This window comes from Streptomyces sp. NPDC002926 (assembly GCF_053591755.1).
The window spans coordinates 112,422-336,428 of record NZ_JBSFUK010000004.1; the positions used below are offsets into that span (position 1 = coordinate 112,422).

The 224,007-nt window shown below is 70.2% G+C and carries 203 protein-coding genes, 2 tRNA genes, 1 pseudogene and 1 riboswitch (2 of these 207 running past the window's edge); of the genes and pseudogenes, 91 read left to right on the forward strand and 115 right to left on the reverse strand.

Translation table 11 applies throughout. From position 1 onward, the window contains the following. The 4 genes from ACWDZ6_RS09620 to ACWDZ6_RS09635 form a co-directional block, all read left to right on the forward strand. Positions 1 to 680, forward strand: partial view of a penicillin-binding transpeptidase domain-containing protein gene (locus ACWDZ6_RS09620; RefSeq protein WP_451502423.1) — the 3' end only. The gene continues 778 nt to the left of window position 1, outside the view; 680 of the gene's 1,458 nt are visible here — the last part of the coding sequence; its start codon lies off the left edge, out of view; its stop codon occupies positions 678 to 680. A gap of 4 nt (positions 681 to 684) precedes the next feature. After that, the gene (locus ACWDZ6_RS09625; protein ID WP_451502424.1) at positions 685 to 1,755 is read left to right on the forward strand and encodes an amidase family protein; all 1,071 of its coding nucleotides are present in this window, start codon (positions 685 to 687) and stop codon (positions 1,753 to 1,755) included. Further along, on the forward strand, positions 1,731 to 2,180 hold the full coding sequence (locus ACWDZ6_RS09630) for a DUF3291 domain-containing protein (protein WP_451502425.1): 450 nt from the start codon (positions 1,731 to 1,733) through the stop codon (positions 2,178 to 2,180). The genes ACWDZ6_RS09625 and ACWDZ6_RS09630 overlap by 25 nt, the downstream gene beginning before the upstream one ends. 140 nt (positions 2,181 to 2,320) lie before the next feature. Then, positions 2,321 to 2,503 carry a hypothetical protein gene (locus ACWDZ6_RS09635; RefSeq protein ID WP_451502426.1) on the forward strand — a complete coding sequence of 61 codons (183 nt, stop codon included), beginning with the start codon at positions 2,321 to 2,323 and terminating at the stop codon, positions 2,501 to 2,503. Here ACWDZ6_RS09635 and ACWDZ6_RS09640 read toward each other — a convergent pair. Continuing rightward, a complete protein-coding gene (locus tag ACWDZ6_RS09640; RefSeq protein WP_451502427.1) occupies positions 2,500 to 3,609 on the reverse strand; it encodes a ferritin-like domain-containing protein in 1,110 nt (369 codons plus the stop codon). The genes ACWDZ6_RS09635 and ACWDZ6_RS09640 overlap by 4 nt on opposite strands. Positions 3,610 to 3,807: 198 nt before the next feature. On the opposite strand from ACWDZ6_RS09640, the gene ACWDZ6_RS09645 reads away from it, so the two are divergent. Continuing rightward, positions 3,808 to 4,743 (forward strand): AurF N-oxygenase family protein, encoded by a 936-nt coding sequence (locus tag ACWDZ6_RS09645; protein ID WP_366733527.1) that lies wholly within the window; start codon positions 3,808 to 3,810, stop codon positions 4,741 to 4,743. A 51-nt stretch (positions 4,744 to 4,794) separates the two neighbouring features. Beyond that, positions 4,795 to 5,523, forward strand: a complete 729-nt coding sequence (locus ACWDZ6_RS09650; protein WP_366733526.1) for a TetR/AcrR family transcriptional regulator — start codon at positions 4,795 to 4,797, stop codon at positions 5,521 to 5,523. A gap of 89 nt (positions 5,524 to 5,612) precedes the next feature. Here the strand turns inward: ACWDZ6_RS09650 and ACWDZ6_RS09655 are convergent, their stop codons facing one another. Together ACWDZ6_RS09655 and ACWDZ6_RS09660 are read right to left on the reverse strand one after the other, a co-directional pair. Then, a complete protein-coding gene (locus ACWDZ6_RS09655) occupies positions 5,613 to 6,689 on the reverse strand; it encodes a mandelate racemase/muconate lactonizing enzyme family protein (RefSeq protein ID WP_451502428.1) in 1,077 nt (358 codons plus the stop codon). Positions 6,690 to 6,731: 42 nt separating this feature from the next. Then, complete coding sequence (locus tag ACWDZ6_RS09660) at positions 6,732 to 7,970, reverse strand: hypothetical protein (RefSeq protein ID WP_451502429.1); 1,239 nt, start codon at positions 7,968 to 7,970, stop codon at positions 6,732 to 6,734. Between the two features lie 117 nt (positions 7,971 to 8,087). On the opposite strand from ACWDZ6_RS09660, the gene ACWDZ6_RS09665 reads away from it, so the two are divergent. From ACWDZ6_RS09665 to ACWDZ6_RS09675, 3 genes are read left to right on the forward strand one after another with little or no spacing between them, the layout of a single operon-like run. Continuing rightward, positions 8,088 to 9,212 carry a DegT/DnrJ/EryC1/StrS family aminotransferase gene (locus ACWDZ6_RS09665; protein ID WP_451502430.1) on the forward strand — a complete coding sequence of 375 codons (1,125 nt, stop codon included), beginning with the start codon at positions 8,088 to 8,090 and terminating at the stop codon, positions 9,210 to 9,212. Beyond that, the gene (locus tag ACWDZ6_RS09670; RefSeq protein WP_366733522.1) at positions 9,209 to 9,970 is read left to right on the forward strand and encodes a hypothetical protein; all 762 of its coding nucleotides are present in this window, start codon (positions 9,209 to 9,211) and stop codon (positions 9,968 to 9,970) included. The genes ACWDZ6_RS09665 and ACWDZ6_RS09670 overlap by 4 nt, the downstream gene beginning before the upstream one ends. Further along, entirely contained in the window at positions 9,970 to 10,731 is a 762-nt protein-coding gene (locus tag ACWDZ6_RS09675) for an amidohydrolase family protein (RefSeq protein WP_366733521.1), read from the forward strand. The genes ACWDZ6_RS09670 and ACWDZ6_RS09675 overlap by 1 nt, the downstream gene beginning before the upstream one ends. Before the next feature lie 45 nt (positions 10,732 to 10,776). On the opposite strand, the gene ACWDZ6_RS09680 is transcribed toward ACWDZ6_RS09675, so the two are convergent. Beyond that, positions 10,777 to 11,760 (reverse strand): dihydrodipicolinate synthase family protein, encoded by a 984-nt coding sequence (locus ACWDZ6_RS09680; protein WP_451502431.1) that lies wholly within the window; start codon positions 11,758 to 11,760, stop codon positions 10,777 to 10,779. An 81-nt stretch (positions 11,761 to 11,841) separates the two neighbouring features. Here ACWDZ6_RS09680 and ACWDZ6_RS09685 point away from each other — a divergent pair, with 81 nt between their 5' ends. Further along, positions 11,842 to 12,840, forward strand: coding sequence for an LLM class flavin-dependent oxidoreductase (locus ACWDZ6_RS09685; protein ID WP_451502432.1), 999 nt, complete (start codon positions 11,842 to 11,844; stop codon positions 12,838 to 12,840). A gap of 140 nt (positions 12,841 to 12,980) precedes the next feature. On the opposite strand, the gene ACWDZ6_RS09690 is transcribed toward ACWDZ6_RS09685, so the two are convergent. Genes ACWDZ6_RS09690 through ACWDZ6_RS09700 form a run of 3 tightly spaced genes read right to left on the reverse strand, consistent with a single transcriptional unit; the run spans position 12,981 to position 16,068 of the window. Next, positions 12,981 to 13,784 carry a carbohydrate ABC transporter permease gene (locus ACWDZ6_RS09690; RefSeq protein WP_451502433.1) on the reverse strand — a complete coding sequence of 268 codons (804 nt, stop codon included), beginning with the start codon at positions 13,782 to 13,784 and terminating at the stop codon, positions 12,981 to 12,983. Beyond that, on the reverse strand, positions 13,784 to 14,812 hold the full coding sequence (locus ACWDZ6_RS09695; RefSeq protein ID WP_451502434.1) for a carbohydrate ABC transporter permease: 1,029 nt from the start codon (positions 14,810 to 14,812) through the stop codon (positions 13,784 to 13,786). Before ACWDZ6_RS09695 ends, ACWDZ6_RS09690 begins: the two co-directional genes overlap by 1 nt. Then, entirely contained in the window at positions 14,809 to 16,068 is a 1,260-nt protein-coding gene (locus tag ACWDZ6_RS09700; RefSeq protein WP_451502435.1) for an ABC transporter substrate-binding protein, read from the reverse strand. The genes ACWDZ6_RS09695 and ACWDZ6_RS09700 overlap by 4 nt, the downstream gene beginning before the upstream one ends. 231 nt (positions 16,069 to 16,299) lie before the next feature. Here ACWDZ6_RS09700 and ACWDZ6_RS09705 point away from each other — a divergent pair, with 231 nt between their 5' ends. The 3 genes from ACWDZ6_RS09705 to ACWDZ6_RS09715 all read left to right on the forward strand — a co-directional run bounded on the left by ACWDZ6_RS09705 (position 16,300) and on the right by ACWDZ6_RS09715 (position 20,614). Then, positions 16,300 to 16,575, forward strand: coding sequence for a hypothetical protein (locus tag ACWDZ6_RS09705; RefSeq protein WP_451502436.1), 276 nt, complete (start codon positions 16,300 to 16,302; stop codon positions 16,573 to 16,575). Between the two features lie 37 nt (positions 16,576 to 16,612). Next, the gene (locus ACWDZ6_RS09710; protein WP_451502437.1) at positions 16,613 to 19,276 is read left to right on the forward strand and encodes an outer membrane protein assembly factor BamB family protein; all 2,664 of its coding nucleotides are present in this window, start codon (positions 16,613 to 16,615) and stop codon (positions 19,274 to 19,276) included. A 138-nt stretch (positions 19,277 to 19,414) separates the two neighbouring features. After that, positions 19,415 to 20,614: an NlpC/P60 family protein gene (locus ACWDZ6_RS09715; RefSeq protein WP_451502438.1), complete on the forward strand. Its 1,200-nt coding sequence runs from the start codon at positions 19,415 to 19,417 to the stop codon at positions 20,612 to 20,614. Here ACWDZ6_RS09715 and ACWDZ6_RS09720 read toward each other — a convergent pair. From ACWDZ6_RS09720 to ACWDZ6_RS09740, 5 genes are read right to left on the reverse strand one after another with little or no spacing between them, the layout of a single operon-like run. Next, a complete protein-coding gene (locus tag ACWDZ6_RS09720; protein ID WP_451502439.1) occupies positions 20,581 to 21,822 on the reverse strand; it encodes a styrene monooxygenase/indole monooxygenase family protein in 1,242 nt (413 codons plus the stop codon). The genes ACWDZ6_RS09715 and ACWDZ6_RS09720 overlap by 34 nt on opposite strands. A gap of 28 nt (positions 21,823 to 21,850) precedes the next feature. Then, positions 21,851 to 22,486, reverse strand: a complete 636-nt coding sequence (locus tag ACWDZ6_RS09725; RefSeq protein WP_451502440.1) for a GTP-binding protein — start codon at positions 22,484 to 22,486, stop codon at positions 21,851 to 21,853. Beyond that, positions 22,467 to 22,865: a DUF742 domain-containing protein gene (locus ACWDZ6_RS09730; protein WP_326652543.1), complete on the reverse strand. Its 399-nt coding sequence runs from the start codon at positions 22,863 to 22,865 to the stop codon at positions 22,467 to 22,469. Before ACWDZ6_RS09730 ends, ACWDZ6_RS09725 begins: the two co-directional genes overlap by 20 nt. Next, the gene (locus ACWDZ6_RS09735) at positions 22,862 to 23,344 is read right to left on the reverse strand and encodes a roadblock/LC7 domain-containing protein (RefSeq protein WP_451502441.1); all 483 of its coding nucleotides are present in this window, start codon (positions 23,342 to 23,344) and stop codon (positions 22,862 to 22,864) included. Before ACWDZ6_RS09735 ends, ACWDZ6_RS09730 begins: the two co-directional genes overlap by 4 nt. Further along, complete coding sequence (locus ACWDZ6_RS09740; RefSeq protein WP_451502442.1) at positions 23,341 to 26,262, reverse strand: nitrate- and nitrite sensing domain-containing protein; 2,922 nt, start codon at positions 26,260 to 26,262, stop codon at positions 23,341 to 23,343. The genes ACWDZ6_RS09735 and ACWDZ6_RS09740 overlap by 4 nt, the downstream gene beginning before the upstream one ends. 365 nt (positions 26,263 to 26,627) lie before the next feature. Here ACWDZ6_RS09740 and ACWDZ6_RS09745 point away from each other — a divergent pair, with 365 nt between their 5' ends. After that, a complete protein-coding gene (locus tag ACWDZ6_RS09745; RefSeq protein WP_451502443.1) occupies positions 26,628 to 27,416 on the forward strand; it encodes a hypothetical protein in 789 nt (262 codons plus the stop codon). Between the two features lie 17 nt (positions 27,417 to 27,433). Here the strand turns inward: ACWDZ6_RS09745 and ACWDZ6_RS09750 are convergent, their stop codons facing one another. Beyond that, positions 27,434 to 27,970 (reverse strand): MarR family winged helix-turn-helix transcriptional regulator, encoded by a 537-nt coding sequence (locus tag ACWDZ6_RS09750; protein WP_451502444.1) that lies wholly within the window; start codon positions 27,968 to 27,970, stop codon positions 27,434 to 27,436. A gap of 171 nt (positions 27,971 to 28,141) precedes the next feature. Between ACWDZ6_RS09750 and ACWDZ6_RS09755 the strand changes: the two genes are divergently transcribed. Next, positions 28,142 to 28,969: a lysozyme gene (locus tag ACWDZ6_RS09755; RefSeq protein ID WP_366733505.1), complete on the forward strand. Its 828-nt coding sequence runs from the start codon at positions 28,142 to 28,144 to the stop codon at positions 28,967 to 28,969. A gap of 59 nt (positions 28,970 to 29,028) precedes the next feature. Here the strand turns inward: ACWDZ6_RS09755 and ACWDZ6_RS09760 are convergent, their stop codons facing one another. Together ACWDZ6_RS09760 and ACWDZ6_RS09765 are read right to left on the reverse strand one after the other, a co-directional pair. Further along, a complete protein-coding gene (locus ACWDZ6_RS09760; RefSeq protein ID WP_451502445.1) occupies positions 29,029 to 29,862 on the reverse strand; it encodes a pentapeptide repeat-containing protein in 834 nt (277 codons plus the stop codon). 72 nt (positions 29,863 to 29,934) lie between these two features. Next, on the reverse strand, positions 29,935 to 32,817 hold the full coding sequence (locus ACWDZ6_RS09765) for a M4 family metallopeptidase (protein ID WP_451502446.1): 2,883 nt from the start codon (positions 32,815 to 32,817) through the stop codon (positions 29,935 to 29,937). A 104-nt stretch (positions 32,818 to 32,921) separates the two neighbouring features. On the opposite strand from ACWDZ6_RS09765, the gene ACWDZ6_RS09770 reads away from it, so the two are divergent. Both ACWDZ6_RS09770 and ACWDZ6_RS09775 read left to right on the forward strand, forming a co-directional pair. After that, complete coding sequence (locus ACWDZ6_RS09770) at positions 32,922 to 33,941, forward strand: helix-turn-helix domain-containing protein (protein WP_451502447.1); 1,020 nt, start codon at positions 32,922 to 32,924, stop codon at positions 33,939 to 33,941. A 26-nt stretch (positions 33,942 to 33,967) separates the two neighbouring features. After that, the gene (locus ACWDZ6_RS09775) at positions 33,968 to 34,783 is read left to right on the forward strand and encodes a trypsin-like serine peptidase (protein WP_451502448.1); all 816 of its coding nucleotides are present in this window, start codon (positions 33,968 to 33,970) and stop codon (positions 34,781 to 34,783) included. 106 nt (positions 34,784 to 34,889) lie between these two features. Here the strand turns inward: ACWDZ6_RS09775 and lon are convergent, their stop codons facing one another. After that, positions 34,890 to 37,304 carry an endopeptidase La gene (lon, locus tag ACWDZ6_RS09780; protein WP_451502449.1) on the reverse strand — a complete coding sequence of 805 codons (2,415 nt, stop codon included), beginning with the start codon at positions 37,302 to 37,304 and terminating at the stop codon, positions 34,890 to 34,892. A 180-nt stretch (positions 37,305 to 37,484) separates the two neighbouring features. On the opposite strand from lon, the gene ACWDZ6_RS09785 reads away from it, so the two are divergent. Together ACWDZ6_RS09785 and ACWDZ6_RS09790 are read left to right on the forward strand one after the other, a co-directional pair. Beyond that, complete coding sequence (locus ACWDZ6_RS09785) at positions 37,485 to 38,129, forward strand: GNAT family N-acetyltransferase (protein WP_451502450.1); 645 nt, start codon at positions 37,485 to 37,487, stop codon at positions 38,127 to 38,129. Between the two features lie 100 nt (positions 38,130 to 38,229). Then, positions 38,230 to 38,766, forward strand: a complete 537-nt coding sequence (locus ACWDZ6_RS09790; RefSeq protein ID WP_451502451.1) for a protealysin inhibitor emfourin — start codon at positions 38,230 to 38,232, stop codon at positions 38,764 to 38,766. Between the two features lie 118 nt (positions 38,767 to 38,884). On the opposite strand, the gene ACWDZ6_RS09795 is transcribed toward ACWDZ6_RS09790, so the two are convergent. Then, the gene (locus ACWDZ6_RS09795; RefSeq protein WP_451502452.1) at positions 38,885 to 39,667 is read right to left on the reverse strand and encodes a rhomboid-like protein; all 783 of its coding nucleotides are present in this window, start codon (positions 39,665 to 39,667) and stop codon (positions 38,885 to 38,887) included. 520 nt (positions 39,668 to 40,187) lie between these two features. Here ACWDZ6_RS09795 and ACWDZ6_RS09800 point away from each other — a divergent pair. From ACWDZ6_RS09800 to ACWDZ6_RS09815, 4 genes are all read left to right on the forward strand, one after another. Next, positions 40,188 to 40,877, forward strand: coding sequence for a spermidine synthase (locus tag ACWDZ6_RS09800; protein ID WP_451502453.1), 690 nt, complete (start codon positions 40,188 to 40,190; stop codon positions 40,875 to 40,877). A 103-nt stretch (positions 40,878 to 40,980) separates the two neighbouring features. Next, positions 40,981 to 41,718, forward strand: a complete 738-nt coding sequence (locus tag ACWDZ6_RS09805) for a response regulator transcription factor (RefSeq protein ID WP_366733496.1) — start codon at positions 40,981 to 40,983, stop codon at positions 41,716 to 41,718. A gap of 10 nt (positions 41,719 to 41,728) precedes the next feature. Continuing rightward, on the forward strand, positions 41,729 to 42,844 hold the full coding sequence (locus tag ACWDZ6_RS09810; protein ID WP_451502454.1) for an ATP-binding protein: 1,116 nt from the start codon (positions 41,729 to 41,731) through the stop codon (positions 42,842 to 42,844). 290 nt (positions 42,845 to 43,134) lie between these two features. After that, positions 43,135 to 46,941, forward strand: coding sequence for a multifunctional oxoglutarate decarboxylase/oxoglutarate dehydrogenase thiamine pyrophosphate-binding subunit/dihydrolipoyllysine-residue succinyltransferase subunit (locus ACWDZ6_RS09815; protein WP_451502455.1), 3,807 nt, complete (start codon positions 43,135 to 43,137; stop codon positions 46,939 to 46,941). 155 nt (positions 46,942 to 47,096) lie between these two features. On the opposite strand, the gene ACWDZ6_RS09820 is transcribed toward ACWDZ6_RS09815, so the two are convergent. The 4 genes from ACWDZ6_RS09820 to ACWDZ6_RS09835 all read right to left on the reverse strand — a co-directional run bounded on the left by ACWDZ6_RS09820 (position 47,097) and on the right by ACWDZ6_RS09835 (position 53,874). Then, positions 47,097 to 50,360 (reverse strand): SAV_2336 N-terminal domain-related protein, encoded by a 3,264-nt coding sequence (locus ACWDZ6_RS09820; protein WP_451502456.1) that lies wholly within the window; start codon positions 50,358 to 50,360, stop codon positions 47,097 to 47,099. A 4-nt stretch (positions 50,361 to 50,364) separates the two neighbouring features. Then, positions 50,365 to 51,366, reverse strand: coding sequence for an AAA family ATPase (locus tag ACWDZ6_RS09825; RefSeq protein ID WP_451502457.1), 1,002 nt, complete (start codon positions 51,364 to 51,366; stop codon positions 50,365 to 50,367). A 94-nt stretch (positions 51,367 to 51,460) separates the two neighbouring features. Next, entirely contained in the window at positions 51,461 to 53,464 is a 2,004-nt protein-coding gene (locus tag ACWDZ6_RS09830; protein WP_451502458.1) for a VMAP-C domain-containing protein, read from the reverse strand. Next, on the reverse strand, positions 53,461 to 53,874 hold the full coding sequence (locus tag ACWDZ6_RS09835) for a CU044_2847 family protein (protein WP_451502459.1): 414 nt from the start codon (positions 53,872 to 53,874) through the stop codon (positions 53,461 to 53,463). The genes ACWDZ6_RS09830 and ACWDZ6_RS09835 overlap by 4 nt, the downstream gene beginning before the upstream one ends. A gap of 152 nt (positions 53,875 to 54,026) precedes the next feature. On the opposite strand from ACWDZ6_RS09835, the gene ACWDZ6_RS09840 reads away from it, so the two are divergent. Beyond that, positions 54,027 to 54,209 (forward strand): DUF6104 family protein, encoded by a 183-nt coding sequence (locus tag ACWDZ6_RS09840; protein WP_003961784.1) that lies wholly within the window; start codon positions 54,027 to 54,029, stop codon positions 54,207 to 54,209. Positions 54,210 to 54,361: 152 nt separating this feature from the next. Here the strand turns inward: ACWDZ6_RS09840 and ACWDZ6_RS09845 are convergent, their stop codons facing one another. Then, positions 54,362 to 55,168, reverse strand: a complete 807-nt coding sequence (locus ACWDZ6_RS09845) for a hypothetical protein (protein ID WP_451502460.1) — start codon at positions 55,166 to 55,168, stop codon at positions 54,362 to 54,364. A gap of 182 nt (positions 55,169 to 55,350) precedes the next feature. Between ACWDZ6_RS09845 and ACWDZ6_RS09850 the strand changes: the two genes are divergently transcribed. The 3 genes from ACWDZ6_RS09850 to ACWDZ6_RS09860 all read left to right on the forward strand — a co-directional run bounded on the left by ACWDZ6_RS09850 (position 55,351) and on the right by ACWDZ6_RS09860 (position 58,805). After that, positions 55,351 to 56,202 carry a DUF4097 family beta strand repeat-containing protein gene (locus ACWDZ6_RS09850; protein WP_451502461.1) on the forward strand — a complete coding sequence of 284 codons (852 nt, stop codon included), beginning with the start codon at positions 55,351 to 55,353 and terminating at the stop codon, positions 56,200 to 56,202. Between the two features lies 1 nt (position 56,203). Beyond that, positions 56,204 to 57,217 carry a helix-turn-helix transcriptional regulator gene (locus tag ACWDZ6_RS09855; RefSeq protein ID WP_451502462.1) on the forward strand — a complete coding sequence of 338 codons (1,014 nt, stop codon included), beginning with the start codon at positions 56,204 to 56,206 and terminating at the stop codon, positions 57,215 to 57,217. A 742-nt stretch (positions 57,218 to 57,959) separates the two neighbouring features. Then, positions 57,960 to 58,805 carry an MBL fold metallo-hydrolase gene (locus ACWDZ6_RS09860; protein WP_351456707.1) on the forward strand — a complete coding sequence of 282 codons (846 nt, stop codon included), beginning with the start codon at positions 57,960 to 57,962 and terminating at the stop codon, positions 58,803 to 58,805. Here the strand turns inward: ACWDZ6_RS09860 and ACWDZ6_RS09865 are convergent. From ACWDZ6_RS09865 to ACWDZ6_RS09875, 3 genes are all read right to left on the reverse strand, one after another. Next, positions 58,783 to 60,192: a glycoside hydrolase family 5 protein gene (locus tag ACWDZ6_RS09865; protein WP_451502463.1), complete on the reverse strand. Its 1,410-nt coding sequence runs from the start codon at positions 60,190 to 60,192 to the stop codon at positions 58,783 to 58,785. The genes ACWDZ6_RS09860 and ACWDZ6_RS09865 overlap by 23 nt on opposite strands. A 33-nt stretch (positions 60,193 to 60,225) precedes the next feature. Next, positions 60,226 to 61,191, reverse strand: a complete 966-nt coding sequence (locus tag ACWDZ6_RS09870) for a zinc-binding dehydrogenase (RefSeq protein ID WP_451502464.1) — start codon at positions 61,189 to 61,191, stop codon at positions 60,226 to 60,228. A 207-nt stretch (positions 61,192 to 61,398) separates the two neighbouring features. Then, positions 61,399 to 62,610 (reverse strand): NAD(P)-dependent malic enzyme, encoded by a 1,212-nt coding sequence (locus ACWDZ6_RS09875; protein ID WP_351456701.1) that lies wholly within the window; start codon positions 62,608 to 62,610, stop codon positions 61,399 to 61,401. A gap of 529 nt (positions 62,611 to 63,139) precedes the next feature. Between ACWDZ6_RS09875 and ACWDZ6_RS09880 the strand changes: the two genes are divergently transcribed. The 3 genes from ACWDZ6_RS09880 to ACWDZ6_RS09890 are packed head-to-tail and all read left to right on the forward strand — an operon-like array spanning position 63,140 to position 65,856. Continuing rightward, positions 63,140 to 64,099, forward strand: a complete 960-nt coding sequence (locus ACWDZ6_RS09880) for an ABC transporter substrate-binding protein (protein ID WP_389177713.1) — start codon at positions 63,140 to 63,142, stop codon at positions 64,097 to 64,099. 42 nt (positions 64,100 to 64,141) lie between these two features. Next, entirely contained in the window at positions 64,142 to 65,098 is a 957-nt protein-coding gene (locus ACWDZ6_RS09885) for an amino acid ABC transporter permease (protein WP_451502465.1), read from the forward strand. After that, a complete protein-coding gene (locus tag ACWDZ6_RS09890; RefSeq protein ID WP_451502466.1) occupies positions 65,095 to 65,856 on the forward strand; it encodes an amino acid ABC transporter ATP-binding protein in 762 nt (253 codons plus the stop codon). The genes ACWDZ6_RS09885 and ACWDZ6_RS09890 overlap by 4 nt, the downstream gene beginning before the upstream one ends. A gap of 78 nt (positions 65,857 to 65,934) precedes the next feature. Here ACWDZ6_RS09890 and ACWDZ6_RS09895 read toward each other — a convergent pair whose 3' ends face one another. Then, positions 65,935 to 66,624 (reverse strand): class I SAM-dependent methyltransferase, encoded by a 690-nt coding sequence (locus ACWDZ6_RS09895; protein ID WP_451502682.1) that lies wholly within the window; start codon positions 66,622 to 66,624, stop codon positions 65,935 to 65,937. Between the two features lie 164 nt (positions 66,625 to 66,788). Here ACWDZ6_RS09895 and ACWDZ6_RS09900 point away from each other — a divergent pair, with 164 nt between their 5' ends. Beyond that, positions 66,789 to 67,418, forward strand: a complete 630-nt coding sequence (locus ACWDZ6_RS09900; RefSeq protein WP_351457780.1) for a CGNR zinc finger domain-containing protein — start codon at positions 66,789 to 66,791, stop codon at positions 67,416 to 67,418. Here the strand turns inward: ACWDZ6_RS09900 and sodX are convergent. Next, complete coding sequence (gene sodX, locus ACWDZ6_RS09905; RefSeq protein WP_389175176.1) at positions 67,322 to 67,741, reverse strand: nickel-type superoxide dismutase maturation protease; 420 nt, start codon at positions 67,739 to 67,741, stop codon at positions 67,322 to 67,324. The two genes, ACWDZ6_RS09900 and sodX, sit on opposite strands and share 97 nt — an antisense overlap. Positions 67,742 to 67,891: 150 nt before the next feature. Between sodX and sodN the strand changes: the two genes are divergently transcribed. Then, on the forward strand, positions 67,892 to 68,287 hold the full coding sequence (gene sodN, locus ACWDZ6_RS09910; RefSeq protein ID WP_366733130.1) for a superoxide dismutase, Ni: 396 nt from the start codon (positions 67,892 to 67,894) through the stop codon (positions 68,285 to 68,287). A 141-nt stretch (positions 68,288 to 68,428) separates the two neighbouring features. Here sodN and ACWDZ6_RS09915 read toward each other — a convergent pair whose 3' ends face one another. From ACWDZ6_RS09915 to ACWDZ6_RS09925, 3 genes are all read right to left on the reverse strand, one after another. After that, a complete protein-coding gene (locus tag ACWDZ6_RS09915; protein ID WP_451502467.1) occupies positions 68,429 to 69,604 on the reverse strand; it encodes a low temperature requirement protein A in 1,176 nt (391 codons plus the stop codon). Positions 69,605 to 69,839: 235 nt separating this feature from the next. After that, complete coding sequence (locus tag ACWDZ6_RS09920) at positions 69,840 to 70,433, reverse strand: hypothetical protein (RefSeq protein ID WP_451502468.1); 594 nt, start codon at positions 70,431 to 70,433, stop codon at positions 69,840 to 69,842. A 164-nt stretch (positions 70,434 to 70,597) separates the two neighbouring features. After that, positions 70,598 to 71,560 carry a LysR family transcriptional regulator gene (locus ACWDZ6_RS09925; protein WP_451502469.1) on the reverse strand — a complete coding sequence of 321 codons (963 nt, stop codon included), beginning with the start codon at positions 71,558 to 71,560 and terminating at the stop codon, positions 70,598 to 70,600. Positions 71,561 to 71,738: 178 nt separating this feature from the next. Between ACWDZ6_RS09925 and snpA the strand changes: the two genes are divergently transcribed. Both snpA and ACWDZ6_RS09935 read left to right on the forward strand, forming a co-directional pair. Next, the gene (gene snpA / locus ACWDZ6_RS09930) at positions 71,739 to 72,401 is read left to right on the forward strand and encodes a snapalysin (protein WP_451502470.1); all 663 of its coding nucleotides are present in this window, start codon (positions 71,739 to 71,741) and stop codon (positions 72,399 to 72,401) included. A gap of 140 nt (positions 72,402 to 72,541) precedes the next feature. Continuing rightward, on the forward strand, positions 72,542 to 73,018 hold the full coding sequence (locus ACWDZ6_RS09935) for a group II truncated hemoglobin (RefSeq protein WP_451502471.1): 477 nt from the start codon (positions 72,542 to 72,544) through the stop codon (positions 73,016 to 73,018). Between the two features lie 9 nt (positions 73,019 to 73,027). Here ACWDZ6_RS09935 and ACWDZ6_RS09940 read toward each other — a convergent pair whose 3' ends face one another. The 3 genes from ACWDZ6_RS09940 to ACWDZ6_RS09950 all read right to left on the reverse strand — a co-directional run bounded on the left by ACWDZ6_RS09940 (position 73,028) and on the right by ACWDZ6_RS09950 (position 76,476). After that, the gene (locus tag ACWDZ6_RS09940; RefSeq protein WP_366733136.1) at positions 73,028 to 73,468 is read right to left on the reverse strand and encodes a DUF6304 family protein; all 441 of its coding nucleotides are present in this window, start codon (positions 73,466 to 73,468) and stop codon (positions 73,028 to 73,030) included. Between the two features lie 468 nt (positions 73,469 to 73,936). Then, the gene (locus ACWDZ6_RS09945; RefSeq protein WP_451502683.1) at positions 73,937 to 74,968 is read right to left on the reverse strand and encodes a family 2 encapsulin nanocompartment cargo protein polyprenyl transferase; all 1,032 of its coding nucleotides are present in this window, start codon (positions 74,966 to 74,968) and stop codon (positions 73,937 to 73,939) included. Positions 74,969 to 75,054: 86 nt separating this feature from the next. Beyond that, positions 75,055 to 76,476 (reverse strand): family 2B encapsulin nanocompartment shell protein, encoded by a 1,422-nt coding sequence (locus ACWDZ6_RS09950; protein ID WP_451502472.1) that lies wholly within the window; start codon positions 76,474 to 76,476, stop codon positions 75,055 to 75,057. A 240-nt stretch (positions 76,477 to 76,716) separates the two neighbouring features. On the opposite strand from ACWDZ6_RS09950, the gene ACWDZ6_RS09955 reads away from it, so the two are divergent. Together ACWDZ6_RS09955 and ACWDZ6_RS09960 are read left to right on the forward strand one after the other, a co-directional pair. Next, a complete protein-coding gene (locus ACWDZ6_RS09955; RefSeq protein WP_326652500.1) occupies positions 76,717 to 77,307 on the forward strand; it encodes an N-acetylmuramoyl-L-alanine amidase in 591 nt (196 codons plus the stop codon). Positions 77,308 to 77,356: 49 nt separating this feature from the next. Continuing rightward, positions 77,357 to 78,460 (forward strand): 1-aminocyclopropane-1-carboxylate deaminase/D-cysteine desulfhydrase, encoded by a 1,104-nt coding sequence (locus tag ACWDZ6_RS09960; RefSeq protein WP_451502473.1) that lies wholly within the window; start codon positions 77,357 to 77,359, stop codon positions 78,458 to 78,460. Here the strand turns inward: ACWDZ6_RS09960 and ACWDZ6_RS09965 are convergent. Beyond that, complete coding sequence (locus ACWDZ6_RS09965) at positions 78,439 to 80,037, reverse strand: Na+/H+ antiporter (protein ID WP_451502474.1); 1,599 nt, start codon at positions 80,035 to 80,037, stop codon at positions 78,439 to 78,441. The genes ACWDZ6_RS09960 and ACWDZ6_RS09965 overlap by 22 nt on opposite strands. A gap of 56 nt (positions 80,038 to 80,093) precedes the next feature. Here ACWDZ6_RS09965 and ACWDZ6_RS09970 point away from each other — a divergent pair, with 56 nt between their 5' ends. From ACWDZ6_RS09970 to ACWDZ6_RS09980, 3 genes are all read left to right on the forward strand, one after another. Further along, complete coding sequence (locus ACWDZ6_RS09970) at positions 80,094 to 80,354, forward strand: UBP-type zinc finger domain-containing protein (protein WP_451502475.1); 261 nt, start codon at positions 80,094 to 80,096, stop codon at positions 80,352 to 80,354. A 242-nt stretch (positions 80,355 to 80,596) separates the two neighbouring features. Then, on the forward strand, positions 80,597 to 81,010 hold the full coding sequence (locus ACWDZ6_RS09975) for an ATP-binding protein (RefSeq protein WP_250918386.1): 414 nt from the start codon (positions 80,597 to 80,599) through the stop codon (positions 81,008 to 81,010). Between the two features lie 23 nt (positions 81,011 to 81,033). Further along, entirely contained in the window at positions 81,034 to 81,963 is a 930-nt protein-coding gene (locus ACWDZ6_RS09980) for an RNA polymerase sigma factor SigF (protein ID WP_389175254.1), read from the forward strand. Positions 81,964 to 82,095: 132 nt separating this feature from the next. Here the strand turns inward: ACWDZ6_RS09980 and ACWDZ6_RS09985 are convergent, their stop codons facing one another. After that, on the reverse strand, positions 82,096 to 82,512 hold the full coding sequence (locus ACWDZ6_RS09985) for a hypothetical protein (RefSeq protein ID WP_451502476.1): 417 nt from the start codon (positions 82,510 to 82,512) through the stop codon (positions 82,096 to 82,098). 70 nt (positions 82,513 to 82,582) lie between these two features. Here ACWDZ6_RS09985 and ACWDZ6_RS09990 point away from each other — a divergent pair, with 70 nt between their 5' ends. After that, positions 82,583 to 83,551: a diacylglycerol/lipid kinase family protein gene (locus ACWDZ6_RS09990; RefSeq protein WP_351457727.1), complete on the forward strand. Its 969-nt coding sequence runs from the start codon at positions 82,583 to 82,585 to the stop codon at positions 83,549 to 83,551. A gap of 318 nt (positions 83,552 to 83,869) precedes the next feature. Further along, positions 83,870 to 84,127: a WhiB family transcriptional regulator gene (locus ACWDZ6_RS09995; RefSeq protein WP_003953983.1), complete on the forward strand. Its 258-nt coding sequence runs from the start codon at positions 83,870 to 83,872 to the stop codon at positions 84,125 to 84,127. Positions 84,128 to 84,298: 171 nt separating this feature from the next. On the opposite strand, the gene ACWDZ6_RS10000 is transcribed toward ACWDZ6_RS09995, so the two are convergent. The 6 genes from ACWDZ6_RS10000 to ACWDZ6_RS10025 all read right to left on the reverse strand — a co-directional run bounded on the left by ACWDZ6_RS10000 (position 84,299) and on the right by ACWDZ6_RS10025 (position 92,113). Then, positions 84,299 to 85,774, reverse strand: coding sequence for a sensor histidine kinase (locus ACWDZ6_RS10000; protein WP_451502684.1), 1,476 nt, complete (start codon positions 85,772 to 85,774; stop codon positions 84,299 to 84,301). Positions 85,775 to 86,199: 425 nt separating this feature from the next. Continuing rightward, a complete protein-coding gene (locus ACWDZ6_RS10005) occupies positions 86,200 to 87,270 on the reverse strand; it encodes an SIS domain-containing protein (RefSeq protein WP_451502477.1) in 1,071 nt (356 codons plus the stop codon). Between the two features lie 72 nt (positions 87,271 to 87,342). After that, complete coding sequence (locus ACWDZ6_RS10010) at positions 87,343 to 88,893, reverse strand: glycoside hydrolase family 3 protein (protein ID WP_451502478.1); 1,551 nt, start codon at positions 88,891 to 88,893, stop codon at positions 87,343 to 87,345. A 10-nt stretch (positions 88,894 to 88,903) separates the two neighbouring features. Then, on the reverse strand, positions 88,904 to 89,761 hold the full coding sequence (locus ACWDZ6_RS10015) for a carbohydrate ABC transporter permease (RefSeq protein ID WP_326652490.1): 858 nt from the start codon (positions 89,759 to 89,761) through the stop codon (positions 88,904 to 88,906). Next, positions 89,758 to 90,753: a carbohydrate ABC transporter permease gene (locus ACWDZ6_RS10020; protein WP_351457717.1), complete on the reverse strand. Its 996-nt coding sequence runs from the start codon at positions 90,751 to 90,753 to the stop codon at positions 89,758 to 89,760. Before ACWDZ6_RS10020 ends, ACWDZ6_RS10015 begins: the two co-directional genes overlap by 4 nt. Before the next feature lie 76 nt (positions 90,754 to 90,829). Continuing rightward, positions 90,830 to 92,113, reverse strand: coding sequence for an extracellular solute-binding protein (locus ACWDZ6_RS10025; RefSeq protein WP_451502479.1), 1,284 nt, complete (start codon positions 92,111 to 92,113; stop codon positions 90,830 to 90,832). A 285-nt stretch (positions 92,114 to 92,398) separates the two neighbouring features. Between ACWDZ6_RS10025 and ACWDZ6_RS10030 the strand changes: the two genes are divergently transcribed. The 6 genes from ACWDZ6_RS10030 (at position 92,399) to ACWDZ6_RS10055 (ending at position 99,706) form a co-directional block, all read left to right on the forward strand. Further along, a complete protein-coding gene (locus tag ACWDZ6_RS10030; protein WP_366733147.1) occupies positions 92,399 to 93,163 on the forward strand; it encodes a GntR family transcriptional regulator in 765 nt (254 codons plus the stop codon). Positions 93,164 to 93,534: 371 nt separating this feature from the next. After that, the gene (locus ACWDZ6_RS10035) at positions 93,535 to 93,738 is read left to right on the forward strand and encodes a YbdD/YjiX family protein (RefSeq protein WP_451502480.1); all 204 of its coding nucleotides are present in this window, start codon (positions 93,535 to 93,537) and stop codon (positions 93,736 to 93,738) included. A gap of 134 nt (positions 93,739 to 93,872) precedes the next feature. After that, positions 93,873 to 94,172 (forward strand): DUF3311 domain-containing protein, encoded by a 300-nt coding sequence (locus ACWDZ6_RS10040; protein ID WP_451502481.1) that lies wholly within the window; start codon positions 93,873 to 93,875, stop codon positions 94,170 to 94,172. After that, a complete protein-coding gene (gene mctP / locus ACWDZ6_RS10045; protein ID WP_451502482.1) occupies positions 94,169 to 95,794 on the forward strand; it encodes a monocarboxylate uptake permease MctP in 1,626 nt (541 codons plus the stop codon). The genes ACWDZ6_RS10040 and mctP overlap by 4 nt, the downstream gene beginning before the upstream one ends. Positions 95,795 to 96,041: 247 nt before the next feature. After that, positions 96,042 to 96,167, forward strand: a riboswitch (cobalamin riboswitch). A gap of 138 nt (positions 96,168 to 96,305) precedes the next feature. Beyond that, complete coding sequence (locus tag ACWDZ6_RS10050) at positions 96,306 to 98,687, forward strand: ribonucleoside-diphosphate reductase subunit alpha (protein WP_451502483.1); 2,382 nt, start codon at positions 96,306 to 96,308, stop codon at positions 98,685 to 98,687. Then, positions 98,687 to 99,706, forward strand: coding sequence for a ribonucleotide-diphosphate reductase subunit beta (locus ACWDZ6_RS10055; protein WP_451502484.1), 1,020 nt, complete (start codon positions 98,687 to 98,689; stop codon positions 99,704 to 99,706). The genes ACWDZ6_RS10050 and ACWDZ6_RS10055 overlap by 1 nt, the downstream gene beginning before the upstream one ends. A gap of 165 nt (positions 99,707 to 99,871) precedes the next feature. Here ACWDZ6_RS10055 and ACWDZ6_RS10060 read toward each other — a convergent pair whose 3' ends face one another. Then, positions 99,872 to 100,183: a hypothetical protein gene (locus ACWDZ6_RS10060; protein WP_451502485.1), complete on the reverse strand. Its 312-nt coding sequence runs from the start codon at positions 100,181 to 100,183 to the stop codon at positions 99,872 to 99,874. A gap of 82 nt (positions 100,184 to 100,265) precedes the next feature. Here ACWDZ6_RS10060 and ACWDZ6_RS10065 point away from each other — a divergent pair, with 82 nt between their 5' ends. Further along, the gene (locus tag ACWDZ6_RS10065) at positions 100,266 to 101,234 is read left to right on the forward strand and encodes a helix-turn-helix domain-containing protein (protein WP_351457693.1); all 969 of its coding nucleotides are present in this window, start codon (positions 100,266 to 100,268) and stop codon (positions 101,232 to 101,234) included. A 53-nt stretch (positions 101,235 to 101,287) separates the two neighbouring features. Here the strand turns inward: ACWDZ6_RS10065 and def are convergent, their stop codons facing one another. The 8 genes from def to ACWDZ6_RS10105 all read right to left on the reverse strand — a co-directional run bounded on the left by def (position 101,288) and on the right by ACWDZ6_RS10105 (position 109,178). Then, on the reverse strand, positions 101,288 to 101,920 hold the full coding sequence (def, locus tag ACWDZ6_RS10070; RefSeq protein ID WP_451502486.1) for a peptide deformylase: 633 nt from the start codon (positions 101,918 to 101,920) through the stop codon (positions 101,288 to 101,290). Between the two features lie 94 nt (positions 101,921 to 102,014). Further along, on the reverse strand, positions 102,015 to 102,995 hold the full coding sequence (locus tag ACWDZ6_RS10075) for a tetratricopeptide repeat protein (RefSeq protein ID WP_351457687.1): 981 nt from the start codon (positions 102,993 to 102,995) through the stop codon (positions 102,015 to 102,017). A gap of 96 nt (positions 102,996 to 103,091) precedes the next feature. Then, positions 103,092 to 104,411, reverse strand: coding sequence for an HD-GYP domain-containing protein (locus ACWDZ6_RS10080; RefSeq protein ID WP_451502487.1), 1,320 nt, complete (start codon positions 104,409 to 104,411; stop codon positions 103,092 to 103,094). After that, positions 104,398 to 105,810: an HD-GYP domain-containing protein gene (locus tag ACWDZ6_RS10085; protein WP_451502488.1), complete on the reverse strand. Its 1,413-nt coding sequence runs from the start codon at positions 105,808 to 105,810 to the stop codon at positions 104,398 to 104,400. Before ACWDZ6_RS10085 ends, ACWDZ6_RS10080 begins: the two co-directional genes overlap by 14 nt. Before the next feature lie 151 nt (positions 105,811 to 105,961). Next, positions 105,962 to 106,282 (reverse strand): mycothiol system anti-sigma-R factor, encoded by a 321-nt coding sequence (gene rsrA / locus ACWDZ6_RS10090; RefSeq protein ID WP_326652476.1) that lies wholly within the window; start codon positions 106,280 to 106,282, stop codon positions 105,962 to 105,964. Beyond that, positions 106,279 to 106,944, reverse strand: a complete 666-nt coding sequence (locus ACWDZ6_RS10095) for a sigma-70 family RNA polymerase sigma factor (RefSeq protein ID WP_351457682.1) — start codon at positions 106,942 to 106,944, stop codon at positions 106,279 to 106,281. The genes rsrA and ACWDZ6_RS10095 overlap by 4 nt, the downstream gene beginning before the upstream one ends. A gap of 233 nt (positions 106,945 to 107,177) precedes the next feature. Further along, a complete protein-coding gene (locus tag ACWDZ6_RS10100) occupies positions 107,178 to 107,816 on the reverse strand; it encodes an alpha/beta hydrolase family protein (RefSeq protein WP_451502489.1) in 639 nt (212 codons plus the stop codon). Positions 107,817 to 108,362: 546 nt separating this feature from the next. After that, a complete protein-coding gene (locus ACWDZ6_RS10105) occupies positions 108,363 to 109,178 on the reverse strand; it encodes an SOS response-associated peptidase (RefSeq protein ID WP_451502490.1) in 816 nt (271 codons plus the stop codon). A 49-nt stretch (positions 109,179 to 109,227) separates the two neighbouring features. Here ACWDZ6_RS10105 and ACWDZ6_RS10110 point away from each other — a divergent pair, with 49 nt between their 5' ends. From ACWDZ6_RS10110 to ACWDZ6_RS10125, 4 genes are all read left to right on the forward strand, one after another. After that, positions 109,228 to 109,965 (forward strand): M50 family metallopeptidase, encoded by a 738-nt coding sequence (locus tag ACWDZ6_RS10110; protein WP_366733156.1) that lies wholly within the window; start codon positions 109,228 to 109,230, stop codon positions 109,963 to 109,965. Between the two features lie 107 nt (positions 109,966 to 110,072). Next, a complete protein-coding gene (gene aroA, locus ACWDZ6_RS10115; protein ID WP_451502491.1) occupies positions 110,073 to 111,389 on the forward strand; it encodes a 3-phosphoshikimate 1-carboxyvinyltransferase in 1,317 nt (438 codons plus the stop codon). Positions 111,390 to 111,393: 4 nt separating this feature from the next. Continuing rightward, positions 111,394 to 112,407, forward strand: coding sequence for a ribosome small subunit-dependent GTPase A (gene rsgA / locus ACWDZ6_RS10120; protein WP_451502492.1), 1,014 nt, complete (start codon positions 111,394 to 111,396; stop codon positions 112,405 to 112,407). Between the two features lie 92 nt (positions 112,408 to 112,499). Beyond that, on the forward strand, positions 112,500 to 112,823 hold the full coding sequence (locus ACWDZ6_RS10125) for a DMT family transporter (RefSeq protein WP_326652469.1): 324 nt from the start codon (positions 112,500 to 112,502) through the stop codon (positions 112,821 to 112,823). Here the strand turns inward: ACWDZ6_RS10125 and ACWDZ6_RS10130 are convergent. Continuing rightward, positions 112,789 to 113,430: a TetR/AcrR family transcriptional regulator gene (locus ACWDZ6_RS10130; RefSeq protein WP_451502493.1), complete on the reverse strand. Its 642-nt coding sequence runs from the start codon at positions 113,428 to 113,430 to the stop codon at positions 112,789 to 112,791. The genes ACWDZ6_RS10125 and ACWDZ6_RS10130 overlap by 35 nt on opposite strands. A gap of 119 nt (positions 113,431 to 113,549) precedes the next feature. Here ACWDZ6_RS10130 and hisN point away from each other — a divergent pair, with 119 nt between their 5' ends. Then, positions 113,550 to 114,350 (forward strand): histidinol-phosphatase, encoded by an 801-nt coding sequence (hisN, locus tag ACWDZ6_RS10135; RefSeq protein ID WP_451502494.1) that lies wholly within the window; start codon positions 113,550 to 113,552, stop codon positions 114,348 to 114,350. A 182-nt stretch (positions 114,351 to 114,532) separates the two neighbouring features. Next, complete coding sequence (locus ACWDZ6_RS10140; RefSeq protein ID WP_389175101.1) at positions 114,533 to 114,934, forward strand: CBS domain-containing protein; 402 nt, start codon at positions 114,533 to 114,535, stop codon at positions 114,932 to 114,934. A gap of 64 nt (positions 114,935 to 114,998) precedes the next feature. Here the strand turns inward: ACWDZ6_RS10140 and ACWDZ6_RS10145 are convergent, their stop codons facing one another. Further along, positions 114,999 to 116,471 (reverse strand): catalase, encoded by a 1,473-nt coding sequence (locus ACWDZ6_RS10145; RefSeq protein ID WP_451502495.1) that lies wholly within the window; start codon positions 116,469 to 116,471, stop codon positions 114,999 to 115,001. A gap of 126 nt (positions 116,472 to 116,597) precedes the next feature. Between ACWDZ6_RS10145 and ACWDZ6_RS10150 the strand changes: the two genes are divergently transcribed. Beyond that, positions 116,598 to 117,014 (forward strand): Fur family transcriptional regulator, encoded by a 417-nt coding sequence (locus tag ACWDZ6_RS10150; RefSeq protein WP_326652464.1) that lies wholly within the window; start codon positions 116,598 to 116,600, stop codon positions 117,012 to 117,014. 193 nt (positions 117,015 to 117,207) lie between these two features. Here ACWDZ6_RS10150 and ACWDZ6_RS10155 read toward each other — a convergent pair. The 4 genes from ACWDZ6_RS10155 to ACWDZ6_RS10170 form a co-directional block, all read right to left on the reverse strand. Then, positions 117,208 to 117,281 (reverse strand) — tRNA-Met (locus ACWDZ6_RS10155). 79 nt (positions 117,282 to 117,360) lie between these two features. Next, positions 117,361 to 119,445, reverse strand: coding sequence for a sel1 repeat family protein (locus ACWDZ6_RS10160; RefSeq protein ID WP_451502496.1), 2,085 nt, complete (start codon positions 119,443 to 119,445; stop codon positions 117,361 to 117,363). 202 nt (positions 119,446 to 119,647) lie between these two features. Continuing rightward, positions 119,648 to 119,721: transfer RNA gene (locus ACWDZ6_RS10165), tRNA-Met, on the reverse strand. Positions 119,722 to 119,763: 42 nt separating this feature from the next. Next, positions 119,764 to 122,670: a UPF0182 family membrane protein gene (locus ACWDZ6_RS10170; RefSeq protein WP_451502685.1), complete on the reverse strand. Its 2,907-nt coding sequence runs from the start codon at positions 122,668 to 122,670 to the stop codon at positions 119,764 to 119,766. Between the two features lie 137 nt (positions 122,671 to 122,807). Between ACWDZ6_RS10170 and ACWDZ6_RS10175 the strand changes: the two genes are divergently transcribed. Next, positions 122,808 to 123,365 carry a PPA1309 family protein gene (locus ACWDZ6_RS10175; RefSeq protein ID WP_451502497.1) on the forward strand — a complete coding sequence of 186 codons (558 nt, stop codon included), beginning with the start codon at positions 122,808 to 122,810 and terminating at the stop codon, positions 123,363 to 123,365. Between the two features lie 193 nt (positions 123,366 to 123,558). Here ACWDZ6_RS10175 and ACWDZ6_RS10180 read toward each other — a convergent pair whose 3' ends face one another. From ACWDZ6_RS10180 to ACWDZ6_RS10195, 4 genes are all read right to left on the reverse strand, one after another. After that, the gene (locus ACWDZ6_RS10180; protein WP_451502498.1) at positions 123,559 to 124,647 is read right to left on the reverse strand and encodes a YlbL family protein; all 1,089 of its coding nucleotides are present in this window, start codon (positions 124,645 to 124,647) and stop codon (positions 123,559 to 123,561) included. 101 nt (positions 124,648 to 124,748) lie between these two features. Next, positions 124,749 to 124,919, reverse strand: coding sequence for a hypothetical protein (locus tag ACWDZ6_RS10185; protein WP_351457651.1), 171 nt, complete (start codon positions 124,917 to 124,919; stop codon positions 124,749 to 124,751). A 123-nt stretch (positions 124,920 to 125,042) separates the two neighbouring features. Further along, positions 125,043 to 125,504, reverse strand: a complete 462-nt coding sequence (locus ACWDZ6_RS10190; RefSeq protein WP_326652460.1) for a molybdenum cofactor biosynthesis protein MoaE — start codon at positions 125,502 to 125,504, stop codon at positions 125,043 to 125,045. A 110-nt stretch (positions 125,505 to 125,614) separates the two neighbouring features. Continuing rightward, a complete protein-coding gene (locus tag ACWDZ6_RS10195) occupies positions 125,615 to 126,742 on the reverse strand; it encodes an SDR family oxidoreductase (RefSeq protein ID WP_451502499.1) in 1,128 nt (375 codons plus the stop codon). Between the two features lie 191 nt (positions 126,743 to 126,933). On the opposite strand from ACWDZ6_RS10195, the gene ACWDZ6_RS10200 reads away from it, so the two are divergent. Further along, positions 126,934 to 128,394: a zinc-dependent metalloprotease gene (locus tag ACWDZ6_RS10200; RefSeq protein ID WP_451502500.1), complete on the forward strand. Its 1,461-nt coding sequence runs from the start codon at positions 126,934 to 126,936 to the stop codon at positions 128,392 to 128,394. Continuing rightward, a complete protein-coding gene (locus ACWDZ6_RS10205; protein ID WP_451502501.1) occupies positions 128,391 to 128,912 on the forward strand; it encodes an NUDIX hydrolase in 522 nt (173 codons plus the stop codon). The genes ACWDZ6_RS10200 and ACWDZ6_RS10205 overlap by 4 nt, the downstream gene beginning before the upstream one ends. A 100-nt stretch (positions 128,913 to 129,012) precedes the next feature. Here the strand turns inward: ACWDZ6_RS10205 and ACWDZ6_RS10210 are convergent, their stop codons facing one another. From ACWDZ6_RS10210 to ACWDZ6_RS10225, 4 genes are all read right to left on the reverse strand, one after another. Further along, positions 129,013 to 129,768 (reverse strand): AIM24 family protein, encoded by a 756-nt coding sequence (locus ACWDZ6_RS10210; RefSeq protein ID WP_451502502.1) that lies wholly within the window; start codon positions 129,766 to 129,768, stop codon positions 129,013 to 129,015. A gap of 18 nt (positions 129,769 to 129,786) precedes the next feature. Beyond that, entirely contained in the window at positions 129,787 to 130,467 is a 681-nt protein-coding gene (locus ACWDZ6_RS10215; RefSeq protein ID WP_366733171.1) for an AIM24 family protein, read from the reverse strand. 13 nt (positions 130,468 to 130,480) lie between these two features. Further along, positions 130,481 to 132,127 carry a TerD family protein gene (locus ACWDZ6_RS10220; RefSeq protein WP_451502503.1) on the reverse strand — a complete coding sequence of 549 codons (1,647 nt, stop codon included), beginning with the start codon at positions 132,125 to 132,127 and terminating at the stop codon, positions 130,481 to 130,483. A gap of 120 nt (positions 132,128 to 132,247) precedes the next feature. Continuing rightward, complete coding sequence (locus tag ACWDZ6_RS10225; protein WP_451502504.1) at positions 132,248 to 132,871, reverse strand: M48 metallopeptidase family protein; 624 nt, start codon at positions 132,869 to 132,871, stop codon at positions 132,248 to 132,250. A gap of 198 nt (positions 132,872 to 133,069) precedes the next feature. On the opposite strand from ACWDZ6_RS10225, the gene ACWDZ6_RS10230 reads away from it, so the two are divergent. Together ACWDZ6_RS10230 and ACWDZ6_RS10235 are read left to right on the forward strand one after the other, a co-directional pair. Further along, complete coding sequence (locus tag ACWDZ6_RS10230; RefSeq protein ID WP_451502505.1) at positions 133,070 to 134,215, forward strand: ThiF family adenylyltransferase; 1,146 nt, start codon at positions 133,070 to 133,072, stop codon at positions 134,213 to 134,215. Positions 134,216 to 134,280: 65 nt separating this feature from the next. Then, positions 134,281 to 135,645: an ABC1 kinase family protein gene (locus tag ACWDZ6_RS10235; RefSeq protein ID WP_451502506.1), complete on the forward strand. Its 1,365-nt coding sequence runs from the start codon at positions 134,281 to 134,283 to the stop codon at positions 135,643 to 135,645. A 36-nt stretch (positions 135,646 to 135,681) separates the two neighbouring features. Here ACWDZ6_RS10235 and ACWDZ6_RS10240 read toward each other — a convergent pair whose 3' ends face one another. The 5 genes from ACWDZ6_RS10240 to ACWDZ6_RS10260 form a co-directional block, all read right to left on the reverse strand. Beyond that, entirely contained in the window at positions 135,682 to 135,882 is a 201-nt protein-coding gene (locus ACWDZ6_RS10240; protein WP_326652449.1) for a hypothetical protein, read from the reverse strand. Between the two features lie 112 nt (positions 135,883 to 135,994). Further along, positions 135,995 to 136,318 (reverse strand): hypothetical protein, encoded by a 324-nt coding sequence (locus tag ACWDZ6_RS10245; protein WP_451502507.1) that lies wholly within the window; start codon positions 136,316 to 136,318, stop codon positions 135,995 to 135,997. Then, positions 136,315 to 136,692 (reverse strand): WhiB family transcriptional regulator, encoded by a 378-nt coding sequence (locus ACWDZ6_RS10250; RefSeq protein ID WP_326652447.1) that lies wholly within the window; start codon positions 136,690 to 136,692, stop codon positions 136,315 to 136,317. Before ACWDZ6_RS10250 ends, ACWDZ6_RS10245 begins: the two co-directional genes overlap by 4 nt. Before the next feature lie 173 nt (positions 136,693 to 136,865). Continuing rightward, a complete protein-coding gene (locus tag ACWDZ6_RS10255; protein WP_451502508.1) occupies positions 136,866 to 137,207 on the reverse strand; it encodes a hypothetical protein in 342 nt (113 codons plus the stop codon). Between the two features lie 165 nt (positions 137,208 to 137,372). Next, complete coding sequence (locus ACWDZ6_RS10260) at positions 137,373 to 139,547, reverse strand: ATP-dependent DNA helicase UvrD2 (protein WP_451502509.1); 2,175 nt, start codon at positions 139,545 to 139,547, stop codon at positions 137,373 to 137,375. A 177-nt stretch (positions 139,548 to 139,724) separates the two neighbouring features. Here ACWDZ6_RS10260 and ACWDZ6_RS10265 point away from each other — a divergent pair, with 177 nt between their 5' ends. Beyond that, on the forward strand, positions 139,725 to 139,967 hold the full coding sequence (locus ACWDZ6_RS10265; RefSeq protein WP_326652443.1) for a mycoredoxin: 243 nt from the start codon (positions 139,725 to 139,727) through the stop codon (positions 139,965 to 139,967). 29 nt (positions 139,968 to 139,996) lie between these two features. Here the strand turns inward: ACWDZ6_RS10265 and nudC are convergent, their stop codons facing one another. The 6 genes from nudC to ACWDZ6_RS10295 all read right to left on the reverse strand — a co-directional run bounded on the left by nudC (position 139,997) and on the right by ACWDZ6_RS10295 (position 151,302). Next, on the reverse strand, positions 139,997 to 140,944 hold the full coding sequence (nudC, locus tag ACWDZ6_RS10270; RefSeq protein WP_451502510.1) for an NAD(+) diphosphatase: 948 nt from the start codon (positions 140,942 to 140,944) through the stop codon (positions 139,997 to 139,999). A gap of 37 nt (positions 140,945 to 140,981) precedes the next feature. Beyond that, complete coding sequence (locus ACWDZ6_RS10275) at positions 140,982 to 142,379, reverse strand: dipeptidase (RefSeq protein ID WP_451502511.1); 1,398 nt, start codon at positions 142,377 to 142,379, stop codon at positions 140,982 to 140,984. Positions 142,380 to 142,389: 10 nt separating this feature from the next. Further along, positions 142,390 to 146,271, reverse strand: coding sequence for a UvrD-helicase domain-containing protein (locus ACWDZ6_RS10280; RefSeq protein ID WP_451502512.1), 3,882 nt, complete (start codon positions 146,269 to 146,271; stop codon positions 142,390 to 142,392). Positions 146,272 to 146,328: 57 nt separating this feature from the next. After that, positions 146,329 to 147,150 carry a hypothetical protein gene (locus ACWDZ6_RS10285; RefSeq protein WP_451502513.1) on the reverse strand — a complete coding sequence of 274 codons (822 nt, stop codon included), beginning with the start codon at positions 147,148 to 147,150 and terminating at the stop codon, positions 146,329 to 146,331. A 112-nt stretch (positions 147,151 to 147,262) separates the two neighbouring features. Next, entirely contained in the window at positions 147,263 to 150,778 is a 3,516-nt protein-coding gene (locus ACWDZ6_RS10290; RefSeq protein ID WP_451502514.1) for an ATP-dependent helicase, read from the reverse strand. Positions 150,779 to 150,951: 173 nt separating this feature from the next. Next, complete coding sequence (locus ACWDZ6_RS10295; protein WP_451502515.1) at positions 150,952 to 151,302, reverse strand: MGMT family protein; 351 nt, start codon at positions 151,300 to 151,302, stop codon at positions 150,952 to 150,954. A 215-nt stretch (positions 151,303 to 151,517) separates the two neighbouring features. Here ACWDZ6_RS10295 and ACWDZ6_RS10300 point away from each other — a divergent pair, with 215 nt between their 5' ends. The 3 genes from ACWDZ6_RS10300 to ACWDZ6_RS10310 all read left to right on the forward strand — a co-directional run bounded on the left by ACWDZ6_RS10300 (position 151,518) and on the right by ACWDZ6_RS10310 (position 157,535). Next, complete coding sequence (locus ACWDZ6_RS10300) at positions 151,518 to 154,223, forward strand: lysylphosphatidylglycerol synthase domain-containing protein (protein ID WP_366733184.1); 2,706 nt, start codon at positions 151,518 to 151,520, stop codon at positions 154,221 to 154,223. Between the two features lie 110 nt (positions 154,224 to 154,333). Beyond that, the gene (locus ACWDZ6_RS10305) at positions 154,334 to 155,896 is read left to right on the forward strand and encodes an alpha/beta hydrolase (RefSeq protein WP_451502516.1); all 1,563 of its coding nucleotides are present in this window, start codon (positions 154,334 to 154,336) and stop codon (positions 155,894 to 155,896) included. Between the two features lie 43 nt (positions 155,897 to 155,939). Then, the gene (locus tag ACWDZ6_RS10310) at positions 155,940 to 157,535 is read left to right on the forward strand and encodes an alpha/beta hydrolase (RefSeq protein ID WP_451502517.1); all 1,596 of its coding nucleotides are present in this window, start codon (positions 155,940 to 155,942) and stop codon (positions 157,533 to 157,535) included. 88 nt (positions 157,536 to 157,623) lie between these two features. Here ACWDZ6_RS10310 and ACWDZ6_RS10315 read toward each other — a convergent pair. The 10 genes and pseudogenes from ACWDZ6_RS10315 to ACWDZ6_RS10360 form a co-directional block, all read right to left on the reverse strand. Then, a pseudogene (locus ACWDZ6_RS10315) lies at positions 157,624 to 157,926 on the reverse strand (site-specific integrase); the annotation flags it as partial. A gap of 31 nt (positions 157,927 to 157,957) precedes the next feature. Beyond that, positions 157,958 to 158,167, reverse strand: coding sequence for a hypothetical protein (locus tag ACWDZ6_RS10320; RefSeq protein ID WP_451502518.1), 210 nt, complete (start codon positions 158,165 to 158,167; stop codon positions 157,958 to 157,960). Positions 158,168 to 158,333: 166 nt separating this feature from the next. Then, positions 158,334 to 158,762, reverse strand: a complete 429-nt coding sequence (locus ACWDZ6_RS10325) for a DUF7144 family membrane protein (protein WP_451502519.1) — start codon at positions 158,760 to 158,762, stop codon at positions 158,334 to 158,336. Between the two features lie 924 nt (positions 158,763 to 159,686). Beyond that, positions 159,687 to 160,865 (reverse strand): adenylyltransferase/sulfurtransferase MoeZ, encoded by a 1,179-nt coding sequence (moeZ, locus tag ACWDZ6_RS10330; RefSeq protein ID WP_451502520.1) that lies wholly within the window; start codon positions 160,863 to 160,865, stop codon positions 159,687 to 159,689. Positions 160,866 to 160,928: 63 nt separating this feature from the next. Beyond that, positions 160,929 to 161,717, reverse strand: a complete 789-nt coding sequence (locus tag ACWDZ6_RS10335; RefSeq protein WP_451502521.1) for a spherulation-specific family 4 protein — start codon at positions 161,715 to 161,717, stop codon at positions 160,929 to 160,931. Next, positions 161,705 to 162,664 (reverse strand): NAD-dependent epimerase/dehydratase family protein, encoded by a 960-nt coding sequence (locus ACWDZ6_RS10340; RefSeq protein WP_389175026.1) that lies wholly within the window; start codon positions 162,662 to 162,664, stop codon positions 161,705 to 161,707. Before ACWDZ6_RS10340 ends, ACWDZ6_RS10335 begins: the two co-directional genes overlap by 13 nt. A gap of 171 nt (positions 162,665 to 162,835) precedes the next feature. Next, entirely contained in the window at positions 162,836 to 164,098 is a 1,263-nt protein-coding gene (locus ACWDZ6_RS10345) for a hypothetical protein (protein ID WP_451502522.1), read from the reverse strand. After that, the gene (locus ACWDZ6_RS10350) at positions 164,095 to 165,786 is read right to left on the reverse strand and encodes a DUF3492 domain-containing protein (RefSeq protein ID WP_451502523.1); all 1,692 of its coding nucleotides are present in this window, start codon (positions 165,784 to 165,786) and stop codon (positions 164,095 to 164,097) included. Before ACWDZ6_RS10350 ends, ACWDZ6_RS10345 begins: the two co-directional genes overlap by 4 nt. Positions 165,787 to 166,122: 336 nt before the next feature. Then, positions 166,123 to 167,424 carry a DUF3152 domain-containing protein gene (locus ACWDZ6_RS10355; RefSeq protein ID WP_451502524.1) on the reverse strand — a complete coding sequence of 434 codons (1,302 nt, stop codon included), beginning with the start codon at positions 167,422 to 167,424 and terminating at the stop codon, positions 166,123 to 166,125. Positions 167,425 to 167,431: 7 nt separating this feature from the next. Then, positions 167,432 to 168,397 (reverse strand): alpha/beta fold hydrolase, encoded by a 966-nt coding sequence (locus tag ACWDZ6_RS10360; protein ID WP_451502525.1) that lies wholly within the window; start codon positions 168,395 to 168,397, stop codon positions 167,432 to 167,434. A gap of 124 nt (positions 168,398 to 168,521) precedes the next feature. On the opposite strand from ACWDZ6_RS10360, the gene ACWDZ6_RS10365 reads away from it, so the two are divergent. The 4 genes from ACWDZ6_RS10365 to ACWDZ6_RS10380 all read left to right on the forward strand — a co-directional run bounded on the left by ACWDZ6_RS10365 (position 168,522) and on the right by ACWDZ6_RS10380 (position 170,314). Next, positions 168,522 to 168,740, forward strand: a complete 219-nt coding sequence (locus ACWDZ6_RS10365; RefSeq protein ID WP_366732804.1) for a hypothetical protein — start codon at positions 168,522 to 168,524, stop codon at positions 168,738 to 168,740. A gap of 147 nt (positions 168,741 to 168,887) precedes the next feature. Continuing rightward, complete coding sequence (locus tag ACWDZ6_RS10370; protein ID WP_326652409.1) at positions 168,888 to 169,529, forward strand: TetR/AcrR family transcriptional regulator; 642 nt, start codon at positions 168,888 to 168,890, stop codon at positions 169,527 to 169,529. 130 nt (positions 169,530 to 169,659) lie between these two features. Continuing rightward, positions 169,660 to 169,887 (forward strand): DUF3107 domain-containing protein, encoded by a 228-nt coding sequence (locus ACWDZ6_RS10375; protein WP_215095436.1) that lies wholly within the window; start codon positions 169,660 to 169,662, stop codon positions 169,885 to 169,887. 157 nt (positions 169,888 to 170,044) lie between these two features. Then, a complete protein-coding gene (locus tag ACWDZ6_RS10380; RefSeq protein WP_366732806.1) occupies positions 170,045 to 170,314 on the forward strand; it encodes a hypothetical protein in 270 nt (89 codons plus the stop codon). A 49-nt stretch (positions 170,315 to 170,363) separates the two neighbouring features. On the opposite strand, the gene ACWDZ6_RS10385 is transcribed toward ACWDZ6_RS10380, so the two are convergent. Further along, positions 170,364 to 171,089 carry a ferritin-like fold-containing protein gene (locus ACWDZ6_RS10385; protein WP_326652407.1) on the reverse strand — a complete coding sequence of 242 codons (726 nt, stop codon included), beginning with the start codon at positions 171,087 to 171,089 and terminating at the stop codon, positions 170,364 to 170,366. Positions 171,090 to 171,612: 523 nt separating this feature from the next. Between ACWDZ6_RS10385 and ACWDZ6_RS10390 the strand changes: the two genes are divergently transcribed. Together ACWDZ6_RS10390 and ACWDZ6_RS10395 are read left to right on the forward strand one after the other, a co-directional pair. After that, on the forward strand, positions 171,613 to 173,574 hold the full coding sequence (locus ACWDZ6_RS10390; RefSeq protein WP_451502526.1) for a DEAD/DEAH box helicase: 1,962 nt from the start codon (positions 171,613 to 171,615) through the stop codon (positions 173,572 to 173,574). A gap of 219 nt (positions 173,575 to 173,793) precedes the next feature. Then, on the forward strand, positions 173,794 to 174,630 hold the full coding sequence (locus ACWDZ6_RS10395; protein ID WP_451502527.1) for an alpha/beta fold hydrolase: 837 nt from the start codon (positions 173,794 to 173,796) through the stop codon (positions 174,628 to 174,630). Here ACWDZ6_RS10395 and ACWDZ6_RS10400 read toward each other — a convergent pair. Continuing rightward, the gene (locus ACWDZ6_RS10400; RefSeq protein ID WP_351452000.1) at positions 174,621 to 175,520 is read right to left on the reverse strand and encodes an NYN domain-containing protein; all 900 of its coding nucleotides are present in this window, start codon (positions 175,518 to 175,520) and stop codon (positions 174,621 to 174,623) included. The two genes, ACWDZ6_RS10395 and ACWDZ6_RS10400, sit on opposite strands and share 10 nt — an antisense overlap. Before the next feature lie 188 nt (positions 175,521 to 175,708). On the opposite strand from ACWDZ6_RS10400, the gene ACWDZ6_RS10405 reads away from it, so the two are divergent. After that, positions 175,709 to 175,861, forward strand: a complete 153-nt coding sequence (locus tag ACWDZ6_RS10405) for a hypothetical protein (RefSeq protein WP_326652403.1) — start codon at positions 175,709 to 175,711, stop codon at positions 175,859 to 175,861. Between the two features lie 84 nt (positions 175,862 to 175,945). On the opposite strand, the gene ACWDZ6_RS10410 is transcribed toward ACWDZ6_RS10405, so the two are convergent. The 3 genes from ACWDZ6_RS10410 to ACWDZ6_RS10420 form a co-directional block, all read right to left on the reverse strand. After that, positions 175,946 to 176,551 (reverse strand): MarC family protein, encoded by a 606-nt coding sequence (locus ACWDZ6_RS10410; protein ID WP_451502528.1) that lies wholly within the window; start codon positions 176,549 to 176,551, stop codon positions 175,946 to 175,948. Positions 176,552 to 176,606: 55 nt separating this feature from the next. Further along, positions 176,607 to 177,470: a PHP domain-containing protein gene (locus tag ACWDZ6_RS10415; RefSeq protein WP_451502529.1), complete on the reverse strand. Its 864-nt coding sequence runs from the start codon at positions 177,468 to 177,470 to the stop codon at positions 176,607 to 176,609. Between the two features lie 108 nt (positions 177,471 to 177,578). Beyond that, positions 177,579 to 178,217 (reverse strand): DUF6758 family protein, encoded by a 639-nt coding sequence (locus ACWDZ6_RS10420; RefSeq protein ID WP_389174997.1) that lies wholly within the window; start codon positions 178,215 to 178,217, stop codon positions 177,579 to 177,581. A gap of 169 nt (positions 178,218 to 178,386) precedes the next feature. Here ACWDZ6_RS10420 and ACWDZ6_RS10425 point away from each other — a divergent pair, with 169 nt between their 5' ends. After that, positions 178,387 to 179,619 (forward strand): MFS transporter, encoded by a 1,233-nt coding sequence (locus ACWDZ6_RS10425; RefSeq protein WP_451502530.1) that lies wholly within the window; start codon positions 178,387 to 178,389, stop codon positions 179,617 to 179,619. A gap of 5 nt (positions 179,620 to 179,624) precedes the next feature. On the opposite strand, the gene ACWDZ6_RS10430 is transcribed toward ACWDZ6_RS10425, so the two are convergent. Further along, the gene (locus ACWDZ6_RS10430) at positions 179,625 to 180,218 is read right to left on the reverse strand and encodes a suppressor of fused domain protein (protein WP_366732813.1); all 594 of its coding nucleotides are present in this window, start codon (positions 180,216 to 180,218) and stop codon (positions 179,625 to 179,627) included. 413 nt (positions 180,219 to 180,631) lie between these two features. On the opposite strand from ACWDZ6_RS10430, the gene ACWDZ6_RS10435 reads away from it, so the two are divergent. Together ACWDZ6_RS10435 and ACWDZ6_RS10440 are read left to right on the forward strand one after the other, a co-directional pair. Beyond that, positions 180,632 to 181,747: a magnesium and cobalt transport protein CorA gene (locus ACWDZ6_RS10435; RefSeq protein ID WP_326652395.1), complete on the forward strand. Its 1,116-nt coding sequence runs from the start codon at positions 180,632 to 180,634 to the stop codon at positions 181,745 to 181,747. 13 nt (positions 181,748 to 181,760) lie between these two features. Beyond that, the gene (locus tag ACWDZ6_RS10440; RefSeq protein ID WP_451502531.1) at positions 181,761 to 182,324 is read left to right on the forward strand and encodes a hypothetical protein; all 564 of its coding nucleotides are present in this window, start codon (positions 181,761 to 181,763) and stop codon (positions 182,322 to 182,324) included. A 133-nt stretch (positions 182,325 to 182,457) separates the two neighbouring features. Here ACWDZ6_RS10440 and ACWDZ6_RS10445 read toward each other — a convergent pair whose 3' ends face one another. Next, positions 182,458 to 183,225: a hypothetical protein gene (locus ACWDZ6_RS10445; RefSeq protein WP_451502532.1), complete on the reverse strand. Its 768-nt coding sequence runs from the start codon at positions 183,223 to 183,225 to the stop codon at positions 182,458 to 182,460. Positions 183,226 to 183,405: 180 nt separating this feature from the next. Between ACWDZ6_RS10445 and ACWDZ6_RS10450 the strand changes: the two genes are divergently transcribed. The 3 genes from ACWDZ6_RS10450 to ACWDZ6_RS10460 are packed head-to-tail and all read left to right on the forward strand — an operon-like array spanning position 183,406 to position 186,491. Continuing rightward, positions 183,406 to 184,728, forward strand: coding sequence for a magnesium transporter MgtE N-terminal domain-containing protein (locus ACWDZ6_RS10450; protein ID WP_451502533.1), 1,323 nt, complete (start codon positions 183,406 to 183,408; stop codon positions 184,726 to 184,728). Further along, complete coding sequence (locus tag ACWDZ6_RS10455) at positions 184,721 to 185,314, forward strand: DUF1003 domain-containing protein (RefSeq protein WP_389174982.1); 594 nt, start codon at positions 184,721 to 184,723, stop codon at positions 185,312 to 185,314. Before ACWDZ6_RS10450 ends, ACWDZ6_RS10455 begins: the two co-directional genes overlap by 8 nt. Positions 185,315 to 185,357: 43 nt before the next feature. Continuing rightward, a complete protein-coding gene (locus ACWDZ6_RS10460) occupies positions 185,358 to 186,491 on the forward strand; it encodes an Mrp/NBP35 family ATP-binding protein (RefSeq protein ID WP_451502534.1) in 1,134 nt (377 codons plus the stop codon). 126 nt (positions 186,492 to 186,617) lie between these two features. Here ACWDZ6_RS10460 and ACWDZ6_RS10465 read toward each other — a convergent pair whose 3' ends face one another. The 5 genes from ACWDZ6_RS10465 to sigE all read right to left on the reverse strand — a co-directional run bounded on the left by ACWDZ6_RS10465 (position 186,618) and on the right by sigE (position 191,523). Further along, entirely contained in the window at positions 186,618 to 187,307 is a 690-nt protein-coding gene (locus tag ACWDZ6_RS10465; RefSeq protein ID WP_389174976.1) for a hypothetical protein, read from the reverse strand. 119 nt (positions 187,308 to 187,426) lie between these two features. Further along, entirely contained in the window at positions 187,427 to 187,873 is a 447-nt protein-coding gene (locus tag ACWDZ6_RS10470; RefSeq protein WP_366732819.1) for a sec-independent translocase, read from the reverse strand. Positions 187,874 to 188,011: 138 nt separating this feature from the next. After that, positions 188,012 to 189,712, reverse strand: coding sequence for a S1C family serine protease (locus ACWDZ6_RS10475; RefSeq protein WP_451502535.1), 1,701 nt, complete (start codon positions 189,710 to 189,712; stop codon positions 188,012 to 188,014). A gap of 93 nt (positions 189,713 to 189,805) precedes the next feature. Then, positions 189,806 to 190,759, reverse strand: a complete 954-nt coding sequence (locus tag ACWDZ6_RS10480) for an anti-sigma factor family protein (protein ID WP_366732821.1) — start codon at positions 190,757 to 190,759, stop codon at positions 189,806 to 189,808. After that, positions 190,756 to 191,523 carry an RNA polymerase sigma factor SigE gene (sigE, locus tag ACWDZ6_RS10485; protein ID WP_326655383.1) on the reverse strand — a complete coding sequence of 256 codons (768 nt, stop codon included), beginning with the start codon at positions 191,521 to 191,523 and terminating at the stop codon, positions 190,756 to 190,758. The genes ACWDZ6_RS10480 and sigE overlap by 4 nt, the downstream gene beginning before the upstream one ends. 70 nt (positions 191,524 to 191,593) lie before the next feature. On the opposite strand from sigE, the gene ACWDZ6_RS10490 reads away from it, so the two are divergent. After that, positions 191,594 to 192,331 carry an O-methyltransferase gene (locus ACWDZ6_RS10490; protein WP_451502536.1) on the forward strand — a complete coding sequence of 246 codons (738 nt, stop codon included), beginning with the start codon at positions 191,594 to 191,596 and terminating at the stop codon, positions 192,329 to 192,331. 70 nt (positions 192,332 to 192,401) lie between these two features. Here the strand turns inward: ACWDZ6_RS10490 and ACWDZ6_RS10495 are convergent, their stop codons facing one another. Then, the gene (locus tag ACWDZ6_RS10495) at positions 192,402 to 192,569 is read right to left on the reverse strand and encodes a DUF3117 domain-containing protein (protein WP_003966491.1); all 168 of its coding nucleotides are present in this window, start codon (positions 192,567 to 192,569) and stop codon (positions 192,402 to 192,404) included. A gap of 301 nt (positions 192,570 to 192,870) precedes the next feature. Between ACWDZ6_RS10495 and chcB the strand changes: the two genes are divergently transcribed. Beyond that, on the forward strand, positions 192,871 to 193,671 hold the full coding sequence (chcB, locus tag ACWDZ6_RS10500; RefSeq protein ID WP_451502537.1) for a 2-cyclohexenylcarbonyl CoA isomerase: 801 nt from the start codon (positions 192,871 to 192,873) through the stop codon (positions 193,669 to 193,671). On the opposite strand, the gene ACWDZ6_RS10505 is transcribed toward chcB, so the two are convergent. Then, positions 193,668 to 194,261, reverse strand: coding sequence for a DNA-3-methyladenine glycosylase I (locus ACWDZ6_RS10505; RefSeq protein WP_451502538.1), 594 nt, complete (start codon positions 194,259 to 194,261; stop codon positions 193,668 to 193,670). The two genes, chcB and ACWDZ6_RS10505, sit on opposite strands and share 4 nt — an antisense overlap. Beyond that, the gene (locus tag ACWDZ6_RS10510; protein ID WP_451502539.1) at positions 194,258 to 194,611 is read right to left on the reverse strand and encodes a DivIVA domain-containing protein; all 354 of its coding nucleotides are present in this window, start codon (positions 194,609 to 194,611) and stop codon (positions 194,258 to 194,260) included. The genes ACWDZ6_RS10505 and ACWDZ6_RS10510 overlap by 4 nt, the downstream gene beginning before the upstream one ends. Before the next feature lie 101 nt (positions 194,612 to 194,712). Here ACWDZ6_RS10510 and folP point away from each other — a divergent pair, with 101 nt between their 5' ends. Continuing rightward, a complete protein-coding gene (gene folP, locus ACWDZ6_RS10515) occupies positions 194,713 to 195,573 on the forward strand; it encodes a dihydropteroate synthase (RefSeq protein WP_451502540.1) in 861 nt (286 codons plus the stop codon). 117 nt (positions 195,574 to 195,690) lie between these two features. On the opposite strand, the gene ACWDZ6_RS10520 is transcribed toward folP, so the two are convergent. Together ACWDZ6_RS10520 and dapE are read right to left on the reverse strand one after the other, a co-directional pair. After that, positions 195,691 to 196,449 (reverse strand): LOG family protein, encoded by a 759-nt coding sequence (locus tag ACWDZ6_RS10520; protein ID WP_451502541.1) that lies wholly within the window; start codon positions 196,447 to 196,449, stop codon positions 195,691 to 195,693. Positions 196,450 to 196,528: 79 nt separating this feature from the next. Continuing rightward, on the reverse strand, positions 196,529 to 197,608 hold the full coding sequence (gene dapE, locus ACWDZ6_RS10525) for a succinyl-diaminopimelate desuccinylase (protein ID WP_451502542.1): 1,080 nt from the start codon (positions 197,606 to 197,608) through the stop codon (positions 196,529 to 196,531). 39 nt (positions 197,609 to 197,647) lie between these two features. Between dapE and ACWDZ6_RS10530 the strand changes: the two genes are divergently transcribed. Together ACWDZ6_RS10530 and ACWDZ6_RS10535 are read left to right on the forward strand one after the other, a co-directional pair. Next, a complete protein-coding gene (locus tag ACWDZ6_RS10530) occupies positions 197,648 to 198,634 on the forward strand; it encodes a hypothetical protein (protein WP_451502543.1) in 987 nt (328 codons plus the stop codon). A 326-nt stretch (positions 198,635 to 198,960) separates the two neighbouring features. Then, positions 198,961 to 199,413 carry an ATP-binding protein gene (locus ACWDZ6_RS10535; RefSeq protein WP_451502544.1) on the forward strand — a complete coding sequence of 151 codons (453 nt, stop codon included), beginning with the start codon at positions 198,961 to 198,963 and terminating at the stop codon, positions 199,411 to 199,413. Between the two features lie 115 nt (positions 199,414 to 199,528). Here the strand turns inward: ACWDZ6_RS10535 and ACWDZ6_RS10540 are convergent, their stop codons facing one another. Continuing rightward, positions 199,529 to 200,650, reverse strand: a complete 1,122-nt coding sequence (locus ACWDZ6_RS10540; protein WP_451502545.1) for a bifunctional succinyldiaminopimelate transaminase/glutamate-prephenate aminotransferase — start codon at positions 200,648 to 200,650, stop codon at positions 199,529 to 199,531. A 114-nt stretch (positions 200,651 to 200,764) separates the two neighbouring features. Further along, positions 200,765 to 201,085, reverse strand: coding sequence for a ferredoxin (fdxA, locus tag ACWDZ6_RS10545; RefSeq protein WP_168101584.1), 321 nt, complete (start codon positions 201,083 to 201,085; stop codon positions 200,765 to 200,767). Positions 201,086 to 201,199: 114 nt separating this feature from the next. On the opposite strand from fdxA, the gene ACWDZ6_RS10550 reads away from it, so the two are divergent. The 3 genes from ACWDZ6_RS10550 to ACWDZ6_RS10560 are packed head-to-tail and all read left to right on the forward strand — an operon-like array spanning position 201,200 to position 203,531. After that, the gene (locus tag ACWDZ6_RS10550; protein WP_451502546.1) at positions 201,200 to 202,195 is read left to right on the forward strand and encodes a GNAT family N-acetyltransferase; all 996 of its coding nucleotides are present in this window, start codon (positions 201,200 to 201,202) and stop codon (positions 202,193 to 202,195) included. A 17-nt stretch (positions 202,196 to 202,212) separates the two neighbouring features. After that, complete coding sequence (locus tag ACWDZ6_RS10555) at positions 202,213 to 203,064, forward strand: transglutaminase family protein (RefSeq protein WP_451502547.1); 852 nt, start codon at positions 202,213 to 202,215, stop codon at positions 203,062 to 203,064. Then, on the forward strand, positions 203,061 to 203,531 hold the full coding sequence (locus ACWDZ6_RS10560) for a DoxX family protein (protein WP_451502686.1): 471 nt from the start codon (positions 203,061 to 203,063) through the stop codon (positions 203,529 to 203,531). Before ACWDZ6_RS10555 ends, ACWDZ6_RS10560 begins: the two co-directional genes overlap by 4 nt. Positions 203,532 to 203,768: 237 nt before the next feature. Here ACWDZ6_RS10560 and ACWDZ6_RS10565 read toward each other — a convergent pair whose 3' ends face one another. The 4 genes from ACWDZ6_RS10565 to ACWDZ6_RS10580 form a co-directional block, all read right to left on the reverse strand. Continuing rightward, a complete protein-coding gene (locus ACWDZ6_RS10565) occupies positions 203,769 to 206,033 on the reverse strand; it encodes a hypothetical protein (RefSeq protein ID WP_451502548.1) in 2,265 nt (754 codons plus the stop codon). Between the two features lie 313 nt (positions 206,034 to 206,346). After that, a complete protein-coding gene (locus tag ACWDZ6_RS10570; RefSeq protein WP_451502549.1) occupies positions 206,347 to 206,769 on the reverse strand; it encodes a DUF6113 family protein in 423 nt (140 codons plus the stop codon). Continuing rightward, positions 206,766 to 207,653 (reverse strand): N-acetyl-1-D-myo-inositol-2-amino-2-deoxy-alpha-D-glucopyranoside deacetylase, encoded by an 888-nt coding sequence (gene mshB, locus ACWDZ6_RS10575; protein WP_451502550.1) that lies wholly within the window; start codon positions 207,651 to 207,653, stop codon positions 206,766 to 206,768. The genes ACWDZ6_RS10570 and mshB overlap by 4 nt, the downstream gene beginning before the upstream one ends. A 29-nt stretch (positions 207,654 to 207,682) precedes the next feature. After that, positions 207,683 to 207,877 carry a hypothetical protein gene (locus tag ACWDZ6_RS10580; protein ID WP_142213873.1) on the reverse strand — a complete coding sequence of 65 codons (195 nt, stop codon included), beginning with the start codon at positions 207,875 to 207,877 and terminating at the stop codon, positions 207,683 to 207,685. A 156-nt stretch (positions 207,878 to 208,033) separates the two neighbouring features. On the opposite strand from ACWDZ6_RS10580, the gene ACWDZ6_RS10585 reads away from it, so the two are divergent. Next, complete coding sequence (locus tag ACWDZ6_RS10585; RefSeq protein WP_451502551.1) at positions 208,034 to 210,187, forward strand: alpha/beta fold hydrolase; 2,154 nt, start codon at positions 208,034 to 208,036, stop codon at positions 210,185 to 210,187. 25 nt (positions 210,188 to 210,212) lie between these two features. Here ACWDZ6_RS10585 and ACWDZ6_RS10590 read toward each other — a convergent pair whose 3' ends face one another. Beyond that, positions 210,213 to 211,283, reverse strand: a complete 1,071-nt coding sequence (locus ACWDZ6_RS10590) for a hypothetical protein (protein WP_451502552.1) — start codon at positions 211,281 to 211,283, stop codon at positions 210,213 to 210,215. A 419-nt stretch (positions 211,284 to 211,702) separates the two neighbouring features. Between ACWDZ6_RS10590 and ACWDZ6_RS10595 the strand changes: the two genes are divergently transcribed. The 5 genes from ACWDZ6_RS10595 to ACWDZ6_RS10615 all read left to right on the forward strand — a co-directional run bounded on the left by ACWDZ6_RS10595 (position 211,703) and on the right by ACWDZ6_RS10615 (position 217,841). Continuing rightward, positions 211,703 to 212,731 carry an ABC transporter permease gene (locus tag ACWDZ6_RS10595; protein ID WP_451502553.1) on the forward strand — a complete coding sequence of 343 codons (1,029 nt, stop codon included), beginning with the start codon at positions 211,703 to 211,705 and terminating at the stop codon, positions 212,729 to 212,731. Positions 212,732 to 212,785: 54 nt separating this feature from the next. Next, positions 212,786 to 214,576, forward strand: coding sequence for an ABC transporter substrate-binding protein (locus ACWDZ6_RS10600; protein WP_451502554.1), 1,791 nt, complete (start codon positions 212,786 to 212,788; stop codon positions 214,574 to 214,576). Between the two features lie 82 nt (positions 214,577 to 214,658). Next, positions 214,659 to 215,636 carry an ABC transporter permease gene (locus ACWDZ6_RS10605; protein WP_366732840.1) on the forward strand — a complete coding sequence of 326 codons (978 nt, stop codon included), beginning with the start codon at positions 214,659 to 214,661 and terminating at the stop codon, positions 215,634 to 215,636. Between the two features lie 14 nt (positions 215,637 to 215,650). Then, the gene (locus ACWDZ6_RS10610; protein WP_451502555.1) at positions 215,651 to 216,712 is read left to right on the forward strand and encodes an ABC transporter ATP-binding protein; all 1,062 of its coding nucleotides are present in this window, start codon (positions 215,651 to 215,653) and stop codon (positions 216,710 to 216,712) included. 13 nt (positions 216,713 to 216,725) lie between these two features. Further along, on the forward strand, positions 216,726 to 217,841 hold the full coding sequence (locus ACWDZ6_RS10615; protein ID WP_451502556.1) for an ABC transporter ATP-binding protein: 1,116 nt from the start codon (positions 216,726 to 216,728) through the stop codon (positions 217,839 to 217,841). 59 nt (positions 217,842 to 217,900) lie between these two features. Here ACWDZ6_RS10615 and ACWDZ6_RS10620 read toward each other — a convergent pair whose 3' ends face one another. From ACWDZ6_RS10620 to ACWDZ6_RS10645, 6 genes are all read right to left on the reverse strand, one after another. Beyond that, positions 217,901 to 218,947: an ABC transporter ATP-binding protein gene (locus ACWDZ6_RS10620; protein WP_451502557.1), complete on the reverse strand. Its 1,047-nt coding sequence runs from the start codon at positions 218,945 to 218,947 to the stop codon at positions 217,901 to 217,903. Further along, positions 218,940 to 219,914, reverse strand: a complete 975-nt coding sequence (locus ACWDZ6_RS10625; protein ID WP_451502558.1) for an ABC transporter ATP-binding protein — start codon at positions 219,912 to 219,914, stop codon at positions 218,940 to 218,942. Before ACWDZ6_RS10625 ends, ACWDZ6_RS10620 begins: the two co-directional genes overlap by 8 nt. 10 nt (positions 219,915 to 219,924) lie before the next feature. Next, positions 219,925 to 220,905, reverse strand: coding sequence for an ABC transporter permease (locus ACWDZ6_RS10630; protein WP_451502559.1), 981 nt, complete (start codon positions 220,903 to 220,905; stop codon positions 219,925 to 219,927). Then, on the reverse strand, positions 220,898 to 221,821 hold the full coding sequence (locus tag ACWDZ6_RS10635) for an ABC transporter permease (RefSeq protein ID WP_366732846.1): 924 nt from the start codon (positions 221,819 to 221,821) through the stop codon (positions 220,898 to 220,900). Before ACWDZ6_RS10635 ends, ACWDZ6_RS10630 begins: the two co-directional genes overlap by 8 nt. Positions 221,822 to 221,920: 99 nt before the next feature. Next, the gene (locus tag ACWDZ6_RS10640) at positions 221,921 to 223,546 is read right to left on the reverse strand and encodes a peptide ABC transporter substrate-binding protein (RefSeq protein ID WP_451502560.1); all 1,626 of its coding nucleotides are present in this window, start codon (positions 223,544 to 223,546) and stop codon (positions 221,921 to 221,923) included. A 169-nt stretch (positions 223,547 to 223,715) separates the two neighbouring features. Further along, positions 223,716 to 224,007 carry the 3' portion of a VOC family protein gene (locus tag ACWDZ6_RS10645; protein WP_451502561.1) on the reverse strand. The gene runs 131 nt beyond the window's last position, so only the last 292 of its 423 coding nucleotides appear in the window; its start codon lies beyond the right edge, outside the window — the gene reads right to left on this strand; the stop codon is at positions 223,716 to 223,718.

Genomic DNA, 224,007 nt, shown 5'->3' on the forward strand with positions numbered 1-224,007 from the left:
GCTGCGGCAACGCCTCTCTCGCGTACGCCATCCAGTGGTCGTGCAACACCGTGATGGCGCATCTCGGGGTGCGGATCGGGATGCAGGGGATGCTGGACACGGTGGAGAGGTTCGGCTTCAACGACCCCGGGCTGAGGATTCCTTCGGGCGTGGTCCCGTCCAACTTCGACACCCGGATGACCGTCGACCAGCTGGCGCTCTCCTCGATCGGGCAGTTCGACACCTCGGCAACGCCGCTTCAGATGGCGATGGTCTCGGCCGCGGTCGCCAATGGCGGCGACATCAGACACCCCTATCTGGTGGACCGGGTGACCACATCGGGCGGCGACACCGTCTCCCGGCACAGCCGGAAGTCGTACCACCGGGCGATGACCCCCTCGACTGCCCAGCAGCTCAAGCAGCTGATGACCGATGTCGTCGAGAAGGGCACCGGCGCGAAGGCCGCGATCGACGGGGCGCAGGTCGGCGGCAAGACCGGTACGGCACAGCACGGCATGGGCAACGCCGGTACCCCGTACGCCTGGTTCATCTCCTGGGCGCAGGCGGACCACGCGGCCCGGCCGGCGGTCGCGGTCGCGGTGGTCGTCGAGGAGGCGTCCGCGGAGCGCGGCGAGATCAGCGGCGGTGGCAGCGCGGCGCCGATCGCGCGGGCGGTGATGGAGGCGGCGCTGCGACACTGATCGCATGACGGTGGTGGAAGCCCTGGAGCGGATCGGGCGTCTCGACCCTGAACTGTGCGCCTTCATCGAGGTGTGGCCCGAGCAGGCGCTCGCCCGCGAGCCGGACCCCGGACTACCGCTGACCGGACGGCCGTTCGCCGTCAAGGGACGGTCCGGCATCCATTCGTACGCGGCCCGGCGGCTGATCGCGGCGGGCGCCGTGGCGGTCGGTTCGACGGCGGTGCCGGGCCCCGGCACGCAGTGGCAGACCTGGGGTCTGGGTGCCCACGGCCGTACGGTCAACCCGTGGCGTGCGGACCGTACACCGGGCGGTTCCTCGGCCGGCTCGGCGGTGGCGGTCGCGGCGGGGATGGTGGGGCTCGCCACCGGCAGCGACGGGGCCGGGTCGGTGCGGGTCCCGGCGGCGTGGTGCGGAGTCTTCGGGCTGAAGACCACGAACGCACTGCTGCCGTCCCCGGACCGGACGGGTCTGGCATCGGCGGGGGTGCTGACCCGCTCGGCGGCGGACGCGCGGGCCTTTCTGCGCTGTGTGCTGGACGGGTACGAGGATGTACGGGTGGGGTTGCCGGTACGGGCGCGCTGGTCCGCGGACCTGGGCTTCGCGCGAACGGACCCGGAGGTGGAGTCGGTGGCGCGGGCGGCGGCGGAACGACTGGCGGCGGCCGGAACCGTACGCCTGGACGAGCGGCCGTTCGCTCTCCTCGACCCGCGGCAGGCCTGGGAGGCGGTGCGCCGCGGGGAGCCTTCGGCGGGGGCGGCGGTGCGCGGCGAGAACGACCGCCGGCTCGATGCGCTCTTCTCGGACACGGAGCTGCTGCTCACTCCGGCGACCCCGAACCGCCCGCATGGCCACGACGGCCCAGGTGAGCTCTACTCCACCGCACTGACCTGGGCATTCAATCTCAGTGGCCATCCGGCGGCCAGCATCCCGGCCGGCTTCACAAGCGACGGCTGCCCGGTCGGCCTGCAACTGGTGACGGCGCGCGGCACGGACATCTCACTCCTCGAAATGGCGGTGGCGGCGGAGCGGGGCGCGCATATCGTGCGGCCATGCCCTTCGAACTCGCCCAGGTGAACATAGCCCGACTGAAATTCCCGCTGGATTCGGCGGAGTTGAAGGATTTCACCGACGGCCTCGACCCGGTGAACGCGGTCGCCGACGCGGCGGACGGCTTTATCTGGCGGTTGAAGAGCGACAGCGGCAATGCCACGGATGTGCCGGTGTTCGGGGACGACTGGCTGATCGTGAACATGTCGGTGTGGCGGGACACCGACGCGCTGACCGCGTTCATGTACCAGGGACAGCACCGGCAGCTGCTGAGCCGCCGCTACGAGTGGTTCGAGCGGGTCCAGGAAGCGATGACGACACTGTGGTGGGTGGAGCCGGGCCACCGCCCGACAGTGCAGGAGGCGGAGAAGCGCCTGGTCCACCTCCGCGAACAGGGGCCGACGCCGCACGCGTTCACGCTGCGGACGTCGTTCCCGCCGGGAGCGGAGTGATCAGCCGGCCTCGGGCCCCGCGCCCCCGGGAGTGGTGCCCCCGAGTCGCCGGCGGTTGACGGCGGTGAGGTCGATGTCGCCGGGGAACGGGAGGTCCAGCTTCAGCTGCTTGTGGTGGACGCCGGCGGCCGCAGCCGCCGATGCCCGGCAGGGAATGGTCCGGCGAGCTGCTGGAGGCGTACTCGAAGGGCCTCGACCAAGAGCTGACGCGGCCCGCGGACGAGCACCTCACAGCGACGGTGAAGGACACCGACGCCACGCACGACGTGCTGCCCGAGGAGCCGGCGGCGGTGGCCGTGCCGGTTCCTGGGCCGGTGGTCTAGGAGCCCTGCGCGCCGTCCGCGATCGCCTCCTCGACCTCCGACACCCGTGCCTGCTCCTCCGCCGCGAAACGCTCGCGGTCGAGCTCTTCGGCGATCTCCTCGTCCTGGGACATCAGGAGGTCGAGGTTGGCGTCGCCCATCTCGAAGACGCCCATGTCCAGATAGGCCTTCTGCAAGCGCTCGCCCCACAGCCCGATGTCCTTGACGCACGGCACGATCCGGCTGAACAGCAGTTTCCTGAACAGCTGCAGGTATTCGGACTGCTCGGACAGCTCGGCCGCCTCCTGCTTGGGGATACCGAAGTTCTCCAGGACCTCCACTCCGCTCAGCCGGTCGCGCATCAGATAGCAGCCCTCGATGACGAACTCCTCGCGCTCGCGCAGTTCCGCGTCGCTGAGCTGTTTGTAGTAGTCGCGCAGCGCCATCCGCCCGAAGGCCACATGACGGGCCTCGTCCTGCATGACGTACGCGAGGATCTGCTTGGGCAGCGGCTTGTCCGTGGTGTCGCGCAGCAGGCCGAACGCCGCGAGCGCGAGGCCCTCGATGAGGACCTGCATGCCCAGGTACGGCATGTCCCAGCGGGAGTCGCGCAGGGTGTCGCCGAGCAGGCCCTGGAGGTTGTCGTTGATCGGGTAGAGCATCCCGATCTTCTCGTGCAGGAAACGGCTGTAGATCTCCGCGTGCCGTGCCTCGTCCATGGTCTGGGTGGCGGAGTAGAACTTCGCGTCCAGATCCGGGACCGACTCCACGATCCGTGCCGCGCACACCATCGCGCCCTGCTCGCCGTGCAGGAACTGGCTGAACTGCCAGGAGGTGTAGTGCAGCCGCAGTTCGCCCTTGTCCTTCTCGGTGAGCTTCGGCCAGTGGCGGGAGCCGTAGAGGCTGAGTGCCTCGTCGGGGGTGCCCAGCGGATCGTACGGATCGACCTCCAGGTCCCAGTCGATACGCTTGGCGCCGTCCCACTGCTTGTCCTTGCCCTTCTGGTACAGGGCGAGGAGGCGGTCGCGGCCGTCCTCGTACTCCCAGCTGAAGCGGGCCGCGCCGGAGGCCGGGACCTGCCAGAGGGAGTGTTCCGGGGCGTGCATATAGCGATCGTGCGTCGACACTGACGGCTCCTTCGCCTCATATCCCGTAGAACTTAAGGACACTTGGCAGGCTCACACGTTGGTAGACGAGGAGTCAACAAGTCGTACGCAAGGGATTGACGACCTTACTGACATGGAGTCTCATAAGGCGTGCCCCCGGATCGCGGCCCGCCCCGGGGGCGCCCCGGACCCGATGCGACTCGTGAGGTGCCCTCCGCAATGACGACCGTGACCCCAGGCGATGTGCAGCTGCTCCGCGACGCACTCGGCCCGCTCCGGGACCGCGAACAGGTCGCCCAGCGGCTCCTCGAGTCCTCCGCCAAGCACTCCTTCGACCCCGACAAGGAGCTCGACTGGGAGTCTCCCGTCGAGGAGGGCAAGTGGTTCTGGCCACCGGAGCTGCTCTCCCTCTACGACACCCCGCTCTGGCACAGGATGTCCGAGGAACAGCGGCTGGATCTGGCCAGGCACGAGGCCGCGTCGCTCGCGTCGCTCGGAATCTGGTTCGAGATCATCCTGATGCAGCTGCTGGTGCGCCACATCTACGACAAGTCCGTGACCAGCAGCCATGTGCGGTACGCGCTCACCGAGATCGCGGACGAGTGCCGGCACTCGATGATGTTCGCCAGGATGATCGAGAAGGGCGGGGCGCCGGCCTATCCGGTGCCCCGGATGTACCACAATCTGGCGCGCGTGCTGAAGACCGTCTCGACCACTCCCGGTTCGTTCGCCGCGACGCTGCTCGGCGAGGAGATCCTGGACTGGATGCAGCGGCTGACCTTCCCGGACGAGCGCGTGCAGACCCTGGTGCGCGGCGTCACCCGTATCCATGTGGTGGAGGAGGCCCGGCATGTGCGGTACGCCCGCGAGGAGTTGCGGCGTCAGATGGTGACCGCACCACGCTGGGAGCAGGAGCTCACCCGGATCACCAGCGGAGAGGCGGCGCGTGTCTTCTCCGTCTGCTTCGTCAATCCGCAGGTGTACACGAACATCGGCCTGGACCGGCGCGAGGCGGTCGCCCAGGTGAAGGCGAGCGGACACCGGCGCGAGGTGATGCAGTCGGGCGCGAAGCGTCTCACGGACTTCCTGGACGACATCGGAGTGCTGCGAGGACCGGGCCGAAGGCTGTGGAAGGCGTCCGGCCTGCTGGCGTGATCCTCGTTGTCGGACCGTACGGTGGCGAACAGTGCCGTTACGCTGCGGAGCATGACCAGTCCCGCTCCAGCGACCCGTGCGTACCGACGGCTCAGCGTCGAGGAGCGCCGTAAGCAGCTGCTCGCCGCCGCGCTCACGCTCTTCGCGCACCGGCCGCCGGACGAGATCTCGCTCGACGACGTGGCGGAGGCGGCCGGTGTGTCCCGGCCCCTCGTCTACCGCTACTTCCCCGGCGGCAAGCAGCAGTTGTACGAGACGGCACTCCGGTCCGCCGCGGACCAGCTGGAGCAGTGCTTCGCCGAGCCGTCCGCCGGGCCGCCGACCGAGCGGCTCGCCCGGGTGCTCGACCGCTATCTCGTCTTCGTCGACGAGCACGACGCCGGCTTCAGCGCACTGCTGCGCGGCGGCAGCGTCGCCGAGACGTCCCGTACGACCGCGATCGTCGACGAGGTGCGGCGGGCCGCGGCCGAGCATGTCCTGGTCCATCTCGGGGTGGCCAGTCCCGGACTGCGACTGCGGCTGATGGTGCGCACCTGGATCGCGGCCGTCGAGGCGGCGTCGCTGATCTGGCTGGACGAGGGGAAGCAGCCGTCGGCCGAGGAGCTGCGTGACTGGCTGGTCGACCATCTCATCGCGCTGCTGGCGGCGACCGCCGCGACGGACGCGGAGACGACCGAGGCGGTCAAGGAACTGCTGGCGCTGGAGACCCCGTCCGGGTCGGTGGGCAGGCTGGCGCGGCGGGTGGGCCCGGTCGTGGACGACGTGGCGCGCCTGCTGTAGCGGCGACCGGCTCAACCGGGGGCAGGCCCCCGCGAGCCCTTCGGGCGCGTCCCCGATCGCCGGACGGATTCCGGAGGAGCCCGCCACTCTCACAGGTCGTGGCCCAGACCCGGGCCCACCGGTACGTCCACCCAGCCCGTGTCCGCCGTCGTCGCGAACGCCGTCGGGGCCAGCGGCTCCGCGTCCACCAGCAGCGGCCCCACCAGATCCGCCGGGACCGTGGCATGCGGAAGCGCGGCGGCCAGATGGGCGGCGGCCAGTGAGGCGACGCCCAGTTCCGGCATGGAGCCGATCTTCACGGCGAGGCCCGCGGACTCGGCGAGCGCGGCGATCTGCCGGGCCCGGTGGAGCCCGCCCACTTTGAGAATCTTGATGTTGAGGACATCGGCGGCGCCACTGCGGATGATCGCCAGGGCGTCGTGGAGCGACTGCATGCTCTCGTCGGCCATCACGCGCACACCGCCACGGCCGCGCAGCGCGGCCATTCCGGCCAGGTCCCATCGGGGCAGCGGCTGTTCGACCAGGTCGAGACCGGCGTCGGCCAGCCGGGCCACCGTCCTGCCCGCGGTGCCGGGGTCGTAGCCCTCGTTGGCGTCCAGGGAGAGCTCGACGGAGTCCGGGACGGCCCCCCGTACGGAACGGACCAGCCGCTCGTCGAGGTCCGGGTCCTCGCCGCCCTTGACCTTGATGTGGGTGAAACCCTTCGCCGCGTACCCGGTCGCCTCCGCCACCATCTCCTCGACCGTGCCGAGACCCACCACCCAGGTGGTGGGGACGCGCGAGCGGGCGCAGCCGCCGAGCAGCAGGTGCACGGGCCAGCCCGCCGCCCGCGCCGCCACGTCGTGCAGCGCGATGTCGAGCGCCGCCTTGGCGAGGTGCTGGCCGCGGATGGCGGTGTCCATGGCGGCGTGCGCTCCCGCCAGGTCGCGGGGGTCACGGCCGATGAGCGCGGGCGCGGCGTGCTCGGTGAGGGCCGCCTCGAGTCCGGCGAGGGTCTCGCCGGTGTAGGCGGTCATCGGGGAGGCCTCACCGAAGCCGTGGTCGCCGTCGGTGGTCCGTACTTCGACCACCAGGCTGATGAGTTCGGGGCTGGTTCCGCTGCTGATGACGAACGGGCGACGGTAAGGGGCCCTGACGACACGGGTGTTGATCGAGGCGATCTTCAAGCGCGGCTCCTTCGGCTTACGGCCCGGACCGTAAAGCCGGGCTCAGAGGCGTACGCGGTAGACGATCGGGGGGCGGCCGGTCCGGCCCTGCATGCGGTCGGCCGTGGGGACGGCCAGGCCCGCGCGTTCCAGACGCTTGAGTATGCGGCGGGCGGTGCGCTGCTGGACGCAGAGGTGCTCGGCCACGCGGTACGCGGTGATGCCCGACTCCGGGTCCTGGGCGGCCAGTTCACGCAGCCGGTCCAGCGTCTTCGGGTGCAGTCCGACGCGGCGGGCGAGCGTCACCGTGCTCTCCGGGCCCGCCGGCGGTCCGGGCGGTGCGTCCGGGGACCGTTCGCCGTCGATCACGATGTCGACGTCGTCGGTCATCGAGACGACTCCGGCCACGGCGCCCGCCGAACGGGCCCGTTTGACCGCGCGCCTGGCCAGCGACTCGGCCTCCGCGGCGGTACGGCCGAGACCGAAGCCCACATGCGCGGTGGCGTGCCGGGCCGCCAGGTCGTCGAGGAACGGCAGCCGGGTGAACTGCCCGCTCACCGTCTCCAGCACTCCGCGCGTGGTGACGACCAGCCGCTGACCGTCGGGCAGATCGGCCAGGCTGCCGCCCAGCACCCGGAGGTCCGCCGCCAGCTCCTGGTCGGCCGCCGGCAGATCGATGATGCCGAGAGCGACCTGCGCGTCTCCGCTGTGCTGTGCCGCGGTCGCGAGCGTCAGGGCCTGCAGGGTGGAGCGGATGGAGTGCCGGGACGGCGCCAGCCGTACGGCGTGCATCTCGTGGTCGAGCAGCTGGAAGGCCGAGCCGAGGCAGGTGATCGCGACCCGGGTCTCCTTCTCGTCGCGCGCGGCGAGATGGAAGTCGGCCAGCTCCCGCGAGGTCAGTCCCGGCCGGTACGGCAGTACATGCACATGCTCGGTGGGGAGCTTGGCCTCGGTGAGCGTCTCCATGACCTCGCTGCGGCGCAGGGTGTCGATGGAGATACGGGAGACGTCATGGCCGAGGCGGAGCAGTTCGACGAGCGCGCGCAGCAGGGTCGCCCCGTTGTACGGAACGTACATCGCGGGCAGGTCCACCAGGCCGGCGGCCGTGGCGAGCGCATGCGGTACGACGCCGGTGAAGAGGAGGGCGTCGACCTCCGTCCGTGCTTTGGCGACGACCTCGGGGGTCTCGTCCTCGTGCCGGTACGGAAGGGCCACCAGCCGGGTCGCTCCGGCCGGGTCGCCGACCGCGACCACCTTGTGCACGAGGTCCTCGGGGCCGATCACTCCGACCGTGAGAGCCATCGGCCGGTCTCCGTTCTTCTGGAGTGGTTCCAGGGGGTGCTTCTTGACGCCCGCCGACGGCCGTCCTAATTTCGGCCCAGGCCATAAATGCAGGCTTGCCGAGAGGATAGTGCCCCGATGCCCGAACGGGAAATGCACCTGCCAACAGTTCTCGGCCCGCGCGGCCGCACCTTCGGCGAGGAGGAGCGGGCCGCGGTCCTGCGTGTACTGGACTCGGCGGTGCTGTGCAGCGCCTTCGGCAGTGAAGCACGTTCTCTGGAAGCAGAGATGGCGCAGCTGTACTCCCGCGCCGATGCGGTGGCTTCCAGCTCGGGGACGGCGGCCCTGCATCTGGCCGTCGCGGCGGCGGGGGTCGGGCCGGGGGACGAGGTGATCACCACGCCGCTCTCGGACTTCGGGACGGTCGCGCCCGTGATGGCGCAGCAGGCGCGCGTGGTGTTCGCCGACGTACGCCCCGAGGACGGGAATCTCGACCCGGAGGCCGTCGAGGCCGCCATCACCCCACGTACCAAGGCCCTCATCGCCGTGCATCTCTTCGGCGGCGCCGCGGACATCGACGCGCTGCGCGCGATCTGCGACCGGCACGGACTCGTACTCATCGAGGACTGCGCCCAGGCCTGGCTCGGGGAGGACACGGCGGGCCGGCTGCTGGGCACCCGGGGGGACATCGCCTGCTTCAGCCTTCAGCAGTACAAGCACATCACCGCCGGCGACGGCGGTCTCTCCGTCACCGACGACCCCGCCCTCGCCCGTCATATGAGGCTGTTCATGGACAAGGGCTGGGACCGCACGGAGGGCCGGATCCACCGCGAGGCGGGCCTCAACTACCGGATGACCGAGCTGACCGCCGCGGTGGCCAGGGTCCAGCTCACCCGCGTCGCCGAGGTCGTCCGGCTGCGGCGGGAGCGGGCCGGGCGGTTGGCCGCCGCGATCGCCGGACTCGACGGCGTCCGGATGGCCGGGCGGCGCGCGGGGCACGCCTGGTGGGTGGTGCCGCTCCTGGTCGACGACAACTCCCGCTGGGCGAAGAGCCTCCAGGCCGTGGGCGTACCGGCGCTGCCCGGCTATCTGGAGCGGCCGCTGTACGCCAATCCGGCGCTGCCGGGGTATCCGCCGGGCCTGTGTCCCCGCGCGGAGCGGCTGATCGACCGTACGCTGCTGGTGCTGCAGTGGAACGAGGCGTACACCGAGGGCGATGTGGACCGGATCGCCCGGGCTCTGGGCGAGGCGGGATCACGATGAGCGCGTATGACTGGCTGAACGCGTACGAGTGGCTGCATCCGACGCCGGCGGAGCATGTCGGCTGGGACGTGGATGTGCTGTACGGGTCATGGCCGCGGCACCACATCGATGTCGGGTTCGCGGAGGTCCGGGCCCGTCTCGCCCGCTCCCCCGTCGCGGGCGCGCTGGCGCTGTCCACGCGGGGACCGCTGTTCGACGACGGAGCCGGCAACGCCGAGACACTGCGCGATCTCGCGGACTGCCCGGAGCTGCTGCCGGTCGGCACGGTCGACGTACGGGACGCGATGACCGCGGAGGCGCGGCTGGACGAGCTGACCGCCGCCGGCGTGCGATTCCTGCGGCTGTTCACCGTCGAGCAGGTGGCCGAGCCCGGCTTCCCCGGCTACCGGCGGGTGGTCTCGCTCGCCCTGGACCGCGGCATGGTGCTCCTGCACGACGGCGACCCGCGCCGCTTCGGACCGCCGCTCGCCGGCCGTGGGGCCGATGTCATCTTCCTCGATCTGCACGCCTATCTGCTGGCCGACTTCCTGCTGCTGGCCCAGGAGGAACCCGGCTTCCGGGCCACCACCCGGATGCTGTCCGGGCCCGACTCCATCGAGCGCGTGGTGGACTCGGTGGGTCCGCGCCATCTGGTCTTCGGCTCCCGCACGCCCTTCATGGACATCTCGCCGCAGACACTGCGGCTGCGGTACGCGGACATCTCCGACGACGACCGCGCCGCGATCGCCACCAAGAACGTCGAGGAGCTGCTGGTCTGATGCCGATCATCGATGTGCACGCGCATGTGGGCCGCTGGCAGTTCCATCTGACCACCGGCGACGGGGACACCAACCTCCGGCAGATGGACCGGTACGGCATCGATCTGCAGCTCGTGTCGGCCGCCGAGGCGGTGGTGTACGACGCGGTGGCCGGCAATGCGGCACTGCGCGAGGTGCTGGCGCAGCAGCCGCGGCTGTACGGATACGCGGTGGTGAACCCCAACCGGCCCGAGAAGAGCGCGGCGGACCTGCGGCGCTGCCTGGACACCGGGAGGTTCGTCGGAGCGAAGATCCACACCCACTATCCGGGACGACTGCCGGGGTCACGGGAGATGGCGGAGGCCTTCGACGTGGTCGCGGAGGCCGGTGTGCCGCTGCTGCTGCACACCTGGGGCCGTGAAGTCACGCTGCTTCCCGAGCTGCTGGCGTCCCGTCCCGGGCTGCGCGTGATCATGGGCCATGCGGGCGGCGACGCCTGGCGCGAGGCCGCGCACGCCGCGGCCTCGTGCGACAGGCTCTACCTGGAGCACTGCCGTACGGCGACGGACGCGGGTCGTGTGGCGTACGCGCGCGAGGCCGGGGTGCCGGTGGAGCGGCTGCTGTTCGGGACGGACGCGACGCTGATCGACCCGTGTGTGTCGCTCGGCGTCGTCCGCGACGCGGGGTTCACCGAGGCAGAGCTGGACCGGGTGCTGTGGCGCAACGCGGCGGAGCTCTTCGGGCTGGGGGCCGTTCCGTCCCCTACCCGCCCCTCCCCCTGACGGGGGCTGCGCCCCTGGAACCCCGCACGCCCTTCCGGCCTGCCCTCATTCGCCGGGCGGGCCGGCCTGCTCCTTCGCGAGCGCCTCCAGGCACGTGACGACCGCCTGCCGCTCGGCACCGGGCAGCTCGGGCCCGTACGGATCGTGCGCCGCCTCCTGAGGGATCAGTCCCTCCCACACCGCCGCCCACAGCATCCGCTGCACATAGCCCTCGATGGGCGCCAGGAAGGTCGCTTCCGCGAACCGGTCCAGCCGGGCCGAAGCCCGTACGAAACCCGCATGGTCACCCGCCCGCCAGCTGTCCAGGACCGCCGTCGTCAAGGGCACCCGCGCCGCCGCGATGCCCACCAGGGCCGTGTCCGCGCCCCACATCAGCGACGGGCCGAACATCCGGTCCTCGCCCGTGATCACCAGCTTGCCGCTCCCGCTCGCCGCGCGGATCGCATCCTGGCAGGCCATCGCCCGGTCCAGCGTGGCAAGTTTGACCCCGGCGGCGGACGGCAGCGCGAGCAGCCGGCGGATCAGCTCGGGCGGGTAGGGGTAGCCGCCCGCCTCGCCGTGCAGAAAGAACCCGAGCACCGGCAGCCCGCTCTCCTCGGCCACCCGCTCGTGCAGCCGTACCGCCTCCGACTGTCCCCCGGGGCGCTCGGCGAACTGCGCCAGCGGATAGACCATGACCGCGTCCGCGCCGAGCGCGGCGGCGTCCACCGCCATCGCGACGGTGGCGTCCCAGGCCTCCCGCAAGGTGCGGGGGCGGACCGGTCGTGGCACCCCCGCGCCTGCCACGACCGGCCCTTCGACCGCCTCCCGCCAGATGCGCAGCACCTGATGACGGTCGGGCCGGGAGAGATGAAGACCACGGCCGGTGTGCGCCCAGACGGCGACGCCGCCGATCCGTTCGGCCGCGATCCGCTCCGCGTATCCGCGCAGCGCGTCCAGGTCCACGACTCCCCGGGGGTCCATGGGGGTGGCCACAGCGGGCAGTACGGTGCCGCGCAGCCGGCGTACCAGGTCCTCCGTCGCAGACATGGGCGATCTTTCCCGTCTGTTGCGGTTGTTGGCGACACGCTAGCCTTTACGGCCCGGACCGTAAAGGAAGGGCAAGCGAGAATGCCACAGCGCACCATGCGTCTCGGCCTCTACGTCAATCTCTACGCGGACAAGGCCGACCGGCCCCGGCTCGCCGACGCGGTGGAGCAGGTGAAGCTCGCCGAACAGGCCGGGTTCGACTGGGTGGTGCTGGGCGAACGCCATCTGCACCGGCCCGGCTACCACGAGGCCGTCACCTCCCTGGCCTATCTCGCCGCACACACCGAGCGCATCGGGCTCGCCACGGCCGGGCTGATCGCGCCGGTCTACCAGCCGGTATGGCTCGCCGAGACCCTCGCGCACATCGATGTGCTCTCCGGCGGGCGGCTCACCGCCGGTTTCGTACTCGGCTACCGGCCCGAGGAGTTCACGCTGTACGGCACCCAGCCGCGCGAGCGTGTGTCCCGCTTCGAGGAGTGCCTTGAGCTGGTCACCCGGCTCTGGACCGAGGACGAGGTGACCCACCACGGCCGCTGGACCTCGGTCGACCGGGCCTTCCTCGCACCCCGTCCGGTGCAGTCCCCGCGGCCCCGGATCTGGAACGGCGGACGGGTCTCGGCGGCGCTGGAGCGTACGGCCCGGATGTGCGACGGCTGGACCACCTCCTTCAACGAGCTCGACTCCGAACTCCCCGACAAGATCGACGAGTACCGCTCGTACCCACGCGGCGCGGCCAGTCTCGGTGCCGAGGTCATCATCTGCCGCGAGGGCTACGCCGCCACCACCTCGAAGCAGGCGCGAGCCGCCCTGGAGGGCCCGCTGCGCGGTCTGTACGACGCCTACGGCGACTGGAAGCGCACCTCGGCCGACGCCGCGCGCTACGCCCAGCAGTGGGACGACATCGAGGCGCGCTCCGTGATCGGCTCGGCGGACGAGTGCGTGCAGCGGCTCGGACAGTACGGCGAGATGGGCGCCGACGGGGTCGTCCTGCGGATCCAGCCGCCGGGCATGCCGCAGTCGGACGCGCTGCGGGCGATCGAGGCGTTCGGGACCGAGGTGCTGCCGGGCCTCAACGGCTGAACGGCCGTCGGCATGGCGGGTATCGGCCGAACGGGTGTCGGCCGAACGGGTGCCAGGATGAATGGGTGCCCGGATGAACGGTCGTCGGCCGAACGGGTACTGCCCGAAGGTCTGTCACCGGCCGCGTCCAGCCGCCCAAGTCAGTTCTTGAGACCCGTGGTGACGATCGAGTCGGTCAGATAGCGCTGCAGCAGCCCGAAGACAAGCAGGCAGGGGACCACGGTGATGGTGGCCCCGGCCATGATCTGGTTGATGGCCATGTTCTCGCCCTCCAGCGTGGCGAGGCCGACGGTGAGGGTACGCATCTGCTCGGACTGCCCGATCACCAGGGGCCAGAGGAAGTCGTTCCAGTGCCACAGGAAGACGAACACCCCGAGAGTCGCCAGGATCGGCCGGATGAGCGGAATGACGATGGTGGTGTAGATCCGCCACTCCGACGCCCCGTCGATCTTCGCCGCCTCGAAGAGCTCGTCGGGCAACTGATACATGAACTGCCGCATCAGGAACACCGCTTGGGAGTTGGCGAGGGTCGGCACGATCAGCCCCCAGTACGTGTCGACGCCGCCCATCTTCGACACCAGGATGTAGTACGGGATGAGGGTGGCCTGGAAGGGCACCATCAGCGTCGCGAGGAAGGCCCAGAACAGGATCTCGCGCCCGGGGAACCGCTTCTTCGCGAAGGCGTATCCGGCCATCGACGAGAACAGCAGGATCAGCACGACCGAAACCAGCGAATAGACGAGGGAGTTGAACGCCCAGCGGCCGATGTCCGCACCGTTGAGGACGTCGGTGAAGTTCTGCCAGGTGGCGCGGGTGATGTCGAAGGCCCCGGGGAGTGCCTGACCGCCCGGCGGGGCGAAGGCGACCAGCACCATCACCAGGAACGGCGTGACGGTCACGAACGCGACCAGGATCAGCAGCACGGGCAGTCTGAGCCGTGCCATCAGTCCGCCTCCCTTCCGATGAGCCGGCGCTGGATGAGCGAGAAGATCAGGACGACGAGGAAAAGCATCAGGCCGATCGCGCTGGCGTACCCGAAGTCGAAGTACTTGAAGCCCGAGTCGTACAGGAAGTAGACGAGCGAGTAGCTGGCCCGGATCGGTCCGCCCGCGGTCATGACATACATCGCGTCGAAGACCTGGAATGCCTGGATCGCCTCGATGACGAGCACAAAGAAGAGTACCGGCCGCAGCAGCGGCAGCGTCACCCAGCGGAAGCGCTGCCAGGCGCTGGTGCCGTCGATGGTCGCCGCCTCTGTGATCTCGCGGGGGATGGACTGGAGCCCGGCGAGAAGGATCAGCATGGTGTAGCCGAAGCCCTTCCAGGCGGACGTCGCGGCGATGGAGGGCAGGACGAGGGACTCGTCGCCGAGGAAGTCGACAGGGCCGAGGGAGAGGGCGCCGAGTGTCGCGTTGAGGAGCCCGCCGTCGACCTGGTAGATCCACTTCCAGATGACGGCGGCCAGGACGATGCTGGTGACGTACGGCAGGAAGAAGAGGCCGCGGAAGAAGCCGCGCAGCCAGACGGTGCGGTGCAGCAGCACGGCCGTGCCGAGAGCGAGCACCACGGTCATCGGGACATAGACCGCGGTGTAGACGGCGGTGACGCCCAGGCTCTCCCAGAACACGTCGTCCGCGAACAGGCGGGTGTAGTTCTCGGCGCCGATGAAGCGCCATTCGCCGCTGAGCCGGTAGTCGGTGAGCGAGAGGAACGCCGCGCCGATGGTCGGGCCGAAGCGGAACACGATGAACAGCACGAGCATCGGGGCCACGAACGCGAGGCCCACGAGGGCCTCGCGTCGTCGCGCGGGGGTGCCGGGCGGGCCCTGGTGATGGCCCGCGTTGCGAACGGCCTGCTTGCCGGTGACCTGCTCACGGACGGTGACCACGCGCGCGGTGGCCACCTCGCGCGTGACCGGTTCACCTGTGGCCGCCTCGCGCGAGGCCGTATCGCGTGTGATCTCCTCGCTCAACGCTGCCGCGCCAGCAGGTCGTCGGCCGCCTTGGCCGCCGAGTCGAGCGCTTCCTTGGGGCTCTTCTTCCCCGCCAGGGCCGCCTGGATCTCCGGCGCGAGCAGACCCATCAGCTGGCGCGCGGCCGGGTTGGGCTCACCGGGACTGACGTTCGCCAGCGCCGCCTGGTACTGCTTCGCGTACGGCGAGGCGTTCGGCACGGTGACGTCCGTCCGTGGTGAGAAATAGCCGCTGGCGCTGCCCAGGGACTTGACCTGCGCCGGCTGAGTCATGAAGGCGAGGAACTTCTCCGCGCCCGAAGTGTTCCTGGACTTGGCGTTGACGCTGAGCGCACCGGGGATGCCGAACGCGACCTCCTTCGCGGGGCCCCTGAGCGGCGCTCCCACCACGACGTTCTCCGGGCCCCAGGTCTTCGAGGCCAGTTCGGCGTCGGCGAGGACGACGGAGAAGCCCATGGCAGCCTGCTGCTTGCCGAGTGCCTGGTCGGCGAGGAGGTTGGTGTTCGTCATCGACGACTTGGGGACCGAGCCCGCCTTGTAGAGGTCGGTGAGGAAGGTGAGCGCCTCGACACCCTGAGGACTGTTGAAGGCGACCTTCTTGCCGTCCTCGGCGAAGACGCTGCCGCCGGCCTGCCACAGCAGCGGATAGAAGTTGAGGTTCAGCGAGGCCTCGTTGCTGGCGGAGTAGTCCAGGAGCGCGACGCCCTTCTTCTTGAGCTTGGGGGCGGCGGCCTTGATCTCGTCCCAGGTCGCGGGCGGTGTGGTGACACCGGCTTCGGTCAGCAACTTTTTGTTGTAGACCGTGGTCGTGATGGTCTGGTAGATGGGCGCGCCGTAGATCTTGCCCTTCTGTTTCATCGCGTCCAGCGTGGCGGGCAGGAATTTGCCGGCGCTGTCCTTGAGCGCACGGTCCACCGGGCTGATGGCGCCGCTGGCGGAGAACTGCGGAATCTGGTCCGGCGTCAGCAGGACGACGTCCGGCCCCTTGCCGCCGCCGAACGCGGTGGCGATCTTCTGGTCGCGGTTCTCCCACGGCTGCTGCTCGATGGTGAGCGAGGTGCCCGGCGCCGCCTTCTCGAAGTCCGCCTCGATCTGCGCCCAGTAGGCGGAATTGGCCTTGGGATCGGCGATCACCGGGTACATCCAGACGGTGACTTTCTTCGATCCCGAATCGCTGTCACCGCCACAGCCTGCGAGCAGGGCGGCGAGCGTGAACAGAGCGAGAGGTGCGGCGGCGCGCTTGAAGCCTGTCTTCATGGGGGCCTCCGGAAGGCCTGAGAAGGGAGCCAGAGCCCGGCTAGTTTCGGCCTGGGCCGAAAGGTACGGGGTGGGACAGGGCATGTCAATGCCTCAGCCAGGTGGTTCGCTGCGAAAGTGCCGCCCGGACCCCGCCGGCCCGTCGGCGGACGGCTTCCTCGGGACGCCTTCCTCCGGAAGGCGGCGCGCCCGGTGCGGACGGCATACAGGGCCTGCGTGACACTGGCTCACGTGAGAAGCGAGAACACACCCTTCGTGGGCGGGCCGATGGACGGGCGCGTGCTGCCGGTCCTGGTCGGGATGACGGGCCATCCGCCGAAGTGGTACGAGATCCCCGTGCCCAACGAGGACGGCAGCCCGCCCACGGTGTACGCGTACCGGCGCGTCCCGGCCGGTTACACCAAACGGCTGAGGCTGCAACGCGGCTGGAAGTACGAGTACGCCCCCGATGGCGTGGAACGCCGCGCGCTGAGGTGGCCCTGGTCGAAGCCGAACGGCGCGCCATAAGATCACGAGGACCGTGTCGCCAGGGGGGATGCTCTCGATGGAGCCGCTGCAGCAGGACGATCCGCGCCAGATCGGCCCGTTCACCACGCTGGCGCGCCACCGCGATTCGGCGGTCTGTGTCCGCTACCTCGCGCACGGACCGGACGGCGCCACGGCGGTCGTCTCAGTGGCCAGGCCGGAGCTGGCGGCGCTGACGGCGTTCCGGCGCCGCTTCCGGTCGGAGACGCGACGGACACAGCGGCTGGCCGGTGGCTGGGTGGCGCCGATCGCATCCAGCACGGACGGTGCTGACGGTACGGAAGGGACCGAGGGTACTGACGTCGCGGACGGTGAGCCGCTGTGGACGGCGAGCCCGTACGTCCCGGCGCTGACGCTGCGCGAGGCCATCGCGCTGGCCGGTCCACTGCCGGAACGGGCGGTACGGATACTGGGCGCGGCCCTCGCGGAGACCCTGTCGCGCGTGCACGCGACCGGGGCGGTGCTGCACGGGCTGGCGCCCGACACGGTACTGCTCGCGGCGGACGGACCGCGGCTCACCGCGTTGGGGGCGCTGGGCGCGGCGGCCGTCGCCAAGGCGCATCCGGACGGGCAACTGACGGTGAAGCTCGGCTATCTGACCCCGGAGCAGGCGACGGGCGCGAAGCCCGGACCGGCGTCGGACATTTTCGTCCTCGGCCTGCTGCTGGCGTACGCGTCGACGGGGAAGACCCCGCTGGCGGACGCGGTCCGTATCGCGCACGGAGAGCCGGAACTGGGCGGAGTGCCGGATGAGTTGCGCCCCCTGGTGGCCCGCTGCCTGTCGAAGTCACCGCAGGACCGCCCCTCGGCGGGCACGGTGGCGGCGGACCTGGCCCTGGAGGGCGCGGCGGCGCTGGCACGGGAGGGCTGGCTGCCTCCGGACCTGGTGGCGGCGGTGGAGGAGCAGGCGGCGCGGGTGATGGCGCTGGGGCGGGGCGACGCGTGGAATCCCAGCCCCGGCAACGGTCCTGACGCCGGCTCCGGTCCTGACCCCGGTCCTGACGCCAACCCCGGCCAGTCGGAGGCGGACCTCCGAAATGCGGGCGCGGGGCCCGTGGATGCGGTGGCCGCACAGCACGCGGGTGCCGCCGGGGCGGGACCGGGCTCCGTGCGGGACGGGGACACGCTGCTCGTGGGCAGCGGTCGCAACACCCCCGGGAACGGCGGGCCCGGGGACGGGGCTCGCGTCGACCGGGTCACCGCCGCGCTCGCCGTACCCGCGGCGCGTAGCGCGCAGACCGGCACCGCCTCCGCAGTCGCGCGGCCGCCCGTCGCTCCTTCGACCGCAGCGCCTCTCCCCACCGCGCCCCTTCCCACCCCACACCTCCCCGCACTACCCCTTCCCGCGGCGCACCTCCCCGCCGCGCTGCCCCCCGGCGCGCTGCCCCCCGCCTCCCCCGCGCCCGATCGGCGTGCGCTGCTCACCGGTATCGCCGGCGCGGCTGCCGGGCTCGTGGTCGGCGGCGGTCTGGTGTACGCCATCGCCGCCGGGGACGCGGACAAGGGCCGCGCCCAAGCCGCCCCCGCACCGCGCCGCACCCGGGTGGCCGGGCTGCCGCCGGAGCCGGTGTGGCGTTACGAGCATCCGGCGACCGCCGCCGCCCCGCTGCCCGCCACCGTCTGGCAGGACCGGGTGCTGGTCCTCACCGGCGAGGAGTCCACCGGGGTCGATCTCCGTACCGGACGGCGGCTCTGGCAACGCAAGGAGGCCGCGTCGGTCTCCCGCGCCGTACCCGTCGACGACGCGCTCTGCTTCGTCGACACCCCCGACGCGTTCCTGTGGATCGCGGCACAGGACGGACAGGTCAAGCACCGGATCGCCAAGGCCACGTCGGCCGGTCCCGGCGAGGTCCTGACCCTCACCGGCAGGACCGGCCTGGACGGGACCACGCTCTGGATGACCGGCCAGGTCAAGAAGGGCGCCGCGCTGCAGTCCTACCTGCTCGCGTACGACCTCGCTGCCCGCAAGTGGCTGTGGCGCACCCGGATCCCGGGCGCCCCTGCCCCACACGCGCCGCAGTACCAGTTGATCGCCGTGCGCCCCGCCGAGATCGTCGTACGGCAGTACGCGTCCACGCTGACCCCCGCTCAGCGGAAGGCCGCCAACGGCGCGTCCGTACTGCTCGCCTTCGACCGGAAGACCGGCAAGCAGCTCACGTCACTGCGGCTCGCCGGCATCCATCCCGCCGCCGCCCTGGTGGGCGATGCGTCGGGCAGGCTGTACGCCCCGGTGGCCGACCGGCTGAATGCGCACACCATCAGTGGCGGAGCGCTGCTGTGGCGGCTGGCTCCGGCCGATACGGCTCCCGGCGAGAGCGGAGTCTTCGTGTTCGGCGGCGCGATCCTCCGCAGCCCCATGCTGTACGTCGCCAGCCGTCACCAGCAGGTGTCCGCCGTCGACACCGCGAACGGCCGCCTGCTGTGGCGGCGCTCCACCGACGCGCCGGTGTCGGACGAGATTCCGGGTACGGGCTTCAGCGCGAGCGGCCGGACGGTACTCGCGTACGACAGCGGCCAGCTCACCGCGTTCGCCGCGCGCGACGGAAAGCGGCTGTGGAAATTCCAGGAGACGGGCGCGCAGGACAGCGGAACCGACGCACCCCGCTACGAGCCCCTCGCCGGCGGTGGCCGGAATCTCGTCGTCCGGCGGGACCGTACGTTTTACGCCCTGCCGGTGGACTGACACGCCGCTGTATCCACGAACTCCGCCACGACGAGTGACCGTATTGCGCTGAATCGACCACTCGTGGGGCGGTGGGACTGGCGTGCTCGCATCATCGGCTGCGGGGGGACGGCCCACCCCGCAGCCGGAGGTGATGAGGTGTCGGACAGTCTGCTCCGTTCTGTCTGTACGGCGGCACTCGCCGCCGCCACGGTGATCGCGGCGGTGCCGGCCCCGGCGGCCGCCGCCGTGCCCCCCGCGCCCACGACCGTCGCCGGAATGCTGACCGAGCTTCAGAAGCTGTACCGCCAGATCGGGGAGGCCGGCGAGACATACAACGCGACGGCGGAAAGGCTCAGGAAGCAGCAGACCGAGACGGCCAGGCTCTCCCGCGACCTGGCCACGGCACGCAACGCGATCGCCGCCGGCCGCGGCGACGTCGGCCGGCTGGCCCGGGAGCAGTACCAGGGGCAGTCCGACCTCTCCTCCTACCTCCAGCTGCTGCTCGCCAAGAACCCGCGGCAAGCCCTCGACCAGGGCCATCTGATCGAGCGCGCGGCCAGCGACCGGCTGGCGACGATCGCACGGCTGGAGGCGGGCGCGAGGCGGGCGGACACGCTGGCGAGCGAGTCCCGCAAGGCCCTGGACGAGGAGAAGGCGCTCGCGCAGGAGCAGAAGCGGGCACGCGACACGGCCACCGCACGGCTGCGGGAGGTCGAGCAGCTGCTCGCCTCGCTCTCCGCCGGGGAAATCGCCGAACTGGCTGCGCTGGAGCAGTCTCACACCGCCACGGCCCAGAAGAAGCTGCTCTCCACGGGCGTGCTCAACGGCAAACGCACGCCCTCCAAGAAGGGCGGCCAGGCGCTGCGGTTCGCCGTCGAGCAGATCGGCAAGCCGTATGTCCTGGGCGCGGCGGGCCCCCAGGCGTACGACGGCTCGGGGCTGGTCTCCCAGGCCTGGGCACGGGCCGGACGCGCCATTCCGCGTACGTCGCAGGAGCAGTGGCTGGAACTCCCGAAGGTGACACTGCGCAAGCTGCGCCCCGGCGACCTGGTGATCTACTTCCCCAAGGCCACCCATGTGGCGATCTATCTGGGCAACGGCCTGGTGGTACAGGCGCCGCGCCCCGGTACCCGCGTCAAGGTCTCACCGATCGCGGCGAACCCGCTGCTGGGCGCGGTCCGCCCGGACCCGGAGGGAGCCGCGCTGAGCGCCTACACACCGCCGAAGCTGCCGCCGGGCGCGACGAAGGGCTCGGACGCGGGGTACGGAGCCGAGCCGGCCCCGGGCGGCGGCTTGTCCGCACCCGGGGCACCCCCGGCGCCTCAGGCGCCGGCGCCCGAGACCTCGCCGAGGTAGGCGTTCGTCTTCTCCGGGTCGAAGAAGAAGTTCTCGAAATCCGCCGGGTTGTTGAAGCCGTTCGCGAAACGGTCGGCGACCGGCTGGAGCTGGCCCGCCTCGCCGATCAGGTTGAGGACATGCTCCGGCGGCACGCCGAGCATCGCGTTCGTCCACTTGGTGACGTGCTGCGCGGTGTCCCAGTATCGGTCGAAGGTGGACTGCATCCACTCCTCGTCGAAGGGCCGGTCACCGTGCTCGGTGATCGAGGAAAGGTACGCGGCCGCGCACTTGGACGCCGAGTTGGAGCCCTGGCCGGTGATCGGGTCGTTGGCGACGACCACATCGGCGACGCCGAGGACCAGTCCGCCGCCGGGAAGGCGGCCGATCGGCTTCCGGACGGTGGGCGGGTACCGGCCCGCGAGAGTGGCGCCCGAGTCGGTCAGTTCGACCTTGGTGGCGCGCGCGTACTCCCAGGGAGTGAACTTCTCCATCAGCTCGAGAGTCAGCGAGAGGTGCTCCGTCGGATCCTTGACGCCCTGGAAGACATCGAGCGGTCCGCCCGGGATGCCCTCCCAGAAGAGGATGTCCGCGCGGCCGGTGGTGGTGAAGGTCGGCATCACGAAGAGCTCACCGACGCCCGGGACGAGGTTGCAGCGGACCGCGTCGTACTCGGGGTGCTCGGGTCGGGGGCCCATGCCGTGGACGTAGGAGACGGCCAGCGCGCGCTGCGGGGCGTCGTACGGCGAGCGGGAGGCGTCCCGGGCGAACATCGAGACCAGCTCGCCCTTGCCTGCCGAGACCATGACCAGGTCGTACGTACGGGAGAAGAAGTCCAGGTCGGAGACTGCCGCGCCGTGGATGACGAGCTGCCCGCCGCGCTGGGAGAAGGTCTCCATCCAGCCGGCCATCTTCACGCGCTGGTCGACCGACTGCGCGTAGCCCTCCAGCTTGCCGACCCAGTCGATGGGCCGGGAGGCGTCGGGGGCGGCGACGGAGACGCCGAGGCCCTCGATGCGCGGGGCCTGGGACTCCCAGAAGTTGATGCCGAGATCGCGCTCGTGCTGCAGCGCCGTGTCGAACATGCACTGCGTGGACATCACCCGGCCGGACCGGATCTCGTCCGCGGTGCGGTTGGACATCAGGGTGACCTCGTAGCCCTGCGACTGGAGTCCGAGGGCGAGCTGGAGACCGGACTGACCGGCTCCGACTATGAGTATCTTCCGCATCGAAGGAGTCTCTTTCGTCAGTTCAGTGCTATTCGGGGGTGGCTTGGAGAGCGTGGGCGACCAGCGCGAGCAGCGACTCGATCACCGTGATCCGGCTGCGCGCGTCCATGATCACAACCGGTACACGGGGCGGGACGGTCAGGGCCTCGCGCACGTCCTCCGCCTCGAACACCTCCGTACCCTCGAAGTGGTTGACGGCGACGATGTACGGCAGCCCGGAGCTCTCGAAGTAGTCGAGCGCCGGGAAGCAGTCCGGCAGCCTGCGGGTGTCGGCCAGCACTATCGCGCCGATCGCGCCGCGCACCAGGTCGTCCCACATGAACCAGAAGCGCTGCTGGCCGGGCGTCCCGAAGACATACAGCACCAGATCGTCGTCGAGCGTGATCCGGCCGAAGTCCATGGCTACGGTCGTGGTGAGCTTGTCGGGCGTGTCGGTGAGATCGTCGGTCTCCTCGCTCGCCTGCGTCATCAACGCCTCGGTCTGCAGCGGCATGATCTCGGAGACCGCCCCGACAAAGGTCGTCTTGCCGACGCCGAAGCCGCCCGCGACCACGATCTTGGTGGCGGTGGGGGCCCGGGTGTGGTCCAGCTGCCAGGCCTGCGGGTCCTCTTCGGACTGCGGTTGGGGCCGGTCAAGGAGCGTGTCAGAGGCGGCGGAGTCCACTCAGCACCCTTTCGAGCAGTGCGCGGTCGGGCTGGCCGGCGCCGTGCCCGGTCCCGTACACGCGGATCTTTCCCTGGTCGGCCAGGTCGCTGAGCAGCACCCGGACAACGCCGAGCGGCATCTTGAGCAGCGCCGATATCTCGGCGACGGTACGCATCCGGCGGCACAGCTCGACGATGGCCCGCAGCTCGGGCATCACGCGCGAGGAGAGGTCGCCGTTCGGCAGCTCCTTGCGCTCGGGCGGTGCTTCGAGCGCGGCCACGAAGGTCTCGACGAGCAGCACATGGCCGAAGCGGGTGCGGCCGCCGGTCAGGGAGTAGGGGCGGACCCGGGCCGGGCGTCGGCCGTCGCCACGCACCGGCAGTTTGGGGGGCGTCACTGGGCGCTCTCCATTGATTTGCGCAGTTCGCTGCGGAGTTCGGGGGTGAGGACATGTCCGGCACGGCCGACGAAGAGGGCCATGTGGTAGGCGACGACACTCATGTCGCAGTCGGGAGCGGTGTGTACGCCGAGCAGCGAGCCGTCGCTGACCGACATGACGAAGACGCTGCCCTCGTCCATCGCGACCATCGTCTGCTTGACGCCGCCGCCGTCCATCAGCTTGGCGGCGCCGAGGGTGAGGCTGCCGATACCGGAGACGATGGTGGCGAGGTCCGCGCTGGAGCCTCTGGGACCTTCCGGGCGGCCCCTGCTGGCCGGGCCGGCGTTCTGGGCGGGGTCGGAGGAGAGCAGCAGCAGTCCGTCGGACGAGACGACGGCGACGGAGCGGGCTCCTGGCACCTCCTCAACGAAATTGCTCAACAACCAGTGCAGATTGCGGGCTTCGCTGCTCAGGCCGAATGTGCCGGTCGCAGTCAACTGCGTGCCTCCTCGACTGTGTCCCCCGCCTCTTCTGTTGTTGTCCGTGTATCTGCCGTGGTCTGTTCCGCGATCTCCGCCTCGACGTCGCGGCGGCCGTCCTTCGCGCCCTGGTGAAAGCCGCCGAGGCGGCGCCGCAGGGCTTCGGCGTCGACGCTACCGGTGCGCTCGGTGGGCGCCCCGGTGGCGGGCTTGACGACCTTGGGGGTGCGCTTGGGCAGGCCCTTGTCGGTGACGCGCTCCCATGTGCGGCCGGCCGCCGGCTTTTCGGCCTCGGGTTCCTGCAAGGTGCCGGGCTCCGTGGCGGGCTGCGTGCCGGGCTCGGGTCCGGCCGCCGGCTCGGGGGCGGCCTGTGGGTACGCCGCCGGCCCGGGCTCGGGGGCCGGGTACGCCCGGGCCTCCGGCTCCCGCTCCGGCTCGTGGTCCGGGGCTGCTTGGGCAGGGGCCGCTTGGGTCTCCGGCTCCGGCTCGTGATCCGGGGCCTGGGCCGCTTGGGCCCCAGGCTCCGGCAGCCGCATCGAGAACGTCTCCTCGTCGACCCCGGTGCCGGTGGTCTCCGGGTCACCGTCCGCCGTCCGCTCGTGCGTGTCCGGCTCCGCCTCGCGGATCGCCTGCTCGGCGGCCAGCACCAGGGGGTCGATCCGGCGCGTACCGGGCAGCGCGTTGGAGTTGGCCTCCGCCACCGATCCGGGCAGATGCTGCGTGGGCGCCGAGCCCGCCACCGTCACGGTGTGCGACGCGGCGGCCGGCGGCCCGGCCGGAAGCAGGGCCTGCGGCAGCACGACGACCGAGGTGATCCCGCCCTGCTTCTGCTCACGCAGCTGGACCCGTACGCCGTGGCGGGCGGCCAGCAGCGCCGCCACCCGCAGCCCGAGGCCCTCGCCGTCGCGGCCCGCGTGCGTCTCGTACGCCTCGGGGTTCTCCAGCCGCGCGTTCAGCTCGGCGAGGCGCCCGCTGGTCATCCCTATGCCGGTGTCCTGCACGGAGAGCATCACCTCGCCGCTCTCCAGCAGCCAGCCCGACAGCTCGACCTGGGCATCGGGCGGAGAGAAGGAGGCGGCGTTCTCAAGGAGTTCGGCGAGCAGATGGCTGAGGTCGTCCGCGGCGAACCCGGCGACCTGGGCGTGCGGCGGCAGGGACTGGATGACGACCCGCTCGTACCGCTCGATCTCGCTGACGGCGGCCCGCAGCACATCGACCAGCGGGACGGGCCCGGAGTGCCCGTGCCCGTGCTCCGCGCCGGCGAGGACCAGCAGGTTCTCGCTGTGGCGGCGCATGACGGTGGCCATGTGGTCGAGCTTGAAGAGGGTGGCGAGCCGCTCCGGGTCCTGCTCGCGCTCCTCGAGGTTCTCGATGACGCCGAGCTGCCGGTCGACGAGGCCGAGCGTGCGCAACGAGAGGTTGACGAAGGTGTGATGGATCGTGTGACGCAGCCGCTCGAGATCAGCGGTGATCCGGGCAGTGCGCTCCTGGAGTTCGGCGCGTCCGGCGGCCAGTTCGGCGGCGAGCGTGTCGCGGGTGCCGATCAGGTCGCCGCGGTCGCTGTCCAGCCGCTCGGCCCGTAGGCCGAGGTCCCGCAGCTTGCCGTGCAGGATGTTGAGGGACCGTACGACCTGCGCGAACTCGTCATTGCGGCCGGTGAAGCGGACCTGCTCCTCCACCTCGGGGGCGGCCGCGAGCCGGGCCGCGCCGATCCGCAGGACGGCGAGCGGACGGGTGAGCGTACGGGCGACGGCGGCGGAGACTCCGACGGCGACGATCAGGAGACCGCCGAGCAGCGCGATCCGCAGTTCCAGCGCAGTGACATCGTCGTCGCGCAGCTGCGCGAAGCTCTCGGTCCGGCCGGAGGCGAGGGAGGACTCGACGCCCCGCATCCGCTCGATACGGGCGGTGAGCGAGGACTCGAACTTCTCGCGGTTGGACTTGCGGTCGCCGTTCGAGAGCTCGGGCTGGTCGGTGAGACGGGCGAGATAGATCTCGGCGGTCTTGACCTCGGGTCCGGTGACGGTGGCTGCGAGCTTGTCGCGGGCGTCCTTGCCTGCGGCCTGGTCGAATTCGGCGAGCGCGGCGAGTTCCCGCACCCGGGACTGCTGGGCGGCGGCGCTGAGGGCGTTGCGCGTACGGTCGTCGGCCCCGTCGTCCTGGCTCTCGTCCTGGACGGGGAGGCCGGTGACCGGGTCGATGCTCTGGGTGCTCCGCTGCCGGGGCACGGAGAGTGCGGCGAGCAGCAGCCCGCGGGTGGCGGATGCCTGCTCGACGGCGAGGCCGAGGGCGGCGGGCGCGCGGGTGTGGTCGGCGGCGCGCGGCGGCGTCTTCTCGGCGAGCTCGTCGGAGAGAGCCTGGAGGTTCGCGATGACGGCGGAGTACGCGCGGTAGGCCTCCATCGCCGTGCCCTTGCCGGTGAGGGCGCTGCGGCGGACGGAGGGCACGGAGGCGAGGTCGCGGCGCAGCTCGGCGTGGTCGCCGGGAACGCCACCGCGGATCTCGTCGATCTGCCGGTCGACGCGGGCGCTGCGGCTGCCGGAGATCTCGCGCCGGTCCTTCGTGTCGCCCTTCTGGTCCTCGCGGCCGGCCGCGATGTACGCGGTGACCTCGTCGCGCTCGTCGGCGAGTGAGTGGGCGAGGGTGACGGCCTGGCGGTTCAGCCCGGAGAGGGTGACCAGGTGCTGCGACTCGGTCAGTTCCGCGGAAGTGGCGAGGATGCCGGGGGTGCCCGCGGCGATGACGACAAGGCTGACGGCGGCGACACCGGCGACGAGCCGGCTTCGTACGCGCACGGTGCGTCCGCGCGCGGCGGGGCCGGACGAGGTCTCCTGCGAAGGCTGGATGCCTTCGGGGACCTGGTTGGCCAGGGCCGGGGGGATTCCCGGGGTTTCGGAGGGCCTGCCGCCTTTGCCCCGAGGCCGCTTCTTCTGCACCGGTGCTCGCAATCTTGCTTGACTCGTCCACCCATGAAGCAGAGATGACGACCGGTCACACACGCGAGCCCCACCCCTGGTATGGCTTCCGACCATTCCAGCGCTTTTGGGAGGGAGGCGCGCATCGGCCGCTCCGCCACCCGAACGAGTGAACAGCACTCAGGAGTTGGCAAACAACTCGCGGCGGCGGCCGGCCGGCCGGTGTGCGGTCCAACGGCTGGATCTTCCGGCCGGGCTTTGGCAGGATGCGCGCCCGCAGCTTTGCCGACCCGCCCACCTTCCGCCTCGATCCCCCCTGACCTGCTGTTATGGGCCAATTGTGTGGTCATGTGGGCCGTGTGAAGGAGTCATGCATGCTGGGGATCATGCGTATCGAACTTGCCACCGCCCCCGGCACTCCCGAACGCCCCAACGAGGACTGGGCGTCCGTGACCCTTCCCGCCTCGGGCCAGGGCGGAACGCTCGTCGTTCTGGACGGTGTGACCCCTCCGGAGGGGGACGACGGATGTGTGCACGGGGTGCCCTGGTTCACCGCCCGGCTCGGCGGCGCCCTGGTCGAACTGTCCGGTTCGCGGCGGGATCTGACACTGCCGGAGATCCTTTCCATGGCAATCCGGCGCACCGCCGATACCCACCGCGACACGTGTGACCTTTCTCACGTGCGCACACCTCAGGCAACGGTGGTCATGGCGCGCTGGGGCGCCGCGACGGAGGCGGTCGAGCATCTGGTGCTCTCCGACTCCACGCTGCTGCTGGAGTCGCCGGGCGGTGAGGTGCGGGCGGTGCTCGACGACCGGATCGACCGGCTGCCCCGGGAGTCCCTGCGTACGCATGCCTCGGCGGATGCCCTGCGCAACGCGGAGGGCGGGTTCTTCACCGCCGCGGCGGATCCGGCGGTGTCGGTCCGGGCGGTGACGGGCAGTACGCCGCGCGCCGAGGTGCGTGCGGTGGCCGCACTGACCGACGGGGCGTCCCGCTGGGTCGACATGTTCGGGGCGGGCAGCTGGGCCGAGTGCCTGGGTCTCATCCGCAAGGAAGGGCCGCAGGGGCTGATCGACCGGGTCAGGGCACTGGAGAAGTCGGCCGAGGAGCGCACGGCCGCGATCCGCTGGAAGCTGCACGACGATGCGGCGGTCGTCTTCGCGGAGCTCTGACCCCACCGCCGGCCCTCTCAGCCCTCCGCCCGCGCGTTCAACTGGTGCAGCAGCCGGGCCAGCTCCGCGATCTCGCCGCGGTCCCAGCCGGCCAGTTTGCTCACATAGCTGTCGCGGCGCGCGTCACGCACCCGGCGGAAGCGGGCCAGGCCCTCGTCGGTAAGCCGCACGAGTGAAGCCCGCCCGTCGGCCGGATCGGGTTCGCGAGCCACCAGACCGAGCTCCTCGAGAGCGCGCAGCTGGCGGCTCATGGTCGCCTTGCCGACGCCGAAGTAGCCGGCGAGCTCGGTGGCGCGCTGCTGCCCGACCTCTTCCAGACGTACGAACAGGCCGTAGGCGGCGGGCTCCAGCTCAGGGTGGACCTCGCGCGCCATCTCGCCCGAGGACGCCCGGGCCCGGCGCAGAAAGACGGCCAACTCCCGCTCCAGCGCCAGGAATACGTGGTCCACACCACTATCGCCCGTGGGGTCCGCTTCGCTCCCCGTACCGCTTTCGTGCACGTCAGCACCCCTCGCACGCTTTCCGGATCCTGAAAATTCCCCGGCGGCATCCATTGCCGCAGCTCGGCCAGTATTTCGCAGGCATAGACCAACGGCAGCACCCCGCCCCAGTTGCAGCAACGGTTCTGCACGCGCAGCCAGCAGTTGGCATGTCCATACCATAATCGCCACGACATGTCGATACATCGTCAGATCCCGTCCCACCGAGGTCTGCGGAGGCACGCTATGCCCGTGCACAGATCCGGAACGACCGGCCGCTCACGCCTCGCGACAGCCGCCGGCACTCTCCTCTCAGTCCTCTCCCTCCTCATCACGTACCCCGGAGCGGCCGGCGCCGCGGACACTCCCCCGCGCGGATCGGCCTACCTGGGTATGGGCGTCATCGCCCACGACGGCCTGGGCGGCACCCCGCGCGCCAACCGCGCCGCCCTGGCCGAAGGCGTGGACGTCTCCAGCCACCAGGGCAACGTCGACTGGACGGCCCTGTGGAACAGCGGTGTGAAGTGGGCCTACGTCAAGGCCACCGAAGGCACCTATTACAAGAACCCGTACTACGCGCAGCAGTACGGCGGCTCGCACAACATCGGCATGATCCGCGGCGCGTACCACTTCGCCACCCCCGACACCACGACCGGCACCGCACAGGCCGACTTCTTCGTGAACAACGGCGGCGGCTGGACCAGCGGCGGCAAGACCCTCCCGGGCGTGCTGGACATCGAATGGAATCCGTACGGCGACGACTGCTTCGACAAGACCCAGTCCGGGATGGTCACCTGGATCCGCGACTTCCTGAACCGCTACAAGGCGCGCACCGGGCGCAACGCGGTCATCTACACCGCCACGAGCTGGTGGATCCAGTGCACCGGCAACCACAGCGGCTTCGGTAAGACCAACCCGCTGTGGATCCCGAGCTACGACACCACACCGGGCACGCTCCCGGCGGGCTGGATCTACCACACGATGTGGCAGTACACCTCGTCAGGACCACTCGTCGGCGACCGCGACAGGTTCAACGGCGCGTACGACCGCGTCGTGGCGCTCGCCAACGGCTGATCGGCGGCGGATCAGCGCTCGCTCGGCACCGGGCCCCGTCCCGCCTCGCGCCCCGCCGGTCACGACCAGTGCGCGGGGCGGGTCAGTGCGGGCGGCAGCCGGGTGGCGGCGTCGCCCCTGGCCGCGTTGAGCTGCGGCTGGGTGAGGAAGATGCAGCCGGTCAGATCGGCGCCCGACAGATCGGCGTCCCTGAGGTCGGCCCCGATGAGATCGGCCAGTCGCAGGTCGGCACCCGTGAGGTCGGCGGCGATGAGATACGCGCCCCGCAGACTGGCGCCCCTGAGGTCCGCGCCCCGCAGCCTCGCTCCCATCAGGTCGGCGCCCCTGCGGTCCTTCTTCCCGCGTCCGGCCTGCCCGGCCCCGGCCCGGACCAGCTCGCTCGTGCGGAGCAGCAGCACATTGACGTCCTGCCGGTGCGCCGCCACATCCAGCTTGCCGAGGGCATCCGGACCGAGTTCGGTGAGACGTCCGGTCTCGTCGAGCAGCCGGCGGATCTCGCCGTGCAGCGAGCGGGCCGGCCGCAGCGTCAGGGCCTCGGTCAGATACCGGAGCAGCTCATGGAGCTGCCGTACGACCGGGAACACCGCGAACATCTCCTGTGCGGTCTCCGGTGCCTGCCGCCAGTCCTTGCCGCCGAAGGTGACCTGGGAGACCTTCTGTCCCGCACCGAAACAGTCGTACACGGTGCAGCCGGAGAAGCCGCTCTGCCGCAACCGGGTGTGGATGCCGCAGCGGAAGTCCGTCCGCAGATTGCGACACGGCGTTCCGGCCTCCTTGTTGATCGCGAAGTCGGCCGACGCGACGAAGGGCAGCGCGGCGCAGCACAGCCCGAAGCAGCTCTCGCAGTCGGCCTGCAGGGCGCGGTCCTCACTCTGTCCGGGCGCGGTGTTCATGGACTCATTCTGAAGGACCCCCGGCGCACGGGCGCCGGGGGTCCGTCTCTCACGGAGAGATCATCACAGTGTTCAGCCGCACAGGCCCGCCGGCCGGTCGCGGGTGACCAGGTCGGTCCAGCCCGTCGTGCCGTCGATCCAGACGACCTGCCGGCCGGAGACCGCGGCCGGCGAGACCTGCTCGCCGCGGTTGCAGGAGACCCGCTCCCGGCGCGAGCCGTTCGTGGTCAGCTGCCACAGCTTCGGCAGGGACTCGTTGCGGAGCGCCGTGCCGGGCAGCGCGCCGTTCACGGTGACCGCCTCCTCGGAGGACGTGAGATCGGAGGAGATCAGCGCGCCCGGCTTGCGCTCCGGGCTGATGTCCACCGTGCCGGTGCCGTCCAGGTCCGAGCGGCGGACCGACATCTGGCCGTCGTCGGCAAGGTTCTCGTCCACCAGCGAGAAGACGTAGGACGAGTTGATACCGGTCTGGCCGAGTACCTCCGGCTCACCGAGCTGCTCGGTGAGCGTGGCCTTGGCGGTCTTCAGGTCGTAGACCTCGACGCCGAGCTTGTACCCCGCGCTGGTCGGATAGAGCTTGGCGTAAGCGAGCTTCCCGTTCTTGATCGAGGGAAGGGCGGTGAGTATCTCGAAGCCGCCGCCGTCCACGGTGGTGGGCTGACGGTCACCGGGGCGCAGATACTGGACATGCCGCTCGAAGAACCCGAGGGTCTCGAAGACGACCACACCGTTCTCGACCCGCAGACCGCTGATGTCGCTGGTCGAGGTGTACAGCTTCTTGATCGGGCCGCCCGCGATCGGGCGGGAGAGGATGTCGAGGCTGGTGGCGCCGTACGCCGCCCAGACGACCGTCTTTCCGTCGGTCGCCGGATAGACGTGGTAGCGGCCGTCGTTGGGGCTCATCAGCTTCGGGGCGCCCTTGCCGTCGATGCGGCCGGCATAGACGGAGTACGGCTCCGAGCCCTCGTCGTTCGACTGCGAGACGCTCCACCAGTCGCCGCCCGCCTGGGCTCCGGTGCCGGCGGTGTTGACCTTGCCGAGCAGTTGGTCGGAGTCGACACCGAGCGCGTCCTCCCAGCCCGGCACGATGCCATGGGCGTTGAAGGAGCGCTTCACCACATTGAGCTGCTGCGCGGTGATGCCGAGGTCCTTGGCCGCCGCGAGCACCGCGTTGCGGCCGTCGGTGAAGCCGTCGAGCGGCGTCATGTACTCGGACAGCGCCTTGTAGACGATCCGGTCGGCGAGCTCCCCGCCCACGTCCTGGCGCAGGTCCCACAGCGCGCCGGAGAAGATGGTGGAGTTGAGGTGCACGCCGCCGTTGTCGGTGCCGAAGGCGACGCCGAGGAAGTTCTTCGAGGTGCTCGCGCCGTCGTTGAGGTTGCGGAAGGCGCAGGCTCGCGGCTTCGTCGTACGGCAGAGGTCCTCGCCGACCAGGCCGGAGTCCGGGTCGTCCATGGCGGTGCCGGAAGCGGCGGTGTCGATGGCGTTGCCGAAGTAGTCGGCGAGCGCCTCGTTCATCGCTCCCGACTGTCCGGCGTAGACGAGGTTGGCGGTGTTCTCGACGACACCGTGGGTCATCTCGTGGCCCACCACGTCGAGGTCGGCGGAGAGCGGCTTGTACTCGTCGTCACCGCTGCCGTAGACCATCTTCTGGCCGTCCCAGAAGGCGTTGACGTACGGCGAGCCGAACTCGGTCACCCCGACCAGGGAGTTGATCGTCATGCCACGGCCGTCGAGGCTGTCGCGGGCGTGGTTCTTCCGGTAGTAGTCGTAGACCTGGCCGGCCGCCCAGTGCGCGTCGACCGCGCCCGCCTCGGTGGCCCCCTTGCCGAAGTCCTTGGCCGGGTCGGCGAATTCCTTCAGGCCGCCGGGCCAGACGCCGGACACCTCGGAGACGTCGCGGCCGCGCGCGTCCCAGGTGGTGAGGGTGTTCTTGGTGGTGGCCGTCATGCGCGAGGAGTCGATCATCACGTACTGGTTGGCGGCGGTGTCGAGGCGGACGTCGAGTCCCACCTTCGCGCCGTCCAGCTTGACGCCGGTGCCCTTGACGCCGGCGGCCGGGTCGTCCGCGGCCGGCGCTCCGGCCTTCGGGGCGGCTTTCGCGGCCGTGCCGGACGCTGCCGCGTTCGGCGCGGTGAGGGTCTTGATGCCGCTGAACTGGAGCACCGGGAAGCCGGCATGGGCATCGATGTAGACCTGCTGCAGCACCGGTTCGCCGGTGGAGGGGTTCGTGCCGCGTACGGTGACGTGGTACGCGAGCACACCTTCGCCGCGCGGGATCACCACGAGGCCGCCCGCGGTGCCGCTGAGCGCGGCCGCCTTCGTGGACTTGGCCCCCTTGCGGTGTACGGCGTCGGCCTTGCTCAGTGTCTTGCCGCCCAGGCGGGCGGCGGTGGCCGAGACCGCGCGGCGTACCGCCGTGTCCTCGCCGACGCTCGCCGTGGTGCCGGTCTTCAGACCGGTGAAGTACTTGCCGGAGGTGCCGGTGACGACGCGCTTGCCGCCCTTGGACTCCATCCGGACGACGTACTGGCCGCCGAACACCGGGATGCCGTGGTGCTTCTGCTGAAGCCGTACGGTCTCTTCCGCGCCGTGTTTGACGGTCTGCAGCGGCGTGAGATCGCGGCGGGCCTCGGCGATCTTGTAGCGGCTCTTCTTGGCGGCGAGATGGCCGCGGGCCGCGTCGGCCGGGCTCGCCTTGGCGTCCGCCGCCTCCCGGATGCCGTCGACGAGCGACGGGGTGGCGGTTTCGGCGCCCGGAAGAACGTCGCCGGGCGGTGCGGCGGTCGGCGGGGTTACCGCCTGGGCCGGTATCGCGGTGAGCAGCAATCCTGCCGCTCCGAGCAGTGCGGCGAGACCGGTCCCCCTGGTAATGCCCGGTCTCTGCGTGCGTGAACTGAGCCTGCGCACAGTACGTACCCCTCCCACGTGCTGGTAAGCCGTAAAGGTGGTCATGGCCATGCAACCCGTGGGACGCCAACCAAACAATGTGGTCAGCACGTTGACAAGTGGACACGCACACTTGTGTGGCCCGTGAATACGGAGTGAGAATCCGACACATGAGCGAGGGGGAATTGAACACCCTCGGCCTGGACCAGGCCGAAGAACGCACCTACGAGGCACTGCTCAAGGAACGGGCCGCCGGGGCCGAGGAGTTGGCGCACCTGCTGGGGCTGCCACGCGAGCGTCTTGACCAGGCGCTCGGCCATCTCGTCGAACACGGCATCGCGCTGCCGGCCGACGGGGGCGGACTGCCGCATCCGGCCGCGCCGGCCGCGGCCATCCGTACCCTCATCCACCGCCGCCAGGCCGAACTGCACTTACGGTCGGCCGAGTTGGAGCGATTACGGATGAGCGCGGACCAGCTCGCCGGCCGGCTGATGTCCGGCTCACCGAGTGCGCCCGAGGGCGGTATCGAGGTGGTGACGGGCCTCAAGGAGATCGGCGAACGGGCGGAGTATCTGCTGGCGTCGGCGGAGCGCGAGGTCGCGATCCTGGACCGGCCGCCGTATGTGAAGGGGCCACGCGGGGAGCCGCGCGGGGACGAGGGCTCCGCCACCCCCTGCCTGGACATCGAGTCCCTCCTGCACCGCGGGGTGGAGGTGCGGACCGTCCTGGACCGGGAGGGGCTCGGCCACCCGGGCCGGATGCGCTCGCTGACCGCCCTTGTCGAGCAGGGGCTGCGGGCACGAGTCGCGACCGCCGTTCCCACCAAACTGATCTCCGTGGACCGCCGGATCACCCTGCTTCCGCCGGCTGACGCGGCCGACCCGACGGCCTCGGCCCTGGTGATCGGCGACGCTCTGCTCGGCAACGCGCTGGTGCCGCTCTTCGAGACGGTGTGGGAGCGGGCCACCCCACTCGGCGGCTCCGGCAGCAGTTGCGGCTCACTGCCCACGGCGCAGAAGGAACTCCTCGGACTGCTTGCCGCCGGGCTCAAGGACGAGGCGATCGCGCGCCGTCTGGGCGTCCATGTCCACACAGCGCGCAGAAGGATCAGCCGCCTGCTGGAAACGCTGGGCGCGGAGACCCGCTTTCAGGCGGGAGCGCAGGCGACCTTGCGGGGCTGGCTGGACTGACGGCCGTAAACAGGCAAGATGGCCGGATGACGTGGATCGCTCGCCCGAAGAGGCTGCTGAGGTGGCCCGCAATAGCCCTGCTCGCCGCCGCTACGGCGTGCGGCGGGCCGGTCTCCGCCGCACCCGATACGGGCGGCGGGTCCGAGCTGCCGGACCCGCCCGCGCCGCAGTCCTCGGCGACTTTGTTCGCCGGTCTGCCGTCCGCCGGGGTGCTGCTCGACAAGGACGGCGCGCACTTTTGTTCCGCGAGCGTCGTGGACAGCCCCAAGGGCAACGTCATCGCCACCGCCGCGCACTGCGTCTTCGAGTACGGCAGCTACCTGGAGAACTTCAGCTTCGCACCGGACTTCACCGGCGCGGGTGCGGGCAAGGCGCCGTACGGACGGTGGAAGGTCCGCGCCATCCAGGTGGACGACCGCTGGCGCGAGAACACCGATGACTCCGACTCCGTGGACTATGCCTTCCTGACCGTGGAGCCGGACGCCAAGGGCCGCAACGTCCAGGAGGTCGTCGGCGGCACCCCCGTCGACTGGGCCTCCCCGGCCATCCGCCGGGTCACGGTCGTCGGCTACCCCAACCCCGACCACAACCCGGACAACAAGCCGATCTCCTGCACCACGGACACCCAGCAGGACCCGGAACTGGCCGGGTCCGTACGCATGGACTGTTCGGGCTTCTGGGACGGTACGAGCGGCGGCCCCTGGCTCGCCGACTACCGGGACCCCAAGCATCCGGGCCACCTGATCGGGGTGACCAGCGGCGGCGACACGGACAGTGTCACCACGGCGGTCCGCTTCAACGCCAATGCGCGCAAGCTGTACGACAAGGCCGCGAAGCAGTAGCCCGCGGCGGCGGGCGGACTGCGCAGGGCTGCGGGTGGACAGGCAGTCGGGCGGACAGCGCAGGGCCCGGCGGTGCGGCACACCGCCGGGCCCTGCCGTCAGCCCGTCAGGCCGCGGCCGCCACCGGCACCTCGGCCGGGGAGAGCGCGATCTCCAGGACCTGGCGGACATCCGTCACCGGATGCACCTCGAGCCTCTCCAGGATCTCGGCCGGGACATCGTCCAGGTCCGCCTCGTTCCGCTTGGGGATCACCACCGTCGTGATACCGGCCCGGTGCGCGGCGAGCAGCTTCTGCTTCAGACCGCCGATCGGCAGCACCCGTCCGGTCAGCGACACCTCTCCGGTCATCGCCACATCCGTACGCACCTGGCGTCCGGACAGCAGCGACGCGAGCGCCGTCGTCATCGTGATGCCCGCGCTCGGGCCGTCCTTGGGGACCGCGCCCGCCGGGAAGTGGATATGCGCGCCCCGGTCCTTGAGATCGGCCACCGGAAGCTCCAGTTCCGCGCCGTGCGAGCGCAGGAAGCTCAATGCGATCTGCGCGGACTCCTTCATCACGTCGCCGAGCTGGCCGGTGAGGGTCAGTCCCGCCGCGCCCGTCTCCGGGTCGGCCAGCGAGGCCTCGACGAACAGGACGTCGCCGCCCGCGCCGGTGACCGCGAGGCCGGTGGCCACGCCGGGCACCGCCGTACGGCGCTCGGCCGGGTCCTGAGCGGACTCGGGCACATGGTGCGGCCGTCCGATCAGACCGCGCAGCTGCTCCGCGCCGATCGTGAACGGCAGCTCCCGCTCGCCCAGTTCGTGCTGGGACGCCACCTTCCGCAGCAGCCTGGCCACCGAACGCTCCAGGTTGCGTACGCCCGCTTCCCGGGTGTACTCGCCGGCCAGCCTGCGCAGCGCCGAGTCGTCCAGGGTCACCTCGCCGGACTCCAGCCCCGCCCGCTCCAGCTGGCGCGGCAGCAGGTGGTCCCTGGCGATGACGACCTTCTCGTCCTCGGTGTAGCCGTCGAGCCTGACCAGCTCCATCCGGTCGAGCAGCGCCTCCGGGATGGCTTCCAGGACGTTCGCCGTGGCCAGGAACACCACGTCGGACAGGTCGAGTTCGACCTCCAGGTAGTGATCACGGAAGGTGTGGTTCTGCGCCGGGTCCAGGACTTCGAGCAGCGCCGCGGCCGGGTCGCCGCGGAAGTCGGAGCCGACCTTGTCGATCTCGTCGAGCAGGACGACCGGATTCATCGAACCGGCCTCCTTGATGGCGCGGACGATACGGCCGGGCAGCGCGCCGACGTACGTGCGCCGGTGGCCGCGGATCTCCGCCTCGTCCCGTACGCCGCCGAGCGCGACCCGGACGAACTTCCGGCCCATGGCGTGCGCCACGGACTCGCCGAGTGAGGTCTTGCCGACGCCGGGCGGGCCGACGAGCGCGAGCACCGCGCCCCCGCGCCGGCCGCCGACCACACCGAGCCCCCGGTCGGCGCGCCGCTTGCGCACCGCCAGGTATTCGGTGATCCGCTCCTTCACGTCCTGCAGACCGGCGTGCTCGGCGTCCAGGATCGCCTTGGCGCCCTGGATGTCGTGCTCGGCAGTGTCATCGGTCCGCTCGTTCCAGGGCAGCTCCAGGACGGTGTCGAGCCAGGTGCGGATCCAGGAGCCCTCGGGGCTCTGATCGCTGGAGCGCTCCAGCTTCTCGACCTCCTTGAGGGCGGCTTCCCGCACCTTCTCGGGGAGATCGGCGGCCTCGACGCGCGTGCGGTAGTCGTCGGACTCGTCCGCGGCGTCGGTGGCCCCGTTGAGCTCGCGCAGCTCCTTGCGTACGGCCTCGAGCTGACGGCGCAGCAGGAATTCGCGCTGCTGCTTGTCGACACCCTCCTGGACGTCCTTGGCGATGGCCTCGGCGACGTCCTGCTCGGCGAGGTGTTCGCGCAGCTGTTCGGTGGCGAGCTGGAGCCGGGCCACCGGGTCGGCGGTCTCGAGCAGTTCGATCTTCTGAGTGGTGGTGAGGAACGGCGAGTAGCCGGAGTTGTCGGCGAGCTGCGAGACATCGTCGATCTGCTGGACCCGGTCCACGACCTGCCATGCGCCGCGCTTCTTCAGCCAACTGGTGGCGAGCGCCTTGTACTCCTTGACGAGGTCGGCGACCGAGCCCGGCAGGGGTTCGGGCGCGCTCTCGTCGATCCGGGCGCCCTCGACCCAGAGCGCGGCGCCGGGTCCTGTGGTGCCCGCGCCGATCTTCACCCGGCCGCGGCCCCGGATGAGCGCGCCGGGGTCGCCGTCGGAGAGTCTGCCGACCTGCTCGACGGTCCCGAGCACACCGGTGCCGGCATAGGAGCCGTCGATGCGCGGAACAAGAAGCACGGTCGGCTTGCTCGCACCGCTGGACCGGGCGGCAGCTTGGGCGGCCTCCACCGCGGCACGCACTTCGTTGTCGGACAGGTCGAGCGGCACCACCATTCCGGGCAGCACGACCTCGTCGTCGAGCGGCAGCACGGGCAAGGTGAGCGGTGTGGACGTCGAGGCCATGATCTCCCCTTTGGCAGTCAAGTTGAGCTTTATGGACTCAATGCACGGAGCCCCGGAGATGTTCCCTCGGGCCTGTTCGCTGTCAGCGATCAGCTCTCGCCGAGTCGCGACCGTCGCGATGTAATGGATGAATGCGAATAGCACCTATTACTGATCCCGACTGCTGCCCGAGGAGTACGGATGCCCTTCGAGTCCACCGCCGAGACCGTCCGGGCCTGGGTCCACGGTTGGGCCGCCTCGCGCGGCGCCGCGGATCCCGTCGCCGAACCCTGGGGGTTCAGCATCGACGTGGGCCAGGTCAAACACGCCAGGCGGCATGTTCTGACCGCCGACGACGAGGCGACCGTCCGCAAGATCGCCGACACGGTCGCGGCCCCGAGCATCTGGCTCAAGGTGTTCGCCGACCCCGCGTCCGTCCTTTCCTGGGCCGGACCGGACTGGCGGGTCGACGACCCCGGCTGGCTGATGTGGGCCGAGCTCCGCCGTACCGAGACCGCCGTGCCCGACGGCTACGCCCTCAGGACGTGGTCCCGCGGCGGCGTCACCCGAGCCCTGGTGGTCGCGGCGGACGGCTCGTTCGCCGCCCGCGGCCAGATCGCGCCGACCGGCGCAACCGCCGTCGCCGACCAGGTGGAGACCTCACCCGCGCACCGGCGCAACGGGCTCGGCAGCCTGGTGATGCGCACGCTCCACAACGCGGCGGTCGAGCAGGGCGCCGGCATCGGCGTGCTGGGCGCGACGCGCGACGGACGGGCGCTGTACGAGTCGCTGGGCTGGCGGACGCAGGCCCCGCTGGTCAGCCTCTACTTCGACCCGTCCGCCTGACGCGTACGCCCGACCGGCCGGCCCGTACGCCTGACCGGCCGGGGTGCCGGAGGCGATACTGCGGACACGTACTGGTGCGGTACGGACGACAGGTGGACGCATGCGACTGATCACACGGGCTCGGTGCGGTACCGCGGGCGTGCTGCTGGCGGCCGTCCTGGCGGCGGGGTGCGCGGGGGGCGGCGGCGCCGGGTCGCCGAGCCCCGCGGAATCAGCGGGCACCTCGCCCGCACCGCCGGCCTCGGCCGCCACCGCGACCCCGGCCTCGACCCCGGCCTCCGCCTCTGCCTCGGCCTCGGCGAATCCCGCTCCGGCGCGGCCACTGGTCGGGGTGACGGTCACCGGCGGTATCGCCGGCGTTCACAACACGCTGCTGGTCCAGGACGACGGCACATACACCACGTCCTCCAGGACCGGACCCGCCCGGACCGGCCGGATGGCACCGGCCGAGCTGGCGGCGCTGCGCCGAGCCCTGGAGAAGGCGGATTTCGCCCACCTGCCACGCGAGGCCACGGGCAGCCCGATCGCGGACGGGTTCACGTACCGGCTCACGTACGCCGGTCATACCGTCACCACCGATGACACGACACGGCTGCCGGCCCTGCGGGCGGTGTTCGCCGCGCTCCCGCAGGACTGACCGCTCACCGAGGCGGTCGGCCGCGCCCGACGATCCGGAGCGTGTTGCCGTCCGGATCGCGGAAGAGGGACTTCGCCGGCACTCCGCCGCGGCACCTCGGGGCCTGCGCCCTCAATGCTCACCGGCCGTGGAACACGGACTCTTTCCGCCGCGCCGAGGCGCGGCGCACCGCCGGCCAGCAGACGATTCCGGCCAACAGGGCCAGCGGATGCCCCCAGTTGGTGAGCGGGTCCTCGAGAGCCAGCAGGTCCTGGACGAGCATCAGGGACACAAAGCCGAGCAGCGTCGCACGAGCCACCGGGCGGAGCAGTCCGGCCAGGGCGCCGATGCTCGCCATCAGACCGAAGCTGATGCCGTAGTCGAGGCGGTGCAGGGAGCTGGCGGGCAGATGTCCGGTCACCACCGAGACGGCGACCGGTATCTCGGTGGCCAGCGTCGCGGCGACATGGCCCGCCAGGAAGACTCCGGCGGCGCGCCGGCCGCCGATGCGGCGTTCGAGCGCGGTGAGCGTGAAGAGGAAGGCGATGGCGTACGGGCCCAGCAGGCCGCCCGCGACCCACAGCGCGCTGGCACCGAGAACGAGCAGGGGCGTGTGCGCCAAGTGGGCGACATCGGTGCTGGAGCCGCGGAGCAGCGAGGAGACGGTGGCAGGGTCTCCGTACTCCGCGAAGAGCGAGGTGGCGAGCAGGACGAGGACGTAGCAGAAGGTGAAGGGTGCCCCGGTCGGCGTGGGCAGCAGCTGGAGCGCCTGCCGCCGGAGAGGCGGCGTCAGGCACGGGGCGGGCGTGGGCGCGGACGGGAGGGCGGGCGTCGCCACCCGCGCCGGCGCCGCGCGCTGGGTCGGGATGCCGCCGAGCAGCTCCTGACCCGTGAGCGGATCGCGCGTCGTCAGCTGTTCCACGCGTCAGGCCCCTCTCGTCAAGCCCCGAACGAACCCCCACCCAACGCGATCACCTTCACCCCCGTCTATGACCTGCGCCACATGAGGCAACCTTGACCCCACCTCGGGCGTCGTGCGCACGTCAGGTCTTGCCGAGCGGGCCGTGATCCGGCTGCAGCCCCTGGGGATCCGGCCGTTGAGGGGCAGTGCCCGGGCACACGGCAGAGTTCGGACGGCGCGCAATACCCATGGGACGGTGGGCATCGCCACGGCCTCGGCGGCCCTGGTCGGCGCCGGCTGAGCCGGGAGCCGGCGTGCGCGTACGTCCTGCGATCCGCCTGGGTGCGCCCACCGTTCCCGGCCGCCGGGCCGCGGTTGCGGGCCTGGGCCCGTGCAACCGGCCGGCAGCCCGCGGGGCCCGAACTCGCCGGCCCGGAAAGCATTTGTCCCTCTCGCCCCGTCCCGCAAACATGGCCATCGCAACGCGTCCGACCACTCCCCGCCTCCCGCGGGGGAGACCAATTGCCCGGAGGCCACCGCCATGCCGCTCCAAACCGACGGCCCCACCGACGGCCCCGTCGTCCTCGACCGGCGCGAGGGGCCGCACGGGGAGGTCGTACTGCGGCAGCACGGCGAGCATCACGAGATCATCGCCAACGGGTGCTTCCTGATGGACACCTCTGACGGCCGCTCCGAGCGCCTGCTCGTCGACGCGGCACTCGACGCGCTCGCCGACCACCCCGCGCCGTCCGTGCTCATCGGTGGTCTCGGCGTCGGCTTCTCGCTGGCCCGTGCCGCGGCGAACCCCCGCTGGCGCCGAATCGCCGTCGTCGAGCGCGAGCAGGCGATCATCGACTGGCACCGCACGGGGCCCCTTGCCGCGATCTCCGGCGACGCACTCGCCGATCCCCGCAGCGTGATCCTGCACACGGATCTCGTCACGTATCTGCGCACCACTACGGACCGCTACGACGCCCTCTGTCTCGACATCGACAACGGACCCGACTGGACCGTCACCGACGACAACGAAACCCTCTACTCACCGGCCGGACTCGCCGCCTGCCAGGGCCGGTTGGAGCCGGGCGGAATCCTCGCCGTCTGGTCCGCGCAACCCTCCTCCGCGTTCGAGGATGCGTTGCGGAATGCCGGATTCACCGGGGTTACAACCGAAGAGATCCGGGTTGCCCGAGGAGTACCCGACGTGGTCCATCTCGCTGTTCGCCCTGCGTAGCCGGGACACGGTAAGAGCCCTTACGCTGCTGACCTACACACGGCATCTAATTCGTCATCCACATCAGGATGCAGCTCGCGAGAACGCGTACAGGGGCGGGGCGATGGAGCAGACACACACCACGCACAACGGCGTCGCGGCCACACCCGGCGCTCAGCGCCGGGTGCTGGTCGTCGAGGACGACGCGACGATCGTCGACGCCATCGCCGCGCGTCTACGGGCAGAGGGCTTTGTGGTGCAGACGGCCGTGGACGGCCCTGCCGCCGTCGACGCGGCCGAGGCCTGGCAGCCCGATCTGATGGTTCTCGATGTGATGCTGCCGGGCTTCGACGGCCTCGAGGTCTGCCGCCGGGTCCAGGCGACGCGTCCCGTCCCGGTGCTGATGCTCACGGCGCGCGACGACGAGACCGACATGCTGGTCGGCCTCGGTGTCGGCGCGGACGACTACATGACCAAGCCGTTCTCGATGCGGGAGCTCGCGGCGAGGGTGCATGTACTGCTGCGCCGGGTGGAGCGCGCCGCGCTCGCCGCGGTGACGCCGCGCAGCGGCATCCTCCGCCTCGGCGAGCTGGAGATCGACCACGCCCAGCGCCGGGTCCGGGTGCGCGGCGAGGACGTACATCTCACACCCACCGAGTTCGACCTGCTGGTCTGCCTGGCGAACACGCCGCGCGCGGTCCTCTCCCGCGAGCAGCTGCTCGCGGAGGTGTGGGACTGGGCCGACGCCTCGGGCACCCGGACCGTCGACAGCCACATCAAGGCCCTGCGCCGCAAGATCGGCGCGGAGCGGATCCGTACCGTCCACGGCGTCGGCTACGCACTGGAGACGCCGGCACCATGAGGCGGCGGCCATGAGACGGCTGCGGCCCTGGAACGGGCTGCGCGGCCGCCGGAGCCGGACGGGCTCCGATTCGATCTCGATCTCGATCAAGACCAAGCTCGGGACGCTCGTCGTCGTCTCGGTCTTCATCACCACCGGTCTGCTGGTGGTCGCCCTGCGCACCCAGACCGAGATCCGTTTCATCACGGTGTTCTCGGTGATAGCGACCCTTCTGATCACCCAGTTCGTGGCGCACAGCCTGACCGCGCCGCTGGATGAGATGAACACCGTCGCCAAGGGCATATCGCACGGCGACTTCACCCGCCGGGTGAGCGGTGCCGACCGCCGTGACGAGCTCGGCGACCTGGCCTCCACCATCAATCGCATGGCCGACGATCTGGAGGCCGTGGACCAGCACCGCAAGGAGCTGGTCGCGAATGTCTCGCACGAGCTGCGCACGCCGATAGCCGCGCTGCGCGCCGTGCTCGAGAACGTCGTGGACGGCGTGTCGGCCGCCGACCCGGAGACCATGCGCACCGCGCTCAAACAGATAGAGCGCCTGGGCCGCCTGGTGGAGACACTCCTCGACCTGTCCCGGCTCGACAACGGCGTCGTCACGCTGCGGGCCCGCCGCTTCGAGGTCTGGCCGTACCTCTCCGGCGTGCTGAAGGAGGCCAGTCTGGCCGCCGCCCAGCGGAGTCTCACCTCCGGGTCGGGCAACCACACGCGCACCGACGTGCATCTGCACCTGGATGTGTCACCGCCCGAGCTGACCGCGCACGCGGACGCCGAGCGGCTGCACCAGGTGGTGGCCAATCTGATCGACAACGCCGTCAAGCACTCCCCGCCGCACGGCCGCGTGACCGTACGGGCCAGGCGCGGCCCGCGGCCGGAGTCCCTCGACCTGGAAGTGCTCGACGAGGGCCCCGGCATCCCGGAGCCGGAGCGCCACCGGGTCTTCGAGCGCTTCAACCGCGGCAGCGTCATCTCACCTCACGGACCGGGCAGCGACGGCGGTACGGGCCTGGGCCTCGCGATCGCGCGCTGGGCGGTGGATCTGCACGGCGGGCGCATCGGGGTGGCCGAATCCTCCCGGGGCTGCCGGATCCAGGTCACCCTTCCGGGCATCCGGGCGGCACGCGGTTGACGTAGGGTTCGAACCGGAAGCACGCATTCTGCGTGTACGGAGTGAGGGCGTGGCCAATAACGGGCCAGAACGTCGTCCGGGGTGCGGGCCGACGGGTCGCAGCCGCGGTGTGGCATACCCGTGGCGAAGCGGAACTGTGCCTGTTTCCCGCCATTCACAGCCCCGAAACCCGCCCTTCGGTGTGACTTGCGCGACGATGGCCCGCCCCGCCTGCACCTCTCGGCCAGGGAGGCGTAGCCTTTATTTCCGCTGTCCATCACCTTGTGAAGCGGAAGAGGGCGGTTACCGCCGTGTCGTCTCAGTCCCCCAGTAACTCGAGCATCTCGACCGACCAAGGCGGGCAGGGTAAGAACCCTGCCGCCGCGTTCGGGCCCAATGAGTGGCTCGTCGACGAGATCTACCAGCAGTACCTCCAGGACCCCAATTCGGTCGACCGTGCCTGGTGGGACTTCTTCGCCGACTACAAGCCGGGTACTTCCGGCACGGCGGACAAGCCCGAGGGTGCCGCAGCCGCGGGGGCTGCGGTGACCACGCCGCAGGCCGCGCCGTCGCCCGCCCCGGCCACGAAGCCGGCGGCACCGGCACCGGCACCGGCCGCTCCGGCCCCTGCCGCAGCCGCGCCCGCCGCCCCGGAGAAGCCCACGGCCGCCGCTCCGGCGCCCGTGAAGCCCGCCCCGGCCGCCGCCAAGCCGGCCGAGGCCGCCGCTGCCCCGGCCACCGAGGCCCCGGCCGGGCCCGAGTACGTGACGCTGCGCGGCCCGTCCGCCGCGGTCGCCAGGAACATGAACGCCTCGCTGGAGATGCCGACGGCCACGTCCGTCCGCGCCGTCCCGGTGAAGCTGCTGTTCGACAACCGCATCGTCATCAACAACCACCTCAAGCGCGCCCGGGGCGGGAAGGTCTCCTTCACCCACCTCATCGGCTTCGCGATGGTGCAGGCCATCAAGGCCATGCCGTCGATGAACTACTCCTTCACGGAGAAGGACGGCAAGCCGACCCTGGTCAAGCCGGACCATGTGAACTTCGGTCTGGCCATCGACCTGGTGAAGCCGAACGGCGACCGCCAGCTGGTCGTCGCCGGCATCAGGAAGGCCGACACCCTCAACTTCTTCGAGTTCTGGCAGGCGTACGAGGACATCGTCCGCCGCGCCCGCAACAACAAGCTCACGATGGACGACTTCACGGGTGTGACTGTCTCCCTCACCAACCCGGGCGGCCTCGGCACCGTCCACTCGGTCCCGCGTCTGATGCCCGGCCAGTCGGTCATCATGGGCGTCGGCTCGATGGACTACCCGGCCGAGTTCCAGGGCACCTCGCAGGACACCCTGAACAAGCTGGGCATCTCGAAGGTGATGACTCTCACCTCGACGTACGACCACCGCGTCATCCAGGGTGCCGCGTCGGGCGAGTTCCTCCGTATCGTCGCGAACCTGCTGCTCGGTGAGAGCGGCTTCTACGACGAGATCTTCGAGGCGCTGCGCATCCCCTACGAGCCGGTCCGCTGGCTCAGGGACATCGACGCCTCGCACGACGACGACGTCACCAAGGCGGCGCGTGTCTTCGAGCTGATCCACTCCTACCGGGTCCGCGGCCATGTCATGGCCGACACCGACCCACTGGAGTACCGCCAGCGCAAGCACCCCGACCTGGACATCACCGAGCACGGCCTCACGCTGTGGGACCTGGAGCGCGAGTTCGCCGTCGGCGGCTTCTCCGGCAAGTCCCTGATGAAGCTGCGTGACGTGCTGGGCGTGCTGCGCGACTCGTACTGCCGCACCACCGGCATCGAGTTCATGCACATCCAGGACCCCAAGCAGCGCAAGTGGATCCAGGACCGGGTCGAGCGCGGGCACACCAAGCCCGAGCGCGAGGAGCAGCTGCGGATCCTGCGTCGCCTCAACGCCGCCGAGGCCTTCGAGACCTTCCTGCAGACCAAGTACGTCGGCCAGAAGCGGTTCTCGCTCGAGGGCGGCGAGTCCGTCATCCCGCTGCTCGACGCGGTCATCGACTCGGCCGCCGAGTCGCGCCTGGACGAGGTCGTCATCGGCATGGCCCACCGCGGCCGGCTGAACGTCCTCGCGAACATCGTCGGCAAGTCGTACGCGCAGATCTTCCGGGAGTTCGAGGGCAACCTCGACCCGAAGTCGATGCACGGCTCCGGCGACGTGAAGTACCACCTGGGCGCCAACGGCACCTTCACGGGTCTGGACGGCGAGCAGATCAAGGTCTCGCTGGTCGCCAACCCGTCCCACCTCGAGGCCGTCGACCCGGTCCTCGAGGGTGTCGCCCGCGCCAAGCAGGACGTCATCAACAAGGGCGGCACGGACTTCACGGTCCTGCCCGTCGCCCTGCACGGTGACGCGGCCTTCGCCGGCCAGGGTGTCGTCGCCGAGACGCTGAACATGTCGCAGCTGCGCGGCTACCGCACCGGCGGCACGGTCCACATCGTCATCAACAACCAGGTCGGCTTCACCGCCGCCCCGGAGTCCTCGCGTTCGTCGATGTACGCGACCGATGTGGCCCGCATGATCGAGGCGCCGATCTTCCATGTGAACGGCGACGACCCGGAGGCCGTGGTCCGCGTGGCGCGGCTCGCCTTCGAGTTCCGCCAGACGTTCAACAAGGACGTCGTGATCGACCTCATCTGCTACCGCCGCCGCGGTCACAACGAGGGCGACAACCCGCAGTTCACCAACCCGCAGATGTACAACCTGATCGACAAGAAGCGCTCGGTGCGCAAGCTCTACACCGAGTCGCTGATCGGTCGCGGCGACATCACGCTGGAAGAGGCGGAGCAGGCGCTCCAGGACTTCCAGGGGCAGCTGGAGAAGGTCTTCGCGGAGGTCCGCGAGGCCACCAGCCAGCCGTCCCCGGCGCATGTCCCGGACGCTCAGGCCGAGTTCCCGGTGACTGTCACCACCGCGGTCTCCCAGGAGGTCGTGAAGCGGATCGCCGAGTCCCAGGTCAATATCCCCGACCGGATCACGGTCCACCCGCGTCTGATGCCGCAGATGCAGCGCCGTGCGGCCTCGGTGGAGGACGGCACGATCGACTGGGGCATGGGCGAGACGCTCGCCATCGGCTCGCTGCTGATGGAGGGCACCCCCGTCCGGCTGTCCGGCCAGGACACCCGGCGTGGCACGTTCGGCCAGCGCCACGCGGTGCTGGTGGACCAGGAGACCGGCGAGGACTACACCCCGCTGCAGTACCTCTCCGAGGACCAGGCCCGTTTCAACGTCTACGACTCGCTGCTGAGCGAGTACGCGGCGATGGGCTTCGAGTACGGCTACTCGCTGGCACGCGCGGACGCGCTGGTCATGTGGGAGGCGCAGTTCGGTGACTTCGTCAACGGCGCGCAGACCGTCGTCGACGAGTTCATCTCCTCGGCCGAGCAGAAGTGGGGCCAGACCTCCGGCGTCACCCTGCTGCTGCCGCACGGCTACGAGGGCCAGGGCCCGGACCACTCGTCCGCCCGTCCTGAGCGCTTCCTGCAGATGTGCGCGCAGAACAACATGACGGTCGCCATGCCGACCCTGCCGTCGAACTACTTCCACCTGCTGCGCTGGCAGGTCCACAACCCGCACCACAAGCCGCTGATCGTCTTCACGCCGAAGTCGATGCTGCGTCTGAAGGCGGCGGCGTCGAAGGCGGAGGAGTTCCTCACCGGCGGCTTCCGCCCGGTGATCGGTGACGACTCGGTGGACCCGAATGCGGTCCGCAAGGTCGTCTTCTGCACCGGCAAGGTCTACTACGACCTGGACGCCGAGCGGGTCAAGCGCGGCAACACGGACACCGCGATCATCCGCCTCGAGCGCCTGTACCCGCTGCCGGGTGCCGAGCTCCAGGCGGAGATCGCCAAGTTCCCGAACGCCGAGAAGTACCTGTGGGCGCAGGAGGAGCCGGCGAACCAGGGTGCGTGGCCGTTCATCGCGCTCAACCTGATCGACCACCTGGACCTGGCAGTCGGCGCGGACATCCCGCACGGCGAACGCCTGCGCCGCATCTCGCGCTCGCACGGTTCGTCCCCGGCGGTCGGCTCGGCCAAGCGCCACCAGGCGGAGCAGCAGCAGCTGGTCAACGAGGTCTTCGAGGCCTGACCGGTTGGTCGTACGTCACCAAGGGCCCGTCCCCGCGCGCCGAGCGCGGGGACGGGCCCTTCGGTCTGACGAGAGGTCGGTCTGTTCTGTCCTCCGGCGCGAGCCGACCCGGCCTGTCACGCTCGGATGCCTGTCGCGCCACCCGCCTGTCGCGCTCAGGTGGTGCCCGCGGCCCCGAGTCTGGCCAGCTCCTGGCGTACGAGATCCGCCGCCTCCAGGTCGTCCGCGTCCGCGGCGACCAGCATGTGAAGCACCGCCCGGTGTTCCTCCAGGGCGCGCTCGGGGCCCGCGGTGCGTTCCAGGCGGGTGGCTCTCATCCACTGGGCGGTGACGGCCCGTTCGGTGAGGCCGCCGGTCCTCGGCTCGGCGGCGGCGCGGCGGAAGTAGGCGGCGGCGTCGCTGAGCCTGGGGGGCGAGGCGGTGCGCTGGGCGAGGAGCGAGGATGCCAGTGCCCGGTACCACCAGGCGTAGGCCGCCAGTTCGGGATCGTCCGCGCCACGGGCCGTCGCGCCCAGGGCCCAGTCCGCCTCGTGGAGGTCGGCGACCGCTTCCTCGGCACGGAAGCGCTCGATGTACGCATGGCCCAGCAGGGCCCTGCGGCGCGGCAGTTCGGGATCGCCGCCGGGTGTCTCCTCGATGGCGCCGCGCAGTGCCCGTACGGCCGCGTGCACGTCGACGGCCGAGTCCTTGTCCACGCCCCGCTCGGCCAGCTGCCTGCCGAGTGCGGTGAGGATCACGGCGCGGCGGGGATCGCCCGGAGGCAACAGCGGCAGCGCTGAGGTCCAGGCGGCGATCGCCGAGTCGCGGTGCACCCAGCCGCCGGTGGACGCGTACCGCTGCTCCAGCACGCGGGCCATCCGCAGCAGACAGCCGGCCTCGGCCTCCTCGTCCTTGCCCACATGCCGGCGCGCCTGGTCGAGGGCCTGCAGGATACGCAGCCTGTCGTCGTCGTCCAGGTCCTCGTGGGCGAACTCGATGGCGTCGGCGTAGTCCAGCCAGGCGCGGCAGAGCTCCGCCTGCGGGACGGCGTCCCAGTCGAGTCCGTCGATGCCGGCGTGCAGATCGTTGTCGGCCCGGTCGGCGAAGGCGCGGGCGGCGATCCGGTCCTGCTCGTCGGCGTCCCTGGCCACCGGGCCCTCGCCCCGGTGGTGGCGGGCCAGTTCGAGCAGCAGTCCGCCCCTGATGAGCAGCGCGGACTCCCGGTGTTCGTCGGCCAGCAGCAGACGGACGACGGAGAGCGCGGTCCGCAGAGTGCCGGTGAACCAGTCCTCCGGCCGGCCGGCGCCGCGCAGCGCGTACGGCGCGCCGGTCACCGCAAGGCGCCGCAGCACGCGGATCCTGGCCGCCGCGGCGGTCTGAGCGAGCAGCCGCGCGCCTTCCGACCGCGGAGTGGTGTCGGTCAGCTCGGCGAGACTGGTGTCCGCGGTCGACAGCAGTACCGACGCCACCAGGCCCGGGTCATGGGCCTTCCCGGCAGTCTGTACCCGTACCCACTCCGGTATCAGCGGGGGGCTGAGCCGGCCCGCCTCCACCTCGTCCGCCATTGCCTCCAGCACCCGCGCCAGCGTCAGATGCGCCTGTGGCTTCCCGGTGATCGCGTTCTGGGCGGCGTCGAGCGCCTCACGCAGGTCCTCCGGGAGCGGGCGCACCAGCCAGCGCCGCAACAGGGCCTCGGCCAGCTCCCCGTAGAGCGCGGCCCGTTCGGTGGTGCGCCGTTCGGCCTGGGTGGCCGACCCGAGCAGTTGGATCGCCGCGTCCAGGTCGCGCACGGTCCCGTACTCGCCGAAATGCGCCAGGCAGGCGCGCGCCTGTGCCACCAGTCCGGCCGGTCCCTCGCCCGGCGGGCGGCCGGGTGGTGCGGTCCGCTCGGCCGCGCCGAGCCTCCGCAGCACCTGTGCGGACACCTGCGCGAAGGCGGAAAGGCCGTGGCTGTCCGGACTGCTCAGGACCACGGGCCTCGGGTCCACCGAGCCGGCGAGAAAGGCCGCGGCCATGGCCGGGAAGTTCCGTACCGTACGCCCGTAGCGCGTCTCGACGTACTCGGAGCAGTGCTTGAGCACCAACGCCGCGCTGCTCGCCCCCAGTTGGCCGAGCAGCTCTTCGCGTACGCCGGTCAGGAAGCTGTACGAGGGGCCGCCGTCGTCCTCGGCCGGGCCCTTGTCGTCACGTCGCAGCAGCCCGCTGAGCAGCACCTCCGCCAGCACATCGGGACTGCTGCGGACCAGCATCGCGCGCTGGACGAGCTGCATCACGGGAAGGACGAGCGGCACCGCCGACAGATAGATCGCGAGTTGTGCGGCGGCCGGTGACGCGGTCCTGCGGAAGGCCCGCACCCGCTCGCCCGCGTCGATGTCCCATGCCGTACGGGCCCGGCCGGCGGCCGGCCCGTGACGGCCTCTGACCAGGCCCGCCGCGGCGTTCAGCGACTGGCCGGTGGCGCCGGCCACCAGCTGCGTCCAGGCCTCGAAGGAGGAACGGCGCAGCGCGAGCACGGGCACCGGAATGCCGCCCTCGGCACCGCCGTACTGCGGGTTGAACTCCAGCCGCCCGGCAGGGCCTTCCCGCCGCCGCAACAGTCCGGGCCGTGCGGGCAGATGCGTACGCCGCCACATGTGCTGCGGCAGCGGCTGCACCACGGCGACCGGTGCGGTCGACGCCCAGATGTGCAGCAGCCGCTGCATCCGGCCGCTGCGCCACATGGGGCCCGCGCAGTCGCTGAGCACCAGGGTCAGCTGCCGTCCTGTGGGGTCGCCGAGCTGGGCCGGGGCGGGCTCGTCCTCGCGCACATGGTGGACGGCGATCTCGCGGAAGGCTCCGGCGCGTTCGCATACCTGCCGCAGCTCGTCGAGTGCCTTCTTCCACACGACATTGGACGAGGAAGCGTCCATGACGAGGGCCAGACGCGCCTCGCGCCGCCGTACCGCGGAAAGCACCGGCACCACCAGTCCGGTGTCGGCGGCCCGGTCGGCCGTCGCGACCTCGTCGAGCTCGCGGCGCACCAGGCGCATGGGCGGCCGGTAGCGCTGCAGCGGCCGCAGGGCACGCTGCAACGCGAGCGCGTCGGGGAGTACGGCGGCGGCCGGCACGGGAACCCTCCGCAGACCCCCGTCCGGTACGCCGCCGGCCGCGCCGCCCGACTGCGCGGGCCCGAACAGGTCGATCCGGGTGCGCGGTACCGGGCCCGGCGTGAACGACGAGGGCGTGGACGTCTTGGCGACGTCCACGGGAGCGGGGTTCGCCGGCTGCGGTCCGGCAGGCCCGGCGGGCGCGGCGCCGGGGTCGCGGGAGGCGGCCGCCGGTACAAAGCGGGACAGCCACAGGGCGTCGGCCAACTCCTCCGCAGTCGGCTTCAGTTCGGCCTCGCGCAACCGCGTGACCAGCGCGGTGAGCGCGCCGGGGAGCGGATGGGCGGCTTTCACTTCGTCACCGCTGCCTGGTCTCGAGAGGACGTATCAGCAGCTCGGCTATCTCCTCGCGCCGCCCCGGCTCCTCACGTACCGCGTGCTGCGTGAGAAAGATCGCGTTCAGCAGCTGGTCGGTGGGGCGCAGTTCGCCGTCGCCGTCCTCCCGGGTGAACTGGCCGATCAGATCGAGGTTCCGCTCGTCGGACCCCGCGCCGAAGTGCGCCTGGACCATCGCGGCCAGCCGCTCGTCCCGGGGCGGGTCGAGATGCAGATGGATACAGCGGCGCAGCAGCGGGGCCGGGAAGTCACGCTCGCCGTTGCTGGTCATCACCACGAAGGGGAACGCGTGACAGCGCACCCGGCCGTCCCGCACCGGCGCCCGGCGGCCGTCGTCGGTGAGCACCCGCACCTCGTCCTGACCGGGCCGGTCGGCCATCCGTTCCAGCTCCGGGAGGGCGAACTCCCCCTCCTCCACCACGTTGAGCAGATCGTTCGGCAGGTCGATGTCGCTCTTGTCGAGCTCATCGATGAGCAGCACGCGGGGCCGCTCGGCGGGCAGCAGCGCGGTGCCCAGCGGCCCGAGCCTGATGTACCGGCCGATGTCGTCGGCCTGGCGCTCGGCGAGCTGGGCGTCCTGGAGCCGGCCGATCGCGTCGTAGGTGTACAGCCCGTCCTTCAGCTCGGTGCGGCTGACGATGGGCCACTGGAGCACCCGGCCGAGGCCGAGTTCGTACGCGACGGAGTGCGCGAGCGTCGACTTGCCGGAGCCCGGCTCACCGGTGACGAGGAGCGGGCGCCTCAAGTAGAGGGCCGCATTGATCAGTTCGAGTGCTTCGGCGTCCTGGGCGGGCGGGGCCTCGACACGCGCGCCGAGCCGCCGGGTCGATGAGGTGTCGATCGGCGGCGCCGGGTCGGGCAGCGGCTCCCCCGAGAAGGCGCGCCAGGGCGGCGGCGGCGGAAGGCGCCGGATCCGGTCGGGATCCGGCGCGCCGACGCCACGGTAGATCAGCCAGTCGTCCATCGCTCGCTCCTCGTCGGCGGCCGGTGGGACCCGTGGCGGACCACGTCGGTGACGTACCCACCACCGTGGCGTCCCACTGCTCGGCGGCGGCTCCTCATGGGGAGTCCACCGGTGCGCTGTCGTCGGCCGGCAGCGGGCGGCTCGGGTCGTCGTAAAGCATGGCCACCCCCTCCGCCCAGTGTGTGCTGTTCCTCGATCCGCTGATGTCGTCCCGGATACGGCGCAGCCGGTCGGGAAGCTCAATCGCGCCCGCGGTCTGTGCGAGCAGTGCGGCCGCGCCCTGGTGCACGTCCTCGCAGAACTCCGTACAACTGTGGTCGGGATGGCCGTCGGTGTGCCAGAGGGCGATGCCGTGTCCGGCCTGAAGTGCCATGCCGATGGCTCTCCGTCCGACGCCCCTGCCTGCGGGCCGGCACAGGACGGGTACGGCGGACGGCGGCATTTCCTCGAAGTGGCGGGGCCGGGGGACCTGGCGCTGCGGCGGAGTCCGGCAGGCGGTGAGCGCCTCGGCGGCCAGCATCCCCTCCCAGCGGCGCAGCCAAACGGTGTCCGGTTCTCCTCGTCTCGCAAGGTCACGCAGCACCACCATCCGTCGTACGCCGACGTACGCCGGATGGTGCAGCCGGGCCATCTCGGTGAGCTGCCAGCGGTGCACGGCGGTGTCGAAATGGTCCACGGGCAGGGCGACTTCGAGGGGGGCCGGGGCACCGGGCGAATCGACCGAGGCGAACACCTCGTCCAGCGCGCCGCGCAGCTTCTGGACGAGCTGCTCGGGCGGGACGCCGTCGCCCGTCTGCTCCTCGTGCAGCGGCTCATTGACGTCATGGCCGTCGTCGACCCGTATCCGCCAGTAGAAGCGGGTGGGCCGGGCGTCGCAGACCGGCTCCAGCTCGACGATGACGACGGCGGACCCGTCACCGGGCCGCGGATAGCGGACGACGATCCGGTCCTGGCCGCCTCCGGTGCGCGGGTGCACGAGTCCGGGCGGCAGCGTCGCCTGGGTCACCACGGTGTGCACGATCCGGGGCACCTCCTGAAGCCGCCGGGCCACCCATTCGGCGAGCGGCGCGGCTTCGGCGCCGCGGCTGCGCTCGTACTCCACCACCAGCTGGAGGTAGTGCAGCGCGGCGATGGCGGCGACGGGCTGACCCGCCTCGTACAGCAGGCCGTGTCCGTCGCGCCAGATACGCGGCAGCAGTTGCCCGGGCGGCGGGGCGACGCCACCGCGGGCCTTCTTGGCAAGCTCGGCGACGGGGCGGATACCGGCCGGCGGGTGTACGCCGGCGAGCAGGCTCAGTGCCTCGCGCCGGTCGACCGGGCCCCACTGCTCGCCGCTGGTGTGCACGCCGGCGCCCGGGAGCCGGTCCTGGCGCTCGATCCAGTTGTGCCCGGTGACCTTCGGGGACTGGCCGTGCCAGCGGTCGTGCGCGGCCATGACGAGCTGATACGTGGGGCCGAACCGGCGCAGGGCGGTGGCGGCGATGGCCGTGCCGCCGTCCCTGCTGACGCGCCGGGACTTGAGGACGCCGACGACGGCGCCGGTATGTGCGTCGAGGACCGGGGAGCCCGAGCCGCCCTTGGGGAACTCCGCCTCTGGCCGGAATCGCATCCCGTAGTCGTCGTCGAAGCCGTTGATCGTGGCGGCGGCCTTCCACCGCACGGCACGCTTCGCGGCTCCGTCCTCCTGCTGCTCGGGCCGGTAGCCCTGGACGATGCCGCGGCCGCCGGGGTACTCGGTGCGGTCCGTGAGCCAGACGCATTCGTGCTCGACGTCGGGCTCGACGAGCTGCACCAGGGCGAGATCCTGCTCGACGGGTACCCGCTGCTCGGCACGCGGCTCTCCGTCGAGCAGCCAGCAGGAGAGCTGCGCCTCGAGGGGCTCGCCGCCGTTCACTTCGCTGCCACGGAGGTGGAAGACGCGTGCCTGGTCGCCCTTGAGATGGGGGGCGAGGACGTGTGCGCAGGTCAGCACCCAGCCGGGCGCCACAAAGAAGCCGCTGCCCCACATGGCGGCGGTGTCCGGCCCCTGCCGCGCGGGCGTGAGGTGGACGGTGGCAGCGCGGGTCAGGGCGTCGATGAAGGAGTCGGAATCGCTCATGAGGTCCTGGTACCCGGGCCGGGGGCAGGCTGCGGGACCGCCGGGTCCTGGGCGGGGTCCCGGGCGGGGTCCTGGGCCGGCTGATCCTTCAGCTTCCAGGTGAGGGTGACCTGGACGGATGCTTTGGCCTCCCCAGCGGCGAGTACGGCGAGGGCGGCCCCGGACTTGGCGGTGAGCTCGACGCCGAAGGTGACGCTGGCCTCGTCCGGCTTGGCCGCGGCCGCGGCCTCGAGGACCGAGGCGCCCACCTCGGTGATCAGCCGGTCGAGCTGCTGGACCTTGGCGGTGACGTTCTCGACGAAGCCGACGTCCTCGTCGTCCTCGCCGTATCCGCCGGCGCCGGCGGTGGACAGCCGGGCGAGCACTACGGCTCCCCCGGGCAATTCGATCTGCTGGACGCGTCCGTTCACGGTCCCCCCGTCTCCACGGCCAACTCGCCCTTGTGACAACGCATTTGGGTTCTGCGGCAATGGCGACGACGTTACTGGCCTGCACGGTTGCAGGGGAGAGTCGGAAGTCGCCGTAATCTAGGGGTAGACCCCGTCAGTACCAGGAGCATGTCTTGTATTTCACCGATCGCGGCATCGAGGAGCTGGAGAAGCGACGCGGCGAGGAGGAGGTCACTTTCGAGTGGCTCGCCGAACAGCTGCGTACGTTTGTGGACCTCAACCCGGACTTCGAGGTCCCGGTGGAGCGCCTGGCCACGTGGCTGGCGCGGCTGGACGACGAGGACGAGGACGAGTAGCCGGGATGCGCCCCGGCCTCCGGCCAGGCTGAGTTCCGGCCCCTCCGGCGTCCGAGGAGTGGGGTTTGGGGCGGAGCCCCGGGCCGGGAGGGGGCGGGGTGGGGTGGGGCACAGGCCCGCCGTAGTGGGCCGCCCCGCCGGCACGCGCCGGACTACTCCCGACGCCCCCGCATCCGGTCGTACACCAGCCCCAGCACCCCATGCCCCATCAGCACCGCCCCCGCGACCACCCACCCCCCGCTGCGCCGCCGCAGCCCCCACACCGCCAGCGGTACCCCCGCCGCCAGCTGGGCCGCGCCCAGGACACGGGCCTTCGGGCCACGGAGCCAGGGGCCCAGCGGGCCCTCCTCCACCGCGTCCAGTTCCGCCCGTACCGCATCGCGCCAGCCCGACCACTCCACCGTCTCCGCGCCCTGCGCACGCGCGACCGACCGCAGCCGGTCGGCCGGTTCGCCGGGGCCTACTCCCGTCGGCAGGGCCAGGCCCGCACGGGCCAGCACCGCGATCAGGCCCAGCAGCCGGGCCCGCGCGTCCACCCCCGGGTCGGGCAGCGTGAGCGGCTCCAGCGCCTGCAGGTCCAGCACCGGATCGAGGCCGAGCCGCGCCGCGAACGTCCGCATCGCCTCGTCCTCGCCGACCGGCGTCCCGTCCGCCAGCCACACGTACCCGACCGTCCGGCGGAATCCGGACGCCAGCGTGAACCCGGCCCGGTCGCCGTCCCACCACAGCGCGAGCACCGGCCAGTTCGCACCGACCGCCAGCGCCGCGGCCCAGCCGGCGAGCACCCGGTCCACCGGTTCGCCGCCGTCCAGCCACGGCTTGCCCTCCGGGACCAGCACGCTCCACTCGTCGCCGGCCGCGACGAGGAGCTGCCGTTCGCGCAACAGATGGGCCGGTTGCCGTACGGCGTCAGGTTCCGCCCGGCACAGCAGCAGTGCTCCCACGGATGTCGCGTCCATGGCCCATACGCTAGGCCAATTTGCCCCCATATGAAGCTCAATGGGGCACGCATGGCGCCCGATGACACCTCACCTACGCCCCGGGATGCCGCCTTGTCACTTGACACAGCACAACCGCGATATATCGTGTTCCATAAGAGACGCGATATGTTGCGTCACAGCCGACCCAGGGAGGTCGCACCATGTCCGAGTGGTCCGTCGCAGAGCCGAAGAAGCTCACCTTCGACGACCCGGTGACGGCACTCAACGTGCGTATCGTCAACGGAACGGTCAACGTCGTGGGCACGGACGAAGGTTCCGCCCGCCTGGAGATCTCCGAGGTCGAAGGACCCCCGCTGATCGTGACCCAGCAGGGCTCCACCCTCACCGTCGCGTACGAGGACCTGCCCTGGAAGGGCTTCCTCAAATGGCTCGACCCCAAGGGCTGGCACCGCAGTGCCGTCGTCTCCCTCGCCGTCCCGGCCGGCTCGTCCGTCGAGGTCGGCGTCGTCGGCGCCGCAGCCGTCGTCTCCGGCATCCAGGGGCCCACCGCCATACGCGGCGTCAGCGGCGACACCACCCTCGTCGGTGTCTCCGGCGCGGTCCGCGCCGAATCCGTCTCCGGCAACCTGGAGGCCCAGTCCGTCACCGGCGACCTCCGCTACAACTCGGTCTCCGGCGATCTGACCGTGATCGAGGGCTCGGGTTCCTCCGTACGGGCCGAATCCGTCAGCGGCGACATGGTCATCGACCTCGACCCGGGCGGGAAGCCGACGGACATCCGGCTGACCAGCGTCTCCGGCGAGGTCGCGATCCGGCTGCCGCACCCCGCGGACGCGCAGGTCGAGGCGAACACCGCGAGCGGCGCGGTCTCCAACGCCTTCGACGACCTGCGGGTCAGCGGCCAGTGGGGCGCGAAGAAGATCACCGGCACGCTGGGCGCGGGCACGGGGACGCTCAAGGCGACGACCGTCTCCGGTTCCATCGCGCTGCTCCGCCGGCCGCCCGCCGAGGACGAACCGCACGACGCCGCCCCCACCGGAAAGGTGCTCTGACATGCCGCCCGTCTTCGCCCACGGCCGACTGCGCCTGTATCTGCTGAAGCTCCTGGACGAGGCGCCGCGCCACGGCTACGAGGTGATCCGCCTGCTGGAGGAGCGCTTCCAGGGCCTGTACGCGCCGAGCGCCGGCACCGTCTATCCGCGGCTCGCCAAGCTGGAGGCCGAGGGTCTGGTCACCCATGCCACCGAGGGCGGCCGCAAGGTCTACTCGATCACCGACGCGGGCCGCGAGGAACTGGCCGGGCGCAGCGGGGAGCTGGCCGACCTCGAGCTGGAGATCCGCGAATCCGTTTCCGAACTGGCCGCGGAGATCCGCGACGACGTGCGCGGTGCGGCGGGCAAGCTGCGCAGCGAGATGCGCGCGGCGGCGACGGAGACACGGCACGCGCCCGGCGGCGCGAAGGAGCGGGCCGACTGGGAGTCCGCCTTCGGCGACAAGGAGGCGTGGCGGGCGGCGAAGGAGGAGCTCCGCCGCGCCAAGCAGGAGTGGAAGGAGCAGGCGCGCCGCGCGAAGGACGAGTCGCGCCGGGCCCGCGAGGACGCGCAGCAGGCGCGTCGGCAGGCCAAGGAAGCACAGGACACGGCCCGCCAGGAGATGCAGCGCATCGCCAAGCAGGTCCAGGACCAGGTGCAGGACCACTTTGCGCGGGGCGACTGGCCGACGGGGGTACGGGAGGGCCTGTCGGAGCTCAGCACGCAGCTCGGGGGCCTGGCACGGGGGACGGCCTGGCCGCCGTACACCAGGGCGGAGGCGTCGAAGACGGGTGCGGATGCGGCCGGGGCCGGAGCTGGGGCCGAGGCCGCCGCGGCACCGGAGTGGGCGGAGGACACGACGGGCTCGGGCGACCCGGCACGCGATCTCGACCGGCTGCTGGACCGCTTCCGGGACGACATCAGGGATGCGGCGCGGGACCACGGGGTGACGGAGTCACAACTGGGCGAGGCCCGCCGCCATCTGTCAGCGGCGGCGGCCCACATCGGAGCGCTCCTGCGCAAACCGAACGCCTGAGCAACACGGGGGTCCCTTGCGGGGTGCGGGGCTTGGGGTGCGGGTGCGGGTGCGGGTGCGTGCCTGGCGCCCGGGGCGCGGGTCCCTTGCGGGGCGCGGGTTTTGGGTGCTTGGGCGTGCCCGGTCTTGGGCCGGTGGCCGTCCGGGGTCCGCTCCGGGGCTCGTGCCCGGGACTGCTTTCCTCACCGCGCTTCGCGCGAGTTGCGACGCTTTACGTCCCGGACACGACCCCTGCGCGTCCCCCTGCCAGGGGCGGGCCCTGGGCCCCCGGGTGCCCGCACCCGAGGGGTGTGAGGGGCCGCGACCCGGAGCCGGTGACCGTAGGCGGGTGAGGCCGCCGGAACGTCCCGCCGCGGGCGTGCGGTCTTGGGCTGGTGGCCGTCCGGGCTATCTCACCGCGCTTCGCGCGAGTTGCGACGCATTACGTCCCGGACACGTCCCCTGCCAGGAGCGGGCCAAGGGCTCCTCGGTGCCCGCACCCGAGGGGTGTGAGGGACCGCGACCCGGAGCCGGTGACCGTAGGCGGGTGAGGCCACCGGAACGTCCCGCCGCGGGCGGTCTTCGGCCGGTGGCTGTCCGGGGACCGCTTTCCTCACCGCGCTTCGCGCGTCCCCCGGGCCAGGGGCGGGCCCTGGGCCCCCGGGTGGCCGCACCCGGTGGTGTGAGGGGCCGAGGGCGCGCTCGCGGCGAAGCCGCAGGCCGTACAGCCACCCCACGCGGCGCCCCGTCGTACCGTGGTCCCGTGATCGATTTTCGTACCGCCGCACCCGTGACCGGCAGTCTCGACGTCCAGTGGCATGCCGGCTGGCCATCGCCCAAACACGACCCGGCGCCGGAGATACAGGTCCACGCCTACTCCGAGCACACCGTCATCCTTCGGCAGAACAAGTCCGTGCACTTCGAAGCCCCGTTTCTCTTCCTGCTGTTCGGGAACGAACGGGCGCTGCTGCTGGACACCGGTGCCACGGCCGACCCCGCGTACTTTCCCCTGCGCGCGACCGTCGACGCGCTCGTCGACGGGTGGCTCGACCGGAACCCGCGCGCGGAGTACGGACTGGTGGTGGCTCACACCCACGGGCACGGCGACCACATCGCCGGCGACGCCCAGTTCGCGGACCGGCCGCGGACCGAGGTCGTCGGTCCTTCGCTGAAAGAGGTGACGGACTTCTTCGGCCTCGAGGGCTGGCCGGAGGGCCAAGGAGAGCTGGACCTCGGCGGGCGGGTGCTGGATCTGCTGCCGGGGCCCGGGCACCAGGAGGCCGCCGTTGTCTTTCACGACCGGCACACCGGCCTGCTGCTGACCGGCGACTCCCTCTACCCCGGCCGGCTGTACGTCCAGGACTCCGCCGTCTTCACCGCCACCGTCGACCGCCTGCTCGCGTTCTGCGAGGCGACACCGGTGACCCACATCCTCGGCTGCCACATAGAGATGACGACCACCGCGGACGTGGACTACCCACGTGGCACCACGTATCAGCCGGACGAACCCCCGCTTCAGCTGACGACCGCGCATCTGCGCCGGCTGCGCAGCGCCCTGGCCGTGCACGACGGGCCCTGCCGCGACTTCATCGTGGTGTACGAGGAGTGATGACCGCCGTGATCCGCGCCCCCGGCCGGGCCAGGACGCGCACCACACGGGGGATGCCGGCGGCCACCGTCCGGGTGTCCGACCAGGCCGGTCCTGCCACGGCGATACGCCAGCCGGACGGGCTCGGCGGCAGCGAGATCTCCGTCGTGCCGGGCCACGCGGACGCCCGGTACACCAGGCGGTACGTCCCGCTCGCCGGGTCGTACGTGTCCGCGCCCACCCGGCCCGCCACGGCCGCGGCGTACGGCGCGGCGGTCTGCTCCTTGTTCCTGCCGAACGCTCCCGCGCTGTCGACCGCGCAGTACCCGCCCCCGTAGCACCACACATAGCCGGCCCAGCCGGAGCTGTAGCGGCGAAGGGAGGCAAGCGCCTCGCGGTAGAAGCGCGACATGTTCGGGAGGGAGTTGTTGAGCGGGCCCCACTCGCCCACCACCACCGGGATCTTCTGTGCTGTGGGGTATGCGGTGACGGCCGCCTCGTACGACTCGATCCAGCCCGCCGCCGGGTCGTAGTCCGCGCCCGCCTCCATCGCCGCGTTGTAGAAGTGCGGTGCGTAGACGACCTTCGGGTCCTTGACCGTCCCGAGGCCCGTGGGGACACCCTCGCCGACGATCGGGGTCGGCTCGATGAAGAGCCGGCTGTCGTCGTCGGCCGAACGGATCGCGTCCGCGAGGCGGTTGTACATCGGCGTCAGCTGGTCGCGCTCGATCCGGCGGGCCGCCGTGGGCAGCTCCTCGCCCGCGCGCATCTCGCCCATCGGCTCATTGATCAGGTCGTAGCCGAGGACGGCCGGGTGGTGCCCGAGGCGGCCGGCGAGGACCCGCCACATCCGCGCCTGCGCCCGCCGCAGGTCCCCGTCCTCGTAGAGGTGGGTGAACGCGCGCTGCACGGCCGGCTCGAAGTACTCGGAGAACCAGTCGTCCGGGTGCGGGGTGAAGGGCAGCCCGTCGGTCCGGGTCGCCCACTCCGGGATGCCGCGATGCCCGAAGGCGGGGCCGAAGACGTCCTGGTGGGCGTCGACGAGCACCTGGATGTCGTACCTCTCGGCCCAGTCCAGGATCCGCTCGATCCTGCGCAGATACGCTGCGCTGTACCGGCCCTGCTCGGGCTCGAGGTCATCCCAGAAGACCAGCAGCCTGGCGAAGTTGAAGCCCTTGGCGCGCATATCGCGGAAGTGCTTCTCGGTGATGGCGGAGAGCGCGTGCTCACCGCGGTTCACCTTGTCCTCGACGTTCCAGCCGCGCAGCGTGAGCGTTCTGCCCCGGTCGTCGGTCAGCCGGGGAATGCCACCGGGACCGCCCGGGTCCGCGGGGGCCGGCGCCCCCGCGAACAGCAGAAGAGTGCAGCAGACCGCCGCCAGTGCCCGGGTCGTTCGGCGCGTACGCATGGGACGGATCCCATCAGCGCATCTGACGGTCCATCAAGAGGTCGTCAGCACGATTTTTCCGAACAGGTCGCCACCGGCCATCCGCTCGAAGCCGTCCCTGGCCCGGTCCAGCGGCAGCACCTCGTCGATCACCGGCCGTACACCCGTCGCCGCGCAGAAGGAGAGCAGATCCTCCAGCTCGTCCTTCGAGCCCATCGTCGAGCCGACGACCTTCAGTTCCAGGAAGAAGATCCGGGTCAGCTCGGCGTGCGAAGGGCGGTCGCCGCTGGTCGCGCCAGAGATCACCAGGGAACCGCCCGGCCTCAGCGACTTGACCGAGTGCGACCAGGTCGCGGCGCCGACCGTCTCGATGACGGCGTCCACGCGCCGCGGCAGCCGCGCGCCGGGCTCGTACGCCTCCTCGGCGCCCAGCTCGACGGCCCGCTTCCGCTTGGCCTCGTCGCGGCTGGTGGCGTAGACGCGCAGGCCCGCCGCCTTGCCGAGAACGATCGCGGCGGTCGCCACACCGCCGCCGGCGCCCTGCACGAGGACTGAGTCCCCGGGCCGCACCCCGGCGTTGGTGAAGAGCATCCGGTACGCGGTGAGCCAGGCGGTGGGCAGGCAGGCGGCCTGCTCGAAGCTGAGCTCCTTCGGCTTCGGCAGGACGTTCCAGGACGGGACGGTGACCTGCTCGGCGAAGGTGCCCTGGTAGCGCTCGGTGAGGATGGAGCGCGGCTCGTCCGGGCCGACGCCGTGCCCGGTCTGGCCGATGACGGAGTGGATCACGACCTCGTTGCCGTCCGCGTCGATGCCCGCGGCGTCGCAGCCGAGGATCATCGGAAGCTTGTCCTCGGCAAGGCCTACGCCCCGCAGCGACCAGAGGTCGTGGTGGTTGAGCGAAGCGGCTTTGACGTTGACGGTGGTCCAGCCGGGGCGGGCGCCCGGAGCCGGGCGTTCACCCAGCTCCAGGCCGTTGAGCGGGGTGTCACGGTCGATGCGGGCGGCGTAGGCGGCGAACATGACCATGACGATAGGGCGGGGACGGGAGGCGACGGAACCACTCCGGGGTGTGACACGCGCCGCGTCGCCCGGCCCCCTCGGGTTCCCTGCCCACCTGTTCGGACCAAGCCCGCGAACGAAGTTCTGCCGGTCGCCGACCGGAACGGGCTGTGCCGCATCCCTCGGGGGATGCGGCACAGCCCGTTCTCGTACGCCGAACGTGTCGGATCAGCGCCTCGCGACGCCCTCCGCGCGCGCGGCGGCCGCCACAGCCGCGGTGACCGCCGGGGCCACCCGCTCGTCGAACGGCGACGGGATCACATAGTCGGCAGCCAGCGCGTCACCCACCACGTCCGCCAGCGCGTTCGCCGCCGCGATCTTCATGCCCTCGGTGATCCGGGACGCCCGCACCTGCAGCGCACCCGCGAAGATCCCCGGGAAGGCGAGCACGTTGTTGATCTGGTTCGGGTAGTCACTGCGCCCCGTGGCCACGACCGCCGCGTACCGGTGCGCGACATCGGGGTGCACCTCGGGGTTCGGGTTGGCCATCGCGAAGACGAAGGCTCCCGGCGCCATCGAGGCGACCGCCGGCTCCGGCACCGTACCGCCGGAGACGCCGATGAAGACGTCCGCGCCGGCCAGCGCGGTCTCCAGCGAGCCGCTCAGGCCCGCCCGGTTCGTGATCTCCGCGAGCTCCCGCTTGACCGGGGTCAGGTCCTCGCGGTCGGCGCTGACGATGCCCTTGCGGTCGGCCACCGCCACATCGCCGATGCCCGCCTCCAGCAGGAACTTCGCGATGGCCACACCGGCCGCTCCGGCGCCGGAGATGACGGCGCGCAGTTCACCGAGACCGCGCCCGGTCAGCTTCGCCGCGTTCCGCAGCGCGGCGAGGGTCACCACGGCCGTGCCGTGCTGGTCGTCGTGGAAGACGGGGATGTCGAGGCGCTCCTGAAGCTTGCGCTCGATCTCGAAGCATCGCGGTGCCGAGATGTCCTCGAGGTTCACGCCGCCGAAGGACGGTGCGAGCCGCACCACGGTCTCGACGATCTCGTCCACGTCCGTGGTGGCGAGAGCGATCGGCACCGCGTCCACGCCGCCGAACTGCTTGAAGAGGATGGCTTTCCCCTCCATCACCGGAAGCGACGCCTCCGGACCGATGTCGCCGAGGCCGAGCACCGCGGTGCCGTCCGTCACAACAGCGACGACCTGTGACTTCCAGGTGTAGTCGTGGACGAGCTCGGGCTGCTCGGCGATCGCGGTGCAGACCTTGGCAACGCCAGGTGTGTACGCAAGGGACAAGTCGTCCTTGTCGCGGATCGGCACAGTGGCCTGGATGGCCATTTTGCCGCCGCGGTGCAGCGCGAAGGCCGGATCGAAGGGCTCCTCGGGAGCACTCTCCGTACCGCTGTCGCTGCGAGGATTGACGATCTCCGCTGCCATTTGGTTGACCCCTTAAGTCTTCATCTGTTGAGGGTGGCCACTCCTGGTTGAGGAGGGGTGGGCGGGCACCGCGTCCGTTCCCCGCCTCAGCGGTTGGCCCGCCTGGCAGGGGGAGGTACGTACGCGCGGGCGCGCCGCACACGCGCCCTGAGCCCCGGATGAGGGGTGTAAACGTCCTTCATACCGGACGGACGGCACCGCGACGAGTCGTTATCCACGCGGTGACACGACTCATGGCCGAATATCTGGACACGTCCGCTTCGCGCACTGAAAACCGTCCGCGAAGCGAGATGAGCCGCAGATCTTCCGGTCGGAAGAAGGCATTCCCGTAAGAGGTCCGGCCTTGATGTACCGGCCTCGTGAGGTTCGGGGGTGACCCGTTACCCGATTTTGACATGCGCGGCCCCCTGATTGGGCTAGTCCGAATGGCAAGATGCCGAAAACACTCAAGGTCGCGACACTCGAAGGTGAGTACAACGACCGGAATGTCCAAAAAGGCAGCCACCTCACCCGCCGGAGGATCCTGATCATGACCGCAAGCAACACCCGTCGCACGACCGCCGCCCGGTCCCGGATCGTCGCGGTCGGCGCGATCGCGGTCGCCGGCTCACTGATGCTCACCGCCTGTGGTGACCAGACCAACTCGGGCACCTCGGAGTCCGGGGGCACCAAGGCGAGCAGCGCCGCGCTCTTCGACAAGCTGCCGAAGAAGTACCAGGACTCCAAGGTGATCAAGGTCGGTACGGACGCCGCGTACGCGCCGATGGAGTACGAGGAGGGCGGCAAGATTGTCGGCATCGACCCCGACATCGCCGCGGCCCTCGGCACTCAGCTCGGCGTCAAGTTCCAGTTCACCAGCGGCACCTTCGACGGTCTGATCTCGTCGCTGAACACCGGTCGCCAGGACATCGTGATGTCCGCCATGAGCGACACCAAGGCCCGCCAGCAGGGCCTGGACGACAAGGGCAAGAAGGTCGGCGAGGGCGTCGACTTCGTCGACTACTTCACTTCCGGCGTCTCGCTCCTGGTCAAGAAGGGCAACCCGGACAACATCAAGTCGCTCGACGACCTGTGCGGCAAGAAGGTGGCCGTTCAGCGCGGCACGATCTACGAGGACACCTTCAAGACCCAGGCCGCCAAGTGCAGCAAGGACGGCAAGGGCAAGCTCACCATCGAGGCGTTCGACACCGACGCCGAGGCCCAGACCCGCGTGAAGTCCGGCGGCGCTGTCGCCGACCTCAACGACTACCCGGTCGCCGCGCACATCGCGAAGACCGCGGGCGGCGGCAAGGACTTCGAGGTCGCCGGCGACCAGACCGGCGCCGGTCCGTTCGGCATCGCTGTCGACAAGGACAACGCGCAGCTCCGTGACGCGCTCAAGGACGCGCTGAACGCGATCATCAAGAACGGCGAGTACACGAAGGTCCTGGAGAAGTGGGACGTCAAGAACAGCGCCGTGACCGAGGCGACCGTCAACGCCGGCAAGTAATCCGGCGTTCTCGCCTCAAGCGTTCACTGAAGGGCAGTCACTGTGACTGACAAGTTCGACAAAACGCCCTCCGACGAGCCACCAGCGGACTCGGCGGTCAGCAAGGGGGCCTTCATTCCCCCGGAGAAGATCAAGGCCATCCCGGTGCGTCACTGGGGCCGCTGGGTTTCCGGCGTGGTCGTGGTGGCGTTGCTGGGCACGCTGGTGTACTCGTTCTCGCAGGGCGACGTCAACTGGGACACGGTCGGGAACTTCGTCTTCGACGACCGGATCCTGGCGGGCATGGGCCGCACGGTGCTGATCAGCGTGCTGTCCATGATCATCGGCCTGGTGCTGGGTGTGCTCTTCGCGGTCATGCGACTGTCGAAGAACCCGGTGACGGGTGCGGTGGCCTGGCTGTACATCTGGTTCTTCCGCGGCACCCCGGTGTATGTGCAGCTGCTGCTCTGGTTCAACCTCGCGCTGATCTTCCCGATCCTGAACCTTGGGTTCTACAAGGACGAGATGGTCGACGTCATGACCCCGTTCATGGTCGCCCTGCTGGGCCTGGGCCTGAACGAGGGCGCCTACATGGCGGAGATCGTCCGGGCCGGCATCCAGTCGGTCGACGAGGGCCAGACCGAGGCCTCGCACGCGCTGGGCATGCCCGCCGGCAAGACCATGCGGCGCGTCGTGCTCCCGCAGGCGATGCGGGTGATCGTGCCGCCGACCGGCAATGAGTTCATCAACCTGCTCAAGACCTCCTCGCTGGTCTCCGCGGTGCAGTACAACGAACTGCTGCGCGCGGCGCAGAACATCGGCTCCACGTCGTTCGCGGTCATGGAGATGCTGCTGGTGGCCTCGATCTGGTACCTGGCACTGACCAGCGTCTTCAGCGTCGGCCAGTACTACGTCGAGCGGTATTACGCCCGCGGGTCGCTGCGGCAGCTGCCTCGCACCCCGTGGCAGAAGATCAAGGCCAATCTGCCGATCGGCCGTCCGAAGGGAGGCGTCGCATGAACGCCATGGTGAAGGCGGAGGGCGTCCACAAGTCCTACGGACCCGCACACATCCTCAAGGGCATCGACCTGGAAGTCGCCCCGCGTGAGGTGTTCTGCCTGGTCGGCCCGTCCGGCTCCGGCAAGTCCACGTTCCTGCGGTGCATCAACCACCTCGAGCAGATCAACGCCGGCCGGCTCTCGGTCGACGGCCGGCTGGTGGGCTACCGGCAGAAGGGCGACAAGCTCTACGAGCTGAAGGACAGCGAGGTCGCGGCGCAGCGCCGGGACATCGGCATGGTCTTCCAGCGCTTCAACCTGTTCCCCCACATGACCGCTCTGGCGAACGTCATGGAAGCCCCGATCCAGGTCAAGGGCGAGTCGAAGGCGGTGGCCCGGGCCCGCGCGGAGCGGCTGCTGGACCGGGTGGGCCTGTCGGACAAGGCCAGGAACTATCCGTCGCAGCTCTCCGGCGGCCAGCAGCAACGGGTCGCCATCGCCCGTGCGCTGGCGATGGAACCGAAGCTGATGCTCTTCGACGAGCCCACCTCCGCCCTCGACCCGGAGCTGGTGGGTGACGTCCTGGACGTCATGCGCGGCCTCGCCGAGGACGGCATGACCATGATCGTCGTCACCCACGAGATGGGCTTCGCCCGCGAGGTCGGCGACGCCCTGGTCTTCATGGACGACGGCGTCGTGGTGGAGTCCGGCCACCCCCGCGACGTGCTGAACAACCCCCAGCACGACCGCACCAAATCCTTCCTCTCGAAGGTTCTGTAGTCACGCGAGGGTTCTGCAGTCACGCGAGAGGGCGGTACGGACAGGATGTCCGTACCGCCCTCTCGTGCTGTCCGGAAGCTACTTCACGGCCAGCAGCAGTGTGTCGGAGGGCGACGCCCACACGGCGCGGGCCTCGCCGAATCCGGCCGTGCGCAGCGTCTCGGCGTGCCAGCGCGGGGACGGCATGTCCCCGTCGGCGTGCTCGCCGTAGATCTCGTAACGCCTGGCGGTCGGCCCGGCGAGTACGGGGTCCTCGGCGGCCAGGGCCCACCAGTCGGACCAGTCGAGCGCACCGGCGGCCTTCGCCCGGTCCATGTGCGCGTGCCGGCGGGCCCGCTCGGCGGTGTTGATGCGCGGGGTGGTGCTGTCGATCATGTGGTCGGCGTTCATGAAGACACCGCCGTCCCGCACGAGCCCCGCGATGTGCCCGTACAGCGCGGTCAGCGGCTCGCTGTGCAGCCAGTGCAGGGCGGTGGCGGTGAGCACGGCGTCGTACCGGTCGTGCGGCAGCTTCGTCACCCACTCGGGGTCCTTCAGATCGGCGGTGACGAAGGTGATGCGCTCGTCGCCGTCGAAGTATCCCTCCGCGATGGTCAACAGCGCGGGGTCCAGATCGACCCCCGTGCTGGTGGCCTTCGGGAACCGCTTGAGCAGCCGGTCCGTGATACTTCCCGTACCGCAAGCGAGATCCAGCACCCTCGGCTCGGGGCCCACCAGGGCCTCGACCATGTCCAGCATCACCCGGAACCGCTCCTCGCGGTCGGGCATGTACCACTCCTGCTGCCGGTCCCAGCTCTCCTGCCAGGCCCGCCAGTCGGTCCCCGTACTCGCCCCTGCCGCCGTCTCCGCCACCGGAACCCTCCCGTCCGTAATACCCTCGAAGCATCGTCAGCCGTTACGCCGACACTAGAACGCCGCGGTAAGGACTACAAGTGGAACTGGCCTATTACTCGGACTATGCCGTGCGCTTGGTCAACACCGAGGAGCCGGCTCGCAACAAGGACTCCCTCACCTCGGTCGAGTCCATTCGCGAGCTCTTCGGCGAGTCTTCCCAGGCCGCGCGCCGCGCCACCGACGCGGATGTCACCCGTTTCCGGTCCGTTCGGGGCCGCCTGCGCGCGGTCTTCACCGCGGCCGACGCCGGCGACGAGACCCAGGCGGTCGACCTGCTCAACTCACTGCTGCTGGAGTTCCCGGTGAACCCGCAGATCTCGGGCCACGACTTCCGGGACGAGGACGGCCGCCCGAAGTGGCACATGCACCTGGCCGACCACCCGTCCAACGCGACCTCGGGGTACGCCGCGATCGCCGCGATGGGCCTCGCGTTCCATCTCACGGAGTACGGGGTCGACCGGCTGGGCCTCTGCCAGGCGGCGCCGTGCCGCAACGCCTACCTCGACACCTCGACCAACCGCTCACGCCGCTACTGCTCGGACCGCTGCGCGACCCGCGCCAATGTGGCCGCCTACCGCGCCCGCAAACGCCTCGAGACGGAACGGTCGGCGAGCACGAGCCGCAGCGACGACACCGCCCAGGAGACCACCCCGCGGACCGATCGCTGATCCTCGGGCAGCGGCCGGTATCTGCCGCGCACCCGCCCCAGCAGCAACTCGTGGGGAACCGTGCCGAACAGCCGGCTGTCCCCCTCCGCCCCCGGATTGTCCCCGAGCACCCACCAGCCGTCCTCGCGGCGTTCGACGAGCCGCTTGACGATGAGCAGATCCTGCTGCAGCGGATGGCGCAGTACGGCGATGTCGCCGGCCTTCACCTCCGCGCCGTAATGCACCAGCAGTTGATCGCCGTGCTTCAGCGTCGGGTACATGGATGGACCCGTCACTTCGGCGACCCCGAACGGCGCTCTCGGCTCCCGCCCCTGCTCAGTCATCCGCCACCTCCGAGTCCCACGGTATGTTCGGCCACCAGTCCCATACTGACCCTGGACTTTTGTCCTAAGCCCTAGGGGGCACCCGCGAAAACACGCTTCTCACGGAGTAATGTCCCACCTGAGAAGACGATCACGAGGAAGGACAGCTCAATGCTTTCCCGCCTGTTTGCCCCCAAGGTGAAGGTCAGCGCCCACTGCGACCTGCCCTGCGGTGTGTACGACCCGGCCCAGGCCCGCATCGAGGCCGAGTCGGTCAAGGCCGTCCAGGAGAAGTACCAGGCCAACGAGGACCCGCACTTCCGGGCCCGCGCCACGGTCATCAAGGAGCAGCGCGCGGAGCTCGCCAAGCACCACGTCTCGGTGCTGTGGAGCGACTACTTCAAGCCCCCGCACTTCGAGAAGTACCCGGAGCTGCACCAGCTGGTCAACGACGCCCTGAAGGCGCTGTCGTCCGCGAAGGCCTCCACGGACCCGGCGACGGGCCAGAAGGCGCTGGACTACATCGCCCAGATCGACAAGATCTTCTGGGAGACCAAGAAGGCTTGATCCAGGCCGGGCGGCCTGACCTTCGCTTCGCGGGTCGCATCGCCTGCCTGTCCGCACCCGGTCCCCGTCTCGGGAGGCCGGGTGCGGTCGTGTTCCCCCGAGTCGGTGGGTGGAGATCGTCACGCCGGGCTCGCTCGGGGTTCACGCCCCGCCCGTCCCGGCTGCCCGGTCCTTCCGGCTGAGCAGGATCACCATGCCGGTCACCACCGCGGCCAGCAGCCCCAGCGCGACCAGTGCGGGCATCAGGACGACCACCGCTCCCGCGCACAGACAGCCGAGCCCTCCGGTGATGAGGATCACAGAGCTCCGGCCGCCGGTGCGCACCAGGATCGCCACCGCCGCCAGCAGGAACACCCCCACGCCTCCGCCGAGTGCCCAGGCCACCACCCCGTGCAGCGGCTCGGACAGGTCGTAGTGCCCGGTGTCGGCGACCTGGTGGAGGACCGTCTTCATGCCCAGCGCGGTGAGTACGACTCCTGCCACGAGCGGCAGGTGCAGGAACGTGTAGGCGTCGCGGGCCAGCCGGGTGCGGGCGTCGCCGTCCAGCGTGGTCAGCCGGTGTTCGGCGGTTTCGCTGATCTGCCGGAAGTACACGCGCCACAGTCCGGCGACGACCAACAGGCCCGCGGCGGCGCCCGCCAGTACCGGCGCGGTGAGGGGAAGGCCGGACACGCCCACACCGATCGCGACGATGGACTCGCCCAGGGCGATGATCACGATCAGGCCGTGCCGTTCGGCGAAGTGGCCCGGCGAGATGACACGCCAGCCCGACGCCCCCGTGACGTAGATCCCGAAGTAGTCGATGACGACCGCGCCGAGCCACAGCAGCACCTGCGTGACGCCGGTGAACGAGCTGCCGATCAGCAGCAGTACGAACGGCGGCGCCACCGACAGCAACGCCGTCCGGCGCAGCGTGACATGGAGCGCCTCGTCACCGGGGCTGGAGATCCAGTACGAGGCCAGGTGCAGGATCCGGACCGCGCCGTAGCAGAGCACGAACACCAGTGGTGCGGACAGGCCGCCGGGCGCGTCGGCGTAGACATCCGGGACGGTCAGTGAGACGACGAGCACCACCGCCATCACCGCGACCAGCACGGCGAACATCGCCCCGGTGTCGGCTCGCACCACATTTCCCAGCCAGGCGAAGCAGCACCAGCACCACCACAGCAGTGCGAGCACCACGGCCGCGCCGAGTATCCGCAGGAGGCTCGGGTCGGCCGCCATCAGGGCGGTGACCTGGGTGATCGCGTACACGAACACCAAGTCGAAGAACAGCTCGGCCGGCGTTACCCGGTGACCGCCCTCGGTTGCGATCATCCGGGAACGATCTCTGCCTGTCGCCACGGCCTCTCCCCCTCCGGAGCCCAGCACTCGGTTCGGCCGGCTACGCGCGGAAGGATACGACGCGCCGGCATCGGCGGCGTGACAAAACGTGGGCAGGAGCCCCTCAAGCAGTTGCCCCGCCCCCTGGTTCGGTCCAGGCCGGGCAGGTCGCTCAGGCCCGCCCGGACCGCTCCGGCGGTCGGCGCCGCACTGCCGGCCGGACCGGAATTCAGCTCCAGTCCGTCCGGTAGCCCGGCCGGCGCAGTATCCGCAGCAGCTCTTCGTCCGTCGCCGGGTGCGTACGGGTGAGCAGGCGGCGCAGCCGGCCCTGGTCCGCGTGGACACCGTTCACCCTCACGCTGAACACCCGGTCGCCGTGCGGCTGGTAGAGAGCGACCGAGGCAGTGCTGTTGCCGGTCCGGTGCGTGACGACCTTGGTGATGCCGTTGCCGATGTCCGTACAGCTGAGGATCTTCGCCGCGCAGTTCGCCCCCTCGGCGGCGAGAGAGCTGTCGTCGGCCGGCTGGAACATCCGGTAGGTGGCCAGGGCCCGTGGGTCGTCGGCGGTGGGGAGCGGAAAGCTGAAGCTGAAGCCGGATTCGTAGGTCTCCCCCTGGACGCCTTCGCGCGGTGTCCCGTCGGGGATGCGGAGTTCGTCCCTGGGCCAGGGCGCGGGCCGGGTGAGGTCGGCCAGGTCCCGGCGGTCCTTCGCCCGCTCCAGTCCACCCTGCACGCGCTGGAACACCGTGCAGCCGCCGACGGTCACGACGACCGCGGCCACGACGACCGCGACGGTACGGCGGGGGCGGGGTATCCGGGCCATGCCAATGATCATGCCAGCGACCTGTCGCCGCCGATGGTGCGTTATCGGCCGAGTGTGCCGAAGAAGGAGCGGACATCCTCGGACCGGCCGGTGGGCGAAGCCGATGACCAGACCGGTCCGGTCGCGGAAAGGGCGGCCGTCGGTCCGGTGCCTCAGGTCTCGGATCAGGCCGCGGGCGCGTGGAGCAATGGGCTCTTGTGGCGCAGCAGCCACTGCCGGTACGCGGACACGCGCAGGGCGGCCTCCCGGTACGCCGCCTCCAGCTCCTCGTAGACCGCCGCGTACAGCTCCGCGCACGCTCCGGGTCTGGAGAACAACAGCAGCCGTACGCCGAGCGGATCGCCACGCAGCGGACGGATCGCCATGTCCTCGCGCGGTCCCGTGGTCGGCTGGCACGGCGCGACGGCCTCGCCGACCGCGATGAGGGACGCGGCGGTGAGGTAATCCCCGTGCAGGACGGATGGGTTGAGGCCGGCTGCGCCGAGCACCCTGCGCAGCCCGTCCCATTCGCCGTCCACCGTCGGGTCGACCATCCAGCGGTCCCCGGCGAGATCGGCCAGCTCCACGACGGAGGCGCCCGCCGCCGGATGGTCGCGCGCCATCGAGATGAACTGCGGCTCGCGCTCCATCAGTACGCGTACGGCGAGTCCGTCCGGCACCAGGAGCGGACACCCCTCCACCTCGTGCACGAAGGCGACATCGAGCTGGCCGGCCGCGACCATCCGCAGCAGCACGTTGGCGGAGACATTCATGTGCAGCGACAAATCGGTTCCCGGCAGCCGTTCGCGCAGCCGGCGCAGCCAGCCTGCCAGCGCGCGGCTGGCAGTGGAGCCGATGCGCAGCCGGGGACCGCCGGCCCGTGCCGCGGCCGCCTTGGCCTCCACGACGAGAGCGGCCATTTCGGCCACCAGCGGGCGGGCCCGGCTCAGCACGGAGCGGCCCAGCGGTGTCGGCCGGCAGCCGGTGCGTTCACGCGAGAAGAGCTCGGCGCCGAGGGAGTTCTCGATACGCCGCAGCTGTGTCGTCAGGGACGGCTGACTCATGCCCAGTTGGCGGGCGGCTTTGTGCAGGCTGCCGGTGTCCGCAATGGCGCACAGCACACGGAGGTGCCTCACCTCGAGCTCCATCCCCCGAGCGTAGAGGCGCCTCAACTGTCACACCAGACACCTTAGTTGGGGCACACATGGCGAACTGGACAGCGTGATGCGCCCGTGCTATCGGCAGTTGGCATCATCCGGAACGCGGCAGGCTCCTCAACACTCTCCCCAACCGCACCTGTTCACCCCAAGAGTAGGAGCCCCCCACATGCGTCACCCCAGAACCGTATTAGTGTCCGCCGCCCTCAGCGCCGGCCTCGCAGCCGCGCTGAGCGCGGTACCCGCGACCGCAGCCACGACGACGGCCAACTCCCCTGCGGCCGCCGTCTCTTCGTCGTACTCCGCCTACGCCGGCTCGTCGGCGGACGCCAAGGCGACGAAGGCCTTCTTCGACGCCGTCGTGAAGTCGGTCGCCGAGAAGCGCGCCGCGAACCCCGGCGCGCAGGCCGTGACGGTCGTCTACAGCACCAGCAGAGCGCCCAGCTTCCGCAGCCAGATATCCCGGAGCACCCAGATCTGGAACAGCTCCGTCAGCAACGTGAAACTGCAGGAAGGCTCGGGCGCGGACTTCTCCTACCGCGAGGGCAATGACTCCCGCGGCTCGTACGCCAGCACCGACGGGCACGGCCGCGGCTACATCTTCCTCGACTACGCACAGAACCAGCAGTACAACTCCACCCGGGTCACCGCCCATGAGACCGGGCACGTGCTCGGCCTGCCGGACCACTACTCGGGCCCGTGCAGCGAGCTGATGTCGGGCGGCGGCCCCGGCACGTCCTGCCAGAACGCCACCCCGAACGCACAGGAGCGTGCCCGGGTGAACGCCCTGTGGGCCAACGGCCTGGCGGCGGCGATCGCCCGCGTCTCCTGACCGGTCCTCGACGCACGAGAGGCGCCCCGCCGGCCCACGGCGGGGCGCCTTCCGCTCTTGGCGGAAGTAGTCCGAAACGCTTGGGCCCGCGGACGGGGCCGTGAATCCTGGCAGGGCACACACCGGAGCCAGGAGGACCCGTGACCGAAGAGACGAACAGACCGGGCGAGCGTCCCGGGACGCTGTACGAGGCCGTGGGCGGCGCGGACGCGCTGCGGCGGCTGAGCAACACGTTCTACGAGGCCGTCCTCGCAGACCCGCTGCTCGCCCCCGTCTTCGCCGACTTCACCCCCACCCACATCGAGCATGTCGCCGTCTGGCTGGCCGAGGTCTTCGACGGACCTGCCCGCTTCACGGCCGAGCTCGGCGGCCACCAGGCCCTGCTCCGCGCCCACCTCGGGCTCTCGATCACCGAGGAGCAGCGGCTGCGCTGGATGGAGCTGATGACGGAGGCGGTGGCGAAGGAGCTCCCGGACGACGAGCTGCTGCGCCGCCGGGTGATGGAGTACTTCGACTGGGGTACGAAGATCGCCCGCCAGGTCTCGGCCGACCCGGCGGGCACGGACCTCGGTGATCCGGGTCCGACGCCACGCTGGGGCTGGAATGGAGTGCGCTGAGGTTCTCCGTCAGGCACCCACGGGTGCCGACTGCCCGAGCTCCGCACCGGGCGGCAGCTGGCCCCGGATCCGGCTGAGGGCGTCGTCGAAGTCACCGCCGGCGACGCCGGATTCGTACGCGGCTCCGCCGTAGTGCAGGGTCAGATTGAGGTCCGCGCGGTCGAGCTGCCCGCCCGGCTGCGCCTCGCCGAGCGTCAACAGGCAGCTGAGCGTGGCCCGTTGGACCGTCCCTTCCGAGTGGACGGGCAGCGGCATGTCCCACTCCAGTACGCAGGAGGACAGCACCCCGCTCAGGCCCACCGGCTCCAGGGCGGCGAAGGTCGCCCCTTCGTACTCGATTCCCCTGATACGCGTGCGCAGTTGCTGCTCGTGCGCCGCTATGGTGACCGCTTCCGCGCCCAGCCGGTCGCGGTACCAGCCCGCCCAGACTTCCGTCGACTCCGATGACATGGCGCGGACTGTAGCGGTACGGCCCCTTCCGCTGAACAGCAGGGATCCCTCAGGCGGTCCCGACCTCTGCGGCGGGCCCCTCGGGCGGCCCCTCGCCGGGTGCCTCATGCGGTGCCTCGCCGGGTGCCTCACCGGATGCCTCATGCGGTGCCTCGACCGGCTTCCCGCCCCCGTTCCCGGCGTACTCCGGGCACTGGGGATTACGGCAGGGCCCGGGTCCCCAGGACGGGACGAAAGCCCCGAGAGTCTTGCGTCGTCTGATGACGGAACCGACAGGCTGTCCGCAAGCCGGGCACACATGGCCGTCGGCCTGCGGGCGGCGGACGGTCCGACGTCCTTCGCTGCCCATGGATCCAGGATATAGCGGTATGCGCAGGCCGGACAGCCGACGGTCACGCCGCGCTCACCCCGGCCGCGGATCGCGCCGCATGGGCCATGTTCCGGGAGTTCGCTGTCCTGTCGCGAGCGTCAGCGCGTGCGGCGAGTGACGAATTCCGCCAGGGCCAGCAGATCGCCCGCCGCCGACAGGTCCCCGACCGCGCGTGAGAGCTCCTGCACGGCACGCGCCATCCGGTCGGCGGCCTGCAGCTGCGCCCAGTCGCGGCCGCCCGCCCGGTCGACCGCGTCGGCGGCGCGGCGGACTGCCGATGCGTTCATGGGCCCGTGGTAGAGCTCGGCCAGTTCGGCGCCGGCCGGGGTGCCGGAGGCGAGCGCCGCGACCACCGGCAGGGACTTCTTGCGGGCCGCCAGATCAGCACCTGCCGGCTTGCCCGTACGGTCGGGGTCTCCCCAGATCCCGATCAGGTCGTCGATGAGCTGGAAGGCGAGGCCCGCCTCCCGCCCGAATGCGTCCATGGCAGCCGCCTCCTCCTCACCCGCGCCCGCGTAGAGCGCGCCGAGCGCGCACGCACAGCCGAGCAATGCCCCGGTCTTGGCGGTCGCCATGGCGAGGCACTCCTCCAGTGAGACCTCGTGCGGGGCACGCTCCTCGAAGGCGCAGTCCGCCTGCTGTCCGGCGCACAGCTCGATCACACAGGCCGCGAGCCGCTCCGATGCGGCGGCCGACGCGGGGTGCCGGTCCTCGGCGAGCAGCTGCAACGCGAGGGCGAAAAGGGCGTCGCCCACGATGATGGCGGCCGGAGTACCGAAGACCGTCCAGGCGGTGGGGCGGTGCCTGCGGGTGGGGTCCTCGTCGATGACGTCGTCGTGGAGGAGGGTGAAATTGTGTGCCAGCTCCACGGCCGCGGCAGCCCGTACGGCGGGCTGCGGGTCTCCGCCCAGCGCCCGGGCCGAGGCCAGTACGAGCGCGGGTCTGATGGCCTTGCCCGCCGCGCCCGTGGCCGGCGTGCCGTCGGCGTGCTCCCAGCCGAAGTGGTACATCGCGATACGGCGTATGGGCCCGGGCAACGACTCGACGGTAGCGCGCAGTCGGGGATCGACGGCGCTTCTGGTGCGTTCGAGGAGCGCGACGGCCTCGCTGCCCTCGACGGTGTCCTGCATGGTCAACTCAGCGGTCCTTTCGAGGCGTTGGGCCGGGCTGTCGGGCCGGGGGCGCGGAGTGGCACCGGGCCCCCGGCCGCGTCGGTTCACCGCCAGCGGCTGATTTCGACGTTCTCCAGGACACCGAGCGCGTCCGGCACCAGCACCGCCGCCGAGTAGTAGGCCGTGACCAGGTAGGAGATGATCGCCTGCTCGTCGATGCCCATGAAGCGCGCGGACAGGCTCGGCTCGATCTCGTCCGGGATGCCGCTCTGCTGCAGTCCGATGACTCCTTGGTCGGCCTCGCCCGTACGCATACAGATGATCGACGTCGTACGGGCGTCGCTCACCGGGATCTTGTTGCACGGGAAGATCGGCACACCGCGCCAGGCCGGCACCTGGTGCCCGGCGACCTCCACACTCTCGGGGACCAGACCGCGCTTGTTGCACTCGCGCCCGAAGGCGGCGACGGCCCGCGGATGGGCGAGGAACAGCTTCGAGCCGCGCCGCCGCGACAGCAGTTCGTCCATGTCGTCGGGGCTCGGCACACCGTCGTGCGGCTGCAGCCGCTGACCGTAGTCGCAGTTGTTCAGCAGGCCGAACTCCCTGTTGTTGACGAGCTCGTGCTCCTGGCGCTCGCGCAGCGCCTCGACCGTGAGCCGCAGCTGCTGCTCGGTCTGGTTCATCGGCTGGTTGTAGAGGTCGGCGACGCGGCTGTGGACCTTCAGTACGGTCTGGGCGACGCTCAGTTCGTACTCGCGGGGCGCCGCTTCGTAGTCGACGTAGGTGTGCGGTACGACGGCTTCGCCGATATGGCCGGCGGACAGGTCGATCGCCGCCTCGCCGTATTTGTTCGTCCGCTGCTGCGGCAGTTCGCAGAGCCCGGCCAGATGGGTGCGCAGCGACTCCGTACGCTCCGCGAGGTTCAGCACATCGTCCCTGGTCAGGACGAGCACCGTGCATGCCGTCGCCGCGCGTGCGGTGTACTCCCAGACCGCTTCCCGGTCCGTGAGCGTCTGGTCGCCGAAGTACGCGCCGTCGGCGAGGACGCCGAGCACCGCCTCGTCGCCGTACGGACCGGTGCCGATCTGCTCCACCCGGCCGTGCGCCAGAAGGAAGACACGGCCCGCGTCCGAACCGGACGCGGCCAGCACCTCTCCCGGCGCGAACTCCCTTTGCTCACAGCGGTTCGCCAGCTCGGCGAGCACCGCCTCGTCGCCGTACTCCCGCAGCGCGGGGAGTTCGCCGAGCTCGGCGGGGATGACCGTCACCCGGTCGCCGGTCTGCACGAACGTCACGCGTCCGTCGCCGACCGAGTAACTCAGGCGGCGGTTCACCCGGTAGGTACCGCCCTGTACTTGCACCCACGGCAGCATGCGCAGCAGCCACCGTGAGGTGATCTCCTGCATCTGCGGGGCCGATTTGGTGGTGGTCGCAAGGTTCCGCGCGGCTGCCGTACCGAGACTCTGCTGCGCCGTCTGCTGCTCGCGGATCTCGTCGCCGACCGGACCAACCGAACCAACCGACATAGGACTCCCTCTCCATCATGGGGTCTGACCTGCGAGAGGAAGCCTTTCAGCACGGAGAGTGCGGACGCCATTACACAAATGAGTGGGACTGGATCGGTCGGGCCCGGGGCACTGTCCGGATCGGCTCGCTCACCAGGTGAACGGATGGTCCCTCCACCGGAGTTCGGGTACAAGCACGGTACGGAGCATTCCGCCCGGAACATTCCGCTCCGATCCCCTCACCCCCACAAGGAGACGGCCATGTCCCCACCCATGTCCGCGAACAGTTTCCTCGACGCCCTGCGCGACGAGGGACTGACGGTCGTCGAAGTCGGCGAATGGCGTACGCACAACCGCAACCACGTGGGCCCCTGGGGTCCCGTCCACGGCGTGATGATTCATCACACCGTGACCAAGGGCACCGCGAGCACCGTCCGTATCTGCCGGGACGGTTACGCGAGCCTGCCGGGTCCGCTCTGTCACGGCGTCATCACCAAGGACGGCAGAGTCCATCTCGTCGGCTACGGCCGCGCCAACCATGCGGGGCTGGGCGACGACGACGTACTGCGCGCGGTCATCGCGGAGAACCCGCTCCCGCCGGACAACGAGGCGAACACCGATGGAAACCGCCATTTTTACGGCTTCGAGTGCGAGAACCTCGGCGACGGCGTGGATCCATGGCCGGCGGTCCAGCTGGAGGCGATCGAGAAGGCCGCGGCGGCGATCTGCCGGCCCCATGGCTGGACCGAGCGCTCGGTGATCGGCCACCTGGAATGGCAGCCGGGGAAGGTCGACCCGCGGGGGTTCACGATGAGCTCGATGCGCGCCCGTATCCACGAACGCCTGCAGTGACACGTGAAGCCGACGTGATCGACAATCGGCGTGAAGTGACAATGGGCAGGTGACCCGGGAAGCGTTCGACCTCACCTCCGCTCTGCGGCCGCGACTGCCGTCGCCGCTGCAGCCGGTCGAGGACGAGCGCTTCGCCCGTCACGGCGTCCGTCTGCTGCTCAAGCGCGACGACCTGATCCACCCGGACATCCCGGGCAACAAGTGGCGCAAACTCGTCCCGAACCTGCATGCGGCAGCCGGCCGGCCGCTGCTGACGTTCGGCGGCGCGTACTCCAACCATCTGCGGGCGACGGCGGCCGCGGGCCGGCTGCTGGGCTTCACGACGATCGGCATAGTCCGCGGCGACGAACTGGCTTCGCGCCCCCTGAACCCGTCGCTGTCCCGGTGTGCGGCGGACGGTATGCACCTGCGTTTCGTGGACCGCGCGGCGTACCGCGGGAAGGACGACCCGGAGGTGCGGGAGCGCATCCTGACGGCTGCGGCCCAGGCGCTGGAGCAGCGGTGGGCGCGAGGCGCCGCCGACGGGGGCGACCGGGGCCCGCAGGACCGGCACCCGTCGGCTCCCGTGGGCCCGCCCCCGGACCACGCCCACCGCGCCGGGCCCACGAAGGACGGCGCCCGTGGCTGCCCGCAGGGGCCCGGGGGACCTGCCCATGGCTCGGGACGGGGTGGGACCGGGGACATCTACGTCGTCCCGGAAGGCGGCAGCAACGCTCTCGCCGCCCACGGCTGCACCGCCCTCGGTCACGAGCTCCGCGACGCGACGGACGTCGTCGCCGTCGCCTGCGGGACCGGCGGGACCGTCGCCGGACTCGCCGCCGGTCTCGGGCTCGGCCGGCGCGCCATCGGGTTCCCCGTCCTCAAGGGCGGCTTCCTCGGCGACTCCATACGTACCCTCCAGCTGGAAGCGTTCGGCGGCCCCGCCGGGGACTGGTCCCTCGACGGGCGCTTCCACTTCGGCGGATACGCCCGTACCACGCCCCGGCTCGACGCCTTCGCCGCGGACTTCGAGGCCCGCCACGGGCTGCCCGTCGAGCGTGTCTATGTCGCCAAGATGCTGTACGGCCTCACCGTGCTCGCCGCCGAGGGCGCCTTCCCGCGCGGCACCACGGTCGCCGCCGTCATCACCGGTCAGGGCGCGTCCTCGCGGTAGGCCGCCGCCTCCTCCAGATCCAGCCGGCGCAGCAGCGTGCGCATCATCTCGTCGTCGATCCGCCGCTGGTCCCGAAGCTGAACGAAGACCTCGCGCTCGGCCTCGATCATCTCCCGCGCGAACCGCCGGTAGGTATCGTCCACCGACTCGCCGGTCACCTCGTTCACCGTCCCGAGCCGCTCCCAGACGGAGTTCCGCCGCCGCTCCAGTACGGTCCGCAGCCGGTCGGCCAGCGGCTGCGGCAGCGCGTTCCGCTCGTCCTCGAGCAGCTCCTCCAGCCGCAGCTCCGCGGCCCGCGAGGCCTCGCTCTGGGCCTGTGCCTCGGCCAGCGTCTCGGCATACCTGTCGCGGCCGGGCAGCTTCAGGGCCCGGATCAGCGACGGCAGCGTGAGCCCCTGCACCACCAGTGTCCCGATCACCGTCGTGAAGGTCAGGAAGAGGACCAGGTTCCGCGCCGGGAAGGGCCCGCCGTCCGCCGTCGTCATCGGGATGGAGAAGGCGATGGCCAGCGAGACGACGCCTCGCATCCCGGCCCAGCCCACCACCGTCGGCGCGGTCCAGGTGATGCCCGGCTCGCGCTCCCTGATCCGTTTCGACAGGACGCGCGGCACGAATGTCGCCGGGAAGACCCAGATGAACCGCACCACGACCACGGCGACGAAGACCCCGACGGCGTACCAGAGCGATTCGCCGACGCCGTACCCGCCGAGTCCCTTGAGTACGTACGGCAGCTGCAGCCCGATCAGCGCGAAGACCGAGGACTCGAGGATGAAAGCCACCATCTTCCAGACCGCCTCCTCCTGCAGCCGGGTCGCGAAATCGACCTGCCAGGAGCGGTGCCCGAGATAGAGCGCGACGACGACCACGGCGAGCACTCCGGACGCCCCGACCTGCTCGGCCGCCGCATACGCGACGAACGGGATGAGCAGCGAGAGCGTGTTCTGCAGCAGCGCTTCCCTGAGATGCGTGCGCAGCCAGTGGATCGGGACCATCAGCACCAGGCCGACGACGACTCCGCCGACCGAGGCCAGCGCGAACTCCTCGATGCCGCCGACCCAGCTCGCGCCCTCGCCGACCGCCGCGGCCAGCGCCACCCTGTACGCGGTGATCGCGGTCGCGTCGTTCACCAGGGACTCGCCCTGCAGAATCGTGGTGATCCGGCTCGGCAGGCCCAGCCGGCGGGCGATCGCGGTCGCGGCGACCGCGTCCGGCGGCGCGACCACCGCGCCGAGTACCAGCGCCGCCGTCAGCGGCAGATCCGGCACCAGCAGAAAGGCGAGGTAACCGACCGCGACGGTCGCGAAGAGGACATAGCCGACCGAGAGCAGCGCGACGGGCCTCAGATTCGCCCGGAGGTCCAGGTAAGAACTGTCGACCGCGGCCTTGTGCAGCAGCGGCGGCAGCACCAGCGGCAGCACGATGCTCGGGTCGAGCGTGTAGTCGGGCACCCCCGGCACATACGCGGCGATCAGCCCCACCGTCACCAGCAGCAGCGGCGCCGGGACGGGTGTCCGGCGGGCCACCCCGGCGATCGCGGCACTGGCCGCGATCAGCCCCACCAGTGGCAGTGCGTCCATCTCGCCCTTCCTCACATCCGTACGGCGCCCGAATTCCGCGTCGTAGTCTGGCAATCATGAGCGAGTGCCCACATGTAAGAGAACTGCCGCGCCCCGAACCCGCGCCGCTGAGCGAGACCTGCCCCCAGTGTCTGGCGGTCGGCAGCCACCCCGTACAGCTGCGGATATGCCTAGTCTGCGGCCATGTGGGCTGCTGCGACTCCTCGCCCCACCAGCACGCCGGAGCGCATTTCCGGGAGACCGGGCACGCGGTGATGCGGAGTTTCGAGCCGGGGGCTCTCTGGCGCTGGTGCTTTGTCGACGGTTCGATCGTCTGACGCGTGGGTACGTCAACCCTCCGCTGGGTCCTCGCAATTGGGCGCCGCAGACCTCTAGCCACTGTGTGTACTCATAGGCTTACCATGAGTGACAGCCATCGACTGGGGGTCCCGGCGACAGGGCACCATGGATCGCGATAGCGTCGCCGGGCCAGTACCGGCTACGTACGAATGCGTAGTGACGGCTTCGGGATCTCCCCTCCCGTAGCCCCGAAAGAGCTTGTGCCACCTTGGAGGTGAGGGTGTCCCAGATCGCAGGCGAGCCCGGGACCCAGGACTTCGTGGAAGTCCGGCTGCCCGCTGCGGGTGCCTACCTGTCTGTGCTGCGTACGGCCACGGCCGGTCTCGCAGCGCGCTTGGACTTCACCCTCGACGAGATCGAGGACCTGCGGATCGCGGTCGACGAGGCGTGCGCGATTCTGCTGCAGCAGGCTGTTCCCGGCTCCGTCCTCAGCTGCGTGTTCCGGCTCATCGACGACTCGCTCGAGGTCACGGTGTCGGCGCCGACCACCGACGGTCGCGCGCCCGAGCGTGACACCTTTGCCTGGACAGTGCTGTCGGCACTGGCGGGCAAGGTCGACTCCACCGTCGCGGACGACCGCACGGTCTCCATCAGCCTGTACAAACAGCGCGGCGCGGGACCCGGGCCGGCGTGAGGAACAGGGACGGGGGCGGTCCGGTGCGGGACGAGGAGCGCGGGCCCAGGGCGCTGAGCGCGCCGGCCGACATCCCGGAGCAGGAGGCGCGGCCGCACCCGGAGGACGGACGTGACGGCCGGACGGCCGCGGCGGAGCAGGCGCAGGCAGAGCGGGCGGACCGTATGAGCGAGCACGTGCACGAGCAGCACCACGATCCACATGACCGCAGCGGGGCGCGGGCGATGTTCATCGAGCTGCGCAAGCTGCCCGACGGCTCGCCGGAGCGGGCCGAGCTGCGCAATCAGCTGGTGCGGATGCACCTGCCGCTCGTCGAGCATCTGGCGCGCCGCTTCCGCAATCGCGGCGAGCCGCTGGACGATCTGACGCAGGTCGCGACGATCGGCCTGATCAAGTCGGTGGACCGGTTCGATCCGGAGCGAGGCGTCGAGTTCTCGACCTATGCGACGCCTACGGTCGTCGGCGAGATCAAGCGCCACTTCCGCGACAAGGGCTGGGCGGTACGGGTGCCGCGCCGCCTGCAGGAGCTGCGGCTCGCCCTGACCACGGCGACGGCGGAGCTCTCCCAGCAGCACGGCCGCTCCCCGACGGTGCACGAGCTGGCGGAACGCCTGGGCATCTCGGAGGAGGAGGTCCTGGAGGGCCTGGAGTCCGCGAACGCGTACTCCACGCTGTCCCTGGACGTCCCCGACACGGACGACGAGTCACCGGCGGTGGCGGACACACTGGGCGCGGAGGACGAGGCCCTGGAGGGCGTCGAATACCGCGAGTCACTGAAGCCGCTGCTGGAGGACCTGCCGCCGCGCGAGAAGCGGATTCTGCTGCTGAGATTTTTCGGCAACATGACGCAGTCGCAGATCGCGCAGGAGGTGGGCATCTCCCAGATGCACGTCTCCCGCCTGCTGGCCCGCACGCTGGCCCAGCTGCGCGAGAAGCTGCTGGTGGAGGAGTAGGAACGGTTCGGGGCGCGGCCGGGTCCGCGCCCGGCGCCGCTCGCGGGTCGTGGGCCCCTGTCCTCCACAGCGAGGGTTGTGGGGCCCGTCGTCCACAGCCCCGAAGAGCGGGGCGGCAGGACCCCGCGGCCGCTACGCGTCCCGCGCCGCGCCGCCCCCGATGCCCAGTGCCTCGGCCGTCGTCGGGTTGACCAGCAGCACCAGGCCCGTCACCGCGACCAGCGCCAGCACGATCCCGAGCGGCATCAGCCCGCCCGACGCGCGCAGCAGGGTCCACGACGGAATCAGCGTCATCAGATGCGTGATGATCGCCGGGCCCCGGCTCCAGCTCCGCCGCAGCAGGAGCCCCCTCGCCGCGACCAGCGGGAGCGCGGCGAGTGCGATCAGTGTCACTCCGCCCATCTCCGCCTGCGAGGCACTGTCCGGCCGGTCGAGCAGCCCCAGCACCAGCATGAAGATGCCGCCCGCGGCCAGCGCCAGGCCCTCCAGGCCGGATACCGCGGCCGCGGCGGTCAGACGGGCAGGGCGGGGGGTCCGGTCATCGCTCATTTCTGCAGGGTAGCCCGGGTACCAGGCCCGGGGCTGGGGCCGGTAACCCTCACTGGGTACGCTGCTGCGCATGCGCGCACTTCTTGTGGTCAATCCGGCAGCAACCACCACCAGTGCCCGCACCCGTGACGTGCTCATCCACGCACTCGCCAGCGAGATGAAGCTGGAAGCCGTCACGACGGAGTACCGCGGACACGCCCGGGACCTCGGCCGGCGGGCCGCTGATTCCGACGACATCGAGCTGGTCGTCGCCCTTGGCGGCGACGGCACCGTGAACGAGGTCGTCAACGGTCTGCTCCACCATGGTCCCGACCCCGACGCCCTCCCCCGCCTCGCCGTCGTCCCCGGCGGCTCGACGAATGTCTTCGCCCGGGCCCTCGGGCTCCCGAACGACGCCGTGGAGGCGACCGGCGCGATCCTTGACGCGCTCCGCGACCGGACCGAGCGGACGGTCGGCCTCGGCCGCGCGGCCGGCACGCCGGGCACGGAGGACGAGTCGGTCCCGCCCCGCTGGTTCACCTTCTGCGCCGGACTCGGTTTCGACGCGAGCGTCATCGGACGGGTGGAACAGCAGCGGGAGCGCGGCAAGCGCTCCACGCACGCCCTCTATATGCGCCAAGTGGTACGGCAGTTTCTGGACGAACCCCACCGCCGGCACGGTCCGATCACCCTCGAGCGCCCCGGCGAGGACCCGGTCACCGATCTTGTGCTCTCCATAATCTGCAATACCGCTCCTTGGACCTACCTGGGCAATCGCCCGGTGTACGCGTCTCCCGAGGCCTCCTTCGACACCGCCCTGGACGTCGTCGCACTGTCCAAGTTGTCGACCTCCGCCGTGACCCGGTACGCCACCCAGCTGCTCACCTCCAGCCCCGAGCGCGGACCGCGCGGCAAGCACGCCGTCACTCTCCATGACCTGACGGACTTCACCTTGAATTCAAAGGTTCCGCTCCCGTTCCAGATGGACGGTGACCACCTGGGACTGCGCACGAGCGTGACGTTCACAGGCGTACGCCGTGCACTGCGTGTGATTGTGTGAGCGGAAGGACCCAAAGTCCTTTATCTCGAACGTATGGGCTGGGATCCACCCCATAGAAGTACGGCTGTGACCTAGTCGACACCGAGGAATCAAAAAAAAGTTTCCGGAAGGGGTTGTATCCGCCGCCGAGGTTTGCGAATCTCTACATGGCGATCGGGACGGCCCGCAACATCGGCCCCACAGACCGCCAGAACCCCTCCTAAGAACCCAGGACCCACGCCGGGAAACTGGCAGTCGGCCCTTCCCTCGTGGGGGGATTCGTGAAAGCGTTCACATTCACAAGCAACCTGAATGTAATACCAAGGAGAGGTAGCAGCCATGGACTGGCGTCACAACGCCGTTTGCCGCGAGGAAGACCCCGAGCTCTTCTTCCCCATCGGCAACACTGGTCCTGCGCTGCTGCAGATCGAGGAAGCCAAGGCCGTCTGCCGTCGCTGCCCCGTCATGGAGCAGTGTCTGCAGTGGGCGCTCGAGTCCGGCCAGGACTCAGGCGTCTGGGGTGGTCTCAGCGAGGACGAGCGTCGCGCCATGAAGCGCCGTGCCGCTCGCAACCGGGCGCGTAACGCCAGCGCCTGACCCCCCTGCTACGAGCCTGAGCCCGGCGGAGCGTACAGCGAGTACGCACTCACCGCCTTCGAGCCGCAGCGCGCAGTACCCCCGATGCGCATAGCAACGTGAGCTTCGAGCCCCGGACCGTTCCACACGGTCCGGGGCTCATCGCTGTTCCGGCCGCCTGCTTCGGCTTCTCTACTTCTCGCCCTGGACGGGGATGTCGAGGACGACGCGGGTACCACGACCGGGCGCCGGGACCGGCACCATGTCGAAGGTTCCGCCCAACTCCCCTTCCACCAGGGTCCTTACGATCTGCAGACCCAGATTGCCGGCCCGCTGCGGGTCGAAGCCCTCGGGCAGTCCGCAGCCGTCGTCCTGGACGGTGATCAGCAGCCGGCCGGTCTCCGCGCGCTGATCGCCCCGTACGGCCGCGACCTCGACCGAGCCGCGCTCGCCCTGTGTGAAGGCGTGCTCCAGGGCGTTCTGCAGCACCTCGGTCAGGACCATGGAGAGCGGCGTGGCCACTTCGGCGTCGAGGATGCCGAATCGTCCCGTACGGCGGCAGTCGACCTTGCCCGGCGAGATCTCGGCGACCATCGCGATGACCCGGTCCGCTATCTCGTCGAACTCCACGCGCTCGTCCAGATTCTGGGAAAGAGTCTCATGGACGATCGCGATCGAACCGACGCGCCGTACCGCCTCGTTGAGCGCCTCCCGGCCGCCTTCGGAATCCATCCGGCGGGCCTGGAGGCGGAGCAGGGCGGCGACCGTCTGGAGGTTGTTCTTCACCCGGTGGTGGATCTCCCGGATGGTGGCGTCCTTGGTGATCAACTCACGCTCGCGGCGCCGGAGTTCCGTGACGTCGCGGAGGAGTACGAGAGAGCCGATCCGCACGCCCTTGGGCTTGAGCGGGATGGCGCGCAGCTGGATGACGCCGCCGTTGCCCTCGACCTCGGTCTCGCGCGGCGCGTAGCCGCTGGCGAGTTTGACCAGGGCCTCGTCGACAGGTCCCCGGGACGGGGCGAGTTCGGCGGTGGTCTGGCCGAGGTGGTGTCCGACGAGGTCGGAGGCTAGGCCCAGGCGGTGGTAGGCGGAAAGGCCGTTGGGGCTCGCGTACTGGACGACGCCGTCGGCGTCGAGCCTGATCAGCCCGTCGCCGACGCGCGGCGAAGCATCCATGTCGACCTGCTGCCCGGGGAAGGGGAACGATCCTGCAGCGATCATCTGGGCGAGGTCGGAGGCGGACTGGAGGTAGGTGAGCTCCAGCCGGGAAGGGGTCCGTACGGTCAGCAGGTTCGTATTGCGGGCGATGACGCCGAGCACCCGGCCCTCGCGGCGTACGGGGATCGACTCGACCCGCACCGGAACCTCCTCGCGCCACTCCGGGTCGCCCTCGCGCACGATCCGCCCCTCGTCGAGAGCGGCGTCGAGCAGGGGCCGGCGGCCGCGGGGAACGAGATGGCCGACCATGTCGTCCTGGTAGGAGGTGGGCCCGGTGTTGGGCCGCATCTGGGCCACGGAGACATAGCGGGTGCCGTCGAGGGTGGGGACCCAGAGGACGAGGTCGGCGAAGGAGAGGTCGGAGAGCAGCTGCCACTCCGAGACCAGCAGATGGAGCCACTCGAGGTCGGATTCACTGAGGGCTGTTTGCTGGCGTACGAGGTCGTTCATGGAGGGCACATCTGCGAGCGTACCCGCGGGGTGAACCCGTTGAGCCGTCCGCCCGTGCTGGAGGATGGACCGGGACTAAGCTCTGCAGATGGATGGACAGCGGAGAATGGTCTAGTCCACAATGTTTGAGTAAAGCCTCCACTCTCCCCGCACAGGAGGGTGGAACGAGGTACCCGGCGCTCTCTGCCCTGACTGCGTCGAGACCTCTTACACGGCCGAGCGGGACCGCACACCTGCCGGCCGGAGCAGCTCCGGGCTGCGGTGCCGTACGGGCCGAGGGTCCCGCCACGGCGCCGCGGCCCGCGGGTGCTCCCTTCCCCGCCGCCCGCGGGTGCTCCCCTTCCCTCAGCGCCCCTCACACCGCCCGGCCCCGGGCCGGGAACCCAGTTTCCCCGCGCCGGCGCCGGAGGACGGGAAAACCCCCGTCAGTGCGTCTGCGTCACCTTCGCCAGGGCGCGCGGCGCGTCCGGGTCCTGGCCGCGCGCGATCGTCACCTCGTACGCCAGCAGCTGCAGCGGCAGGATCTCCAGGATCGGCTGGAGTTCCTCCGGGACGCCGTCCACCGGGAGGACGAAGCCCGCCGACGCCGCGTCGACCTGGGGCTTGGGACCGATCACCACCAGATCCGCGCCGCGGTCGCGGAGGCGGTCGAGCACCGGCTGCAGGGCCTCACCGCCCTTGCCGTCCGTGACCACCGCGATGACCGGGGAGATGTTGTCGACCATGGCCAGCGGGCCGTGCAGCAGGTCCGCGCCGGAGTAGGCGAGGGCCGGGATGTAGCTCGTCTCCATCAGCTTCAGCGCGGCCTCCTTGGCCGTGGGATAGCCGTAACCCCGCGACGTGATCACCATCCGCTCGGCGAAGCGGTAGCGGGAGGCGAGCTGCCGCACCTCGTCCTGGCGCGACAGGGTCTGCGCGGCGAGCTCGGGGAGGATCTTCGCGGCCGCGCCGTCGCCGCCGCGCAGACCCTCCACGAACAGATAGAGCGCGAGCAGCGACGCGGTGTACGTCTTCGTCGCCGGAAGCGCCTTCTCCTCGCCCGCCAGGATGTCGATGTGGAATTCGGAGACCGCCGCCAGCGGGGAATCCGCGTTGTTGGTCACCGCCAGCGTGACCGCGCCCGCCTCCCGCGCCGCCTTAGTCGACGCCACCAGGTCCGGTGAGCCGCCGGACTGGCTGACCGTGATGACCAGGACGTCGGTCAGGTCGGGCCGTGCTCCGTACGCCGTCGTCGTCGACATGGAGGTCAGCCCGCACGGCAGACCCAGCTGGATCTCGAGCAGGTACTTGGCGTACAGCGCGGCGTTGTCGGACGTGCCCCGCGCGGTCAGCAGCACGAAACGCGGGCTGCGCGCCGCGATCGCCGCCGCCACCTCACGGATCTTCGGCGCGCCCTGCTGGAGGATGCGCCGCAGCACCGCCGGCTGCTCTGCCATCTCGCCGGACATGATCCGGCCGGGACGCTCGCTCTGCGCGGCCGAATTCGTGGCGGACATGCTGGGTGCCTCCCTGTGGCGTTCCTCGTGCCGGGGACGGAAGGGTCTCCGGTACAGCACGGTCCGCGTCGGTCAGGCCCCGGCACCCCTGCCGGTGATGACCTCCGCGGCGGCCCGTCCGCAGACGCGGGCGGCGCCATGGGTCGCGATGTGCAGGATCCCCCTCGGCTCCGCCCGGTCCACACCCATCTCGACCACGACCGTGTCGGGACGGGCCGCGATCAGGGTGTCCAGGGCGTCCGCCATCCAGGGGTGGCGGTGAACGTCGCGCACTACAGCGACGATCCTACGGTCCCCGGCAAGACCCAGCACATTTCCGACCAGGGAGGCCGTATCGGTCGAACCGTCATCCGCGCTGCCATACGTGTCGGTCGTCGTGCCCCGCAGTATCTCGGCCAGCTCCGCCGCCACTCCCCACGGAGTCTCGTCCCCCACCGCGATGTTGGCGACCGGCGTGAATGCGGCGACGTACGGAGCCCTCGTCAGCGGTTCGTACGGCGCCTCCCCCACCGTCACGCGCACCGCCCGGCGCGCCGCGACCAGGCCGATGTCGGTGCCGGGCGCGGTCCCCTCCTGTGAAGCCACGCCCGGCTCCGCTGCAGCCCCCCTGGCCCGTCGCGTCCAGTCGGCGAGCGCGCGCACCCGCGCGGCCGCGTCGGCCAGTCGCTCCTCGGGCAGTTCGCCGTCCCGTACCGCCGTGACCAGCGCGTCGCGCAGCCGCAGTACGGTCTCCTCGTCGGCCAGCCCGCCGCCGACGCAGATCGCGTCGGCACCTGCGGCGATCGCGAGGACGGAGCCGCGCTCGATGCCGTACACCGCCGAGATGGCCTGCATCTCCATGCCGTCGGTGACGATCAGGCCCTGGTAGCCCAGCTCTTCGCGCAGCAGACCGGTGAGGATCTGCGGGCTCAGTGTCGCCGGGCGGTTCGGGTCGAGCGCGGGAAGCAGGATATGCGCGCTCATCACCGCTTTGGAACCCGCCGCGATGGCCGCGCGGAAAGGCACCAGCTCACGGGCGTGCAGCGTGTCGAGATCAACGTCGATCCGGGGCAGCGCGTGGTGCGAGTCCACATTGGTGTCGCCGTGCCCCGGGAAGTGCTTGGTGCAGGCGGCGACTCCGGCGGCCTGGAGACCTTCGACGTACGCGACGGTGTGGCGGGCGGCGAGGGCCGTGTCCGCGCCGAAGGACCGTACGCCGATGACCGGGTTGTCCGGGTTGGAGTTGATGTCCGCGGACGGTGCCCAGTTGAGGTCGACTCCGCACTCGGCGAGCCGGCGGCCGAGTTCCCGGGCGACGGCCCGGGTGAGGTCCGTGTCGTCCACCGTGCCCAGCGCGTAGTTGCCGGGGAAGGAGGAGCCGGTGCGCACCTCGAGCCGGGTGACGTCCCCGCCCTCCTCGTCGATCGCGACCAGTACGTCGTCCCGCTCGGCCCGCAACTGCGTGGTGAGCGCCGCCAGCTGACCGGGCGAGACGATGTTGCGGCCGAACAGGCCGACGGCCGAGAGGCCTTCGCCGATCCGGCGCAGCAGCCAGTCCGGTGCGGTGGTGCCGACGAAGCCCGGCTGGAGGACGGCGAGCGCGTCGCGGGTCAGGGTGTCTGTACTGCGTACGAAAGTTGTCATGTGGACGGCGTCATCCCTTCACTGCGCCGGCCGTCAGACCCGCGGCCATTTTGCGCTGGACGAGGAGGAAGAGGATCACGATGGGGATGGCCATCATCGTGGCGCCCGCCATCATCGGGGCGTACTCGGTGCCGTTCTTGGTGGTGAAGTTGCCCAGCCACACGGTGGCGGTCTGGTTCTGTTGGCTCATCAGCATCAGTGCGTACAGATACTCGTTCCAGGCCTGGATGAAGCCGTAGACCGAGGTGGCGACCATGCCGGGAGCGAGCAGCGGGAAGACCACGCGGACGAAGGCGCCGGTGCGGGTGCAGCCGTCGACCATCGCCGCCTCCTCCAGTTCCCTGGGGATGTTGACGATGAACCCGCGCAGCGTCCACACCGTGAAGGGGAGGATGAAGGTCAGGTACGTGATGATCAGCCCGGTGAGCCTGTCGTACTGACCGAGGTCGTTCAGCAGCAGGAAGACCGGGATGATCATGGCGACCAACGGGATCATCTGGACCGCGAGGATCCCGACGATCACGATTTTGCGACCGCGGAAGGCGAACCGGGATATCGCGAGCGCGGCGAGCATGCCGACCGCGATGCCGATGACGACCACGACGAGCGAGACGGTCAGGCTGCGTCCGACCGGTCCCCAGAAGTCGGCGATGTCCAGGGCCCGCCGGAAGTTCTCCGTCGTGAAGACGTCGGGGAAGAAGTGCGGGTCGGGGTCGATGGCGTCCTTGGCCGGCTTGAACGCCGTGTTCAGCATCCAGTAGACCGGGAAGCCCGCGGTGACGAAGACGAGGAGGCCGAGCAGATTCCAGCCGAGCCGGCTCTTCCCGGGACGGCGGGTGGCGGCGGGAGCCGCGGCGGTCGAAGTCACTCCACCTCTCCGATCTTGAGCATCTGGCGCATGTAGACCGCGACCACACCGAGCAGCAGAATCACCGTGACAAGCGCGATCGCCGAGCCGGTGCCGTAGTCGTTGACGACGAAGGCCTTGTCGTACGAGTACGTGGTGAGCAGCTGGAACTCCGCCTCGGGATGACCGTTGCGCATCACGAAGACCTGCGGGAAGACACCCATGTCCCAGATCACCGAGAGCGTCGTCAGCATCACGATGATGGGCTTGAGGATCGGCAGGGTGACGAAGCGGAAGACGCCCCAGGCGCCGGCGCCGTCGAGACGGGCTGCCTCTTCGAGCTCCTTGGGCACCTGGGTGAGGCCGGCGCCGAGTGTGATCACGACGAAGGGCACGGCGCCCCAGACCACCAGAAGGATGATCACGGCCAGGCCCTGGGGGCCGCTGGCGAACCAGTTGTGGCCGATCATGTCGACTCCGGGCAGCCTGGAGAGCAGCCAGTTGAGTACGCCGTAATCGGCGTCGAAGAGCCACTTGAAGATCGCGGTGGCGACGATGATGGGCATGCCCCAGCTCGCCACGAGCGCGATGTTGACCAGGGTCTTCACCCAGCCGGAGACGCGTTGCAGCAGCAGCGCGACCAGCATGCCGAGGACCATCGTCAGGACCACGGCGCTGAAGGCGAAGACCACGGTCCGTACGACGACGGTCCAGAACTCGCTGTCCCCGAGGATCTTGGAGAAGTTGCCGAAGCCGACCGGCTCCGGGTCCTTGAAGCCCCACAGCTGGGGCTGCCCGAACTTCTGGAAGGAGAGGGTGACCAGCCGCACCAGCGGATAGCCGAGGACCAGCAGAAGGATGAGCAGGCAGGGCGCGAGCAGCAGCCAGGGCACTCCTGCGCCGCCCGTTGTCGGCTTTCTGCCCGGCTTTGCGGGGGCGGCGGCGCCGGTCCCCGGCGGTGGCGATTGCCGCGTCGGCGGCACCGTGGCGGTGGTTGTCTCTGCGGCACTCATCCCGTGCTCCTCAGCGGTCCCTCTCCCGGTACGGGCGGCAGGGCCCCGTCGCGGCGACGGAGCCCTGCCGAATAGGTCACTTGGTGTTGATGACCTTGTCGATCGCGGCGTCCGCGGCCTTCGCGGCGTCCTCGACCGACTTCTTGCCGGTGCCGATCTGCTGCAGCATCGTCTTGAGGGTCTGGGCCTTCTCGACCTGACCCCAGCCCGGCGCCATCGGCACGAACCAGTTGGACTCGGCGGCGGTGGCCGGGACCACCGTCTTCGGGTCGTTCTTCAGGGTCGCCAGGTCCGTCTTGTTGTTGGGCAGGTTGCCCTTGGCGAGCAGACCCTTCTGGCCCTGGGCGCCGGTGAAGGCGTTGATCCACTCGGCCGCGACCTCCTGCGCCCTGGACTTGACCGGGACGGCCAGGTCGGAGCCGCCGAGGAAGACGGGAAGGGCCTTGCCGTTCGGGCCGGGCATCACGAAGTTCTCGAGCTTGTCGGCGAGCTTGCCGACCTTGTCGTTCTTCGGGTCGGCGGCGGTGCCGCCCTCCCAGGCAGCGCTGAAGATGGTCGCGGACTTGCCCTGCCCGAAGACGACCGGCCGGTCGGACTCGTCCTTCGTCTTGTCGCCGTGCATGTACTTGTCGAGGATCGACTTGTACTCATTGAGGCCCTTGAGGGACTCGGGCGAGGAGAGGTTGGCCTTCCACGTGTCGCCGTCCTTCTTGGCGATGGAGCCACCGGCGTCGTACACGAACGACATCGCCGCGTACCAGTCCGGCGAAGGCTGGTACCAGGCGCTGAACTTGTCGCCCTTCTTCTCCTGGATCTTGTCCAGGGCGGCGGTGAGTTCCGCGTATGTCTTCGGGGCGGCCTTCACGCCGGCCTCGGTGGCGATGTCCTTGCGCCAGGTGCCGACACGGCCACCGGCGTAGTAGGGGACGCCGTAGGTCTTGCCGTCGTAGGTGACGGACTCCTTGAGGCCGTCCAGCCACGCGTCCGACTGCTCGAACTTCTTCGGGTCGACCTCGGCGAACGCGCCCTTGGTCATGTAGCCGAGCATCTCGGTGTTGCCCATCTCGACCACGTCCGGAGCCTTGTCCGTGGCGAGTACGGCGTCGAGCTTGGCGTTCTTGTCCGGCCAGCCGTAGTACTCGTGCTTGATCTTGATGCCCGGGTGCTTCTTGACGATCGCGTCGTCGGCGGCCTTCACCAGATCGGGCCAGTTGTTCTGGGCGTCGACCGTCAGCCAGACGGTCAGTTCCTTGGCGTCGCCGCCGCCGGCCTTGTCCCCGCCCTTGTCCGAATCACCACAGGCCGCAAGGCCGATCATCATGCCCGCGACGCCTACCGCCGCGATGAGCTTGCGCTTCACGCCACCCTCCTCAGGGATGCCTGCAACCCCCCTGCCCACCGCGAAGACATACGACGAGTACTGCTCGTGGGGCTGGGACCTGGTCTTTAATGGTTTAGACCAGTACCCGGAGCTTGGCCTAGACCTTTAGGGGTGTCAAGGGTGTATAAGAAGGGCTGTCACCTCCGTTATCGGACCGACACCTGAGGGAGGTCGACGACCCGCGACCGGACCGTGCCACCATGTGAGCCGCAACAGACGGAGGAGCCGGTGACGGCAGCAGGACAAGAGTCGGGAAGGCGGGCCATGGCCACGGACGGGGGCGGCACCGAGACCGAGGGCGGGGCACAGACCCGTACCGCGCGGGTGCCCAAGTACTACCGGCTGAAGCGCCACTTGCTGGACATGACGGAGACGCTGCCGCCCGGCACGCCCGTACCGCCGGAGCGCACGCTCGCCGCGGAGTTCGACACCTCGCGCACGACGGTGCGCCAGGCGCTCCAGGAACTGGTCGTCGAGGGCCGCCTCGAGCGCATCCAGGGCAAGGGCACCTTCGTGGCCAAGCCCAAGGTCTCGCAGGCCCTGCAGCTCACCTCGTACACCGAGGACATGCGGGCCCAGGGTCTCGAGCCCACCTCGCAACTGCTGGACATCGGGTACGTCACGGCCGACGACACGCTGGCCGGACTGCTGGACATCGCGACCGGCGGACGGGTGCTCCGGATCGAGCGGCTGCGGCTGGCGAGCGGCGAACCGATGGCGATCGAGACGACGCATCTGTCGGCCAAGCGCTTCCCGGCACTGCGGCGCAGCCTGGTGAAGTACACCTCGCTCTACACGGCGCTGGCCGAGGTGTACGACGTTCATCTGGCCGAGGCCGAGGAGACGATCGAGACCTCGCTGGCCACACCGCGCGAGGCGGGGCTGCTCGGTACGGACGTGGGCCTGCCGATGCTGATGCTGTCGCGCCACTCGCTGGACGCGCAGGGTGAGCCGGTGGAGTGGGTGCGCTCGGTGTACCGCGGCGACCGGTACAAGTTCGTGGCGAGGCTTCAGCGCCCCAAGGACTGAGTCCTGCACGTGGTGTGGCGCGGGTGACATTCCTGCTCTACGGTCCTCCCGTCATCGCAAGCGACGGGAGGACGAAGCGGTGCGCTCAGCAAACTCCCGAACCATCGTCATCCGGAGGCCCGTTGCGCCGATCGGCGCGGCCGGCCGGCAGGTACTGGCACTCTCGCGCGGCGATGAGGTGTCGGCCACCTGGATGGTGGCCGCCGCCCTCGGCTCGTACTCCATCGGCCACGGCACGACTGCTTCGCCGCGATCGCGGGCGGTGCGCCGGCCGGGGACCGCGACGCCGGACGAAGCGCCGTATGTGGTGTCGACGTTGACAGCCCCGGCCGGACTCCGGCCCACCGAGGAGGAGAAGGGGGAGGCGCGGGATGCTGCTGAACGGGCTGCGGCGGGCCGTCGGCGCGGTGCGCCGGTACGTACGCGAATTGATGGACGAGACGGCATACAACCGGTATGTCGCACACGCGCGGTCCCACGATCCGGCCGTATCCGTGCCGTCCCGGCGGGAATTCGAGCGGATGCGGACGGACCGCCAGGAGTCGGACCCGGGTTCAGGCTTCCCCTGTTGCTGAAACCGCTGGTGAAGGCGGCGGGGTTGAAAGTTGTTGCCGTACCGATATGCGAACAGGGGGTGACTCTGCGCGAGACCCTCGCCTAGATTGCCTGCGCATTACACAGGCCACAGGTGAGGGGACGGAGCCGCCGTATGTCAGCAGAGCCTGGCGCGCCAGAAGCGCCGGAATTGCCTGAAGTTCCTGAAGTTCCTGACGCGAAACCGCCGGTCATCACGCCGGTGCGCGTGATCATCGCCCTCTGCCTCTTCGCGCCGTTTGTGGCGATGCTCTGGGTCAGTTCGTATGCGAAGACCGAGCCTGCCTTCATCGGCATCCCGTTCTTCTACTGGTACCAGATGCTCTGGGTGCTCGTCTCGACCGCACTCACCATGATCGCTTACCAGCTGTGGCAGCGTGACCAGCGCGCCCGCAAGGGAGGTGCGTCGAAGTGAAGGACGGCGTGAACGGCGTCGCACTCGGCGTCTTCATCTTCTTCTTCCTGGCCGTCACGGTCATGGGCTTCCTGGCCGCGCGCTGGCGCAAGGCGGAGAGCGACAGCCTCGACGAATGGGGCCTGGGCGGCCGGTCGTTCGGCACCTGGGTCACCTGGTTCCTGCTCGGCGGTGACCTGTACACGGCGTACACGTTCGTCGCCGTGCCGGCGGCTATCTACGCGGCGGGCGCGGCGGGCTTCTTCGCCGTGCCGTACACGATCCTCGTATATCCGCTGATCTTCACCTTCCTGCCGCGGCTGTGGTCGGTGTCGCACAAGCACGGGTACGTCACCACCTCGGACTTCGTACGCGGGCGCTGGGGCTCGAAGGGTCTCTCGCTTGCGGTCGCCGTCACCGGCATCCTGGCGACGATGCCGTACATCGCGCTCCAACTGGTCGGCATCCAGGCGGTGCTCGATGTGATGGGCGTCGGCGGCGGCGAGACGACCAGCTGGTTCGTCAAGGACCTGCCGCTGCTGATCGCCTTCGGTGTGCTGGCGGCGTACACCTACTCGTCCGGCCTGCGGGCGCCGGCACTGATCGCGTTCGTCAAGGATGCGCTGATCTACATCGTCATCGCGGTGGCGATCATCTACATCCCGATCAAGCTCGGCGGCTTCGACGACATCTTCGCGAAGGCGGGCGACGCGTTCGCACAGGTCAACCCGGCGACGGAGAAGCCACGCGGCGCGCTGGTGCCGGGTGAGGCGGGCCAGTGGGGTTACGCGACGCTGGCGCTGGGCTCGGCGCTCGCGCTCTTCATGTATCCGCACTCGATCACGGCCACACTGTCCTCGCGCAGCCGTGATGTGATCCGCCGCAACACCACCATCCTGCCGCTGTATTCGCTGATGCTGGGTCTGCTGGCATTGCTCGGGTTCATGGCGATCGCGGCCGGAATCAAGGTGCAGAACGGTCAGCTGGCGATCCCTCAGCTGTTCGAGACGATGTTCCCGGACTGGTTCGCCGGTGTGGCGTTCGCGGCGATCGGCATCGGCGCGCTGGTGCCGGCGGCGATCATGTCGATCGCGGCGGCGAATCTGTTCACCCGGAACATCTACAAGGACTTCATCAAGCCGGACGCGACACCCGCGCAGGAGATGAAGGTCTCCAAGCTGGTCTCGCTGCTGGTGAAGGTGGGCGCGCTGGTCTTCGTCCTGACGATGGACAAGACAGTGGCGATCAACTTCCAGCTCCTCGGCGGCATCTGGATCCTCCAGACCTTCCCGGCGCTGGTCGGCGGCCTGTTCACGCGCTGGTTCCACCGCTGGGCGCTGCTGGCGGGCTGGGCGGTCGGCATGATCTACGGCACGTCGGCGGCGTACGGAGTCGCGAGCCCGGCACAGAAGCACTTCGGCGGCTCCTCGGCGGAGATCCCGGGCATCGGCGAGATCGGCTACATCGGCCTCACGGCGTTCATCCTGAACGTGGTGGTGACGGTGGTCATGACGTTCGTCCTGCGTGCGCTCAAGGCCCCGGAGGGCGTCGACGAGACCAGCCCGTCGGACTACACGGCGGACGCGGGCGACGCGGGCGTCCAGGTGGAACTGCCGCCGGCGACGGCGGGGGTGAGTCACTGACGGTGCGGCCGGCGTGAGGGCCGTCGCGTTTCCCGGGAGGGGACGCGACGGCCCTTTGCTGTGGGGCGGACGGGCTGAACCTTCCCGCCGCGCCCGGCGGATCAAGCGCCGCCGACGACGGGGGACGCGGGATCCGGGGCGGAGACACGGCCCATCCCCGGGATCGCCTTGCTCACTTACGCGTTGGAGCCGCAGTGCTCCACGACACAACATGTGGGGGGTGCCGCATCAAGCGGCCCCCACATGTATGCTCATGCTCGCTGTCGACGCAGGGGAATCCGGTGCGAATCCGGAACTGTCCCGCAACGGTGTGATGCGGTGCGCTTTGTCGTACCCCGCCAGTCCGAGGACCTGCCGACGGTGCATCCGGCTCGACCGAACCGGGTGCCGAGACGTCCGGGCCTCGCGGTTGGGCCGGTGGACGCCGTACGGTGTGCTGCCCTTCGACGGGTGCGCCCGTACCGGCCTCCCCTCCCCCGCCGGCCCAGAGCCGAGCGAGGGAGAGCACCACGTGACCATCGCGCCAGCCGATCCGGCTTCAGGCATCTCCGAGCAGGTGGCCGACGGCCCCGGGACCGCGCTGCTGCGGACCCTCACGGACCTCACCGCCGATCTGCCCGACACCGACCCCGGACGCGTCGCCGCCGCCGCGCTGCGCGGCCGGCACGCCGGGTCGGACGCGGCCGAGCTACGGAGCCTCGCCACCGACGCGGCCGCGGGGCTGATCTCCGAGGATCCTGCCTACTCGCGGCTCGCCGCCCGGCTGCTGACCCGTCATATCGCGGACGAGGCAGCCGGACAGGGCGCGGTTGCCTTCTCCGCTTCCGTCGCGGTCGGGCACCGCGAGGGCCTGATCGCGGACCGCACGGCACGGTTCGTGACGCTGCACGCAGCGCGGCTGGACTCCCTCGTCGACCAGGCCGCCGACGACCGCTTCGGCTACTTCGGTCTGCGCACCCTCTACAGCCGGTATCTGCTTCGGCACCCGATCACCCGTCAGGTCATCGAGACCCCCCAGCACTTCATGCTGCGCGTCGCCTGCGGTCTCGCCGAGGACGATTCGGTCCTTGCCCTGGACGAAGTCGCCGCGCTGTACGGCCTGATGAGCCGCCTCGACTACCTGCCTTCCTCGCCCACGCTCTTCAACTCCGGCACCCGCCACCCTCAGATGTCCTCCTGCTATCTGCTGGACTCGCCGCTGGACGAGCTCGACTCGATCTACGACCGCTACCACCAGGTGGCCCGTCTTTCGAAGCACGCGGGCGGCATCGGCCTCTCCTACTCCCGTATCCGCTCGCGCGGTTCGCTGATCCGGGGCACCAACGGCCACTCCAACGGCATCGTCCCGTTCCTCAAGACCCTCGACGCCTCGGTCGCCGCGGTGAACCAGGGCGGCAGGCGCAAGGGCGCCGCCGCCGTCTACCTGGAGACCTGGCACTCCGACATCGAGGAGTTCCTGGAGCTGCGCGACAACACCGGTGAGGACGCCCGGCGTACGCACAACCTGAATCTCGCGCACTGGATCCCGGACGAGTTCATGCGCCGCGTCGAGGCGGACGCCGACTGGTCGCTGTTCTCGCCCGCGGACGTGCCGGAGCTGGTCGACCTGTGGGGCGACGAGTTCGACGCGGCGTACCGCAGGGCCGAGGCCGCGGGTCTCGCGCAGAAGTCCATGCCGGCCCGTGACCTCTACGGCCGCATGATGCGGACGCTCGCCCAGACCGGCCAGGGCTGGATGACCTTCAAGGACGCCTCCAACCGCACCGCCAACCAGACGGCGGAGCCGGGCCACACGGTCCACTCCTCGAACCTCTGCACCGAGATCCTCGAGGTGACGGACGACGGTGAGACGGCCGTCTGCAACCTCGGCTCGGTCAACCTGGGGTCGTTCGTGGCCGACGGCGGCATCGACTGGGAGCGGCTCGACGCGACCGTCCGTACCGCCGTCACCTTCCTCGACCGCGTCGTCGACATCAACTTCTACCCGACCGAGCAGGCCGGCCGCTCCAACGCCAAGTGGCGTCCGGTGGGCCTCGGCGCGATGGGCCTCCAGGACGTCTTCTTCAAGCTCCGTCTGCCCTTCGACTCGGCCGAGGCGAAGGCGCTCTCCACGAAGATCGCCGAGCGGATCATGCTCGCGGCGTACGAGGCGTCCTGCGACCTCGCCGAGCGCAATGGCCCGCTGCCCGCCTGGTCCCGGACGCGCGCGGCCCGCGGCGTGCTGCACCCCGACCACTACGACGTCGAGCTGAACTGGCCGGAGCGCTGGGACGCGCTGCGCGCCCGGGTCGCCTCGACCGGCATGCGCAACTCCCTGCTGCTCGCCATCGCGCCGACCGCGACCATCGCCTCGATCGCCGGTGTCTACGAGTGCATCGAGCCGCAGGTCTCCAACCTCTTCAAGCGCGAGACACTGAGCGGTGAATTCCTCCAGGTCAACGGCTACCTGGTGGCGGAGCTGAAGAAGCTGGGTGTCTGGGACGCGCAGACCCGTGAGGCGCTGCGCGAGTCCAGCGGCTCGGTGCAGAACTTCAGCTGGATCCCGGCCGACGTCGGCGCGCTGTACCGCACCGCGTGGGAGATCCCGCAGCGCGGCCTGATCGACATGGCGGCGGCCCGTACGCCGTTCCTGGACCAGAGCCAGTCGCTGAACCTCTTCCTGGAGACGCCGACGATCGGGAAGCTCAGCTCGATGTACGCGTACGCCTGGAAGCGGGGGCTGAAGACGACGTACTACCTGCGCTCCCGCCCGGCGACGCGGATCGCCCGCGCGGCCGGCTCCGGCGCTGCGGCGGCCGCCACTCCCATCCCGATGCAGCAGGCGTCGGAGCCCGACGCGGACGCGGTCGCCTGCTCCCTCGAAAACCCCGAGTCCTGCGAGGCATGCCAGTAATGACCACCCCGAACACCGAGAAGAACCTGCTGGACCCGGGCTTCGAACTGACCCTGCGTCCGATGCGTTACCCGGACTTCTACGAGCGCTACCGCGACGCGATCAAGAACACCTGGACCGTGGAGGAGGTCGATCTCCACTCCGACGTGGCCGACCTCGCCAAGCTCTCCGCCGGTGAGCAGCACATGATCGGCCGGCTGGTCGCGTTCTTCGCGACGGGCGACTCGATCGTCTCCAACAACCTGGTGCTGACCCTCTACAAGCACATCAACTCCCCGGAGGCGCGGCTCTATCTGAGCCGTCAGCTCTTCGAGGAGGCGGTGCACGTCCAGTTCTATCTGACGCTGCTGGACACCTATCTGCCGGACCCGGCCGACCGCGCGGCCGCCTTCGACGCGGTCGAGGAGATCCCCTCCATCCGTGAGAAGGCCCAGTTCTGCTTCAAGTGGATGGACTCGGTCGAGAAGATCGACCGGCTGGAGTCGAAGGCCGACCGCCGTCGCTTCCTGCTGAACCTGATCTGCTTCGCGGCGTGCATCGAGGGCCTGTTCTTCTACGGCGCGTTCGCGTACGTCTACTGGTTCCGCTCCCGCGGTCTGCTGCACGGTCTGGCCACCGGCACCAACTGGGTGTTCCGGGACGAGACGATGCACATGAACTTCGCCTTCGAGGTCGTGGACACCGTCCGCAAGGAGGAGCCCGAGCTCTTCGACGATGCGCTCCAGCAGCGCGTCACCGACATGCTGAGGGAAGCCGTCGAGGCGGAGCTGCAGTTCGGCCGTGATCTGTGCGGCGAGGGTCTGCCCGGCATGAACACCGAGTCGATGCGCGAGTACCTCCAGTGCGTCGCCGACCAGCGGCTGACGCGGCTGGGCTTCGCTCCGGTGTACGGCTCGGAGAACCCGTTCTCCTTCATGGAGTTGCAGGGCGTTCAGGAGCTGACCAACTTCTTCGAGCGCCGTCCCTCCGCCTACCAGGTGGCCGTCGAGGGCTCGGTCGGCTTCGACGACGACTTCTAGGCCTTCATGACCAGGCCGTCAGGACCAGGCCTACAGGACCATGTGAATACGGGGGACGGGGGCTGAACGGCCGGGCGGATGCCTTCTGCGCATCCGCCCGGCCGTTTCAGATGTTCTGCCGCGCGCAGCACTCGGGCCCGAGCTGCTGACGCGGCACACGGACCGCTATCCCGCATTGCACGGGGCCTTCACCGCGACCGTCGTCGGCGCCGGGCGCGACGAGGGGCCGGAGTTCGCACGGACCGTCGCCCTCGACGGGACCGGCGCGCTGGTCGAGGAGCGGCGCACCGCGCGACGCGGCTCGGTCTTGAGCGGCTCGGTCTTGAGCAGCTCGGCCTCGCGCAGTTCGGACTTACGCAGCTCGGCCTCACGCAACTGACGGTCGATGGCCCGCTCCCTGGCGTGCCCGACAAAGGAGGGAAGCGTGATCAGCCCGAACAGGGCGACTACGAACAGGTAGTTCAGCAAGGTGTTCATGACGTCCACTGTCGTCCCTCCGCCCTGAAGAAGTCAGTGGCAGGACTGTCATTGACCATCGAATTACTGCCACACTGATTCCATGCTGAAAAATGTGGCTGCCGTCCTGCTGGACGAAGTGCACCCCTTCGAGCTCGGCGTCGTCTGTGAGGTGTTCGGCCTCGACCGCAGCGACGACGGACTGCCCGTCTACGACTTCGCGGCGGTCTCCGCCGAGGGCCCCACCCTGCACACCCACGCCGGGTTCACCCTCAGCACTCCGTACGGCCTCGAACGGCTGGAGGATGCCGACCTCATCGCCGTCCCCAGCGGTGGCTCGTACACCACCCGCGGCTATCCCGGTGAGCTCCTCGACGCACTGCGCCGCGCCGTGGACCGAGGCGCGCGCGTGCTCAGCGTCTGCACCGGGGCGTTCGTCCTCGGTGCGGCCGGACTCCTCGACGGCCGCCGCTGCACCACCCACTGGCGGCACGCGCAGGCACTGGCCGACCGTCATCCGCTGGCCCTCGTGGACCCCGATGTGCTGTACGTCGACGAAGGTCCGCTGATCACCTCGGCCGGCACCGCGGCGGGGATCGACGCCTGCCTCCACGTCGTACGCCAGGAGCACGGTCCCGAGGTCGCCAACCAGGTCGCCCGCCGGATGGTGATCCCGCCGCACCGCGACGGCGGGCAGGCGCAGTACATCGAGCGCCCGCTGCCACGAACCCCCTGCGACACCGTCGGCGACGTGCTGTCCTGGATGGAGCGGCATCTGGACCGCGAGATGACCGTCGAGCAGCTCGCGGCCCGCGCCCATATGTCGCCGCGCACCTTCGCCCGCCGCTTCCAGCAGGAGACGGGAACCACTCCGTACCGCTGGCTGCTGCGCCAGCGGGTGCTGCTGTCACAGGAGTTGCTGGAGTCAACGGACGAGACGGTGGACGCGATCGCGGGCCGCGCCGGCTTCGGGAACGCGGCCGGGCTGCGCCACCACTTCCTCCGTACGCTCGGCACCACACCGAACGCGTACCGCAGGACCTTCCGCGGCCCGGTGCGCGGGGCGGCGTGAACGCCCAGGGGCCCCGCTCGCTGTGAGCGGGGCCCCTGGGCAGACGTACAGGATCAGACGTTCGGGACGGTCTCGTAGCGCGGCGTGCCCTCTTCCATCTGCCGCAGCGCGTCCTTGCGGTCCCGCTTCGAGAGCCGGTCGATGTACAGGTAGCCGTACAGGTGGTCCGTCTCGTGCTGCAGGCAACGGGCGAAGTACCCCGTGCCCCGCACCTTGACCGGCTTGCCCTCGGCGTCCTGTCCGCGCACCACCGCGTAGTCGGGCCGCGCCAGCGCCGCGTACGCCGTCGGGACGGACAGGCACCCTTCGTTGGCCTCGTCCAGGACACGGCGCTCGGCCGGCAGCTCCTCGAGTACCGGATTGCAGACGACACCGACGTGACGTACGCCCTCGTCGTCCATGCAGTCATAGACGAAGACCTTCAGGTCCACGCCGATCTGGTTGGCCGCCAGGCCGACGCCCTCGGCCGTCCGCTGGCTGGCGAACATGTCGTCGATGAGAGCGGCGAGCTTGCCGTCGAACTCGGTGACGTCCTTGCACTCCTTGTGAAGCACCGGATTGCCGACGACCGTGATCGGGCGCGACGTGCCACGCTCCCGGTACGCCAGCTCGCGCGCCTCGCAGTCTTCTGTATCCACGACGAAACCATCGTTTACCTGCTGGTCCGTCTCCTGCTGCGACGCCATGTCAGCCGTACGCCCTTCTCGGTACTGGGGCCCCCGGACGAAGTCACTGGGGGGAGCTTGGTCACTCTGTGCCCGTACAGCCTACGGCCAGAGGTCAGCAGACTTCCTCGAGATCCCGCCACTCACGGGAGTCCGGGCTGTCCGCGACCCAGCTGTCGAGCAGCCCGCGTACGAGCCCGACGGGCGCCGCGATGCCGCACTCACGCTCCGGAGACCACAGATCGCCTGCCGTGCGGTGGCCCAGCGGCCCCGGATGTCCCGGCTCGCTGTGGTCGTGCGGATCGAGATGCTCGCCCTCGCCCTCGGCACTGGGCATCCGGCCCTCGGAACAGGCCCGGCACAGCAGTCGCACCGACGAGGACCAGTCCTCGGCCGCGAATCCGGCGTCGGCGGCGAGCCGCTCCAGGGCGTCCCGGTCGGCCTCGGTCGCGGCCTCCAGCAGGACCACCCAGGTGGGTACGGGCGAGGGGGCCCAGAGCTCGATCTCGTCGAAGACGGGGTAGGACGGTCCCGCGGTGGTGGTCCGCTCGCCGTGGGGCACTCCGTCGTGCAGGACGACCTCGCCCCAGCGGCGCCCCGAGGACGGCAGCGGGATGGAGAGCACTTCTATCCGTGCCGGGTCGAGCCTGCGGCCCCACACCACTTCGGCCTCGCCCTCGGGCGAGAGCCGGACGGCCGCACTTCCCAGCTCCATGCCGACCGGCTCGCCGTTGGCAGCGGCCGCGCCCGGCACCTTGAGTCCATAGGCCTGCCAGGCGCGACGGGCCAGTGGCCAGTCCTGCAGGGCGGTGGCGGCGATCCCGACGTTCCACCAGTCGGGGGCACCGGTCTCCTTGTCGAGCAGAGCGACGGCACGCAGTCCCGCGGCGCGCGCCTGCTCCCAGTCGTGCCGGAATTTGTGCAGCAGCGCCAGATTGAACCAGGACTCGGAGAGCCAGGGCTCAAGATCCGCCGCCCGCGTCAGCAGTGCGCCGGCGTCCTCGTACCTGCCGTCGCCGATCAGCGTGAACGCGCGGTCGGTGGCCTGCCGCCAAGAAGCGGAGGGCCGATGCCGTACCTTCCCGAAGATCCTCACGATTCCCGCCTGCCGGTCGCTCGGGTCAGTGCCCCCGGACACCCTCTTCTTCGCATCCAACCATGCCCGGTCACAGGCTCGCTCATTACCCATGGGTTACCCAGGTGGGACCGGGGCCAGACCGCCTCGTGCGAGGACTCTGGCAAGCGATTCCACGACCTCCGGCTGGTAGTCGTGGCCGGTCCCGAGACGCAGCCGTTCGAGTGCCGTGAGCACGCCGCCCGCCGTTCCTCCGCTTCCCCCGGTGAGATCGTCGTATGCGTTGACGGTCCGGACGATTCTGGCGGGCAACGGCTGCTCCCGGTACGGATCTGCCTGGCGCTCCACCACGACGGCGACGGCCACGGGGACGCCGGTCTGCCGGACGACCGCTCCGCCGAGGAGTGCTATGCGGCGCTGCTCGGCGGCGGGCAGCAGGGCGGTGGCGCCCTCCGGTACGGGGTCCACCAGCGAGAGCTGGCCGATGTCGTGCATCAGCGCCGCGTACTCCAGAACGGTCAGATCGGGCCCGGAGAGCCCAAGCTCGCGCCCGACGGCGGTACTGAGCGCGGCCACTCTGCGGGCGTGGCCGGGCTGTGTGTAGCCGGCGATCTCGGTGGACCTGGCGAGGGAGGCGATGGTCTGCCGGTTGGTGGTCCGCACCGCGGTGTAGCGCCGGAAGGACAGCTGGGTGAGCAGCAGGGGTACGCAGAACACCGGGAGGGCCCACAGTCCGGCGACGGCGACGGCGAGGGCCATCACGGCTCCGGTGGCGCAGACGGCGGAGCCGATTCCGAGGAGGGCCCTCAGCTCGTCGCGCAGCAGCGGCCCGTACGGAACGGGCGTACCTCCCATGCGCTTGGCGCTATGGGGGAGGGTGCGGGCGCGCAGCATCGCGGCGGCCAGGACCGCGTCGCACAGGGCGGTCAGTACGAGCAGGACGAGAAGGAAGACCGCGTGGTACGCCCCGGGCCCGACGACTTTGCCCAATTCACCCGAGTTGTACAGCGGTTGGAAGCATGCTGCCGCGAACCCGACGGTCAGCACCCGCCGCGTCACCTGATCGAGTACGGGCCCGCTCCCGCGCGCCACATGCGGTACGGAGCCGACGAGCGCGGCCGCGACCACGACGGCGACGACCTGGAGGACACCGTGGGTGGTGGGCTCCCCGGCGCACTCTCCGAGCAGCGCATACGCGAGTGCCCCGGCGGCCGCGAGCGGCGCGGGTTCCCGCTCTCCGGGCGCGGCCCCCCACCTGACGAGCGCGCCGACGACGATGAGGGCGCCGAAGGCGAGGGCGTTCCCCGGCTGCTCCACTCCCTGCCACAGGGTCCACGCCAGCCCTGCGCCGGTGAGCAGGGCGGCGGCGGTGTAGATGGTGCCGACGATGACGCCCGGCCGCCGTATCACGCCTCGCCCGCTCTCACCCCGGGCCATCCGCCGCGCCGTCGTCGCGCCCGGGCACTGCCACGCGTAGCGGCTCCGGCTGAGGCGGTACGTTTCCTCGCACGTCCGGCCCGCGCCCCACCCCCGCCGGCTCGTCCGACGTCACCGCCGTCTCCCAGCCGTGCCGCTCCAGCGCCTTGGCCAGCGCGCGCACCATTTCCGGGTCGAACTGCGTCCCCGCGCACCGCCGCAGTTCCTCCAGCGCCACCGGCACCGGCCGGGCCCGCCGGTACGACCGGGTGGAGGTCATCGCGTCGAACGCGTCCGCCACCGCCACCACCCGTGCGAACTCCGGGATCTGCCCCCCGGCCAGCCCGTACGGGTAGCCGCTCCCGTCCAGCCGCTCGTGATGGTGCAGGATCGCCGCCCGCGCCTCCCCCAGGAACCCGATGCCGCGCACCATTTCGTGCCCGTACTCGGGATGCAGCTCTATCACCCGCCGCTCGTCCGGCGTCAGCGGACCGTCCTTGCGCAGCACCCGCGTCGGCACGCCGAGCTTGCCGACATCGTGAAGGATCCCGGCGAACCGGAGTACCTCGAGGCGCTCCTCCTCCATGCTCAGTTCACGCGCGATCAGCACCGACGCCCGCCCCACCCGCTCGCTGTGCCCGCGGGTGTACTTGTCCTTGATGTCGACGGCCTGCACCAGGGCCCGGATGGTTGCCTGATGGGCGGCGTGCTCACGGTGGTACTGCGCGAAGATCCAGCAGGAGATGTACATCGGCAGCAGGACGAAGAGCGCGGAGAGCGGCCCGTACGGACTCCGCCACAGCACCGCCATCATCAGTCCGGCGAGCCCGTGCGCACAGTGCGGCGCAGGCGAGCTCAGCAGCAGCCCGCGCCAGGCGGTCCTTACTGGCAGCCGTTCCGCGGTGGCCAGGATGCCGACGTCGAGCGTGGTCAGCACCAGGCAGAAGGCGAGCGCACCGGCGGCGGCCGGCAGCAGCGCGTACGGAAAGTCCGGCGCCCGCAGTACCCGCTGACCGTTCAGCAGCAGATACGCCTGCGCCGCGCCCCAGGTCGCTAGCGCGAGCTGCGCGGCGCGCCAGATCCGGCGTACTCCGGCCGGGCGCCGGTCGACCCGCCCCAGCAGCGCGCCGGGCACGGCGACGAGCGCTGCCGCGGCCGGCGGCAGCAGAAAGGCGGCGGCAAGGAGCACGGGAAAGAACGATCCGGCAGCCACCGGCACGGAGTCGCCCAGGTAACGGCAGCGGGCGGGCAGCTCGCACACGGCGTACAGCCCGGCGAGCATCAGCATGGTGGTCCAGGGGACCTCGGCGCCGGGCCGCGGCACAGGCAGCACGGGCGGCAGTACGGGCAGCACACACACCACAGCGCCCAGCACGGCGCACAGAATGTACGCCCGTGCCGCCGTCGGTATGGCCTTCACTGCCCCGCCCCCTCCTCAAATCGAGCGCCAGGCTAGCGATTTGAGGGGTGCGCGGCGGCCGGAAGCCCGTGATTCGCACCTACGGGTGAATGTGAAAAGGGTGCGTCGCGACAACCGCGACACACCCCGTTCATATGTTCGTATGTGCGACCTACTCCTGCGCGACGCTCGGCAGCTCGGCGCCGGAGACCGTCACATCGTGGTCGGGCACGGCCTGCCCGGACCGGATCAGATCGATGCGTCCCATCACCTTGGCCCGCAGATCGCTGGGCACGTCGTCATGTCCGCAGCAACGCTTGACCAGCTTCTTCACGGCCTGCTCGAGCCCGTACTTCTCCAGACAGGGAGAGCACTCCTCGAAGTGGACCTCGAACTTGGTGCAGTCGCTGTCGGGCATCTCATGGTCGAGAAACTCGTAGAGATGGTCCAGGACCTCCGAGCAATCCGTCTCATGCGGCTCTCCGCAGCTCATGAGCCCGAGCCTTTCGCTTCGTTCGACTCTCCTGCACCGGCCGGGACGAGCCCGCGCTCACGGGCGTAGTCCTCCAGCATTCCGCGCAGTTGACGGCGGCCACGGTGCAGCCGGGACATCACCGTACCGATGGGTGTACCCATGATGTCCGCGATCTCCTTGTACGCAAAGCCCTCTACGTCGGCGAGATAGACCGCCATGCGGAACTCTTCGGGGATCGCCTGGAGAGCCGCCTTGACGTCCGAGTCCGGCAGATGGTCGAGGGCCTGCGACTCGGCGGAACGCAGTCCGGTCGACATGTGCGACTCGGCGCGCGCGAGCTGCCAGTCCTCGATCTCCTCCGCGGCGCTGCGCTGGGGCTCGCGCTGCTTCTTGCGGTAGGAGTTGATGAAGGTGTTCGTGAGAATCCGGTACAGCCACGCCTTGAGGTTCGTGCCCTCACGGAACTGATGGAAGGATCCGTACGCCTTGGCATACGTCTCCTGCACGAGGTCCTCGGCATCGGCCGGATTGCGCGTCATGCGCAGCGCGGCCGAGTACATCTGATCGAGGTACCCGAGGGCGTCCCGCTCGAAGCGGGCATTGCGCTCGGCGGTCGTCTCCTCGGACTGCTCCGCCCGGCCGTCGTCGGTCCCTGCGTCGGTCCCAGTGACCGGACCCACCTCCTCCAACGATGTGGCGAGGCCGAATGCGGACCCGCTCGAATCGGAGGATAGACGACGATCCGCTCCGCCCGCCGCCCCAACAGGGACGGTCTTCGCCGCGGGAAGCACCGTCCACTCCAGGTCAGCGGTGTGCGAGCGACTCGGGCAGATGGTCGAACCCATGCGACGGACTCCCTACTCAATGCACCATGCTCTGTTCTCCGACATCCGCCACAACAGTGCTCGTACGCTCAGCATTCCCCGAGCCCGCGGACCCAGCTGCCGACCGCGTCCGTGATGAGGCTCACCACCTCGGCCTCTGTCGTCCCCGCCCGCTTGGGTACGCCGAACCCGTGATCCCCATAAGGGACTTCCACAAGCTCGTACGCCCCCTCGGGGAACTCTCCGGGCTTGCCGAAGGGATCATTGCCGCCCTGTACGACGAGGGTCGGCACCCCGGTGCCGAGGAGCTCCTCGGCGCGGGACTTCTCGGGCCTGCCGGGCGGATGCAGCGGAAAACTCAGCGCGAGCACCCCGGCGGCGCCCAGCTCCTGCGCGGTCCGGCAGGCGACCCGCGCCCCGGCACTGCGCCCACCGGCGACGACGGGCAGCCCCGGCTTCCCCAGCACGGGCCAGACACCGCGCCACCCCACGTCGAGCGTCCTGGGTGCGGGCGCGACCTTCTTCCCGGCCACCCGCCAAGGCTGCTCGACGAGCGCGACGGTGACCCGCTCCTCGGGCAGGACGCCGGCGATCGCCTGCAGATCGCGCGCCTCGATCCCACCCCCGGCCCCATGGCTGAGCGCCACCACGAGCCGCGCCCGCCGGGCCGGGTACCAGGTGACGCGGGCGTCCCCGGCTGCTGTCTCAACAATCTCGCTCCGACTCACGAGCCCCATCCTGCCGCTGCCGGGGCGCGGGGGGCGCGTCGTGGGGGTCCGGGCGCGCGTGCGTCCCCTCGCGCGGCAGCAGGGCCGCTCCGGCGAGGAGCGGAAGTGGGTGGCGTACCGCCGCACGCGGGATCCGACGTATGCCGACCACCGCCAGGACGAGCCCGGGCGCGCTGCCGGAGCTGCCGGAGGATTTACGACGAGCGAGCCCCGGCCCGACTCGATGACCTGCCGCCGGGCCGGCGGCACGCAGCTGACGCTCTCAGCCACCAGCCACTGGGGCACACCCGCATCACTCAACCGCCGCCGGCCCCCGCGGCGCGCGGCTACCGCTCCTCGGGACGCGGGCCCGCGGCCACTTCATCGCCCGCGGCGCGCGGCTGCCGCTGCCCGGAGCGGCGGGGCCGCAGCGGCCTCATCGCCCGCGACACGCAGCTACCGCTGCTCTGGCACGGGCCGCCGGGGCCCGCCGGGGCTCACAGCCTCGGGGTCCGGGGGGTGCCCCGGTTTCGGGAAGGGGCGGGGCCGGGGAGAAGCACCCCCCGGTCAGAACAGCGTGCCCACCTCCGGCCCCGACAGCTCCTCCAGCAGCTCCGGGCCGTTGTTCCGGACATTGCTGACCGCCGTCGTCACCGGATACGCCCTCATCAGCCCACCCGGCGGCGGCTCCAGCAGCCCACGCAGCTCCCCCTCATCCGTCCTGGACGGGTCCAGCCACGCGTCCCACCGGTCCGGCGTCAGCATCAGCGGCATGCGCGGGTGGATGTCCGACAGCGACCGCGGGCCCTCCGCCGGGGCCACCCCCAGCGGCCCCGTCTCCGCCTCGGTCGTGATCACCGAGCACGTCACCCACCACGCCCGCGGATGGTCGTCCGGCAGCGTGCGGTCGCGCCAGAACTCGTACAGGCCGGCCATCGCGAACACCGACCCGTCCGACGGCGTCACGAAGTACGGCTGCTTCCGGGGCCGCTTCTTCTTCCCCTCGACCTCCAGCTCCCGCTCCCCCGCCCCGGTCACCCACTCGTAATAGCCGTCCGCCGGCAGAATGCAGCGCCGTGACAGAAACGGTTTGCGGAACGACGGCTTCTCGTGCACCGTCTCCGCCCGCGCGTTGATCATCCGCGCGCCGCCCTCCGGCGACTTCGCCCATGACGGCACGAGGCCCCACTTCAGCGCCCGCAGCTGGCGAACCGGACGACGGTCTTCAGCGTCCTTAACAGGGCGTTCGAGAATCGCGTAGACCTCTTTCGTGGGGGCCACGTTCCAGTCGGGCGCCAGCGTCTCCTCCGGCTCCCATTTCTCGACCTCGAAGAGTCCCGCGAGATCCTCGGGTCCACGACTCGCTGCATACCGTCCGCACATGAATGCCAGACTGCCACTCCCGCCCGCCGCCCGAGGAGCCGCCCGAGAAATGGCCACCGATCCCGTCACCACCCTCAGCAGCGCCGCGATAGGCGACCTCTGGGACCGCGTCTTCGGCACCCAGCCCGTCCCTGACGAGTGGCTCGTCATCGTCACCGGTCTGGTCGCGCTCGCCGCCGTCGTACCCCACCCCCTCTGGCGGCTCTCCCGCAACGCGATCACCATCGCCCACGAAGGCGGCCACGGCCTCGTGGCCCTGCTCACCGGCCGCCGCCTCGACGGCATCCGGCTGCACTCCGACACGAGCGGCCTCACCGTCAGCGCCGGCAAGCCGACCGGAATCGGCATGATCCTGACCGCCGCCGCCGGCTACACCGCCCCGCCGCTGCTCGGCCTCGGCGGGGCCTACCTGCTCGCCGCGCACCACATCACGCTGCTTCTCTGGCTGGCCACCGCCCTGCTCATCGCGATGCTGGTGATGATCCGCAATGCGTACGGCGCGCTGACCGTGATCATCACGGGTGCCGCCTTCCTGCTCATCTCCTGGCTGACGGAACCCGGCGTACAGTCCGTCTTCGCCTACGTCGCCGTCTGGTTCCTGCTGCTCGGTGGGGTACGGCCGGCCTTCGAGCTCCAGTCCAAGCGCCGACACGGCGGGGCCCCGGACTCGGACGCCGACCAACTCTCCCGGCTGACCCATGTGCCGGCCGCGATGTGGCTGTTCCTCTTCCACTCGGTGTCGATCTGTTCCCTGATCGGCGGCGGCCGCTGGCTGCTGGGCCTCTGACACCACGCCAAAGCCCCGGAGAGCCCTCTACCACCGCTTGGTTACGCCCCCATTTCGGCGTATTTGATCAAGATCCGGCTCTCCGTCGAGCCACTAAAGTGTTGGCCATGACCGAAAGCTCCGTGCACCCTGCCCTCTGGCCCGCCCCCTACGCGACCGGAGCCGTCGAAGCGACAGTCACCGTGCCCGGATCCAAATCGGTCACCAACCGGGCCATGGTGCTTGCCGCGCTCGCCGCCGAACCCGGCTGGCTGCGTCGCCCTCTCCGCTCCCGCGACAGCTTCCTGATGGCCGAGGCCCTGCGCGCTCTCGGCGTCGGCATCGAGGAGGGCGTGGGCCCCGACGGCGGGGGTGAGACCTGGCGCGTCATCCCGTCCGGCCTGCACGGCCCCGCCACAGTCGACGTCGGCAACGCCGGTACGGTGATGCGCTTCCTGCCTCCCGTCGCCGCGCTCGCCGACGGCCCGGTCCGCTTCGACGGCGACCCCCGTTCCTACGAGCGCCCGCTCGGCGGCGTGATCGACGCGCTGCGCGTCCTCGGCGCCCGTATCGACGACGACGGCCGGGGCGCGCTCCCGATGACCGTGCACGGCGGCGGCGCGCTGGACGGTGGTCCGGTGGAGATCGACGCCTCCTCGTCCTCCCAGTTCGTCTCCGCGCTGCTGCTCTCGGCCCCGCGCTTCAACCAGGGCGTGGAGGTACGGCACATCGGAGGCAAGCTCCCCTCCATGCCGCACATCCGGATGACGGTCGACATGCTCCGCGCCGTGGGCGCCCAGGTCGACGAGCCGGAGACCGGCGGCGAGCCCAATGTCTGGCGGGTCTCCCCGTCCGCGCTGCTCGGCCGTGATCTCACCGTGGAGCCCGATCTCTCCAACGCCCAGCCGTTCCTGGCGGCCGCACTGGTCACCGGCGGCCGGGTCACCATCCCCGACTGGCCCGAGCGGACCACCCAGCCCGGTGACGCGCTGCGCGAGATCTTCACCGAGATGGGCGGTTCCTGCGTGCTGACCGACATCGGTCTGACCTTCACCGGCAGCGGCCGTATCCACGGCATCGACGTCGACCTCGGTGAGGTCGGCGAGCTGACTCCGGGCATCGCGGCGGTCGCGGCGCTCGCCGACTCGCCCTCCACGCTGCGCGGCGTCGCCCATCTGCGCCTTCATGAGACGGACCGCCTCGCGGCCCTCACCAAGGAGATCAACGAACTCGGCGGCGATGTCACCGAGACCGAGGACGGCCTCCACATCCGCCCGCGCCCGCTGCACGGCGGCGTGTTCCATACGTACGAGGATCACCGGATGGCCACGGCCGGCGCGATCATCGGCCTCGCGGTGGCCGGCGTCTCGATCGAGAACGTGGCGACAACCGCCAAGACACTCCCCGACTTCCCACAGATGTGGGCCGGAATGCTCGGGGCCTGAGGACATGCGGCGCTACGGCAAGAACCCCGACGAGGACGACATCCGCGTCCGCCCCAACCGCAAGGGCAACCGCCCCCGGACCAATATCCGCCCCAAGCACGAGGACGCGGTCGAGGGCATGGTCCTCACCGTCGACCGGGGCCGGCTCACCTGCCTCGTCGACGACCGCGTCGTCATGGCGATGAAGGCCCGCGAACTGGGCCGCAAGGCCGCGGTGGTCGGTGACCGCGTCAGCATCGTCGGTGATCTCTCCGGCGAGAAGGACACCCTCGCGCGCATCGTGCGTATCGAGCCGCGCAAGTCCGTGCTGCGCCGCACGGCCGACGACGACGATCCGTACGAGCGCGTGGTCGTCGCCAACGCCGACCAGCTGGCGATCGTGACGGCGCTCGCCGACCCCGAACCGCGTCCCCGGCTGATCGACCGCTGCCTCGTCGCCGCGTACGACGGCGGGCTGACCCCGCTACTGGTGCTGACCAAGTCGGATCTGGCCTCGCCGGACGAGCTGCTGGAGATGTACGGAGCGCTCGGCGTCCCCTATGTGGTCACCACCCGCGACGAGTTCGTGGACGGCGTCGCGGCCGACCGGGTCCATGAGCACCTCAAGGGGCGTACCACCGCGTTCGTCGGCCACTCCGGCGTCGGCAAGACGACCCTGGTCAACGCCCTCGTCCCGAAGGAGCGGCGGCGGAGCACCGGTGTGGTCAACGCGGTCACCGGACGCGGCCGGCACACCACCACCTCCGCGCTCGCCCTCCCCCTCGCGGACGCGGACGGCGGCTGGGTGATCGACACCCCGGGTGTGCGCTCCTTCGGTCTGCACCACGTCGATCCGTCCCGGGTGATCCTCGCCTTCCCGGATCTCGTACCGGGTACGGAGGGCTGTCCGCGCGCATGCAGTCATGACGAGCCGGATTGCGCGCTGGACGCGTGGGCGGCCGAGGGCCACGCCGACCCGGCGCGGCTCTACTCACTGCGGCGGCTGCTCTCCACGCGGGAGCGACGCGACGGCGACTGACGGGCACGCGTTTGCGGCCCGCCGATGCTGGTAAGTGCATACTCGCACCAAGTGCGACGAAGCAGTCACCGACCGACGCGGGAGGCACAGCCATGGCGTGGCTGCTAGTGGTGGTCGCCGGGATCCTGGAAACAGGCTTCGCGGTCTGCCTCAAGCTCTCGCACGGTTTCACCAGGCTCTGGCCGACGGTCGCCTTCGCCAGTTTCGCGCTCGGCAGCTTCGGCCTGCTGACGCTCGCGCTGAAGAAGCTCGACGTGGGTCCCGCGTACGCGGTGTGGACGGGCATCGGCGCGGCGGGCACCGCGATCTACGGAATGGTCTTCCTCGGCGATGTGGTCTCCACCCTCAAGATCATCTCCATCACGCTGGTGATCACCGGCGTCATCGGCCTGCAGCTCTCGGGCTCGGCCCACTGACGGTCCCGCCGACGGCCGTACGCACCAGCAGGCCGACCCCCTCACCGACCGGCGCGATCACGTACGAGAGCGCGAGCCGCACGGTCAGCTCGCAGCGGTGCGCCAGATCGGCCCACTCCTCCTTCGTACGGCTGTCCTGCCGGCCCCGGCCCAGCGCGGCGAGCGAGCGGTCCCGTACCGACGCGACCAGCTCGGCCGGGGCCGGCAGCCCCGCGTCCGCACGGCGCTGGGCCGGCACTCCGGACATCGCGGCGCCGCTTCGGGCGGGCCTCGGCACCGGCAGCCGTTCGCCCCAGCAGCCCGTGAGCAGGGCCCGCAGCAGCGGCCTTGCGCGGGCCTCGCCGACGGTCCACTCGGCGACCGCCACCAGCCGGTCCGCGGCCCCCGTCCACTCGGCCAGCATCCGCTCCACGCCACGGAGGTACTGGTCGGCCTCGCGCCGCACCAGTGCGCGGGCGAGGCCGTCCTTGCTGCCGAACTCGTTGTAGAGGGTCTGCCGCGAGAGCCCGGCGGCGGATGCGACATCCACCATTCGCACCGCCGGCCAGGGCAGGTCTGTGAGCGCCGCGAGCGCGGCGTTCAGTAGGGACTCTCGCGCTGTAGGCATCGTCGCCTCCCAGGCCAAGCGGCTCTGGGCTCAGAGTTGACGTGCGCACCGTCACTGTCAATAGTCCTGTCGGACAGCGACCCGGGAGGGGCCCCGGAAGCCCCGATAGAGTGACGACCATGCCCGATTACCACGATGATCTGCGTCTCGCCCATGTCCTGGCGGACGCCGCCGACGCCGCCACCATGGACCGGTTCAAGGCTCTGGACCTCAAGGTGGAGACCAAGCCGGACATGACACCGGTGAGCGAGGCGGACAAGGCGGCGGAGGAGCTGATCCGTGGACAGCTCCAGCGGGCACGGCCGCGCGACGCGATCCTCGGCGAGGAGTACGGCATCGAGGGCACGGGCCCGCGCCGCTGGGTCATCGACCCGATCGACGGCACCAAGAACTACGTACGCGGCGTGCCGGTCTGGGCGACCCTGATCTCGCTGATGGTGCAGGGCGAAGGTGGCTACCAGCCCGTCGTGGGCGTGGTCTCGGCCCCGGCGCTCGGCCGCCGGTGGTGGGCAGCGCAGGGCCGCGGCGCCTATACCGGGCGCAGTCTGACCTCCGCGAGCCGTCTGCGGGTCTCCAAGGTCGGCCGGATCGCGGACGCCTCGTTCGCGTTCTCCTCGATGACCGGCTGGGAGGAACAGGGCCGGCTCGACGGGTTCATGGACCTGACCCGGGCCTGCTGGCGCACTCGTGGCTACGGCGACTTCTGGCCGTACATGATGGTCGCCGAGGGTTCGGTCGACATCTGTGCCGAGCCGGAGCTCTCGCTGTGGGACATGGCGGCGACCGCCATCGTCGTACAGGAGGCGGGGGGATCCTTCACCGGTCTCGACGGACGCCCGGGCCCGCACAGCGGCAACGCGGCCGCGTCCAACGGCCTGCTCCATCACGAACTGCTGGGCTACCTCAACCAGCGGTACTGACGGGCGTATACACCTTTTCCCACGGCTCCGCGCGTTTTCCCAAGGGCTTCCGCGCGCCTCCCAACCGGCGATGCGCGCCCCCTTGCTGTCACCCCGCAGGGCTGCGACTCTGAGAGTCCCCCCACTTGTGAACTTGTGAATCGGTTCCCGAACAACCGATCACCAAGGAGGTGGCTCCATTCATGCTCGTCCGTGACGCCATGAGCACGGTGGTCCTCACCATCGGACCCGCACACACACTCCGACAGGCGGCCTGCCTGATGGCCGCGCGCCGTATCGGCGCAGCCGTAGTCCTCGACAGCGACGCCGGCGGCCTCGGCATTCTGACCGAGCGCGACATTCTGAACTCGGTGGGCGCGGGGCAGGACCCCGATCGTGAGACCGCCGGTACCCACACCACCACCGACGTCGTCTTCGCCGCGCCGTCCTGGACCCTGGAGGAGGCCGCCGAGGCCATGACGCACGGTGGTTTCCGGCATCTGATCGTGCTCGACGACGACGGGCCCGTCGGCATCGTCTCCGTACGCGACATCATTCGCTGCTGGGCCCCGGTCAGGCGGCACCCCGCGATCCTGGCGGGTTAGGGCATACGAGAGGGCCGGACCCCCTGGACAGGAATCCGGCCCTCTGTACTGCGACAAGCGTCCGTCAGGCGCGAAGGGCCTGGACCGCGGCCTCGAGCCGCTTGCCGAAGTCACCGTCCGCCTGGCGGAAGTTGTTGACCGCGCGCTCGGCGATGTCGTCGCGCGACACCTTCGAGATGAACCCGGCGAGGTTCTCGATCAGACGGCCCTTCTCGTCCTCGGACATCAGCCGGTAGAGGTTGCCCGCCTGCACGAAGTCGCTGTCCTCGGCGTGGCTGGGCGCCTCGTGGTTGCCGGTGCCACCGGTGACCGGGACCGACTGCCACAGCGGCCTGTCCGTCTGGAACGGGCCGCCGAAGCTGTTCGGCTCATAGTTCTTCGTGCCCTTGTGTCGGCCGTCGTACAGGTAGCCGTCACGGGAGTTGGTGCGCGCCTCGGTGGCGTGCGGGCGGTTCACCGGCAGGTGGTCGGCGTTGATGCCGACGCGATAGCGGTGGGCGTCGCCGTACGCGAAGAGACGGCCCTGGAGCATCTTGTCCGGGGACGGACCGATGCCCGGCACGAAGTGCGCGGGGCTGAAGATCGACTGCTCGACCTCGGCGAAGATGTTCTCCGGGTTGCGGTTGAGCTCCAGCGTGCCGATCTCGATCGGCGGATAGTCCTCGTGCGGCCAGACCTTGGTCAGGTCGAAGGGGTTGAAGCGGTAGTTCGCCGCCTCGGCCGCCGGCATGATCTGCACCTGCACGGTCCAGGACGGGAAGTCGCCGCGCTCGATGGACTCACGCAGGTCGCGCTGGTGGGAGTCCGGGTCCACACCGGAGAGGCGGTTGGCCTCGTCGGTGGTGAGGTTCTTGATCCCCTGGTCGGTCTTGAAGTGGTACTTGACCCAGAAGACCTCGCCGGCCTCGTTGTTCCACTGGTACGTGTGCGAGCCGTAGCCGTTCATGTGGCGCAGCGTGGCCGGGATGCCGCGGTCACCGAAGAGCCAGGTCACCTGGTGCGTCGACTCCGGGCTGAGGCCCCAGAAGTCCCAGACGTTGTCCGCCTCCTGCGAGCCGGTGTACGGGTCGCGCTTCTGGGTGTGGATGAAGTCCGGGAACTTGATGGCGTCCTTGATGAAGAACACCGGGGTGTTGTTGCCGACGAGGTCGTAGTTGCCCTCTTCGGTGTAGAACTTCAGGGCGAAACCGCGGGGGTCACGCACCGCGTCCGCCGAGCCGAGGTTGCCCGCGACGGTGGAGAAGCGCAGGAACGTCTCGGTCTGCTTGCCGACCTCGGAGAGGAACTTCGCCCGCGTCCACTGCGAGACGTCCCGGGTCAGCGTGAACGTGCCGTACGCACCAGCGCCGCGCGCGTGCACGATGCGCTCCGGGATGCGCTCACGGTTGAAGTGCGCGAGCTTCTCGAGCAGCGCCTGGTCCTGAACCAGAACCGGCCCACCGACGCCCGCGGTCTCGCTGTTCTGATTGTCGGCCACCGGCGCGCCGGCCTCCGTGGTGAGCGGTCCCTGCGTCACGTGCGCCTCCTGCTGCGTCATCCCTGCACGTCCTCTCCCTTGGCGTTACCGAGTTTCGATCCTACAATGGACATTGTCTAAGTCAAGTAGCCATCCAAATTCACACCCGTTCGGGACCTGGTTCCCTTCACTGTTAGGCTGGTCCTTATGAGTGACCTGTTGGAACGACTTCGCGGACGCGGCTGGCGCATGACGGCGCAGCGGCGTGTCGTGGCTGAGGTCCTCGACGGCGACCATGTCCACCTGACGGCCGACGAGGTGCACGCGCGCGCTGTGACGAAGCTGCCCGAGATCTCCCGGGCGACCGTCTACAACACGCTGGGTGAGCTGGTCAGCCTCGGTGAAGTCATCGAGGTGTCGACCGACCGCCGCGCCAAGCGGTACGACCCGAACGCGCACCGGCCGCATCAGCACCTGGTCTGCGCCCAGTGCGGCGCGATCCGCGACGTACACCCGGCGGGCAGCCCGCTGGCCGACCTCCCGGACACGGAGCGCTTCGGCTTCACGATCTCGAGCGTCGAGGTGACGTACCGGGGCACGTGCCCGAACTGCGCGGCCGCCTGACGCACGCCATGACGAACGGCCCGGCACCCGAGAGGTGCCGGGCCGTTCGTCATGGTCCGCGGGCCGTCACGGTCCGTGGGCATTCGTTCCGCAGCCGCGCGCAAGGCCGGGCGGGCCCCCTTCACCGCGCCCAGTCGGCACGCGGGTACGACAAAGGCCCGGATCCATCAGGATCCGGGCCTTTGTCTGTCAGTAGCGGGGACAGGATTTGAACCTGCGACCTCTGGGTTATGAGCCCAGCGAGCTACCGAGCTGCTCCACCCCGCGTCGATGAACGCAACACTACGTCACCCCGCCGACCAGCGCAAATCCCTATTCGTCACTACGCCATGGGCCCCCGCAACGCTCACGCCGTGAGCTCCTGGTGCAGCGCCTCGCGCAGCCGCGCCGCCCGCTCCGCCACTTCGGCGGGACCCAGCTCGACGGCCCGTGCGCACCACCGCTGGCCCTCGGTCAGCTCCCCCCTGCGGGCGGCGAGCAGCGCCAGGCGCAGCGCGGCCCGGCCGTGCCCGGCACGAGCCGCGCGGCACCACCACAGGGCCGCCTCGCGCTCATTGCCCTCGCGGGCGAGGAGCAGTCCGAGGTTGAAGGCACCGTTACGGCTGCCTGCCTCGGCCGCCTCCCGGTACCAGCGGGCGGCATCCACCATGTCGCCACGGGCGGCGGCGAGCATGCCGACCCGCACCTGGGCACGGCGGTGCCCCTGCTCGGCGGCCCGCTCGTACCACTCCTCGCACTCGCTCTTCTCCGCCGTCGCCTCACCGAGGGCGGGCGGCCCGGGCAGCGGCTGGCGGGAGTCGAGCACAGTGGCGAGACGGAAGGCGGCCTCGGCGCTGCCGCCGCCCGCCGCGCAGCGCAGATGGCGCTCGGCGGCCTGCTCGTGACCGTCTCTGAGCAGCGCGATGCCGACCTGCAGTGCGGCCTCCGTGTGACCGGCCGCAGCTGCCCTCTCGTACCAGGTCAGAGCCGTACGGTCGTCGTCACGGCCGACGTAGAGGATGCCCAGGTTGAACGCCGCGTCGACGCTGCCGGCCTCGGCGGCCTTGGAGAACCAGGGCTCGGCACCGGTCGCGTCGCCGGCCTGCAGAAGCAGTACGGCGAGCGCGTTGGCGGCCTCGCGATGCCCGGCGTAGGCGGCACGGCGGTACCACTGCTCGGCCTGCGGCGTACGGTCCTGGGCCGCGCAGAGCAGCCCGAGGTTGTATGCGCCGTTTATGTCACCCGCGTCCATGGCGGCGCGATACCAGCGCTCGGCGGTCTGCTGCTCCCCGCGCGCGGCGTGCAGCGCGCCGAGGGCGTTGGCGGCGTTGCCGTCACCCTCCTGCGCGGCACGCAGCCACCAGACGGCGGCGCTCTCCTCGTCGCCCGCGTCCCGGAGCAGGAACCCGAGCGCGCAGGCCGCGCGGGCCTCTCCGTCCTTGGCTGCGGTGAGGTACCAGCGACCGGCCTCCTTGAACTCACCACGCTCCTCGAGGATCGCGCCGAGGTGCAGCGCGGCCCGCCGGTGCCCGCGGGCGGCGGCCTGCCTGTACCACTGCACGGCTTCGTCGAGCACGGACAGCTCGGCGTCGTGCTCACCGTCCGTGCCCGTGCCTGTGCCCGTTCCCGTGACCGTGCCGTCGGACTTCACGCCGTCCCGACCGACCGGGACCCCTCCAGCACGCCCGGCACGACCCGCGCCCGCGCCGTCGGGCTTCACACCGTCGGACTTCACGTCGTCCTGGCCCTCGTCGGCCCGTCCCGCACGCCCCTCGCGCCCCATCCGCAGGCCCACGTCCTCGCCCGGACGAGCCTCCTCCACCGCCAGCCGCTCCAGTGTGCGGGCCAGCCGGTACGCCGCTTCGCGGTGGCCCTGCTCGGCCGCCGCGCGCAGCCAGCGCTCCGCGCCCGCGTCGCTGCGGTGCTCCAGAAGGTCGGCGAGGGCGTAGGCGCCCAGCGCATGGCCCTGTTCGGCGGACTGGCGCAGCCAGTACTCCGCGGCGGGCTCGTCGCCACGCTCACGGAAGTGCCGCCCCAGGGCGTGCGCCGCCGCCGCGGAGCCGGCGACGGCCGCGATACGCCACCACCCCGCCGCTTCGTCGGCGTACCCACGCTGGTGGAGGAGGACACCGAGATTGTTGGCGGCGGCGCGGTCGCCGTCGGCGGTCGCACCACGCAGGTAGGGCTCGGCGCCGTCCAGGTCCCCGCGACGCAGCAGCAGCGCGCCGAGCACGCTCATCGACGCGGTGTCGCCGCCGTCGGCGGCACGCCGGTGACGCGCCTCACTTCCCGCGGTCTCCACGGAAACCGAGTCGACGCCTTCACCACCGCCGGCGTTGTCAACGTTGTCAACAGCGTCGCCCCCGCTGCTCGCGTCCGCCACGCTTCCGGCATGCCGCCGCACAAACCGCCCTGTCTTCAACAGTGTTGCCCTGTCCCCCATAAATTCCATCGTCGCACCACCCGCAACCCGCGTACACCTGGTATACCGCAGCCAGTGAGGTCACTTCAGCGTTTTGTCGACTTGCCCACAGATGGACAAGTCAAACACGGCCGGACCCAACTCGCCCCGCGCGGCACACAGTTCCCACCGCAGCACATACGCACGAACAGGGCCCGAATCCTCAAAGGATTCGGGCCCTGTTCTTTTTCAGTAGCGGGGACAGGATTTGAACCTGCGACCTCTGGGTTATGAGCCCAGCGAGCTACCGAGCTGCTCCACCCCGCGTCGTTGTGTTGCAACCGTACCACGACGCGGGATGGTCCCTGCTCAGCCGCCCTTGGGGGTAGTCGTCGGACCGGGCTTGCTCTGAGCGCCTGCCGCCCGCTCCAGCGCGTCCTGCAGGGCGGCCTGTGCCTTGCCGTACGCCTCCCAGTCCGTCGGCTTCTTGTCGAGTGCCGCCTGGGCATCGTCATACGCCTTCTGGGCGTCCGCGATGGCGGCCTTCAACGCCGCGTCACCGGTCGCCGGCGGCGGCCTGGTGGTGTCGCCCGGTGGCGGTGTCGTCGTCGGTGGCTCGGCGCCGTCCTCCTCGAAGACCGCGTTGAGTGCCTCCGTGAGACTGTCCTTGAAGACCGGTTTGCCTCCGCCGTAGGCGACGGCGACCTTCTTCAGCAGCGGATAGTTCGCACTGCCGCCTCGTGCGTACACCGGCTCGATGTAGAGGAACCCGCCGTCCAGCGGCACCGTCAGCAGGTTGCCGTACTCGATGTCGGAGTCGGTGCCTCTGAGGTCCCTGACGAAGGTCGCGACCTCCGGCACACCGTTGAGCTCGCTCTGCACCTGCTGTGGACCCTGCACCGTCTCGGTGACTCTCAACAGCCTTATCGTGCCGTACTTTTCGCTGTTGGCATCGGCGTCGACCGCCATGAACGCACCCAGGTTGGGGCGTCCGGCCGGCGTGAACGTCGTCGTCAGAGAGAACTTCTGCGCCTTGTCCCCGGGCATCTTGAGGCTCAGGTAGTACGGCGGAACGGCGCTGGTGTCCTTGTTCGTCGGGTCGTCCGGCACCTGCCAGGCGTCACTGCCGCTGTAGAACTGCTCGGGCTGGGTGACGTGGTACCGGGTGAGCAGCTCGCGCTGCACCTTGAACATGTCCTGCGGGTACCGCAGATGGGCCTTGAGATCCGGCGAGATCTTGTCCTTCGCCTTCACCGTGCCCGGGAACGCCTTCATCCAGGTCTTCAGCACCGGGTCCTTGGTGTCCCACTGGTACAGGTTGACCGTGCCGTCGTACGCGTCGACGGTGGCCTTCACCGAGTTGCGGATGTAGTTGACCTGGTTCTGCTGCGCGACGACCGCACGCTGGTTGGTGGTCAGCGAGTCGGCAGTGGTGTCCCCCAGCGTCGTACGGGAGGCGTAGGGGTAGCCGTTGGTCGTGGTGTACGCGTCGACGATCCACTGGATGCGGCCGTCGACGACCGCCGGGTAGGCGTCGCCGTCAATGGTCAGCCAGGGGGCGACCGCCTCGACGCGCTCCTTGGGCGTGCGGTTGTAGAGAATCCGCGAGCCCTCGCCGACTGCTCCCGAGTAGAGGATCTGCGGCTCGCTGAAGGCGACGGCGTACGCGGCGCGGTTCAGCGGGCTGGAGAGGTCGACCCCGCTCTTGCCCTTGTAGCTGGTGGTCTCCTCACCGTTCTTCTCGTAGTCGAGCTCCTTCTGCGGGCCACCGACGATGGAGTACTGCTCGGTCTTCTCGCCGTAGTAGATCCGCTGCTCGTACTTGCCGAGCTGGCCGCTGGTCGGCAGCCCGGACTCGGTGAAGTCGGGGGAGCCGACGGTGCCCTTGTCCGGGTCCGTGATGGTGTTCGTGCCCTTGGCCGCGATCGCGCCGTAGCCGTGGGTGTACGTGAAGTGGTCGTTGATCCAGTTGCGCTTCTGGATGCCCTTGATGTTGAGCTCGCGCAGACCGATGACCGTGTCCTGCGGCTTGCCGTCGGTTCCGGGGTACCGGTCGACGTCGAGGGTCGCGGGGAACTGGTAGTACTTACGCTCCTGCTGGAGCTGCTGGAAGGCGGGCGAGACGACGTTCGAGTCGACCAGGCGGTAACTGGCCGCCGTGGGGGCATCGGCGCGCTGCTGGGCCTTCCGCTTGGGGTCGCCCTTGCCCGAGTAGTCCTCCGGGTTGGCGTTGTCGATCCCGTACGCGTGCCGCGTGGCCTCGATGTTCTTCTTGATGTACGGGCTTTCCTTGGCCTGCTCGTTCGGCTGGACCTGGAACTTCTGCACGATCGCCGGGTAGAGGCCGCCGATGAGGATCGCCGACAGGACCATCAGCCCGAAGCCGATCACCGGCAGCTGCCAAGTGCGGCGCCAGAGCGTCGCGAAGAAGAGCAGGGCGCAGATGACCGCGATGCAGAAGAGGATCGTCTTGGCCGGGAGGTAGGCGTTGGCGTCGACGAAACGCAGACCCGTCCAGTTGCCGGTGGCCTTGAAGTCGCTGGACTTCACCGCGAGGCCGTACCGGTCGAGCCAGTACGCGACGGCCTTGAGCGAGACGAAGACACCGAGCAGCACGGAGAGATGACCGGTGGCCGCGCCCGTCGCCCGGGCGCCGGGGCTGGTGATGCGCAGCCCGCCGTACAGATAGTGGGTCAGCGCGGCGGCGATCAGCGAGAGCACGGCGGCCGCGAAGCCGAAGCCGAGCAAGAACCGGTACCAGGGCAGATCGAACGCGTAGAACGACACGTCCATATGGAACTGCGGGTCCTTCTGGCCGAAGGAGACGCCGTTGACCCACATCAGCCAAGTGCGCCACTGTCCGGTGGCGGAGGCTCCGGCGATCAGCCCGACGAGAGCGGTGATCGCGAGGAGCACCCACTTCTTGTACGGGGCGATGCTCATCCGGTAGCGGTCAAGACTCTGCTGCTCCAGCGACATGGCGCTCAGCGGTGGCCGCAGCCGGTGCGCGAGCCAGATGTTCACACCGACGGCTGTGGCCATCAGCAGCCCGAAGACAGCGAACAGCCCGATCTTGGTCCACAGGGTGGTGGTGAAGACGGAGGAGTACTTGACCGAGCGGTACCAGAGCCAGTCGGTCCAGAACCCGGCGAACATGACAAAAGCCATGGCCAGCACCGCCAGCACGCCCAGTGTCATGAGCAGGGTGCGGACACGCCGGGACGGCCGGCCCACTCTGATCCGTGGCCCGGTCGGGCCTCCGCCGCGGTCCGGCATCTGGAAAGCCAACGTGCGCACCTCTAAGTTCGCGGTCGTGGGAAATCGGGCCCCGCGATCGTAGAGCCCACTGATGCAACTTACTGAGGCTTTACCTAGTTCCCGTCCCGGGCCCGGAAGGAGGCAGGATATTGCCCATGTCCAACGATTCCTCTTCCGGCCCCCCGCTGGCCGCGAGCCCGCTCACCCGAGCCGTGCTCGAAATCGACGAGTACGCATCAGGGCTCGGCTGGGAGCAGCCGGCCAGGCTCTTCGCGCTCGTCGACACCGCCCACCTGCGCTCCCAGGAGCCGGGCCTCGCGGCCCAGCTCGGCCTCGACAGCGACGAGGCGGCCGCGCCGCTCACCCCGATCGAGCAGGACGAAATCCCCGTCGGCAAGGCGCTGGACGAGTTCCTCGCCACGATCGCCTGGCCGGAGGCGGTGGCAGGCTGCGCACTGACAGTGGAGCGCCTGATGCTCCCACCGTCCGCGGAGTCCTCCGTCCCGGACGGCCTCGACGAAGCGGCCCTCACCAAGTGGGTCGCCGGCCACCCGAAGCGCCAGGAGGTCCGCATGACCGTGGCGGTCCTGCGCGACGGCGCCCGCGAATCCGCGGTACGCCTGCGCGAAAAGGACTCTCCGACGGAAGTCCTGACGGGCTCGGACCTGGTCCCGGGCCTGGCGGAGGCGCTTACGGCGACGTTCGAGGCCTAGCGGCGGGTGAGGGCACCGCCGTACCGGATCGTGAGGGATCGGGTACGGCGGTTTGCTGTGTGACCCCGCTCCCGGCCTTGCCGGGCACCGGGCCGGCCGCGGGGCGGCGGCATCCGCGGTGCGGCACCACGCGTCCCGGGGGCAGGGTGCCCCCGGTTCCGGGAAAGGGCTGTTCGGGGCAGGACCCCCGGCCTCAGCTCGTCGCGCAGGCCGGCAGCGCCGCCGTGTCCCCCGACTTGATCTTCTGCAGCGACGTCGCCGCATCGGCGATCGTGTTCACCTTCACCAGCGTCAGCCCGTCCGGGATGTCCGACGCGGCCGCCGCGCAGTTGTCCACGGGCGTCAAGAAGTACTGCGCCCCCGCGTTCCGCGCGCCGACCAGTTTCATCTCGATGCCGCCGATCGGCCCGACCTTGCCCTTGTCGTCGATCGTCCCCGTGCCCGCGACGAACTTCCCGCCCGTCAGATCCTGCGGCGTGAGCTTGTCGACGATGCCGAGGGCGAACATCAGGCCCGCACTCGGCCCGCCCACATCCGCCAGGTTGATGTCGATGCCGAACGGGAACGTGTGGTCGGTCCCGGCCTGGATGCCGACGATCGCCCGGTCGCCCTTGTCCGACTTCACCGTGGTGACCGTGACCTTCTCGGTGGTCCGGGGTTCCCTCCCGGCCTTCTCCGCCGCAGCCGCATCCTTCGCCGGCACGATCGTGAAGACGACGTCCTGGCCGGGCTTGTGCTTCACGACCAGCTTGGCGACGTCGGCCGGCTCCTTGACGGGTGTGCCGTCCACGGCCCGGATGACGTCACCGGCGTGCAGCCGGTTCTCCGACGGCGTGTCCTTGAGAACCGTGGAAACCACGACACGCGACTTCACCGGGATCCTCAGCTGCTCGAGCGCAGCAACCTTCGCGCTCTCCTGCGACTGGGTGAATTCTTCGGCGTTCTCCTGCGTGGACTGCTCTTCCGTCTTCCCGTCCGGGTAGAGCGTGTCGTGCGGCACCACCACGTTGTCATGGGCCAGCCAGCCGTAGACCGCCTCGACGATGTTCATCTTGTAGTCCGCACCGGTGACCCTGACCGTGGTCATGTTGAGGTGACCGGTCGTCGGATAGGTCTTGCGGCCGGAGATCTGAAGCACCGGCTCTCCACCGGCCGCGCCCAGGGTGTTCACCGTCGGCCCGGGCGACATCTCCGAGTACGGCACTGGAATGAACACCCCTGCGCAGAGCAGCGCGATGAAAACGAGGGTGGAGGCGAGCATCGTCGCGGTGCGGCGTGGCATGGAACGACAGTACGGGACGGGTCTGTCAGACCACCTTCGGGGCCGGTCCGTACGTGGCGACGTGGCAACTGCGCACGGTCGGCGGCCGGGTCGTACCCGGGTTATGCGGTATCAGTACCGGAGTCCGTCTTCTCCATCGCGTCGCGGAACCGCGCATATCCGGCAAGCTCGGCCACATCCCCGGTCGTCCGGTTCCGTGAAGCCCAGCTTCCCCATATCGCCGCACCGACGGCAGCGAAAAGCGGAATCAGCAACCAGGCGAGTGCTGCCATCACGACCTCCCTACCCCATGAGCAAACCCAACTGAGTGATCAGCAGATTAGCCATCTGCCAGTCCAACGCTCATGGCAGGGGGGCGGTTACGCAAATCGGGGTGCTTGAGCTCTGTGAGGGTTTCAGCAGGCTCCGACCCACTCCTCCGTACCGTCGGAGAACTTCTGGTGCTTCCAGATCGGCACCTCGTGCTTGAGGTCGTCGATCAGTTTCCGGCAGGCCTCGAAGGCCTCCCCACGGTGCGGGCAGGACACGGCGACCACGACCGCCAGATCCCCGACCTCCAAGTCACCCACACGGTGGACGGCGGCCAGCGCCCGAACGGGGAAGTCCACGGTGACCTTCTCCGCGATGCGGCGCATCTCGGCCTCGGCCGTGGGGTGGCACGAGTACCCGAGGGTGTCGACATCGGCGCCGCCGTCGTGGTTGCGCACGGTGCCGACGAACAGCGCGGTGCCGCCCGCCGCGTCGTCGCCGACGGCCGCGAAGACCTCGTCGAGAGAGAGCGGGGTGTCGCGGATCGCGAGCAGACGGATGGGATCGTCCGCCGCTTGCTCGCCGGGGTGGTCGTACCTGCTTGCCATGCCTTCCATCGTGCCGTACCGCACTGACAACGCGGAATAGCTCTTTCGACCGGTCGGTGACACACCGTCCTGGAGCCTCCTACAGACCGCCCACAGCCGCCCGCGGGCGGCTAGATACGGCGCCGCGCCTTACGGGCACGCCGCACCAGGGCCGCCGTGCCGAGCAGCGCGACCGTCGCACCCGCCGCACCCGCAGCCGTGGCGTCCTTGCGGCCCAGGCGGCGGCCCGCGACGGTGTGGCGGCCCTCCACCTCCTCCAGCAGTGCGGCGAGGACCTCCTCATTGGTCCACTGGGGCCGCCAGCCCGCGTCATGCAGCCGGCTCACACTGACCACCCAGGGGTGCATCGTGTACGCCAGGTCCCCGGCCGGGGAGGGGGTCAGGCCGATCCGGTGGAGCCTGGCCGCGGCCCCCAGCGCGACCGCCGAGGGCAGCTCCATCCGGCGGATGCCGCTGAGCTCCTCGACCTCCTCCTGCTCCAGCCAGCCGTCGCAGCCAACCGCGAGTTCCCCGTCGACCTTCTCCAGCGCGGCGTACTCGAGCGCGCTCACCAGATCCTCGACATGGCAGAACTGCCAGGTGGGACGCGATCCGGCGACCACGAGCAGGCGCGGCGACTCGAAGTAGCGGGTGAGCGCCGTGTCGGTGCCGCCCACCAGGACGGCGGGTCTCACCACCGTGACGTTGAGCCCGGGGTGGGCGCGGGGTGCCCGGCGGCCCAGGCGCTCGATCTCCAGCAGGTCACCGACGCCCGTGGCCTCGGCGGTGGCCCGCAGCTCCGCGTCCTCGGAGAGCGGGATGTCGTTGTCGGGCAGCGCCCCGTACACCATCGCGGAGGTGCACAGGACGACCCGGTGGACGCCGGCCGCCGCGGCGGCGGTCAGGACGGTCTGTGTACCACGCACGTTGTACGCCGTACGGGCGGCGGAGTCGGTCTCCAGGTCGAGATCGAGGGCCAGGTGCACCACCACGTCCGCACCGCGCAGCTTCTCCGCGATGGCCGGGTCACGTACGTCGAGGATGTGCCAGTGCGCCTCGGGGACCTCGCCCCGGCGCTCGTCGATGGCGACGACCTGCTTGATCTCCTCGGAAGCGGCCAGCCGCCGGACGAGCAGGTCGCCGACGCCGGAGGCGGCGCCGGTGACCGCGACGACGGGGCCACGGCCGTGGGACCCGCGGCCTGGGGCCGGGGTTGAATGGTTTCGCGCTGCGCGAACCTGCGGATCTGGGGAACTCACCAGGCGTCTCCAGCGGTTGTCTTCAGTACGTACGCGAACGAAGCGTCCGCACCAGGTGGCGTCCATCCTGCCGCAGGCCAAGAGTCGGCGGAGCACCGAGCCCATATGCGGCCCGGATGTCTACGCTGGGTGGTGTTGTCGGGCAGTCGCCGTCGGCAGGAAGCCGGCGGCCCTACGAGCCGAGGAAACCCGTGAGTGACACCCCATTCGGATTCGGCCTTCCGCCGGAGGAGCCGGAGAACGGCGACGAGGGCAAGAAGAAGGATCCCGCCGGAGGTGGCCAGGGCTCCGGCGGGCAGTTCCCGACGAATCCCTTCGGGATCGGTGGGGGCGGCGGTGACAATCCGTTCGCCGCGATGTTCGGTTCGCTGAATCCGAACGACCTGGGCGCGGCCTTCCAGCAGCTCGGCCAGATGCTGAGCTACGAGGGCGGTCCCGTGAACTGGGACATGGCCAAGCAGATCGCGCGCCAGACGGTCTCGCAGGGCACGCCGGACGGCACCAAGGACCAGAGTGTGGGTCCGGCCGAGCGCACCGCGGTCGAGGAGGCCGTGCGGCTCGCCGACCTGTGGCTGGACGGAGCGACCTCGCTGCCCTCCGGCGCGAACACCGCCGTGGCGTGGAGCCGTGCCGAGTGGGTCGAGGCGACGCTCCCGGCGTGGCAGCAGCTCGTCGACCCCGTCGCCGAGCGTGTCGGCCTGGCCATGGGCGATGTACTGCCCGAGGAGATGCAGGCCATGGCGGGCCCGCTGATCGGGATGATGCGCTCCATGGGTGGCGCGATGTTCGGCCAGCAGATCGGGCAGGCCGTGGGTGTGCTGGCGGGCGAGGTGGTCGGTTCGACCGACATCGGCCTGCCGCTCGGCCCGGCGGGCAAGGCCGCGCTGCTCCCGTTGAACATTGAGGTGTTCGGCAAGGACCTCGGCGTGCCGAAGGAAGAGGTGCGGCTGTATCTGGCCCTGCGCGAGGCCGCCCACCAGCGGCTCTTCGCCCATGTGCCGTGGCTGCGCTCGCATCTGTTCGGCGCGGTCGAGGGGTATGCCCGCGGGATCAAGGTCGACACGAGCAAGCTGGAGGACGTGGTCGGCCAGTTCGACCCGACGCATCCCGAGCAGCTGCAGGACGCTCTCCAGCAGGGCATGTTCCAGCCGGAGGACACCGCGGAGCAGAAGGCGGCGCTGGCCCGCCTGGAGACCGCGCTCGCGCTGGTCGAGGGCTGGGTCGACGCGGTGGTGCACGAGGCGGCCTCGACCCGTCTGACGTCCGCGGACGCCCTGCGGGAGACGCTGCGCAGGCGCCGGGCCTCCGGTGGTCCCGCCGAGCAGACATTCGCGACGCTGATCGGTCTTCAGCTGCGTCCGCGCCGACTGCGGGACGCCTCGCGGCTGTGGGCCTCGCTCACCGACGCACGGGGCGTGGACGGGCGGGACGGACTGTGGGAGCACCCGGACATGCTGCCGACGGCCACCGACCTGGACGATCCGGACGGCTTCGTCCACCGTGAGCAGCTCGATTTCTCGGAGCTGGACAAGATGCTCGGTGAGGCGGCGGGCGGCAGCGGCAGCGGCAAACCGAAGCTCGACAAGGGCGACCTCGGGAAGGACGACCCCGAGAAGGGCGCCAAGGACGACGAGGGCGACAAGGACCGGTGAGCCTGCACGACGACGCCGTACTCGTACTGAAGAGCTACGAGGATCAGGAGGAGCTTCGGCAGGTCTATCTGGACCACCTGGCGGCGCACGCGGACGGGATGTGGAAGGCCTGCCGGGCCGGGCATGTCACCGCGAGCGCGCTGGTGGTCGACCCGGAGCGCGGCCGGGCGCTGCTGACACTGCACAAGAAGCTCGGCATGTGGCTGCAGATGGGCGGCCACTGCGAACCGGACGACGCGACGCTGGCTCTGGCCGCGCTGCGCGAGGCCACGGAGGAGTCCGGGATCCACGGGCTGACTCTGCTGCCCGGTGGGCCCGTGCGGCTGGACCGGCATGCGATTCCGGCGCCGTGCCACTGGCATCTCGATGTGCAGTACGCGGCGCTGGCTCCGGCCGGGGCGGTCGAGGAGATCAGCGAGGAGTCGCTGGATCTGCGTTGGTTCGCGTACGACGAGGTGGCGGGTGTGGCCGACGAGTCGGTCGTACGACTGCTTGAGCGCACGCGCGCGGCGCTGTAGCGAGCCGCTCATGAGCCGGGGCATGAGGAAGAAGTGTCAGTAAGGGGCGGCCTCCTTGGAGGCCGCCCCTTACCTGTATGACCTGTGCGCCTGGCGCGTGTCAGTTCCAGGCGTTGTTCTGGTTCTGGGCGTGAGCCCCGTGCTGGCCCACGCCGTACTGGGCGCGCAGGCCCTGTCCGATCTCCGCACTCTGCGGCGGCATGACCTCGCTGGGCTGCACGAGCGCGAAGCCCTGGCCGAGGAAGCTGAGTTCCCAGCCCTCGCCGGTGCTGCCGCGCCGGCGCCGTACGCCGGAGGAGTGCGTCTGCGCCTGCATCTGGACGCGCAGGCCGGAGGACCAGGCGACGATCGCGTCGGCGTCCGCGTTGACGTACTTGTCCGGCGTGACCTGCATCATCAGTGGCTGCCCGGAGGTCATCAGCGCGACCTTGCCCCGGCCGGAGATATTGAGCTGGTACTTCCCGGAGCCGGAGATACCGTACTGGCTGTCCACCGCGATGACCTCGGTGTGCAGTGCGGAGTCGAGCGCCAGGACATAGGCGCTGTCGACCGTCATGCCCTCCTGCTCGACGTCCACGACGTGGATGTACTGCGCGAGGTTGGCAAGGTAGACCGTGCCCTGCCCGGAGCAGCGCATCAGGTCGAGGCCTTCACCGGTGTTGGCGCGGGCCCGCCGCTGGTTGTTCGACTGGTACTCGCCGTCGAAGTCCATCAGCCCCTGGTAGGCGACCATGGCGCCCTTGCGGGCGAGGACGTCGTCATGACCGGTGAGCGAGACCCGCAGCAACTGCGGGTTCTGCACGGTGTACCGGTCCTGGGACTGCTGTTCGGTGTAGCTGAAAAGCGGACTCTGCATGGTGTGTGCTCCTCCCCCTCAGTGCCGGATCCGCAGGCGGTCGGTACTGTCCTCGCTCGGCTGTACGACGACGATGCCCTGTCCCGAGAAGGCCATCTGGTAGGCCTCTCCGCTGCCCCGCCCGATCAGCGAGGAGGCCTTGAAGCTGCGCTTGCCCTTCACCTTGAGGTTCGGGGACCAGGCGACGAGGGCGTCGGGGTCGACATACGTCTCGTCCTCACCACGGCCGCAGTCGACGACGATCGGCGTACCGCGCGAGGTGAGGGCCACCCAGCCGGTGCCCGCGATCTCGACGTTCCACAGGCCCTGCCCGGCGAACTTGGCCATGCCCTTGACCCGCTCGACGCCCCACTGCAGGTGCGCGTCGAAGGCCAGCAGATTGGTGCCGTTGACCGCGAGCGAGTCGTTGTTGAGGTTGATGACGACGACATCCGCGCCGTAGTCGGCGAGGTAGAGCAGCCCGTCTCCGGAGCACTTCATGATGGGAGCGCCCTCGCCGGTCACCCACTGGGAGGCGATCTGGCGGACGGCGGGCGGGTTCGGCTCGTACTGGACGAAGCCTTCGTAGGCGACCATCGAGCCGGTGCGTGCGTACAGGTCCTGGCCGGTGGCCATGGCGACCTTGAGCATGGCGCGGCCGTGGTTCTCCATCCGGGCCGCGATCGGGGTCGGGGCGAAGCCCGCGAGTTGCTGGTTCATTCTTCGGGCTCCCTCAGACCTCGTACGGCTGGACGACGATGAAGTTGCCGGGGGCGCCCCGGAACTGGAGGTTGATGGTCTCTCCGCTGTGCCCCGGGTACGCGTTGCGGCGCAGCCGGACCTGGCTGGAGAGGATCACCTGTGACGCTGCCGACCAGGCGACGACCGCATTGCAGTCGGCGAACGTCGTCGGCGTGACCGGCAGGACCACGGGGACGCCGTGGGTCTTCACAATGACGGTGCCGGTGCCCTGGAACATCATGGTGAACAGCGCGCCGCCGGGGATGCCGTGGCCCTCGATCCTGCGGACCTCGTGCTGCAGCGACTCGTCGAAGGCGAGGACGTTCTCCGCGGAGACGCAGATGCCGTCACCCTGCAGCTCGATCGAGTGCAGATGAGAGCCGTCCTCCGCGAGGAAGATCTGGCCGCGGCCGCTGCAGCGCATCAGCTGCATCTCCTGGCCGGTCGCATTGCCGACGATCCGTCCGGCGAAACCGGCACCCTTGTAGCTGAAATCGACCTTGCCCTGGTACATCACCATGCTGCCCTGGCGGGCGAGGACAGGCGTGCCGCCCATGGTCAGATCGACCCGCATGAGCTGCTGGTTCTGCGGGGTCCAGCGCTGGCCCGTGGGCGTCTCACGGTAGGGCTGGAGGGCGGCCTGCAGGCCGGCGCCGGCCTGTGGGGCTCCCTGGGGAACGCCTTGCGGGAAACCACCCTGAGGGGGCATGCCGGGAGGCTGCTGACCGTACGGGGGCGGGGCCTGCTGTCCGTACGGCGACGGCGCGCCCGGCTGCGGGACCTGACCCGGCATCTGCCCCGGGACCTGCCCGTACTGCGGCTGCTGGGGCGGTTGTCCGTACGGGGAGGGGGGAGCCGGCGGCGGTACGGTGCCGCCGTGCGGGGTCATCGGCGCCACGATGGTGGGCGCGGAATGCATCTGCGGGTTCTGCTGCGGGGCGGGCGCCTGGGCCGCGGGAGCACCGAAGGAGGGCGCCGGCTGCGGTGCTTGAGGGGCCTGCGGCATCTGGGGCGCCTGCGGTGCGCCGAACGCCGGGGCGGGCGCGGTGGCCTGCGCGGGCGGCGCGAACGAGGGCGCGGCACCCTGCGGTTGCTGTGCGGCCGGTGGCTCCTCGGCGACCTCGCCGCCGAAGTTCTTCAGCAGCGCGTCGAGACCGCCGTCGAAGCCCTGACCTATGGCCGCGAAGCGCCACACGTCCTTCAGGTAGAAGTCGCCCAGCATCACGGCGCGCTCGGTGGAGAACTCCGAGCCGTTGAAGGCGTAGCGGACGACCTCCTCGCCACCCGCGACGATGCGGATGTACCCGGGGCCGACCTGAGACATCTGTCCGGCACCGTCGATCGTCGCGGTGAAGGAAAGCCGGTGGATGTTCGCCGGAATGCGGTCCAGAGTGACGCGAAATGACTCGGTGTCACCGGATTGCGCACCGAGCAGCTGAATGGATTCCTCGGGAGACTTCGGCTGGTTGAAGAAAATGAAGTACCGGTCGTCCGAGAGCTGCTCGTTGGCGTCGAGTCCGAAGCAGCTGATGTCGAAGGTCAGCCCAGGAGCGGCGATCTGCACACCTACGTACAGATCCGTTCCCGGCGTGAGATCACTGATCTTGGCCTTGTGGCCGCGTTGGAATTCCCTGGCCATGCGTAACGACCGTCCCCCATCCCGAAATGTAATGCGTCGCGCCAGGCTAACGGCTGAGGCCGACATTGAGCCAAGCCGGTACACATTCGGTACAGGACCGTCGACGGTCCTCCCCGCCGGTCACTCTCCGCGCGCGGCGGGCAGATGCGGCAGCCGGTCGGCCGCGACAACGCCTTCGAGGTAGCCCCGGGCCCGCTCGGTGCGGGGGTACGCCTCCAGCAGCCGCCAGAACCGCGGGCCGTGGCCGGGCACGAGCAGATGGGCCAGCTCATGCACGAGTACGTAGTCGACGACGTACTCCGGCATCCCCTGCAGGCGGTGCGACAGGCGGATACTGCCCTCCGCCGGAGTGCACGAGCCCCAGCGGGTGTTCTGATTCGTCACCCATCGCACGGATGTCGGCCTTGCGCGTCCGTCGAAGTACTGGGCGGACAGCCGCTCGGCCCGCTCGCCCAGTTCGGCGTCGCCCAGGATCCGCTTGCTCTCCTGGGCAGCGAGCTTGTCGAGCATCACGCTGACCCAGCGCTGCTCCTCCGCCTCCGACATCCTGGCGGGGATGAGAACGATGGTCCGGTCACCCTCGCGGTAGGCCGAGACCGTTCTGCTGCGCCGGGCGCTCCTGCGGACCTCGACCGCACTCGTCCCCGATCCGCGGGACGGGTGGTTTGGCGCGCTGCGGTGTTGACTTCCGGCGCTGTGCTGTGGGGTCTCCCCAGCGAAGCGAGGGGAAGGGTCGACGGACACGCCCCGACGTTACCCGCTGTCAGCGGAGGAAGTCCCGCCTCCGGGACGGTTCGATCTTGATCCACTCCATGGCGTGCACCATTTGAACGACTAATGCCCGCACCTGTGGATAACTTTTCACACCCGTCGGCGCTGCCGGGCATTCTGACAACAGTTCACAGGAGAAGGCCGGACGAAAGATCAACGGGGGAAGCGGATATGCATCCGACGGTGAAGCCTGCCTTGAGGCGCGCATGGCGGGAGCGACAGACCGTGCAATTCGGAGCCACACCCGCACACGCGGTGATGGTCGGCCCGGTGGACACCGCGACAGGTGCCCTGATCGAGTTGCTGGACGGGACGCGGGGGTTGCCGTGGCTGCGTCAGGAGGCGCGGTCGATAGGCCTGCCCGAGGGACAAGTGGACGCCCTGGTGAACCGGTTGACGGCGGCCGGGCTGCTCGACGATCCGACGGCAGGCGGCCCCGCGGCCGATGCGCTGCGGAAACGACCCGGGGCCCTCGACCGGCTGCGCTCCGACCTGGCGTCGCTCTCCGTGGTCCATCCGGAACCGGGCGGCGGGATACACCGACTGGCGGCCCGGCGGGCCATGCGTGTCCAGGTCCGGGGCGCGGGGCGGGTCGGTGCGACGGTCGCCGCAGTGCTCTCGGCCGCCGGCGTGGGCGCGGTGGAGGTGCTGGACGGCGGATGCACCGAGCCGTGGGACGTGGCGCCCGGTGGGCTGCCGGCGGAGGCGGTCGGTGAGCGGCGGGACGCGGCGGCCCGGCAGTTGGTGCGGCGGTCCGCGCCCGACCGTCCGCCGCGCGCGGCCGAGTCGGCAGGGACCACGGAGTGCGTCGAGCCCGGTCGCTCCCTGGTCGTCGTCGCGCCACGGGACGGCCTGGCGGCCTATGCCCCCGATCCGGCCGCCGCCGAGGACTGGATCTCCACCGGGACACCCCATCTCTATGCGGGAGTTGTCGAGGGGACCGGCGTGGTGGGCCCGCTGGTGCTGCCCGGCGGCACGGCCTGCGCCGGGTGTCTGGAGCTGGACAGGGCGGAGCGCGATCCAGCACGTCCCAGGCTGCTGGCACAGTGGCGCTCGGGCCGCCGGAGAGCATTGCCGGCCTGCGATGTCGCTCTGGCCACCGCCGTGGCAGGGATGACGGCGGCGCACGCGCTGTCCTTTCTCGACGGGGAGCTGCCCGCGAGTACGGGGGCGCGATGGGAGACTTCACTGCCTCTGCTTGACTGGAGGTCTCAGACGATCACGCCGCACCTCGACTGTGTCTGCAGTGCGGTAGGGAAGAGTGAGAGCGAGCACACCTCGGGGATCGGGCCGCCGCACGAGACAATGGCCGGGTAACCGCCGTCGACTAAGCAATGCTGTACGGCACACGCGGCACGGCAGTCTGGGATTTGGAGGGGCGCATGTCTGATCTTCCCCGGAAGGCGGTCACCCGAACCGCCAAGTTGGCCGCGCTGCCACTGGGTTTCGCGGGCCGTGCCACTTGGGGTCTGGGTAAGCGGATCGGCGGCAAGTCCGCGGAGATCGTGGCCCGGGAGCTCCAACAGCGCACTGCGGAGCAGCTGTTCAAGGTGCTCGGCGAGCTCAAGGGGGGTGCGATGAAGTTCGGGCAGGCCATGTCCGTCTTCGAGTCGGCTCTCCCCGAGGAGATCGCGGGCCCCTATCGCGCGGCCCTGACCAAGCTTCAGGAGGCGGCGCCCCCGATGCCGACGCGCACGGTCCACTCGGTCCTGGAAGAGCGGCTGGGTGAGGAGTGGCGGGAGCTGTTCCTGAAGTTCGAGGACAAGCCGTCGGCCGCCGCGTCCATCGGCCAGGTGCACCGGGCGGTGTGGCACGACGGGCGCGAGGTCGCGGTGAAGGTGCAGTACCCGGGGGCGGGGGATGCGCTGCTGTCCGACCTGACACAGCTCAGCCGTTTCGCCCGGCTGCTGGGGCCGCTGATTCCCGGGATGGACATCAAGCCGCTGATCACCGAGCTCCGCGACCGGGTGTCTGAGGAGCTGGACTACGAGCTGGAGGCGCAGGCGCAGCGGGAGCACGCAGCGGAGTTCGCGGACGACCCGGATGTGCTGGTGCCCGATGTGGTGCACCAGTGCGACCAGGTGCTGGTGACCGAGTGGATCGACGGGATACCGCTGGCCAAGGTGATCGCCGACGGCACGACCGAGCAGCGGGACCGGGCGGGGCAGTTGCTGGCCCGCTTCCTTTTCTCGGGCCCGGCCCGTACGGGACTGCTACACGCGGATCCGCACCCGGGGAACTTCCGGCTGCTCCCGGAGGAGGACGGCGAGGGCTGGCGGCTCGGCGTGCTGGACTTCGGCACCGTGGACCGGCTGCCCGGCGGACTGCCGCAGACCATCGGCGACTGTCTGCGGATGACGCTCGAGAGCGAGGCCGAGGCGGTCTACGAGCTGCTGTGCGACGCGGGCTTCGTCAAGGAGTCCATAGAGCTCGACCCGGACGCGGTGCTGGAGTATCTGCTGCCGATCATTGAGCCGGCAGAGGCGGAGGAGTTCACCTTCACCAGGAGCTGGATGCGCAACCAGGCAACGAGGATCGCCGACATCCGCTCCCCCGCACATCAGCTGGGCAAGCAACTCAATCTGCCGCCCTCGTATCTGCTGATACACCGGGTGACGCTGAGCACGATCGGGGTGCTGTGCCAGCTGAACGCGACGGTGCGGCTGCGGGACGAACTCGAATCGTGGCTGCCCGGTTTTCTGCCGGAGGACGAGGAGGACAGCGCGGCGGTCGGGGCCCAGGCCTGAGCGGCCGCCGCCGCGCCACGCTGCCGCGCCCGGTCGTCACCACCAGGCTGAGTCGAGCCTGCCCTCGATCGCCCTGATGTTGGCGCGTGCGCATTCGTCGCAGAAGTAGTGACGGCTGCCGTTCTCCACAGAGCAGATCCAGGTGGGCGGTGGTCCCTCGGCGATCGCGCCGCAGTGGGAACACACGATGCTCTCGGCACCCGGCTGCGCAGGGTGCGGAGTCTGCTGCTGGTCCACCTCCTGACGATAACCCCATAAGGGACCGGCCGCCGGGACAACGCACCGCGGGGGCCGGTCCGTTCGGACCGGCCCCCGCGGGTCAGTGTCTGACGTCAGTGCGCTTGTGCGGTCAGTGCATGACGGCCATGGCCAGTGCGCGGCGGGCGCGCAGCGACGCACGCTCGGCGCGGCGCTGCATCCGCCGGGCGGCGATCAGGCGAACGGCCTGGCGTTCCGCGTCGGCCTCCCGCAGGCGTTCGTGCATATGCGCACGCGCCATGGCTTCTGGGATGAGTTGCATCTCACGGGTCCTGTTCTGACGCGAGGCGTTCGCGCCGATGATGGTGACGGCTGGGGTGGCGGAGCCTGACGGCTCGCTCATGGAAGAGGTCATTGGGGCCAGCTTCTGGGGATCGTGCGTGACGGGACGGTCGATGGTTCCGATGGCGTTCATGCCGCAACCGGGTTCTTGCGCGGGCGACCACGCGGCCGCTTGCGGGCGACGACGACGCCCTGGACGAAGAGCTCGCCGCCCCAGACGCCCCACGGCTCACGCCGCTCCTTGGCGCCCGCGAGGCAGGCCTCCATCAGCGGGCAGGTACGGCAGAGGGACTTGGCGTACTCGACATCGGCCGGCGACTCGGCGAAGAAGACCTCCGGGTCGTAGGAACGGCAGGGGACGGGTGCGCCGAGGGCCTCGATGGCGTCGTCGAGCGCCGAGAGCGCGGTGAGCGGAGTGAGCGGAGTCAAGGTGGTGTCCTCAGTGAGGGCGGGCGGGAGGATCGTCTCGGAAGGCGGTACGGACGGGGCGTGCGCTTCGAGTTGCACGGTGGTGTCGTTCCTCGTCTGGTCGTTCCGGCCTGTTGGCCGGGTGGCGGCTGGTACCGGGTGCTTCTTGTCCCGAGGCCCCTTCGCCCTGTCGTCCCGCTTTCGGGAAAACAGAAGGGCCGCGGATCCCGGGTGGGGTTCCGCGGCCCTGAAGGCGCCGGCCTGATTCTGGATCAGGCTGGATCACTCCAGGGTTCGAGCCCACGGAAGGCCCACATCGTGTGGTGCTGCATCGTCTGGTGCTGCGTCGTCTGCTTCCGGGTTTCGGCACTGGCCGCCGCAGAGGCATAGGCCCGAGCCTTTGCCGCTGCTACTCCTGCTTCCAGTGCCTTGGTCGGTCGCTCATTGCGCTCCAGGACGGGGAGACCGCCCAGACCGGACACAGGAAGCGCGGCCGAAATGCCGGACACACCGGTGCCGTTGAACGCCGCGGAGAAGCCGAGCGAGCAGGCGGAGACGACCGAGCGATCGGTCATTTTGGCGGTGCTGACGAAGCTCGTCTTGATGCTGATCACTGGAATCGCCTCCTCTCGGCGTCTAGAGGACCGGCCGGGGCCGATCGCGCGTATTCGGATAAGTACAGCACGGGGACAGGGCTTCAGAGAAGCCGCCGTTCCCGTGGTTAAGAACCTATGGGGATTGCTGGGGCGGGCGCAAACTATTTTTTCGACGAGTTTGTATCAGTCCTCCTCGTCCTCTCCCCCAACCTCCTGACCTGCGCAGATCGTCAGCACATCAACTCCGAAGCGCTCGAGCTTGCGGCCGCCGACCCCGGAGATCCCGGCCAACTCGCCCTCACTCCCCGGCACGGCCTCGGCGATCGCCATCAGCGTCTTGTCGGTGAACACGCAGTAGGCGGGCTGGCCCAGCTCCTTCGCCTGCTCCGAGCGCCACTCGCGCAAGCGCTCGTACAGTGCCTCGTCCATGTCGGAGGGGCAGTCCTCGCAGCGCATCAGTTTCATCTCGCCCGCGTCGGTGAGCGTCTTGCCGCAGACGCGGCACAGGACGGGCCCGCGGCGCTTGCGCCTGCCGCCGCTGCCGCGGTCGATGCCGCCTGCACCGCCCGCGGCGCGGGCGCCGGGGGCCGACGAGCCGGGACGCATCCCGTTCAGGAACCGGGTGGGGCGGCGGGAGGCGCGGCCGCCGGGCGAGCGGGAGAGCGCCCAGGACAGGGAGAGATGGAGACGGGCGCGGGTGACGCCGACATAGAGCAGCCGGCGCTCCTCCTCGACCTGCTCGTCCGTCTTGGCGTAGGTGATGGGCATCATGCCCTCGGTCAGACCGACCAGGAACACGGCGTCCCACTCCAGGCCCTTCGCCGAGTGGAGCGAGGCGAGAGTGACTCCCTGGACGGTGGGGGCGTGCTGGGCGGCGGCGCGCTCGTCCAGCTCGGCCACCAGATCGGCGAGGGTCGCCTCCGGCCTGACCCGTACATAGTCCTCGGCGAGACGGACCAGCGCCGCCAGGGACTCCCAGCGGTCGCGCACCGCTCCCGATCCGGCGGGTGGCTCGGTGGTCCAGCCCTTGGTGGAGAGCACCGCCCTGACCTCCGCGGGCAAGCCCTCGGCGTCATCGAGCAGCGAGTCGTTGCCACCGGCGCGGGCGGCACCGCGCAGGGCCACGCCCGCTTCCCGTACCTCGGGCCGGTCGAAGAAGCGCTCGGCACCGCGCAGCTGATAGGGCACTCCGGCATCGGCCAGCGCCTGCTCGTAGACCTCCGACTGGGCGTTGATCCGGTAGAGCACGGCGATCTCGCCGGCCGGGACGCCTGCGGCGATGAGGTCGCGGATACGGCGGGCTACGCCCTCGGCCTCGGCCGGCTCGTCCGCGTACTCCGTGTAGGCGGGCTCGGGGCCGGCCTCGCGCTGCGAGATCAGTTCGAGGCGGTGCTCGGCGGCCCGGCCGCGGGCCTGGCTGAGCAGACCGTTGGCCAGATGGACGACCTGGGGCGTGGAGCGGTAGTCGCGGACCAGCTTGACCATGGTCGCGTCGGGGTGGCGGGTGCGGAAGTTCAGCAGGTGGTCGGGGGTGGCGCCGGTGAAGGAGTAGATCGTCTGGCTGGCGTCGCCGACGACGCAGAGGCTGTCGCGGTCGCCGAGCCACAGGTCGAGAAGCCGCTGCTGGAGCGGGCTGACGTCCTGGTACTCGTCCACCACGAAGTGGTGGTACTGCCGGCGGATCTGGTCGGCGATGTCGTGCCGGTCCTGGAGGATGCCGACCGTGAGCAGCAGCACATCCTCGAAGTCGATCACCGAGCGGTCGCGCTTGAGCTGCTCGTACATCCCGTAGACCTGGCTGATCTCGGCTGGATCGCGCGGGGCGTCGCGGTGCGACTTGGCGACCTCGGCCGGATAGTCGGCGGGCACGGTCTGGGTGACCTTGGCCCACTCGATCTCGCTCGTGACGTCGCGCAGCTCATTGCGGTCGAGCCGGATGCGGCAACGGGCAGCGGCCTCGGCGACCAGCTGGATCTTGCGCTCGAGGAGCCTGGGCAGCTCGCCGCCGACGACTTTCGGCCAGAAGTACTGCAGCTGACGCAGGGCGGCGGAGTGGAACGTGCGCGCCTGGACGCCGCCCGCGCCGAGCTGCCGCAGCCGCCCGCGCATCTCGCCGGCGGCGCGGTTGGTGAAGGTGACGGCCAGCACGCTGGCGGGCTGGAGTATCCCCGCGCGGACGCCGTAGGCGATGCGGTGGGTGATCGCGCGTGTCTTGCCCGTGCCGGCGCCTGCCAGCACACACACCGGCCCGTGCAGAGCCGTCGCGACCTCGCGCTGCTCGGGGTCGAGCCCGTCGAGCACCGCGTCCGCCGAATCGGGGACCTGTGGGAAAAGAGAGGAGTGCGTTGCTGCTGTCACACCGCCATGCTGCCAGGTCGGCGGAGATGGGTGCGGCCGTTGTCCCCAGGGGGACAAGAGCAGTCGTACTTATGCGGGAATGATGGCCAGGTCAGCTACGTTCACATAGCCGGTGCGAACACGCATCGAGCGAGATCCGGCGAGATCCGGCGGGACGAACAGAGGAGCGCAGAGACGATGCAGGGTTCTGTGACGATGTACAGCACGACGTGGTGCGGCTACTGCCGTCGGCTGAAGAGCCAGATGGACCGCGAGGGCATCGCCTACACCGAGATCAACATCGAACAGGACCCGCACTCCGCGGCCTTCGTCGAGAAGGCCAACGGGGGTAACCAGACCGTTCCGACCGTGCTCTTCGCGGATGGCTCGACGCTCACGAACCCCTCGCTGGCCCAGGTAAAGCAGAAGATCAGCGTCTGAGCAGGCAGGCAGCGGGCCCGGACGGCAGGCTAGGCCACCTCTCCGGGCTTCGGCAGCGGCTTGCCGTACCAGAGCTCGATGAGACGGGCCGCAATCGAGATCCCGTAGGGAGGCAGCACCTCCCCGGACTCGAATGCGGCCCGCAGGTCTTCCCTGGAGAACCAGCGCGCCTCGTGGATCTCTTCACCGTCCACATTGATCTCGGAGGACGTAGCCCGCGCCATGAAGCCCAGCATCAGGCTGGACGGGAAGGGCCAGGGCTGGCTGGCGATGTACTCGACCTCGCCGACCGAGACGCCCGCCTCCTCCCAGACCTCACGGCGCACGGACTGCTCGATCGACTCGCCGGGCTCCACGAAGCCGGCGAGCGTCGAGAAACGGCCCTCAGGCCAGTGCACCTGCCGGCCCAGCAGCGCGCGGTCCTCCTCGTCGGTGACGAGCATGATCACAGCAGGGTCGGTACGGGGGTAGTGCTCCGCTCCGCAGGCCTGGCAGCGCCGGATGTGGCCCGCCGCCGCGATGACCGTGCGCTCGCCGCAGCGTGAGCAGAAACGGTGCAGCCGCTGCCAGTTCTCCAGCGCGACCGCGTGCACCAGCAGGCCCGCGTCGCGCTGTGAGAGCAGCAGCCCGGCTTCGCGGAGTCCGGCCGGACGGGCCGACTGGTCCATACGCCCGGGCAGGGCGTCCTTCTGGAGCGCGAAGTAACGCACCCCGTCCTCGTCCGTCCCCAGGAAGTAGCGATGGGTCTCGGTGACGGGGGCCTCGAAGGCGGGCGTCATGACGAGTTCGGTGCGGCCGTCGGGGGTGTCGTCGATCAGCGCCTGACCGCCGGAGACCACGAAGACCCGGGTCGACGGGTGGCTCCACGCCGCCGCCAGCCAGGCCTCGTCGAGACGGTGGTGGGCCTCGCGGTCGATACCGCTCGGCGCGGTGAGAGCGATCGGGCGGTGCGTGGTGCCGTTGCTTGTGGTGCTCACGGTTGTTTCCAACTCCCCCGGGTGGATTGGGTTCAGGTCAGCGGAGTGCGGCGGCGAGGTCGCCCCACAGGTGGGCGGTCGTCTCCACGCCCTTGAGGAGCAGGTCCAGTTCGACCTTTTCGTTGGGCGCGTGCCAGCCGTCGGACGGTACGGAGATGCCCAGAAAGAGAACAGGTGCGTCCAGCACGTCCTGGAGGTCGGCGGCGGGGCCCGAGCCGCCCTCCCTGGTGAAGCGGATCTTCCGGCCGTCGAAGGCGCGGCTCATGGCCCGTACGACCGACTGCAGCGCGGGGTGGTCCAGCGGGGTCAGACACGGGCGGGTCGACGCCCCGAAGGTGATCTCATGGCGGATGCCCGCCGGGACGCGGGCCGCGACCCAGTCGCCCACGGCCTGCTCCACTTTCTCCGGGTCCTGGCCCGCGACGAGGCGGAACGTCAGCTTCAGCTGGGCGGAGGACGGAATGATCGTCTTGCCGCCGGGGCCCTGGTAACCGCCGCCGATGCCATTGAGCTCGGCGGTCGGACGGGCCCAGACGCGCTCCAGGGTGGAGTATCCGGCCTCACCGAGGGTGCCGTGCGACCTGGCGGTTTTGAGCCACGACGTCTCGTCGAAGGGGAGCTCGGCGAAGAGCTCGCGCTCGGCATCGGTGAGCGGCGCGATGCCGTCGTAGAAACCGGGGATCGTGACGTGTTCCTCATCGTCGTGCAGTGCGGCGACGAGGCGGGCGGCGACGGTGGCGGGATTGGGCACGGCGCCGCCGAACGAACCGGAGTGGATGTCCTGGTCGGGGCCGTACAGCACGATCTCGCAGTCCGCCAGGCCGCGCATGCCGGTGCAGACGGTGGGGGTCGTCTCGGACCACATGCCGGTGTCGGACACCATCACGGCGTCGGCGGCGAGACGGTCGGCCGCGGTCTCGACGAGAGCGCGGAAGTTCGGGGAGCCGGACTCCTCCTCGCCCTCGATCAGCAGCTTGAGGTTGACCGCGGGGGCGGTGCGCCCGGTGGCGGCGAGGTGGGCCCGTACGCCCAGGGTGTGGAAGAAGACCTGGCCCTTGTCGTCCGCCGCGCCGCGGCCGTACATGCGGCCGTCGATGATCTGCGGCTCGAACGGGTCGGTGTGCCAGCCGTCCTCGCGGGATGCGGGCTGGACGTCGTGGTGGCCGTAGACCAGGACGGTGGGCGCGTCCGGGTCGCCGGACGGCCACTCGGCGAAGACCGCGGGGGCGCCGGGCGTGGGCCAGATCTCGACGACCGGGAAGCCGGTCTCCCCCAGTTTGGCCGCCAGCCAGTCGGCGCTGCGCCGTACGTCCGCGTCGTGGTCGGGCTGGGCCGATACGGACGGTATGCGCAGCCAGTCGGCGAGGTCGTCGAGGAAGGCGGCGCTGTGCTGATTGATGTACGTACGGACGGCGCTGTCCGGGGTGTCGCTCATGCACGTGAGCCTAACGGGCTCCGGCAGCTGTCCCACCGGCCGTCTCGCCAAGCAGGATGCCCTCCAGCTCGGCCCGGCCGGGGAGGGCGTCGGGGCGGACGATCTCGCCGCTGCGTACGTAGACGAACGCGGCGCCGACGGCTTCGAGGGGGAGGCCGTGCTGCTCGGCCCAGGCGAGGCGGTAGACGGCGAGTTGGAGAGGGTCGGCGGTGCGGGTGCGGCTGGTTTTCCAGTCGACGATTTCGTACATGTGCGGCACGCCGTCCGTCCGGGGCACGCCATCGACGCGATCGCGGTCGCCGTTGCCGTTGCCGTCGGCATCGCCCGGGTCGGTTCGGTAGACGGCGTCGATACGGCCCCGGACGACCCGTCCGGCGAGGGTGAGCTGGAAGGGAGCCTCGACCCGGTACGGGGTGCGGTGGGCGTACGGGGTGCGCTCGAATGCCTCCTTGAGCGCGGCGAGGTCACGCTCGTCCGCGATCTCGGGGTCGTCCGCGTCGCCGCCGGGCAGCTCGTCGGGGCCGAGCATGGGCAGCGGGAGCTCCTCGAACCGTGACTCCACCCAGGCGTGGAACCTTGTGCCGCGGCGCGCGGAGGGCTGCGGGGGGCGAGGCATGGGGCGGGCCAGTTCCTGGGCGAAGCCGTCGGGGTCGGCGGCGAGGCGCAGCAGCTGCGAGGCGGAGAGGGACGGCGGTACGGGGACGTCGCGGACGGTGGCGCGGGTGCGGCGGAGTTCCCCGGCGAGGGCGTCCAGGTCGCGGTCCCATGAGGCGATGGTGCGGGCGTCTTCGGGGTGCGGGGGGACTTCCCCCACCCCGCCCCTTCCCGAAACCGGGGGCGGGCCCCCGGTTCCCCCAGGGGTGGTGGTGGACGTGGGGGCTGACGCCCCCACACCCCCTGCGCCGGCTTCGCGGCGCGGATGAGGAGGCCTTGCCGGGCTGCGCCCGTCGCCCGCCGGGGGGCGGGCAGCGTCGGTGCGGTGCTGCGGCAGGCGCGGGCCGCCTGCCGGGGGCTCGGCGACGTCGGAGAACGGCGGCGGAACCCGGTCCGCCGAATGCTCGACAGCATCGGAGCCGAACGACAGCGGAACCCGGTCCACCGGAAGCTCGACACCATCGGAACCGGGCAGCGGCAGGGCAGGACCCGCCGGATGCCCGGCGACGCCCGTCGCGCGAGCCGGGTCCTCGTCGGCCGTCCCTGCGAAGTCCGGATGGTCCCTCGGGGCCGGGACATCCGTGTCGTGCCACGGGTCCGGCTCATGACCGTGATCGTCATCGCCCTCCCGGAACGGCTCCGGTTCCAGCTCCCAGTCGTCCCAGTCCGGCAGGTCCACGGCGTCTGCGTCCGTGCGCTCGTCCAGGGGCCCGTCCGGCGGAGGCGGTTCCGCATGGGCCCCCGTCGACGCGTCGGCCAGGTAGGAGAGCACCGTGTCCGCCGCGGCGCGGCGGCGGGTCATGGATGCGGCGTCCAGAGGGAGCGGCCAGGCCTGCGACGCCGTCGTCGTGTGCAGCGCCGGGTTCTCCGCGTCCTCCTCCGGCTCGTCCGCCCAGACCTCGATCTCGCCGAAGCCCTCCGCGCAGTGGTCGTACAGCGCCTGGAGGAACGCCGAAGGGCCGCGCCGGCGCTTCTGGGTCGGGCCCCACCAGTGGGCCGAGCCGAGGAGCAGTGAGCGGGGGCGGGTGAACGCGACGTAGCCGAGGCGCAGTTCCTCGGTGTGCTGGTGGTCCTTCATCGACTCCTTGAAGGCCCTGAGACCTTTCGCGTCCCAGGAGGGCACGTCCGGGAGGGTCGCCGCGTCCCCACGCAGCGCATGCGGGAGGACCTTGGACTGGGAGGTCCATGCCTCGCGCGCCTGGTCGTTCGGGAAGTGCTTGGCCACCAGGCCCGGGATCGCCACGACGTCCCACTCCAGGCCCTTCGACTTGTGCGCCGTCAGGACCTTGACGGTGTTCTCGCCTCCCGGCAGAGCGTTGTCCAGGCCCTTCTCGTACTGCGCGGCGGTACGCAGGAAGGCGAGAAAGGCGAGCAGCGTCGCCTCCCCGTCCAGCGCCGCGAATCCGGCCGCCGTGTCCAGGAAGTTGGCGAGAGTCTCGCGGCGGCGGGCGGCCAGGGCGTGCGGTGAGGCGGAGAGTTCGACCTCGAGGCCGGTGGTGGCCAGCACTCGGTGCAGGACGTCCATCAAGGGGTCGGCGAGCGAACGGCGCAGATCGCGCAGTTCGGCGGCGAGGCGGGCGAAGCGGACCCGGGCCTGAGTGGAGAAGGGCAGGCCGTCGCCCTCCCCGCCGGCCGACTCCAGGAACGTGTCGAGCGCGTCGGCGAGCGAGATGACCTCGGCCGGGTCGATGCCTTCCACGGCCGCGGCCAGTCGCTCGTCGGGGTCCTTCTCCTCGGACGAGGTGCGGTGGACGAGCAGCCGGGCCCGGCGGCCCAGCAGCGCCAGGTCGCGCGGGCCGATCCGCCAGCGCGGTCCCGTGAGCAGACGTACGAGAGAGGCGTTGGCGCCCGGATCCTGCAGGACCTCGCACATGGCGACCAGGTCGGCGACCTCGGGAAGGTGCAGCAGCCCGGAGAGGCCGACGACCTCGACCGGGACGTCCCTGGCGACCAGCGCGCCCTGGATCTCGGCGAAATCGCCCGCCGTGCGGCACAGGACGGCGATCTCGCCGGGCTCCTTGCCCGTACGCACGAGGTGGGCGATCGAGTCGGCGAGCCACTCGATCTCCTCCGCGTGCGTGGACAGCAGGGCGCAGCGGACGATGCCGTCGCGCTCGGCGCCGGGAGCGGGCCGCAGCGCTTCGACGCCTTCGTGCATGGCGCGCAGAGGCTCGGCGAGGCCGTTGGCGAGGTCGAGAAGGCGGCCGCCGCTGCGGCGGTTCTCGCTGAGCGAGAAGCGGGTGGCGGGGCGGCCGTCGGCGTACGCGAAGTGGGCAGGAAAGTCGTCCAGGTTGGCCACGGAGGCGCCACGCCAGCCGTAGATCGCCTGGCAGGGATCGCCGACCGCGGTCACGGCATGGCCGGTGCCCTGCCCGAACAGGCCGGACAGCAGCAGCCGTTGGGCCACGGACGTGTCCTGGTACTCGTCGAGGAGGACGACCCGGAATTCGTCCCGCAGGATGGTGCCGACCTCCGGCCGGGTGAGCGCGAGTTCGGCCGAGAGGGCGATCTGGTCGCCGAAGTCGAGGAGGTCGCGGGCGCGTTTGGCCTCGCGGTAGCGGACGGTCAGGTCGAGCAGCTCACGGCGTGCGGCGGCCGCCTCGGGGACCTTGCGCAGCTCGGCGTTGCTGAGCCGGGCGCTCTGCAGCGTGCTCAGCAGCTCGGAGTCGTACGCCCCGAGCCGCTCGGGTCGTACCAGATGCTCCGCGAGGTCCGCGTCCAGTGCCAGCAGGTCGCTGACCAGGGAGGGGAAGGACTTGGTCAGCGAGGGGTAGGGTCCCGGCGCCTCGCGCAGCACACGCGCGGCGAGCTGATAGCGGGTGGCGTCGGCGAGCAGTCGTGCGGTCGGCTCCAGGCCTATGCGCAGTCCGTGGTCGGTGAGGAGCTGTCCGGCGAAGGCGTGGTACGTGGAGATGCGGGGCTCGCCCGGCGGGTTGTCGGGGTCGATGACGTCGGGGTCCGTCACCCCGGCCCGTACGAGGGCTTTGCGGACGCGCTCGGCGAGCTCGCCCGCGGCCTTGTTGGTGAAGGTGAGACCGAGGACCTGCTCGGGCGCGGCCTGGCCGGTCCCGACGAGCCACACCACCCGCGCCGCCATCACCGTCGTCTTCCCCGACCCGGCTCCGGCCACGATGACCTGCGGGGCGGGCGGCGCGGTGATGCAGGCCGTCTGCTCCGGGGTGAAGGGGATGCCGAGGAGCTCTTTGAGCTGCTCGGGGTCGGTGATGCGTGCGGTCACCCCAGAGAGGCTAATGGGGACCACTGACAGCGGTGGTCCCCCTCGGCCTCAACCGCGTCAGGCGCCGGAGCCCGCGCCCAGCTTCTCCAGGTCGACGACCTGGTCGGCCGGCGGAGCCGTGGCCTTCACCGGCTTGTTGTAGTCGGAGAAGACCATCGTGCCGGGTTCGTCGCCGCCGACCTTGACGACCTTGAGCAGGTAGGGCTCCCCCTCCTTGGCCACGTACATGGTCGTCGTCTCGCCGTTGGCCGCCTTCTTCACCACGGTCGCCGTGGCCCGGCCGCCGACCTCGGCGTCGGGGCCCTTGGTCATGCCCTTGCGCTCCGACTTGTTCTTGTCCATGTCGGCGATCATGGCCTTGAGGTCGCAGACTTCGCCCATGTCGCCGGAGCTGCCCGCCGGCATCTTCATCCAGCGGCCCTTCATCAGCTCGACGACGCTGTCGGTCTCCTTGCCGGACGCGCCGTCCCCGCTCATCGAGGCGCGCCAGAACTTCTCGTCGCCCTTCATGTACATGACCTTGCTGACCTGGAGGAGCTCGGCGTTACCGCCCTCCATGCTCATCTTGCCCGTGCAGGCGCTCTTGGTGTCGACCGCGAAGTCGACGGTCAGCTGCTCGCCGTCGCTCTTGATCTGGCCCACCATCCGGATGGACTGGGCCGCCTTCGTGGCCGTCATGGCCTTGTCGCCGATCTGGTCGGCCGTGAGGCCGGCGAAGGGGTCCACCGGAGCCTTCGAGGACGTAGCGGCCGCCGGCTCCTTCGTCTTCCCCTCAGAAGTGCCATTGGTCTTGGTGCCGTCCTTGGAGCAGCCCGCCAGTCCGGCGATCGCGGCCACACAGACCGTCGCCGAAACCAGGAACTTCCTATTGGCTGCCATGTGTCTCTCCCTGTAGATCCTGCTTATCGCACCTTTATGCGACTGTCGTGGACCTCTTTTGGATGCACGAAGTCAACGTGAGTTGGACCACATCGCCGAACGCCGGCGTCGGTCACTCGACGATCTGGCGGCCCTCCGGCTGGGCGCTGCACGAGGCGCGGAAGCTGCAGTGCGTGCAGTGCTGTCCGGTGGACGGGGTGAAGCGCTCGTCCAGTACACGTCCGGCGGCGGTGGCGAGCAGATCTCCGACCCAGGCACCGCTCAGGGGCTCCTGGGCCTGGATCCTGGGGAGTTCGTCGCCGCCGTCCTTCTTGGCTGCGGGCTGGCGCAGCTGTACGAGTTCGGCGCCGCCGGGCTCCGGGCGCCGGCCGTCGAAGGCCTCGTCGAGCGCGCCTTCGCGTACCGCGAGCTGGTAGACGGCGAGTTGAGGGTGGGCGGCGACCTCGTCCCTGGTGGGTGTCTGCTTCCCGGTCTTGAAGTCGACGACGTACGCGCGTCCCTCGGCGTCCTGCTCGACGCGGTCCATGGAGCCCCGGATCCGTACCTCGTACTCCCCCGCCTCGAGCGTCACGTCGAAGTCGTGCTCGGTGGCGGCGGGGGCACGGCCGCCGCGACCGCCGCGGTCCATGACGTGCCAGCGCAGGAAGCGTTCGAGCGCCACGCGCGCGTGCTCCTTCTCCTGCTGCGACTTCCAGGGCGCGTCGAAGACGAGCGCGTTCCAGACGGAGTCGAGGCGCTCCATGAGAACGGCGAGGTCGGCGGGGGTCTGTCCGGAGGCGACCTCGTCCGCGAGCACATGGACGACGTTGCCGAAGCCCTGGGCGGCGGTGGCGGGTGCGTCCGCCTTCACCTCGCGCCCCAGGAACCACTGGAGCGCACAGGTGTTGGCGAGCTGGTCCAGTGCGCTGCCGGAGAGCGTGACGGGCTGGTTCCGGTCCCGGAGGGGGATCTCGCTCTGCGTCGGCTCGTACAGGCCCCACCAGCGGTAGGGGTGCGCGGCCGGTACGAGCGGCTGGCCCTCGTCGTCGGTGAGCGCGGCGAGGCGGGCCAGGCGGCGGGCGGCGGCGTCCCGCAGCGCGTCCGTCGCCTGCGGGTCGACGGTGGTGGCGCGCAGCTCGGCGACGAGGGCTGCGACGGCGAGAGGGCGGCGCGGGCGGCCGGTGATGTCCTTGGGCTCCACGCCGAGCTCGGTGAGGAATCGGGAGGGCTGGTCGCCGTCGTCGGCGGGGGCCTTGACGGCGGTGACGACGAGGCGGTCGCGGGCGCGGGTGGCGGCGACGTAGAAGAGCCGCCGCTCCTCGGCGAGGAGGGCGCCGGGGGTGAGCGGCTCGGCGAGGCCGTCGTGGCCGATGCGGTCGGCCTCGAGGAGCGAGCCGCGGCGGCGGAGGTCCGGCCACAGGCCCTCCTGCACACCGGCGACGACGACCAGGCTCCACTCGAGCCCCTTGGAACGGTGGGCGGTCATCAGACGGACGGCGTCGGGGCGGACGCTTCTCCCGGCGAGGGTGTCGGCGGCGATGTCCTGGGCCTCGACCTCCTCGAGGAAGTTGAGGGCCCCGCGGCCGCCGGTGCGTTCCTCGGCGCGGGCCGCGGTGTCGAAGAGGGCGCAGACGGCGTCGAGGTCGCGGTCGGCGTTGCGGCCGGCCGCGCCGCCGCGGAGAGCCGCGCGCTCGAGTCGCTGCGGCCAGGGGGTGCCGTCCCAGAGCTCCCAGAGGGCCTCTTCGGCGGTGCCGCCGCCTTCGAGGAGCTCGCGCGCCTTGCGCAGCAGCGCGCCGAGGCGCTGGGCGCCGCGGGCGTATGCCGGGTCATGCGCGACGAGGCGCTCGGGCTCGGCGAGTGCGCGGGCGAGGAGCTGGTCGGAGGGCGGCGGTACGCGGTTGCCACCGGCCCGCTCCTCGTCCCGGAGGGCGCGGCCGAGCCGCCGGAGGTCGGCGGCGTCCATCCCGCCGAGTGGGGAGGTGAGCAGGGTGAGTGCGGTCTCGGTGGAGAGCCAGGAGGTGGGGGTGCCGGTTTCGGCCGCCTCGGCACCCGGCGGCGGATCCGCGGCCGCATCCGCACCGGCGTCACCATCCGCGTCCACATCCACATGAGCGTCCGCGTCCACAACCACATCCGCGTCCGCGTCCACCGACGGCGCCCCGGCGGATCGGGATGCCTCCGCAGCCCCCTCAGCCGGTTCCGCCGGACCGCGCAGTGCGGCCGTTGCCGCCGTCCGCAGGGCCGTCAGCAGCGGCGATATCGCCGGTTCGTGACGCAGTGGAACGTCGTCGCCGTCGATCTCCAGCGGGACGCCCGCCGATGTCAGCGCACGGCGGACCGAGGGGATGGTGCGGCCGCCCGCGCGGACCAGGACCGCCATGTCGTGCCACGGGACGCCCTCCTCCAGGTGGGCGCGGCGCAGGATGTCGGCGATGTTGTCGAGTTCCGTCGACGCCGTCGGGAAGGTGTACGTCTCCACCCGCCCGCCCTCGCGGACCGGCGCCGGCTCCCGGTGGGCGCGGGCCTGCTCCGACGGGAGGCGGGGCAGCGGCATCCGGCGGGTCAGCAGCCGGGTCGCCGCCAGCAGGTCCGATCCGCTGCGGCGCGACGTGGTGAGTACCGACACCTGCGAGGGTCTGCCGTCGGCGTGCCGGAAGGCGTCGGGGAAGTCGAGGATGCCGTTCACGTCCGCGCCGCGGAAGGCGTAGATCGACTGGTCCGGGTCACCGAAGGCGACCAGTGTCCGGCCATGTCCGGCCAGCGCCCGGAGCAGCCGTACCTGGGCCGGGTCGGTGTCCTGGTACTCGTCCACGAACACCGCGTCGTACGGGAAGGGGTACGCCGCGTCGTACGGCGATCCGGTCCGTTCGGCCAGCAGCACCGCGCGGTGCACCAGTTCCGCGTAGTCGAGGACCCCCTGCATGTCCAGGACGTCCAGATACTCGGCGAGGAAGGACGCGGCCGCCCCCCAGTCGGGACGGCCGGTGCGGGCCGCGAAGCGCGCCAGCGAATCGGGGCCGAGGCCCAGTTCCCGGCTCCGGGCCAGCACCGCCCGTACCTCGTCCGCGAAACCGCGCGTGGTGAGGCACGCCCGCAGCTCGTCCGGCCAGTGATTGCGCGCCAGCCCCTCGGCCTCCAGGTCGAGCTGGCCCGCCAGCATGTCGCGTACGGCGACGTCCTGCTCGGGACCCGACAGCAGCCGCAGCGGCTCGGAGAACAGGTCCGCGTCCTGGTGTGCGCGGACCAGCGCGTAACAGAAGGAGTGAAAGGTCGTCGCCTGCGGCCCGCGCGAACCACCCAGCCGCAGCGCCATCCGGTCCCGCAGCTCCACCGCCGCCTTGCGGCTGAAGGTGAGGACCAGGATCCGCTGCGGATCCACCCCCTTCGCGACGCGCGCGGCCACCGCCTCCACCAGCGTCGTCGTCTTGCCGGTGCCCGGACCTGCCAGAACGAGCAACGGACCGTGACCGTGGTCAACCACCGCACGCTGAGTTGCGTCCAGGAGAGGGGGATCCACCGGGCCCGGCGGGGTACGCACCAGTCGGTACGCGCCCGGGGTCCTCCCCTTACGCCCCTGCGGGCGTGGGGGGACTCCCTGCCGTACCTGTTGCCGGTACGCCGTACGCCCGGTGGTGGAGGAGGAGCTCACGTGGATCGCCGGTCCTGGTGGGTGTGCTGGTGATGGAGCGGCTCGTGCCGCGCGCTGGAGACGCTACGCCGACGCCGGGCGGGGACGCAGCGAGTCGGCCGCGCAGCAAGGCCCCCTACGGTCTTCGTACGCCGTACAGGCCCTCGCTTGGCGACGCCTCTTGGCCGAAGCTGTCATATGTGACCGCTGTCGCCCGCACCACCTTCGCCCTCCCATCGCGCGCGCTTCATGTCGAGCCGTGGCACATGGCCTTCGGCGCTGCGCGAGGCCTCACGCAGCGGCGTGCCCTCCGTGCGATACCGCGCCAGGGCCCGCAGCTCGTGCCCGGGCAGCAGCGTGCCGTCCGAACGCACCACACGCCACCAGGGCACTCCACCGCCGTACAGCGCCATCACCCGGCCGACCTGGCGCGGCCCACCCTCCCCGAGCCACTCCGCGACATCCCCGTACGTCATCACCCGGCCCGGCGGAATCAGCTCGGCGACCTCGAGCACCCGCTCCGCGTACTCCGGCAGCACATCCATCCCGCCCATCCTGCCCCACGCCACCGACAACGCCTCCGACAGCAGGCACAGTGGAGGGTGTGGGACCGGAGAGGCAGAGGGGCGTATCTCACGTGCCTGAAGTCCCCGCGATGCACCCTGATGCCCCCCTGTGTCGTCCGGTCGTGCCACCATCATGCGGGCGGTGACTGGTGATACGAGATCAAGAAGAGACCGAGACGGCGAAGGAGCAGGGCGTGCAGCCTCCGAAGGCGGCAAGCACCCCTGAGTCCGAGACGTCCCCAAAAACGCCCGCTCCGCAGGCCGACGCGAGCGACGCGACGGGGGCGTCCGACGTCGCGGACGCGACCGGCGTCGACCGGGTTTCCGGGGACGAGCCGCTGCTCGCCGCCCGTGTCCACCGCCCCTCCGACCTGCTGCGACTGCTCATCGGCATCCTGGCGATCGCCGTGGTGCTCGCCGTCGCCGCCTTCGCCCACGGCACCACATCCGGTCTCGAGCAGGACATCAACAAGGGCACCGGACAGGCTCCCGACCTGCTGGTCAAGATCGCCGGGCTGGCGTCCAGCATCGCCGTACTGCTCGTCCCGGTCGCCTTCGCGATCGAGCGGCTGGTCAAGCGGGACGGCCTGCGGATCGCGGACGGCGTCCTCGCCGCCGTCCTCGCGCACGGCGTCACCCTGGCCACCGATCTCTGGGTCGCCGAGGCCGCGCCCGGCACACTCCAGGACGCGCTGACCCAGGCGCAGACCGGCGGCGGGCTGACCGATCCGGTGCACGGCTATCTCGCGCCCGTCATCGCCTATATGACGGCCGTGGGGATGGCACGGCGGCCGCGCTGGCGTGTGGTGCTGTGGGTGGTGCTGCTGCTCGACGCCTTCGCGATGCTGGTCGCCGGCTACACCACCCCGTTCTCGATCATCCTCACTGTGCTGCTCGGCTGGACCGTCGCGTACGGCACGCTGTACGCCGTCGGCTCGCCGAACGTACGGCCCACCGGCCAGACCCTGCTGGCCGGTCTGCGCCATGTCGGTTTCCGCCCGGTCACCGCGATGCGCTCCGAGGACGTTTCCGACTCCGCCGACAACGGCGACCGCGGCCGCCGCTATCTGGTCTCGCTGGAGGAGGGCGCGCCGCTCGATGTCACCGTCGTCGACCGCGAGCAGCAGGCGCAGGGCTTCTTCTACCGGGTGTGGCGCCGGCTGACGCTGCGCTCCATCACCACCCGCCGCTCCATCCAGTCGCTGCGGCAGGCACTGGAGCAGGAGGCGCTGCTGGCGTACGCGGCGATCGCCGCCGGAGCCAACGCTCCCAAACTGATCGCCACCTCGGAGCTCGGTCCGGACGCCGTGATGCTGGTGTACGAGCACCTGGGCGGCCGCTCCCTGGACTCCCTGACGGACGACGAGATCACCGACGACGTGGTGCGCGGGGCCTGGCAGCAGGTGAAGGCGCTCCAGTCGCGGCGTATCGCTCACCGCAGGCTGACCGGAGACGCGATTCTGGTGGATCGCCTCGGCAAGGTGATCCTGACGGATCTGCGCGGCGGCGAGATCGCGGCGGGCGATGTGGTCCTGCGCATGGACATCGCGCAGCTGCTCACCACGATCGGGCTGCGGGTGGGTGCCGCGCGCGCGGTGGCCACCGCGGTCCAGGTGCTCGGCCCGGAGGCGATCGCCGACTGTCTGCCGCTGCTCCAGCCGATCGCGCTGAGCCGCTCCACCCGGGCGACACTGCGCAGGCTGGCCCGCGAGCGGTCGCATCGTGAGCGGGAGGCGGTGCTCGAGGCGTCCGCGGCCGCAAAGCGGGCCCGTACGGAAGAGGCGGCTGAGGAAGCGCCGGCCGACGACCGTAAGGCCGTACGCAAGTCGGAGCGGGCGGAGAAGCAGGCCGACAAGAAGGCCATGGACGAGGCCATGGACGAGGCGCGCGAGGAGGATCTGCTCTCCCAGATCCGTCGCCAGGTGCTGCTGATCAGACCGCAGGCACCGGTCGAGCCGGTCCGTCTCGAGCGGATCAGGCCACGTACGCTCATCAGCTTCATCGCCGGTGCGGTCGCCGCCTACTTCCTGCTCTCTCAGCTCGCCGGCATCGACTTCGGCACGGTCTTCCGGCAGGCCGACTGGCGCTGGGTGGCGGTGGCCGTCGCCTTCTCCGCGATCAGCTACTTCGCCGCGGCGATGAGCCTGCTGGGCTTCGTGCCGGAGCGGGTCGGCTTTCTGCGGACCGTGGTCGCGCAGGTCGCCGGTTCCTTCGTCAAGATCGTCGCCCCGGCCGCGGTCGGCGGTGTCGCGCTGAACACCCGCTTCCTCCAGCGCTCGGGCGTACGGCCCGGTCTCGCCGTGGCCAGTGTCGGCGCCTCCCAGCTCTTCGGGCTCGGCGCGCATGTCCTGCTGCTGCTCTCCTTCGGCTATCTGACCGGTACGGAGCGAACGGCGTCGTTCACGCCGTCGAGGACGGTGATCGCGGGTCTGCTGACGGTCGCCGTGCTGGTGCTTGTGGTGACCGCGATCCCGTTCCTGAGGAAGTTCGTCTCCACGCGGCTGCGCTCGCTGTTCGCCGGTGTGGTGCCGCGCATGCTCGACGTACTGCAGCGGCCGATGAAGCTGCTCACCGGCATCGGCGGGATGCTGCTGCTGACCGGTGTGTTCGTGATGTGTCTGGACGCGTCGATCCGGGCCTTCGACCACGGCCACCAGCCGCTGAGCTACGCCAGCATCGCCGTGGTGTTCCTGGCGGGCAACGCGCTGGGCTCGGCGGCGCCGACACCGGGCGGTGTGGGCGCGGTCGAGGGCGCGCTGACCTTCGGTCTGGTCCTGGCCGGAGTGCCGAAGGAGGTCGCGGCGCCGGCGGTCCTGCTGTACCGGATGATGACGCTCTGGCTGCCCGTGCTGCCGGGGTGGTTCGCCTTCAACCACCTCACCCGCAAGGGCGCGCTCTAGCCGGGTCCGGACGGTCCCCGCACGGCCGCCCCGCCGCGCATACGCTCCGTAGCCACCCGCATGGACCGCCGTCCCGCGCGGCGCGCGCTCCCGCGGCGGACGATGGCGGCATGCCGACCACTTCCGTCGCCCTGCGCGCTGTCGCACTCTCCGCCTCCGCCGCCGTACTGCTGGCCGCCGGCTGTTCCGACAGCAGCGGCAAGAAGACGGATCAGGACCGGAAGAGGGATCTCGCCTCCCAGGAGTTGGACTGGCAGAAGTGCCCGGCCCCGTCCGAGGCCGAGGGCGGCGGCACCGCGCCGTCGCCGCTGCCCGGCGGCGCCACCTGGGAGTGCTCCTTCATGGAAGTCCCGCTCGACTACGCGCAGCCGGGCGGAAAGACCATCGAGCTTGCCCTGATCCGGGCCAAGGCGCGTGACAAGACCAAGCGGATCGGCTCCCTCATATTCAACTTCGGTGGCCCCGGCGGCTCCGGTGTCAGCACGCTGCCGGCCGTCGCCGAGGACTTCGAGCCCCTGCGCGCCCGATACGACCTGGTGAGCTTCGATCCGCGCGGGGTCGGTCGCAGCGTCGGCGTGGAGTGCGAGGACGACCGGCAGCTCGACGCGTTCTTCGCGCAGGACTGGACCCCCGACGACACCGCCGAGGAGAAGACCCTCGTCGAAAATCTGAGGTCCTTCGCGGACGCCTGCGAGAAGAACTCCGGCCCGGAGCTCCCGTACGTGGGCACCACGAACGCCGCCCGCGACATGGACCTGATGCGCCAGGTCCTCGGCGACAAGAAGCTCTACTACTTCGGGATCTCGTACGGCACCGAACTCGGCGGCGTCTACGCGCACTTGTATCCGAAGAATGTGGGCCGGGCCGTATTCGACGCCGTCGTCGACCCGACCGACACCTCGGAGCAGAGCGCGCTGGGGCAGGCAAAGGGCTTCCAACTGGCCCTCACCAACTGGGCCAAGAACTGCGTGGCCCGCGGCGATCAGTGCCTCGTCCCCGGCTCGACACCGCAGGAGATCCAGGACTGGATCATCGCCCTCCTCAAGAGGCTCGACCAGCATCCGATCCCCGGCAGCGGCGACCGGAAGCTGACGCAGACGGAGGCCACCAACGGCATCGCGCAAACTCTCTACTCCACGGAGTACTGGGAGTTGCTGGAGCAGGGTCTCGACGAGGCCGACGGAGGCAACGGCGCGCTGCTGCTCGCACTCTCCGACGCCCTGAACGGACGCAGTGAGAACGGCGACTACAGCAATATCCAGGCGGCCAACGCGGCCATCAACTGTGTCGACTACAAGGACCGCTACACCCTGGAGCAGACCAGGGCGAAGCTGCCTCAATTCCGCGAGGTGTCACCGGTCTTCGGCGACACCATGGGCTGGGGCCTGATGGGCTGCAGCCAGTGGCCGGTGCCGGGCACCTGGCGCACGCCGGATGTCTCCGCCCCGGGCTCCGCACCCATCCTCCTCGTCGGCAACACCGGTGACCCGGCCACTCCGTACGAGGGTACGAAGGCGATGGCGGACGCGCTCGGCAAGGGCGTCGGCGTCGAGATCACGTACAAGGGCGAGGGCCACGGCGCGTACAACAGCGGCAGCAAGTGTGTGCAGAAGGCCGTGAACACCTACCTCTTGGACGGCAAGGTTCCCGCCGCCGGAACGGTGTGTCAGTAGGTCCGCGTAGGATGCCGAAAAATCTTCGAAGCCGGGGGCATCCATGACGACGCGGGTACGGGCGGGGGCCCTGGCCGCCGCGGCGCTGCTGGCGGCCGGCGCCATCGCCGGCTGTGACAGCGGTACGGACACGGCAGGGGACGACGGCAAGAACACCGCCGGGCCATCGGCCTCCCGGACCGCGCCGGGCAGGGCCGCGCCGGGTGGGCCGGGCGAGCCCGTCCTGCCCGCCACCCTCACCGGCCAGAAGCTCGAGTGGAAGCAGTGCGCGGCGCCCGTGAAGGCACAGGGCAGCTCCGCGCAGACGCCGGGCAAAGAGTGGCAGTGCGCCAGGCTCAAGGCGCCGCTCGACTACAAGAAGCCGACGGGCGAGACGATCGCGATCGCCCTGATCCGCTCGAAGGCCACGGACCGGTCCAGACGGATCGGTTCACTCCTGTTCAACTTCGGCGGCCCCGGCGGCTCGGGTGTCGCCGGGCTGCCGGGCTCGGCCGACGAGTTCAAGAGCCTGCACAGCCGTTACGACCTGGTCAGCTTCGATCCGCGCGGCGTGGCGGAGAGCTCCGAGGTGACCTGCCGGGGCGACAGGGAGACAGAAGCCGCGCACAGGCTGGACTTCACCCCCGACACAGCCGCGGAGGAGCAGGCCTACCTCGACGACTCCAAAGCCTTCGGCGCCGGCTGCGCCAAGAAGTCCGGGCGGGTGCTGCCGCATGTCGGCACGACCAACGCCGCCCGCGACATGGACCTGATGCGCCAGGTCCTCGGCGACAAGAAGCTCAATTACCTCGGCTTCTCCTACGGCACCGAACTGGGCGGCACCTACGCCCACTTGTTCCCGAGGAACGTCGGACGCCTCGTCCTGGACGCGGTGGTCGATCCCGCCGCCGACTACGCCGCCCATTCGCGGGGCCAGGCGCTGGGCTTCCAGCGCGCTCTGGAGAACTACTTCAAGAGCCGGGGCATCAGCGCGAAGGACGGCACCGCGCGGGTGGTCGGGCTGCTCGGCCGGCTGGACCGCAAACCGCTGCCCACCACCGAGGGGCGCACGCTCACCGAGAGCCTGGCGCTCACCGGGATCGTCTTCCCGCTGTACTCCGAGGACCGCTGGGAGTACCTCACCAAGGGGCTGAACGAGGCGGAGAACGGTGACGGCACCCGCCTTCTGCTGATGGCAGAGGCGTACAACAGCCGCGACGAGTCAGGCCACTACAGCACCCAGGACCACTCGCAGCGCGCCATATCCTGCGCGGACACCAAGGGCCGGGTGACCGCCGCCGAGGTCAGGTCGCGTCATCTGGCCGAGTTCACCAAGGTGTCACCCGTTTTCGGCCCGTATCTGGCCTGGGACCTGGCGGCCTGGTGCGCGGACTGGCCGGTGCCGGGCGAGTCGGACACACCCGAGGTGGCCGCCGCGGGCGCGGCTCCGATCCTGGTCGTCGGCACCACGGGCGACCCCGCGACCCCGTACGAGGGCGCGAAGCGGATGGCGGACGAGCTGGGCGCGGGCGTCGGGGTGCTGCTCACCAACAAGGGCGAGGGGCACGGCGCGTACGGCAACGGCGCCTGCGCGACCGGCACGGTGGACGCGTATCTCCTGGACGGCAAGGTCCCGGCGAACGGCAAGACCTGCTCGTAGGACGGCAGGACCTGACGGAAGGGCCTGTTCGTAGCAGCGCGAAGGGCCCTGGACCGGCATTTCGGTCCAGGCCCTTCGCACTCCTACGAGTCGTGGGGCCGTCATCGGTGTCCGGGCCGTCCCCGAAGGCACGGTTCACTGCCTCCCGAGTCCGCTTCTCGCTGCTGGGCATCAGATGCGTGTACGTCCGCAGAGTGAAGCCCGGGTCGTGGTGCCCCAGGTACTGGGACACAGCCTTGATGCTCTCCCCCGCGTCCAGGTGCCTCAGCGCGTGCATGCCGCTCGTCCGGCCGGGAGGGATGCCCGACGCATTCAGGGCCGGGCGCCAGGCCCAGCGGTTGAAGTCGTTGCGGTTGACCGGGCGGCCCTGCTCCCTATGGAAGAGCAGGGATGCCACCGCGCCCGCTGAGGTGCCAAGTCCCTTACGAGTAGAAGCCGACCCCGTACTCGTCACGACTGCACACGAAGTCATCAGGGCGCTCGACGCGCAGCACCTCGTACCGGGCAGCAAAAACGTCCAGCGCCTCATGGAGCGAACAGCCGAGGTGCTCTCGGATCGCCATGAGCCCGCGGATGATTTGCTCGGTGAGGATCTGGTCGTCGGCAACGTCGATTGCGGCACCATCGGTCATGGCGGTGATCGAAGCCGACCTGCACCTCATGCGCAACACAGTTTGCCGCTGTGCCCTTGCGAGCCACCACCGTGCCAGAACGACCGGGCAGTAGCGGTCAGTCAAGGCCCGCGCACGGCACGGGCGCGCTGCGGGCATGAGGTGGGTCTCGCGGATGGGGTTGGGTTCACTGACCTCCGCTGGTTCCGGCAATGAACCTCGTCAGCGCAAAGATGATCAGGAGATCGAGTGTCATCACGAGGATGGACCACGCCGGATAGTACGGAACGAACATGAACTGGGTGATCAGGCTGATCCCTGCCACTGCTGCGCCTGCCCCGCGACCCCAGCTCTTGTTCGTCAAGACCCCCAGGCCGGCAATGACCAGCACCACTCCGACCACCAGGTGAATCCAGCCCCAAGCGGTCAGGTCGAATCGGTAGGCGTACCGGGACGCGGAGAACAGGTTGTCCTGTGCGATGCCGGATGCCCCCATGAGAATGCTGAGCGGTCCGCTGAGCATCAGCACGGCCCCGGCGAACAGGGACGGGCCGTTGATCTCGTTGCTGTCGGGGCCCCCGCGCCCTCTCCGTGTCTCGTTAGGCACTGCTGTCATGGCCGCTGCCTTCCTGTCCAGCGCGCGCGGTCACTAACGCACAATGCCCGTGCGAAGCCGGACACGCGCTCCCCTGACAGGATCAGCGCGATCCTTTGGGACCGCGACTGCAAGCCACCATGGGGAGACAGCGGACTCCTGCCACAATGCTCGGTGCTCGGCCTCGGCCAGGCTGGACCGCTTTCAAGCGCACTACCTCTCACGAAATCACCAGTCGGTGAAGGGCGCCGCGCCGCCTTTTCTCCGTCACCCGAGGCTCGGCCGGCCGCGCGAGTACGTGACCGCTGAACAAGGCCACTCGGACGCTGGGGTGTTCGCATCGAGGGGTCGTGGCACGGTCTTCGGGCCGTGCCACTCTCATGCCAGAACGGACGGGGACTCACGGGGAACCGGGGGGCGTGCGGTGAGTGCGGCCGGAGCCTGCCGATCGTGCGGAATCCGCAGGTCACAGACAGTCGCGCAACCTCGCTCCTAAAGCGGGGGTCGCAGTTCGCAGCCTCCTCCGGTCGAGATCATCGCCGGACGGCGTCGTTCATCCCCGGCAAGTCAAGGGCACTGACGCCAGTCGCGCCACAGAGGAGACCACCCCGGGTATGAGGAACCATGCCGGCAGATTCTCCGCCGGCATTCCGACGGAGAGGGCCGCTACGGACAGCATCAGCTGCACCGCTGCCACGCAGCGGCCGAACGTCCGGTTCGGAGGTAGCCAGGGCAGCGCGGCCCAGGCGACAGGCACCAGTAGCCATAGAACGAGCGCGATAACCATCGGTACCTTCTGTCCACTGATTCACCGGTGGGAAGTCCGGGCCGTCTCCGGGCCGTGCGAGGGCACCCGACGCCGACCAACAACGACAGAAGCCCACGGCACCTGACCTGGTCAGAGCCGTGGGCTTCTTCAGTCTTGCTGGTCAGCCCAAGGGCTGATCAGTAGATCGGCTTGTCCGGCTCGATCTGGTTGACCCAGCCGATCACTCCGCCGCCGACGTGCACCGCGTCCGCGAAGCCCGCGGACTTGAGTACCGCGAGGACCTCCGCACTGCGGACACCCGTCTTGCAGTGCAGGACGATGCGCTTGTCCTGCGGAAGTTGCTGGAGGGCTGTGCCCATCAGGAACTCGTTCTTCGGGATCAGCCTGGCGCCGGGGATCGAGACGATCTCGTACTCGTTGGTCTCGCGGACATCGATGATGTCGATGTTCTCGCCGTCGTCGATCCACTCCTTGAGCTGCTTGGGAGTGATCGTCGAACCGAGCGCCGCCTCCTGGGCCTCCTCGGACACGACGCCGCAGAAGGCCTCGTAGTCGATGAGCTCGGTGACGGTGGGGTTCTCGCCGCAGACCGCGCAGTCCGGGTCCTTGCGGACCTTGACCTGGCGGTACTGCATCTCCAGGGCGTCGTAGATCATCAGCCGGCCGACCAGCGGGTCGCCGATCCCGGTCAGGACCTTGATCGCCTCGGTGACCTGGATGGAGCCGATGGACGCGCAGAGCACGCCGAGCACGCCACCCTCGGCGCAGCTCGGGACCATGCCGGGCGGCGGGGGCTCCGGGTAGAGGCAGCGGTAGCAGGGTCCGTGCTCGGACCAGAAGACGGAGGCCTGGCCGTCGAAGCGGTAGATCGAGCCCCAGACGTACGGCTTGTTCAGCAGCACGCAGGCGTCATTGACCAGGTAGCGGGTCGCGAAGTTGTCCGTGCCGTCGACGATCAGGTCGTACTGGCTGAAGATCTCCATCACGTTCTCGGCCTCGAGCCGCTCTTCGTGGAGGATCACATTCACGTACGGGTTGATACCGAGCACGGAGTCCTTGGCGGACTGCGCCTTGGAGCGGCCGATGTCGGCCTGGCTGTGGATGATCTGGCGCTGCAGGTTCGACTCGTCCACCTCGTCGAACTCCACGATGCCGAGCGTGCCGACGCCGGCGGCGGCCAGGTACATCAGGGCAGGCGAACCGAGGCCGCCCGCGCCGACGGCGAGGACCTTGGCGTTCTTCAGCCGCTTCTGCCCGTCCATCCCGACATCGGGGATGATCAGGTGGCGGGAGTACCTGCGGACCTCGTCGACGGTGAGCTCAGCAGCTGGCTCGACCAGGGGTGGCAGCGACACGGGGACTCCGTTGGTCGGTAAGTCAGTACGGTTGTTCTCCCCGTAACACTGCCACGCTCCCTCTCATTCCGAGACACCCGGTCCGATCTGCGAGACGATTTCGTCCCAGTAGCCGGGCAGCGCCTCGAATGCCCCATGGTGCCCGTTTCCGCTCCTGTCACCGGTCCGATCGGTGAAGAAAATCGTCCCGGCGCCCTGCCAGCGGGCGATGCGCATGGCCTCCTCCAGATGCGTGCGCGGCACGCCATGGACGAAGTGCACAAAGCGCTCCGGCGGGTGGTCCGCCGTCCACTCCGCCACCTGCGACCAGCGGTAGTCGGTCCAGGGCCCGGAGAAGGTGACCAGCTGGTCGGCGGCCTCCGCGTAGCCGGGATACGGGTGCGAGCCGTGCCCGAGCACCAGATGGCCGCCGTCGAGGACCGCCTCCAGCGTCGCCGTCGTACGCCGCACCTCCTGCAGGGCGGCACGGTCCGCCGGGCAGCGGTCCAGCAGGAAGCCGTCGACCCGGTACCACTCCAGATAGCGGTACGCGTCCGAGACGAGATCACCGAAGGATCGTGAGCCGTGTGCCAGGTCGAGATGGCCGAGGACGCGTACGCCGGCGTTGCGCAGCTTGCCCGCGGCCTCCAGACAGTGCGGGTCGGGGCGGTCGCCGGGGCCGTCGTCGACATTGAGGACCACCCAGTGCAACGGCGTTCCTGGCCGGGTCAGTCCGGCCCATTCGACGGGGGCGACGAGCGGGTGGGCGTAGCCGGGAATGCCGAAGCCGAGCTTTCCCCAGACTTCGTCCGGGGGGACCTCCGTCGTGCCGGTCGCCGGGAGCTGCGTGCCCGTTCTGGTCAAATGCGGCATGCCGCCTCCATCCAGATGTCCGCAAGGGATTCTTCGAGGTTGATACGGGGGCGCCAGCCGAGCCGGTCGCGGGCGGTGCGCACATCCGCCTGCTGCCAGCCGCCGCAGCCGTCGGGGTACGGCGATGGGGACGCGGACAGGTGGTCCAGTACGGATTCGGTGCGCGGGGCACCGATGGAGGGCCGTCCGGAGGGCAGGTCCAGCTCGTGCAGCCCGCCTGCGTAGCCCGCGACCCGGGCCAGGACGGCGGCCGCGTCCCTCAGCCGGACGGCACGTCCCGTGCCGATGTTGACCACGCCCTGCGCGGCGGAGAGGGAGGCGGCGTGCACGGCGCGCGCCACGTCCCGTACGTCGACGAAGTCGCGCTGCACGCCCAGGCCGCTGAGCTTCAGCTCGCCGTCCCCGGACTGCATGGCGCGGCGCATCGCCTCGGCCAGGCGGCCGAGCGGGGATCCTGCCGGAGTGCCGGGGCCGACGGGCGAGAAGACGCGGAGTACGACGGCGTCCAGGCCCGAGCCGAGCACCAACTCGGTGGCGGCGAGCTTGCTCACTCCGTACGGGCCGCCGGGACGCGGGATCGCATCCTCCGCAGTCGACGATCCCTGCTGGGACGGCCCGTACTCGGAGGCACAGCCGAGCTGGACAAGCCGGGCGCCGCAACCGCTGCGCCGCAGGGCCTCGCAGACGGTGGCGACGGCGACGGTGTTGTGGCGGGTCAGTTCGCGGGCGCCGCCGCGGGTGGCGCCCGCGCAGTTGATGACGACTCCGGGGTGGACGGCGCCGAGGAAGCGGGTGAGCGCGCCCGGACTGCCGCCGGCGAGGTCGAAGCGTACGTCGGCGTCGTCACCGCGCCCGAGGGCCGTCAGGTGGACGGCCGGGTCGGCGAGCAGCCGGTCGGCGACGAAGCGGCCGAGGAATCCATTGGCACCGAGCAGAAGCACCCTCATCGCGCGGCCGCCCCTCGGTGCCGACGGGCCGGAGCTGGGGGTAGGGGGGTCATGTCGCTTTCTCCTTAGGGGTGTCGCTGTCGATGCCGGTACGGGTGCTGGTGCTGGTGTGGGACGTCGGCGGTGCCGGGGAAGCTCGGGAACGCGTGCGGTGTCGGGAACGCGGCAGGTTCAGACGCTGTGCGCCGAGGCCCGGGACAGTGCCGCGGTGGCGTGGGCCAGCAGGCCGAGGGCGGCGGCGCCGCAGGCGAGAGCGGGTACGGCTCCAGTGCCCCAGGCTCCGACGACCGCCTCGACCGGGCTCGCCAGGAAGCCGCAGCCCGGGAGGCGTCCGGCCAGCAGGAGGGCGGGGGCGGCGACTTCGACGGCGCAGGCGGCGCCGAGTCCGGCGGCGGCGGAAGCGGGAAAGCCGTGGACGATGAGCAGACGGGCGAGGAAGAGCAGGATGCCGAGGGCGACGGCGGGGACGAGGGCCTTGTGCGGGAAGACGAGGCCGGCGAGCACAAGAAGCGCGGTGAGGGCACAGACGAACATCGCGACGACGCCGAGGAGCAGCGGACGCGCGCCGGAGGCGAACTCCTCGAGTCCGCGGCTGCCCCCGAGCCTGCGCCGCGCCCGTACGGAGAAGAGGTGCGCGCACCAGGCCGCGGGGGCGACGCCGAGTGCGAGTCCGACGAGCGGGGCCGCGGTCATGGGCCAGGAACCGTCCCGACCGCCGTCCATGAGCTGGGCCTGCAGCCCTTCGCCGTACGCCGCGTACGCCAGCAGCCAGAGTGTCCACAGGCGTACGGCGGCGACCGTGCGCCCCTCGGCTCGCAGCGGTCCACGGCGCAGGCAGAGCGCGAGCGCGACGACGACTCCGCACACGCCCACCGCCCCTGCCGCGAGCCGGACCGTGCCTTCCGCGACCTCCAGGGGCTCCGTGGACTGCACGGCGAGGGCGAGGGCGCAGACGGCGCCCGGCAGCAGCGTGAGGAGTGCGTGACCGGCGCGGCGGGGCCGTCGTCCGGCGCTCGGACCGGCGGCGCGCGCCGGAGATTCGGCGGTCTCTGTCGATTCCCCGCCGCGCGGCACGCGCGCGTACAGTTCTTCGGCGAGCGAGAAGACGTCCCGGTGGCGGAAGCGGGCGGCGGTGCGGTCGGTGAGACCGTGTGCCTCGAGACCGGCGGCGATCTCCAGGGGGTCGACGGCCCGTTCGCACAGCTCGCGGTGGCGGTGCATCAGCGCCTTGACGGGGTCGGCGGGGCCGCGGCGGGCAGCGGGCCTGCGCGTCTGTGCGGGCCCGTCCACCCGGACCTCGGCGAGCAGGGCCTCGGGGTGGGTGTCCGCGTGGGCCGGCGAGTGGGCGTCCCAGCCACTCGCACCGGCGGGTGATCCGCGTTCGTCGGCGCCTGCGCTCTCGGTGATGGGTGACGTACTGCGGGACGTTCTCATGCGCGTACCTCCTTCGCCGTTGCCAGCGTGCCGACGAACCGTGGCCCCTCCGCCCAGCGCGGGAGGCGGCCGCCCGACGCGGTGCCGCCGCCCGTCCAGTGACACGGGGCGTACGCCTCGGCGGGGCGAGCGAATGGCAGCGGCTCACCGTCCGCGTTCACCGCTTCGCGCTGTACCGGGGAGTGCGAGATCAGCTCCAGGTAAATGCCGCGAAATGCCGTCAGGTTCTGCTCGATCGTGAAGAGCTCGAGCGCGCGGGCCCGGGCGGCCGCGCCGAGCCGTTCACGGCGCTGAGGGTCGCGCAGCAGCGCGAGGCAGGCTCCCGCGAGCGCCCGCGGATTGCGCGGGGGCACCACAAGCCCCGTACCGCCGATGACTTCGACGACCGCGCCGACATCCGTGGAGACCGTCGCGCGGCCGCAGAACATCGCCTCGACCAGGCTGATCGGGAAGCCCTCGACGACGCTGGACAGGACAACGACCGCGCCGGAGGCGTACGCGTCGGCCAGCTCGGGAGCGTCGGGTCCGCCGATCTCCTCGAAGGAGACCGGGTTGTCACCGACGGCGTGCGCGTCGGCCGCCTCGTCGGGGAAGAGCTGGGCGGCCAGCGCCTTGCAGTGGGCGAGATACGTGACGGCCTCCGGCCCCTGCACCGGCGCGCCGAAGAGCCGCAGCCGCGCCTGCGGCTCCTCCTTGCGCACCTCGGCGAAGGCATGCAGCAGTGCGATGAGGTCCTTGGCGGGCTCGATCCTGCCGACCCAGGCGAGGGTGTGCGGGTCGCCGCCGCCGTCGCCCGCCCCCACCGATTCCCCGACCGCCGCGAAACGCTCCACCTCCATGCCGGGGTAGACAGTCCGCAGCTTGGCCCGGTCTGCGCCGCACTTCTCCTGCCAGCGGCGCGCATGCGTATTGCCGGGCGTGATGACGGAAGCCTGCCGGTACACCTCGGCGGCCAGCCTGCGCTGGAAGGCCGCGAGCAGGGCCCGCACGGGCGCGGTCAGCTCGCCGTCGCTCGCCGCGAGATAGTGCGCGCGCAGCTGTACGCCGTACTCGGTGACCAGCAGCGGGACGCCGAAGAAGCGTTTGGCCAACAGGCCGGGCAGAGCGGCGGACCCGCCGGACGCGGCGTGGCACAGGTCGACCGCGCCCAGGCAGTCATCGGCGTACCAGTCGAGCGAGAGCGGGCGCAGAGCGCGCTCCAGCTCGTCGGCGAAGGCGAGATAGTCGGGGACGGTGGCGGCGTGCACGGTGCGGCGCGCGCCGGGGGCACGACAGGCGGACTCGAGGACGCGCACGGCGAGTTCGGAGCGGAGCGCGGCGTAGAGCCCGCCGCGCTCACGGGCCAGTTCGGCGAGTCCGTACAGCGCATCGGCGAAGCTTTCGCCCTGGCCCTCGCCCTCCGTGCAGACCGCGGAGGCGAGCTCCTTGAAGTGGCCGACGAAGCGGCGTCGTTCGCGCCGTCCGTACGTATGCCCGTCGTCCTCGGGCGCCCACAGCGGGGCCGTCCGCACCCGCTGCACCTGCGGAGGGAGCTGGATCCAGCCGTGGTCCTCCTGCTGGGCGCTGCGGCTCAGCGCATAGACATCGAACTCATGCTGCGCGAGCCCGCGCACAAGCCGGTCGCACCACAGCCTGGACTCACCCGTCGCATATGGATAACCACCGTCCGTAAGCAGTCCGATCCGCACCAGCGCACCCCCGATCTCCCTTGTGGGCGGCCGCCGTTGGTCCGGCGACTCACAGCGGGACGACGTTAAGCGGATACGTCGGTGGCACGACGGACGGTTGTCCATCGCGCCACCAGAAGGGGTGAATGCACGTAACTTTCCCGCCCCGGTAGCGTTCTGTCGCGCTACGGAGCAATCCGACTACGCATTGTCAGTCTGCGGCCAACTCTTTGCGAGCGGTTCGGCGGGCCGCGGCGATGCGGCGATGGAGCCGACCGACTGCACGACGGCGAGATCGTTCGCGATGAAGACCGGCGCGACGCGGTCCCGACCCGCCACCGCTGTCCGTCACCGAACTCAACTGCCGGGAAACACCCACGGGTTGGGCCGGCACTTGACCCCGTCGATGTCGAGGGACTTGGTCTGCTGCTGCATGACCGGCGCGAGCGCGCCCGGAGTGCTGCAGTTCACATGACCGTGCCCGAGCCGGTGCCCGACCTCGTGATTGATGAGCATCTGCCGGTAGGTGAGCATTGCCCGCTCCCCGTAGGTCACCGAGCCCTGCGCCCAGCGGTACGCATTGATCATCACGCGGTCCGTCGACGCCGAATCACAACTCACGTTGTCGTCCGTCGTGTCCAGACCGGATTTGGCGCACCAGGTCGCCGTGGTCCCGGGACTGGCGAGCGTGATCACGAATTCAGGCTCCCCCGACGAGATCCGCTCGAAGGTCATCGCCCCACCGTGCGCCCAGCTCCGGTCGTCGTTCAGTGTCTTGTGGACCGCATCGGCGAACAGCGCGCCGTCCAGGCCGAGGCCCTTCTCGACATCCACCCGGTAGCGGATCTTGCGGCCCTTGCCCGGCGCCTTGTCGAAGCCGGGCACCGCCTGGAAGTCACCCGTCGCCGTCAGTTTGGGATTGATCGGGAACCGGGTGGCCATCAGCTGCGCGTACGTGGCCGGAACCGCGGGCTTCCCCGCACCTTGGGGCGGCGCCTGCCGTTCGTCCGAGCGGGATGCGGGGCTCTCCGCGCCCGCCCGGTCCTTGCCCGCGGACTGTGCGCTCGACTTCTGAGGACCGTCCGCGGCGAAATGCCCGGCCACGACGACCGCGAGCACCGTGGTCACCGCGGCGGCCGCGATCCCGGTGAAGGCGCGCCCCTTGCCGCCTTTGGCGGGCTTGCCCTCCGGCGCTTCGGCCGCGGCTCCGTCGGTCTGATCCGGCTCGTCGCCCCGTTCGGTGACGGAGTCGTACGGGTCGGGTTCCGGGGCCGCTCCGGGCCGGGGCCGGTCGAAGGCCTCGACGAACTCCCGTCGCGGGCCCGGTATCCGGGCCGCTCCGGGCATCCGCGGCGGCGTCTGCACACGCTGTCGACTGTCGGCCTGCCGGTCCCCGTACCGCTGCTGCTGGTGTACGCCCCAGCCACCGCCCGCTTCATGCTGTTCCGGGTGTCCGCCGCGGGCCTGCGGCACGCCGTAGCCGGAGGAGCCATGCTGCTCGGGACCGGGCACCGTGTTGCGTCTGCGCCGTCCACTGCCGGGGCTCGAGCCCACGACTTCCCACTCCCCGGTGCCGGATACACCGGCGCCGGCTGGACCCGCGCTGCCCTCGGAGTCGGAGCCCTTGGGCGCGGGGCCTTTGCGGCTGTGTCGTCCCACCCCCGGATCAGCTCCTGTCGTAGTCGTTCAGCAGTTCCCGGAAGGCCTGGGCGACCGTTTCCGGGTACTCCATCATGGCAACATGTCCGGCGTCCGGGAGCGTCAACAGCCGGGAATCGCGGAAGGCCGCCGCTGCCTTGCGCGCCATACGGTACGAGACGAGCTGGTCCCGCCCTCCGTAAACAAGCAGCGTCGGCGCGAGCACCCGCTCCGCCTGCCGCCACAGCCCGTGCTGGCCGCCCAAGGTGTACGCGTCGACGATGCCGCGCGCGGAACGAGTCATCGCGTCCCAGAAGTACGGGAGACGAACGCGCCGCTCCATCTCCTCCACAGCATGGCGCAGCGCTTCGTCGTCGACCCGCGAGGGGTCTCCGTAGCAGAGCGCCATCACGCCTTTGGTGCGCTGCTCGGCCGTCCAGTCCTTGGTCAGCCTGCTGAACAGGGGGGCGACCCCGGGCAGTGCCATCAGCGCGGTGGGCACGGCGGAGCGCTGCACGCGGAGCTCCGGCAACGCGGGCGAGACGAGCGTGAGCGTGCGCACCAGATCGGGCCGGACGGCCGCGACACGGGTGGAGACCGCTCCGCCCAGGGAGTTTCCGAGGAGGTGGACGGGGCCGCGGCCCGCGGCGTCCAGGTAGCGGATCAACGCTCTGGCGTGGCCGGTGAGGGAGTAGTCCCCGTCGTCCGGCGGCGGGGAGTCCCCGAAACCGGGCAGGTCGACCGCCTCACCGTCCAGGATGTCTTCGAGCAGCAGCATCAGCGCCGACCAGTTCAGCGAGGAGCCGCCGAGCCCGTGCACATACAGCGCCGGCGCGAGGCCGGATCGCGCTGGCGGCCTGGATCTGACGGTGAGCGTCAGGCCGGGCAGTCGGGCGGAGCGCAGCTCCTCCCCCTCCGCGACCCGGACGGTCGCGACCTTGGGCGCCACGGCGGCGTTGGCGGCGCGTACTCCCGGCAGCTCGGTCGAAGACATGCGGGCAATGTTACGAGACGATCACACACTGGATCGTGTGTTCGGCGTCACACGCCGCGTAGCGTCATGAATGAGTACCTCCTACGCTCGTAGGAAGGGCACTATCCATGGAAAGCGGTGCCGCATGTCTGTCGACCCCACAGACCCGGATACCTTCGATGCAAACGATCAGGATGCCTTGCTCGACGAAGAGGTTCCCGAAGCCGACGCCGCCGAGCAGCACGCGGATGTGCTGCCCGAGGACGACGACCATGTGAACGGCGCCGACCTGGACGCCGCAAATGAGGCCGATGCCGCGGAACAGGCCCGTGTCGTCGCCCTCGACGAGGACGACTACCGATGACCTGCCCCTCTTTGTCCCTGAATCGGGAGCTACCGCGACTGTCCGGTCCGTGAAATTCTGCGTCCGCACCACGCACAGCCGGGTTACCCAAAAGTACGATGGCGGCGCGGCGCACAGCGCGCAAGAAACAATTTTTTGGGAGGCGGCGTGACAGCCATCGAGCAGACAGAGGCGACGCGCCCGCGGGGCACACGCCTGCCACGCCGAGCCCGCAGGAACCAGCTTCTGGGCGCCGCCCAGGAAGTCTTCGTGGCTCAGGGCTATCACGCGGCCGCCATGGACGACATCGCCGAGCGGGCCGGCGTCAGTAAACCCGTGCTCTACCAGCACTTCCCGGGCAAGCTCGAGCTCTATCTGGCGCTGCTCGACCAGCACTGCGAGTCGCTGCTGCTCTCGGTCCGTACGGCGCTGGCGTCGACGACCGACAACAAGCTGCGCGTCGCCGCGACGATGGACGCCTATTTCGCGTACGTCGAGGACGAGGGCGGGGCCTTCCGGCTGGTCTTCGAGTCGGACCTGACGAACGAGCCCGCGGTGCGCGAGCGCGTGGACCGGGTCTCGCTGCAGTGCGCGGAGGCGATCTCCGACGTCATCGCCGAGGACACGGGCCTGTCCAAGGAAGAGTCCATGCTGCTGGCCGTCGGCCTCGGCGGCGTCTCCCAGGTGGTCGCCCGCTACTGGCTCTCCAGCAGCTCCGGCATCCCCCGCGACACAGCGGTGCAGCTGCTGACGTCGCTGGCGTGGCGGGGTATCGCGGGGTTCCCGCTGCACGGCACCGATCAGCACTGAGGGGTGACCCGGGGCTGTTCGCTCCTGGCGTTTCCCGGGGACGCCTGCCGCATCCCCTCGCCGGGCTAATGTGTGCTGCGTACAGCGCGGCTGACCGCGCAACACACTGACCGTTCGGAGGGACATAGCCGTGGAGGTCAAGATCGGCGTGCAGCACGCGCCCCGGGAGATCGTTCTGGAGAGCGGGCAGTCCGCCGAGGAGGTCGAGCGCGCGGTCGGCGACGCGCTGGCCGGCAAGGCGCAGCTGCTCAGTCTCTCGGACGACAAGGGCCGCAAGGTCCTCGTACCGGCCGACCGGATCGCGTACGTCGAGATCGGCGAGCCGGCGACGCGGCGCGTGGGCTTCGGCGCGCTGTAGGGCGCCGCAAGCGACTGGAGCGTGACGGAAGAGGGCCCGGCGGGAATCCCCCGCCGGGCCCTCTTCCGCTGCTGTCGGGAGGGTTGTATTCCACAAGCGCCGGGTAGTACGCGCTAGGACCGTTTTGCCCGCACCGGCGTCCGTGAGGTGATCAGTAGTGCTCTTGGAAACGCTCGGTTCAGTCCTGCTCGGACTCGCCCTGGCCTGGTCCGCAGCCCGTCACCTGTCCGACCGTCTCCCGTCCCGTCGTGTGGTCTTCACCACAGGCACGCTCGGCGCCCTCTTCGGCGCCTATGTGACGCATGCCGCGCTCGGTCCCGGCCACACACTGGCGACGCTGGTGGGCGCGGTGACCATCGGAGCCGTACTGCTCTCGCTGCTGATCCGGCCCTCGACGCGGCGGCTGCGTCGCGCATTCCCTTTCTGAGTCCGCGCGACCGGCCGCCCACGCCGCCGAAGAAACCGTCGGGCGGAGGTTAGGCCGCGAGTCCCAGCGCCGCCATCCGCTTGGTGTGCGCCTCGGTGATCCGGGAGAACATCCGGCCCACCTCCGCGAGGTCGAAGCCGCCCGCCACACCGCCCACGAGCATCGTGGAGAGCGCGTCGCGGTCCGCCACCACCCGCTGCGCCTGAGAGAGCGCCTCGCCCATCAGGCGGCGCGCCCACAGCGCGAGCCGCCCGCCGACGCGCGGCTCCGCCTCGATGGCGGCGCGGACCTTCTCGACCGCGAAGTTGCCGTGCCCCGTGTCGTCGAGGACCGCAAGCACCAGGGCACGGGTGTCGGTGTCCAGCCGGGCCGCGACCTCACGGTAGAAGTCGCTGGCGATCGAGTCGCCGACGTACGCCTTGACCAGGCCCTCCAGCCAGTCGGACGGCGCGGTCTGGCGGTGGAAGTCGTCCAGGGCCTGCGCGAACGGCTCCATCGCGGCGGTCGGCTCGGCGTCGACGGCGGTGAGGCGGTCGCGCAGCTGCTCGAAGTGATGGAACTCGGCGGAGGCCATCTTCGCCAGCGCGGCCTTGTCGCCCAGCGTCGGCGCCAGCTTGGCGTCCTCGGCGAGCCGCTCGAAGGCTGCCAGCTCGCCGTACGCGAGTGCGCCCAGCAGATCCACGACGGCGGCGCGGTACTGGGGGTCGGCGGAGGCCGTGGCCCAGTCCTGGGCGGCGATTCCGGTGGGTTCAGTGGCGTTGTCAGGCGTCTCCATGAAGCGCACAATAGCCCGCTCATCGTGAGGCGGAAGGGCCTGGTCAGCCACGTCCGTGCGGCGGTTCCTACCAATTCACCCAACACACATGCGCGAATCCGGGGTACAGTGGTAATGCGCCTGTCGAGCGTTTTGGTTACTCGGCGGGCGATCTCAGTGTATGACTGGGGGATTTGCTCCCCCAGAGTCCCCTTGAGGATGCCCGGTCGGTGGCCCGATCGGCTCCGCCCCGACCGCCCTCCGCGCGGACCGTGCGCACACATGTGCACGACCGCAGATGAGGGGCCCCTCAGCGGCACGAGCGCTCGAGCGACAGCAGTGGTCCCGCGCCATCCGGCCAATCCACGGCCGGCCCAGTACCCAGGTGCGGTACGACCCCCATCGTTCGCCTCATGCCGCGTCTCACAGAAGAGGCAACACCCTGACTACGCAATCTAAGACTTTTCGGGATCTTGGGATCCTCCCCGAGACCGCCGAGGCCCTCGAGGCCGTCGGCATCCTCAACCCGTTCCCCATCCAGGAGATGACCCTCCCCGTCGCGCTCGCCGGCGCCGACGTCATCGGCCAGGCCAAGACCGGCACGGGCAAGACGCTCGGTTTCGGTCTGCCGCTGCTGGAGCGGGTCACTGTCCCCGCGGACGTCGAGGCCGGCCGGGCGCAGCCCGAGCAGCTGACCGACGCGCCGCAGGCGCTGGTGGTCGTCCCCACCCGCGAGCTGTGCCAGCAGGTCACCAATGACCTGCTGACCGCCGGCAAGGTCCGTAACGTCCGCGTTCTCGCGATTTACGGCGGCCGTGCCTACGAGCCCCAGGTCGAAGCGCTCCGCAAGGGCGTCGATGTGATCGTCGGCACCCCCGGCCGTCTGCTCGACCTGGCCGGCCAGCGCAAGCTGGACCTCTCGCATGTGCGCGCGCTCGTCCTTGACGAGGCCGACGAGATGCTCGACCTGGGCTTCCTGCCCGACGTCGAGAAGATCATCAACATGCTGCCGGCCAAGCGCCAGACCATGCTGTTCTCGGCGACCATGCCGGGTGCGGTCATCGGCCTCGCCCGTCGCTACATGTCGCAGCCGACGCACATCCGCGCCACCTCGCCGGACGACGAGGGCGCGACCGTGGCCAACACCACGCAGCACGTCTTCCGTGCCCACTCCATGGACAAGCCGGAGCTGGTCTCGCGCATACTGCAGGCCGAAGGCCGCGGGCTCGCGATGATCTTCTGCCGTACGAAGCGGACTGCGGCGGACATCGCCGAGCAGCTCCAGCGTCGCGGCTTCGCCTCCGGCGCGGTCCATGGCGACCTGGGCCAGGGCGCGCGTGAGCAGGCGCTGCGGGCCTTCCGCAACGGCAAGGTCGACGTCCTCGTCTGCACGGACGTCGCGGCGCGCGGCATCGACGTCGAAGGCGTCACGCATGTCATCAATTACCAGTCGCCGGAGGACGAGAAGACGTTCCTCCACCGCGTCGGCCGCACCGGCCGCGCGGGCGCCAAGGGCATCGCGATCACGCTGGTGGACTGGGACGACATCCCGCGCTGGCAGCTGATCAACAAGGCGCTGGACCTGAAGTTCCCCGAGCCGGTCGAGACGTACTCCACGTCTCCGCACCTGTACGAGCAGCTGAACATCCCGGCCGGCACGAAGGGCGTACTGCCCCGTGCCGAGCGGACCCGTGCGGGTCTGCGCGCCGAGGAGGTCGAGGACCTGGGCGAGACGGGCGGCCGCGGCCGCAAGTCGGCGACGTCGGCCCCGGCCCCGGCTCGCGAGGAGCGCCCTGCCCGTACCCGCACGCCGCGCCAGCGCCGCCGCACGCGCGGCGGGTCGACGCCGGACGGCGTCGAGCCGACGACAACGGTGACGGACACGGACACGGCCCCGCCGGAGTCCACGGAGGATTCGACGGAGCCGCGCACCCCGCGCCGCCGTCGCCGCACCCGAGTGGGCGCCCAGGCCGGCGCCGAGGCGACGGCGGTCATGGAGACCGTCGAGCTCGCGGACGTCGAGGTCGCGGAGGAGACGAAGCCTCGTCGCCGGACGCGTGCCGCGAAGGCCGTCGAGACGGTCGAGGCCGTTGAGGTCGCGACCGAGACCGAGACGAAGCCCCGCCGCCGGACGCGTGCCGCGAAGGCCATCGACACGGTCGAGGCCGTCGAGGCAGTGGCGACGGAGGCCGAGCCGGAGACCAAGCCGCGCCGCCGCACCCGCGTGGCCAAGCCCGTCGAGACGGTCGAGACGGTCGAGACGGTGGCCACGGAGGTCGAGGCGGAGCCCAAGCCGCGCCGCCGCACCCGCGTGGCGAAGACCGCTGACACGGTCGAGGCAGTGGCGACGGAGGCCGAGGCGGAGACCAAGCCGCGCCGCCGCACCCGCGTGGCCAAGCCCGTCGAGACGGTCGAGACGGTCGAGACGGTGGCCACGGAGGTCGAGGCGGAGACAAAGCCCCGCCGCCGCACCCGCACGACGAAGGTTGCCCAGCCCGAAAGCTGACGCACCCGGAGCCCAGTTGGCCCGGTCCCCGCCACGGGGGCCGGGCCATCGGCGTTTCCCGCCAAACCGGCTGAGCCATCCGGATGCGTGGGGTCCGGGCGAGGTCCCGGTCCGGGAAGCGGCTGACGGGGGAACAGCGAGCGGACGAGGGAAAGCGGAACAGCCTCGCAACCCGCGCCCGGAGCACCGCGGCCGACCCGCCCCCGCTAGCCTCGTCGCATGAGTCGGCCGCCCACCTTCACCCCGCCCCCCTGCGCCCGTCCCCACAGGCTCCCCACCGCACGCGGCACCTTCGCCGTGCTCGATGCGCAGCCCGTCGGTGACGTCAAGGGCACCGCGTTGCTCCTGCCCGGCTTCACCGGGAGCAAGGAAGACTTCATCGCGCTGCTGGAACCACTCGCCGATGCCGGCTACCGCAGTGTCGCCGTCGATGGGCGCGGACAGTACGAGACCGACGGGTCCGACGACCAAGAGGCTTACGCCCAAGGCGAGTTGGCCCAGGACGTACTCGCCCAGGCCGAAGCTGTCGGCGGGCCCGTGCATCTCCTCGGGCACTCCCTCGGCGGTCAGATCGCCCGCGCCGCCGTCCTCATCGACGCCACCCCGTTCACCACGCTCACCCTCATGTCCTCGGGGCCCGCGCAGATCACCCCGGCTCAGCAGCAGAAGGTCAAGCTGCTGAGCGACGCCCTCGCGGTGATGGGGATGGATCAGGTCTGGGAGGCGATGAAAGCACTCGATCCGCCGGAGGACGCCGAGACCGACGGCGAGGAACTGCGCCACCGCTGGCTGCGCCACAACCCGGCCCAGCTGATCGCCACCGGCCGCCTGCTGACCGTCGAACCGGACAGGGTCGACGAGCTCGCCGCCTCAGGGCTGCCCAAGCACGTGCTGTCCGGCGAACGGGACGACACCTGGCCGGTGCCGCTTCTCGACGAGATGGCGCGGCGCCTCAACGCCCACCGGACGGTCATCACGGGCGCCGAGCACTCACCGAACACCGACCGCCCCCTCGAGACCGCCGCGGCCGTCGCCGCCTTCTGGGATCAGTACTGAGCCTGCAGGTGCTGCCAGAAACCGTCCCGCAGCGCTCGCCGCAACACCGCGTGCCCCCGCAGCGACCGCTGCAGCACCCTCTCCGCCTCGATCAGCAGGTCCTGGTCCACCGGGCCCGGCAGATAGGGATGCCCCGGCAGCAGCTCCGCCATCGCCTCCCGGCCGCGTTCCGCCAGCCAGGTCGCGGCGATCTGCGCGCCCACGAAGCGCACCTCGTCCCGTGACGGCGGCGGCGCGCCCTCGTTCTCGTACGTCGTGACCGGGCGGCGCGTGATGTACGGGCGGCAGAAGTCCAGGTCGAACGTCCGCTGGCTGTCCACCTCCCACAGCAGCGGCTCCGCCTGATTGCGCCCCTCCGCGGCCTCGATACCCCACAGATGGACCCGCGCCCCGTACCCCTGCGCCGCCTCGACCGCCGACACCAGGTCCTCGTCGCCGCCGACGAGCGCCGCGTCGCTGATCGCGCGGTGCCGGGCGAGCGACTCCAGATCGGTACGAATGAGTGAGTCGACGCCCTTCTGCTGGTTGTTCGCGTTGAGGTTGCCGAGGCGCACCTTGACGTCCGGCAGCTCCGCTATGGACTGCTGCTCGGAGGTGTGTATACGGCGCCGGGCCCCGTCGTACCAGTAGACCCGCAGCAGTCTGCTGTCGGCGAAGATCGTTCGGGCCTTGTCGATGAACGCCTCGATCAGCCCCTCCGCGTCCAGGTCGAAGGAGCGCCGGTCCTCGGTGCCAGCGACAAGCAACCCGGCCGCAGCATAGACGTAACCTGCATCCACGAAGATGGCATGGGTAGAAGGGGTCTTGGCGACCTCGGCGAGCATCCGCTGCAGGAGCTCATTGGTGCGCTCCAGGTGGGCCCTGATCTCCGTGGTCTCTGCGTCATCCATACGGTGCTCATTCATACGGTGCTCATTCTCCGTGGCCGAGCCGCTACCCGCCAGTAGTTAGGCATCCGAAAAATTTCCTTAGCGTAGGGAATGTTTGCAGGGTGCATACCGTTGAACACCTATAGAACACAGACGGACAACCGTCGCCACCAGTTCTCCAGCAGGAGGATCAGACGAAGGGAGAAGCCTTGCGCTTCGAGATCATGCGACTGGACGACGTCGACGGCACCGCCGTGGACACGACCGTCGTGGACGCCGCCTCCGTCAACCGGATCGTGCAGCAGGCCGCTTCGATCGGCCAGCGCATCTATATCCGACCGGCCGATTCCACGGCCTCGTAACGCTCGACGACGTTGTGATGTGACGCGCCGCGCCCCCGTACGGAGTTCCGTACGGGGGCGCGGTGCGTTCGACACACCGGGCGCTCAGGATCCCTGGATGACCCGGGTGATGCCGTTGATGATCTGCTGCACGGCGATCGCGGAGAGCATCATGCCCGCAAGCCGGGTCACCAGCACCACGCCGCCGTCCTTGATCAGGCGGATGATCAGCAGCGAATAGCGCATCGTCAGCCAGAGCACCACATGCATCGCGATGATCGCCGCCCATACCGACACCTGCTGTGCGACGCCGTTCGCGTGCTGCACAGCCAGGATCACCGAGACGATCGCACCGGGACCGGCCAGCAGCGGCATGCCCAGCGGTACCAGCGCGACATTGACGTCCTTGGTCTGCTTGGGCTCGTCGGTCTTGCCGGTCAGCAGGTCGAGCGCGATGAGCAGCAGGAGCAGACCGCCCGCGATCATCAGCGCAGGCACCGAGACATGCAGATAGTCCAGGATCTGCTGGCCGAGAATACCGAAGACGGTGATCACGCCGAAGGCGACGGCCACCGCCTGCCAGGCCATGCGGCGCTGCACCTTGGCGGGGCGGCCCGAGGTGAGCGCGAGGAAGATCGGGGTGATCCCGGGGGGATCCATGATCACAAAAAGGGTGAGGAAGAGAGAACCGAAAATGGCAGCGTCGAACACAGTGAGGGCCTAGCGCGAAGAGGAGTCGTACAGACGGAAGAGAGCGGCCGGAGAGTTACGAGCGGCTTCCGCCGGCGCCCGGCACCGGGAACGCGCCGGTCGCGCGACGCGTGATCTCGCCGTAGATCTCCGGGTCGGTGGTGTACTCGCCGAGCACACAGGTCTTGCGGCTGCCGTGATAGTCGCTGGACCCGGTGGCCAGCAGCCCGAGGTCGGCGGCGAGGCCGCGCAGCCGGGCACGCGCCGGCGCGTCATGGTCCATATGGTCGACCTCGATGCCGTCGAGGCCGCATGCGGCGAGTTCGGCTATCGCGGACTCGGGCACCGTACGGCCGCGCTGGACGGCGAGCGGGTGCGCGAAGACGGTGACACCACCGGCGGCCTTGACCAGCCGGACCGCCGTGAAGGGGTCGAGTTCGTGCTTGATGATGTGCGCACGGCCGCCGTCGGCGATCCACTCGGGCGTGAAGGCGTCGGAGACGGTGGGTACGACCCCGAGTTCGACGAGCGCGGAGGCGATGTGCGGGCGTCCGACCGAGCCGTCTCCGGCGATACGGGCCACCTGGGACCACTCCACGGGAACGCCCAGCTCCTGGAGCTTGGCCACCATCGCCCGGGCGCGCGGCACCCGGTCGTCCCGTACGAGCTCGCGCTCGCGCAGCAGCTCGGGCTCGTCGGCGTCGAAGAGGTACGCGAGCAGATGCAGGCTCACGCCGTCGATACGGCAGGAGAGTTCGGCTCCGGTGACCAGAGTCACGCTCTCCGGAAGGGCGGCGATCGCCTCGGCGTGGCCGCGGGTGGTGTCGTGGTCGGTGAGCGCGACGACGCCCAGACCGGCCGCGGAGGCGTTGCGCACCAGCTCGGCGGGGGTGTCCGTACCGTCCGATGCCGTGGAGTGGGTGTGCAGATCGATGCGCACGACGCGTGACTCCAGGGACGGCAGACGGACAGGGGGACGGTCAAGTGTATCGGGGATTCGAACAGCGCCGGTTCACCGCAGAAGCCGCCCGCCGACCACGGGACCGGACTACGAGAGAAGCCGCGGCGACAGCGCCCCGCAGGGCAGCAGTTCCATCTCGGCGCCCAAGTCCCGCAGGTCGGTCAGCACCAGCTCGTCGTACATCAGCAGCCCGGACTGCTCGGGCCAGACGATCGCCCACAGCCACAGCCCGCGGGCCTCGCCGGCGAACACCGCGCGGTCCTCGGGAGCGTCGGCCACATGCCACAGCGGGGTGGGGCGGCCGGCGGCGAGCAGCTTGGCCTGCGGCGGTTTGTCGACGCAGATGTGCGGGCCCGGGTCGGGTCCGTCGATACCGGCGTAGCGCGCACCGAGGCCGACACCCAGTTCCTCGGCGACCAGGAGCAGCTCACCGATCCCACCGAGCGGACCGGGCCCCGAGCAGGCCACGGCGGTGGCGCGGCCTCCGCTCCGGTCGTCCCCCGCATACGCGACACCGGTGAAGAGCCATCCCACGGGCAGCGGCCAGGGCATCCACACGGGGACTTTCGCGCGGTGCACGACCACACCGAGGGCCTCGACGCTGGGCGGGATCACCGGCTGCAGCGGCTGCACCGCTCCGTGCACATCGCACTGCCACGAGTCGGCAAAGAGACCGGGCGCCCTCACCCGGCTACCGCACTTCGGGCAACTGGGTTCGCCCCTCATAGCGCTCAACGGTCCTCTCCGGCCGTCGCCGCGTCAAGGACGATCACCCGTCCGGAGTGTGGCCACACCGGCAAGAAGTAGTTGTAACTTGCATTCATTAGGTTTTCTAAATTATTATATGTACAGCACAACTATCCAGTGGAGAAGCAGAGAAACAGAGGAGCCGTCCATGCACGGAGAGGATCCGTTCGACGAGGGTGCCACCAGCATCCTGCGCCAGCCGAAGGCCGTCTGGGCCACGGCGGGCGCATCCGTCGTCGCCTTCATGGGGATCGGCCTGGTGGACCCGATCCTGCCGTCCATCGCCAGGGGCCTGGCCGCGACGCCCAGTCAGGTCTCGCTGCTGTTCACCTCGTACTTCCTGATCACCGCAGTCGCGATGCTCGTCACCGGCTTCGTCTCCAGCCGCATCGGCGGCAGGAAGACCCTGCTCGCCGGGCTCGCGCTCGTCATCGTCTTCGCCGCGCTCTCCGGCACCTCCGGCTCCGTCGGCGAACTCGTCGGCTTCCGGGCAGGGTGGGGCCTCGGCAACGCACTCTTCGTCTCGACCTCACTCGCCGTCATCGTCGGCGCGGCGGCCGGCGGAAGCGCCGCGGCGATCCTGCTCTACGAGTCGGCGCTCGGCCTCGGCATGGCCTGCGGACCACTCCTCGGCGCGCTGCTCGGCGACGCCAGCTGGCGCTACCCCTTCTTCGGAACCGCGGCCCTGATGGCGGTCGGCTTCCTGTGCATCGCGGCCTTCCTCAAGGAGCAGCCGAAGCCCGCACGCAAGACTTCGCTGCTCGACCCCGTGAAGGCGCTCGGACACGGCGGCCTGGCCTCCGCGGCCGCCTCGGCCTTCTTCTACAACTACGCGTTCTTCACCGTGCTGGCCTTCACACCGTTCGTGCTGAACATGACGCCGTACACGTCGGGCGCGGTCTTCTTCGCCTGGGGCGTGCTGCTCGCGGTCTTCTCCGTACTGGTGGCGCCGCGGTTGCAGGCGCGCCAGGGGTCACTCAAGGTGCTGGGCGGCTCGCTGCTGCTGCTCGCCGTCGACCTGCTGGTCATCGGATACGGGAACCACACGGTCGCCGTCGTCGGGACGATCGTGTCCGGCGCCTTCATCGGCCTGAACAACACCGTGTACACAGAGCTGGCGCTGGGCGTCTCGGACGCCCCGCGGCCGGTGGCCAGCGCGGGCTACAACTTCGTCCGCTGGTTCGCTGCGGCCGCGGCGCCCTGGTTCGCGCCGAGGATCGAGGAGTGGAGCAATATCCACATCCCCTTCGTGGTCGCGGCGGTCGCGGCCGTGACCGGCGCGGGCATCGTCCGCGTACGGCGCGCCTCGCTGAGCCGCGAGGCTGAGCGGCTCCAGCCCGTCCACGCCACCCAGGACGGTGCGACGGCCTTCGCCAACTAGAGGGCTCAGTCGAGAGTTACGGACCTGCGCAGCGGATCGCGCAGGTCCGTACCGTGCGCCAGCCACCGCTCCTGGAGCTCCTGCGCGCCGTGCACCCGCTTCCACGCGGCCTCGTTCGGTGTCATCGGCAGCAGCGGCAGGAAGTGCACCGGATCCATCGGCTCGTCCAGCTCCAGGTCCTCCACCAGGCCGCCCGGCTCCGCGACGAGCACCGAGCTGAACGGTGCGGACGGCCAGAGCGGATCACCGACGTCCAGCGAGGCACCCGGTGCCACGACCACGCCCTCGACCTGCGGTGACGCGGCCAGTACGGCGAGCGTGCGGAGCACCTTGTCGGTGTCGGCGACCCCGGCCCTCACCGAGAGGACAAGCTCCGCGCGCGGGCCCTTCACCGGGTCGGCGAGGGCCGCGGTGGGGTCTGTCATCGGATGCGCGGACATGCCGAGGGTGGCGTAGCGCACGACGCCGTCACCGTCCCGGTCCAGAAAGCGGAGCACCTCGATGCGGTCCGTACCGAGGAATGTCACCGCGGCGCGCGCGTCCGGTTCGCCAAGTGCCGTACGCAGCCTGGCCTCGACCAGAACTAGAACTTCTTCCATGCCGCGAGCATAAAGCGCGTAAGGAACGGGCAAACGAAGGGATTGGCCCCCAGTCGGCTGATAGTCTTGGCCGCTGGTCGGGATGGCACGCAGAAGCGTTGCTCTCGAGTCCCGACGACACGTCATCCCCTACGGGGGACCGGCCGGAGGAGGTGGGGCTGCGGTGGATCGAAGTCGACCGGTCAGTACCAACCGCTCTTCCGCGCGGAAACATTCCGCAGTGATCTGAGGCCTTCCCGCACGGGGCCCACGGCATTTCGCACGACGGAAGAGCACTTCGTTTTTGCCTGTCTGTAGCGAACGCCGTCACCGCGATCCCGCGGTGCCGCCCGCTTTGCGGACGTACGCATCACGTCCTCATTCCGGGCTGCGCCACGCCACTCGCCGACGGCCTCTCCGTGAAGGAGCCAGCCATGTCGATGATCCGTGACCTGCGTGCAGCGGTCCGTCCGTCCCTGCGCAAGAGCAACACCCCGTACAGCACGTACGACACCACGCGCGATCCGTCCGCCTCCAGCGCCGTCGTCGACTGCGCGGTCTACCGCGACGGAAAGCGGATGGAGAGCGAAGCCTGCCAGACCCCGCGCGAGGCGATGCTGCGGGTACGTGACGGCGGCGGCTTCGCGTGGATCGGGCTGCATGAGCCGACGGAGGCCGAATTCGCCGGTATCGCAGCGGAGTTCGGGTTGCACCCGCTGGCCGTCGAGGACGCCGTCCACGCCCACCAGCGGCCCAAGCTGGAGCGGTACGACGACACACTGTTCACCGTCTTCAAGACGATCCACTACGTCGAGCACGCAGAGCTCACGGCGACCAGCGAGGTCGTCGAGACCGGCGAGGTGATGTGCTTCACCGGCCGGGACTTCGTCATCACGGTGCGGCACGGCGGCAAGGGCTCGCTGCGGGCGCTCCGGCACCGGCTCGAGGAGGACAACGAACTTCTCGCCAAAGGGCCGTCCGCGGTGCTGCACTCCATCGCCGACCATGTGGTCGATGGGTACATCGCGGTGGCCGCGGCGGTGCAGGACGATATCGACGAGGTCGAGATCGATGTCTTCTCGGCGCCCGCGAAAGGCAGCCCACGCGGCAGCGACGCCGGCCGGATCTACCAGCTCAAGCGCGAGGTGCTGGAGTTCAAGCGCGCCGTGTCCCCACTGCTGCGGCCGATGCAACTGCTCAGTGAGCGTCCGATGCGGCTCGTCGACCCGGACATCCAGAAGTACTTCCGCGATGTCGCCGACCACCTCGCCCGGGTGCAGGAAGAGGTCATCGGCTTCGACGAGCTGCTGAACTCCATCCTGCAGGCGAATCTGGCGCAGGCAACCGTCGCGCAGAACGAGGACATGCGCAAGATCACCTCCTGGGCGGCGATCATCGCCGTGCCGACGGCGGTGTGCGGCGTGTACGGCATGAACTTCGACCACATGCCCGAGCTGCACTGGAAGTACGGGTATCCCATGGTGCTCACCGGCATCATCGGCGTCTGTCTCGCGATCCACCGCACCCTGAAGCGCAACGGCTGGCTGTAGATAGGCTGCGGGCATGACAGACCATTCCCCTCGCCTCGCCGGGGAGATCCCACTGCCCGGCCAGGCGCTCGTCGAGGAGGCCACGAAGAAGTCCGGCCTCATCTGGGTCCGCGGCGGCGGTCCCCAACGGGCGCTCTGGCACGTGTGGCACGACGGCGCCGCGTATATCGTCGGCGACGGCCCGGGCGAGCAGCCACTGCCGCAGCTGACAGCCGGCGGATCGGCCGAGGTCACGGTCCGCAGCAAGGACAAGGGCGGCCGGCTGGTCGTCTGGACGGCGTCGGTGGGCGAACTCGTCCCGCACTCCGAGGAGTGGGAGGCGGCCGTCGCCGAACTCAAGGGCAAGCGCCTGAACGCGCCGGACGCGGAGCAGATGACGGAGCGCTGGGCACGCGAGTGCCGGGTGCTGCGCCTCGAGCCGCGGGACGTGACCACGGACCTGCCGGACACTTCGGGGGCGGCCGTACCGCTGCCGACGCCGGCGACGACGCGGCGGCCCGCACCTGCGGCTTTGCCGTTGCTCCTGAGGCGTAAGAAGAGGCGCGGCCGGCCCACGGCCGATCCGTCCGGCGACTGAGGGCCGGGGTCCGGTGCGGAGCCCAGGGAGACATCCGGCCCCCGGTCGCTGATCCGCGGGCGCTGATCCCCGGTCGCCGATCCGCGGGCGCTGATCCCCGGTCGCCGATCTCTGGTCTCTGGATCTCTGGTCTCTAGTCGCTGGTCTTCGGCAGCTGGCGGCCGTAGTCGACCGTCTCGTCCTTCTCCGGCGCCACGAGCGTGAAGTCCCTGTCCCAGTCCGCCAGCGTCAGCACGCCCGCGCCGCCCGCCCGTGCGAACTGCAGCGGATACGGTTTGCCCTCCAGCGAGACATCCAGCGTGCCGCCCTCGCCCCGGCCGCCGATGACCTTGATGGTGCGTACACCGCCCACCTCGGTGCGGTCGCCCGTGCTGAGCTTGCCCTGCATCCCGAGCAGGCCCTCGAGCAGCACATCCATGTCCGTGAAGCCGCGGAACTGCTTGTACGCCGGGTCGCCCTCCGGCACCTTCACATACATGTCCTCGAGCTTGCCCGCCGCGTCCGTGTCGGACTTGCTGGGGTTCTCCTTGTCCTTGGCGTTCCCATGGCTCCAGAAGCCCGCGTCGGCCTTCAGATAGAGCTCGTCGCCGACCCGCAGCAGTTCGAAGGTGTTGTCCTTCGAGGTGACGGAGCCGGTGCCGCCGTCGTGTTTGAGCCGCATGTTCAGCTTGTACGTACCGCCCTTGCTGACCAGCGTGCCGGAGAGCCGTACCGACGTCGCCGCGTGCGCGGCGTCGCGCGCCTTCGTCTCGATGTCGGTGGCGGACAGCTTCCCGACGCCGTTGGTCCCCGCGTCCGGATCCTCGCCGCCGCATGCCGTGAGCGCCGCGGCCAGCCCGGCGCAGAGCACTACCGAGAGCGCGGCCCGGCGGGCTCGGGCAGCCAGGGGGAGGGGAGTCACAAGCGCACTGCCTCTCATCTGCGAGTCGTGAGTCATGGGTGGCAGACGGCAGCGTACCCGTGCTGGGCACATCGATCCTCAGGGAGCCGTACGGACGCCAGCCGGGGCGCCACGGAACGGCACGGGCTAGCCTGAAGCCGTCAAACAGCGGCATTCGAGGGCAAAGAGGAGGCGCGCAGAATGGCACCAGCCGCCCCCCGGATCTTTGTCTCGCACCTCGCCGGCGTGCCGGTCTTCGACCCCCAGGGCGACCAGGTGGGGCGCGTCCGCGACCTGGTCGCGATGCTGCGCGTCGGCCGCCGTCCGCCGCGACTGCTCGGCATGGTGGTCGAGGTGCTCAGCCGCCGCCGGATCTTCCTCCCCATGACCCGGGTGACCGGCGTCGAGTCGGGCCAGGTCATCACCACGGGCGTACTCAACATGCGGCGCTTCGAGCAGCGTCCGACCGAGCGCCTGGTGCTCGGCGAGCTGCTGGACCGGCGCGTGCGACTGGCCGAGACCGGTGAGGAGGCCACCGTCCTCGATGTCTCGATCCAGCAGCTGCCGGCCCGTCGCGAGTGGGAGATCGACAAGGTCTTCGTGCGGAAGGGCAAGCCCGGGGCGCTGCGCCGCAAGGGCGAGACACTGACCGTCGAGTGGTCGGCGGTCACCGGCTTCTCGCTGGAGGAGCACGGCCAGGGCGCCGAGAGCCTGCTCGCGACCTTCGAACGGCTGCGTCCCGCCGACCTCGCCAATGTGCTGCACCACCTCTCGCCGAAGCGGCGCGCCGAAGTCGCGGCGGCGCTCGACGACGACCGGCTGGCGGACGTCCTTGAGGAGCTGCCCGACGACGACCAGGTGGAAATCCTCGGCAAGCTCAAGGAGGAGCGCGCGGCGGACGTCCTGGAGGCCATGGACCCGGACGACGCGGCCGACCTGCTGTCCGAGCTGCCGGAGGAGGACAAGGAACGGCTGCTGGCGCTGATGCGGCCCGACGACGCGGCGGACGTGCGGCGGCTGCTCGCGTACGAGGAGCGGACGGCGGGCGGTCTGATGACCACCGAGCCGATCGTGCTGCGGCCGGACGCGACGGTCGCCGACGCCTTGGCGCGGGTGCGACAGCAGGACCTCTCCCCGGCTCTCGCCGCGCAGGTGTACGTCTGCCGGCCGCCGGACGAGACGCCGACCGGCAAGTACCTGGGCACGGTGCACTTCCAGCGGCTGCTGCGGGACCCGCCGTTCACCCTGGTCAGCTCGATCGTGGAGAGCGATCTGCCGCCGCTGGCGCCGGACACCTCGCTGCCCGCGGTCACCAGCTATCTCGCCGCGTACAACATGGTGGCGGCGCCGGTCGTCGACGAGAGCGGTTCGCTGCTGGGAGCGGTGACCGTCGACGACGTGCTCGACCACCTGCTGCCGGACGACTGGCGGGAGACGGAGTTCGAGGAGTCCGCCCACGAAGAGCCCCCCGACGCCAAGTCCGCCGACGACAGGTCCCCCAGCGGAGAGCCCGCCCATGGGTAGCGGCAGCCAGGACGGGCTGACCGATCGCAGCGAGCAGAAGGAGCGCCTGCCCGCCGGGGCGAGCGCGGCACCGCGCCACCGCGTCCGGCTCGACCAGCCCCGCACACCACGGCGCAGTCTGCTGCCGGAGTACGACCCCGAGGCCTTCGGCCGGTTCTCGGAGCGGATCGCGCGTTTCCTGGGGACCGGCCGGTTCCTGGTCTGGATGACGCTGATCATCATCATGTGGGTCGTCTGGAACATCTCCGCGCCCAGGGATCTGCGTTTCGACCCGTACCCGTTCATCTTTCTGACGCTGATGCTGTCGCTCCAGGCCTCGTACGCGGCCCCGCTGATCCTGCTGGCGCAGAACCGGCAGGACGACCGTGACCGGGTCACACATGAGCAGGAACGGAAGCAGAACGAGCGGTCGATCGCGGACACCGAATACCTGACACGGGAGATCGCGTCGCTGCGGATAGGGCTCGGCGAGGTCGCGACCCGCGACTGGATCCGCTCCGAATTCCAGGATCTGATCAAGGATCTGGACGAGCGTCGGCTATTCCCGCACGAGCGTCCGGACGAGAGTGACGAAGGCGACCGCTGACCGCCCTATCCGGGGGTGGGAGTCAGCGCCGTACCATCGTCCTATGGCTACGGAAGACGCGGTGCTTGAAGCACTGGCGACGGTGAACGACCCCGAGATCAACCGACCGATCACCGAACTCGGCATGGTCAAATCAGTCGGGATCGGGGCGGACGGAGCGGTCGCCGTCACGGTGTACCTCACCGTCTCCGGCTGTCCCATGCGCGAGACGATCACCAAGAATGTGACCGATGCGGTCGCGCGCGTCGAGGGCGTCACGCGCGTCGACGTCACGCTGGACGTGATGAGCGACGAGCAGCGGAAGGAACTCGCGAGCTCGCTGCGCGGCGGGACCGCGGAGCGCGAGGTGCCCTTCGCCCAGCCCGGCTCACTGACCAGGGTGTACGCGGTGGCCTCGGGCAAGGGCGGAGTCGGCAAGTCCTCCGTCACCGTGAACCTGGCGGCGGCGATGGCGGCCGACGGGCTGAAGGTCGGTGTCGTCGACGCCGACATCTACGGACACAGCGTGCCGCGGATGCTGGGCGCGGACGGCCGTCCGACCCAGGTCGAGAACATGATCATGCCGCCGTCGGCCCACGGCGTGAAGGTCATCTCGATCGGGATGTTCACCCCGGGCAACGCGCCGGTGGTGTGGCGCGGACCGATGCTGCACCGCGCACTGCAGCAGTTCCTCGCGGATGTGTACTGGGGCGACCTGGACGTGCTGCTGCTCGACCTGCCGCCGGGGACCGGCGACATCGCCATCTCGGTGGCGCAGCTGGTGCCGAACGCCGAGATCCTGGTGGTGACCACCCCGCAGCAGGCCGCGGCCGAGGTCGCCGAGCGGGCCGGCTCGATCGCCGTACAGACCCATCAGAAGATCGTCGGCGTCGTCGAGAACATGTCGGGGCTGCCGTGCCCGCACTGCGACGAGATGGTCGACGTCTTCGGCAGCGGCGGCGGCCAGCGGGTCGCCGAGGGCCTGACGAAGACGACCGGCGCCAATGTGCCGGTGCTGGGCTCGATCCCGATCGATGTCCGCCTGCGGGAGGGCGGCGACGAGGGCAAGCCCGTCGTGCTCACCGACCCGGATTCCCCTGCGGGCGCCGCGCTGCGCGCGATCGCGGGGAAGCTCGGCGGGCGCGCCCGCGGGCTGTCGGGCATGTCGCTGGGGATCACCCCGCGCAACAAGTTCTGACGAAGGCCGTGGCATTCGTTCCGCCGAGCGGAACGGGTGCACCACCCGGCCACCGGCCCGAACCGGTACGCACAGCGTGAAGGGGCGCCGCTCATGAGCGGCGCCCCTTCGTCGTACGCCGTCGCTCTAGACGTACGCGCCCAGGTTCGGGACCGCCGAGAAACCCAGCCCGTACGCGCTCATTCCGCGCCCGTACGCGCCGACATGCACCCCGCCCCCGGTGGAGCCGGCGAGCACCCAGCCGAACTCCGACTCGCGGTAGTGGAAGGGCGTCGGCACACCGTCGACGGGCAGCGAGAGCATCAACCAGGCCGGTCCCGCCAGATCGTCGGCGAGCTCGAAGGCGGTCTCCGTCTGCTGGTCCAGCCAGTCGTCGCGCAGCGAGTGGTCGAGCTGGCCGGGCCAGGTGTGGGCCAGCAGGCCCGAGCCGGCGAGCCAGGCCGCGGAGGAGACCGTGGTGGCGTCCAGTACGCCGGTACCGTCGCCGGTGCGCCGTACCGGGCTCGCAGCCACGGTGACGACGGCCGCGAAACGCTCCTTGTCCGGGCCGCCCGCGTCCGACCGTATCGACGGCTCGTCGCCGTGCCCCATGGAGCCGTGCTGGACCGTGCCGTCCGCCGCGGTACCCACATGCATCAGCCAGCGCGGGCCGGTGAAGGCCTCGTCCAGTCCGTACCAGGGGAAAGTCGCACGCAGGAATCCGTCGACCACACGCTGCGCCGCTGTCACCCGCTGCGCCGAGAGCGGGTTGTCCCCGCCGGGCGCAGGAGAATCACTGACCGTGCCTTGCGCCGCTAGCCGACTTGTCGTCTCCATCTACCCGGCCGCCTCCTCTGTCTCCGAGGCCCGGAGCGGACCCGCCCCCCTCGGGCGTCCTCACTACCGGACAGATGGAGAATAGCCACCCTGTCCCGACTCGCAGGGATTGACAGCACTCAGGTGGCGTCTGCGTCGAACGGCGGCCGCTCGTCCCTGTCGACGTTTTCGCGCTTCTTGAGCAGGTCGGGGGTGCCGGGCGAGCCGTTGACGGCGGCCGGGACCGAGACCGCGGATTCGTTGCCGTTCACCGCGTCCGCGACCTCGTTGATCTCCTTCTTGAGGTCGAAGCTGCTACGCAGGTCCTTGAGGTCCTTCAGGTCCTCGTTCTCGTCCAGCTGCTTGCGGATGAACGTCTTGGGGTTGAGGTCCTCGAACTCGAAGTCCTTGAACTCCGGCCCCAGTTCGCTACGAATGTCCTGCTTTGCACTTTCGGAGAACTCGCGGACCTTCCGGATGAACCGCGTGGCGTCCTGGATGACCTTCGGCAGCTTGTCGGGGCCGAAGATGAGCACGGCGAGCACCACGAGCGCCACCAGCTCCAGTGCGCCTATGTCATTGAACACCCTGCTGCTCCTCGTGTTCTCTGCGGCCCGCAGGTCGGATGGGGTCCGGGCCCGATCCACGGTACCCGTCGAAACTGTCTGCGCGGTACCTTCCGATGGCCGATGCGCCCACCCGTCCGGCGGCCGTTCGGACGGTCGTCATGTGCCGGACGCGGAGCCGAGCGTCAGCGTCATCTTCCGTTCACGGCCGGCGCGAACCACCGTCAGTTCCAGCCGGTCGCCGGGGCGATGGGCACGGATCTTGACGATCAGCTCCTCGCCGCTGTGCACCCGCTGGCCGTCGATCTTGGTGATGACGTCGCCCGCCCTGATGCCCGCCTTGGCGCCGGGACCGCTCCTGCTGACCGCCGGGGAGCCGTCCTTGCCCTTGTCGCCGACGCGTGCGCCGTCGCCGGTGTACTTCATGTCGAGGCTGACGCCGATCACCGGGTGAGTGGCCTTACCGGTGTTGATCAGCTCTTCGGCGACGCGCTTGCCCTGGTTGATGGGGATCGCGAAACCGAGTCCGATGGAGCCGGCCTGGCCTCCTTCGGTGCCGGTGCCGCTGTCCGCGGCCCGGATCGCGCTGTTGATGCCGATGACGCGGGCCCTGGTGTCCACCAGCGGGCCCCCGGAGTTGCCGGGGTTTATCGGGGCGTCGGTCTGCAGCGCGTCGACGTAGCTGACATCGCTGCCGTCGCCCTTCTCGCCGCCCGCGGTGATGGGGCGCTCCTTGGCGCTGATGATGCCGGCGGTCACGGTGTTCTGGAGATCGAACGGCGCGCCGATGGCAACGACCGGATCACCCACCTGGACGTTTTCGGAGTTGCCGAGGGGCAGCGGCTTGAGGCCGGTGACACCGGAGACCTTGACGACAGCGAGGTCGTAACCGCTGTCCTTGCCGACGAGAGTGGCCTTGGCGCTCTCGCCGCCGCTGAAGGTGACCGAGATCTCGCCGGAGGAGCCTGCCGGGTCGACGACATGGTTGTTGGTGAGTATGTGGCCCTGCTGGTCGAGTACGAATCCGGTGCCGGTGCCCTGTTCGCCGCCGCCGCTGACATGGAGGGTGACGACGCTCGGCAGGGCACTGGCGGCGATACCCGCGACGCTGTCGGGGGCGCGCTTGCCGTCGTCCTTGACGGACTGCGGGAGTTCGACGCTGGTGATGCCGCCGTTGCGCTCGATGTACGCGCCTGTACCGCCGCCGATACCGCCGGCGACGAGCGCCAGCAGGACCGCCCCGACCAGCAGCGATCCGCGTCGGCGCTTTCCCCTGACGGGCTCACCGGAGTGGGTGAGCGGCTGCCCGGGTGCGCTCCACGGGTCGTACTGCAGCCACAGCGAGGACAGTGGCTGCGGACGCTCCTGGGACTGCTGCTGCGGGAGGGGCAATTGCGGCTGGGCGTGCGGTTGCGGGAGGGACGGGGCCGCCGGCGGCGGCGCGTATCCGCCGCCGGTGCCCCCGCCCGCCGGTGTTCCGTTCGGCGCGGGATACGGCGACGGTACGGGCGTGCCCTGCGCCGGGGTCGGCGTCGGCCGCTGTACGGGAGGAGCCGGTGCCCATGGACCGGGCCCGCCGTAGGGCGGAGTGCTGTACGGATCGGGCTCGTGCAACGGCTGCGGCCGGCCCTGTTCCGGTGCGGACTGTGCCGCGGGCAGCACTGGTTCGACGGCCGTCTCGGCATCCCGCGGCAGGGCCACCGGGGATTGCACCGGAGGCAGTTCCGCCGTCACCTCGGTCTCCCCGGGCACCGGTGCCGCGGCCGGCGCCTGAGCCTCCGGCTCGGAGTGAGCCGTGCGTCCCGCACTGGGCCGGCTCCACCACTTCGCCTTCGGCCCGGTGGGCTTCCCGTCGTCCATGCTCTCCCCGCAAACTGCCGACCCTGCGGCACCCCCGTGGGGCACCCCTCAGAAGATTCAACCAGGTTTGCGAATCGCCGGGCAGTGCCCTGGTCAGCGCTCGGACAAGAGGGGCCGGGAAGGCTGGGTCGGTGCGGCGAGATGGGTGGGAGCGGGTGTGGCGGACGGGAGGAGTCCGGGAGCGGTGGCGAGCTGGAACGCCGAGCCCGTGGGACGTATCAGCGGAGACAGGGAGGACGAGGTATCGGTCAGTATCGAGGCGGAGAACGGGTGGTTCAGCGGCGCTGCCGGGGCCAGCAGGCTCGGTGCCCCGGCGATGACCGGCCGGTTGTCCGACCTGGCCGGGCCGTTGCCACCACCGCGGCGGCGCTCGGCCTCCGTGCCCCTGGGTGTGGCTCCGGTGCCCGTGCCGCCGTTCGATCCGCCGTTGCCCGGGGTCGGGGCCGCGGCACGCAGCGGTGTGACGTTGTTACCCGCACCCTCGCCCCTGGGACCTGCCTGCACCGAGCCATCCAGCGGAATCGCTCCGCCGAGAGCGATCGCGGCGAAGGACACCGCGCTGGCCGCCGCGAAGACGAACCTCCGGCCGCGCCAGGGTGAGCGTTCCGCGTCGCTACGACCCACCTCATGGATCCGGAAGCCGCCGGAGCCGGGAAGCACGGTCGCGTGCGCGCCCGCGGGTACGTAGCCGAAGGTCTCCGTCCGGGAGTCGCGTCCGTGTCTCGCGGAGGGGTTCAGCGCGGCAAAGACGCCGTTGGCGAGTCGCCCCCCGTCGAATGGCCCCCCGGGGCGGTCGTCGTCACCTCCGGGTCCTGCGGGCAGGCCTTGGAGCCGCGCGAGCAGCCCTTCGGAGGGCGGCGGCGGAGCGGTCTGCGCGAAGACGTTCTTCAGCCGGCGCTGGGCGTCGGCCTCGGCCTTGCACTTGGGACAGGTCGCCAAATGGGCCAGTACCCGGTCGCGGACGTCGTGTTTCAGCTCGCCGTCGACCAGGGCGGCCAGCCGGTCCCCCAGGTGCTGCTCCGCGGGGGTGGGACTTGAGCCAGTCACGCCGGTCCGCCCTCTCCTGAGAGGCTGACCGCACCCGCCAGCGTGCGCTGCTCGGCACGAGCCTCCGGGGAGCGGTGCTGCAGGGCCTTGCGCAGGTGGGACCGGCCACGGTGGATGCGGCTGCGGACCGTGCCGAGCTTGACGCCCAGCGTCGCGGCGATCTCCTCGTACGAGAGTCCCTCGATGTCGCAGAGCACCACGGCGGCGCGGAACTCCGGCGCGAGGGTGTCCAGCGCCTGCTGCACATCCGCGTCGAAGTGGGTGTCGTTGAAGACCTGCTGCGGAGACGGCTCGCGGCTGGGCAGCCGCTCTGCCGCGTCGTCGCCGAGCGCGTCGAAACGGATGCGCTGCTTGCGGCGGACCATGTCCAGGAAGAGGTTCGTGGTGATGCGGTGCAGCCAGCCCTCGAAGGTGCCGGGCGTGTACGTCGACAACGAGCGGAAGACGCGGACGAAGACTTCTTGTGTGAGGTCCTCGGCGTCGTGCTGGTTGCCCGTCAGCCGGTAGGCGAGGCGGTAGACCCGGCCGCTGTGCGTGCTGACGATCTCCTCCCAGCTGGGAGGCGTCCACGCCTGCGATTCCGCATCCGATGCGAAGGTCGCGGTAGCTGCGGAGTCGGTGGAGCGGGAACGGTCAGCAATGTAGGTCACGGATCTCGGCTCACCCGGTGACCTGAGGAAGCGCCTGAGCACTCCCCTCCGATCCGCGGGTGCAGCCGCACCTCCCCTGTCGGCTCTGGTGGTGTCCAGCGGAGCCCCTACCATAGCCACCTCGCCCGTTAGCTCCGGATAAGAATCTTTACGCGAATTTGGGTCCTGCTTACGGCCCTGATCCATGCGCTTCCCCCTGTCTCCCATAACGACTGGTCCCATCTGCGGGTTCCCGGTGCAGCGGATACAGTCAGCCTCGCGCCAACTTCGGGGACAGGAGAGGGTCATTACCGCCAACCGGCAGACGAGCTGGGCGTTCGCCGACGCCTTTGTCGCCGAGGACGAGACGCTCCGCTGGGCCCGCGACCGGGCCAGGGAGTCTGGGCTCCCCTCGGTGTCACCAGGTACCGGCGCAGCGCTGCGAATGCTTGCTGCCACGGCTGACGCAAAAGCGGTGGCCGAGATCGGTACGGGGACCGGTGTCTCCGGGATCTACCTGCTGCAGGGAATGCGGCCCGACGGCGTACTGACGACCGTGGATCCGGAGCCGGACCGGCAGCAGTTCGCCAAGCAGGCCTTCCGCGCGGCCGGCTTTGCCGGGAACCGGGCACGTTTCATCCCCGGCCGCGCCCTCGAGGTACTCCCGCGGCTCGCGGACGGCGGCTACGACCTCGTCTTCTGCGACGGCGACCCCATGGAGTCGCTGGACTATCTCGCTGAATCGTTGCGCCTGCTGCGACCAGGCGGTCTTGTCTGCTTCGAGGGCGTCTTCGCGGACGGACGCACGGTGGACTCGGCGGCCCAGCCCCCGGAAGTCGTACGCATTCGCGAGCTGCTGCGCGCGGTGCGGGAGAGCCAGGAGCTGCTGCCTTCGCTGCTTCCGGTGGGCGACGGCCTGCTCTGCGCGGTCCGCCGCGGCTGACCGGCACGGACACAGCACTGCCCCGGCACCATGAGTGCCGGGGCAGTGAAGAGTGTGCGCGCTTCCCGCGTCAGCCGACGACCTTCTTCAGGGCGTCGCCGAGGGCATCGGCTTCGTCCGGAGTCAGCTCGACAACAAGCCGACCGCCGCCTTCGAGCGGAACGCGCATGACGATGCCCCGCCCCTCCTTGGTCACCTCGAGCGGGCCGTCGCCCGTCCGCGGCTTCATGGCCGCCATGCTCGTTCCCCTTCCTGAAACCAGCTCATCGCAGCCGACAACCCAGGTGTCACCGGCATCGAACACATTGCTTCCAGGTCATTATCCCGCATGGCGGGACCCGATGACCAACATCGGTCGGCATCGCTTGCGCAACGCGCTCTCTCAAAACCACGCAAAGCGGCGATCCGCCTGCGATACTTCGCCACCGCCCACGGGCCCGGAGCCGAAGATTGTTTGACGCAGGTCACATGTTCGCCCCCGACGAACTCCGCCATGCTGGGCCTGAACACCACTCTTTGAGCCGTAAAGGGGACCTGCCATGGCCGACTCCGTGCTGTACGAGGTGAGCGACGGACTCGCGACGATCACGATCAACCGGCCCGAGGCCATGAACGCGATGAACACCGAGGCCAAGGTCGCTCTCCGGGACTCGGCCCGGGCAGCCGCCGCCGACCCCGCCGTACGGGCGGTACTGCTCACCGCGTCCGGGCGCGCCTTCTGCGTGGGCCAGGACCTCAAGGAGCACATCTCGCTTCTCGCCGAGGACCGGGAGCACGGCACCGACCACACCATGAACACGGTGCGGGACCACTACAACCCCATCGTGCGGGCTCTCACCGAGATGCCGAAGCCGGTCGTGGCCGGGGTCAACGGGGTGGCCGCGGGCGCGGGCCTGGGCTTCGCCCTCGCCGCGGACTACCGGGTCGTCGCCGACAACGCCAAGTTCACGACGTCCTTCGCGGGCGTCGCGCTGACCGCCGACTCCGGGGTGTCCTGGACACTGCCCCGCCTGATCGGCCAGAGCCGCGCCGCCGACCTGCTGCTCTTCCCGCGCTCGTTCTCCGCGCAGGAGGCATACGAGCTGGGTATCGCGAACAAGCTGGTCCCCGCGGCCGACCTGGCCGCCGAGGCCGCCGCGGTGGCCCGTGCGCTGGCCGAGGGCCCGACCGTGGCGTACGCGGCTCTCAAGGAGTCCCTGGCGTACGGCGCGGGTCACACGCTCGGCGAGGCGCTGGCCAAGGAGGACGAGCTCCAGACGAGGGCGGGGGCGTCGGAGGACCACACGATCGCTGTCCAGGCTTTCATCGCCAAGGAGAAGCCGAAGTACCTCGGCCGCTAGGAACGGGAGCCGGCCCCGCGCACGACACAGTCGCTCAGGTGGTCGTCGACGAGACCGCAGGCCTGCATCAGCGCGTATGCCGTCGTGGGTCCGATGAAGCGCAGACCGCGCTTCTTGAGGGCCTTCGCCAGCGCCGTGGACTGATCGGTGACCGCGGGGACGTCGGCTGTCGTGCGCGGAGCCGGCCGCTTCGCCGGATCCGGGGCGTACGACCAGATCAGGGTGTCCAGTTCACCGGCAGGCCAGTCGGCGAGCACACGCGCGTTGGCGAGCGTCGCCTCGATCTTGGCCCGGTTGCGGATGATCCCGGCGTCGGCGAGGAGCCGTTCCTTGTCGGCGTCGGTGTACGCCGCCACGGATGCGATCTTGAAGTCGTCGAAGGCGGTACGGAAACCCTCGCGGCGGCGCAGAATGGTGATCCAGGACAGGCCGGACTGGAAGGCCTCGAGGCAGAGGCGCTCGAACAGGGCGTCGTCGCCGTGGACCGGACGGCCCCACTCCTCGTCGTGGTAGGTGACGTAGTCCTCCGTGGACAGGCCCCACGGGCAGCGCAGCTTCCCGTCGGGCCCGGGAACGGCCTCGCCGGTCACCGGTCGCGCTCCTCGCCCGGCTTGGTGAACAGGTCGGGGCCGCCCACCCTCCGGGCCTCCGCGCCGGCCAGCGCCGACTCCAGCTCGGCGATACGGGCGTCCCGCTCGGCGAGCTCCGCACCGAGGCGGCTCAGCACATCGTCCACTTCCGACATCCGGTAGCCGCGGGGCGATACCGGGAGCCGGATCGCCTCGACGTCCGCGCGGCCGACCGCCCGGCCGGCCGGCAGCGGGTCCACCAGCTGCTCCGGGGCCACCTCCGGCAGGGCCGCGCTGTCGCCGCCGCCGACCACGGCGAGGGTGACCGCGGCGACGACCACGACCATCGCGATCAGCAAGAACAAGAACACGAGCGAGCCTCTCCCCAAGCGGAAACTGTCCGGTGCTGATCGTGCCACGACAGTCTGGGAGTTAGGGTCGCAGGCGACCGACCTGAGGAGGAAAACCGCTGATGCTGCGGCTGGGACGGCGCGAATTCGACGCGCACGAGCCGGTGATCATGGCGATCGTGAACCGGACGCCGGACTCGTTCTACGACCGGGGCGCTACGTTCCGCGACGAGCCCGCGCTCGCCCGCGTCGAGCAGGCGGTGTCAGAGGGTGCTGCCATCATCGACATCGGTGGCGTGAAGGCCGGTCCCGGCGAGGAGGTGACGGCCGAGGAGGAGGCGCGGCGTACGGTCGGATTCGTGGCCGAGGTGCGCAGACGGCATCCGGATGTCGTCATCAGCGTCGACACCTGGCGGCACGACGTGGGCGAGGCGGTCTGTGAAGCGGGCGCGGATGTGCTGAACGACGCGTGGGGCGGGGTGGACCCGAAGCTGGCGGAGGTCGCCGCGCGGTACGGAGCGGGTCTGGTGTGCACGCACGCGGGTGGCGCGGAGCCGCGGACACGGCCGCACCGGATCGCGTACGACGATGTGGTGGCCGACATTCTGCGGGTCACGGTCTCACTGGCGGAGCGGGCGGTCGGGCTCGGCGTCCGCAGGGACGCGATCATGATCGACCCGGGCCATGACTTCGGGAAGAACACCCGGCACAGCTTGGAAGCGACGCGCAGGCTCGGGGAGCTGACGGAGACGGGCTGGCCGGTGCTGGTCTCCCTGTCGAACAAGGACTTCGTCGGCGAGACGCTCGACAGGCCGGTGAAGGAACGCGTGATCGGCACGCTGGCGACGACGGCGGTGTCGGCGTGGCTGGGCGCGCAGGTCTACCGCGTCCACCAGGTGGCGGAAACGAAGCAGGTCCTGGACATGGTGTCGGCGATCGCGGGCCACCGGGCACCGGCGGTGGCGAGGCGGGGGCTGGCGTAGGGGCGCGGGACGGGAGCGCCCGCAGCGGGCTGCTCCCGCCCCTCCCGTCACCGGGGCTCCCCCCGGACCGCTCCCCCCATCGCCGGAGGGGCTTGAAAACAAGCCCCTCCGGCCATGTCAGTGGCCCGTCTCCTTCGTGACCAGCGCCACCGCCTCCTCCACGTCGTCCGTCACGTGGAACAGGAGCAGGTCCCTCTCGGACGCCTTGCCCTGCGCCACCACCGTGTTCCGCAGCCAGTCCAGCAGCCCGCTCCAGTACTCCGTGCCGAACAGCACGATCGGGAAGCGGGTGACCTTGCGGGTCTGGACGAGGGTCAGCGCCTCGAACAGCTCGTCCAGCGTGCCCAGTCCGCCCGGCAGGACCACGAAGCCCTGCGCGTACTTCACGAACATCGTCTTGCGGACGAAGAAGTAGCGGAAGTTCACGCCGATGTCGACGTGCGGGTTGAGCCCCTGCTCGAAGGGGAGCTCGATGCCGAGGCCCACCGAGATGCCGTGGGCCTCCCGCGCGCCCTTGTTCGCCGCCTCCATCGCGCCCGGGCCGCCGCCCGTGATCACCGCGAAGCCTGCCTCGACCAGCGCCCTGCCGAGCCGGACACCCGTGTCGTACTCAGGGGTGCCCTGTCCCGTACGGGCCGAGCCGAACACGCTGATGGCGCTGGGCAGTTCGGCGAGCGCGCCGAAGCCTTCCACGAACTCCGACTGGATGCGCATGACCCGCCAGGGATCGGTGTGCACCCACTCGGAGTCGCCCTCCGTGTCCAGCAGCCGCTGATCCGTGGTGCCGGGCTGTACCTGCTCCCTACGGCGCACCACCGGTCCCAGCCGCTGCTCCCCCAGCGCCCGCAATCCCTCGGTTCCCTCGGGGTCGCCCATGGCCTGCTCCCTCCGCCGCACATCGTTGCTTTGAGTCAGGGTAGGTCGGAGAACGTTACGAAAGGTGAAATCGGGGCGGTCAGGAAGTGAGCCAGTCCCTGAGCCGGACCTCGCAGTGGGTGATCTTCTCCACCGCGACATGCTCGTCCCGCTTGTGGGCAAAGAGCGCGTCGCCGGGTCCGTAGTTGACCGCGGGCATGCCGAGCGCGCTGAAGCGTGAGACGTCCGTCCAGCCGAACTTGGGCTGAGCCGTCCCGCCGACGGCTTCCATGAAGGCGGCGGCTGCCGGGTGCGAGAGGCCGGGCAGCGCGCCGCCCGTGTGGTCGTCCACGATGAACTCGGCGACCGCGCAGTCCGCGAAGACCTCGCGTACATGGGCCTCGGCCTCCGCCATGCTCCGGTCGGGCGCGTAGCGGTAGTTGACCACCACGGTGCACTCGTCGGGGATGACGTTGTTGGCGACGCCCGCCTCGATCCGTACCGCGTTGAGCCCCTCCCGGTACTCAAGACCGTCGATCACGGGCCGGCGCGGCTCGTACGCGGCGAGCTTCGCCAGGATCGGCGCGGCCGCGTGAACGGCGTTGGACCCCATCCAGCTGCGCGCGGAGTGGGCCCGCTCCCCCGTCGTGCGGAGCAAGACCCGCAGCGTGCCCTGGCAGCCGCCCTCGACCTGGGCGTCGGACGGCTCGAGCAGTACGGCGAAGTCACCCTCCAGCCAGTCGGCATGGGCATCGGCCACATGACCCAGACCGTTGAGATGAGCGGCGACCTCTTCGTTGTCGTAGAAGACGAAGGTGAGGTCGCGGTTCGGCTCGGGGACGGTCGCGGCGATCCGCAGCTGTACCGCCACGCCCGACTTCATGTCGCTCGTTCCACAGCCCCACAGCACGCCGTTCTCGTCGAGCCGGGACGGTACGTTGTCGGCGATCGGAACCGTGTCGATGTGCCCGGCCAGCACGACCCGCTCGGCGCGGCCGAGGTCCGTCCGGGCCACGACGTTGTTGCCGTACCGGTCGACGGTGAGGTGCGGCAGGCCACGCAACGCCTGCTCGATCGCGTCGGCGAGCGGCTTCTCCTCGCCGCTGACCGAACGGAAGTCGACCAGGCGGGCGGTGAGCGCGGGAGCGTCAAGGGTGAGGTCAAGCACGGTTTCGGGCATGGCTCCGACCTTAACGCGGGCTCCAGTACGGTGGGCAGCGTGCCTGAGACCGCCTCTCCCCTCCGGCGCGGCCGCCTCCTGCGCATCGCAGCCGCGCTCTCAGTGCTGCTGGCACTCATCGGCTATGTCGTCGTGCAGTACGTCACCGGCGGCGGCGCTCCGCGCTGCACGGTGCGTACGGCCGCGGGCGAGGGCTCCACGTACGAGCTCAGCGTCGAACAGGCCGCGAACGCCGCGACGATCTCCGCGGTCGGCACCACGCGCGGCATGCCGGAGCGCGCGGTCACCATCGCGCTCGCGACCGCACTCCAGGAGTCCGGACTGCGCAACATCAAACATGGCGACCGGGATTCGCTCGGGCTCTTCCAGCAGCGTCCGTCGAAGGGGTGGGGCACGGCGGGGCAGATCCTCGACCCCGTCTACGCCTCCGGGAAGTTCTACGAGCACCTCGCCGAGGTCCCTGGCTACTCGCGGCTGCCGCTGACTGTCGCGGCACAGCGTGTGCAACGCAGCGGCTTCCCGCAGGCGTACGCGAAGCACGAGCCGGACGCCACACTGCTGGCGGCCGCGCTGACCGGCCGCGCGACCCGGGCCCTGACCTGCGATCCGGGCAAGGGCGACAAAGCGGGCGACCCGTCGAAGGTGCGGGCCGAGCTGGTGCGCGCGTTCGGGCCCGAGGTGCTGCCGAAGGCCGGCGCCCCGGGCCGGACGGGCGCCCCGGCGCCGCGCGACGTGTCCGTACCGGTGCGGTCGGCGATCGGGACGGACGGCGGCGGGGCGGCACAGCGGGGCTGGGAGCTGGCGCACTGGGCGGTGGCGCGGGCGGACGGGCTGCGCATAGACGAGGTCTCGTACGCGGGCCGGGTGTGGAGCGCGAAGGAGTCCGGGAAGGGCTGGCGGGCGGCGGGCGCCACGTCGGCAGAGACGGGCGCTCGGGGCTCCGGGGGGAACTCCGGCACGGACTCCCACAAGGCTTCCGGCGCGGATTCCCGTACCGGCGAAGTCCGAATTCACCTCGCACGGTAGTCCGCGTCACACCTCGAACGAGGCGCTCCGGTCACCTCCGGACAAGATGTCGGCCTGCCGTTCGCACCGGTAGCGATCAGTCCCTCAAACCCCTTGCGGGCAAAGAGGAGTGACGATTCGGCACACCGTTGCGCAATGGAATGTTTGCCCGTCTTTATCCGAAGATGATAATGCGACGCATTGCCAACTCTTTACCTTCGCTCACCGCAACTTCTCCCGCCCCCCGAGCGGTTGTCACTGCGTCCGAACGCCGGACCTGCGGCACTGCCGGCCCGGCACCGGACAGACACACCATTCCGCACGTTCTTCTCGCCTCAAGGAGCATCATGACCCTCCCCCTGACCCGTCGGATCGCCCGTGCCGCGCTGCTCATCGCGGCGGGTGCAGCCCCCGTGGTCGGTGCGGTCGGCTCCGCAAGCGCCGCGGACCTTCCTCAGGCCCCCATCGGCGGCCTGACCGCGCTCGACGCGGACGGCGCCGGCGGCACTGTCGACGGTGCCACGCAGAAGACCTCCGACCTGGCGGGCAGGACCGGTGGCGACGCGGTCGAGCAGGCCGTCCCGGCCGCCGGCAAGACCGTCGGCAAGGCGGGCAGGACGGCGGCCCCCGTCGCCCAGAAGGCCGCCGGTGACACCGCGGGCGGCGCGGGTGACGTCGTGGGCGGGGCCGCCGGCACCACGACCGAGCGGCTCGGTGGCAGCGGCCTGCAGGCCGACTCGCTCGGTGGCGGCAGCCTGCCCACCGAGCAGCTGCCGGTGACGCCCCTGCCGCTCGGCTGACGATCCGCACGCGAAGGGTCCCGGGAGTACGAACTCCCGGGACCCTTGCTCATGTTCGGCCGAGGAATGTCCGGCCGACGCGAGTTCGGCCGAGACCTGCCCGGCCGCGAAGTGTTCAGCCGCGAGATGCCCCGCCGAGACGCTTCACCGCGGCCTCGACCCGCTCGTCCGTCGCGGTGAACGCCACGCGTACGAAGCGCTCGCCCGCCGTTCCGTAGAAGTCGCCGGGCGCGACCAGGATGCCCAGCTCCGCCAGGTGCGCCACCGTGTCCCAGCACGGCTGGTCGCGTGTCGCCCACAGATAGAGGCTGGCCTCGCTGTGCTCGATCCGGAAGCCGTGCGCCTCCAGGGCCGTACGCAGCGCGGCGCGCCGGGCCGCGTACCGCGCCCGCTGCTCCGAGACATGCGTGTCGTCGCCGAGTGCCGCGACGGTGGCGGCCTGCACCGGCGCCGGGGTCATCATCCCGCCGTGCTTGCGGATCTGGAGCAGCTCACCGAGCACGCTCTCGTCGCCCGCGATGAAGGCGGCGCGGTACCCGGCCAGGTTGGAGCGCTTGGAGAGCGAGTGGACGGCGACGACGCCCTCGTACGTACCGCCGCAGACGTCCGGGTGCAGGACCGAGACCGGCTCCGCCTCCCAGCCCAGCTCCAGGTAGCACTCGTCGCTGAAGACCAGCACGCCGTGCTCGCGCGCCCACGCGACGATACGGATCAGCTCGTCCTTGGCCAGCACCCGGCCGGTCGGGTTGGAGGGCGAGTTGAGCCAGAGCAGCTTCAGGCCGGTGGGGTCGAGCCGGGTCGGGTCGTCGTAGACCACGGCCTCCGCACCCGCCAGCCGCGCGCCGACCTCGTACGTCGGGTAGGCGAGCCGCGGGTGGGCGACCTTGTCGCCGGGGCCGAGACCGAGCTGGGTCGGCAGCCAGGCCACCAGCTCCTTGGAACCGACGACGGGCAGAACGTTCGTATGCGCGACATCGACGGCACCGAGCCGCCGCTCGACCCACCCGGTGAGCGCGTCACGCAGCCCGGCCGTCCCCCACACCGTCGGATAGCCGGGCGAATCGGCGGCCTCGACGAGCGCCTTCCGGATCAGCTCCGGGACGGGGTCGACGGGCGTGCCCACGGAGAGGTCCACGATGCCGTCGGGATGGGCCGCGGCCGTAGCCTTGTACGGCTCGAGCTTGTCCCACGGAAAGACAGGAAGGCGCGAAGAGACTCGCGACGAGACTGCGGACACAGGCTTCTCTTTCTCGTACTCGTGCGTACCTCGTGCACAGGGCGTCAAATGCCTCGGTCCCGTACGGACGACGAACCGTACGGGACCGGGGGCGACGCACTAGCGGGCCGCGTACTACTGGTTCTGCGGCGGCAGCGCGGCAATAAAGGGGTGGTCGCGCTCGATCAGGCCGAGCTTGGAAGCACCGCCGGGCGAACCGAGCTCGTCGAAGAACTCGACATTCGCCTTGTAGTAGTCCTTCCACTCCTCCGGAGTGTCGTCCTCGTAGAAGATCGCCTCGACCGGGCAGACCGGCTCACAGGCCCCACAGTCGACGCATTCGTCCGGGTGGATGTACAAGGACCTGGCGCCCTCGTAGATGCAGTCGACGGGGCACTCCTCGATGCACGCCTTGTCCTTGACGTCGACACAAGGCTGCGCGATGACGTAGGTCACGCTGTCGTTCCTCCTCGGTAGGGCTGGCATTGCGCGGGAGCGCGGCGTCGTCGATGCCCGCCCCTAGTATCTCCGTTCCTGGGCACGATCCGAACAGGAGGGGCTCGCAGAGCTGTGGAATTCACTGGCGGCGGACGGTTCAAGGTCCGTATTACACCCATTGACGTGGGTAAACGAGTGTCCGTGAGGTGCTTGATCGACTCCGGCTCCGGGGCCGGGAGGTTCACCGACACGGTCGGCGTTCTCACATCATGGAACAAGGGTGTGCTGCTGATCACACGCCGAACCGGAGAGACTGTCCGAATCGCGGAATCGTCCCTGGTCGCGGGCAAGGTCGTGCCCGCCGCGCCGGCCCGCCGACGCGGTCCCGCGGCGGATTTCGAGGAGCTCGTTCGGGTCGTCGCGCGCGCCTGGCAGCCGATGGAGAGCGAGCGGCTCGGCGGATGGGAACTGCGGGCGTCCGCCGGATTCACCCGGCGCGCGAACTCCGTGCTCCCGCTCGGTGACCCCGGGCTTCCTCTCGACGAGGCGCTGGCGCGTGTACGTGCGTGGTACGAGGCGCGGGATCTGCCGGCGTATGTACAGACCGCTACCGGGGCGGCGGGCACTCAGGAAGAGCTCTGCGCGGAGCTTGAGGCGCGCGGCTGGCATCGCGAGGTCTCGGCGGAGGTACGGATCGGGGCCCTCGCCCCGATCGGCGACCTGGACGCGGATGTGACGCGGGTCCGGCTGGCGCGCTCCTTCGACGAGGCGTGGCTGCGGCGCTATCACCGGTTCGGCGTACCAGGACCGCATGTGCTGAAGGTGCTGGGCAGCGGCCCGTCGGTGTGGTTCGCCTCGGTGGCCGGTGAAGGGGCGGTGCCGGCGGCGATCGGCAGGTGTGTGATCGACGGCCGCTGGGCGGGCTTCATGGCGGTGGAGGTGGACCCGGCGTACCGGCGCCAGGGCCTGGCGACCACGGTGATGACCGCGCTGGCCCGGCGCGCGCTGGAAGAGGGCGCGTCCGCGGCGTGGCTGCAGGTGGAGACTGAGAACGACGGGGCGCGCGCGCTGTACGAGGCGATGGGGTTCGCGACCCACCACCGCTACCACCACTTCCGATCTGCTTAGACGGGTACGAGTCGCGTATGCACGACGAATCCGCCGGCAGGCCCGCCGGCCGGCCCGACTGGCGTCAGCAGTTCGCCGAACAGGCCCGCGCGGAGCGCGCGGACCTCGCACTGATGTGCCTGCTGGTCGGCGCGGAGGCCGACCCCTCCGTGGACCAGGCCGTTCTGGACGCGGCCCAGATCGAACTGGACCGGCTCGCCGGACTGCTCCCCTTCGGCCTGGCCGGTCCACACGCGTGGGCCGCGGCGCTGGCCGAGCTCCTGGGCGGACGCTGTGATTTCGGCGGCTCGCCCGCCGACTACCAACGACTGGAGTCCTCACTGCTGCACGAGGTACTGCGCCGCCGCAGGGGCCTGCCGATCCTCCTCTCGGTGGTCTGGATCGAGGTCGCCCGCCGGGCGGGCGCGCCGGTGTACGGGGTCGCCCTGCCGGGCCACTTCGTCGTGGGCTTCGGCGACCCGCACGAGCAGGTGCTCGCGGACCCCTTCGCCGGCGGCCGTGTGCTGACGGGCCCGGACGCGGAACTGCTGGTGGCGGGCGCGACGGGAGCACCCCTTGACCCTTCGATGCTGTTGCCGACGGACCCGGTCGACGTGGTCGTGCGCATCCTGAACAACATCCGTGCCTGGGCCGCGACCCGCCCGGAACGCTCGGACGTCGCACTGTGGGCGGTCGAGCTGTCCCTGCTGCTGCCCTCGCATCCGGCGCGGTTGCGCTACGAGCGGGCACAACTGCTCGTTCAGCGCGGGGAGTTCCTGAAGGGGGCGGCGGAACTGGACGCGTACGCGGATGTGGTGGCGGCGGTGGACGAGACCGCGGCGGACACGATCAAGGGGAAGGCGCGGGCGGCGCGGGCGATGCTGAACTGAGTCCCGGAGACCCTGATCTTTCGGGATATCCCGCGCGTCGCGTCTGTCCCGGGCGTCCCGCGTGTCCCGGGCGGCCTGGGCGTCCCGGTGTCACACTCGCGCGCCGCCGCGACTCTCAGGATGCGGGCGCCCACCGTTCGTGGATGCCCGCGCTCGGCGTCCCGAAGGCCGCGACCGCACTCGGCCTTCTCGTCGGCTTCTGGATCCCGTCGCTCGGGCCGGCTGCGGCAGTCGGCCTCGTGCTCTTCTCCGTCTGTGGGGTCGTGACCCAATTGCGGGTGCGGGACTACAAGTTCGGGCTGCAGTCCGTTCCTGGCGCCGGCCGCCGCGACTCAGCGGGTTGGCACCCTCGGCGAGAGCGGCCGCCGCCAAGCCGGGGTCTCAGCACGGGGGTGGGAGCGGCTGTCGTCGTCATGTGTTCAGACTGGCCGCGGGAGGGCGTCGGCCGTCAGTGTCGGCGGTCGTGACTCGGGGATGACAGATGTCATGCACGCGGCCGTGACAACTGGGGTTGAGCGTGGGTGCGGAGACCGCGCTGGTTCGCCGCGGCCACCCGGTTGCCGGTTCGTCCGGTCGGTTCGCCCGGTCGCCGGTTCGCCCGGATCTGTTCGTCCGGTCGGTTCGCCAGGTCGCCGGTTCGTCCGCTGTTCGTCCTCGACCGCCGGACGGGCTCGGAGTGAGCCGCCCGGCGATCGGTGACAGGACTAGCTCGGGTCGAGCGCTATCTCGCTGACGCGCTCGGTCGGCGACTTGCCGCGCAGCGCCGTGCCCATGGCCTGGGCGACGTCGTCCGCGGAGAGCTGGTGCTTCTTGCCGTCACCCTTGGTGATCATGACACCGTCGAAGACACCGTCGAGGAGGTCGTCGATCGCCTTCTTGTCGTAGACCTCGACGAGCTTGCCGTCGATCGCCTTCATGGAAAGGATCTTGGGCAGCGACCTCGCCGGTCCGAACTGGATCTGCTTGCCGCCCGCCTTGATGGTGATCAGGCCGGACATCGCGGGCTCGGCGAAGTCCTTCATCGCCCGGTCGAGCTCGGTCCGCGTGATGGTCGGCTCGCGGGTGGCGACGGGCAGCTGGACCACGTTCGGCCTGCCGGTCTCGACCTGGGCGCGGTAGGCGTCCTTGACCGAGATCATCGAGCGGCCCACGTCCAGCGTCTGACCCGCCTTGCCGGGTATGGCGACGGCCTTGCCGGGCTCGAACTTGATCGTGCCCTCGGAGGCCGAGCCGGAGACGCCCGCCAGGTCGGTGAGCGCGACGCCCAGCTTTTCCTCGTCGACCAGGATCACCGGTTCGGCGGCACGCTCGGCGCCGAGGAGGGAACCGATCACCGAGACCGGGTTGTAGTCGCTGCCCGCGGCGGCGCGAACGGTGGCCTGGCTGTCCAGGGAGAGTCCGGCCTTGTCCGGGGCGAGCTGCTCCTTCTTGCCGCCCACCGTGAGCTGGAGCGGTCCCGCAGCGCGCTTGCCGAGGGCGGCGTCGAGCTTGCTGACCGCCTGCTCCTTGGTGCCGCCGCCGATGTCGACGCCGAGCACCGTGGTGCTCTTGGGTACGTCGGAGTGGTTGATCAGCAGGCCGGCGCCGTAGGCGACGGCGAGCAGGCCGACCACACCGGCTCCGGCGAGCACCAGCTTGGAGCGGCCCTTCTTGGCGGGCGCGGACCTGGGGCTGGGAGCGGTCCTGGCGGCGGCGGGAGCGGGCACGACAGGACCGGCGGGGCCGCCGGGTCCACCACCGGGACCACCGGGGAACTCCGGTGCGGAGAAGTCCCCCTCCTCAAAGCCCTGCTGGCCGGAGCCGTGGGGCGCCAGCGGGTTCGGACCGGTGCCGGGGCCGGAGAGCGGGCCGCCGAGCGGCGGGAAGGGCGAGCGGCGCTCCGGGGGGACGACGGGGATGCCACTGGTCAGCGTGTCACCGGAGACATGGCTGCCACCGGGCTCGGGGGCGGGCTGCTGAGGGGTGAGCACCGCGGTGTCGTCGGACATCCGGGGCGCGCCGCCGGGACCGGGAACGCCGAAAGCTGGACCGGGGGGACCGCCAGGACCCGGTACGCCGGGAACGCCGGCTCCCGGACCACGCTGGCCGCCCGCGCCGGGAACGCCGGCTCCCGGACCGCCGGGGGGCCGGCCGAGCGGCATGCTGCCGGTGACCGGTCCCGTCGTCGGCCCGGTGGGGCCGAGGGACGCGCCGGGCGGACGTACACCCAGCGGAGGCGTGCCGCCCCCGGGAGCGAAGCCGTTCGCGCCGGAGGCCGGGCCGTCCGCGTTCGCGGCGAGGTCGCTGAGCGAACCGCCACCGCGCGGCGCTCCGGGCCCGCCGTTGCCGGGAGCGCCGTTCGCCGGTCCGCCCTGGCCGGGGATGCTCGCGCCGGGACGGCTCTGACCGGGACCGTCCTGCCGGCCGTCCGAGAAGTACGGGAGACCGGCACCGGGACCGCCGCCGTTCGTGCCGGCGCCCGGCCCCGTGGGCGCGGCAGGAGCGGACTGCTGTCCGGCCGATGCCGCCAGACCCGCACCATTCGTGCCCGAAGCCGGACTCGTGCCCGAAGCCGGACCCGACTTGCGCGGTGCGAACCAGTCGCTGGTCGGCGCCTTCTCCTCGGCCGGCGGCTCCGCCGCGGGCGCGGCAGGCTGCTCCGGCACGTCGGGCCGCCGTGTGCTGCCCGTGCGCTCGCTGTCCTGTCTGGCCGAGGCGGCGTCCACGTCGCTCATCGGCGTACGCATGACGACCGGCGGGATCGGCCGCGAACCCGGGATGTTGATCCGGATACGCGTCGTCAGCGTGGTCTCGGTCCTGGGCTCGTCGGGCTGCGGCTCGGGAGCCACGTCGGCGGCCTCGTCCGGAGCGTCCTGCGGAGGATGCAGCGACGGATACTGGCGGGATCCGTACGGCGGTGTCCCCGAGGGGTACGCGGCTCCACCGCGCCCCTGGGGGCCGGAGGACGAACTGTCAGTTTCACGACTCAAAGCAGGTTCTCCCGGTTGGCTCCGCCGCCCGTTTCTTACTGGATAGCTACTGCTGCGGGCGGCTCGGCGGCGCGCACCACCATACTGGCCGCTGCCGACGGACACCCCGGGACTGTGGAAAGCGACATTTCCGCCGACCGTACGGGCATGGTCAGTTCAGTGGCTTCCCACCCCTCGGGGCGACCCACCATAGGGGCCTGCCGCCCGGACTGCATGGCGGGGGTCCCGCCCGAGGTGAGCGCGGTGTCCGGCGCCTTGACCTCGTACACCCCGGAAAGCCGCACAACCCGGGAAGAGTTGCTCCGCCCGGGCCCTACTTGCCGGGTCGGCCGGGCCCGCCACCCGGGTGCGGGGGCCGCGACATCGTGGCGCACATCACAGCCAACGCCATTCCGCCCAGCATGAAGACGAGCGGTCCGATCCCCGCGGAGAACAGCCCGTCGCCCTCCGGGCGCCCGATGCTGAGCAGCACGATCGCGAGCAGCCAGCCCACGGCCGGCGCCAGCACGCCGAGCTGCGTTCCGGTGGCCCGCAGCGAACCGTAGAACAGACCTGCCGTGGCGAGCAGGGCGAGCACCAACCCGCCGGGGAACCAGGCCCCTTGGACCAGTGAACCGGCGAAGCCGATGAGCGCACCGAGAACGGCGAGTCCGAGGTAGGCGGCGATCCGGCCCGGCTTCGGCGACCGGGAGAGCCAGGCCCCCGGCACATGCTGTCCGCCTGTCGATCCGCTCATGCCGGCACCCCCGCGAAGAGATCGTGTTCGCGCGCTCCGGCCGGTGCTCCGGACTCGCCCCGCACCAACTGGTAGTACTCGGTCGCGAAGATCGGCTGCCCCAGGTCGTTGGAGAGTGCGAAGAAGGGGCCGTCCACGGCGATTTGGGTGGCATGGGCGCGCATCGCCGCCGCCTTCTGTTCCGCGTACGCCGTGGCATCGATTTCGGTGGTGATCTCGGAGTCGTCCACAACACCCGGAATGTCGTCGAGGGCCGCGATGCCCGGGAAGTCCGCACCGGCGGCGCGGAGCCGGGCGAAGCCTTCCTCGGCCACCGAGCGCGGCACCCGGTTCCAGTAGATCTTGGCGATGGTGTGCGCCTCGCCGAGATCGCGTCGGAAGGCGGGATCGGCGGCCAGCTCGGCGGCGCGCATCGCGACCCGGTGCGCCTGGATGTGGTCGGGATGTCCGTAGCCGCCGCGCGGGTCGTACGTCACGAGCACCTGCGGACGCACGGAACGAATCACCTCGACGAGATACGGGGCCGCCTCGTCCACATCGGTGTTCCAGAACGCGCCCTCACGGTGGTTCTGCTCCACGCCCATCATCCCGGAGTCCCGGAACCTGCCGGGACCCGCGAGGAAGCGGTGGTCGGTGACGCCCAGCTCCTTCATCGCGGCGGCCAGTTCGCCGACGCGATGAACGCCCAGCCGGTCCTCCCGGTCGGGCGCGAGATGGGCGAGGTCGGGCGGGATGACCTCGCCCTCCTCACCGAGTGTGCAGGTCACCAGGGTGACCTGGGCGCCGGCGGCCGCGTACAGAGCCATCGTCGCGCCGTTGTTGATCGACTCGTCGTCCGGGTGCGCGTGCACCAGGAGCAGACGACGGGCGGGAAGATCCTTCATACCGGACAGCCTACGAGGCCTGACCTTCGCTAGAACTTGATGCCGCCGATCATTCCGGCCACGTTTGTCGTGAGTTCGTTGATGGTGGGGGCAATGGACGAGCTTGCGAGATAGAACCCGAGCAACACGCAGACCGCCGCATGCCCACCCTTCAGCCCGGACTTCCGGACCAGCAGGAAGACGACGATCGCCAGCAGCACCACCGCCGAAATCGAGAGTGCCACGGCGGTTCACCTCCACAGATATTCGGTAGGGACGGGCAGGTTGCATGTGCCGGGGGGTTCATACCCACCTTGCGCTACGGATCATAACTATCCGTACCAACGCATCGATCGGTGCACGGCAGCACATGGGGGCGCACGAACGCTAGGTTCGGTCGCATGACCTCGAGGCAGCAGCTCTCCTTCCCGCGTCAGTACGCCAGGACCCAGCGCTTCACGCTGGGCGCACCGCGCGCCTTCACCGTGTCCCCGGACGGCTCCCGGGTGGTGTTCCTCCGTTCGGCCTCCGGGACCGACCGGACGGGCCGGCTCTGGGTGCTGGATCTCGACGCGCGCGGACGCCAGGCCCAGGAACGCCTGGCCGCCGATCCGGACGCGCTGCTCGGCGGTGCCGCGGAGAAGCTGTCGGCGAAGGAGCGGGCCCGGCGCGAGCGCAGCCGGGAGGGGTCGGCGGGCATCGTCGGCTACGCGGTGGACCAGGCTGTCGAGTTGGCGGCGTTCGCGCTGTCGGGGCGGCTGTACACGGCCGAGCTGCGGGCCGGGACCACGCGCGAACTGCGGGTGCCCGGGCCGGTGATCGACCCCCGGCCGTCTCCCGACGGCCGCCATGTCGCCTATGTGGCGGGCGGCGCGCTGCGGGTGAGTGGTGCGGAGGGTGAAGGTGACCGGGCGCTGGCCGAGCCGGAGGACGAGCAGAGCGCGTACGGTCTCGCGGAGTTCATCGCGGCCGAGGAGATGGACCGCTCGCGCGGCTTCTGGTGGGCGCCCGAGTCGGACCGGCTGCTGGTCGCCCGGGTCGACGAGCGGGACGTACAGCGCTGGTGGATCTCCGATCCCGCGCATCCGGACCGGGAGCCGGAGCGGGTGGCGTATCCGGCGGCGGGGACGCCCAACGCCGAGGTGCGGCTGTTCCTGCTCACCCTGGACGGAGGGCGTACGGAGGTGAGCTGGGACCGGGCCCGCTATCCGTATCTGGCACGGGTGCACTGGTCGTCCGCGGGCGCTCCGCTGCTGCTCGTCCAGTCCCGGGACCAGCGGACCCAGCTGTATCTGGCCGTGGACACGGAGTCGGGCGAGACCCGGACGGTGCATGTCGACGAGGATCCGGTGTGGCTCGAGCTCTTCCCCGGGGTGCCGGCCTGGGCGCCGGACGGGCGTCTGGTGCGGATCGCGGACGAGGGCGGGGCACGGGTGCTCGCGGTGGGCGACCGGGCGCTGACCGGAGCGCAGTTGCAGCTGCGGGCGGTGCTGGACATCGGCGAGAGCGACGTCCTGGTGTCGGCGGCGGCGGGCGAGGAGGCCGCGGAGCCGGAGACCGGCGAGATCCATGTGTACCGGGTCAATGAGCTGGGGATCGAGCGGATCTCGGACGGTGCGGGAGTGCACTCGGCGGTGCGCTCCGGCGGGGTGACGGTACTGGCTTCGTCCCGTACGGAGATGAGTGGCGCGTCCGTGCAGGTGCTGCGGGACGGGAAGCCGGTCGCGGTCGTCGCGTCGCATGCGGAACAGCCGGTGCTGAAGGCCCGGGTGCGGCTCTGTGAGGGGGGCGCGCACCGGATTCCGTGTGCCGTGCTGCTGCCCTCCGGCTACAACGAGTCGGACGGGCCGCTTCCGGTTCTACTGGACCCGTACGGGGGACCGCACGGTCAGCGGGTGTACGCGGCACAGAATCCGTATCTCACCTCCCAGTGGTTCGCCGACCAGGGATTCGCGGTGATCGTCGTGGACGGCCGGGGCGCTCCGGGCCGCTCCCCGGGCTGGGAGAAGGCCGTCAAGGACAACTTCCCGCTCACTCTCGACGACCAGATCGAGGCGCTGCACTCGCTCGCCGGGACCTTCCCGCTGGATCTCGGCCGGGTGGCGATCCGCGGCTGGTCGTACGGCGGCTATCTGGCCGCGCTCGCGGTGCTGCGCCGTCCGGATGTCTTCCATGCGGCGGTCGCCGGTGCGCCGGTGACCGATTTCCGGCTGTACGACACCCACTACACCGAGCGCTATCTGGGCGATCCGGCGACGAGGCCCGAGGTGTACGCGGCCAACTCACTCGTCACGGAAGACGGGTTGACGGCCCCGGAGAACCCGCCACGCCCTTTGATGATCATCCATGGTCTGGCGGACGACAATGTGGTGATGGCGCACAGCCTGCGGCTCTCCTCCGCGCTGCTCGCCGCGGGCCGTCCGCATGAGGTGCTGCCGCTGACCGGAGTGACCCACATGACACCGCAGGAGCAGATCGCGGAGAATCTGCTGCTGCTCCAAGTGGACTTCCTCAAGCGGTCGTTGGGGCTGCCGTTCAGGCCGCCCGGCGACTGAGCGGCGGGGCGGGGAGCCTCGGGGGCTACCAGCCCGGCGGCGGTGAGGAGGGCGGCGGCGGGCCGAATCCGCCGCCGGCCTGCGGCGGACCGTAGCCGCTCTGCGGACGGCCGTAGGCGGACTGCGGCCGCCGCCGGTCAGGGACACCGCCGTCCGACGGGCCCCTCTCGCCCCGTCGGGCGAGCGCGAGCAGCAGCACCGCACCGGCCGCCAGCTCGAACAGCCAGGTACCCAAGAGGAGTTGCTCGCGGAACGGCAGATCGCCGAGCCGGGAGAAGAGACGGTTCCGTACGGCGAAGTCGAGCCCGGTCCCACCCATGCCCACCAGGAACACCGCGAGCACCAGCCCCAGCGGCCGCGAGAAGACGGCGCGGAACAGCGCACCGGCCGCCGCCACCAGGGCGAGCACCACCATCACCGCGGTCAGCCAGCCCGGCGGAACCCCGAGCAACGGCAGCCGGACCGTCTCGCTGCCGGTGAACCGGTCGGGATAGCGCGTGCCCGCGTACCCGGTGGCCGTGTCGATCTCCCAGGCCACCAGCACGCCCGCCGACGCGCCCAGCAGCAGAAAGGCGAGCACCGAGACACCCTGGGTGGGCCGGGTCGGCGTCCGCTCAGGGGCGTACGTGTCATGGGTGGCGTACGAGTCGTAGGCCGCGCCGGGCGCACGTCGGCCCGCGGCGGCCGTGATGATCAGTCCGATGCCGAGCCCGAGCGCGGCGAAGACGCAATACATGGCCCGGGTGCGCAGTTGATGGGTGGACAGCACATCCATCCAGGAGGAGCTGATCACCCACAACCCCGGCAGCCGTACGGCGAGCGTGATCACTCCGGCTGTCACCAGGGCCGCGGCCGCGACGGGCGAGCGCGGGGCGGTGATGGCCACGGTGACGTACACCGCCAGCAGCAGCGGGTCCTGGAGGGTGGTCGTCAGGGGGGCGGGGGCAGCGCTGCGGCGGCTGCCGGTCCAGTGCCGCCAGAGATCGAGCGGACTGACGGCCGTGGTGAGATCCCGGACGATCCAGGCAGCCACGATGAGCGCGAGCGCGGCACACAGCACCGCTCCGGTGATCCGGGCCGCCCGCGTGAGAGTCACAAGGGGGATCCTGCATCGCCGTACACCCTTGAACAAGGGCTCGCGCGGCGCGCGGGCGACCGGCCGGGGCTACATGGCGAGCCCCGGCCGGTCTACGGCACCCGCACGGCCGTACGCTGTTCAGCCTGACGCGTTCGTATATCGGAGTTGCGACAGTCAAGTTGCCTATGTGTTAACGAAATTGATGGGCATTTATCGAGCTATGTCGCTCGCCCAGAAGGCCTGTCAAGCACGTAGGCGGATCGATCTGCAGAACCTTCGCCCAAGAAGCGCATGGACAACACAGCTTGCGCCGCGAGACTCTTGACTGGCACACCCACGATTGCCACAGTCCGCTCAAACAGCGGCGTTCACCGACGTCCGCGGCCGGTGCGTAAGTCATGAACCGAGAGTCATGAGTTGCGGGGGCGAGAAGTGACGTGACGATTCCATCCCGTGCCGGGTCGACCGGCCCGGCGGCCGAGACCGGGCCGCTCCCTGACGCTCTGAGCAAGGGGGAGCGGACGCTTGTCGGCCGGTCCCCGGGCCAGTTGGCATGGCGGCGCTTCACACGCGATCGTACGGGCTTGCTTGCCGCGTACATCGTGCTGTTCTTCTTCCTCGTGGCGGCGCTCGCTCCGGTGATCGGCCGGCTGTACGGAAAGGATCCGTACATCACCTACGGCCTCGACCGTCCGGAACTGCTCGATCCGGTCACCAGCTATCCGATGAAACCGAACGGCGGCATCGACGGAGAATTCTGGTTCGGAATCGAGCCGAGACTGGGCCGCGACGTTCTGATGCAGTTGGTGTACGGAATCAGGACCTCGCTCCTGATCGGCCTGGCGGCCACCGTTCTCTCCACCATCACGGGAATTCTCGTCGGTGTGACGGCAGGCTACCTGGGCGGCCGTACCGACTACTTCCTCGGCCGCTTCATCGATCTGCTGCTCTCGTTCCCGCAGCAGCTCTTCTTCGTCGCCTTCATGCCGGTGGTCACCGCGCTCTTCGTGAGCCCGCAGAAGGAGACCCCGACCTACTTCCGGGTCACGGCGCTGGTGCTCGTCCTGTGGCTGCTGGGCTGGATGACGCTGGCGCGGCTGCTGAGATCCTCGGTACTGAGCCTGCGCGAGAGGGAGTTCATCGAGGCCGCCAAGGTCACCGGCGCTCCGCCCTGGCGCATCATCCGCCGGGAGCTGCTGCCGAATGTGACGACACCGATCCTGGTGCAGTCCACGCTGATGCTGCCCAACTTCGTGACCCTCGAGGCCGGCCTCTCCTTCCTCGGGGTGGGTCTGGTGGAGCCGACACCCGACTGGGGCCGGATGTTCGCCAAGGGTGCCGACTTCTACGAGGGCGACATCACGTACATGTTCTTTCCGGGCATCGCCATGGTGATCTTCGTGGTCGCCTTCAATCTGCTCGGGGACTCGGTCCGGGACGCCATCGACCCGAAGACCAGGCGTTGACGCACGTCGCAAGGCACTGACTGTTCCCTCCGACGAGGCAGGTGAGTGGAGACCATGACATCCACCATTCGGCGAAGAGTGCGGATTCCGGCCGTCGCGGTTGCCGCCGGCGCGCTTGTGCTGTCCGCGTGCAGCAGCGGCGGCGGAGGCGACAGCAAGGACAAACAGTCCAAGGAACCCGGACTCACGCAGCAGTCCATCACCATCGGCACCGCCCAGGACTCCACCGGACCCGCCCCGGACCTGCCGGGGGCCAAGCCGGGCGGCACGGTCACCGTGCTGCAGCGTGACGCCTTCGAGCATCTGGACCCCGGCCAGATCTATGTCAGCGACGAACTGATCATGCAGACGCTGTTCAACCGCACGCTCACCACGTACAACGTCGACGACAGGACCGGCAAGGTGACGCTGGTCGGCGACCTCGCCACGGACACCGGCAGGTCCTCCGACGGCGGCAAGACCTGGACGTACACCCTGAAGGACGGGCTGAAGTTCGAGGACGGTACGCCGATCACCTCGAAGGACGTACGGCACGGCGTCGAGCGGCTGTACGCCGAGTACCAGGTGAGCGGGCCGACGTATCTGCAGCAGTGGCTCTCCGGAGCCGGTCAGACCTTCCGCAAGGCGCTGCCGGACGGCCCGTACAAGGGCAAACATCTGCCGGACAGCGTGCTGGCGACACCGGACGACAAGACCATCGTCTTCCACTTCGCCCAGCCGCGCGCCGAAGTGCCGTTCGCGGTCGCCATGCCGAACATCACCGCGGTCCCGGCGGCCAAGGACACCAAGGAGAAGTACGACAAGGCGCCGGTCGCGTCGGGGCCGTACAAGATTCGGAACTTCAAGCCGGACAAGAGCATCGAGTTCGTCAGGAACACCAACTGGGACCCGAAGTCGGACGCCGTACGCCACCAGTACGCCGACAGGTTCGCGGTCACCTTCGGCCACCAGTGGGTGGACTCCACCCGCCGGCTCGTCGCCGAACAGGGCGCCGACAAGACCGGTATGACCTTCACCAACGCGGTCGACCCGTCGCTGATCTCGACGGTCCTGAAGAACAAGGACGCGATGGCGAGGTCGCTCACGAAGACCCAGCCGTACGTCGACGTGGTCAGCTTCAACATGGACCGGATCAAGGACAAGCGGGTCCGCGAGGCGCTGGCCTGGGCCTGGCCCTCGGGTCAGGTGCTGCAGCAGTACGGCGGGGTCAAGGCAGGCGAGGTCGCGGGCTCTCTGGTCGGCCCGACCCTCAAGGGCTACCAGCCGGTCGACCCGTTCGAGAAGAAGAAGTACCCGGCGGGCAACCCCGAGAAGGCCAAGGCACTGCTGAAGGAGGCGGGCGCGGAGGGCAGGACGATCGTCTATGCCTACGCCAACACCGGCCCCGCCCAGAACTCCGCGGTGGTCGTGGAACGGGCACTGGAGAAGGCCGGCTTCAAGGTGGAGAAGAAGGAGCTCGACTCCTCGACGTACTACACGCAGATCGGCAAGGTGAGGAACCAGTACGACGCCTACCGCTCCTCGTGGGGCGCCGACTGGCCGTCCGCGTCGACGGTCGTGCCGCCGCTCTACGACGGCAGGAACATCTACGACGACTCGGCGAACTACTCGCACCTCAACTCCCCCGCCGTCAACGGTGATATCGCCAAGGCGGAGAAGATCGGCGACATCGACCGGGCCGGCAGCGAGTGGGTCAGGATCGGCCAGAAGATCCTGACCGACGAGGTTCCGCAGGTGCCGATCTTCTACAACCGGCTGTTCACGCTCTGGGGTTCGGGCATCGGCGGCGTGAAGTTCCACGAGCCGTACGGCGCCGTGGACCCGACCGCCGTGTACGTCAAGTAGTCACCGGCGCACCGGATCGGCTCCCCGCCCCCCGACGGTGCAGGGAGCCTCCTCCGGTCCTCTCCCGGAAGCCCGCGAGGCCATGCTGAGATTCCTCGTCCGCCGCTCGCTCGGCGCTCTCGTCATCCTTCTGGTGATCAGCGCGGTCACCTTCTTCCTGTTCTTCGCGCTGCCCGCCGAGCCCGCCCGGCTGGCCTGCGGGAAGAACTGCGATCCGGCCGCTCTCGCGCTCATCAACAGCAACCTCGGCCTCGACAAGCCGGTCCCGGTGCAGTACTGGGACTTCATGGTGGGGATCTTCGCGGGCCGTGACTTCACCGTCGGGCACTGTGACGCGCCGTGCTTCGGCTACTCGTTCGTCAATCAGGAATCGGTGTGGGGCACGATCCTCGACCGCTTCCCGACCACGCTCTCCCTCGCCTTCGGCGGCGCGGCCGTCTTCCTCCTCGTCGGAGTGGGCATCGGCCTGCTGGCCGCCGCGTACCGCGGGACCTGGGTCGACAAGTTCTTCAGCTCGCTGTCGCTGCTCGGCTCGTCACTGCAGATCTACTTCGTCGGCGTACTCTGCCTCGCGCTGTTCGTCTCCCACCTCGGCTGGCTGGATCAGCCCGAATACGTTCCGATCACCGAGGATCCGGCGGGGTGGTTCGCCGGGATGATGCTGCCGTGGCTCGTCCTCTCGATGATCTTCATCGCCAACTACAGCCGCCTCGCACGGTCGTTGATGGCCGAGCAGCTCCAGGAGGAGCATGTCCGGGCCGCCCGCGCCAAGGGCCTCGCCCGCCGGACCGTCTTCTTCCGGTACGCCTTGCGAGGCGCGGTCGCCCCGGTCCTGACCATCTTCGGCATGGACCTCGGCTCACTGCTTGGCGGCGCGATGATCACCGAGGTCACCTTCACCCTGCACGGCATCGGACGCCTTGCGGTGCAGTCCGTGCAGCTCACCGATCTGCCCATGCTGATGGGCGTGATGCTGATCAGCGCCGCGGCCATCGTCTTCTTCAACATCGTCGTGGACGCCGTCTACGCCCTGCTCGATCCGCGCGTGCGGCCGGCCTAGGAGTCCTGAGCCACATGACCACCCTGACCAAGACCGATCAGCCGCCCCGGCCTGCCGCCGACGGCCCCTTTCTCTCCGTACGCGATCTGTACGTCCACTTCTCCACCGAGGACGGGACGGTGAGGGCCGTCGACGGGATCTCCTTCGATCTGGAGCGCGGCAGGACGCTCGGCATCGTCGGCGAGTCCGGCTCCGGGAAGTCCGTCACGAATCTCTCCATCCTCGGGCTGCACGACCCCAGGTTCACCGAGACCCGGGGCGAGATCCTGCTGGACGGCCAGGAGATGACCGGGGCCGGGGAGCGGACGCTGGAACGGCTGCGCGGCAACAAGGCAGCGATGATCTTCCAGGACTCGCTGACCGCGCTCTCGCCGTACTACACGATCGGCCGGCAGATCTCCGAGCCGTACCGCAAGCACACCGGGGCATCCAGGCGGGAGGCGTGGGCGCGGGCGGTCCGGATGCTGGAGAAGGTCGGTATTCCGCAGCCGAAGTTGCGGGCGCACGACTACCCGCACCAGTTCAGCGGCGGTATGCGGCAGCGCGCGATGATCGCGATGTCGCTGGTGTGCAATCCGGAGCTGCTGATCGCGGACGAGCCGACGACGGCGCTGGACGTCACCGTGCAGGCGCAGATCCTGGACCTGCTGCGCGACCTCCAGCAGGAGTTCGGCTCGGCGATCATCCTGATCACCCATGATCTGGGCGTGGTCGCCAATATCGCCGACGACCTGCTGGTGATGTACGCGGGCCGGGCGGTGGAGCGCGGTTCGGTGCGCGAGATTCTGCGGGGTCCCCAGCACCCGTACACCTGGGGCCTGCTGGGGTCGATGCCACGCCTCGGGTCGGACGTCTCGGAACCGCTGACCCCCATTCCTGGGGCCCCGCCGAGTCTGCTCTCGCCGCCTTCGGGCTGCCCGTTCCGTCCGCGCTGCGGCTTCCCCTCCACGGTCGGCGGCACCACCTGCGAGGACGTACGGCCGGAGCTGCCCGAGGGGCGGGGCTCCGCCTGCCACCTCACGGCCGAGCGGAAGCAAACCGTCTTCATCGAGCAGATCAAGCCCCGGCTGGGGTAGGGAGAGACGCGACATGGCGCACAGAGCCACCATCCCCGCCCCGCGCGACCGGGCTGTCGCCGACGGCGAGGTCCTGATGACGGCGGAAGGGCTGACGAAGCACTTCCCGATCACGGGCGGTTTTCCGTTCAAACGGCGGATCGGCGCGGTTCAGGCGGTCGACGGCATCAATCTCACGCTGTACGCGGGCGAGAGCTTCGGGCTCGTCGGCGAGTCGGGCTGCGGCAAGTCGACGACGGGCCGGCTGCTGACCCGTCTCCTGGAACCGACCGCGGGGAAGATCACCTACCGTGGCCAGGACATCAGCCGGGCCGACCGCAAGCAGCTGGCGCCGATACGCCCCGAGATCCAGATGATCTTCCAGGATCCGTACTCGTCGCTGAACCCGCGGCAGACCGTCGGAAAGATCATTTCCGGGCCAATGGAAATCAACAACATACGGCCCAAGGGCGGGCGCGAGACGCGGGTCCGTGAGCTGCTGGAGATCGTCGGCCTGAGCCCCGAGCACTACAACCGCTTCCCGCACGAGTTCTCCGGCGGCCAGCGCCAACGCATCGGCGTGGCAAGGGCCCTGGCGCTGGAGCCGAAACTGATCGTCGCGGACGAACCCGTCTCCGCGCTCGATGTCTCCATCCAGGCGCAGGTCGTCAATCTGCTGCAGGAACTCCAGCGGGAGCTGGGCATCGCCTTCCTCTTCATCGCCCACGACCTGGCGGTCGTACGGCACTTCTCGCAACGGGTGGCGGTGATGTACCTCGGCAAGGTGGTGGAGGTCGGCGACCGCGACTCGATCTACCACCGGCCCCGGCATCCGTACACCCACGCACTGCTCTCCGCCGTCCCGGAGGCGGCGCTGAGCGACGAGGCGGACGCGCGGGCGCAGGTACGCATCCGCCTGGCGGGCGACGTGCCGTCGCCGATCGATCCGCCGTCGGGCTGCCGTTTCCGTACGCGCTGCTGGAAGGCGCGGTCGAAGTGCGCGAGCGAGGTACCGCCGCTGGTGCGGATCGAGGGGAACCTCGAGGGTCACCTGACGGCGTGCCACTTCCCCCAGGAGCCGACGCGGGTGCGGGAGGAGGACGTGATCCTGGATCCGGCGCTGCGGGACCTGGAGGCGGACACGGGCTGAGATTCGGCCCCTCCGGCGTTCGGGAGCGGGTCGGGCGGAGCGGAGCCGCAGGGGGCGGGTCACTCGGCGTCCGGCTCCTCCTCCGTCGGCACCACGCGCTTCTCCTCCGCGAAGTGGCACGCCGAGGCATGATGCGCCGGCCCGCTCGCCAGCCGGAACTCCGCCGGCACCGCCAGCGTCGGCACCTCCAGCTCGCACCGCTCCTGCGCCTTCCAGCACCGCGTACGGAAGCGGCAGCCGGACGGGATGTTCGCCGGCGACGGCACATCACCGCGCAGAATGATCCGCTCCCGGTGCTCACGCGCCTCCGGGTCCGGCACCGGAACTGCCGACAGCAGCGCCTGGGTGTACGGATGTGTCGGATGGTCGTAGATCTCCGCGTTCTTGCCGATCTCCACGATCCGCCCCAGATACATCACGCCCACCCGGTCCGAGATGTGCCGGACGATCGACAGGTCGTGCGCGATGAAGACGTAGCTCAGGCTGAATTCACTCTGCAGCTGGTCCAGCAGATTGATGACCTGCGCCTGCACGGAGACGTCCAGCGCGGAGACCGGCTCGTCGGCCACGATGACCTCCGGCTGGAGAGCCAGACCGCGCGCGATGCCGATGCGCTGCCGCTGACCGCCGCTGAACTGGTGCGGATAGCGGTTGATATACTCGGGGTTGAGACCGACGACATCGAGGAGGTCCTGGACCTTTCGGCGCCGGTCGCCCTTGGGCGCCACCTCGGGATGGATCTCGTACGGCTCACCGATGATGTCGCCGACCGTCATCCGCGGATTGAGCGAGGTGTACGGGTCCTGGAAGACCATCTGGATGTTGCGGCGGACCGCCTTCAGCGCGCGCCCGGACAGCTTGGTGATGTCGTCGCCCTTGTACCGGATCGCACCGGCCGTGGGCACCTCCAGGTGCACCAGCATCCTGGCGAGCGTCGACTTGCCGCAGCCCGACTCCCCCACGATGCCGAGCGTCTCGCCCGCGACCAGGTCGAGATCGACGCCATCCACCGCCCTGACCGCGCCGACCTGCTTCTTGAAGAGGATGCCCCGGGTGAGCGGATAGTGCTTGACCAGACCGCGGACCTCCAGGATCGCCTCAGCCATTGAGCGTCTCCTCCCAGAAGTGGCAGGCGCTCCTGCGGTCCTCGGACACCTGGTACAGCGGCGGGACATCGGTCCGGCACACGTCCTGGGCGATCGGACAGCGCGGGTTGAAGGCGCAGCCCGGCGGGATGTTCATCAGGTTCGGCGGCAGGCCCTTGATCGCGTACAGCTCCCGGCCCTTCTGGTCCAGGCGCGGGATCGACTCCAGCAGGCCCTTGGTGTACGGATGGGCCGGGGCCTTGTAGATGTCGTGGACGGGAGCCGTCTCGACGATCCGGCCCGCGTACATCACCGCGATCTTGTCGGCGACGTCGGCGACCACGCCCAGGTCGTGGGTGATCAGGATGAGCCCCATGTTCAGCTCGGTCCGGAGATTGGCCAGCAGATCCATCACCTGGGCCTGGACGGTGACGTCCAGCGCGGTCGTCGGCTCGTCCGCGATGATCAGGTCCGGCTCCAGGGACAGCGCCATGGCGATCATGATGCGCTGGCGCATGCCGCCGCTGAACTGGTGCGGATACTGCCCGACCCGCTCCTTCGCCCCCGGGATGCCCACCCGCTCCATCAGCTCGACGGCCCTGGCCCGCGCGTCCTTGCGCGACATCCTGCGGTGGACGGTGAACATTTCGCCGAGCTGGTCGCCGACGCTCAGCACCGGGTTCAAGGACGAGAGAGCGTCCTGGAAGATCATGGCCATCCCGGCCCCACGGATCTTCCGCCGCTCCTCCTCCTTGAGCAGCAGCAGATCCTGTCCCCTGAAGAGGACCTCGCCGCCGGCGATCTTCCCCGGGGGCGTGTCCAGGATTCCCATGATCGCCTGCGCGGTGACGGACTTGCCGGACCCGGATTCGCCCAGTACCGCGAGCGTCTCGCCTTCGTCCACCGTGTAGTTGACGCCGTTGACGGCCTTGGCCACGCCGTCCCGCGTACGGAACTCCACGTGCAGATCGCGCACTTCGAGCAACATGGCGGCTTCCTCAGCGCAGCTTGGGGTCGAGGGCGTCGCGCACCGCGTCGCCGAGCATGATGAACGCGAGCACCGTGACCGCCAGCGCGCCGGCCGGCCAGAGGAGCATGTGCGGAGCATTGCGGATGTACGGGGACGCGGAGGAGATGTCGATGCCCCAGGACACGGTCGGCGGCTTCAGCCCCACACCGAGGTAGGAGAGCGTCGCCTCCAGCGAGATGTACGTACCGAGCGCGATGGTCGCCACGACGATCACCGGCGCGACGGCGTTGGGGGTGATGTGCCTCAGCAGGATCCGGGAGTGGGAGGCACCGAGCGCCCGGGCAGCCTGGACGTAGTCGTTCTGTTTGGCGGTGATGACCGAGCCGCGTGCGATACGGGAGAGCTGCGGCCAGCCCAGCAGCACCATGAAGCCGATGACGGGCCAGACCGTGGTGCTGGTGACGACGGACAGCAGGACCAGACCGCCGAGGACGACGGGGATGCCGAAGAAGATATCGGTGATCCGGGAGAGAGTCGCGTCCGACGCCCCGCCGAAGAAGCCCGCCAGACCGCCGAGGACGGAACCGAGCAGCGCCACACCGAGAGTGGCGCAGACGCCGACGGTGACCGAGGTCCGCGCGCCGTAGACCGTGCGCGTATAGACGTCGCAGCCCTGCGCGTTGAAGCCGAACGGATGGCCGGGCTGGGAGCCCTGCTGGGCCTTGGCGAGGTCGCACTGGAGCGGATTCTGGGTGGCGATCGACTGGGGCCAGATCGCGATGACGACCAGGAAGAGGATGATCAGGCCCGAGACGATGAAGACGGGGTTGCGACGCAGATCGCGCCAGGCGTCGGACCAGAGGCTGCGGGGCTTCTCGGCAGGGCCTGTGCCCAGCGGACCGCCGGGGGTCTTCTCGAGGGTCGCTCCCTCGGCGGTCGCGAGGTCCATCGCACCGCCGGCGCCGGTGGAGGCGATGGCTCCCCCGTTGTCGTACTGAGGCTCAGGCATACCGGATCCTCGGGTCGAGAACGGCGTACAGAAGGTCGACCAGCAGATTCGCCACCAGGAAGACGATGACGAGCACGGTCACGAAGCCCACGACGGTCTGGGTGTTCTGGCGCAGGATGCCCTGGTAGAGCTGGTAGCCGACGCCATGGATGTTGAAGATGCGCTCGGTGACGATCGCACCGCCCATCAGCGCGCCGATATCGGTGCCGATGAAGGTGACCACCGGGATCAGTGAGTTGCGCAGCAGATGACGGCTGATCACCCGGTGTCTGGGCAGGCCCTTCGCCTTCGCGGTGCGGACGTAGTCGGAGCGGGCGTTCTCGGCGATCGAGGTCCGGGTCAGCCGGGTGACATAGGCGAGCGAGACCGAGGCGAGCACAAGGCCGGGGACGATCAGCTCGTTGACCGGCGCCTCCGGTGAAACGGCGGGCTTGATGATGCCCCACTGGACACCCAGCAGCAGCTGGAGGATGAGACCGGTGACGAAGGTCGGGACCGAGATCACGACCAGGGTGAGCAGCAGCACGCCGGTGTCGACGGGGCGGCCGCGCTTCAGGCCCGTGATCACACCGAGCGTGATGCCGATCAGCATCTCGAAGACGATCGCGACGACGGTGAGCCGGATGGTGACCGGGAAGGCCTCGCCCATCAGCTCGGTGACCTGCTGTCCGTTGAAGGCGGTGCCGAAGTCGCCGGTGAAGACACTGCCCATGTACGTCAGGTACTGCTGCCACACCGGCTTGTCGAGGCCGAACTCCTTGCGCAGCTGGGCGGCCGTCGCCGGGTCGCACTGCCGGTCGCCGCAGAGACCCGCGATGGGGTCGCCCATCACGTTCACCATGAGGAAGATCAGCAGCGTGGCGCCGAAGAAGACCGGGATCATCTGCAGCAGACGCCGGATCACATAACGTCCCATGAAGGGCTCCGGGGTTCGTGGGCGCGGAATGCGGGGAGGCTCGGTGTAGCTGCCGGCCCGGCGCGGTCGGTCGCGCCGGGCCGGATGCTTCTTCCGCCGTCACTTGACCTTGATCTCGTTGTAGACCGGGACGCTGAAGGGGTTCAGTGCGACGTTCGTGACACGGTCCGAGTAGCCGGCGCTGCCGTTCTGGTACCAGAGCGGGATGGCCGCCATCTGGTCCCGTACGACTTCCTCGGCCTTCTGGAAGGTCTCCACGGCCTTCTTCGAATCGGTCTCGGCGTTGGCCTCGTCGACGAGCTTGTCGAACTCCGCGTTGGTCCACAGGCCGTCGTTGGACGAGGCGTTGGTGTAGTAGAGCGGCTGGAGGAAGTTCTGGATCAGCGGGTAGTCCATCTGCCAGCCGGCCCGGAACGGACCGGGCATCTTGTGCTGCCCGATCTGGTTGCGGAAGTCGGCGAAGGTACCGACCGGGTTGCCGACGCAGGCCTTGTCGTTGCCCAGCGCGTTGTTGATGCTGTTGCAGACGGCGTCGATCCACTCCTTGTGCGAGCCGCTGTCCGCGTTGTACGAGATCCTCACCTGGCCGCCGGGGATACCGCCGCCCTCCGTGATCAGCTTCTTCGCCTCGGCGGCGTTGTACTCGCAGGCGTCACCGCACAGGGTGTCGCTGAAGCCGCCGTCCACCCCGAGCACCGGCGAGGTCCAGTCCTTGGCGGGCGTGCGCGTCTTCTGGAAGATCGTGTCGGTGATCTGCCGGCGGTTGATCGCCCTGGACAGGCCCTGGCGGACCTTCACGGCGTCCGGCGTGTTCCAGGCCTTGTCGTAGTACGGGAAGGCAAGGGTCTGGATGATCCCGGCGGGGGTGTTGATGTACCTGCCGCCGAGGTCCGCCTGCACATTCTTGAGCTGCGAGGCCGGCACATCGTCGACAAGATCGAGGTTGCCTGCGGTCAGGTCCGTGTAGGCGGTGTTGTTGTCCGTGTACACATTCAGGTCGACGCCGCCGTTCTGCGCCTTGTCGGAGCCCGGATAGCCGTCCCATCGGCGCATGGCCAGCTTCGAGCCCTTGGCGTACGACTCGACGGTGTACGGACCGTTGCCGATGGGCTTGGACAGCCATGCGTCGTGGCTGTCGAAGAACGCCTGGGGCAGCGGGGAGAAGGCGGCATAGCCGAGGGTGTCGGGCCAGGTGGAGAACTTCTGGGAGAGCTTGACCGTGAAGGTCTTGTCGTTGACGACCTTGAGACCCGAGAGCGTCTGGGCGGTGGGCGTGCCCTTGTCCGGGTGGACCTGTGCGTAGCCGTCGATGTAGCCGAAGAAGTAGGCGTTCTTCTGGTTGTTCTTCAGGCTGGCGCCGTAGTTCCAGGCGTCCACGAAGGACTTGGCGGTGACCTTCTCACCGTTGCTGAAGGTCCAGCCGTCCTTCACGGTGACGGTGAAGTTGACCGAGTCCGTGGTGTCGATCTTCTCGGCGAGCATGTCCTGGGCCTCGCCGGTCTTCGAGTCGTATCTCTTGAGACCGCGGAAGAGCATGTCGAGGACCTTGCCGCCCTGGACCTCGTTGGTGTTCGAGGGCTCCAGCGGGTTCTGCGGGTCGCCCCAGGAGGAGCTCACGATTCCATCGGCACCACCGGCGCCACTGTCGCCGCCGCCGCACGCCGTCGCCGCGAGGCCGGCAGCCATCGCGCATACGGCCCATTTGGCGTGCGTGACTCCACGCATGGAGTGCCTCCTGTGTCCTCAGACTTGCTCAGGCCCAAATATCACCCCATTTCAAGGCAGACCGCATATTCTCCTCGCCCGTGCGCATGAGAGAACCCTCAGATGTATGAACAGCGCGAGCCGGGGCGTTCGACCGGCCCTGCAAGGCGGCACACGTCCCGACCCGGCGTCACTTCTCCTGCGCCGGACCGAGGGCGACAAGTTCGACCTCGAAGCCGTCCTCGTTCTCCAGATAGGCGGCGTAATGCCCCGCGCCTCCGGCGTAGGGATGCCGGTCGCCGAAGAGCAGGCGCCAGCCATGCCGACCCGAGTCGGTGACAAGGGCGTCGACCGCGGCCCGTGACTCGATGTGGAAGGCGAGATGGTTGAGGCCCGGCCGGCAGCGGTCGTGGCGGCCGGCCGCCGTCATCGCCGGAGACTGCTCCAGGACCAGATAGGTCGGCCCCAGGCGCCAGCTGCGT

What these genes read in the sequence shown, in the direction of transcription:
- ACWDZ6_RS09625 (WP_451502424.1), top strand. Translation starts at nt 685, where the DNA reads ATGACGGTGGTGGAAGCCCTGGAGCGGATCGGGCGTCTCGACCCTGAA.
- ACWDZ6_RS09630 (WP_451502425.1), top strand. Translation starts at nt 1,731, where the DNA reads ATGCCCTTCGAACTCGCCCAGGTGAACATAGCCCGACTGAAATTCCCG.
- ACWDZ6_RS09635 (WP_451502426.1), top strand. Translation starts at nt 2,321, where the DNA reads ATGCCCGGCAGGGAATGGTCCGGCGAGCTGCTGGAGGCGTACTCGAAG.
- ACWDZ6_RS09645 (WP_366733527.1), top strand. Translation starts at nt 3,808, where the DNA reads ATGACGACCGTGACCCCAGGCGATGTGCAGCTGCTCCGCGACGCACTC.
- ACWDZ6_RS09650 (WP_366733526.1), top strand. Translation starts at nt 4,795, where the DNA reads ATGACCAGTCCCGCTCCAGCGACCCGTGCGTACCGACGGCTCAGCGTC.
- ACWDZ6_RS09660 (WP_451502429.1), bottom strand. Translation starts at nt 7,970, where the DNA reads ATGGCTCTCACGGTCGGAGTGATCGGCCCCGAGGACCTCGTGCACAAG.
- ACWDZ6_RS09665 (WP_451502430.1), top strand. Translation starts at nt 8,088, where the DNA reads ATGCCCGAACGGGAAATGCACCTGCCAACAGTTCTCGGCCCGCGCGGC.
- ACWDZ6_RS09670 (WP_366733522.1), top strand. Translation starts at nt 9,209, where the DNA reads ATGAGCGCGTATGACTGGCTGAACGCGTACGAGTGGCTGCATCCGACG.
- ACWDZ6_RS09675 (WP_366733521.1), top strand. Translation starts at nt 9,970, where the DNA reads ATGCCGATCATCGATGTGCACGCGCATGTGGGCCGCTGGCAGTTCCAT.
- ACWDZ6_RS09680 (WP_451502431.1), bottom strand. Translation starts at nt 11,760, where the DNA reads ATGTCTGCGACGGAGGACCTGGTACGCCGGCTGCGCGGCACCGTACTG.
- ACWDZ6_RS09685 (WP_451502432.1), top strand. Translation starts at nt 11,842, where the DNA reads ATGCCACAGCGCACCATGCGTCTCGGCCTCTACGTCAATCTCTACGCG.
- ACWDZ6_RS09690 (WP_451502433.1), bottom strand. Translation starts at nt 13,784, where the DNA reads ATGGCACGGCTCAGACTGCCCGTGCTGCTGATCCTGGTCGCGTTCGTG.
- ACWDZ6_RS09700 (WP_451502435.1), bottom strand. Translation starts at nt 16,068, where the DNA reads ATGAAGACAGGCTTCAAGCGCGCCGCCGCACCTCTCGCTCTGTTCACG.
- ACWDZ6_RS09710 (WP_451502437.1), top strand. Translation starts at nt 16,613, where the DNA reads ATGGAGCCGCTGCAGCAGGACGATCCGCGCCAGATCGGCCCGTTCACC.
- ACWDZ6_RS09720 (WP_451502439.1), bottom strand. Translation starts at nt 21,822, where the DNA reads ATGCGGAAGATACTCATAGTCGGAGCCGGTCAGTCCGGTCTCCAGCTC.
- ACWDZ6_RS09745 (WP_451502443.1), top strand. Translation starts at nt 26,628, where the DNA reads ATGCGTATCGAACTTGCCACCGCCCCCGGCACTCCCGAACGCCCCAAC.
- ACWDZ6_RS09750 (WP_451502444.1), bottom strand. Translation starts at nt 27,970, where the DNA reads ATGGATGCCGCCGGGGAATTTTCAGGATCCGGAAAGCGTGCGAGGGGT.
- ACWDZ6_RS09755 (WP_366733505.1), top strand. Translation starts at nt 28,142, where the DNA reads ATGCCCGTGCACAGATCCGGAACGACCGGCCGCTCACGCCTCGCGACA.
- ACWDZ6_RS09760 (WP_451502445.1), bottom strand. Translation starts at nt 29,862, where the DNA reads ATGAACACCGCGCCCGGACAGAGTGAGGACCGCGCCCTGCAGGCCGAC.
- ACWDZ6_RS09765 (WP_451502446.1), bottom strand. Translation starts at nt 32,817, where the DNA reads ATGACCACCTTTACGGCTTACCAGCACGTGGGAGGGGTACGTACTGTG.
- ACWDZ6_RS09770 (WP_451502447.1), top strand. Translation starts at nt 32,922, where the DNA reads ATGAGCGAGGGGGAATTGAACACCCTCGGCCTGGACCAGGCCGAAGAA.
- ACWDZ6_RS09775 (WP_451502448.1), top strand. Translation starts at nt 33,968, where the DNA reads ATGACGTGGATCGCTCGCCCGAAGAGGCTGCTGAGGTGGCCCGCAATA.
- lon (WP_451502449.1), bottom strand. Translation starts at nt 37,304, where the DNA reads ATGGCCTCGACGTCCACACCGCTCACCTTGCCCGTGCTGCCGCTCGAC.
- ACWDZ6_RS09785 (WP_451502450.1), top strand. Translation starts at nt 37,485, where the DNA reads ATGCCCTTCGAGTCCACCGCCGAGACCGTCCGGGCCTGGGTCCACGGT.
- ACWDZ6_RS09790 (WP_451502451.1), top strand. Translation starts at nt 38,230, where the DNA reads ATGCGACTGATCACACGGGCTCGGTGCGGTACCGCGGGCGTGCTGCTG.
- ACWDZ6_RS09800 (WP_451502453.1), top strand. Translation starts at nt 40,188, where the DNA reads ATGCCGCTCCAAACCGACGGCCCCACCGACGGCCCCGTCGTCCTCGAC.
- ACWDZ6_RS09805 (WP_366733496.1), top strand. Translation starts at nt 40,981, where the DNA reads ATGGAGCAGACACACACCACGCACAACGGCGTCGCGGCCACACCCGGC.
- ACWDZ6_RS09810 (WP_451502454.1), top strand. Translation starts at nt 41,729, where the DNA reads ATGAGACGGCTGCGGCCCTGGAACGGGCTGCGCGGCCGCCGGAGCCGG.
- ACWDZ6_RS09825 (WP_451502457.1), bottom strand. Translation starts at nt 51,366, where the DNA reads ATGGACGACTGGCTGATCTACCGTGGCGTCGGCGCGCCGGATCCCGAC.
- ACWDZ6_RS09830 (WP_451502458.1), bottom strand. Translation starts at nt 53,464, where the DNA reads ATGAGCGATTCCGACTCCTTCATCGACGCCCTGACCCGCGCTGCCACC.
- ACWDZ6_RS09845 (WP_451502460.1), bottom strand. Translation starts at nt 55,168, where the DNA reads ATGGACGCGACATCCGTGGGAGCACTGCTGCTGTGCCGGGCGGAACCT.
- ACWDZ6_RS09850 (WP_451502461.1), top strand. Translation starts at nt 55,351, where the DNA reads ATGTCCGAGTGGTCCGTCGCAGAGCCGAAGAAGCTCACCTTCGACGAC.
- ACWDZ6_RS09855 (WP_451502462.1), top strand. Translation starts at nt 56,204, where the DNA reads ATGCCGCCCGTCTTCGCCCACGGCCGACTGCGCCTGTATCTGCTGAAG.
- ACWDZ6_RS09865 (WP_451502463.1), bottom strand. Translation starts at nt 60,192, where the DNA reads ATGCGTACGCGCCGAACGACCCGGGCACTGGCGGCGGTCTGCTGCACT.
- ACWDZ6_RS09870 (WP_451502464.1), bottom strand. Translation starts at nt 61,191, where the DNA reads ATGTTCGCCGCCTACGCCGCCCGCATCGACCGTGACACCCCGCTCAAC.
- ACWDZ6_RS09875 (WP_351456701.1), bottom strand. Translation starts at nt 62,610, where the DNA reads ATGGCAGCGGAGATCGTCAATCCTCGCAGCGACAGCGGTACGGAGAGT.
- ACWDZ6_RS09880 (WP_389177713.1), top strand. Translation starts at nt 63,140, where the DNA reads ATGACCGCAAGCAACACCCGTCGCACGACCGCCGCCCGGTCCCGGATC.
- ACWDZ6_RS09890 (WP_451502466.1), top strand. Translation starts at nt 65,095, where the DNA reads ATGAACGCCATGGTGAAGGCGGAGGGCGTCCACAAGTCCTACGGACCC.
- ACWDZ6_RS09895 (WP_451502682.1), bottom strand. Translation starts at nt 66,624, where the DNA reads ATGCCCGACCGCGAGGAGCGGTTCCGGGTGATGCTGGACATGGTCGAG.
- sodX (WP_389175176.1), bottom strand. Translation starts at nt 67,741, where the DNA reads ATGACTGAGCAGGGGCGGGAGCCGAGAGCGCCGTTCGGGGTCGCCGAA.
- sodN (WP_366733130.1), top strand. Translation starts at nt 67,892, where the DNA reads ATGCTTTCCCGCCTGTTTGCCCCCAAGGTGAAGGTCAGCGCCCACTGC.
- ACWDZ6_RS09915 (WP_451502467.1), bottom strand. Translation starts at nt 69,604, where the DNA reads ATGATCGCAACCGAGGGCGGTCACCGGGTAACGCCGGCCGAGCTGTTC.
- ACWDZ6_RS09920 (WP_451502468.1), bottom strand. Translation starts at nt 70,433, where the DNA reads ATGGCCCGGATACCCCGCCCCCGCCGTACCGTCGCGGTCGTCGTGGCC.
- ACWDZ6_RS09925 (WP_451502469.1), bottom strand. Translation starts at nt 71,560, where the DNA reads ATGGAGCTCGAGGTGAGGCACCTCCGTGTGCTGTGCGCCATTGCGGAC.
- snpA (WP_451502470.1), top strand. Translation starts at nt 71,739, where the DNA reads ATGCGTCACCCCAGAACCGTATTAGTGTCCGCCGCCCTCAGCGCCGGC.
- ACWDZ6_RS09940 (WP_366733136.1), bottom strand. Translation starts at nt 73,468, where the DNA reads ATGTCATCGGAGTCGACGGAAGTCTGGGCGGGCTGGTACCGCGACCGG.
- ACWDZ6_RS09945 (WP_451502683.1), bottom strand. Translation starts at nt 74,968, where the DNA reads ATGCAGGACACCGTCGAGGGCAGCGAGGCCGTCGCGCTCCTCGAACGC.
- ACWDZ6_RS09950 (WP_451502472.1), bottom strand. Translation starts at nt 76,476, where the DNA reads ATGTCGGTTGGTTCGGTTGGTCCGGTCGGCGACGAGATCCGCGAGCAG.
- ACWDZ6_RS09955 (WP_326652500.1), top strand. Translation starts at nt 76,717, where the DNA reads ATGTCCCCACCCATGTCCGCGAACAGTTTCCTCGACGCCCTGCGCGAC.
- ACWDZ6_RS09965 (WP_451502474.1), bottom strand. Translation starts at nt 80,037, where the DNA reads ATGGACGCACTGCCACTGGTGGGGCTGATCGCGGCCAGTGCCGCGATC.
- ACWDZ6_RS09970 (WP_451502475.1), top strand. Translation starts at nt 80,094, where the DNA reads ATGAGCGAGTGCCCACATGTAAGAGAACTGCCGCGCCCCGAACCCGCG.
- ACWDZ6_RS09985 (WP_451502476.1), bottom strand. Translation starts at nt 82,512, where the DNA reads ATGAGCGATGACCGGACCCCCCGCCCTGCCCGTCTGACCGCCGCGGCC.
- ACWDZ6_RS09990 (WP_351457727.1), top strand. Translation starts at nt 82,583, where the DNA reads ATGCGCGCACTTCTTGTGGTCAATCCGGCAGCAACCACCACCAGTGCC.
- ACWDZ6_RS09995 (WP_003953983.1), top strand. Translation starts at nt 83,870, where the DNA reads ATGGACTGGCGTCACAACGCCGTTTGCCGCGAGGAAGACCCCGAGCTC.
- ACWDZ6_RS10000 (WP_451502684.1), bottom strand. Translation starts at nt 85,774, where the DNA reads ATGAACGACCTCGTACGCCAGCAAACAGCCCTCAGTGAATCCGACCTC.
- ACWDZ6_RS10005 (WP_451502477.1), bottom strand. Translation starts at nt 87,270, where the DNA reads ATGTCCGCCACGAATTCGGCCGCGCAGAGCGAGCGTCCCGGCCGGATC.
- ACWDZ6_RS10010 (WP_451502478.1), bottom strand. Translation starts at nt 88,893, where the DNA reads ATGACAACTTTCGTACGCAGTACAGACACCCTGACCCGCGACGCGCTC.
- ACWDZ6_RS10020 (WP_351457717.1), bottom strand. Translation starts at nt 90,753, where the DNA reads ATGAGTGCCGCAGAGACAACCACCGCCACGGTGCCGCCGACGCGGCAA.
- ACWDZ6_RS10030 (WP_366733147.1), top strand. Translation starts at nt 92,399, where the DNA reads ATGGCCACGGACGGGGGCGGCACCGAGACCGAGGGCGGGGCACAGACC.
- ACWDZ6_RS10035 (WP_451502480.1), top strand. Translation starts at nt 93,535, where the DNA reads ATGCTGCTGAACGGGCTGCGGCGGGCCGTCGGCGCGGTGCGCCGGTAC.
- ACWDZ6_RS10040 (WP_451502481.1), top strand. Translation starts at nt 93,873, where the DNA reads ATGTCAGCAGAGCCTGGCGCGCCAGAAGCGCCGGAATTGCCTGAAGTT.
- ACWDZ6_RS10055 (WP_451502484.1), top strand. Translation starts at nt 98,687, where the DNA reads ATGACCACCCCGAACACCGAGAAGAACCTGCTGGACCCGGGCTTCGAA.
- ACWDZ6_RS10060 (WP_451502485.1), bottom strand. Translation starts at nt 100,183, where the DNA reads ATGAACACCTTGCTGAACTACCTGTTCGTAGTCGCCCTGTTCGGGCTG.
- ACWDZ6_RS10065 (WP_351457693.1), top strand. Translation starts at nt 100,266, where the DNA reads ATGCTGAAAAATGTGGCTGCCGTCCTGCTGGACGAAGTGCACCCCTTC.
- def (WP_451502486.1), bottom strand. Translation starts at nt 101,920, where the DNA reads ATGGCGTCGCAGCAGGAGACGGACCAGCAGGTAAACGATGGTTTCGTC.
- ACWDZ6_RS10080 (WP_451502487.1), bottom strand. Translation starts at nt 104,411, where the DNA reads ATGGCCCGGGGTGAGAGCGGGCGAGGCGTGATACGGCGGCCGGGCGTC.
- rsrA (WP_326652476.1), bottom strand. Translation starts at nt 106,282, where the DNA reads ATGAGCTGCGGAGAGCCGCATGAGACGGATTGCTCGGAGGTCCTGGAC.
- ACWDZ6_RS10105 (WP_451502490.1), bottom strand. Translation starts at nt 109,178, where the DNA reads ATGTGCGGACGGTATGCAGCGAGTCGTGGACCCGAGGATCTCGCGGGA.
- ACWDZ6_RS10110 (WP_366733156.1), top strand. Translation starts at nt 109,228, where the DNA reads ATGGCCACCGATCCCGTCACCACCCTCAGCAGCGCCGCGATAGGCGAC.
- aroA (WP_451502491.1), top strand. Translation starts at nt 110,073, where the DNA reads ATGACCGAAAGCTCCGTGCACCCTGCCCTCTGGCCCGCCCCCTACGCG.
- rsgA (WP_451502492.1), top strand. Translation starts at nt 111,394, where the DNA reads ATGCGGCGCTACGGCAAGAACCCCGACGAGGACGACATCCGCGTCCGC.
- ACWDZ6_RS10125 (WP_326652469.1), top strand. Translation starts at nt 112,500, where the DNA reads ATGGCGTGGCTGCTAGTGGTGGTCGCCGGGATCCTGGAAACAGGCTTC.
- ACWDZ6_RS10130 (WP_451502493.1), bottom strand. Translation starts at nt 113,430, where the DNA reads ATGCCTACAGCGCGAGAGTCCCTACTGAACGCCGCGCTCGCGGCGCTC.
- hisN (WP_451502494.1), top strand. Translation starts at nt 113,550, where the DNA reads ATGCCCGATTACCACGATGATCTGCGTCTCGCCCATGTCCTGGCGGAC.
- ACWDZ6_RS10140 (WP_389175101.1), top strand. Translation starts at nt 114,533, where the DNA reads ATGCTCGTCCGTGACGCCATGAGCACGGTGGTCCTCACCATCGGACCC.
- ACWDZ6_RS10145 (WP_451502495.1), bottom strand. Translation starts at nt 116,471, where the DNA reads ATGACGCAGCAGGAGGCGCACGTGACGCAGGGACCGCTCACCACGGAG.
- ACWDZ6_RS10150 (WP_326652464.1), top strand. Translation starts at nt 116,598, where the DNA reads ATGAGTGACCTGTTGGAACGACTTCGCGGACGCGGCTGGCGCATGACG.
- ACWDZ6_RS10160 (WP_451502496.1), bottom strand. Translation starts at nt 119,445, where the DNA reads ATGGAATTTATGGGGGACAGGGCAACACTGTTGAAGACAGGGCGGTTT.
- ACWDZ6_RS10170 (WP_451502685.1), bottom strand. Translation starts at nt 122,670, where the DNA reads ATGCCGGACCGCGGCGGAGGCCCGACCGGGCCACGGATCAGAGTGGGC.
- ACWDZ6_RS10175 (WP_451502497.1), top strand. Translation starts at nt 122,808, where the DNA reads ATGTCCAACGATTCCTCTTCCGGCCCCCCGCTGGCCGCGAGCCCGCTC.
- ACWDZ6_RS10180 (WP_451502498.1), bottom strand. Translation starts at nt 124,647, where the DNA reads ATGCCACGCCGCACCGCGACGATGCTCGCCTCCACCCTCGTTTTCATC.
- ACWDZ6_RS10185 (WP_351457651.1), bottom strand. Translation starts at nt 124,919, where the DNA reads ATGGCAGCACTCGCCTGGTTGCTGATTCCGCTTTTCGCTGCCGTCGGT.
- ACWDZ6_RS10190 (WP_326652460.1), bottom strand. Translation starts at nt 125,504, where the DNA reads ATGGCAAGCAGGTACGACCACCCCGGCGAGCAAGCGGCGGACGATCCC.
- ACWDZ6_RS10210 (WP_451502502.1), bottom strand. Translation starts at nt 129,768, where the DNA reads ATGCAGAGTCCGCTTTTCAGCTACACCGAACAGCAGTCCCAGGACCGG.
- ACWDZ6_RS10215 (WP_366733171.1), bottom strand. Translation starts at nt 130,467, where the DNA reads ATGAACCAGCAACTCGCGGGCTTCGCCCCGACCCCGATCGCGGCCCGG.
- ACWDZ6_RS10220 (WP_451502503.1), bottom strand. Translation starts at nt 132,127, where the DNA reads ATGGCCAGGGAATTCCAACGCGGCCACAAGGCCAAGATCAGTGATCTC.
- ACWDZ6_RS10230 (WP_451502505.1), top strand. Translation starts at nt 133,070, where the DNA reads ATGCATCCGACGGTGAAGCCTGCCTTGAGGCGCGCATGGCGGGAGCGA.
- ACWDZ6_RS10235 (WP_451502506.1), top strand. Translation starts at nt 134,281, where the DNA reads ATGTCTGATCTTCCCCGGAAGGCGGTCACCCGAACCGCCAAGTTGGCC.
- ACWDZ6_RS10245 (WP_451502507.1), bottom strand. Translation starts at nt 136,318, where the DNA reads ATGAACGCCATCGGAACCATCGACCGTCCCGTCACGCACGATCCCCAG.
- ACWDZ6_RS10265 (WP_326652443.1), top strand. Translation starts at nt 139,725, where the DNA reads ATGCAGGGTTCTGTGACGATGTACAGCACGACGTGGTGCGGCTACTGC.
- ACWDZ6_RS10275 (WP_451502511.1), bottom strand. Translation starts at nt 142,379, where the DNA reads ATGAGCGACACCCCGGACAGCGCCGTCCGTACGTACATCAATCAGCAC.
- ACWDZ6_RS10285 (WP_451502513.1), bottom strand. Translation starts at nt 147,150, where the DNA reads ATGGCAGCCAATAGGAAGTTCCTGGTTTCGGCGACGGTCTGTGTGGCC.
- ACWDZ6_RS10295 (WP_451502515.1), bottom strand. Translation starts at nt 151,302, where the DNA reads ATGGATGTGCTGCCGGAGTACGCGGAGCGGGTGCTCGAGGTCGCCGAG.
- ACWDZ6_RS10305 (WP_451502516.1), top strand. Translation starts at nt 154,334, where the DNA reads ATGCCGACCACTTCCGTCGCCCTGCGCGCTGTCGCACTCTCCGCCTCC.
- ACWDZ6_RS10310 (WP_451502517.1), top strand. Translation starts at nt 155,940, where the DNA reads ATGACGACGCGGGTACGGGCGGGGGCCCTGGCCGCCGCGGCGCTGCTG.
- ACWDZ6_RS10320 (WP_451502518.1), bottom strand. Translation starts at nt 158,167, where the DNA reads ATGACCGATGGTGCCGCAATCGACGTTGCCGACGACCAGATCCTCACC.
- ACWDZ6_RS10325 (WP_451502519.1), bottom strand. Translation starts at nt 158,762, where the DNA reads ATGACAGCAGTGCCTAACGAGACACGGAGAGGGCGCGGGGGCCCCGAC.
- ACWDZ6_RS10335 (WP_451502521.1), bottom strand. Translation starts at nt 161,717, where the DNA reads ATGCCGCATTTGACCAGAACGGGCACGCAGCTCCCGGCGACCGGCACG.
- ACWDZ6_RS10340 (WP_389175026.1), bottom strand. Translation starts at nt 162,664, where the DNA reads ATGAGGGTGCTTCTGCTCGGTGCCAATGGATTCCTCGGCCGCTTCGTC.
- ACWDZ6_RS10345 (WP_451502522.1), bottom strand. Translation starts at nt 164,098, where the DNA reads ATGAGAACGTCCCGCAGTACGTCACCCATCACCGAGAGCGCAGGCGCC.
- ACWDZ6_RS10360 (WP_451502525.1), bottom strand. Translation starts at nt 168,397, where the DNA reads ATGTCTTCGACCGAGCTGCCGGGAGTACGCGCCGCCAACGCCGCCGTG.
- ACWDZ6_RS10365 (WP_366732804.1), top strand. Translation starts at nt 168,522, where the DNA reads ATGTCTGTCGACCCCACAGACCCGGATACCTTCGATGCAAACGATCAG.
- ACWDZ6_RS10385 (WP_326652407.1), bottom strand. Translation starts at nt 171,089, where the DNA reads ATGGAGACGCCTGACAACGCCACTGAACCCACCGGAATCGCCGCCCAG.
- ACWDZ6_RS10390 (WP_451502526.1), top strand. Translation starts at nt 171,613, where the DNA reads ATGACCCTCCCCGTCGCGCTCGCCGGCGCCGACGTCATCGGCCAGGCC.
- ACWDZ6_RS10395 (WP_451502527.1), top strand. Translation starts at nt 173,794, where the DNA reads ATGAGTCGGCCGCCCACCTTCACCCCGCCCCCCTGCGCCCGTCCCCAC.
- ACWDZ6_RS10400 (WP_351452000.1), bottom strand. Translation starts at nt 175,520, where the DNA reads ATGGATGACGCAGAGACCACGGAGATCAGGGCCCACCTGGAGCGCACC.
- ACWDZ6_RS10420 (WP_389174997.1), bottom strand. Translation starts at nt 178,217, where the DNA reads ATGAGGGGCGAACCCAGTTGCCCGAAGTGCGGTAGCCGGGTGAGGGCG.
- ACWDZ6_RS10425 (WP_451502530.1), top strand. Translation starts at nt 178,387, where the DNA reads ATGCACGGAGAGGATCCGTTCGACGAGGGTGCCACCAGCATCCTGCGC.
- ACWDZ6_RS10430 (WP_366732813.1), bottom strand. Translation starts at nt 180,218, where the DNA reads ATGGAAGAAGTTCTAGTTCTGGTCGAGGCCAGGCTGCGTACGGCACTT.
- ACWDZ6_RS10435 (WP_326652395.1), top strand. Translation starts at nt 180,632, where the DNA reads ATGTCGATGATCCGTGACCTGCGTGCAGCGGTCCGTCCGTCCCTGCGC.
- ACWDZ6_RS10440 (WP_451502531.1), top strand. Translation starts at nt 181,761, where the DNA reads ATGACAGACCATTCCCCTCGCCTCGCCGGGGAGATCCCACTGCCCGGC.
- ACWDZ6_RS10450 (WP_451502533.1), top strand. Translation starts at nt 183,406, where the DNA reads ATGGCACCAGCCGCCCCCCGGATCTTTGTCTCGCACCTCGCCGGCGTG.
- ACWDZ6_RS10455 (WP_389174982.1), top strand. Translation starts at nt 184,721, where the DNA reads ATGGGTAGCGGCAGCCAGGACGGGCTGACCGATCGCAGCGAGCAGAAG.
- ACWDZ6_RS10460 (WP_451502534.1), top strand. Translation starts at nt 185,358, where the DNA reads ATGGCTACGGAAGACGCGGTGCTTGAAGCACTGGCGACGGTGAACGAC.
- ACWDZ6_RS10465 (WP_389174976.1), bottom strand. Translation starts at nt 187,307, where the DNA reads ATGGAGACGACAAGTCGGCTAGCGGCGCAAGGCACGGTCAGTGATTCT.
- ACWDZ6_RS10475 (WP_451502535.1), bottom strand. Translation starts at nt 189,712, where the DNA reads ATGGACGACGGGAAGCCCACCGGGCCGAAGGCGAAGTGGTGGAGCCGG.
- sigE (WP_326655383.1), bottom strand. Translation starts at nt 191,523, where the DNA reads ATGGTAGGGGCTCCGCTGGACACCACCAGAGCCGACAGGGGAGGTGCG.
- ACWDZ6_RS10490 (WP_451502536.1), top strand. Translation starts at nt 191,594, where the DNA reads ATGCGCTTCCCCCTGTCTCCCATAACGACTGGTCCCATCTGCGGGTTC.
- ACWDZ6_RS10495 (WP_003966491.1), bottom strand. Translation starts at nt 192,569, where the DNA reads ATGGCGGCCATGAAGCCGCGGACGGGCGACGGCCCGCTCGAGGTGACC.
- chcB (WP_451502537.1), top strand. Translation starts at nt 192,871, where the DNA reads ATGGCCGACTCCGTGCTGTACGAGGTGAGCGACGGACTCGCGACGATC.
- folP (WP_451502540.1), top strand. Translation starts at nt 194,713, where the DNA reads ATGCTGCGGCTGGGACGGCGCGAATTCGACGCGCACGAGCCGGTGATC.
- ACWDZ6_RS10520 (WP_451502541.1), bottom strand. Translation starts at nt 196,449, where the DNA reads ATGGGCGACCCCGAGGGAACCGAGGGATTGCGGGCGCTGGGGGAGCAG.
- dapE (WP_451502542.1), bottom strand. Translation starts at nt 197,608, where the DNA reads ATGCCCGAAACCGTGCTTGACCTCACCCTTGACGCTCCCGCGCTCACC.
- ACWDZ6_RS10535 (WP_451502544.1), top strand. Translation starts at nt 198,961, where the DNA reads ATGACCCTCCCCCTGACCCGTCGGATCGCCCGTGCCGCGCTGCTCATC.
- ACWDZ6_RS10555 (WP_451502547.1), top strand. Translation starts at nt 202,213, where the DNA reads ATGCACGACGAATCCGCCGGCAGGCCCGCCGGCCGGCCCGACTGGCGT.
- ACWDZ6_RS10570 (WP_451502549.1), bottom strand. Translation starts at nt 206,769, where the DNA reads ATGAGCGGATCGACAGGCGGACAGCATGTGCCGGGGGCCTGGCTCTCC.
- mshB (WP_451502550.1), bottom strand. Translation starts at nt 207,653, where the DNA reads ATGAAGGATCTTCCCGCCCGTCGTCTGCTCCTGGTGCACGCGCACCCG.
- ACWDZ6_RS10585 (WP_451502551.1), top strand. Translation starts at nt 208,034, where the DNA reads ATGACCTCGAGGCAGCAGCTCTCCTTCCCGCGTCAGTACGCCAGGACC.
- ACWDZ6_RS10600 (WP_451502554.1), top strand. Translation starts at nt 212,786, where the DNA reads ATGACATCCACCATTCGGCGAAGAGTGCGGATTCCGGCCGTCGCGGTT.
- ACWDZ6_RS10605 (WP_366732840.1), top strand. Translation starts at nt 214,659, where the DNA reads ATGCTGAGATTCCTCGTCCGCCGCTCGCTCGGCGCTCTCGTCATCCTT.
- ACWDZ6_RS10610 (WP_451502555.1), top strand. Translation starts at nt 215,651, where the DNA reads ATGACCACCCTGACCAAGACCGATCAGCCGCCCCGGCCTGCCGCCGAC.
- ACWDZ6_RS10615 (WP_451502556.1), top strand. Translation starts at nt 216,726, where the DNA reads ATGGCGCACAGAGCCACCATCCCCGCCCCGCGCGACCGGGCTGTCGCC.
- ACWDZ6_RS10620 (WP_451502557.1), bottom strand. Translation starts at nt 218,947, where the DNA reads ATGGCTGAGGCGATCCTGGAGGTCCGCGGTCTGGTCAAGCACTATCCG.
- ACWDZ6_RS10625 (WP_451502558.1), bottom strand. Translation starts at nt 219,914, where the DNA reads ATGTTGCTCGAAGTGCGCGATCTGCACGTGGAGTTCCGTACGCGGGAC.
- ACWDZ6_RS10630 (WP_451502559.1), bottom strand. Translation starts at nt 220,905, where the DNA reads ATGCCTGAGCCTCAGTACGACAACGGGGGAGCCATCGCCTCCACCGGC.
- ACWDZ6_RS10635 (WP_366732846.1), bottom strand. Translation starts at nt 221,821, where the DNA reads ATGGGACGTTATGTGATCCGGCGTCTGCTGCAGATGATCCCGGTCTTC.
- ACWDZ6_RS10640 (WP_451502560.1), bottom strand. Translation starts at nt 223,546, where the DNA reads ATGCGTGGAGTCACGCACGCCAAATGGGCCGTATGCGCGATGGCTGCC.